This is a genomic window from Streptomyces sp. NPDC050264 (assembly GCF_040655895.1).
Taxonomy (GTDB): domain Bacteria; phylum Actinomycetota; class Actinomycetes; order Streptomycetales; family Streptomycetaceae; genus Streptomyces.
On sequence record NZ_JBFAKV010000022.1, the window covers coordinates 1 to 185,616 of the forward strand.

Here is a 185,616-nt window from a genome sequence, read left to right on the forward strand (position 1 = left end):
CGGCAGACCGAGCGCGCCCGACGCGTAGTAGAGCTGGTCGGTGGAGCACAGGCCGGTCTCGGTGACGTCGGCGCCCTGCGCGATGGCCCCGCGGGCGAACGCACGGGCGAGCCCGGGGGAGGAGGGGCGCATGTCATGGCCCGTCACGATCGCGTCGGCCCGCGTGACGCGCACGAACGCGGCGCCGAACAGCTCGGCGGTCGACTCGTCCCACTGGTCGGGGACGACCCCTCGCACGTCGTACGCCTTGACGAGCCCGGACAGATCGGTGCGGGACGTCGGGTCGGATGTGGTCATCGGCGGGTCCTTCGAAGCAGGGGAGTTCACGGGGAGTCGATCAGCCACAGGGCGGTGTCGGGCGGCAGCGCGTCCCCGGAAAAGGGCTCGCTGGCGAGCGCCGGGCGGCCGGGGAGTGCGAGGGAGGAGAGCGGCACGGGCTCCGCGCCGAGGTTGACGACGCAGACGAGCTCGCCCCGGCGGAACGCGAGCACCGGCGCGTCCGGCGCCGAGAGCCAGACCGGCCGGGCCGTGGGGTCGGGCGCCGGATGCGCGCGGCGCAGGCGCAACGCCCTCCGGTACAGGGCGAGCGTCGAGTCGGGGTCCTGCCGCTGCGCGGCGACGGTCAGTCCGGCCCAGCCGTCGGGCTGCGGCAGCCACGTCCCGCCGGGCGCGGCCGTGCTGAATCCGTACGGTGCGTGCTCGCCGGACCAGGGCAGCGGGACGCGGGCGCCGTCGCGGCCCCGCTCGGTGCGGCCCGAGCGCTCCCACAGCGGGTCGAGGATGCGGGCGTCGGGAATCTCGGCCTGCGGCAGGCCCAGCTCCTCGCCCTGGTAGAGGTACGCGGATCCGGGCAGCGCCAGCATCAGCAGCGCGGCCGCACGGGCACGCCGAAGCGAGCCGAGCCGGGTCGCGGGGCGGATCGCGTCATGGCTGGAGAGCAGCCAGGTGACCGCGCTGCCCGGCACGGCGAACGAACCGTCGACGACCCCGCGCAACTCCGCCGCGTCCCAAGAAGCCTCCAGGAAAGCGAAGTTGAAGGCCTGGTGCATCTCGTCGCGCCTGATGTACCGGCCGAGCCGCGCCGGGTCGAAGACGGCCGACTCGGCGACCATCACCCGGTCCCGTGGCGCCACCGCACCGGGCGGCGCGGGATGCGTGTCGAGCAGCGCCCGCCATTCACGGTAGAGCGGGTGCAGCTCCTCCTGGTCGTAGTACGGCATCAGGTGGTTGCGCCACGGGTCGGCGTGCTGCCCGGGGCCCGCGTCGGGCAGCCCCTCCGCCTTGAACAGGGCGTGCGCCACATCGACGCGGAAGCCGTCCACGCCCCGGTCGAGCCAGTACCGCAGTACGCCGGTGAAGGCATCGCGCACCTTCGAGTTGCGCCAGTCGAGGTCCGGCTGCTCGGGGGCGTGCAGATGGCAGTACCACTCGCCGTCCGGCACCCGGGTCCAGGCCGGGCCGCCGAACGCCGACTGCCAGTCGTTGGGCGGCAGTTCACCGCCCGCGCCCCGCCCCGGCCGGAACAGGTACCTCGCCCGTTCCGCCGAACCGGGGGCCGCCGCCAGCGCGTCCTGGAACCAGGGATGCCGGTCGGAGGTGTGGTTCGGGACGAGATCGACCAGCAGCTTCAGGCCCAACGCGTGGGCGCGCTCGGTCAGTTCGTCGAAATCCTCAGCGGTGCCGAGGTCCTCGGCCACGCCCGTGTAGTCGGCGATGTCGTAACCGCCGTCCGCCAGCGGCGACGGATAGAACGGAGTGATCCACACGGCGTCCGCGCCCAGGTCCTTGATGTGTTCCAGATGTGCGGTCACGCCGGGCAGATCGCCGACCCCGTCGCCGTTCGAGTCCGCGAAGGCGCGCGGGTACACCTCGTAGCAGACCATGTCCCGCCACCAGCTCACGCGACGCCCTCCAGAGAGATGTGGGGCACCGGCTGGGCGACACCGGTGTCGGCCGCGACCGTGGCGGCCTCGGCGACCGCGACGGCGGCAAGTCCGCCGGCGGCGTCCGCGACCGGCGGCGTACCCTCGCGCACCGCCCGCACCAGATCGGCCATGGCCGCGCGCACGCTCTGCGCGTACACATACGGCTTACGGGCCTCGCCGCCGAGGTCGAGGACGGCGCGCACGTGGTGCGGCACCCTGCGCTCCTCGCCACGTCCACGGGCCGGCGCGGCGGAGCCGGCGTCCCGCTCGACGCGCACGGTGAGACACTCCTCACCGTGCGGCCGGAACCCGTCGACGTACGTCAACTCGCACAACCGGTCGGGAAGTTGTTCCCACTTGCGAGCCTCTTCCTCGTCCACCCAGGCCGAGATCTCCGCGTGGACCGGGATCCAGCCGCTGATCCGCGTCTCCGCGAACCCGTGGTCGAGGCGCATGAGCTGACGCTCCGCGCGGTGCGCGTGGGTGAACGAGTGCAGGTGCGAGGCGAGCACCCCGCCGGGGTGGACGACGTCCGCGCTGACCAGGTCGACCGGGCCACCGGGGCGGCGCACGGCCGTCGCCCGGACGCCGACCGGGTCCGAACCGAGGAGCGCCCGCGCGGCGTCGAAGAAGTGGACGCCGTGCTCGACGAAGATGCCACCGCTGTGCGCCGGGTCCCAGAACCAGTGATCGGGTCCCAGGTCTTCGTCGGAGGCGTCGTTCTCGAACAGGAAGCGGCGCGCGGGAGCGAGCAGCCCCTGTGCGGTCAGCCGCTCCACGGCCCGCAGCAGCGGGTTGTAGCGCAGCACATGGTCCACGACCAGGACGCGGGCGGAGCGGCGCGCCTCGGCGGCGACCGCCGTCGCGTCCCCGGTCGTGGTGGCGAGGGGCTTCTCGCAGAAGACATGGCGCCCCGCACGCAGCGCGGCCAGCGCCATCGCCGCATGGGTGGCGGGCGGCGTGGCGATCAACACGGCCGCCACGTCGTCCCGTTCGAGCAGCTCGTCCAGGGAGGCGAGCGCCGGGACGCCGTGCCGAGCGCCGAGCCGGGCCGCCCGCTCGGACGACGGGTCGGCGACCGCGGCCGGGCGCAGGCCCGGCAGACCGGCCACGGCGTCCAGGACGAACTCCGCGAACCCGCCGCAGCCGACCAGACCGATGCCGAGCGGTGCGTGGGCGCCGTCACTCATGCCGTGTGCTCCGTGTGCTCCGTGTGCTCCGTGCGCTCCAGGAGGGCGACGCCGATGTGCGCGTCGGCCATGCCGTAGAAGACGTACAGCTCGCCGTCGATCTCCTCGATCGCCGTCGGGAAGACGACGTTCGGGACGGTGCCCGAGCGCTCCTCCTCGGTCTCCGGTGCCATCAGCGGCTGGTCGGAACGGGCGATCACCTGCGACGGGTCGGCCGGGTCGAGGATCATCGCGCCCGCCGCGTAGGACACCTTCTGGTTCTGCTCCCACGGGTTCTCGATGGAGCCCGACACACCGTGGTGGATCAGCAGCCAGCCCTCGGGCACCCGGATGGGGGCCGGTCCGCCGCCGATCTTCAGCTCCTCCCACGGGAACACGGAGAGCGCCACGAGCCGGTGGTCGCGCGGCCGGGTCAGCGCGCGGATGTCCGCCTCGACCTCGGCGACCGGCACGTACGAGATCCAGATGCCGGGCCGCTCGTCCGTCACACCGGCGGGCAGGTGCACGCCCTCGCCGGGACGGAACCAGCCCAGGTCCCACATCGGGCGGTGCAGCATCGCGTAGGCAGGCGCGCCGTCCGGGCCCGGCACCGGCTCGGGGAAGTGGACGACGTCCTTGTTCGGGAAGAGGTTGAGGTCGGTGTCGAGGTCCGGCTGGTACTGGAACTGGATCGGGCCGAGACGGGTCCAGTCGGTCAGGTTCTCGGACACGGCGAGGGCCGGCTTGGGGCCGAGCGGGCCGTAGGCGACGTACGACATGACGTGCTTGCCCAGGGACGGCACCCAGGTGACCCGGGGGTCCTCGACACCGGCGTTGTTCTTGCCGCGCTCCCAGCCCTCGTCGGGGGAGAGGACGACGCCGCGGCGCTCGACGCCGTTCGGGACGCCCGCCTCGTCGAAGGTGACCTCCGCGAGGCCGACCCGTGAGACGTTGCCTTCCGCGACCAGGCGCGGCAGCAGGTGCAGGGTGCCGTCCGGGGTGCGGCCCGCGGCGGGGTTGAGGACGCCGTCGACCTCGTTCGCCTCTCCGGCCAGCGGTGACATCACGACGCCCTTGCGGACCAGGCGGTACGGGATGGCCGTGGTGTCGGCGGCGGTGTCGGTGGTGGCGGTGGTGTTGCTCATGGGGAAAGTCAGCCCTTGGTCGCAGAGTCGATGTCGGTCGAGGTGAAGTGGCGCTGGAAGAAAAGGAAGAGGATCACCGCGGGGACGGCCAGCACGACGGCGCCGGCCAGCAGGGCGCCGGCCGGGTTGGCGACCGTGCCCTGGAGGTTGGAGAGGAAGCTGGCGAGGGAGACCGCAAGGGGCTGCATGTCGGCGTTCTTCGTGACGAGGAACGGCCACAGGAACTCGTTCCACGGCCCGATGAAGGTGAGCAGCAGCGCGGTGAGCACCGCGGGCCGGGCCATCGGCAGCGCGATCCGCCACAGGATGCGCAGTTCGCTCGCGCCGTCGATGCGGGCCGCCTCGAAGAGGGACGCCGGCATCTGGAGGAAGAACTGGCGGAACAGGAACACCGCGGTCGAGTTGATCGCGAACGGCAGGATCATGCCGAGGTAGTTGTCGCCGAGTCCGTAGTCGCGGACGACCAGGACGTACAGCGGCAGCGTGAGGAGCTGGAAGGGGATCATCTGCACCAGCAGCAGCGCGCCGAAGACGGCGCCCTTGCCCCGGAAGCGCAGGACGGCCAGACCGTATCCGGCGAGCACACCGAAGACGAGCGTGCACACCAGGACGCCGATCGTCATGATCCCCGAGTTGAGGAGCGAACGGCCCAGCGAGATCGCGCTGTTGATGGCCGTGTAGTTGGCGCCGGTCAGGCCGGTGGGGACGGCCGCCGACAGATCGCCGGCCGTGCTCCCGCGCAGCGAGCCGACGACCATGTAGTAGAAGGGGAAGAGGAAGGCGACCGCACCGAGCGACAGCAGGGTGTACCGCACGGCCTTCCCGGCAGGCGTTCCGCGCATGTCAGTTGCCCCTCTCGGAGAGCTTGCGGGCGACGAGCGAGACGACCATGACGAAGGCGATGAGGACCACGCCGAGCGCCGCCGCGAAGTCGGGGTGCCCCTGCTCGATGCCCTTCTGGTACATCAGCAGGACCGGTGAGGTGGAGGCGTGGTCGGGACCGCCGCCCCCGGTCAGCAGGTAGGGCTCGCTGAACAGGTTGGCGCCGGTGATGATCGCGTAGATCACGACGAGCGTCGTCGCGGGACGCACGCCGGGCACCGTCACCGAGAAGAACTGCCGGACGGGACCCGCGCCGTCGACGGAGGCCGCTTCGTAGAGCTCGCCCCCGACGTTCTGCAGCGCCGCCAGGTACAGCATCACGAAGAAGCCGAGCTGCTTCCACGTGACGAACACGGCGATCATCGGCATCGCCAGATGCGAGTTGACCAGCCACGACGGATCGGGCGCGTGCGAGCCGAGCAGATGGTTGACGAACCCGTCCGAGCCGAACAGGAACTGCCACACGGCGACAAGCGCGACGCTCGCGGTCACGTACGGGAGGTAGAACGCGGCGCGGAAGAACGCGCGGCCTCGGATCTTCGCGTTCAGCGCGGAGGCCAGCACCAGGGAGACGCCCACCGTGAGCGGCACGTTGATGAGCAGGAAGATCGCGATGTTGAGGAACGCCCGGCCGACGACGGGGTCGGTGAAGACGTCCCGGTAGTTCGCGAGGCCCACCCAGGGCGAGTCGATGTCGGTGCCGGGCGCCGTGAAGTAGAAGCGGTGGAAGGAGATCCACACCGTGTAGACCAGTGGCACGGCGAAGACGACGAGGATGAACAGCACGTACGGCGAGACGAACAGCGCGCCGATCCGGGAGCCGGGGCGCGCCTTGCGCGGAGCCGGCTGGAGGTGGGAGCTCATGACGGGTCCCCGTATTCGTTGATCAGGCCGGTGATCTCGGACGAGGCGTCCCGCAGCGCCGAGCGTGTCGACTCGCGGCCGAAGACGACCGACTTCGTCCACGCGTCGCGGAAGGTCTGCCAGATGTCGACGGAGCCCGCGACGTTCGGCACCTCGACGACGTGCTCCGCCTGCTCGGCGAAGGCCTTGTACGTCGGCTGCTTCTTGAAGAAGGCGGGGTACTTCGACGTCAGGTCGGTGCGCATCGGCATCTGACCGGTGGCGGAGAGGAAGTCACCGTCCTGGCCGGCGGAGGTCGCGAACTTCAGCACGTCCCAGGCCGTGCCCCGGTTCTCGCAGGAGCTGAACATGGACACGGACTTCTCGTCGCTGAACGAGTACTTTCCCGTGCCGCCGTCGGAGGTCGGCACCGGAGCGACACCGATGTCCACGTTGTTCTTGTACGCGGCGACCGCCCACGGCCCGACCGTGGCCATCGCGGCCTTGCCGTCGTTGAGCGAGTCGCCCGGGTACGCCTCCTGCGGGGCCAGCTTCTCCTGGTACAACGTCCGCCAGAAGTCGGTGACTTGGCGCCCCGCGGGCGAGTCGAACTGCGGCTTGCCGTCCTCGATGAGCTGCTTGCCGCCGCTCTGCGCGGCGAACGCCGGATAGAAGTCGTACCAGGGCTGGAAGAAGTCACTGGAGGGCGACGGCCAGATCGCGGCCTTCGCGGCGCCGCTGCGCACGAGCGTGCGCGACGTCCGGAGGAACTCCCTGTACGTCGCGAGCTTCGGGTGCTCGGGGTCGAGACCGGCCTTCTTGAACAGCTTCTTGTTGTAGAGGATCATGACGGGGTTGCTCTTCCAGGGCAGTTGGTAGAACTTGCCGTCGGCCGACTTGTACTGGTCGGTGAGGGCACCGCCGCGCCGGGTGATGTACGCGTCACCGTCGGGGAAGTCGCTCAGGGAGACGAGCCCGTTCTGCTTCTGGAACGTCGGCACCGCCGCCGGGGAGGTGTTGAAGGCCAGACAGGCGCTGGTCCCCGCGATGATCGAGGCGCTGATCGCCTCCTCGGACGTCTTGCCCGCCGGGATCTGCTGCGCCGTGACGTGCTGGCCGGGATGGCGCTTGTTCCACGCGGCCACCATGGCCTTGCCCCACTGCACTTCCTGCGCGTTGTTGGACAGCCAGACGGTGATCGGGCCGCGCGCGTCCGCGGCGGTGGCCGCATCCGGTGCCGACCGGCCACAGGCTGTCGCCGTGCCCGCGAGCGCGAGTACGAGCAGCGCGTACGCCGTTCTCCTCAACATGATGGATCTCCGAACTGTTCACGCGCGGCCTCGTCGCCGTGCGCAATGGCCGGTCGGCGCGAACGCGACCGGAGCGTGGTGTCCCCGCGTCAGCGGCGGGGAGCCGGCCCTATCGAGGCGCGGGGCACGAACTCGGCGGGCGGCAGCTGCACGTGCTCCGCACCGCCCTCGGCGATGACCGCGTCCAGGGCGCGGGCGGCCGCCTCGCCCCAGCCACGGGCGTCCGCACGGGCGGAGGCGAGCGGCGGATAGGTGTAGCGGGTCAGCGGGGTGTCGTCGTAGCCGACGACGGAGAGCTGGTCCGGCACGCGGACGCCCAGCTCCTGGGCGACCGAGAGCCCGGCCATGGCGGCCAGGTCGTTGCCGTAGACGATCGCGGTCGGCGGTTCGGCGAGGGCGAGGAGTTCCCGGGTGGCGCGGGCGCCGCCCTCGGCGCTGAAGCCGCCTGGCCGTACCGGCCCCTCGGGCAGTCCGAGCGCGGCCAGGGTCTGTTCCCAGGCCAGCCGGCGCCGCCCCGCGTGCCGCAGCTCCCGGGGCCCCTCGACGTGGGCGATCGCGCGATGGCCGAGGTCGGCGAGGCGGCGGACCGCGGCCGCGTAGGCGGGCTCGTCGTCGAGGCTGACCGCCGTCAGACCGTCACCCCACTCGGGCCGGCCGACCACGACCGCGGGCAGCCCGAGCTCCTGGAGGAGCGCGGGGCGCGGGTCGTCGAGGCGCAGGTCGGTCAGGAGGACACCGTCGACCTGCCGCTCCGCCGCCATCCGCTCGTACACGCCGCGCTCCTGCTCGGGCGTGGTGACGTGCACCATGAGCCCGTCGCCGCGCTGCCCGATCACGGTCTCGACGCCCGCGATGAACGCGGGGAAGAAGAGGTCCGTGCCGATCTGCTCCGGCTCGCGGGCGAGGACGAGCCCGAAGGCCCCGGCCTTGCCGAGCGACAGCGCCCGGGCCGGCCGGCTGGGCGTCCAGCCGAGCTCGTCGGCGGCGGCCATGATCCGCGCCTTGGTCTCCTCGGCGACCCCGGGCCGGTTGTTCAGGGCGAAGGACACGGTGGCGCGCGAGACGCCCGCACGCTGTGCGACGTCGGCGATGGTGGGCTTGCGTGCCATGGTGCCGGACTCCCTCTCGACGGGACACCGCAGCGGCCCGCGTTCAAACCGGTTTGAATCGCTGAACGACGCTGACTAAACCGGTTTGAACGAGGAGTCGTCAAGGGTTCTCGAGTTGTGATCCGCGTCATAGCCGGGGTGGCGAGGGCGGGCATGGGTGAGGGGCCGGACGTCGCCCGTCCGGCCCCTCACCCGCGCGTTCGGGTACGCGTCAGCGCACCGCGCTGGTCACCTGATACCTCCCGGACGGCAGCCGGTACGTGGCCGTGCCGTCCTCGAAGCCGACGAACCTCACCCCGTCCACCGAGGCCAGTGGAGTGCGCCCCTCGCGCACGGCGGACGCCGAGACCGCGGGCAGGCTCAGCGTCGCCTCACTGTTGGCGGGGACGACCGCCTCGTACGTCAGCGTCCCGTCCTTGGCCAGCGACCACGCGCTCGTGATCTCGCCGTACGGGGACAGGTGACGGCCCGTCACCCGAGTGATGCCACCGCTCGGGTCCAGGTGCGGCCGGAGGCGGAACCTCTGGAAGCCGGGGTGGTCGGGGTCGCGGGCGATGCCCGCCATGTACGCGTACATCCACTCCGCGATCGCGCCGTACGAGTAGTGGTTGAAGGAGTTCATCTCGACCGGGCCGAAACCGTCCTCCTCCGAGTACGAGTTCCAGCGCTCCCACACCGTCGTCGCGCCGTTGTCCACGGAGTACAGCCACGACGGCATGGCGTTCTGGTGGAGCAGTTCGTACGCGAGGTCGGCGCGGCCCTCGTCGGTCAGGACGGGCGCGAGGACGTTCACGCCGAGGAAGCCGACCGACAGGGTGTTCTCGGCGTACTCCACGCGCGCGCTGTCGGGATGGGCGGCCTTGTACGCGGCGTCGTTGCCGATGTTGTCCGCCAACAGGCCGACCAGCGCCCGGCGTTGGGCCTGCGTGTCGTAGAAGCCGAGCTTGAGGACCCACAGCAGCGCGGACTGGCTGTTGTCCTCGGGGTCGCCGCCCATGCCCGGCTTGCCGCCGATGCTCGACTTGACGGTGATCCTGTCGCCGTCGACCTCCACGTACTTGGCCAGGAACGCGCGCCGGATGTTGCCGAAGAGGTCGTCGTACGCCTTGCCCTCGGCGGTGCGCCCGGTGGCCCGCGCCATCTGGGCCATCAGGCGCACGCTGTAGGCGTAGTAGACGTCGCTCATCAACTGGGTGCCGGTGTTCTGGAACGCGAGCCAGTCGGCGAAGATCGCGCCCTGTCCCGCGTACGTGTCCCCGCCCTTCTGCCGGATCCAGTCGATGTAGCGGACCATCGCGTCCCAGCTGCGGTCGATGATGGTCCCGTCGCCGCTCATCTGCCACACGGTCCACGGCACGATCACCCCGCAGTCCGCCCAACCGCTGCACGGGGCCGCCGCGTTGTACCGGTTTCCGGGCGCCACCGCGGTGAACTGGGCGCCGTCCACGCCGTAGATCTTCTGCGACTCGATCAGGATGGACTCGAAGTGGCTGAGGAACGCGACGGCGTCCGTGTTGTAGAGGCCGGTGTTCGAGAAGACCTGGGTGTCGCCCGTCCAGCCGAGCCGCTCGTCGCGCTGCGGGCAGTCGGTCGGCACCCACAGGTAGTTGCCGCGCTGGCCCCAACGCACGTTGCTGATCAGCTGGTTGATGTCGTCGTCGTCCGTGGTGACGCTGCCGATGTCACGGATCGCCGACGTGCCGACCTTGCCCGTCAGACCGGAGACGGTGACCTCGGCGCCGGGCGTCGTCACCTCCACCGACACATAGCGGAAGCCGTAGAAGGTGAGCGAGTCCTGATGGGTCTCGCCGCCCTCCGCGCCCTTGAGGACGTACGTGCTCGTGGCCTTGGCGCTGCGCAGGTTGGCGCGGTACACGGAGCCCACCGGGCCGTCCGCGCCCGCACTGTCGTCGTTGAGCATCTCGGCGAATCCGACGACGACTTGGGCGCCCGCCGGGCCGCTCACGGTGTAGCGGGGCACGCCCACCATGTTCTGGCCGAGGTCGAAGACGGCGGTGTCGCCGGGGCGCAGGGTGACGGGGCCCGGGGCGCCGCTCGTCGAGCGGGCCGGGTCGGGCACGATGCTGCCCTTGCCGTTGGCGCTCGACGACGCGCCGGTGACCTCGCTGTAGACCGTGAGGGACTGTGGTCGGCGGTCCCACTTCGCCATCAGGCGCGCGCTCTCGCCGGGGTACGCGGTGAGCTTCGCGTCGGGGAACGTCGCGGCGTAACCGACCTGTTCGACCTCCGCCCACCCCTTGGTGTCGAAGCCGTTCGCCGCCCAGCCGTCCAGTTCCCGGCGGGCGTGGTACGTCTGCCCGTCGTAGATGTCGTCCGCGCGGTAGGGGCCCGTGTCGGTGGCCTTCCAGCCGCCGCCCGGCTTCGTGACGATGCTCTGCGTGGAGCCGTCGGCGTAACGGATCAGGAGCTTGGCCTTGAACGCGAGCGGGTTGCCGTCCTTGTTGTAATAGGTACTGCCCTCGGAGACACGGGCGTTGTACCAGCCGTTGCCGAGGACGGCGGCGAGCGTCACCGGCCTGCCGCCCGCGACCAGGTCCGAGACGTCGTACGTCAGGTAGTTCACGGTCATGTCGTAGTTGGTCCAGCCCGGCGCGAGCAGCTCGACGGTGCGGCCGCCGTCCTGCGGGACGGTGACGCGCTCACCGTTCACATACGCCTCGTAGACGCCGAGCGCCGTCACATACAGGCGCGCCTCACTGACCCTGCCCTTGCGCAGCGGCGTCTCGCAGCGGACCAGCGGAGCACCCGCAGAGTTCGGGGCCTTGCCCTTCATGCCGATCCACTGCGCGCCGTCCCAGTGGGTGACGCCGTCGGTGCTCAGCAGGCCCGTCTCGAACGACGCGGCGGGCGCGGTGCCGACCGGGCGGTTCTTGGTGTCCCAGACCGAGACGGTCCAGAAGTACCGTACGGAAGGCTTGAGTTCGGGCCCGTCGTACAGCACGGCGACCGAGTCGGACGAGGCCACCCGGCCGCTGTCCCAGACGTCGGGCCGCGACCCGGCGAGCTTCGCGGCCGAGGACCCCACCCGGATCCGGTACGCGCCCTGCGCATGCCCGCGCCGCTGCGATCCCAGGCGCCAGCCGAAGCGCGGGCGGGCGGCGTCCGTGCCGAGCGGCTGAGCGAGGTGCTCGACGGTCAGGCCGGTGACGGCGCCGCCGTCGCTCACCGGGGTGGGGGGAGCCGCCTGGGCGGGTGCGGCGCTCGCGAACGTGCCGGCGGCGACGACGGGCACGGCGCCCGCGGTCGCGGCGAGCACGGTCCTGCGGCGGATATCGCTGCTCATCTGTCAGGTTTCCCTTCGACGGTGAAGGTGCTCTGTGATGGTGGGGGGTGCTGCTGAGGGGTGGGGTGCCGTGAGGGGTGGGGCAGGGGGTCAGGCGCGCACGGTCGCGCGCGCGTACGGGACGAGGCGCACGGGGCCGGTCAGCCCGTACTCCTGCCGCTTGCCGCCGCCGAAGACGGCGGGGCGGGCGACGCGGAGCCGGTTCAGCAGGGTCGTCGCGACCTCGATCTCGATGGTGTTGACGCCGGTCCGCAGCAGCGTCCCGAGGTCGGCGACGCGGGTCAGCTGGTCGACGGGCGGCAGGTCGTGGCCGTTGACGCGCACGGTGAACGTGTCGAAGACACCGCCGAGTTCGAGCAGCGCGCCGTGCGCCGCCGTCCACTCCCGGCCGAGGCGCACGGTGGTGCGGTAGGTGCCGATGCCGGAGACGTCCTCCAGGCCGGGCAGCGCCGTCCACGGCGCGAGCGCGTCGAGCGTCAGCTCGTGGTGCTCATGGGCGGTTTCGGTGGCGCTCGCGCCGGGCCGCCAGTCGTCGACGGTCAGCTTCCACGAGGTGAGGGGGACGGCGGCGGGGACCGCGCCGATCTTCGTGGAGACGGTACGCCCGGTGTCGAGGGTGGTGGTGTACGTGCCCGCCGCCGACGCCCGGATCTCCAGCCGCCCGCCCTCGCCTACGCGGATGTCGTCGGCCCCCGTGGTGGTCGCGTGCCGCCGGGGGACGTCGCCCGAGGGGCGGGCCAGCACCACGACCGTGACCGCGCCCGGCTGCAGGTCCACGGTCAGGCGGATCCGGCCGTCGGCGGTGCGCGTGTACAGGGCGATCGGCGTGAGCGCCCCGGTCCACGGGTCGAGGCGGTAGGGGACGGCGCCCTTCACATGCCCGGTGAGCGTGACGTCGTGGGTGATGCGGGCACCGGTCGAACCCTTCTTGCTGACCGCGTCGTTGGCGAAGTAGTAGTAGTCGGCGCCCGCGTCCGCGCGGTGGGCGTTGAGGAGCATCGACGACTCGGCGTACTCGACGTCGCGGGTGAGGCCGAGGGCCGCGATGGCCTCGGGCACGTCGGGCCGGTCGGCGACCACGTGGACCGTCTTCAACGCCTGGAGCCGCACCAGGAGTTGGCGCAGCCGGTCGTTGTCGCCGGGGCCGGCGAGGCCCGGGACGTGAGCGTCGGACCAGTCGCCGATCAGGATGACGGGCAGGCCTGCGCGGGCGTACCCCAAGAGCTTCTCGGCGACGTCCAGTTGGAGCGTGTGCTCCCGGTTGATCATGATGTCGCCGTCGACGAGCAGCGCCTTGACCGCGGGCCCGTCCGGCGCGAACCGTCCGTCCCGTACCACTGCTGATGGCAGGTCGAGCAGGCGCGGGCTGAGGAAGGTGTGCGTCCAGCCGACCGGCACACCGTCGCTGGTGAACCAGGGCGCCCCGAGACCCGAACCCGCGTAGCCCTTCTGCCGGAGCACCCCGATGTCGACCTTGTTCACACCGGTCTGCAGGACATGCTGAATACGGGCCAGGAAGTCCGCGACCTGCGGGGTGTGCCGCCACAGCGGCTGGCGCGGGCCCCACGCCTCGCCGTACCCCGCCGCCCCCTTGTACGGCGAGAACGCGGCGAAGCCCGGCCATTCGGCGCCCGGCGCGTCCGCGTAGGCGAAGCCGTGGAAGACGGCCTGGTTCACCCCGGCCGCGTACTGCGTGACCAGTTTCTTCAGCGTGTCGGACCAGGTCGTGGAGTAGGCGCCGCCCGCGGTGCCGCCCGCCTCGTTCGACACGAGCGGCTTGCCGCCCATGTCCCGGCCCCCGGCCAGGCAGCGGAAGTCGTCGAGGTTCTTGAAGCCGAGCGACTCGCCCTCGGTGACGTCCAGGAGCGCCGACTTGTAGACCGCGTCGGTCTCCAGGCCGTACGGCTGGATACGCAGCTTCATGCCCAGCGTGTGCGCCCACTTCTGCAGCGGACGCAGGTGATGCTCCACGTACAGCTCGGTGACGACCTCCATCACATCGCGCCGGATCGCCTTGTCGAGCGACGAACCGAAGCTGAAGACGTACTTCTCCTTCTTCTCGACGAAGGTCGCGAGGTAGGGGAGGAGCGAGTAGCCCATGCGCCGCTCGAACTCGGCGGGCAGCGCCGGGGTCCACAGCGTCGCGTCCGTCTCGATCTCGATGGAGTCCTCGAAGAGGGTGCCGCCCGTCGCCTTGAGCAGCCCGCGGATCGAGGGGGTGAGGATGTGCTCCTCCCAGAAGTCGGTGACCGCGCGCGTGCCCGCGTCGCTGAAGTGGTCCACGACGTAGGCGAGGGGAGTCGTGTGGTCGCGGCCCTCCGGGCGCTGTCCCGAACCGCGCTCCCAGTACGCCACCAGCAGCCAGGCCGCACCGTCGGCCGGCGGCGTCCAGGCGAGCCGGCCGCCGGTGACCCGGTCGGTGACGTCGGTGACGGTGTCCTGGTCGAGAGGGACGGGCACGGCCGTCGGTGAGCCGCCCGCCGTGACCCGCACCGCCTGCACGAGAAACAGCCGCTGGTCCGTGACGCCGTCCTCGGGCGGGTTCACGGCGGCCGGGACCGGGCCCTCGTACGCCGTCCCGGGCTCCACCACGGCGATGCCGTGGGCGAGTTCCTGCGCGGCGGCCTTGTCGTCCGGCGTGATCGACGGCACCGCGGCGGGCCACGCGGGGCCGATCGTCAGGTCCACCACCACATCGCGCTTCTTCGCCTCGCGCAGCGCCGCCTCCACCGCCGCCCGCCAGGCCGTGGTGCCCCAGCCGTAGCGCACGGTGTCCAGCTGCTCGTCCATGCTGTGCGTGACCGCCGCGATCTCCACACCGCCGAAGCCGGCCGCCGCGATCGCCCGGATCTCGCGGGCGATCTCGCCGGTGTCGACCAGCGCGTCCGGCCACCACCAGCGGAACTTGGGGCGCACGGCGGCCGCCGGATCACGCAGGACCGCCCCCGGCTTCCCCGCAGCGGAACCGTGCGCGAACGCCTCCGTCGCACCGGGCAACGGCAGCGCCGTCGCGGCCCCGGCCAGGGCACCCATTCTCAGCACGGTCCGACGGCGCAGGCTCATGACACTCCTCGTCCCTGGTCACAGGGGAGTTGAACGGTTTCAAACGATTCAATGTGGGGTGCAGGAACCTACGTGCAGCTGTGACCAGTGGCAAGAGGTGTGCACCAAACACACCTGTGCAAGCGGATTGACAGGCGATGCCGCCTCGCGCAAAGTTGCCGACGGTTCAGAGCGAAACGATTCAAGTCGTCCTGACCGGCGCCCTCGTGGCGAGCCCCCCCCACGCCGCACTCCCCCCTCCCGTACGGACGCGCAAAGGAGCCGCCGCATGCCCGGACCACAGGTGACGAGACGACATTTCGTCGCGGGATCGGGCGCGGTGGCGGGGGCCGCCGCGCTGGGCATGGGGACGGGAGGCGGGGCGGCGGCCACCACCCCGGCCCACGGGACGGTGGCCGCCGCCCCGGCCACCGGACCAGGGGCGCACGCGTCCGGCACGCCGCTCGCCGAGTTCCCGCTCTCCGACGTGACGTTGCTCGACAGCCCGTTCCGCGCCAACATGCGGCGCACCTGCGCCTACTTGAAGGCGATCGACCCCGACCGGCTGCTGCACACCTTCCGCACCAACGCCGGCCTGCCCTCGGACGCCGAGCCCTGCGGCGGCTGGGAGGCCCCCGACGTCCAGCTGCGCGGCCACACCACCGGACACCTCCTGTCCGGACTCGCCCACGCCCACGCCAACACGGGCGATCGCGAGTACGCCGACAAGGCCCGGTATCTCGTGGACGCGCTCGCCGAGTGCCAACAGGCCGCGCCCGCCGCCGGGTTCACCGAGGGCTACCTCTCGGCCTTCCCCGAGCAGGTCTTCGCCGACCTGGAGGCGGGCGGCAAGCCCTGGGCGCCGTACTACACGATCCACAAGATCATGGCCGGGCTCCTCGACCAGTTCCGGCTCTCCGGGAACCGGCAGGCCCTCGACGTACTCACCGCGATGGCCGGCTGGGTCGAGAAGCGGATGGCCCCGCTGGACGTGACCGAAGTGCGCAACGTCCTGCGCGTCGAGTGGGGCGGCATGAACGAGGTCCTCGCCGCCCTCCACCTGGCCACCGGCGACGCGACCGCGCTGCGCACCGCGCGCCGCTTCGACCAGGAGGACCTGTTCGCACCGCTCGCGGCCGGACGCGACGAACTCGACGGGCACCACGCCAACACCGAGATCGCCAAGATCGTGGGCGCGGCCCGGATGTACGACGCGACGGGCGAGGACCGCTACCGCTCGATCGCCGCGCACTTCTGGGACATCGTTGTCCGCGACCACTCGTACGCCATCGGCGGCAACGCCAACCAGGAGTTCTTCGGACCGCCCGGCGAGATCGTCAGCCGCCTCTCCGAAGAAACCTGCGAGAACTGCAACACGTACAACATGCTGAAGCTGGGCCGCCGCCTCTTCCTGCACGATCCGGCCAAAGCCGCGTACATGGACCATCACGAGTGGGCCCTGTACAACCAGCTGCTCGGCGAGCAGGACCCCGACTCGGCGCACGGCTTCGTCACGTACTACACCGGGCTCTGGGCCGGTTCGCAGCGGCAGCCCAAGGGCGGGCTCGGGTCCGCGCCCGGCAGCTACAGCGGGGACTACGACAACTTCTCCTGCGACCACGGCACCGGCCTGGAGACGCACACCAAGTTCGCGGACACGATCTATTTCAGGACGGCGGGTGCCGGCCGCGCCGCCTTGTACGTGAACCTGTTCATCCCGTCCGAAGTGCGGTGGCGCGAGGCAGGGGTGACGCTGCGTCAGACCGGCGGGGACCCGCACGGCAGTGGCCCCGTGCGGATCGCCGTGACCCGTGGCGCGGCCCGCTTCCGGCTCAAGGTGCGCATCCCCGCCTGGCTGAACGACGCGGACCGGCGCCTCGCCGCCCGGGTGAGCGTCAACGGGCGCGCCGTCGACACGTCCGACGCCGCGCCGGGCTCGTACCTCACCCTCGACCGGCACTGGAGGACGGGCGACACGGTCGAGCTCACCTTCCCCCGCGCCCTGACCTGGCGCCCCGCACCCGACAACCCGCACGTACAGGCCCTCTCCTACGGGCCGCTGGTCCTCGCCGGCGCGTACGGCACCGCCGACTCGCCCACCATCCCGGCTCTCGACCGCGCTTCCGTGCGCCAAGCCGGCCGGAACGGCGCGGAGTTCACGGCCTCCGAGGTGAATGGAACCGCCGTCTCCCTGCGCCCCTTCCACCAGATCCACCACCAGCACTACAACGTCTACTTCGCGACCCCGCCGCGCCCTGGCCGCCCCCGCGAGACAGCCCGCTACCTCCTGGCCGAGGGCTCGGGCAGCACCGTCGTGGATACCGTCGGCCACCGTCCCGACGGCCGGCTCACCGGCGGCGCCGCCTGGGCGACCGGCCGCGACGGACACACCGCCGCCGTCGCCCTCGACGGGGTCGACGGCCATGTCGTGCTGCCGCCGGGTCTGATCACCGGGTGCACCGAGCTCACCGTCAGCGCGTGGGTCCGCGTCGACACCCAGGCGAACTCGGCCCGCGTCTTCGACCTCGGCTACCACAAGTCGACGTACCTCTTCCTCGCCGCCCGCACCGGCACCGGGCGCCCCCGCGCCGCCCTGAAGATCGCCGGAATGGAGGGCGAGGACTTCGTGGACGCCGACGCGCCGCTGCCGACCGGGAGTTGGGCCCATGTGGCGCTCACCGTCGGCGACGGCGGGGGAGTCCTGTACGTCGACGGGACCGAAGCGGGCCGCAACGACGCCTTCGTCTCCTCGCCGCTGCTGCTCGGCGCGACGACCCGCAACTACCTCGGCCGCTCCCAGAACCCCAGCCACCCGTATCTGCACGGCGCCGTCGCCGGATTCCGCCTCCACAACAGGGCGCTCCCCGCCGCCGACGTCGCGGCGCTCGCCCGCGCCTGAGCCACCCCTGTCCCTCGCTGTCTCCCGCTGCCCCTCGTAGAAAGCCTCGCCATGCCCGAACAGCACTCCGCCCTGTCCAGACGCGGCTTCGTCGCCGTCTCCGCGCTCACCGCCGCCGCCCTCACCGGCGGCCTGCCCGGCATCGCCCTCGCCGACCGCGCCGCCACCCCCTACGACGCGGACGGGTTCGCCGACCCGCGCCGCGACAGCCGGCCCGCCGTGTACTGGTACTGGAACGGGCCCGTCACCCACGAACTCGTCGACACGCAGCTGGCCGAGCTGCGCGCCAAGGGCCTGTACGAGGTCGTCGTCTTCCCCTACGACAACGCGGAGATGCAGCCCGCCTTCTTCACCGAGGACTGGTTCGACGTGGTCGGGCACGTCCTGGAGACCGCCCGGAAGACCGGCATGAAGGTGTGGCTGTTCAACGACAACCACTTCCCGAGCGGGCGCGCCGGGTACTTCGTCACGAACGGCGGCACCGTCGGCTCACGCACCTACAAGCCGCGCCCCGACCTGCGGCTCAAAGGGCTGTGGAGGTCGACCGCCGTCGTCCGGGGGCCGCGCACCGTCAGCCTGGCGGAGACGACGGGCGTCGGGGTCGACGCCGGGCAGCTCGTCGCCGACGCCGCCGTCCTCGCCGGGCCGGCCGTGCTGAGCGCGGGCGCCGGCTGGGGCGACTGCACCGTCACCGCGAGCGCCAAGCCCGATGTCCTCGCCGCCGGACTGCTGGTGCGTGCCTCCTCCGACGGCCGCGACGGGCTGCTCGTCGAGTTCGACCAGACCGGTGTCGTCACCCTGTCGCGCGTCGCCGGCGGGGCCGTGACCCAGCTGGCCCGGTCCACCCGCACCGACGGCTTCAACAAGACGAAGTTCCACACCCTCGCCGTCACCGTGAGCGGCGCCACCGTCTCCGTCACCCTCGACGCCAAGGACAAGGGCAGCGTCACCGACACGGCGTCGGCCCACCACAGCGTCGGCGTGCACGCCCGCGACGGGCAGCGCTCCCTGTGGGAGGAGCTGAAGGTGACCGGCGCCGACGGCGCCACCCTCTACACGCAGACCTACGACGATGCGTCGGCGGCCGGGGCCTTCGCCGCCAGGACCGCGCCGAAGGGCACCCCCGCCCCGGCCGCGGCGACGGCCCGTCCGGTCGGCTCGGCCGAAGCCGCCGATCTCGTCGAACTCACCGGCCTGATAGCGAAGGGGAGTTGGCAGGTTCCGGCGGGCGAGTGGCAGATCGACCTGTTCGGCGGTCTCGACCTCATCGACGACTCGACGGGCTACGCGCGGGGCTACCTCGACCTGCTCGACGACGAACCGGCCGAGTTGTTCCTCGACATCGTGCCCGGCGAGTACCACCGCCGCTTCCGACGCTACTTCGGCACCGTCATCAAGGGCTTCTGGGACGACGAACCCTTCATCGCCTCCGCCCAGCCGCACTCCTTCAAGCGCCGCCCCTGGTCGCCCACGCTCGCCGCCGCTCTCGGCGCCGTCGACGCCGAGCCCGGACGCGCGTACGCGAGCGCCTTCGACGACCTCGGCGAGGGGGGCCGCGTGCTGCGCGGACGCTACTGGCAGGCCGTCTCCGACCGGTTCTCGCGGTACTTCGAGAAGCAGTCCGAGTGGTACGCCGAGCGCGGCGTGCGCCTCATCACCAACCCGCTGTACGACGAGACGGCCCCCTCGAAGCGGATCGCCTCCACCGGCGACCTCCACAAGATCAACCAGTGGGCGCAGGTGCCGGGCGGCGACTGCATCACCGCCGAATACGAGCTGAACACCCCGACGACGGACCCGCGCAACCCGGCCTCCGTGGCCCACCAGACCGGCCGGCCGCGCGTCCTCATGGAGATGTTCGGCAACATGGGCTGGCAGATCGCCCCGGACTTCATGCGGGCCCTCGTCGGCGCGTACGCCACCCGCGGCGTCAACCTCGCCGTCCTGCACGCCCTGTGGACCGACGAGACCCACGTCTACTTCGCGCCGCCCATCGGCCCCCGCAACCCGTGGTGGTGGACGATGTCGCCGCTCTCCGCGTGGATCGGCCGCGTCATGGAACTGGGCCGCGGCACCTCCGCCGCCCGCACCGCACTGCTCCAACCCCAGCGCGCCGCCGAGCAGTTCACCGGCACCGACCGGCAGGGCGAGGTCGACGACGCCTTCGCGGAGGCGGCCTACGCCCTGGAGCGCGCACAGGTCGACTTCGACCTCGTCCACGAGGGCGCGCTCAGCGGCGACAAGGCGCTGCTCGCGCACGCCGAGACCAAGAAGGGGGTGCTGCACGTCGGAAAGGCGGCGTACGAACTCGTCGTCGTGCCCACAACTCCCGTACTGGACACGGCGACCGCCCGCGCCCTGACCGCCTTCGTCCGCTCGGGCGGCACCGTCGTCGCGGTCGGTGAACTGCCCGCGCTCGCCGCCGACGGCGACGAAACGGCGCTCGCCCGGGAGCTGACCACGCTCTTCCGGAACGGGCGCGCCACCCGCGTCACGGACCCGGACGGCCTCGCCGCGGTGGCGCGCGAGGCCGCCGTGCAGGCCGCCGTCCTCGAACCCGCCGCCGAGGCCGTCCGCGTCCTGCGCACCACACGCGGCGGCGACACCGCGTTCCTGTTCAACAACGAGAGCGCCACCCGGGTGAGCACCACGGCCCTGCTGCCCGCGCGCGGCGAGCCCGAGCTGTGGGACCCGGCCACCGGCACGGCCGGGCCCGCGCCCGTACGCGGCGTGCCCACCCGGGACGGGGTCCGGCTGCCGCTGGTGCTCGACCCGTACGAGACGCTCGCCGTCGTCGTACGCCACCGGGCCGGAACCGCCCCGCACCTCACGGAGACCGACGGCCTGCCGGCCCGAGCGGTCACCGCCGTGACGCGCCACAAGAAGAACCTGCGCGTGACCGCCCTCGCGCAGACCCCCGGCACCCACCGCCTCACCGGCCGCGACGGCGACCGCACGTACACGGGCACCGCGAAGGTCACCGATCCGCTCACGCCGATCCCGGTCGACGGCGACTGGACCCTCACCCTCGCCCAGGACGGCGCCGCACCGGTCACCCGCCCGCTCGGCAGCTGGAGCGACATCGCGCCGCTTTGGTCCGGCAGCGGCACCTACACCAAGGACGTCACCCTGACCGGCGCCGCACTGCGCGGACGCCGCCTGCTGCTCGACCTCGGCACGGTCCGCGAGGTCGCCCAAGTGAGCGTGAACGGCAAGGAGTTCGCGCCCGCGCTCTGGTCCCCGTACGTCGTCGACGTGACGGACGGACTCAGGCCCGGCGTGAACCGGCTCGCCGTCCGCGTCTCCAACACCCTCTCCAACGAACGCAACAAACCACTGCCCTCCGGCCTCCTCGGCCCGGTCGTCCTGCACCCCCGCCTGCCCCTCACCGTCGACCTCGCCCCTTCCCGCGCCTGAGCGTCCGACCCGAACCCGGAGGTTTCCGCCATGAGCCGACGCAGACACTCCCTGCTGCTCGCCACCGCGCTCACCGCCCTGGTCACCGTGGCACCGTCCGCCGCGGCCGCACCCGGCGCGGGCAGCACCGCCACCGCGCTGCGCACTCAGCACCTCGCCACCGCACTCGGCATCGACGACACCACGCCCGAACTGAGCTGGCAGCCGCGTGGCGCCGCCCAGCGCGCCTACCGCGTCCAGGCCGCCACCAGCCGCGCCGCACTCGCCGCGGGCCGCGCCGATCTGTGGGACTCCGGGAGGGTCGACTCGGCCGTCCCGCAGTCCACGTACGCCGGTCGCGGCCTCGGTTCCCGCACCCGCGTGTACTGGCGCGTACAGCTGTGGTCGCCGGGCGCCGCCCGCGCCTCCGCCTGGAGCACGCCCGCCGTCTTCGAGACCGGCCTCACCGACGCGCGTGACTGGTCCGCCGACTGGATCACCAACAAGGACTGGGAGCTGAGCAAGCGCACCGTCCAGCCGGTGACCGTCGAACTGCCGCGCACCACCGCACGCTACGTACGCCTCGACGTCACCAAGCTGGGTCTGCCGCTCGCCGACGACTTCCCGGCCCTCGCCCACCGCCTCCAGCTCGCCGAGATCGAGGTGAGGGACTCGGCCGCCTCCGACACGGACCTCGCCCAGGGCGCCACCGTCACCGCTTCCGAGACCGACACCGAACGCAAGGTGTGGGAAACCAAGTTGGCCGTCGACGGCATCACCAACAGCGCCTGGAACCAGGCCGCCGGCTACGCGAGCCTGCCCCACGACAGTGCCGACGCGCCCGTCACCGTCACTCTCGACCTGAAGGAAGCGAAGACCTTCGACCGGGTCGTCCTCTACCCCCGCGCGGACGTCCTCACCGACGACGGCCGCGTCCCCGGTTTCCCCGTCGACTACAGCCTCGCCACCGCGGACGCGGCCGACGGCCCGTACACGACAGCCGCCCAGGTGACCGGCCAGAAACCGCCGGAGCCCTATCTGCCCTCCGGACTCCCGCTGTTCGCCAGGGACTTCACCCTTCCCAAGGGCATTCGCAAGGCCCGCCTCTACATGGCCGGACTCGGCGTCTACGACGCGAACGTCAATGGCAAGCCCGTCGGTGACGCCGTCCTCGAACCCGCCAACACCGACTTCGCCGACCGCGTCCAGTACGCCACGTACGACGTGACAAGCCAACTGCGCGGCGGCGCCAACTCGTTGGCAGTCGAACTCGGCAACGGCATCTCCAATCAGCTCTCCACCGCCGACCGTTACCGCAAGTTCTACGGCAACCGGGCCGACCCCAAGCTGATCGCCCAGCTGGAGGTCACCCTCGCCGACGGCACCGTGCGGCGCATCGCGTCCGGCACCGACTGGCGCACCGCCCTCGGCGCGACCACGTCCTCCAACTGGTACGGCGGCGAGGACTACGATGCCCGCCGCGCCCCCGGCCGCTCCCACGCGACCTGGGACCGGGCGGCGCGGGTCGACGACGCCGACCTCCCCGCCACCCTGAGCGCCCGCGAGACCGAACCCGTCCGCGTCGTCGAGACCCTCAAGGGCTCCGAGGTCCCTGGCGCCGCACCCGGCAGCCGCGTCTTCGACCTCGGCCGCAACATCGCGGGCTGGCCGGAACTCACCGTCACCGCCCCCAAGGGCACCACGATCCGCGCCTACCCGGCCGAAGGGCTCAAGGACGGCCACGCCGACCAGTCCATCAGCAACGTCGGCGCACCCCTGTGGGACAGCTACACCACGGGCAGCGCGAAGACCGAGACCTGGCACCCCAAGTTCAGTTACCACGGCTTCCGTTACGTCGAGATCCGGGGTCTGCCGGAAGGCGCGACCGTCTCCGTGCGCGGCAAGGTCCTGCGCGCCGACAACGCCTCCGCGGGCACCTTCACCAGCTCGAACGACCTGATCAACGGCATCCACTCGATCACCCGCCGCGCCGTCGAGGGCAACATGATGAGCGTCCTCACCGACTGCCCCAGCCGCGAGAAGCTCGGCTGGCTCGAACAGGACCAGCTCGTCTTACCCACTCTCGCCGCCAACTACGACATGCGGTCCTACCTCCGCAAGATCGTCCGCGACATGGCCGACGCGCAGACCACAGAGGGACTCATCCCCTCCACCGTCCCCGACTACGTCGAACTCGCCGGCACCTACCGCAACGACGCCAACTGGGGCGGCGCGTTCGTCCTCGTGCCCTGGCAGCTCTACACGACGTACGGCGACACGGAGACCCTGCGCGCGTACTACCCGCAGATGAAGGAGTACGTGACGTTCCTGGAGCAGAAGGTCTCCGGGGGCATCCTCGACTACTCCCTCGGAGACTGGTTCACGCCGGACAAGACCTTCCCCAAGGCCGTCTCCGGAACGTACGGGTACTGGCGCGTCGTCGACGCGCTCAGCGACATGGCGGGCGTCCTCGGCAAGGACGACGACGCGGCCGCCTACCGGGCGAAGGCGGACGCGAGCGCGCAGGCGCTCTCGGACACGTACTACGACCAGGAGTCCGGGACGTTCGGCGGCGGCGGACAGGGTGCCGAGGCACTCGCCCTCGACATGGGCGCCTACCCGGAGGGCGAACGGGCGCGCCTGCTCGCCCACTTAGTGTCCTCGGTGCAGGCCGCCGACCACCATCTGCTGCTCGGCGAGATCTCCCTGCCCGCCGCGTTCCGCGTGCTGTCACAGGCCGGCCGGGACGACGTCGTCTACAAGATCGCCACGCAGACGACCTCGCCCAGTTACGGTTACCAGGTCCTCGCCGGCAACACCACGCTCGGCGAGAGCTGGGACGGCGGCTCGGGCCAGTCGCAGAACCACTTCATGCTCGGCGCGATCGACGCCTGGTTCACCCGGAGCCTGGCCGGCCTCGACCAGACCGCCGACTCGGTCGGCTACCGCGAACTGCGCATCGCCCCGGCCGTCGTCGGCGACCTGACCTCCGCGAGCGCCACCTACACCACGCCGTACGGCGAGGCCGCGAGCCAGTGGCGCCGCGACGGCAGCCGGCTCACCCTGACGGCACGCGTCCCCGCGGGCAGCACAGCCAAGGTCGAGGTGCCGGTCGCCTCCGGCAAGGTCACGGCACCCAAGGGCGCGCGACTCGTCGGTCAGAAGGACGGCCTCGCCACCTACGAGGTCGGCTCGGGAACCTGGACGTTCCGGTCCGCGTACACGCCGAAGCAGTGACTCGTCCTCCAACTCAGCTGCAACGCATAGGAGTTCACGTGCCCGCACGCCGCACCATCCTGCTCGGCGCGCTCGCCGCAGCCACATTCCCGCTGACGTCCGCGGTCGCCGGGGCAGCCGCCCGCCCCGGCCCCTCCGTCCGCCGCCTCGCCGACACCCAACTCGACGCCCAGGCTCTCTACTTCATCTCCTACGACGGACTCGTCAACAACAACTCGTTCCAGAAGAGCGGCCTGCTGACCTACCGCGGTCACCAGTACGCCGCCTGGTACACGGCCGACCGGACCGCCGTCCTCGCCCGCAGGCGTCTGCCGCACGGGCCGTGGCAGACCCTGCGCCTGCCGCACCGGCTGCGCTACGACGACTCCCACAACGTCATCAGCCTCGGCGTCTCCCCGGTCGACGGCCGCCTGCATGTCCTCATGGATTCGCACAGCGACGCCTTCTTCTACCTCAAGTCGGCCCGGGGCCTGGTCTCCGACCCCGGCCGGTCCTCCTGGAGCGCCGCGCACTTCGGTCCCGTACAGAACACCCTCGACGGCACACCGCTCACCGACAGGTTCACCTACCCGCAGTTCCTCGCCACACCCGAAGGTCGCCTCCAACTCCTGTACCGCACAGGGGTGTCGGGCAACGGGCAGGCCGCACTCGCGGAGTACGACGGGGCCGCCTGGCGGAACCTGGGGGAGTGGTCCGACGCCGCCGGCCTCTACACCAGCGAGCACGGCAGCAGCACCGCCCGCAGCATGTACGTGAACGGCTTCGACTACGGGCCCGACCGGGCGCTGCACGTCTTCTTCACCTGGCGCGAGCAGAACGCGGCCGTCATGTGCAGCCCCGGCGGCCTGTCCAACCACGAGATGGCCCATGTCTCCAGCGCCGACCGGGGCCGCACCTGGCGCGACCTGTCGGGCGCGCGGGTCGCCGTGACCGGCACCGCCGACCGGGTCTCCGTCACCGACACCGGAACCATCGTCGAGGCCATCGGCCCCGACCACTCCCTGATGAACCAGGAGAGCCAGGCCGTCGACTCGGCGGGCCGCCCGCACGCCCTGTGGTCGTACGTCCCCGGCCGCTTCGGCCAGTGCACCACCAGCTACGCCGCCGACCGCGTCGCGAACGCCCGCACCTTCCACATGTACCGCGATTCCGGAGGGAGTTGGCACAAGACCGAGATCCCCGAACCGCCCCGCTCCACCCAGCGCAGCCGCCTCGCCCTCGACCGGCACGACAACGCGTACGCGATCATGCCGCGCGGAAAGATCGTCGCCGCGTCGGCCGCGAGCGGCTGGACCGACTGGCGCGTCCTGTACGACGGCGCGGACCTGAACGCCTACGGCGAGGTCCTCATCGACGAACTGCGCCTCAAGGCCGACGGCACCCTGTCCGTCCTCTACCAGCAGGCCTCCACCGGGACCACGCCCTCACCGATCCGCGTGGCCGACTTCGCGCTGCCGGACTGACCCCGCGCTGTCCGACTGACCGAACGCCGACCGGGCCGCCCCACGTAGACTCCCTCTGCCGCACCCGCTCACCTGGAGGTCCACGCCCGATGGCTCAGTCCGTGGGGATCAAGGACGTCGCCCGTGTCGCCGGGGTGTCCGTGGGGACGGTCTCGAACGTGATCAACCGGCCCGAGACCGTCGCCGACGAGACCCGGGCCCGCGTCCTCGCGGCCATCGACCGCCTCGGCTACGTCCGCAGCGAGTCCGCCCGCCAACTGCGTGCGGGACGCAGCCGCATCATGGGTCTGCTCGTCCTCGACATGGGCAACCCGTTCTTCGTGGACGTCGCGCGCGGCGCCGAGCGCGCCGCCCGCGACGCGGGGCTCGGCGTCATGGTGTGCAACAGCGCGCAGAGCCCGTCGGAGGAGGCCGAGTACCTCTCGCTCTTCGCCGAACAGCGGGTGCGCGGGGTGCTGCTCACCCCCGCCGAGGCGACCGGCCGCACGGTGGAGGGGTTCCGGCGGCACGACATCCCGTTCGTCCTCGTCGACCGCGTGGCCGAGGGCGCCACCGAGTGCTCGGTCTCCGTCGACGACGTCAACGGCGGCGCCCTCGCCGTGCGCCACCTCGTCGACGCCGGACACCGCCGGATCGCCTACGTCAGCGGCCCGCCCGCCCTCAACCAGGTCAAGGACCGCCGCCAGGGCGCCCTGCGCGCACTGGAGGAGGCCGGGCTGCCCGCGTCCGCCCTGCACGAACTGCCCACCGAACGCCTCGACGTCGGTGCGGGACGCGACGCGGGGGCCCGTCTGCTCGGCCTCGCCGACCGCCCCACCGCCGTCTTCTGCGCCAACGACCTGCTCGCCCTCGGCGTCCTGCAGTCCATGTACGCGGCCGGGGTGCGGGTCCCCGAGGACGTCGCCATCGTCGGCTACGACGACATCGAGTTCGCGGCCGCCGCCGCGGTGCCGCTCACCTCCGTGCGCCAGCCCGCCGTCACCATGGGCGCCCTCGCCGCCGGCCTCCTCCTGGAGGAGATCGCCGCCGCCGACCACCCGGCCACCGCGCACGAGCACCGCCGCGTCGTGCTCCAGCCCGAGCTCGTCGTCCGCGGCTCCAGCCTGGGCCCGCGCTGACCTCTCCCACGGCGGTGTGCTGAACTGGGCGGCGGACCCGGATGTCCGGAATCCGGGACGCCCGCACCGTATGCAGAACTCCGCAGGAGCCGATTTGAGCGCCGTCAGCTACCGCCAGCCCGGGGTCGTCCTCACCGACCGCCGTTTCTCCGTCCCCCTGGACCACGAGGCCCCGGACGGCGAGCGGATCGAGGTCTACGCGCGCGAGGCCGTCGCCGCCGGCCGCGCCGACGAACAACTGCCCTGGCTGCTCTACCTCCAGGGCGGCCCCGGCTTCGGCGCCAACCGGTTCTCCGGCAAGCAGGCCTGGCTCGGCCGCGCCCTCCAGGACCACCGCGTCCTCCTCCTCGACCAGCGCGGCACCGGGGCCTCCGCCCCCGCCAACCGGCAGACGCTCCCGCTGCGCGGCGACACCCGCGCGCAGGCCGACCACCTCACCCACTTCCGTGCCGACGCGATCGTCCGCGACTGCGAACTGATCCGCCACGAGGTCACGGGCGGCGCCCCCTGGACGATCCTCGGCCAGAGCTTCGGCGGCTTCTGCGCCACCCGCTACCTGTCGACCGCGCCCGAGGGACTGACGGCGGCGCTCATCACCGGCGGCCTGCCCACCCTGGACGGCCACGCCGACGACGTGTACCGGGCCGCGTACCCGCGCATCGAACGCAAGGTCCGGGCGCACTACGCCCGCTACCCCATGGACGTCGAACGGGCACGGGAGATCGCCGCGCACGTCCTCGAACACGAGCCCGTCCTCCCGAACGGCTACCGCCTCACCCTGGAAGCCTTCCAGTCGCTGGGCATCTGGCTCGGCGGCGGCGACGGCAGCGACCGGCTGCACTATCTGCTGGAGGACGCGTTCGTCCGCACCCCCGGCGGGCGCGAACTGTCGGACTCCTTCCAGGAACAGGTGGCATCGGCCCTCTCGTACGCGGGCCACCCGATCTACGCGCTGCTGCACGAGGCCATCTACGCGCAGGGCGGCCGCGCCACCGACTGGGCGGCGGAGCGCGTACGCGGCGAGTTCCCCCAGTTCGACGGCGAGAAGGCACTCGCGTCCGGGGCGGCCCTGATGTTCACCGGCGAGTCGATCCACCCCTGGCAGTTCGACTGCGACCCGGCCCTGCGGCCCCTGCGGGACGTCGCGCACGACCTGGCCGCGCGCACCGACTGGACGCCGCTGTACGACGCGCCCCGGCTCGCCGCCAACGAGGTACCCGTGGCCGCCGCCGTCTACCACGACGACATGTACGTCGACACGGGCCACGCCCTGCGGACGGCCGCCACGATCCGCGGGCTGCGCCCCTGGGTCACGAACGAGTTCGAGCACGACGGGCTGCGAGCGGGCGGCCCGCGCGTACTCGACCGGCTGTTGGCCATGGTGCGCGGAGAGGTGTGACGGGCGGGCGTGGTCGCGGTGGTCCACGTCGCGGGAGGCGCGGCGGCCGGCGACGTCGGCCGACTCGGTCGGCCGTCGTCGTGCGAGACTCGTGAGCGTGGACACCGCCAAGCTCGAACTCGCAGCCCAGCGCTACCGGGAAGCCGAAGAAGCGCTCGAAGGCGCACGCCTCGACCTTCAGGCCGAAGCCGTCGCGATCCTGCGCCAGGCCGACGCGAAGCGCGGCGAACAGGCCGAAGTGGCGCGGATCACCGGGTGGAGCGGTGAGTACCTGCGGGACCTCCTGAAGGGCGCTCCCGCCGAAGAGCCACGACGATGATGGCGCGCTCCAAGCTGATCCAGGAGCTGCGGCGCGGCGGCCACACCGGGGCGTCCGCCGCGCTCCTCGTCGAGGACTACGCCCACCAGCTCGCCGTCCAGCTGCGGGACACCGGCCACCGGGACGCCGCCGACCTCATCGATCCCCGCGCGGGTCAGTGCACCTGCGGCGCGCCCGACGGGGGCGACGAGGACAGCGAGCAGACCCGCCGGTACTGGTACCACTCCCGGTCCTGCCCGCTGGGCTCCGCGTAGCCGCGGAGGTCAGCGCCGCTCGCTCCAGCCGGTCGCCGTCACCACTTCGCGCGCGAGGTCGACGACGGGGCGCCCGTCCGTCGCCACCCGCGTCGTCCCCGGGTGCGCCCCCTGGTCCAGGAGCCGTGCTTTGCGCTTGCTCGCCGCCAGCTCGTGCTCCAGCTCCGAGCCGAGTTCCCGGCCCGTCAGCCGTTCCTGGGCGGTTGCGTCGGTGGCGGTGAGCAGCACGCGGGTGATCCGGACCTGCGGCCCCATGGCGCGCTCGAACATGCCCGTCGTGCCGGACAGCACGCTCGCCGTGTTCGTGTAGATCAGACGGCGGCAGCCGCGCTCGGCGAAGTTGGCCCAGACCGCCGTCAGGTTCCTCTCGGTGATCTCCGACCGGTGCGGGTCCCCCTCCGGGGCGGGATGGATCTGCCCCATGAAGTCGCCCTCGATGACCGCATGAGGGACGGCCGCGGCGCGCAGCAGTACCGACACCTCCCACGCCACTGTGGTTTTGCCGACACCGGCCCGCCCGCCGAGGAGGAGTACTTCCGGATGCTCCATGCGGGCAGCGTGCCAGGTGGCGCCCCCTTCGTGCGATGCCTTTTCGATCCGCCCACGGCGCCACAGGGCCGCTGGGAATTCGGCGTGGCGCACGAGCTGGTCAATGGGTGGGCCCACGGAGCACTATCGTGTCCGGATGGCTGCCGAGCTGATCCGTATCGTCTCCCGTTCCTCCCCGATGGCGCTGGCCCAGGTGGAGCGTGTCCGCGCCGAACTCGCCGTGCTGCACCCGGGCGTGCGCACCGAGGTCGTTCCCGTCACCACCAGCGGCGACAAGTGGATGGGCGATCTCGCCGCGCTCGGCGGGAAGGGCGCCTTCACCAAAGAGGTCGACCGGGCGTTGCTCGACGGGAGCGCCGACCTCGCCGTGCACTGCCTCAAGGACATTCCCGCGGACCGGCCTCTGCCCGAAGGGTGCACGTTCGGGGCGTACTTGAAGCGTGACGACGTACGCGACGCGCTGATCGATCCGCAGGGGCGAACTCTCGACGAGCTGCCGGAAGGAACCCGGATCGGAACGTCGTCCGTCCGCCGGGTCGCCCAACTGGCGGCTACACACCCGCATTTGACCTGCGTTCCGATGCGCGGCAACGCCAACCGCCGGCTGGAGAAGCTCGCGGCGGGCGACGCGGACGCGCTGCTGCTCGCCGTGTCCGGGATGGAGCGGATCGGGCGCCCGGACCTCATGACCGACGTGCTGTCGCCGGAACGGATGTGCCCGCCGATCGGGGCCGGGATCCTGGCCCTGCAGTGCCGCGCGGACGACGAGGCGACTCTCGACACGGTGAGCGGGCTCGGGCACCGGGACACCTGGCGGGAGGCGACCGCCGAGCGGATGTTCCTGCATGTGCTGCAGGGCCACTGCAACTCGCCCGTCGCCGGGTACGCGCGAGCGGAGCGCAGCGGCGACCTGTCGCTGCGGGCCTGCGTCTTCACGCCGGACGGCAAACAGGTGCTCAACGCCCAGGAGTGGGCCGGGCCGTTGGACCCCGCGACGCTGGGCATGTCGGTGGCGGTGGCGCTGCTGCGGCAGGGCGCACGCGAGCTGATCGACGGCATCGCGCACTGACGCGGGCCCGGCCCGGTCCTGCCCGGCGGCGATGAGTTTGCTCCGCCAGGACAGTCTGTTCAGCCGTCGTCAGTCGTCGTCAGGTGTCATCAGGTGTCTTCAGCGCGGAGGAATCAGGTGCAGCAACTACTGCGGGTCCAGAACTTCACCGTCTCGAGTGACGGGTTCGGCGCCGGTGAGAACCAGAGCCTGGAGCGGCCCTTCGGTCACGCTGATCCCGGAGCGATGTTCTCCTGGGCCGGGGCCACGGCGAGCTGGCCCAACCGTACCGATCCCGGAGGCAGCCGCGGCCTCGACGACTACCTGACCCGGGACTTCGCGCACAACATCGGCGCCGAGATCATGGGCCGCAACAAGTTCGGGCCCCAGCGCGGGCCCTGGCAGGACCACGACTGGCGCGGCTGGTGGGGTGACGAACCCCCGTTCCACACACCGGTGTTCGTCATGACCCACCACCCGCGTCCTTCGTTCACGCTCTCCGACACCACGTTCCACTTCGTCGACGGCGACCCGGCGACGGTCCTGGAGCAGGCGCGGGAGGCGGCCCGGGGCAAGGATGTCCGGCTCGGCGGCGGGGCGACCACCATCAGGGAGTTCCTCGACGCCGACCTCGTCGACACCCTTCATGTGGCGGTCTCGCAGGTGAAGCTCGGGTCCGGGGTGCGGCTGTGGGAGTCTCCCGACGAACTGCTCGACCGCTTCCACCTCGACGTCGTGCCCAGCCGGAGCGGGGTGACGCACCACCTGTTCTGGCGGAAGTGACCCGCTGGGGAAGGTGTCGTGCGGCCACCGCGCCCGCGCAGGTCACGACCGCGAGGACGGTCAGCGCCGTGCCCATGGACGCGGTGAGGTCCCGGCCCGTCGCGAGCAGCGTCGTGGAGGCGGCCACCCCGAGCGCCGGGCCCACGTTCATCGCCGTCTGCTGGAGTCCGCCCGCCACCCCGGCGTCGGCCGCGGCGGCCCGGCGCACGAGCACTTCGGTCGCGCTGACCATGACCGTGCCGAAGCCCGCGCCCATCGCGAACGCGCAGGCCCCGACGGCCAGGGCGGTGGCCGTGTCGTCGAGGCGGCCGAAGGCGAACACGCCGGCCGCCATGACGACCATGCCGGTGCCCGTCGTCGCCCGCGCCCCGAAGCGGCGCAGCAGCACCGCGCTGAGCGGCGCCGCGAGGACCATGCACAACGCGGCGGGCAGCATGCGCAGGGCCGTGTCGACGGCGTCGAGCCCGAGGACGTCCTGGAGGAAGTACGACGCCACGAACAACGTGCCGAACAGGGCGGCCGACGCGGCCAGCAGGATGGCGAGGGCCGACACGACCACCGGTGAGGCCACGACGGACGGCGGCAGCAACGGACTCGGCGTACGGCGTTCGTGCCGGACCAGAGCCACGGTCGCGGCGGCCGCGCCGCCCACGGCGAGTCCCGTGCCGGCCGACCACCCCGCGTCGGGCGCGGTGACCAGGGCCGTGACCGAACAGGCCAGCGCCGCGCCGAGCAGCAGCACACCGCCCGGGTCCAGGCCGGGCGGCCGCGCCGCCGCCGATTGCTCCGGGTCTCGTTCGCGCAGGACCAGCAGCGCGATCGCCACCGCGGGCAGCACCCCCAGGAAGAACACCGAGCGCCAGCCGAAATGTGCCGTCAGGACGCCGCCGACCAGGGGCCCGGCCGCGGCCGAGATGCCGATCGCGCTCGTGCGCAGCGCGATCGGCATGCCCAGTTCGTCCGGTGGATACGCGGCGCGGAGCATGCCCAGCGTCGCCGGCTGCAGCAGCGCGCCGCACACGCCCTGCACGACCCTCAGCGCGATCACCCAGCCGATGCCCGGGGCGAACCCGATGCCCGCGGACATGGCCGCGAAGCCGAGCATGCCGATCGCGAAGAGCCGCCGGTGCCCGTACCGGTCGCCGAGCCGCCCGGCGAAGACCAGCAGGCTCGCCACCGCGATCAGATAGCCCGTACTGGTCCACTGGGCCTGGGCCAGTGACGCGTCCAGGTCGCGCTGGAGGGCGGGCCTGGCGATGGTGAGAACCGTGCCGTCGAGGGCGACGAGGACGGCCCCGACGACGCTGCCGGCGAGTGTGACGCGGCGGTACGACAGCACACTCATCGAGGCACCGGCCCCAGATGCGCGTCGAGCACCGAGGTGAGCAGCGGCTCGATGTCGTCCGCCCCGACGGCGAGTTGGAGGCTTCCCCAGCCCCACAGCTGCGCCACGCCGTGCAGATTCGCCCACAACGCGCCCGCGACGACCGTGGGTTCGGTATCCGGGCGCACCGCCGCGACCAGGTCGGAGAGCATCTTGAACAGGGGAAGACTCGTCTCGCGTAGCCCCAGTTCACCGCTTTCCAGCAGATCGTGACGGAACATCAGTTCATACATGCCTCGGTGGTGCGCCGCGAAGTCGAGATAGACCCGGGACAGTGTGGCCAATTGCGCGCGCGGGTCCGCCGTACCCGCCCCGCTGGCGCGCACCGCTTCCGCCGCTCGTGCCCCCAGGTCCGCGAAGCCGCGCCGCGCGATCGCCGACAGCAGTTCCAGGTGCGTGGGGAAGTATCGGCGGGGCGCGCCGTGCGAGACGCCTGCCCTGCGGGCGATCTCCCGTAGCGACAGGGCCGCCGCGCCCTCCGCGTCCACCAGCGCGACGCCGGTGTCGATGAGGCGGTCCCGAAGCCCGCCGTTCGTGCTCTCCGTCTGCATAGACAGTGTCTACCCGATGCGCGTAGACACTGTCTACCCTTGATCGGGTGACCGCCGAACCCTTCAAGGTGCCGGGAATCACCGCTACGCTGCGCGCCGCCAGCACCGCCGCACCATCAACGACCGGCAGGGGGCCGCATGATCGACACGACCGACACCGGGATCCCCGACGGTGCGGCGCGGCGGCTGCGCCTGGAGGTGGAGGAGGGCGGCATCGGCGTCCTCACGCTCTGCCGACCGGCCAAGCTGAACGCCTGGAGCTGGGAGTCGAGCCGGCAACTCGGTGTCCTGGCCGACCGCATCCGGTTCGACGACCGCGTCCGCGTCGTCCTGTTGCGGGCCGAGGGGCGGGCGTTCTGCGCGGGCATCGACGTGAGCGCCCCGGGCGGAGGAATCGAGGGGGAGAGCGGCTCCGCGCGCAGCCGCGCCTACTACGAGGGCATCCGCTGGGTGCACGAGCGGTTCGCCGCCTTCGCGCGGTTGCCGCAGCCCGTGGTCGCGGCCGTTCAGGGGTACTGCCTGGGCTTCGGGTTCGAACTCGCGCTGATGGCGGATGTGCGTATCGCGGCCGACGACGCCGTGTTCGCCCTGCCCGAGGCGCGGTTGGGTGTCGCCGTCGACGCGGGCGGTGATCTGCGGATCGCGCGCGAGGCGGGTGCGGGCTGGGCGAAGTTCCTCGCGCTCACCGGGCGCCGCATTGACGCGGACACCGCACACCGGCTCCATCTCCTGCAACAGGTCGTACCCGGCGAGGAGCTGGAACGCGCCGCGCACGACGTGGCGGCGGAGATCGCCGCGAACGGGCCCCTCGCCGTGCAGTCCGTCAAGCGGGACATCGACGCCTACGCCGACCACGGGCTGGACGCGGCCCTGGACCGGGTGGCCATGAGCGCGGCCCTCACCCTCACGTCCGACGACGCGACCGAGGGCTTCACGGCGAAGGCCCGCCGCAGACCGCCGGAGTTCCGGGGCGCGTGAGTCACCGACCGGCAGGGCGGCGTCGCGCAGGTGACCTGATCCATCGATCCTCGTCCCGAGGCGGCGGCGGATGGGTCACGATGGCCGGACAGTCCCGCACGGCCCGAGGCCCTGCCCGATGGAGAGGTGATCATGACCGCCGCACCCTTCGACCCCCGCACCCTGCTCGCGGAGAGCCGTCTCGGCGTTCTCGCCACACTCAAGGCCGACGGCCGCCCCCAGCTGTCGCCGGTCACGCCCTTCTACGACCGGGAGAGCGAGACGCTCTACGTGTCGATGACCGAGGGCCGCGCCAAGACGGCGAACCTGCGCCGCGATCCGCGCGCCGCGCTCGAGGTCACCGGCCCGGGCGCCCGCACCTGGGCCACCGCCGAGGGCGCCGTGAAACTCACGGGACCCGGCACGGACCCGCACGGCCCGGAGGTCGACGCCCTGGTCGACTACTACCGCCGGGCCGCGGGCGAGCACCCGGACTGGGACGAGTACCGGTCGGTCATGGTGTCCGACCGCCGGGTGCTGATGGAGATGAGCGTCGACCACGTGTACGGGCAGCGCAACGGCTGATCTGCACCCCCTGGGCCGCCCGGTCACCCGGCCTCGAACGGTCCGCGCCCCAACTGCTCCCGCACCGTCGTCACGGGTGCGTTCACCAAGCCGCGCCGCTGCCAGTTCGCGCCGTCCACCACCATGGTGTGCCCGCTGACGAACCGCGCGTAGGGGGAGGCAAGGAACGTCGCGGCCCAGCCCAGCTCCCGTGGCGCGCCCACCCGGAGCGCGGGTTGCCGGGGTCCGGGGTCCTCGGCGTGGTCGAGGTGGGAGCGGATGTTGGGCGTCATGTCGTCGTGCGGCATGAGGCCCGGCACCAGGCCGTTGACCTGGATACCGTACGGGCCCCACTCCACGGCCAGGGTCTCCACCAGGTTCTTCACGCCCGCCTTCGCCGCCGCGCTGTGCGCGAAACCCGGTCCGCCCGTCCACGCGTACGACGCGCCGACGGCGAGCACCGAGCCCGGCGTGCCCGCGGCGAGATGCCTGCGGCCGAACTCGCGGGTCATGAAGAACGTTCCGTTGAGCGTGATGTCGACGACCGAGCGCCAGCCGTTCGGCGTCACGTCCTCCGCAGGTACGGGGAAGTTGGCGGCCGCGTTGTTCACCAGTACGTCCGGAAGGCGGCCGTGCGCGGCCACGGCCGCGTCGAAGACCTCGGCAATGCGCCCCGCATCTCGTATGTCGCAGGCCGCCGCCGTGACCGGTCCGGCACCCTCGATGGCCGCCAACTCCTCGCGGGCGGGCGCCAGATGCTCCGTCCGCCGGCTGACGATCAGCACGGCGGCGCCGAGCCGGGCGAACTCCGCGGCGATGGCCCGGCCGAGGCCGGTACCGCCGCCGGTCACCAGGACGAGCCGGCCCTCGTAGGTGCCGAGGGGCAGCGCCGCGGCGCCGAGCGGGGGAGGGGCGGGCAGCCCGTGCGGTGCGCTGGAGGACGTCATGCGGGCATGGATACCGCTTCGACGCTCAACCCTCCATGCCCGCGCGGCACTTCACCCGCCAAATGCTCGATGCGCGCGGAAGGACCGAAGCACTCCGAACGCGCCGCGTCCTGGGAGCGCTCAGGCGCGTGCCCCGCGGGCCCGGGCCACCGCCCGCTCGCCCTCCGCCGAGAACGCCCCGCTCCTGCGCCGCTCCGCCGCCCGCTCCAGGTCGGCGTGGAGCAGCTCGACGTTGAGGGTGACGCCGGCCCGGTACCCGGCGCTCGCCGCGTTCACCACCTGCTCCGCGGGGCCCGCCGCGTTGCCCACGGCCCAGACGCCCGGAACGCTGGTCAGACCTGTCGGGTCCACGTCGACGAACGGCCCGGCCGGGGTCTCCTTGGTGCGGGCGCCGAGCGCGGTGAGCAGCGCGTTGCGCGGGGTCATGCGCGGCGGCACCACGAACACCGACCGCGCGAACACCCGTCCGTCGGCGAGCCGCACCCCGCTCAGCGCGTCGTCGGTCACGACGAGCCCGTCGAGCTTGCCGCTCACCACGCTCACCCCGGCCGCAGCCAGCATCTGCCATTCGGAGTCCGGGAGTTCGCTCTCGTCGGCGCCGTTCAGGAACAGGGCCACGTCGTCGGACAACTGGCTGAACAGGAGGGCCTGGTGGCTGCCCGACGCCTTGCCGTACAGCACGCCGATAGCCTGGTCCCGCACCTCCCAGCCGTGGCAGTAGGGGCAGTGGATCACATCGTTGCCCCACCGCTCGGCGACGCCGGGGAGGTCGGGCAGCTCGTCCACCAGGCCGGTGGCGACGACGAGCCTGCGCGCGTGCACCCGGCCGCCGTCCGCCAGCGTGACGTCGAACGCGTCGGACCCGTCCGGCTCGGCCGCCGTCACCCGGTCCCGGACGATTTCCACGCCGTACGCCGCGACCTCGCGCCGCACCTCGGCCAAGAATGCGCCGGGTGCCATGCCGTCCCGCGACGGGTAGCCGTGCATGTGCGCGGCCGGCGCGTTGCGCGGCTCGCCCGCGTCGACGACGAGCACGGAGCGACGCGAGCGACCCAGGATCAGTGCCGCCGAGAGGCCGGCGGCCCCGCCGCCGACAACCACGACGTCGTACGCGTTCCCGCTGTGTTCCTGATTGCGCATGGTGACCACCTCGTCCGGCTGAGAACCTGTTTCTTCCTGCTCCCGAAGATGCACCCAGTCTCGCCGTATTGACAAACAGGCTTGCTGAAACTGCAATAGAAGTATGAAGCAGCACGTCCTTGACCATGAAGACGAAGAGACCGAGGCGAGCATGGACGCCGTGCTCTCCGGCGTCGGGCCGCGCCTGCGTGCCCTGCGCAAGGAGCGCGGCGCCACGCTCTCCGGACTCTCCGAGACCACCGGCATCTCCGTCAGCACGCTCTCCCGCCTGGAGTCGGGCCTGCGCAAGCCCAGCCTGGAGCTGCTGCTGCCGATCGCCCGCGCCCACCAGGTGCCGCTGGACGAGCTGGTCGGCGCCCCGCCGGTCGGCGACCCGCGCGTGCGCCTGAAGCCGATCGTGCACTGCGGCCGGACGATGATCCCGCTCACCCGGCAGCCCGGCGGGCTCCAGGCGTACAAGGTGATCGAGCCGGAGCGGAAAAGGCAGCCGGACCCGAAATCGCACGAGGGGTACGAGTGGCTGTACATCCTCTCCGGGAGGCTGCGCCTCGTCCTCGGCGAGCACGACGTTGTCCTCGGTCCCGGCGAGGCCGCCGAGTTCGACACGCGCGTGCCGCACTGGTTCGGGTCGACGGGGGAGGGGTCCGTCGAGTTCCTCAGCCTCTTCGGGCCGCAGGGCGAGCGGATGCACGTACGGGCGCGGCCGACACGCGGCACGGCGGACTGAGCCGGACGGGGCCGACTGGGCCGGGCAGGGCATTCACAGGAGTGCAAGCGACCGCTTAGTATGCGGCTGAACCCGGTAGCGAGACGCAGCACTCGGTGGAGGCCCCGCATGCAGGCATGGCAAGTGCACGAGAACGGCGAGCCGCGCGAGGTGATGCGCCTCGAAGAGGTCGAGCGTCCCGTGCCCGGCGAGGGGCAGGTGCTGCTCAAGGTGCGCGCCGCCAACATCAACTTCCCGGACACGCTGCTGTGCAAGGGGCAGTACCAGGTCAGGCCGCCGCTGCCGTTCACGCCCGGCGTGGAGATCTGCGGCGAGACCGAGGACGGGCGCCGCGTGATCGCCAACCCCGCACTGCCGCACGGCGGCCTCGCCGAGTACGTCGTCGCCGACGCGCGGGCCCTGCTGCCCGCGCCCGACGCCCTGGACGACGCCGAGACGGCCGCACTGCACATCGGCTACCAGACGGGCTGGTTCGGCCTGCACCGGCGCGCGCACCTGCAAGCGGGCGAGACCCTGCTCGTGCACGCCGCCGCGGGCGGTGTCGGCAGCGCCGCCGTCCAGCTCGGCAAGGCCGCGGGCGCCCGGGTCATCGGCGTCGTCGGAGGCCCGGAGAAGGCCAAGGTCGCCCGCGAGCTCGGCTGTGACGTGGTCGTCGACCGGCGCAGCGAGGACGTCATCGCCGCCGTGAAGGAAGCCACCGGCGGCCGCGGCGCCGACGTGATCTACGACCCGGTGGGCGGCGACGCGTACACGCAGTCCGCCAAGACGGTCGCCTTCGAGGGCCGGATCGTCGTCGTCGGCTTCGCCAGCGGCACCATCCCGAGCCCCGCGCTCAACCACGCCCTGGTCAAGAACTACTCGATCATGGGCCTGCACTGGGGCCTGTACGCCACCAAGAACCCCGAGCTGATCCCGCACTGCCACCAGCAGCTCACCGATCTCGCCGCGCGCGGCGCCATCAAGCCGCTGGTCAGCGAGCGCGTCGACCTGACCGACGCCGCGCAGGCCGTGCAGCGCGTCGCCGACGGCGTCACCACGGGCCGTGTCGTCGTCGTCCCGGGGCTGAACACGCGCGAGGAAGGAGCCGCCGCATGACCGTCGACGCCGCGCAACTGCGCACCCGCACCCGGGAGTTCCTGGCCGCGCACCCGCCGGCCACCACCCCCCGCGCCGACTTCCTGAGCGCCCGCTTCGACGCAGGGCTCGCCTGGGTGCACTATCCGGAGGGCCTCGGCGGTCTCGACGTGCCGCGCTCCCTGCAAGCCGTCGTCGACGCCGAACTGGAGGCAGTGGGCGCCCCCGACAACGACCCCCGACGCAACGGCATCGGCCTCGGCATGGCCGCCCCCACCATCCTCCACCACGGCACCGAGGAGCAGAAGCAGCGTTTCCTCAAGCCGCTCTGGGCCGGCGAGGAGGTGTGGTGCCAGCTGTTCAGCGAGCCCGGCGCGGGCTCGGACCTCGCCGCGCTCGGCACCCGGGCCGTCCGCGACGGGCAGGACTGGATCGTCAACGGGCAGAAGGTGTGGACGTCCGGCGCGCACAACTCCCGGTTCGCCATCCTCATCGCCCGAACCGACCCGGACGTGCCCAAGCACCGCGGCATCACGTACTTCGTCTGCGACATGACCGACCCGGGCGTCGAGGTGCGGCCGCTGCGCCAGATCACCGGCGAGGCCGAGTTCAACGAGGTGTTCCTCACCGACGTCCGCATCCCCGATGCCCACCGCCTCGGCGCGGTCGGCAACGGCTGGAAGGTCGCCCAGACCACCCTCAACAACGAGCGCGTCGCCATCGGCGGCATGCGCATCCCGCGCGAGGGCGGCCTCATCGGCAAGGTCACCAGGACCTGGCGCGAGCGCCCCGAACTGCGCACCGCCGACCTGCACCAGCGCCTGGTCAAGCTCTGGGTCGAGGCCGAGGTCGCCCGCGTCACCGGCGAGCGGCTGCGCCAGCAACTGGTCGCGGGGCACCCCGGCCCCGAGGGCGCCGGGATGAAGCTCGGCTTCGCCCGCCTCAACCAGGAGATCAGTGGCCTGGAGGTCGAACTCCTCGGTGAGGAAGGCCTGTTGTACGACGACTGGACCCTGCGGCGCCCCGAACTCGTCGACTTCGCGGGCCGCGAGGCCGGCTACCGCTACCTGCGGGCCAAGGGCAACAGCATCGAGGGCGGGACCAGCGAGATCCTGCTGAACATCGTCGCCGAGCGCGTCCTGGGCCTGCCGCCCGAGCCGCGCACCGACAAGGACGTCGCCTGGAAGGACCTGGCCCGATGAGCACACAGCCCGATCTCCTGTACTCCGAGGAAGAGGAAGCGCTGCGCTCGGCGGTCCGCGACCTGCTCGCCGACCACTGCGGCGCCGCCGCGGTGCTCGCCCGCGTCGAGACCGACGAGCCGCACGACCGCGCCCTGTGGAAGAACCTGGCCGAGAGCATGGGTCTCGCCGGGCTCCTCGTCCCGGAGGAGCACGGCGGCCAGGGCGCCTCGCACCGTGAGGCCGCGGTCGTCCTGGAGGAGCTTGGCCGGGCGGTGGCGCCCGTCCCGTATCTGACGAGCGCCGTCATCGCGACGGAGGCGCTGCTCGGCAGCGACACCGACGAGGCGCGGACGCTGCTCGCGTCCCTCGCCTCCGGCCGCACCGTCGGCACCCTCGCCGTGCCGCTGTCCGCGGCGTCGGGGCGGAAGTTCGGCGACGTACGGGCAGCGGGCGGGGAGCTGACCGGGCGGGTCACCGCGGTCGCGGACGCGGGCGCCGCCGACGTGTTCCTCGTGCCCACGGCGAGCGGCCTGTTCGCCGTGGACGCCACGGCCGACGGTGTCTCCGTCGAGGCACAGATCTCCTTCGACCGTACGCGGCCACTGGCCGCCGTGACGTTCGCGGGCGCGGCCGGACGCCTGCTCACCGACGACGCCGCACCCGCTGTGCGCCGCGCCCTGCGGGCCGGAGCCGGACTGCTGGTCTCCGAGCAACTCGGGCTCACCGACTGGCTGTTGACGGAAACCGTGCGCTACACGCGCGAGCGCAACCAGTTCAACCGCCCCGTCGGTTCCTTCCAGTCGCTCAAGCACCGGCTCGCACAGCTCTGGCTGGAAGTGGTCAACACCCGGGCCGTCGCACGGAACGCGGCCGACGCGCTCGCCACCGCCGGTGACGACACCGACATCGCGGTGGCCGTCGCCCAGGCGTACGCCGCGCCCGTCGCGGTGCGCGCCGCCGAGGAGGCGCTCCAGCTGCACGGCGGCATCGGCATGACCTGGGAGCACCCGATCCACCTCTATCTCAAGCGCGCCAAGGCCGACTCGATTGCGCTCGGCACCGCGGGCCGCCACCGGGAGGAACTGGCCGAACTGGCCGACCTCCGGGCGCCGTGAGCCCAGGGCCCGACCCCGCCGCCGTCCGACGCCACGCAGGCGCCGGGCGGCGGCGCTGCTGCGTGCCGCGACTGATTTCCGGCCGACCAGGCCCGTGACGCCGTGGTGAACCGAGGGTGGCAGTTCAGCCAACTCCCGTGCCTGCGCTGACACTTGTCGACAGGCCCCCCGCATACTCGCCGTGTCCCCACCTGCCCACTACGGGAGGCACGCATGGCCCGGACCACCCGCCGTAGAGCCCTCGGCACCCTCGCCGCCGCACTCGCCGTCGGCGTCGGCACGCCGCAACTCGCCCACGCCGCCGGACGGAAGCCCGGACCCCGGCCCCTCCTGCGGGCCCACGCCCACAACGACTACGATCACCCGCGGCCCCTCTTCGACGCGCTGGACCACCGGTTCAACAGTGTCGAGGCCGACATCTACCTCGTGGACGGCGATCTGCTCGTCGCCCACGACCCCGTCGACCTCGACCCGAACCGCACCCTCGAATCCCTCTACCTCGCCCCGCTGGCCGCCCGTGTGCGCGAAAACCATGGCTCGGTCCACCAAGGGCGGCACACCCCGCTCCAGCTGCTGATCGACATCAAGACCGAAGGTGCGGCGACCTACCTCGAACTCGACCGCCAACTGCGCCGGTATCGCGGCCTCTTCACGGCGTACGCCCATGGGCGCGTGCACACCGGACCCGTCACCGCCGTCGTCTCCGGCGACCGCGCCGCCCGCGCCCCGATGGAGGCGCAGCGCACCCGCAGCGCCTTCTACGACGGGCGCCTCACCGACCTGGGCACCGCTGCCCCGGCTTCGTTCGTCCCGCTGATCAGCGACAACTGGACCACCTTCTTCAGCTGGCAGGGCGTCGGCCCGATCCCCGCGGCCGAGCGCGAGAAGTTGCACGCCATCGTCTCCGCCGCGCACGACCGCGGACAGCGGGTGCGGTTCTGGGCCACGCCCGATGTCGCCGGGCCCGAACGTGACGCGGTCTGGACCGAGTTGATCGCCGCCGATGTCGACCACCTGAACACCGACGACCTCGCCGGTCTCGAGGCCTTCCTCGTCGCGCACGATCGATGATCGACATCTGACACCCGTTCGGGGGACAGGTCAGAGCCCTGCGGATGCCCTCCGCTGCGTCACACTTGCGGCCGAGAGCCACGGTGCCTGCGTGGCGGAGGAGGTTCGACGGTGTCGTTGTCCATTTCCATCGTGCTGCTGCTCGTGATCGTTGCGGTGATCATGTTGCGCAACGGGGCCATGAAGCTCTCGCACGCTGTCGTCTGTGTCCTGCTCGGCTTCCTGCTCTCGGGCACCGCCGTGGCCCCGACCATCCACGACGGCATCAACGCCACCGCGGGGCTGGTGAGCAGCCTCCAGCCGTGACCCGGTCCATGACATGATCCGTGACGCGATCCGTGATCGTTTCGGGTTCGTGAACAACACCCCTATGTGCATGGACACTTCAAGCGGCGGAACCTAGCTTCGGGCGCATGCCGCAGCGAAGAAACCTCGCCCGTGCCCTGGCCGTGGCCCTGACCCTCACGGCCGCGGGCCTCGCCCAGCCCCAGGGCGCCGGTGCCGACGAGATTCCCGAGGCGCCGGGGCACCGGCTCGTCGAGCAGTACGCCGGCGCCCCCGCCACGCCGCGGCCCGTGCCCGGCAAGGCCCCCGCCCAGCACCCCTTCCTCGCCGCCAACGGACGCAGCGGGATGCACGCGGACGCCTGGGGCAGCGGAACGTACCCCTGGAGCGGCCCGAACGGGACGACGCCGAGCGTCACCAGTGAGAAGATGGCCGCGCTCGGCGGCGAATGCGCCACCGTCACGTTCGACAGAGCCGGCCGCATCGTCACCGTCTGCGGCACCTTCACCGGCTTCCTCGTCAAACTCCTCGACCCGCACAGCCTCGGAACTCTCGCCGAGTACCAGCTGCCGCAACGCCCCTCCACCGTCGAGGCCATCACGCGCCTCGACTTCTCCAGGATCTTCAAGGACACGTCGGGCGGCGCCTACTCCTACCTCGACGACCAGGACCGCCTCGTCCTCGCCGACTCCCGCCAGCACATCGTGCGCCTCGCCCACGAGCAGGCCGCGGACGGCGGTTGGCGCTTCGTCGTCACCGACGACTGGGACCTCACGGGACAGGTTCCCCATGACTGTGTGAGCTGGTCGAACCTGTACCCGAGCGGCACCTGCGATCCCGTCACCTCCGTCATGCCGGACTGGACGGGACGCATCTGGTGGGTGACCCGGCAGGGCCGCGTCGGCACGGTCGACCCCGCCACCGGCGCCATCAAGTCGGTCCGGCTGGCAGGTGAGGAGATCCAGAACTCCTTCTCCGTCGCCGAGGACGGCGTCTCCATCGTCTCCGACCACGCCCTGTACGACTTCGACGTGGCCGCCGACGGCACCCCGGAGGTCGTCTGGCGGCAGACGTACGACCGCGGCACCGGCACCAAGCCCGGTTCGGTGAACCAGGGTTCGGGCACCACCCCCGACCTGTTCGGCGAGGAGGACGACTACGTCGCCATCACCGACAACGCCGACGACCGGATGAACGTCCTGGTGTACCGGCGCGGCGCCGGCGTCCCCGCGGACCGGCGACTCGTGTGCAAGGTCCCGGTCTTCGGCTCCGGCGCCTCCACCACCGACAACTCCCTCATCTCGCACGGCGACAGCCTCGTCGTCGAGAACAACTACGGCTACGAGAACATCACCTCGCTCACCTTCGGGCGCAGCGTCGTCGGAGGGGTCGCGCGTATCGACGTACGCGCCGACGGCAGCGGCTGCGACACGGTGTGGGAGAGCGGCGTGCGCTCCCCGTCCACCGTGCCGAAGCTCTCCACCGCCAACGGGCTGCTGTACTTCTACACGAAGGAGCCCAACTCCCTCGGCATCGACGCCTGGTACTTCACGGCGGTCGACTTCCGCACCGGCGAGACCCGCTGGAAGCGCCTCGCCGGAACGGGTGTCGCCTACGACAACAACTGGGCGCCCGTGACCATCGGCCCCGACGGCACGGCGTACGTCGGTGTCTTCAACGGTCTTGTGGCCGTGCGCGACGGGGCCTGACAGGTTCTAGCGGCGCGAGTAGACCCCGATCCCGTTGGCGACGGCGCGCTCGGGGGAGTCGGTGGGGTGGTTGAGGAGGGTGACCGAGGCCGCCCCCGGCTCGCGCGCCACCAGCGTCGACGAACCGCCGCCGTCCAGGCTGAACGCGTCGTCGGCGCCCAACGACCTCATGGTCCCGGCCACTTCGGCGATCGACAGGCCCGTGCGGTACGCGGGCGCGCCGTCCAGGGCGAGCAGCAGGAGGGTGTGCCCGTGGTCGGCGATGCCCGCGGCCGTGCGGACCGCGGACGTCTTCGCGTCGAGGCCGGGCAGCGGGGCGCCGCCGCGCAGCACCGGGTAGCCGCCGACAGCGAACCGGTACGGGACCCGTGACCGCGCGGCGACAAGCCGGTGCCGCACCTGGACCGGGTCGCCCGCCGACAGCTTCCGCAGCCACTGCGCACCGGCCTCCCGGCCCACCAGCACCGTGGTGCCCTGGGCTATCGGACCGCTGCCGGGGGTGTCCGCCGCCGCGACGACCCGGCCGCGGCGCACCGTCACCTCGTAGGTGTCCGTGCTGCACGCCGCCGCCCGCTGCGTGTCCGTGCCGCAGGTGGCACGGGCCCGGGAGACGCTGCCCCACTCCGGCGTGAACGCGCCCACAGAGCCGACCGGCAGCGCGTACTGGTTGAGCCCGCCGAGTGCCAGCCGGTCCGCGCGCGTACGCACCGAGCCGTCCAGGGCCATGCTGTCGAGCCGGGCCCGCCGGTCGATGCCCACCCCGAGCACGTCGCGGGTGGAGGTGCCCGGCGGCAGGGCGGGCCCGAAGCGCTGCCCGTCCGGGACGGCCGCCTTGAGGGCGCGGCCGCCCGCGACCGTGGGGCCGACCGGGGCGCCGGTCGCCTCGACCCCCGGGTGCTGGGTCTCGGTGATGTTGAAGAAGTCCCCGTTGATCCCGCCGACGGCGCCCGTCGCGTCGGCCATCGAGGAGACGGTGGTGCGCGCCCCGACCGCGCCCGGGTGCAGCAGATCGACGCGCACGCGCGGGTCGCGCAGATCGACGGTGAGGACATGGGCATGGGCGGTGCCCTTGGCGGCGGGAAGGTCGAACTCGGTGTACGTCACCCCGGGCGCCACCCGCCCGGCCGCCGTGCCGGCACTGGCCGGTGCCGCGCCCGTCAGGCCCGCTCCGCCCAGTACGCCCACGATCGCCAGGGCTGTCAGGACACTTCTGCGTCTCTTGCCAACTCGACTCTGCATCACCGGAGTTCAGCAGAAGAGGGTCACCCCGTCGATGGCTGTGCGCCGACCAGCCGGGAACGGATCAGGAAACGTACGCCCTCCGGCGCCTCCAGCGAGAACCCGCTGCCGCGGCCCTCGACGACATCGACGACGAGCCGCGTATGGCTCCACAGCTCGTACTGGCTCTTCGACATCCAGAACGACACCGGTTCCGCGACCCCGGCCACGGCGAGCTCCTGGAGCAGCACGTCCGCGGCGCCCGTGCGGAACTCGCCTGCCGGAAAACACATCGGGGCGCTGCCGTCGCAGCAGCCGCCGGACTGGTGGAACATCAGGGGACCGTGGGCGTCGCGCAGTCGCCGCACCAGCTCGGCGGCCGCGGGGGTCAGCTCCACGCGGGGTGCATCGGTCATGACAGCACAGTGAAGGTGACAGGACGTTGCGACCACGTTGCACGCGCGGGCGGCTCGCCCGCATAGGCTCCTTCCATGGAACAGAGGGAGATCGTTCTGCGGGCCATCGGTGTGCTGACCGAGACGCAGGAGATGGTGCGCAGGCTCAACGACGGGGATCAGCTCGACACCGACCTGACCCAGCTGGGGCGGCTCGTGTCGGAAGTGTTCCCGACGATCGAGATCCCCGCGGGGTCCGATCCGGAGGAGGCGGCGGAGCTGACCATCGCCGCGCTCATGCCGGCCAGCGTGTCGCTCGTCGAGGCGTTCGCGTTTCTCTTCACCCAGCTCGCGAAGGTGCACGACGAGGGCCGCGCCGATGTCAACTCCACCGAGCTGCTGCAGGAGATCGCGCTGAGGATGTCCGATCCGGGTGACGAGGAGGAAGAGGAGGCGGCGGAGGACTGACGCGGGGGCGCCCTACTTGTTCGGGTCCCGGAAGCGGCCGAACGCCTTCGTGAGGGCGCCCAGCGGTGAGCCGTCCGCCTTGGCCGGGCCGAGCGCGGGCGGCCGGGGCACACCGTCGCCGGCCTCGGCCAGCGCGGCCTGTGCCGCCTCCGCGGCCTCCCGGTACAGGTCGCGCGACTTCGTCATGGCGTCGAGCGCCTCGGCGTACCTGGTCACCATGGACTGGGCGTGCGCCAGCTCCTCGTCCGGTGTGAGCAGATGCCAGCCCTGGCGCAACCGCGTCAGGGCCTGCTCGGCGTCCTCGGACAGCGGGCGCGGCAGCGCCGCGAACTCCTTGATCCGGGAGATGAGTTCGGTCGGCTCCGAGCCGTCCAGGAAGACACTGCGGACGGTGAAGCGCTCCGCGTCGTACCCCGGGTCCTGCGGGGCGGTGGGCAGGATCACGCCGCCGCCCCGCGGCATCCGCAGCTTCAGCTCCCGCTTCATCGCGAAGTCGACGATCTGCGCCTGCTCGGGCGTGCCCCGGTGCTCGATCACCCGGTGCCGCAGACTCGGCGGCAGGAACGTCGAGACCGGCTGCTGCCCCCGCGCGTCCGGCGTCATCGCCTCGTGCACCACGACGTGGACGTACCAGCTCTCCCGGGTCCAGTCCCGCAGCCGGTGGCGCAGTTCGTCGTCGTCCTTCGGCAGGTGGTTCGTCGCCCGCAGGCGCACGCCCTCCGCCGTGTCGTAGTCCCACGGGACCCGGTCGCTGTCCGGCCAGAACATCGTGGCGGGCGACGGCCAGTGCGCCTCCCACGCCCACTCCGCCTCGGCGGCGAGGACCCAGGTGACGGCGGAGCCGTCCTTACGGCGCCCCTCGGGGTCGTACAGCGTCAGCTGCGCACGCACCGTGACGTCGTCGGCCACGCGCCAGCGCGCCTCGAACAGGCGCCGGGCCGTGGGACCGGGATCGGCGGACTCGTCCCGCGGGTGCAGGACGGTGGAGCGGGCCGCCTCGGCGGGGTCGAGGTCCAGGAAACCGTCGAGCACCCCGGCCGCCTGGAGGGCGATCAGGTTGCGCCGGAGGTCCTGCTCGGGCTCGGACCCGAGGTGGCGTCCACGCGCCAGCCACACGGTGTCGGGGACGGTGGTCACGGAGGTGCTGTTCTTGGCCATTAAGTCGTTTACGTCGTTCTGATGGGTTCGTTCTGACGGTGATCGGGACTCGACCAGTATGGGCCGTGAACCGCTCGGCGGAAATGGGCAGGGTGTGCGGGTGTCGGGATTGTCGCGCGTGTACACGGCTCTCCGGGCGCGCAACGCCGGGGAGGGGTGCCGCCGATCCCGTAGGCTCGGCGGATGGCCCGGTACTTCGACGTGCACCCCGAGAACCCGCAAGCGCGCATCATCGGCGCGGTCGCCGACAGCATCCGCGACAGTGCGCTGATCGCCTATCCCACGGACTCCTGCTACGCGCTCGGCTGCCGCCTCGGCAACCGCGACGGCGTCGAGCGGATCCGCGCGATCCGGCATCTCGACGACAAGCATCACTTCACCCTGGTATGCCAGGATTTCTCGCAGCTGGGCAGATTCGTACACATCGACAACGATGTGTTCCGCGCCATCAAGGCGGCCACGCCCGGCAGCTATACGTTCATCCTGCCCGCGACGCGGGAGGTGCCGCGCCAGCTGCAGCACCCGAAGAAGAAGACGGTCGGCGTCCGCATCCCCGACCACGTCGTCACCCAGGCGCTGCTGGCCGAACTCGGTGAGCCGCTGCTCTCCAGCACCCTGCTGCTGCCCGGCGAGGACGAGCCGCTCACCCAGGGCTGGGAGATCAAGGAGCGGCTCGACCACGTGGTGGACGCCGTGCTCGACTCCGGCGACTGCGGCACCGAGCCGACCACCGTCATCGACTTCTCCGACGGCGAGGCCGAGATCGTGCGGCGCGGAGCGGGGGACCCCGACCGCTTCGAGTGACCAAGGGCCTGTCTTCAAACACCCCTCGTCGCCCGGAGGGCGTCGCCGGGCAAAGACCGCCCTAGTTCTCGCCGGCGCCCGCGAGGGTGCCCAGGAAGCGGATGTGGGGGCGGTCGCCGGGGCCGGGCCGGGTGATCTCGGCGCGGACGCCGTAGACGTCGGCGATGAGGTCCTCGGTGAGGACTGCGCCCGGCTCGCCCGCCGCCACGACCCGGCCGCGGCGCAGGACCACGACCTGGTCGCAGTACGTGGCGGCCAGGTTCAGGTCGTGCAGGGCGACCACGCAGGTCAGCTCCAGGCCCGAGATCAGGTCGAGGAGGTCCAGCTGGTGCTGGATGTCCAAGTGGTTCGTGGGCTCGTCGAGCAGCAGCTCGCGCGGTTCCTGGGCCAGGGCGCGGGCGATCTGCACCCGCTGGCGCTCGCCGCCCGACAGGGTGTGCCACAGGCGCTGCGCCCGGCTCGTGAGGCCGCTGCGCTCCAGGGCGGCACGGACCGCCTCCTCGTCCGCGGCGGAGGCCGGCGCCCAGGCCCTGCGGTGCGGAATGCGGCCCAGCCGGACGATGTCGGCGACCGTCAACTCGACCTGGGTATCGGCCTGCTGATGGACGAGCGCGATGCGCCGGGCGGCCACCTTGCGCGGCACCGCGGAGAGCGGATCCCCGTCCAGCGTGACGATCCCCGCCGCCGGGGCGAGCACTCCGGCCAGCAGGCGCAGCAGCGTCGACTTGCCCGAGCCGTTCGGGCCGAGCACCCCGGTGACGGTGCCCGCCCGCGGCGTCAGACCCACCCCGTCGAGGACGAGCGCGCCCCCGGGCGACCAGGACACCCGGTCCGCGCGCAGGCCCCCGCTCACCGGGCGGCCCGGCCGCGGTACAGGACGAGCACGAACGCGGGCACGCCGATCAGCGACGTCACCACGCCCACCGGAACCTCCTGCGGTTCGAGGACCGTACGGGCCAGGGTGTCGACCCACACCAGGAACACCGCGCCGGCCAGCGCCGTGACCGGGAGCAGCCGGGCGTGCCCGGGGCCCACCAGGGCGCGCGCCGCGTGCGGCAGCACGAGCCCGACGAAGCCGATCGCCCCGGCCGCGCTGACCAGTGCCGCCGTCAGCAGGGCCGTCACGCACAGCAGCACAAGACGGGTCCGGGCCACGTGCACGCCGAGCGCGGCCGCCGCCTCCTGGCCGAAGGCGAACGCGTCCAGGGCCCGGCCGTACCCGAGGCACACCGCGAGCGCCACCACGAGCACCGCGAGACACAGCCACAGCTCGCTCCAGCCGACCCCGCCGAGCGAGCCGAGCAGCCAGAACAGGACGCCGCGCGTCGTCTCCGCGTCGGCCGCCGTCAGCACCACGAACGACGTCAGCGAGGAGAACAGCTGCATCGCGGCGACCCCGCACAGCACCACCCGGTCCGTCGTGCCGCCCAGCGTGTGGCTGAGCAGCAGCACGAGCGCGAACGAGCAGAGCGCTCCGAGGAACGCCCCGCCGGACACCGAGAGAGCGCCGCCGCCGAGGCCGAGGACCACCACGAGGACGGCTCCGGTCGACGCCCCGGAGGAGACGCCGAGCACGAACGGGTCCGCGAGGGGGTTGCGCAACAGCGCCTGCAGCACCGTGCCGCACACCGCGAGGCCCGCACCGCAGACCGCGGCGAGCAGGGTGCGGGGCAGCCGCAGATTCCAGACGATGCCGTCCCGGATCGGCGACAGGTCCGAGGTGCCCCAGCCGAGCCGGGCGCCGACCGCCGCCCACACGTCGCCGACGCCGATGTGCGCCGGACCGATGGTGATGGCCACGGCGACCGAGGCGCAGAGCGCGGCGACGGCCGCGGTCCAGTACAGCGCGGGCCGGACCGCTCTCACGCGTCCAGGCCGAACTCGCGCAGCGCGGCCGCCACCTTCTCCACACCGTCCACGGTGCGGATCGTCGGGTTCAGATCCTGGCCCTTCAGCAGCACGTACCGCTTCTCGCGGACGGCGGTCATCTCCTTGGTGACCGGGTCGGACTCCAAGAACTTGATCTTCTGCGCGGCGGACTCCGCTGACTGTGAGCGGCGGGTCAGATCGCCGATGACGAGGACGTCGGGGTCGCGGTCCGCGACGGTCTCCCAGTTGATCTGCGGCCACTCCTCGTGCGTGTCGTCGAAGACGTTGCGCACGCCGAGCTCCTTGGTGACGATGCCGGGCGCGCCGCAACAGCCCGCCATATAGGGCGAGTCGGAGTTGGCGAACCAGTACAGGACGCTCACGCCGTCGGCATCGACCCCCGAAGTGGCCTTGCTGACACGGGACGTGAGGTCGGCGACGAGCTTCTGTCCGCGCTCCTCCACGTCGAAGATCCGTGCCAGATCGCGTATCTCGCCGTAGACGGTGTCCATGGTCAGCGCGCTGCTGCGCACGCCGTCGCCGTCACCGCTGTTGTCCTTGCCCGCACAGTCGGTGGGGGAGAGGTAGGTGGGCACGCCGAGCTTCTCGAACTGCTCGCGCGGCGCCACCCCGCCCTTGCCGAGGGTGTACGTGAACGAGGCGGCGGCGAAGTCCGGCTCGGTGTCCAGGACCTTCTCGAACGACGGATAGCGGTCGGCGAGCCGCGGCACCTTCGCGTTCGCCTCCTCCAGCCCTTTCAGGACGGGATCGGTCCACGTCGCGGTCCCCACCATCCGGTCGGCGAGGCCGAGCGAGAGCATGATCTCCGCCGATCCCTGGTCCAGGGCGACGGCGCGACGCGGGGCGTGTGCGACCCGGACCTTCGTGCCGCAGTTGTCGAGGGTCACGGCGGAATCCGCGCCGCCCGAGCGGTCCGCGGTGCCGGAGCCCGCGCCGCCGCATGCCGTGAGCAGCAAGGCACCCGCCAACAGCGGTGCGAAACGGCGGATTTGACGTGCGAAAGGCACGGAACTTCCTCTGCGTCCAGGGCCCATACGCGGAGCCGGCCTACGGTTCACCCCCGGCCGCGTGCCGGTCACGGAGGCCGCCAGCAGGTCTTCGGACTCGGGATCGTCCGGACGGAGCGCCTTCCCGGACCGGTACACCGGTCCAGTGGCAGTGGCTCCGCCCGTCACCCTCACCGCTGCGCGTCAGCTCCGGATTTCCACCGGATTCCCTGACCCGTGCACGTACGATACGCACATGGGTACGACTGGCTTTCGGAAGGTATCACGGGCCTGACCAGCCATCGGACGGTGGTCCGGGCCCGTTCCGGGAGAGCGGTCGAGCGGCGGTAACCCGCTCGCCGTTCGTGACGCGGGCCCCTACCCTGCGTCGGATGATGACAGCCGACGATGTGCTGGTGGTCCTCGCCCTGCTGCGGCGGGCCGGAGCGGACGTGTGGATCGGGGGCGGCTGGGGCATCGACGCGCTGGTCGGCGCGGAGACCCGGGAGCATCGGGATCTCGACCTGATGCACCGCCACGAGCAGGAACCCGCCGTGCTCGCCGCCCTCGCCGGCGCCGGATTCGTCGAGACCCTGGACTGGCGTCCCGTCCGCTTCGTCGTCACGCACGCGGACGGCCGCGAACTCGACCTGCATCCTCTGCACTTCGCCGACGACGGCTCCGCCCGGCAGGCCTCCTTCGACCCGGAGCGGCCGTTCGGCTACCCCGCGCACGTCTTCGTCACCGGCACCGTCGCGGGAGAGCCTGTGCCGTGTCTCTCAGCCGAACAGCAGGTCCGCTTCCACCAGGGGTACGAGCCCGCGGACCACGACCGGCACGACATGGCACAGCTGCGCCGGGCCTTCGGGATCGCCACCCACTTCTGACCCGTGGGCGCGGCGGTCGGCGCCCGGCGTTGAGCGCGGCCACGGCGCCGACGGCGTCACCGATCGTGGTGTAGTCGACGGCGACGAACGTGACGGGCCTGCCGCGCTCCCGCTCGCACCTGCGTGCCCGGTCGAGCACGAAGCCGCGGGTGTTGACCGTGCCCGCGTCGAGCCGGCTGCCGCCGTTGTCGGTGATGAAGTGGTTCAGCAGGAACAGCCGCTTGTCGTCGCCGCCGCGGTGGGGCACGCAGCTCATCTCGTCCGGTGCGCGGAACGCGAACGGGGTCTCCATGCCGTACCGGTAGAAGTTGCGGTACCAGGGCGCCGGACCGTCGGCCTGCTCGGCGAGGACGACGAGGCGGCGGCCGCTGTCGACCATGTCGCCGAGGGTCGGCCAGGGTTTCGCCGGGTCGGCGTCGGGCGTGTGGATCAGATCGTCCAACCCGGCTTCGTGGCAGGCCTGTTGAGTGTCCTCGCCGGTGATCGCGTCCTGCACGATGAGGGTGATGACCTCGGTCGGGTGCGCGCGCATCCAGTCGCCCACCGCACGCAGGGCGGGCACCAGCGCGAGCGCGCCCGCCCGGCACACGGCGTGGCAGAGCCACAGCCCCTCGCGCGGCGGGTTGAACGTGTTGATCGCGCGGGTGATGAGCGCCTGCTGCGCGGTCGTGAAGTCGGAGTCGCGCAGGCGGCCGACGATCTCGTCCGGCCGCTCCCACCGGTAGGTGTCGAGCTGCAGGGCGCGGACGCCGTCGTTCAACTGGGCGGTGATGTCCGGATCCTGCAGCGGGCCGAGGAACCGGTCGACCGTCGTCGCCATGGCGTTGTGCGAGGTGAGGTAGGCGGCCTCGTCGTAGGGACGGTCGCAGAGCGCGCCGCGCCGCTCCATGGATCGCCGCGCGGCCGTCAGAAGGTCACGGGGTCGCGGACGATGGGGCAGGTCATGCAGTGGCCGCCGCCGCGGCCCCGGCCGAGTTCGGCACCGACGATGGTGACGACCTCGACGCCGGCCTTGCGCAGCAGCGTGTTGGTCTGCGTGTTGCGGTCGTAGGTGATGACGACACCCGGCTCCAGGGCGACCGCGTTGTTGCCGCTGTCCCACTGCTGACGCTCGGACGCGTACACGTCGCCGCCGGTCTCGATCACCCGCAGACCGGGCAGCCCGAGTCCCCTGGCGACGACGTCGACGAAGGGGGCCGAGCCCTCGTCGGTGATGTCGAGCCCCGGCGCCTTGTCGCTGGGGCGCAGCGAGAACGTGTGCACCGAGTCCATGATGCGCGGGTAGAGCGTCACGATGTCCCGGTCCGCGAACGTGAAGACGGTGTCCAGGTGCATCGCCGAGCGCAGCTTCGGCATCCCGGCGACGATGACGTGTTCGGCCGCGCCTTCCTTGAACAGGGCGGCGGCGACCTGCGTGATGGCCTGCCGCGAGGTGCGCTCGCTCATGCCCATCAGGACCACGCCGTTGCCTACGGGCATGATGTCGCCGCCCTCGAACGTGGCCTGGCCCCAGGCGAGTTCGGGGTCGCCCCACCACACGGTGGAGCCGACGAAATCCGGGTGGAAGCGGTAGATCGCCTTCATCAGCAGGGTCTCGTCGTGCCGCGCGGGCCAGTACAACGGGTTGAGTGTGAGGCCGCCGTACAGCCAGCAGGTGGTGTCGCGGGTGTAGAGGGTGTTGGGCAGCGGCGGCATCAAGTACTCGCGTACGCCGGTCGATTCGCGCGCCATCGACACATAGGCGGAGCGGTACGCGTCCGGCAGGTCGGTGGTGGCGAGACCGCCGATGAGGAACTCGGCGAGCTGCCGCGGCTCCAGCGTCTCCAGGAAGGCGCGGGTGTCGTCGATGAGCCCCGCCCCCACCTGATTGGCGACGATCTTGCGGTCCAGGAGCCACGACTTCGCCTCGGGGAGCGCCATCGTCCGCGCGAGCAGATCGTGCAGCTCGACCACGTCGATGCCGCGCTGCCGCAGCTTGTTGACGAAGTCGGCGTGGTCGCGCTGGGCGTTCTCCACCCACATGACGTCGTCGAAGAGCAGGTCGTCGGCGTTGGTCGGGGTGAGCCTGCGGTGGGCGAGCCCCGGCGCGCAGACGAGGACCTTGCGCAACCGGCCCACCTCGGAGTGGACGCCGTACGCGGCGGCGGGGGTGTCGTGGTCGGTCACGGTGTGCCTCCGAGGCGGGACGGGATGACGGGTTTCACAGGCTGATCCAGCCGGCGGCCAGGGCGACGACGCCGAGCACGGCGCCGACGACGGAGACGACCAGGATGACCAGCTCGCGCGGGGAGAACAGGCGTCTGCCCTGCTCCCTGCGGGCCATGACGAAGAGAATCGTGGCCGGGGCGTAGAAGACGAACGAGACCAGGACGAACTTGAGGCCGGCCGCGTACAGCATGAACGCCGTGTAGAGGGTGGCGATGACCGCGATCGTCAGCTCGCGCGTCGAGGTGCGCCCGCCCTCCGTGCGGCGGTCGGTCCTCGTCCCGATCTTCACGGCGAAGGCGGCCGCCAGCAGGTACGGGATCAGGGAGAGCGAGCTGGTGAGGTCGAGGGCGAAGTTGAACGCGTCGTCCGAGAACGCGGTGATGACCAGCACCACCTGCGTGAGCACGGTCGTCATGAGCAGCGCGGGGACCGGGACGTCCGCGGCGGTGGCGCGGCGCAGGAAGCGCGGCATGTCGTCGTCCTTGGCCGCCACGAACAGCACCTCGGCGGCCATCAGCGACCACGCAAGATAGGCGCCGAGGACGGAGACGATCAGGCCGACACTGATGAACACCTTGCCCCAGGTGCCGACGGACTCCTCGAGGACGCCCGCCATGGACGGCTGGCGCAGCTCGGCGATCTCGCCCATCGGCATGATCCCGTACGACACGATGACGACGGAGGCGAAGACGGCGAAGACGCTGAGGAAGCCGAGGATCGTGGCCCGGCCGACGTCCGAGCGCTTCTTGGCGTGCCGCGAGTAGACGCTCGCGCCCTCGACACCCAGGAAGACGAAGACGGTGGCGAGCATCGTGCCGCGGACCTGGCTGAAGAGGGACCCGGCGTAGTCCGCGCCGCCCCAGTTGTCCGCGAACACCGACGGGTCGAAGAAGACCAGGGCCAGCACGATGAAGACCAGGATCGGCACGATCTTCGCCACCGTCACGACCTTGTTGATCGCCGCGGCCTCCTTCACACCGCGCCGGATCATCAGGAAGAACGCCCACAGGCCGGCCGACGAGAGCACCACCGCGAGCGCGGTGTCGCCGTCGCCGAGAGCGGGCCAGATCGCACCCACCGTGGACATGATCAGGACCCAGTACGTCACGTTGCCGACGCAGGCGCTGGCCCAGTAGCCGAACGCCGAGAAGAAGCCCAGGTACTCACCGAACCCGGCCTTCGCGTACGCGTACACCCCCGCGTCCAGATCGGGGCGGCGCATCGCCAGGGACTGGAAGACGAAGGCGAGCATCAGCATGCCGGCGCCGGCGATCGCCCAGGCGATGAGCGCGCCCGCCACCCCGGTCTCCTCGGCGAACCGGCGGGGGAGCGAGAACACCCCGGCGCCGACCATGGAGCCGATGACCATCGTGGTCAGGGTGAAGAGCGGCAGCTTGGCGGCGGGAGGGCTCGCCGCGCTCGCCGCGCCCTCCTTGACGGATTGCTCCATGTTCGTCCCCCTCTGTACGGCGCGGGCGTGGGCATATGGGGATGCCGGGCACCAGTTTCATACTGCATGCTCAGGTATCGCACCTTTTGACAGCATTTTTTGACTGCGCTTTTTGTCTGCATCTGAAATGGCGGATACGCCCACATATGCGCAGCATGGAGACGTTGCGACAGAAGGGCACACAGGCATGCACTCCTCCTTGAACCCGGCGATCCTGCGGGACCTCCGCGCACCGCGGCCCTATCCCGCCGTGTCCCTGGCGATGCCGACCCACCGAAGGCAGCCGGACAACGCGCAGGACCCCGTCCGCCTCGGCAACCTCGTACAAGAGGCCGTGCGGCAACTCGAAGCGGACCCCGGCGTGACCAGGGAACGCCGGGACGACGTGGTCGCGGAGCTGGAGGCGGCGGTGGCCGACCTCGACCTCGCCCACGCCAGGGACGGCCTCGTCGTCTTCGCCGCACCCGGGGAGCACCAGGCCTGGGCCGTCGACCGGTCCGTGCCGGAGCGGGTCGTGGTCGCGGACACCTTCCTCACCCGCAACCTCGTCGCCGCCGACGCCGCGCAGCGCCCGTACTGGGTGCTGGCCGTGGCCGCCGACCGGATCACCCTCTGGGACGGCCGGGGCGAACGCGTCACGGAGGACACCGCCCACGGCTTCCCGCACAGCCGCAGCCTCGAACGGCCGGACTCCGAACGCAAGGAGCGCGTCGGGGACCTGCCCAGCACCTTCCACAGCGAAGATACGCGGCAGTTCTTCCGCGACGCCGACGCCGCACTGGCACACGTCCTCGCCGCCGCGCCCCGCACGCTCTACGTCACCGGGGACCCGGCCGCGCTCGCCCTGTTCACCGAGGCCGCGACCGCCACGCACGGCGCGGTCCAGGTCCCGTTCGGCGGGCTCACGCACGCGGCCCCGGACGCGGTCGCGCGAGCCGTGGCCCCGGCCCGCGCCGACGAGGCCGGACGAGCGGTCGCCGAGGCGCTCGCGGAACTCGACCGGGCGCGCGGCGGCAACACCTACGCGGCCGGCCCGGACGAGGTCTGGCAGAAGGCCTCGGACGGCCGCATCCACCGGCTCGTCGTGGAGGAGAACTACCGCATCACCGTACGGGCCGGTGAAGGGCACCTCGAACCGGCCGCGGACGACGACATGGACGCGGTCCACGACATCGTCGACGAGATCGTCGAGTCCGCACTGGAGACCGGCGCGCACGTCGTCTTCGTCCCCGACGGGACCCTGGCAGACGCCGGGCACGTGGCCGCCGTGCTGCGTTTTTGACAGCCGTCAGCCGTCAGCCGTCAGCCGTCAGCCGTCAGCCATCGGCCGGCAAAGTCAGCTCTCAGCCCTCAGTAGTCAGAAGGGAATCCACTCATGAGTGCAGCCAAGGCGCCCGGACGTCCCCGCCGCCGTCGCGGGCCGGCCGTTCTCGCCGTGTGCGCGGCCGCGGGCGTGCTGACGCTCGCGGGGTGCGGCAGCGACAGTGACACCGGAGCCGGCCCGAGCGCCCCGGCGACCGCCCCGAAGTCGTCGAACTTCTCCGGTGAACCGCCGTCCTCGATGGCTTCCGGCGCCGCGTCGAAGAAGGCGGAGGTCAAGAAGTCGGCCTCGGCGGCCGCCGAGTCGGCGTCCGAGCGGGCCCACGACTTCGAGGCGTCGGTCGCCGCCGATGTGGAGCGCAACCGGCAGGAGTTCACGAAGCAGCTGGACGCCGTCGACGGCCAGGGCAACGCCATGAAGGACGTCTCCCTGACCGGCAAGCCGCTGTCGGAGACCGACAACGTGCGCGCTCTCGTCGTGAACATCACCAACAAAACCGACAAGACCGCCTCCTTCGCGGTGCGGGTCGACTTCAGCGACTCCGACGGCAAGGTCGTCGAGACCAAGGTCGTCGGCGCGAAGGACCTGAAGGCCGGGGACCGCGCCCAGCCGCTGGCCATCAGCAGCAAGCCGCCCCAGCCGCACCTCACCGCGAAGATCGCCAAGGCCCAGCGGTACTGAGCGGTACTGGTCGAACGGGGTACGGGCCCCGTCGCCTATCTTGTGATCCATGCAGTCCTACACAATCGGCCAGGCGGCGCGGCTGCTCGGAGTGAGCCCGGACACCGCGCGACGCTGGGCGGACGCGGGCCGGGTCGTCACACATCGCGACGAAGGCGGACGACGGCTCATCGAGGGCAAGGACCTGGCCGCGTTCTCCGTGGAGCTGGCCAAGAGCGCCGGCGGCGAGGAGGACATCTCCTACACGTCCGTCCGCAACGCGTTCCCCGGCATCGTCACCGCCGTCAAACTCGGCGACGTCGCCGCGCAGGTGGAGATCCAGGCCGGGCCGCACCGGCTGGTGTCGCTGCTGACCCGCGAGGCCGTGGAGGAACTCGGTCTCGAGGTCGGGATGGAGGCCACCGCCCGGGTGAAGTCGACAAACGTGCATATCGACCGAGCTTGACAGCGGCAGTGACGGCTCCGCGTCCGCGCCGGGGCAGCCGTTGACCGGGCAGGAGTGCGCGCCCGCCCCGGCGAGCGCGCCTCCGTCGACGATCAGGTACTCCTCGCGCAACGGCTTGCCCGCCGGCCGGCATTCCAGGATCTCCCGGGTGCCGGCCGCGTACCTGGCCTGCGCGGACAGCGACGAGCCCGAGATGGGCGGGGTCATGCCGTGGCGCGGCATCGAGCGCCAGGGGTGGTCGGGCGGCGCCGGCTGCGGGTACCAGACGTCACCGGCGTACCCCGCGAGGCGGCCGCCGCGCAGGGCCCGGTCGATGGCGTCCGGGTCGGCGATGCGGGCCCGCGCGGTGTTCACGGTCAGGGGGCCGGGCGCGCCGGTCAAAACGAATCCTGTTATGCCCGTATGGGCGGCGGCTATCAGGTCAGGTAGGCGCGCGGGAACGCGTCGAGCTCCTCCTGGACGCCGGCCTCCCGCGCCACCGTGAGCGGCGCGCCGGCGAGGACCGAAGGCGGGTCGTCCGGTCCGGTGACCACACCCACCCGCGGGCCGTGCGCGGGTCCGTGCAGCGGCACCACCCGCATGCCGTCGGGCACGCCGAACATGTGCAGCCAGGCATGGGAGACGACGCGGGACCAGCGGCCCGACGGGAGGTGCGCGTACAGTCCGGCGACGCTGTCCGACTCGATGGCCGGCGCGGCGGTCGCCGTGATGTTCCACAGCGTCGGCGAGTCCACGGCCGTCTACCGGGCCCCGCACAAGAGGGTCGACGCGTACGCGGTCTATACGCACACGGTCCCGGCGGGTGCCTTCCGCGGGTACGGACGCGGGCAGGTGATGTTCGCCCTGGAATCCGCACTCGACGAACTCGCCCGTCAACTGGGCCTGCACCCCATGGAGTTCAAGGCCCGCAACATCATCGGACCCGGCGAATCCATGATCACCCCGGGCGGTGAGGAAGAGGCCCTGCACATCGCCAGCTACGGTCTCGACCAGTGCGTGGACATCGTGCGCCGCGCCGCGACCGAACCGGCCGCCGCGGACGTGCCCGAGGGCTGGCTCGTCGGGGACGGCGCCGCCCTGGCGATGATCGCGACCGGCCCGCCCGGCGGCCACCTCGCCGACGCGCGCACCGCCCTCGGTCCCGACGGAACGTACGAACTCGGCGTCGGAACCGCCGAGTTCGGCAACGGCACCACCACCGTCCACCGGCAGATCGCGGCCGGCGAACTCGCCACCACCGTCGACCGGATCGCGATCCGCCAATCCGACACCGACGTCGTCCGCCACGACACCGGGGCCTTCGCCTCGACCGGCGTGGTCGTCGCGGGCAGGGCCACCCTGCGCGCCGCCCGCGCGCTCGCGGACCTGCTGCTCGACTTCGCCGCCGTCCGCCTGCGCGTGGCGCGCGCCGACTGCCGGCTCGGCGAGGAGGCGGTCCTGCACCCTGGTGGACGGCTGCTCCTCAAGGAGCTGTACGCCGCCGGGCAGGCCGTCGGCGTCACGTTCACCGCCGACGGGCACTTCGGCGGGACCCCGCGCTCGGTCGCCTTCAACGCCCAGTGGTTCCGCCTCGCCGTCGACCCCGGCACCGGCGAGATCCGCATCCTGCGCAGCGTCCACGCGGCCGACGCGGGCCAGGTCATGAACCCGACGCAGTGCCGCGGCCAGGTCGAGGGCGGCGTGGCGCAGGCGCTGGGCGCCACCTTCTTCGAGAACGTCCGCGTCGACGAGCGCGGCGCCGTGGAAACCGCCTCCTTCCGCCGCTACCGCCTCCCGCAGTTCGCCGACGTACCGCGCACGAGGTCCACTTCATGCCGACGCGGGACGCCATCGGCCCGCTCGGCGCCAAGCCGATGAGCGAGAGCCCCTTCAACCCTGTCGCGCCCGCCTTCGCCAACGCCCTGCGCGCCGCGACCGCCATCCGCTTCACCGAACTGCCGCACACCCGCGACCGCGTGTGGCTCGCCCTGCACACCGCTCGGACCGCTCAGGCCCAGGAGGCGTAACCGCCGTCCACCCGGATCGCGTTGATCCCGCTGATGTGCCGGGCCCCGCACCGGTCCTGCGGCAGTACGAGCTGCGGACCCGCGCGGTCCAGCGGAACGTCGTCGAGGGTCAGCCCGAGCAGTACGGGCGCCCCGGCGAAGTCGGGGTCCATCTCGGCCCACGACAGCACCGCGTGATGGCCGTCGGCGCCCCGCACCGCGACGAGGAAGCGCAGCCGGTCCTTGCGGCGTACCGGGTCGAAGCCGGGGCCCGCCGCCGTCAGCACGTCGTGCAGGAGCGGGCCGGCGAAGCGGTGGTGCTGGACGCCGCTCGTCGCACACTCGAAGTCGACCTCCGCGTGGTGCTGCGGCCATTCCCGCAGCTCGGCCACGGTCAGCCGGGCCGGGCGCGCGAGATCACCGCCCAGCGAGAGCTGTGCCACGGGGTCGGCCGTTTCGGTCACGGGGCCGGTCAGGGACTGGCTCATGGGCCACCACCTCCCGCAGGACCGTACCCAGCAGCTCCTGCCGTACAAACGCACATGCGTACATCCAAGCCGAAAGATCCCAGCTCATGCGATGTGACAGAAGACGTACCCCTCGCAGATGCGGCAGTATGATCCACGCAACCTGTCGACTGCCGCACAAGTCGAATGCTCAGGAACAATGCTCAGGAACCAAGGGAGTGGACCCCGTGATAACCCGTTCCGCGCGCCGGACCCGCCGGATGCTGTCCGTGGCCGGCCTCGGCACCGCCGCGCTGCTGACCCTGAGCGCCTGCGGCTCGTCCGATTCCGACTCCGGCTCGTCCTCCGACTCCTCGGCGCCCGCCTCGGCCGACAAGAAGCTGTCCGGCACGGTGACCGTGTTCGCCGCGGCCTCGCTGAAGGAGAGCTTCACGACGCTGGGCGAGCAGTTCGAGAAGGAGCACCCCGGCACCAAGGTCACCTTCAACTTCGGTGGCAGTGACACGCTCGCGGCCGGCATCACCGGCGGCGCCCCCGCCGACGTGTTCGCCGCCGCGAGCCCCAAGACGATGAAGACCGTCACCGACGCGGGCGACGCGTCGGACCCGGCCACCTTCGTCCGCAACCAGCTGGAGATCGCGACCCTGCCGGGCAATCCCGACAAGGTCGCCTCCCTCAAGGACCTCACCAAGTCCGACCTGAAGGTCGTGCTGTGCGACAAGACCGTGCCGTGCGGCGCCGCCGCGCAGAAGGCACTGGACGCCAGCAAGCTCAAGCTCACCCCGGTCTCCTACGAGCAGGACGTCAAGAGCGCCCTGACCAAGGTCGAGCTGAAGGAGGCCGACGCGGCTGTCGTCTACAAGACCGATGTGAACGCCGCGGGTGACAAGGTGGAGGGCGTGGACTTCCCCGAATCGGCCGACGCCATCAACGACTACCCCATCGCCCAGCTCAAGGACGCGCCCAACGCCGCCGGGGCGAAGGCGTTCATCGAGCTCGTGAAGTCCGCCGACGGCCAGAAGGCGCTGACCGGGGCCGGGTTCCTCAAGCCGTGACACAGCTGGACAAGCGCGCCGCCGCGGCCGACACCCTTCAGGGTGGGCCGCGGCGGCGTCGTACCCGCGGCCGCGGGGCGCCGCTGCCCCTGCTGCTGCCCGCGCTCGTGGGCCTGGCGTTCCTCGTGGTGCCGCTGCTCGCCCTGCTCGTCCGCGCCCCCTGGCGGGACCTGCCGTCCCAGCTGACCAGTACCGAGGTGTGGCAGGCACTCCAACTGTCCCTCGTGTGCGCGACCTTGGCGACACTGGTGAGCCTGGTGCTCGGGGTGCCGCTGGCCTGGCTGCTCGCCCGCACGGAGTTCCGCGGCCGCGGTCTCGTACGCGCCCTGGTGACCCTGCCGCTCGTGCTGCCTCCGGTGGTCGGCGGTGTGGCGCTGCTGACGGCGCTCGGCCGCAACGGGATCGTCGGCATGTACCTGGACCAGTGGTTCGGCCTCACGCTGCCGTTCACCACGACCGGCGTGGTCATCGCCGAGGCGTTCGTCGCCATGCCGTTCCTCGTCATCAGCGTCGAAGGCACCCTGCGCGCCGCCGACCCGCGCTACGAGGAGGCCGCCATGACGCTCGGCGCCTCCCGCTTCACCGCGTTCCGCCGGGTGACGCTGCCGCTGATCGCGCCCGGCATCGCCGCCGGCTCGGTCCTCGCGTGGGCGCGTGCGCTCGGCGAGTTCGGCGCGACCATCACCTTCGCCGGCAACTTCCCCGGCCGCACCCAGACCATGCCGCTCGCCGTCTACCTCGCCATGCAGAGCGACCCGGCCGCGGCGATCGCCCTCAGTCTGGTCCTGCTCGCCGTGTCCATCACGGTCCTCGCGGGCCTGCGCGACCGCTGGATGACCGCCTCATGACCGAGTCCACGACCGGCCGCGGCCCGGACGGCGCGGGCCTGGACGCCCGCCTTGTCGTCGACCGCGGCTCCTTCCGCCTCGATGTCACGCTCGCCGCCGCCCCCGGCGACGTCGTCGCCCTGCTCGGCCCGAACGGCGCGGGCAAGACCACCGCCCTGCGCGCCCTCGCGGGCCTCACCCCGCTCGACGACGGCCATCTGCGGCTCGACGGGGCCGAACTGGACGGCACCCCGCCCGAGTCCCGGCCCGTCGGCGTCGTCTTCCAGGACTACCTGCTCTTCCCGCACCTGAGCGCCCTGGACAACGTCGCCTTCGGCCCGCGCTGCCAGGGCAGGTCCAAGGCCGAGGCCCGCGCCGAGGCCACCGCCTGGCTCGACCGGATGGGCCTGGCCGCCCACGCGGGAGCCAGGCCGCGCCGCCTCTCCGGCGGCCAGGCGCAGCGCGTCGCCCTCGCCCGCGCCCTGGCCACCCGCCCGCGCCTGCTCCTCCTCGACGAACCCCTCGCCGCGCTCGACGCCCGTACCCGTCTCGACGTACGGGCCCAACTCCGGCGCCACCTGGCCGAGTTCGAGGCGGTGGCCGTGCTGGTCACGCACGACCCGCTGGACGCCATGGTGCTGGCCGACACCCTGGTCGTCGTCGAGAACGGGCACATCGTCCAGCAGGGTGCCCCCACCGAGATCGCCCGGCGCCCCCGCACCGACTACATCGCCCAGCTCGTCGGCCTCAACCTCTACCGGGGCCGCGCCGACGGCCACACCGTCCACGTCGACGACGACGGCCCCGCGATCACCACCACCGAGGACCTGACCGGTCCCGTCTTCGTCGCCTTCCCGCCGAGCGCGGTGACCCTGCACGGGGAACGGCCCAGCGGCTCCAGCGCCCGCAACCTCTGGCGCTGCGAGGTGAGCGGCATGGAGACCCACGGCGACCAGATCCGCGCGGCCCTCACCGGCGAACTCCCGCTCGCCGCCGACCTCACGACGGTGGCCGCGGCCGAACTCGACCTGCACCCCGGCGCGACGGTGTGGGCGACGGTCAAGGCGGCGCAGACCCACGCCTACCCCGCCTGAGCCGGGATCGCCGAGATCTGCCAGGCGCTCCCGAGTGGGCGCCTGGCATCTGCGACGGCCTGCCCCTGAGAGGACGTTCGTGTCGTCTATATGATGCTTTGAAATATTTCCGCTGTGCCGGGATTGGCCGCATACAGGCAGAACAGACGGTTTGCGGCCGCAGCTTCGGCAGGTGTGACCCTGCGTTTCACCCCGGTTCCAACCGATAGCTCCTGTCCGGTTCGAAGAACCTACTGAAAGCGGCTTTTGCCTCGCTCGATCGAGCGATATGCCCGGGCGTGGGTCTCGTGCATGAGTATCCCCATGCCCTCTTCGCAGCCGCGCCTGCGTACTTGAGCGATCTCTCCGATACCCGCTGGGCGTTGATGGAGCCGACCTTGTCGGCCTGGCGGGCCGAGCGCCAGAAGACCTCGCTCAACCTCGGCGGCAAGGTCACTGACCTGCGGGAAGTCATGAACGCGATCCTCTTCCTCAACCGGACCGGCGTCCCATGGCGCTACCTTCCGCACGACTTCCCGCCACACACCACGGTGTTCGGCTACTTCAGTGCCTGGACCGCCGACGGCACCATCGAGAAACTCGGCGTCCACCTGCACCGGATGGTCCGTGAGCAGGCAGGACGTACCGCCGAGCCCAGCGCTTGCGTGATCGATGCGCAGAGCGTCAAGACCGCGACCAGCGATCCCACCGACACCCAGGGCACGAACGCCGGCAAGAAGATCGTGGGCCGCAAGCGCAGCATCGTCGTCGACACTCCCGGCCTATTACTGCTGGTCATCGTGACCGCCGCCAGCGTCTCCGACAACGAGGCCGGCAAGCAGCTCCTCACTCAACTCGCCGCCGAACACCCCACGGTCACCAAGGCATGGGTCGACACCGGCTACAAGACCAAGGCCATCGAACACGGCGCCGCCCTCGGCATCGACGTCGACGTGGTCCCACCAAACGAGCAGGTCAAAGGCTTCTCCGTGATCCCCAGGCGCTGGGTCGTCGAGCGAAGTTTCGGATGGATCATGATGCATCGACGCCTCGCCCGTGACTACGAGACCAAACCCGCGCACTCCGAGAGCATGATCCGCATCGCGATGATCTCCAACCTCGCGAAACGAGCGACCGGCGAAACACCCATAACCTGGCACAACCCATGAACTACCCGGTTTTCAACCGGAACGTCCTCTCAGTACAGCTGGATGCGGGTGAGCACGATGTGCGGCTCGGCGGCGTCGGCGATGACGTATTCGGCGATGCCGAGGTCGCCGTTCTTTCCGAGCGGGAGGCGGCGCTGTTGCGGGTAGCGTGGCGAGGCGGTACTGCCGGGCACCATGCCGCGGGTCTCGTTGATGGCGACGGTAGCCGCGACGATCGCGCCGAAGACGTCACCAGGCAGCGATGTCTCCATCATCAGGCGGGTGACGTCGTCGGAGACGAGACACGGCCAGCCTTCCGGTTCTTCGCCGGTGGCTCACTCAACGGGCAGTCCGGCGGCCCGGCGGCGGGCCAGCACGTCCTCGACGCTCGTCAGCGGCAGACGTCCGGCGAGCGCGTCCTGGGTGCATTGTTCCGCGCCCGGATCGGTGTCGAGCATCGCCTCGCACCACCAGCGGCGCAGCACGCTTTCGGCGTTTTCTGGGGCGGCGGCCAGGAGCTCGCGGTAGAAGTCCATACGGCGCTCGCCGGTGAGCGCGGCCGCGATGCCCTCCGCGTTGCGGGGGAGCGGCTGCGGCTCGTGCGGGTGGACCGGCTGTGCGCTCATCGTGGTGCCTTCCTTCGTCCGTGGCCCCACGTCTGGCGTTCGTTCCCTCCGCGTCGACCTCCAGGCACTCCGGGGCCTCAGCTTGCCCTACCGTTCTAGCGCAGGCCCGTGCCGGTCATTCGTAGGATCGGTGAGCCCGAGGACTTCGGGTATGGCTGTCAGCTTGACGCCGCTCGATGGCTGAAATGACTTGGCCGCCCGGAGCCGGTGACGGTCACAACCGCTCATGGGGATAAGCGACTTGATTGCTGTGTAGGACAACGTCGGCAAGACCGTCCGCGGGGTCGCAGAACGAACAACTGGCGGAGGCGGCCATGTTCACGATCTGGGCCGGGATCGACATCGGCAAGGAGCATCACCACTGCGTGGCACTCGACGCCCGCGGTGAACGGAGTAATTGTCAAGAGTTGTGGGTCAGCAGCGGCTCACCATGATTTGCGGCTCAGGTGCACGAGACCTTGGATGTAGCCCCAGGCGTGTGTGCAGGGTGGGCTCTGGGGCCGGGGTGTTGGTGAGCAAGAGGACCCGGACCGCCGGGTGTTCCGGGGTGTAGAGGTCGTCCTGGCCGTCATCGCCGGGGATGGCGTTCGGCTGGATCTCGATGCGTCCGTAGGTGTCTTGAGCATTGCTCGTCCCCGCACGGAGTGGTGCGCTGGCGGAAACGGGTGGTCCCCGCCAGCGGTAGGGCTGACGGGAATCCGTACGGGCAGGTCGTTCGCGTACTACGGAATGGCGACGAAGAACGCCCGGTCGACGTGCCGGCCGTTGGTGTCGTAGGCGACGACACGCAGGGTCTGTGGGTCGTCGCCGCAGCCGGGTGCCGGTTTCGTCTGCACGCGGAGGGCGCCGCCCCGCGCCGTGGTGCTGTCGAGGTCGCGGAAGGTGGCGTCGGGGATGGAGCTCTGCACGTCGATCCACGGCATGGCGACGTGGACGCAGTAGTCGCCGGGGCCGGCCCTGGTCACCCTGTCGACGTTCTTCGTTCTGAGCAGTCACAGCGTCATCCACCGGACGGATGCAGGGCCCGACGCGCCGCGAGTCGCACTGACACAGATCGTCAACCGATTGATTCTCACGGGTCTGGTCGCTGTCCCGGTCCTGCGTAGGGTTTCAAGAAGACGGCAGTGCGGCATCTGCGCACTCGATCCACTGCAGCGCCGAGTGTTCAGGCGCACCCACGAGAGAAGGAAACACACCCCTTATGCGCGCCCTTGTGGTCGATCACAGTGAGGCCGGACCCGTCCGGTTCGCCGATGTCGATGAGCCCGTACCGTCCACCGGCGAGGCGTTGGTGGAGATACGGCACATCGGTCTCAACTTCGGAGAGCTGAATTACGTGGACCAGTGGCCAGCCGGCGCTGTACACGGTCACGACGCGGCCGGCGTCGTGGTGCGCGCCGCATCCGACGGCTCGGGGCCGCCCGAAGGTACACGCGTCGCAGTGGGAATGGCTCCCCATGCGTGGGCGGAGCGGGTGGCAGTCAGCCCCGCCTCGCTCGGCACCGTCCCCGAGGGCGTGGACCTGGCCGACGCCGCCGCGCTGGGGATCGCCGGAGTCACCCCATTCCGGGTGCTGCGCAAGCGTTCCCTGCTGGCGCGCAACGTTCTGATCACCGGCGCCAGCGGGGGCGTGGGGCACTTCGCCGTCCAGCTGGCGGCGCTGGCGGGCGCCCGGGTGACGGCACTCGTCGGTTCGCCGGAGCGGGCCGTCGGACTCCGTGAACTCGGCGCCGACAAGGTCCTGACCGACTTGGCCGAGACGGGGGACCGGTTCGACCTCGTCCTGGACACGGTCGGCGGACCACTGGTGGCCCAGGCCTGGAGTTCCCTCGCGGAGGGCGGCACCATCCACCTGGTCGGTTACTCCTCGGGGCAGGAAACCACGTTCCCGTCAGGGACCTTGTTCGGCTTCGGCCAACCCCGCAGCATCGCCACCTACGGCGACATGACGCCGACCCGTGGGGAGCTGACGGACCTGCTGGGCCTCATGGCCGCCGGGAGGCTCTCGGCACCGGTCGGACTGCGAGGCCACTGGCAGGACGTGGACGACGCCGTCCAGGCGCTGTTCGCGCGGAAGGTGCACGGAAAGGCCGTTCTTGACGTGGCCTGACGCTGTGGACGAGGACACATGCGCCTCGCCCGCCGGTGGGCGGTTCGCCGTGGTGGACGAGAATGGACCCATGGATGTGCTGGCGGAGGTCTTGCGTGTTTCGGGTGCGCGTGGCGCGCTCGGGGTCATGTTGAAGGCCGGAGGAACCTGGGGCCTGCGGCTGGACTCCTCTCCAGGAGCGGCATTGCACGTGGTGTCCCGCGGCACCATGTGGCTCCACGTCCCAGGCGAGAAACCTCTTCAGGTGCAGGCCGGGGACGCCGTCCTGGTGTCGCCGGGCACCACGCACGGGATAGCCGGCGGCGCCAGCGTGACGATGGGTTCCTGCGACCGTGAGGCGGCGGCCCGCTCTTTTGGCGATGGCCGAGCCCTGCGTCTGGGCTCGGCGCCGGTGCAGACGGAAGTGATCGTGCTGCACTACGAGCAGGACCCGGAGGTGCGCACACCGGTGCTTACCTCCCTCGCTCGGCCGATGCACGTCACAGCCCGGGAGAACGCGCAGCTCAGAAGGACCGTCGAACTTCTCGCTGCGGAGCTCGCACAGCCGCAGATCGGCACCACCGCCGCCATCAACAGCATCGTCGACCTTCTGCTCGTCCAGTTCGTACGCGCCTGGCTGGCCCGCCACCCGCAGGAACAGCCCGGCTCATGGCTGGGAGCGATGCGTGATCCGGTCGTGCGCGACGCTCTGGCATATGTCCACGCCCAACCGGAACACCCCTGGACCACGGAGACCCTGGCCGCCGCGACGAGCGTCTCCCGGGCGACGCTGTCCAGGCGCTTCCGGTCCGCCCTCGGACAGACGCCCGGCGCATACGTGACGCAGTGGCGCATCGACCTGGCGTCCGTCCGGCTCCGCGATACCGATGAGCCGGTCGAGTCGATCTCCGGCGCGGTCGGATACGGCTCTCCGCACGCTTTCAGCCGTGCCTTCAGACGTGCCCGAGGCACGGCCCCGGGCGAGTACCGTTCTCGACTTCGCAAGTGACCCGGCCCCGGGTGGCTATGTGTGTGAGTAGCGGGTTCTGGCACACATTCCGTGAGGACGATCACCGGGGTGCTGCCGCGGTGACGTACCGTCACCTGGAGCCGTGGTGCAGTGTGATGACCTCGTAGCGGTGCTGTTTCCGCACTTCAAAACGGTTCTGGTGGAGCGGGTGTTCACGGAGCGCGGTGTGGTGCACATCGTTGTGAGAACCCTCGATGGCGCTGCCCCGTGCCCGGACTGTGAACTTCCGTCGAATCGTGTGCACAGCTGCTACGAGCGTCGCCCGGCCGATAGTCCGATCGGCGATCAGCCGGTGTTGATCCAGCTGACCGTGCGGCGCTTGTACTGCGGCAACGGCCTGTGCGGACGGCGTACGTTCGTCGAGCAGGTCGCGGGGCTGACCTTCCGGTACGGGTACGGGAGACGGACGCCTGCTTCGCGCCGGGTTCTGGAGGCCCTGGCCGTCGCGCTCGCAGGCCGCGCTGGCGCCCGGCCGGCCGTAACACTGCACAGTGCGGTCAGCCGGACGGCGCGGCTGCGGTTGCTGATGGCCCTTCCTGATCCCGACTGGGAAGCGCCCAAGATGCTCGGGGCCGATGATTTCGCCACCCGCCGTGGGCAGCACTACGCGGCCGTGCTCATCGACTGCGAGACCCGCAAACCGCTCGCCCTGCTGCCAGGACGGGACGCGGGGACGCTGGCCACATGGCTGCGTGAGCATCCTGGGATCGAGGTGATCTGCCGGGATGTGCCGGCTCCTACGCTGAGGGCGCCCGCGTTGGGGCTCCACAGGCTGTCCAGGTCGCTGACCGCTTTCACCTGTGGCAAAACCTTGGCACCGTGGTGGAACAACGCGTGCGCCGGCACACCGTCCGCCTGCGGCCACCCGGCTCCGGCCTGGGTGAACTGCCGGATATTGCACCGCCGTCGGCAAGGGAGATGTCGCCGATCGAAGCCCGTATCCGTGAACGTCACGCCATCGTCCACGCGCTCCTCCACCTGGACCCTGGCGAGGATCAAGACACTGATCGGGCGCCGGTTTCACAAGTGCCTCGCGCTGTCGAGCATCATGGAGATGCTCCGCAGTCATGGGTTCAGCCATCAGGTCCCGGCGCGGCGCACTGCGGAGCGCGATGAGGAGAAGGTCACCGGCTGGGTGAAGGACACGTGGCCGCAGGTGGAAGCGCCGCGGCGGCACTCGGGGCCTTCATCGTCTTTGGGGACGAGGCCAAATTCTCGATGACGCCGCCCACCTCCCGCACCTGGGCCCGACGCGGGCACACCCCGGCGATCCGGGTGAGGGGACGCTCCCAGCGCCGCTTCTCCATCGCCGCCCTGACCTGCTACAAACCCGGCGAGCGTTCCCGGCTGATCTTCAGACCCAAACGGCACGCGGACCACAAACGTGGCGGCCGGCGCAGCTTCACCTGGACCGACTACCGCGACCTCCTCATCGCCGCCCACCGGCAACTCGATGCCCCACTCGTGCTCATCTGGGACGACCTGAACGTGCACCTGGACGCTCGACTCCGCGCCTTCATCGCCGCCCAGGAATGGATCACTTCCTTTCAACTTCCGCCCTACGCACCCGACCTCAACCCGGTCGAAGGCATCTGGTCACTGGCTCGGCGCGCGGGCCAGAACAACATTGACTTCACCGACCCGGACCACCTGATGCACGTCCTACGACGAACCCTCCGCGAGCTCCAATATCGCAACGACGTCATCGACAGATGCCTCGCCGCAACCGGACTCACCCTGACGACACCACACCCGAAAGCTCAATAACTCCGCCTCGTCCGCCCCCTCGTACGGGATCTACGCCGACATGACTTCCCGCAGGTCAGTGACCTTGCCGCCGAGGTTGAGCGAGGTCTTCTGGCGCTCGGCCCGCCAGGCCGACAAGGTCGGCTCCATCAACGCCCAGCGGGTATCGGAGAGATCGCTCAAGTACGGCAGGCGCGGCTGCGAAGAGGGCATGGGGATACTCATGCACGAGACCCACGCCCGGGCATATCGCTCGATCGAGCGAGGCAAAAGCCGCTTTCAGTAGGTTCTTCGAACCGGACAGGAGCTATCGGTTGGAACCGGGGTGAAACGCAGGGTCACACCTGCCGAAGCTGCGGCCGCAAACCGCCTGTTCTGCCTGTATGCGGCCAATCCCGGCACAGCGGAAATATCTCAAAGCATCATATAGACGACACGAACGTCCTCTGAGAGCCGCCCGACGCGACTACGGTGAGCCGCAACAGGCCCCGTAACGGGCAAAACGTCTCTATTCGATAGGCGCGCCGTCATGACCCTGAGCATCCGCAACCAACTGCCCGGCACCGTCACCGCCATCACGTCCGGCGAGGTGATGGCGACGGTCAAGGTCCGTCTCGACGGCGGCCGGCACCTCACGGCCGCCATCACCCGGGAGTCCGTCAAGGACCTCGGCCTCGCCGAAGGATCCCCGGTCCGCGCCCTGGTCAAGTCCACCGAAGTGGCGCTCGCCACCGGCCGCGTCGAGGGCCTGTCCATCCGCAACCAGCTGCCCGGCACCGTCACCGACGTGACCACCGGCGGCGCCATGGCCACCGTCAAGATCTCCGTCGACGGCGGCGAACTGACCGCCGCCGTCACCAAGGACGCGGTCGCCGACCTCGACCTGAGCGCAGGCTCCTCCGTCGTCGCCCTCATGAAGTCGACCGAGGTGTCGCTGGCCACCGCCTGACGGGCCGCCGCGTGACCCGCGGGGCGATCGGAGAGGATGACACCAAGAAGATCGTCCGGGCCCTGCGGGTCCCGCGCCCTGGAAGGAACGACGAGATCATGCGCGTCCTCGTGACCCCTGCCCCGACGGAGGCCCTCGGATGACCGGCGGCGAACCCCCCGTCCTCGTACGCAGGGAAGGGCGGGCCGCCCACCTCGTCCTCAATCGGCCCCGCGCCCTGAACGCCCTCAACCACGACATGGTGCTCCGCGTCGACCGGGCACTGTCCGCGTGGGAACACGACGACACCGTGGAGACCGTCGTCATCACCGGCGCCGGGGAGCGCGGGCTGTGCGCGGGCGGCGACATCCGCGCCGTGCACGACGACGCGCGGGACGGCGACGGCACGGCCTCCGCCGGCTTCTGGCGCGACGAGTACCACCTCAACGCCCGTATCGCCCGCTACCCCAAGCCCTACGTCGCCGTCATGGACGGCATCGTGATGGGCGGCGGCGTGGGCATCTCGGCGCACGGCGACGTCCGCGTCGTCACCGAACGTTCTCGGGTCGCCATGCCGGAGACCGGCATCGGCTTCGTCCCCGACGTCGGCGGGACCCATCTGCTCCCGCGCGCCCCCGGCGAACTGGGCACCCGTCTCGCGCTGACCGGGGAGCACATCGGCGCCGGTGACGCGCTGCTGTGCGGACTCGCCGACCACTACGTCCCGTCGGCGGCACTGCCCGCCCTGCTGGCCGAACTGGCGACACGGCCGGTACAGGACGCGCTCGCCCACCACGCGCTCCCCGCGCCACAGGGGGAGCTGGAGGCGGGGCGGGAGTGGACCGACGCGTGCTTCGCCGCCGACACCGTCGAGGAGATCCTCGCCCGGCTCCTCGACCACGGGGACCCGGCGGCCAAGGAAACGGCCGAAACACTGCTCGGCAAGTCGCCCACCGCCGTCAAGGTCACGCTGGAAGCGGTGCGCCGGGCCCGGGAACTCGGCTCCCTGGAAAGGGTGCTGGACCAGGAGTACCGCGTCTCCTGCGCGGCGATGGGCAATCCGGACTTCGTCGAGGGGGTCCGCGCCCAGGTCATCGACAAGGACCGCAGGCCCCGCTGGTCGCCGCGGACCCTCGCCGAGGTCACCGCCGCTGATGTGGAACGCCATTTCACGCCGCTCGGCGAGCGCGAACTGGGCCTGGGCGGTGGCCTGTTGTAGCCCCACGCGCGCCGCGGGCGAGATCACGCCGGTCCGCGCTGTCTTGGCCATGCACGCGACACGCGGTACCTTCGGTGCGTATCGACGACGGCACGACGGAAGCCGGTGAGAATCCGGGACGGTCGCGCCACTGTGAGCGAGCGGTCACAAGACCGTTCGTGAGTCAGACCCGTGGCTGTCGTCCTGTGCACCACCGAGATGGGACGCGAACTCCCGAGGAGGCCCTGCCATGGCGCAGCATGTCGCCCAGCCGACTGCCACCACCCCTGAAGTGCCCGCAACACTGCCGTTGAAGGCGATCGCCCCCTGGGCCGCCTTCTTCGGCGTCCTGATGCTGGTCCTGCTCTACTTCGTCGGCGCCGAACAGGGCGCCACGTCCGTGTTCAGCGGCGCCGAAGTCCATGAGTGGGTGCACGACGCCCGCCACCTGCTCGGTTTCCCCTGCCACTGACCAGAGGGACACCGCGCAGCTCATGAACTCGACAACCGTACGCAATCTGCTTGTTCGGGGCATGCTCGCAGGCCTGGCCGCCGGTGTGCTCGCCCTGGTCATCGCCTACTGGCTCGGTGAGCCGAACGTCGACAAGGCGATCGGCTTCGAGGAGTCGGCCCACGCCGGGCACTCCCACGGTGACGAGGCCGAACTCGTCTCGCGGAGCCTGCAGTCCACGGCCGGACTCGCCACCGGCGTCCTCGTCTACGGGGTCGCCTTCGGCGGTATCGCCGCACTCGCCTACTGCTTCGCCCTGGGCCGGGTGGGCCGTTTCGGCCCGCGCGCCACGGCGCTCCTGCTGTCGGTGTGCGCGCTGCTCGCCGTGTACGTCGTCCCGTTCCTGAAGTACCCGGCCAACCCGCCCGCCGTCGGCAACCCCGACACCATCGGCAAGCGGACCACCCTGTACTTCCTGATGATGGTGCTCAGCGTGCTTCTCGCGATCGCCGCGACGATCCTGGGCAAGCGGCTCGCGCCTCGCATCGGCAATTGGTACGCGACCGTCGTGGCGATGCTCGGCTTCGCCGTCGTGATCGGACTTGCGTACCAGTTCCTGCCCGTGATCAACGACGTGCCGGAGCACTTCCCGGCCGCTCTGCTGTGGCGCTTCAGGCTCTCCGCTCTCGCCATACAGATCGTGATGTGGGGCGGATTCGGCCTGCTCTTCGGCGAGTTGGCCGAGCGGCTGCTGCGCCCGAAGGCCGCCACCGTGCCCAGCCGGGCGGTGCCGGCCGGTCGGTGATCCGGCCCGTCGCACGAGAGGGTCCGCGGAGTTGTCCGGGGGCCTTCTCGCGTTGACGCCCGACGTGAACGCGCCACTGAACGCGCCGCTCAGGACGTGACCGACCGCAGCGGGAGCGCGGTCGGCTACGCCGGGCCCGGACCCCGCCCGCGCCGCGCCGCGCTCCAACTGGCGTACCGGCGCCGCAATCGTCAGGCCCCGCCCAGCGCGTGGCCGAGAGCCACATTCCATCGGCCCAGCCGTCCGCTGAGTTCCGTGACCGTCAGCGGTGCCACGTCGAGTCGCCAGAACGCCGAGGGGGGCGCCCCCGTGGCATGGACGACAGCGGCCCGCACCACATCCGGCTCCACCACCGCGATCAGGCGCCCCGAACCCGGTTCCACGCCGCCCAGCCACCGTGCGACCCGCGCACACACCTGCGCCACCGACTCCCCGCCGGGCGCCGCGGCGTCGGGTTCGGTGAGCCAGCGGCCCAGGGTTTCGGGGTCCGCCGCGCCCACCTCGTCCAGGGTCCTGCCGCGCCAGCGCCCGGCGTCGATACCCGCAAGTCCGGGGCGGGCCGATGCGGCCGCGAGGCCCAGCGCGTCGGCGGTCTCCCGGCAGCGCGCGCTGGGCGACACCAGCACGCGGGTGGCCGCCGGAAGCGAACCGGCCGCCGCGCGGGCCCGCGCGGCCCCCGCGGGGTCGAGCGGGCCGTCGTCGTCGAAGGCGGCCCGGCGCTGAGCCACGCTCAGGGCGGGCGTCACGAAGAGGACACGGCTGGTCTGGTTCACAGGAATCGAGGGTAGCGACCGGAGCCGTCGACACGCACGGGGAGCCGGCCGGCGCGCACCGCGCGACCAGGGCGGGAGCGCTCTCCCAAAGGTCAACCGCGGTCCGGTGAAACGCACTTGATGATGCTTCAGGGCGGCACCGAGGCGGATGTATCCGGCCCCGCCCCCGGAAACAGTGCGTTCACTTTCTCTTGACACTGTCACGTCAGAGCGAGAACACTCCCCGGCGAGAGAGCGCTCTCTCACGTTCCGCGCACGACATGTTCCACGGGCGGCGGCCACCCCTCGCGTCGCCGCCCACCCCCCCACCACACGTCGTACCGACATGGCAGGAGGTCTCCATGGCACGGAGATCGAAACTCGTCTCAGGGCTGCTCATATCCGGCGCACTCGTACTGACCACGCTGGGCGTGGGCGGGGTGGCCCTCACCGCGGGCGCCGCCGAGGCCCCCGTACAGCAGGCGTCCTCGTCCGCCTCCGCGCACCAGGGCCACACGATGGCCGCGTCCACCGTGCCCGCCGCGGAGGATGCGGACGGTGACGGCTACATCCCCGCGAACCCGCCGGTCACGGGCGTCGAACCGTCCACGAAGGAGCCGCCGCGCGCCTACTTCCACGAGTTCCAGGCGCATTGTTCCGTCACCCACACCAAGCCCGACGACCCCATCGTCTACCCGGGCCAGGCCGGCAAGTCCCACGACCACACGTTCATGGGCAACACCACGACCGACGCGAACAGCACCACGGACTCGCTCGCCAGCGGCTCCACCAAGTGCCTCGCACCCGGTGACAAGTCCGGCTACTGGATGCCCACCATGCTCAACGGCGACAAGCCGGTGCTCCCGGTGGGCGAGCAGACCATCTACTACAAGGCCGGCGTCACCGACTACACCAGCGTGCGGCCCTTCCCCAAGGGGCTGCGGTTCGTCGTCGGCAGTCCGATGCAGACCGCGCAGGAGTTCCGCAACCACCCCGGCTTCGTCGAGGGCTGGGAGTGCGGTGACAGCTTCTTCAACGTCGACTTCCCCAAGGACTGCCCCACGACGCCGTCCACCCAGGTCAACATCCGCTTCCAGGCCCCGAGTTGCTGGGACGGAAAGTACCTGGACACGCCCGACCACAAGAGCCACATGGCCTATCCGGTGGTGAAGAACGGCACGAACGACAACGTCTGCCCGGCGGATCACCCCGTCGCGCTGCCGATGATCGAGTTCAAGATGGCGTTCCCCGTCAACGGTGACCTGTCGAAACTGCGGCTGTCCAGCGGCCCGAGCTACTCGTTCCACTACGACTTCTTCAACGCCTGGGACGACCGGACGCTGAAGGCGATGGTGGACCACTGCGTCGTCGGCGGCCTGCAGTGCGACCCGCGTGGCTACGACCAGAACCACCCCGAGAAGGGCGCGGTCCTCAACGACCACTACGAGCTGCCCTGACCCCCGCAGGCCCCCGCAAGGAAGTACCGGGGCGGCGGTCGCCCCGACCGGCCGCCGCCCCACCACCTCCCCGTTGCTCCCCCTCTGCTTCTCCCTCTCTGCTTCTCTCACCGACCCCCACCGGAGGCACCCGCATGCGCAGGACCCGCACCGTCAACCGGAGATCGCACCGCCTCGCCACCCCCGTCGCCGCCGGCTTCCTCGCGGCCGGCTTCCTCGCCCTGCCCGCCCAGCAGGCGCAGGCCGCCGGTGACGTGGTCAAGGTGACCGGCTCCCAGGGCAACTGGCAGCTCCAGGTCAACGGTTCGCCGTACCAGGTCAAGGGTCTGACCTGGGGGCCCGCCGTCGCCGACGCCGGAAAGTACCTCCCCGACCTCAAGTCCATGGGCGTCAACACCATCCGCACCTGGGGCACCGACGCCACCAGCAAGCCGCTGTTCGACTCCGCCGCCGCGAACGGCGTCAAGGTCATCGCGGGCTTCTGGCTCCAGCCCGGCGGCGGGCCAGGCAGCGGCGGCTGCGTGAACTACCTGACGGACACCGCGTACAAGAACCAGATGCTCGACGAATTCCCCAAGTGGGCCGCCACGTACAAGGACAACCCGGGTGTCCTGATGTGGAACGTCGGCAACGAATCCGTTCTCGGCCTGCAGAACTGCTACAGCGGCGACGAACTGGAGAAGCAGCGCGACGCCTACACCACCTTCGTCAACGACATCACCAAGAAGATCCACAGCGTCGACCCGAACCACCCGGTCACCTCCACCGACGCCTGGGTCGGCGCCTGGCCCTACTACAAGAAGAACGCGCCGGATCTCGACCTGTACGCCGTCAACTCCTACAACGCGGTGTGCGACGTCAAGTCCGCCTGGCAGCAAGGGGGTTACACCAAGCCCTACATCGTCACGGAGACCGGGCCCGCGGGGGAGTGGGAAGTGCCCGACGACGCCAACGGCGTACCCCAGGAGCCCACCGACCAGGCCAAGGCCGCGGGGTACACCAAGGCCTGGGACTGCATCACCGGGCACAAGGGCGTCGCCCTGGGCGCCACCATGTTCCACTACGGCACCGAGTACGACTTCGGCGGCATCTGGTTCAACCTGCTGCCCGCCGGCGAGAAGCGGCTCTCGTACTACGCCGTGAAGAAGGCCTACGGAGCGGACACCTCGCGGGGCAACACCCCGCCGGTCATCTCGCAGATGGACATCGAGGGCGGCGCGTCGAACGTGCCCGCGGGACGCGACCTCATCGTCTCCGCCAAGGCGACCGACCCGAACGGAGACCCGCTCTCCTACCAGGTGCTGAGCAACAGCAACTACATCGACCAGAGCAAGCAGCTCGTGCCGATGCAGGCCACCGACCTGGGCTCGGGGCGCCTGAAAGTGACCGCCCCCGACAAGCCTGGCGTCTGGAAGATCTACGTCAAGGTCACCGACGGCAAGGGCAACGTCGGCGTCGAGACCCGTTCGGTGCGCGTCGTGCCGCCGCCGGTCAGCGGGACGAACATCGCCCTGGGCAAGGCGGCCACCGCCTCCTCGCAGCAGACCACCGACTACGGCGACTGCCCGTGCACCGCGCCGCAGGCAGTCGACGGCAAGAACGACACGCGCTGGGCCAGTGACTGGAGCGACCCGCAGTGGCTCCAGGTCGACCTGGGTTCCCGCCAGTCGTTCAAGCATGTCCAGCTCAACTGGGAGACCTCGTACGCGAAGGCGTACACCATCCAGACCTCGGACGACGGGCAGAACTGGACGACCGTCCGCCAGGTCACCGACGGCAACGGCGGCGTCGACGACTTCGACGTGACCGGCACCGGCCGCTATGTCCGCGTCAACGGCACCGCCCGCGGCACCGGATACGGCTACTCCCTCTACGAGTTCGGCGTCTACAACTGACCGGGAGCCGGTAGGAAGAGAACGGAACAGCACCGCGAGAGAGCGCTCTACAGCGTCCCTGGGTCGTGTGTGTTGTCGGTCTGTGTTCTGGGTTCCGTGTTCCGGGTTCGAAGGGTGGGGCTATGGCCGACGAGGAGTCGGACCGGCTGGTCGACAAGCTGGGTCCAGGGCAGAAGGTACGGCTGCTCACGGGCGGGACCACCTGGCGCACCCGCGCCGAACCCGCCGTGGGCCTGGGCGAGGTGGTGACCTCGGACGGGCCCGCGGGGGTACGGGGCGAGGCCTGGGACGAGCGCGTCACCTCGGTACTGCTGCCGTCCTCGTCGGCGCTCGCGGCGTCCTGGGACGAGCAACTCGTCGCGGAACTGGGCGGGTTGCTCGCCGACGAGGCGCGCCGCAAGGGCGTGCACGTCGTACTGGCCCCGAACCTGAACCTGCACCGGTCGCCCCTGGCCGGCCGTCACTTCGAGTGCTTCTCCGAGGACCCCTGGCTCGTGGGCCGGATCGGCGCGGCCCTGATCCGCGGACTGCAGGGCGGGGGAGTCGCCGCCACGGCCAAGCACCTCGTGGCCAACGACTCCGAGACCGGCCGCCTGACCGTGGACGTGCGGGTCGACGAACGCACCCTGCGCGAGGTCTTCCTCGCCCCCTTCGAAGCGGCCGTCGACGCCGGCGTCTGGGCGGTGATGGCCGGGTACAACCGCGTCAACGGAACGACGATGAGCGCCAGTTCACTGCTCGCCCGGCCCTTGAAGGACGAGTGGGGATTCGACGGCGTGGTGATCTCCGACTGGGGAGCCCTGCGCACGGCGGTGGACACGGCGAACGCGGCCCTCGATCTCGCGATGCCGGGACCGGGCGGCCCGTGGGACGACCTGCTCGCCGACGCCGTGGCCGCCGGGCACGTACCGGAAGCCGCGATCGACGACAAGGTCCGCCGACTGCTCCTGCTGGCCCGGCGCGTCGGCGCCCTGGACGGGTTCCCTGCCCTGCCACGGCGTACGCCGCCACACCCCACCCGTACGCGGCAGTTGCTGCGCCGTGCCGTCACGGCCGGGGCGGTTCTGCTGGAGAACGACGGCGTACTCCCTTTGCGCGAGGACGATTTGAGCACCGTCGCGGTCATCGGGGCCCATGCCGTGGCGCCACGCGTGCAGGGCGGCGGCAGCGCCGGAGTCTTCCCCGAGCGGGTCGTCCCGCCGCTGGACGGCATCCGGGAGCGACTGCGCGGCCGGGCCCGCGTCGTCCATGCCGCGGGCCCGGACCTCGGGGCCCCGCCCGCACCGCTGAGCCCCCGGAACTGCGCCGATCCGCGGTCCGGCGCGCCCGGCGTGCTGCTGCGCATGCTGGACGCGGAAGGCAACGAGCTCTACGGCGAACACCGGCGCTCGGGCCGGCTGCTCGAACCGGAGCTCACCGACGGCGCCCACACCGTGGAGATCAGCGCCCTGCTGACACCGGAGAGAGGAGGGCAATGGGCGTTCTCCGTCGGCGGGTTCGGCCGGATGTCGCTGACCGTGGACGGCCACCCACTGATCGACGGCACGTTCCCCCGCCGCACCGACGACCCGGCCGTCGTCCACGTGAACCCACCCGGCGCCACGGCCCACCACCTCCTCACCGAGGGAACCCCCGTCCTCGTCGTGGCACGCCGTGAACTCGCCCCCGACACCGGTCGCGCCACCGTCCTGACCGCTGCTCCCCCCGCCCTCCCCGCCGACGCGGCGATCGCCGAGGCCGTCGCCGTGGCCCGCGAGGCCGACGCGGCGGTCGTCGTCGTCGGCACCACCGACGGAAGCGAATCGGAAGGACACGACCGCACCACTCTCGCCCTGCCCGGGCACCAGGACGACCTCGTGCGCGCCGTCGCGGCGGTCAACTCCCGTACGGTCGTGGTGGTCAACTCGGGAGGGCCCGTCGAACTGCCCTGGCGCGACGCCGTCGACGCGGTCCTGCTCACCTGGCTGCCGGGCCAGGAAGCCGGTGGCGCCCTCGCCGGAATCCTGTTCGGCGACACCGAACCCGGCGGCCGTCTCCCCACGACCTGGGCCGCACGCCTCGACGACGCCCCCGTCACCACCACCCGCCCCGTCGACGGCGTGCTCACGTACGACGAGGGGCTTCATGTCGGACACCGGGCCTGGCTGCGCACCGGACGAACGCCCGCCTACTGGTTCGGGCACGGCCTGGGCTACACGACCTGGCGGTACGAGAGCGTCGCCGTGTCCGAAGTCGCCGCGCAGGACGGCGGGTTCACCGTCTCGGCGCAGGTGCGGAACACAGGTGGCAGAAGTGGGCGCGAGGTCGTCCAGGTGTATCTGTCCCGGCCGGACTCGGACGTGGAACGCCCCGTGCGCTGGCTCGCCGGGTACGCGGCCGTGCACGCGGCACCCGGCGAAACAGCGCGGGCCACCGTCACCGTCCCTCTCCGTGCACTGCGGCACTGGAACGTCCAGGAACGCGCGTGGGCCGGAGAGCCGGGCCGCTTCCTCGTGCACGTGGGACGCTCCGCGGGAGACCTTCCGCTCACCGCACACGTACAAGTACGGGACGGGGCGGGCGACAAGAGAGCGCTCTATGCGCGGTGAGGCGGCGCGATTAAGCTGCGTGCATGCAACGACAGTCCTTGACGCTGGAGGACGTCGCCCGTGAGGCGGGGGTCTCGCGGGCGACCGTGTCCCGGGTGATCAACGAGGTCCCCAGCGTGGACCCCGCCATCCGCGAGACGGTGCGCGCCGCGATCAGGCGCACCGGCTACACCCCCAACAGGGCGGCGCGTTCCCTGGTCACCCGGCGTGCGGAGACCATCGCCCTGGTGGTGTCCGGCGCGGGCGAGGAGGACGAGAGCGCCCGGAACGCGTTCGCGGCGCGGGTCTTCGCCGACCCGTTCTTCGGCCGCATCGTCAGCGGTGTCGTCGCCTTCCTCAGGACACGGTCCATGCACCCCGTCCTGATGTTCGCCGAGTCCGGGACGGCCCGGGACGAGGTGATGGGGTACCTGCGCGAGGGCAGGGCGGACGGCGCGCTGGTCGTCTCCACGCACGCGGAGGACCCGCTGCCGCCGCTGCTCGCCCGGGAGGGGCTGCCCGCCGTGTGTTTCGCGCGGCCCGCGCTGCCCGCTCCCATCAGTTACGTGGACCTGGCGCACGGCGAGGGCGGCCGGATGGCCGCGCAGCACCTCCTGGACCGCGGCCGCCGCCGCGTGGCGACGGTGACGGGGCCCCTGGACCTGCCGGCCGGACAGCAGCGCCTCGCCGGGTTCCGGGAGGCGATGGAGCGGGCGGGGCTGCCCTATGTGCCCATCGCGGAGGGCGGGTTCACGCTCGGCAGCGGCGCCGCCGCGATGGCCAGACTGCTGGACGACCACCCCCGTCTGGACGGCGTGTTCGCGGCCAACGACCTGATGGCGCAAGGCGCCTGCCAGGTGCTGCGGGAGCGGGGCCGGCGCATCCCGGAGGATGTCGCGGTGGTCGGGTTCGACGACTCCAGCGTCGCGATCACGTGCACTCCGCCGCTGACGACCGTACGGCAGCCGGTCGAGGAGATGGCCAGGGCCATGGCCCGCATCCTTCAGGAACACATCGAGGGCGAGCGCACGGAGCCGACGTCCCTGATCTTCGAACCAGAACTGGTGGTCCGCGCGTCCACCTGAGGGCCTCTTCGCCGAACTGGGCTCAACGGCCGCCTGACGAGCGTCGGTTGAGTACCGCGACGAGAGCGAGAAGCACGAGGAGCAGCCCGGCGAACCAGGTCATCGCGGCGGTGGCGGTGAGCGACAGGGTGGCCACGCCGATGCCGACCGCCGGGACGCTCAGCCCCAGGTAGGCGATGAGGAACAGGCTCGCGAGCGCCTCGCCGCGGCGCGCCGGCGCGGCCATCGCCACGACGCTGCCCACCGCCGCCTTGAACAGCAGGCCCGCGCCGATGCCCGCCACGACGCCGCCGGCCAGGAACGCGGCGAGACCGGCGGTGTGCATGCCGACGACGAGCGTCAGGAAACCGGCGCCCTCGGCGACCAGGCCCGCTGTCATCTTGGCCCGGGGCAGCCGGTGGGCCAGCGTCTGGGCGAGGGCCGCGCCGCCGAACACGGCGGCGACGATGCCGCCGGCCAGGGCGCGGGAGGGATGGCCGAGCGTGTGCCCGACGAAGCCGGCGGCGATCGATGTGAAGAGACCGAACACGGCGAACGAGGAGAAGGCGGCGGCAGCGGCGGCGATGTACCCGGCGCGGTCCCCGTGGTCGGCGCTCACCCGCTGCGGCCGGTACTTCGGCCGGACCCGCTGCTGGGGGACCGTCTCGGGGGCGAGTACGAGCGCGGCCATGACCGCCACGAGCAGCACCGCGAAGACGACGTAGGGCAGGCGGAGCGGTGCCCCCACGTACTGGGCGAGGAACCCGGCGACCAGCGGGCCGAGGCCGAGGCCGCCGATGTTGGCCGCGGTGGAGACCATCTCGAAGCGCTGCGCCGAGGCGCCGGGCCGGTGCGCGGCGTGCAGTTCGTGCAGGTGCGCCGTGGCCGTCGCGGTCAGCATGCCGACGCCGAGACCGGTGACGAAGCGGGCCACGAGCAGCATGGGCAGCGCCGGGGTCGTCAGGAAGAGCACGGCCGCGACGAGCTCCAGTGCGAGCGCCGCCACGAGGATCTTGCGGCGCCCCACCCAGTCCGACACGTGCCCGGCCAGCACGAGACTGACCATCACGCCCACCGCGTAGACGGCGAAGACCACGGTGACCATGAACGTCGAGAAGCCGTCCCGGACCTCGTACAGCGGATACAGCGGCGTCGGCACGGTAGAGAACGCCATGGCTGTCAGGAACGCCACGGCGACGGCCCAGAAACCCGTGCCGTGGCGGGCGGAGCCGGTACCCACGGCGGCGCCGACCGGCGACGGGCCGTCCGGCGTGGAGGGCCGGACGGGCAAGGGTGTCTGCGTGGTCATGGCTCAGCTCCGATCGAGGATCCGGTGTCCGGACGCTGCCCATCCTGCGTCCGCCCGGCGATCGCGTCCAACGAATCTTCCAGCTGGCAACCATCTGTTTCGGAGATAGCTGTGCGATAGTCGGGGCGTGGAGCTCCGACATCTCGAATACTTCGTCGCCGTCGCCGAAGAGCAGAACTTCACGCGCGCGGCGGCCCGGCTGCACATCGTGCAGTCCGCGGTCTCCGCCGCGGTGAAGGCCCTGGAGCGGGAGCTGGACGCGCGCCTGCTGGACCGCAACTCCAAGCGCGTGCTGCTCACCGATGCGGGCCGGGCCCTCCTGCCCAAGGCGCGGATCGCCCTGGACGCGGCCCGGGAAGCCGCCGACGCCGTCGCCGAGGTGCGCGGCGGACTGCGCGGCACATTGCGCCTCGGCACGCTGACCTCGATCCGGCTGATCGACCTGCCCGCCCTGCTCGGCGAGTTCCACCGCCGTCACCCCGGTGTGCAACTGCAGATCAGCGTCGCGCCCACCGGTTCGCGGGGGCATATCGAAGGGCTCACCGAACGCCGTCTCGACCTGGCCTTCGTGTCACTGCCGGGACCGCGCCCCGCCGGTATCGAACTGCTGCCACTGACCGGCTCGACGCTGGACCTGGTCGTGCCGCACGACCATCCGTTCGCCGGACGCACCGACGTGGAGATCGGTGAACTGGCCGGGCTGCGCTTCATCGACTGCCCGGTCGGCTACGGGAACCGCGCCGTCGCCGACCGTGCCTTCACCACGGCGCGTGTGCCGCGCCACGTCACCATCGAGATCACCGACATCGCCACCAGCGCGGACTATGTGCGCGCGGGCCTCGGCATCGCCCTGCTGCCGCGCTTCCTCACCGGCACCGCGCACGGGCTCGCCGTGATCCCGGTGACCGGCGCCGACCTGCACTGGCCGCTGTCCCTTGCGGCCCCGGCCGACCGTGCGCGGAGCGCTGCGGCCCGCGCCCTGACCGACCTGCTGCGGGAGTTCGTGCCCCCTGCCGGCTGACGCCGCCGCCGGGCGTTCCTCACCGCGCGTCGCGGGCCACCTTCCGCGCCCACAGCACCAGCGGCACCTGCAGCGGCAGCCGGGCCAGCGCGGCGCGGCGCAGCGGGGCCGGGCGGTCGCGCCAGTCGACGGCCATCTGCACGTTGCCGGGCAGGACGGCGACGAAGAACGCGGCCGCGGCCGTCGCCGACCGCTCCCGCGTGCGCGGCAGGGCGACCCCGGCCGCCAGCGCCAGTTCCACCGCGGCGCTCGCGTAGGTCCAGGTGCGCGGCGCGCCCGGCAGCACGCGCGGCACCATCGAGTCGAAGGGCTTCGGTACCAGGAGATGAGCGACCCCGGCCCCGGCCAGGAGTCCGGCGAGGAGCTGGGGCGAACGTGCGCGGCGCAAGGGGCCTCCCGAGTAGCGGTGCGGTTACGGCTGCCGCGCGAGCCTACTGACTGGTAAGTAAGCATGTCGAGGCCGGGCCTGCCCCGGGTCTGTGCACGGCGGCCCGGCTCCGCTACGGGAGCCGCGACCACCTGCGAGGATTCGCTCCATGAAGATGGCTTCCCCGCTGCCGCAGTCCGCCGTCCCCCGGCTCGTCGTGGCGGTGGTGCTGGGGGCCCTGATCGGCGCCGTCGTGGGGGCCACGACCGATGCCCCGCTCGGCTGGCTCGTCGGCATCGCCGTGACGGAACTCGCCTTCGTGGTGTCGGGCTGGCTGGTGCTGTGGCCGATGGGCGCCGACGCCACGCACGACAACGCGCACCGCGAGGACTTCCGCCCCCTCACCGAGGAACTCGTGGTCGTCGCCGCGGCCCTGTGCGGCCTGGTCGCCATCGTGCTGCTGCTCCTGCGCGGCAGCTCCGACACCGGCCACGTCGCCGCGGCGACCGCGCTGTGCGGAGTGTTCCTGGCCTGGGCCGCGCTGCACCTCATGTACGCCACCCGCTATGCCTACGTGTACTACGCGTCCGGCGGCGGGATCGACTTCAACGGCGAACAGCCGCCCGCCTACCGGGACTTCCTCTACTTCAGCTACAACCTCGGCATGACGTACCAGGTGTCCGACACCAGTGTGTCCAGCCCGACGATCCGCGCGATCGTGCTGCGGCACACCCTGCTGTCCTACGCCTTCGGCACCAGCATCCTCGCCACCACCATCAACCTCGTCGCCGGCCTGGTGACCGGCTGACCCGCCGGTCAGACCCTGCGGTAGCGGGCGAGCGCGAACGAGAACAGGCCGAACAGCAGGAGACCGAAGGCGATCAGCGCCAGCAGCCACGGCCCGGCAGGAGTGTCCGCGAAAGCCCGCAGGGTGCCGTCCACCCCCTTGGCCTTGCCGGGGTCGTACTTCGCGGCGGCGATCACCACGAAGAGGCCCGCGCCCGCGTAGATCAGCCCCCGTGCGACACCACCGCTGATGCCCAGCACGTCGATGCCCCGGCGCAGGTGCCGCGACATCTGCGCCTTCTTGAGGTGCTTGTGGAACTTGCGCATCACCGCCCGCACTGCGACGCCGACGCCTATGCCGATCACCACCAGGCCGGCGACACCGACCAGCCAGCGCCCCGCCGGAAGGTCGAGCGCCCGTGCCGTGAAGTCCCGCGACTTGGCGTCGCTGCCCTCGCTCTTCTTGGCGGACGCCGCGAAGGACAGCACCGAGTACGCCATGAACCCGTAGAAGACGCAGCGCACGGCCGAGAACACCCGCTTCCCCGGCTTGTCGCCGCCGGGTCCGGACGAGCCGAACAAGGCCTCGCTGAGCCGCCACAGTGCCATGCCCACCAGGCCGATCCCGACAGCCCACACCAGCACCTTGCCGAACGGCTGCTGGGCCAGTTCGCGGACGGCCCCGCTGCTGTCGGCCTCCTCGCCCCCGCCGCCGAACGCGACACGCAGGGCCAGCAGCCCGATCAACAGGTAGAGCACCCCTCGCGCGGCCAGACCCCAGCGCGCGCCTGTGTCGACGACGGAACTGTTCGCCGCCTGACGGGCCTTGGCCCTGCCCCTGCCCTTGATTGCACTCACGCGCTCTCCCTCTCCCCTTCGCGCCCGTGGTTCGGCGCAGGGACGACAAGTGCCCCGGCTCGGGCGTGACATGCGGCGACGCGCGGCACGTACGGGTCGGCGAGCGGCGTCCACGCGGCCGCCCGGCTGCTCGGCGACCGGGCCTCGGCCGCACTTTGAACTCATCGATGACAAAGTATGGACGAGTTGAGCAGAAGTCCCTTAGCGTGACGGCGCAACCGTAGGAACCCTGTCCGTCCGCGCACCCGCGGATCCCTATGACGACAGGCTCTCAGTTCGATCGGAGTGCAATCCGGCGGCCTCCGGTCCCGTCCTGGAGGACCGATGCATCCACGGCTGTTCCCCCGCGCCCGAAGACGCCTCACCACCCTGCTCGTCGGTGGCTTTCTCGCCGGAGGCGTCTGGGTCGCGCCCCCGTCCGTCGCCGCCGCCGACGACATCCCGCCGCAGGAACCGGGTGTCACCCTGCGCGTCTTCGACACCCAGGTGCCGCTCAACAAGCTGTGCACGCTCAAGCCCGGCCAGACCCCCAACCACGACAAGCTGATGCAGACCGTGGACTGGTCCACGGTCGAGGACTTCGGCGGATTCGCCGACAACTTCACGGCCCAGGCCTCCGGTTACCTGGTCGTCCCGAGCGATGGGACGTACTCCTTCCGCCTCACCAGCGACGACGGCTCACGGCTCACCATCGACGACCGCGAGGTCATCGACCACGACGGGCTGCACGGCGCCGAGCCCAAGGACGGAGCCGTCCAACTCGGCGCGGGCTCCCACCCGTTCCACGTCGACTACTTCGAGGCGACCGGCGGCCAGCAGCTCACCCTCGCCTGGAAACCGCCGGGCGCGAGCGACTTCAGTGTGGTGCCGCGCGAGGCGCTGAGCACCGACGCCGGGGTCGTCCGGGTCACCGCGCCGGGCCGCAAGGAATGCGAGGCGGGTACGGACAGCCCCGGCGACGGCCTGCCGCTGACCGGCGTCCGCCCCGACCTCGACCTCACCGACCTGCGGCCGGACGGCTTCGAACCGCAGGTCACCGGCATGGACTGGCTGCCTGACGGACGCCTCGCGCTCAGCACGTGGGGCGGCTCCGAGAACGTGGCCGGCGAGGTGTACCTCCTCGACCACGTCACCGGTGCCACCAGCCGCGACAAGGTGACCGTCAAGAAGATCGCGAGCGGCCTGCGCGAGCCGATGGGCATCAAGTACGTCGACGGTTCCCTGTACGTATCGCAGAAGCACGAACTCACCCAACTCGTCGACACCGACAAGGACTTCGTCACCGACGAGTACCGCACGATCGCCACCTGGCCGTACGGCGGCAAGTTCCACGAGTTCGCCTTCGGGCTCCTCTACCGTGACGGCTACTTCTACGTGAACCTGTCGGTCGCCATCGACTACGGCGGGGCGACCACCACCCCGCAGCCGGCGCCGGGCCGCGGAACCACGTACAAGGTCAGCAGGAAGACGGGGAAGATCCACGCCGTCGCGGGCGGCCTGCGCACGCCGAACGGGATCGGCTGGGGCCCGGACGACTCCATCTTCACCACCGACAACCAGGGCGGCTGGCTGCCCGCGTCGAAGCTCGTCCAGATCAGACAGGACCGCTTCTTCAACCACTACACCGAGCCGTCGGGCCCGTTCGACGACCAGCCCGTCACCCAGCCGGTGCTCTGGCTGCCGCAGAACGAGATCGCCAACTCACCCAGCACACCGCTGTACTTGACCAAGGGACAGTTCGCGGGCCAGATGCTCTTCGGTGACGTCACCTACGGCGGACTCCAGCGCGGATACCTGGAGAAGGTGAAGGGCCAGTACCAGGGCGCCGTGTTCCGCTACACCCAAGGGCTCGAAGCCGGCGTCAACCGCATCACCATGGGCCCCGACGGAGCGATCTACACCGGCGGCCTCGGCGCCGACGGCAACTGGGGGCAGGAAGGCAAGCTGCGGTTCGGCCTGCAGAAGCTGACGCCGAACGGTGGCAACACCTTCGACATCAAGGAGATGCGCGCGGTCCCCGGCGGCTTCGACCTCACATACACGCAGCCGGTGTCGCAGGACACCGCCGACAAGCTGGCCGAGCGCTACACGGCCGAACAGTGGCGCTACACCCCGACCGGCGACTACGGCGGACCGAAGATCGCCGAGGAGCGGCTCGCCGTGCGCTCGGCGACCCTCGCCGACAACGGCCGCACGGTGCGGCTGCGGCTCGACGGCCTCAAGCCGGGCCGCGTCGTGCACGTCCGCTCGCCGCGCCCCTTCGCCGCCACGTCCGGCGAGACCCTGTGGAGCACGGAAGCCTGGTACACCCTCAACGAACTGCCCGGCAAGCAGCCGCCGGCCGCCACGCTGTACGAGGCCGAAGAGGCCCGGCTGACCGGTACGGCCGGCGTCCACACCGACCACACCGGTTACTCGGGCAGTGGTTTCGTCGACCGCTACAGCACCGAGGGCAAGGCCGCCACCACCTTCGACGTGACGGTCCCCAGGGCCGGCGACTACGACGTGAACCTGCGCTACTCCAACGGCCCCAACCCGTACGAGGGCACCAAGTCCCTTTCCCTGTACGCCAACGGGACGAAACTGAGACAGACCTCGCTCGCCTCGACCGGCACCTGGGACACGTGGTCGACGAAGACCGAACGGGTCCGGCTGCGCGCCGGGAAGAACACCGTCGCCTACCGCTTCGACACCGGCGACGCGGGCCACGTCAACCTCGACCTGATCACCGTGCGCCCGCACGGCGCCCCGGTCCCCCTCTTCGACGGCACCGCCGGATCCCAGGCCCAGTGGCAGCATCCGGACGGGCGGAGTGCCCAATGGCCGCTCGCCGCCGAACAGTCGATGGAGGTGTGCTGCGGCGACCTGCGGACCAAGGACGCCTACCAGGACTTCACGCTGCACGCCGAGTTCCGCGTGCCGTTGCTGCCGGACGACGTGACCGGCCAGGACCGCGGCAACAGCGGCATCTACCTCCAGGACCGCTACGAGCTCCAGATCCTCGACTCGTACGGCGACACGACCCTCGACACGAACGAGGCCGGGGCGATCTACCTGAAGAAGGCGCCGGACGTCAACGCGTCGCGGGCGCCGGAGACATGGCAGTCGTACGACATCACGTTCCGCGCGGCGCGCTTCGACGACAGCGGCGAGAAGACCGCCGACGCGCGGGTCACCGTGGTGTGGAACGGCAAGAAGGTCCACGACGACGTCGCGATCGACGGCCCGACCGGCGCGGGCGCGCCGGAGGGGCCGTCGGCCGGGGCGATCCGGCTCCAGGACCACGGCAACAAGGTGCGCTTCCGGAACATCCGGGTGACGCCGCTCGCGTGAGCCGTACCGGACCACCGACGCGTACCTGAGCGAGGCAGGCGCGCACACGTCCCCGTGTGCGCGCCTTTTCGTGACTTCGGTCACCGGCACGTCGCCGGGGTGTGGAGCCCGCGCCCCGGCCTGTCATCATGCGATGACATCGCTTGATGACACGAACGGGAAAACCTTTGCGTCCCTCCATACCGGCGCCCGCGCCCACCCCCTCCGCAACGGCCCCCGTGCTGCGCCACCCGCGCGCACTCGTGCCCGTCCTCGTCTCGCTCGGCATGCTCGTCGCCGTCGTCAGCAGCCTCGGCGCACCACTGATCCCGACCATCGCCGCCGAGGACCACGTCGGCGTCTCCACCGCGCAGTGGGCGCTGACCGTGACGATGCTGGTCGGCGCCATCGCCACGCCGGTCATGGGGCGGCTCGGCGACGGCCCGTACCGCAAGCGCGTCATCCTCACCGGGCTCGGCGCCGTCATGGCGGGCAGCCTGCTGGCGGCGCTGCCGCTCGGCTTCCCCTGCCTGCTCGCCGGCCGGGCCCTGCAGGGCGTCGGCATGGGACTCGTCCCGCTCGCCATCGCCACGGCCCGCGACGCGCTGCCCCCGGAGAAGGCCCGCGCGGCGGTGGCGACGCTCTCCCTGACCACCGCGGCGGGTATCGGCCTCGGCTACCCGATCACCGGACTGTTCGCGGAGTACCTCGGCATGTACGCCGGGTTCTGGTTCGCGGCCGCCACCGCGGTCGCCGCGTTCGTCGCGACCGTGATCGTCGTGCCCGCACCGCCGCACCGGCCGACCACCCCCATGGACGTGCCCGGCGGGCTGCTGCTGGCCGGCGGCATGGCGGCGCTGCTGCTGAGCCTGGCGGAGGGGGAGCGCTGGGGCTGGAGCTCCGGGCGCCTGCTGGCGCTGGCCGTCGTCGCCATCGCCCTGCTCACCGGCTGGGTGGCGCACTCGCTGCGCTCCCCGCATCCGCTGGTCCGGGTGAGCCTGGTCAAGGACCGCGGTGTCCTCGTCGCCAACCTGACCACGATGGTCGGCGGCGTCGGCACCTACCTGCTGATCGCTCTGGTGACCCGGTACGTCCAGACCCCCGAGGCCGCCGGATACGGCTTCGGCGCGTCCATCGTCGTCACCGGGCTGCTGCTCGTCCCGTTCTCCGCGGCCAGCCTGCTCACCGGCCGCCTGGTCCGCATGATGGGCAGCGCCGCCACCCCCGCCCGCATGCTGCCGCTCGGCTGCCTCCTGTCGTTCGCCGGACTGGTCTGCTTCCTGCTCGCCCGCTCCAGCCTGTGGGGCATCGGCGTGATGATGGCGCTGGCCGGACTCGGCGTGGGCGTGACGTTCGCCGTCACCCCCGGACTGATCGTCGGCGGGGTGCCCGCGGCGGAGACGGGCAGCGCGATGAGTTTCAATCAGGTCGTGAAGTACATCGGATACTCGACGGGCAGCGCGCTCAGCGCGGTCGTCCTGCAGGCCCACACCGACGTCGGCGCGGTGCTGCCGACCAATGACGGCTACCGCAGCGCGGGCCTCGTCGGCTGTGCCGCCTTCCTGATCACCGGCGTGATCGCCGTCGTACTGACCCGGGTCGGCGCCCGCCCGCGGCCGTCCCTCGTCGCGGCGGGCGCGGGCACCGCGGCCGAGGCGAGCACAGAGCCGAGCCGCCCGTGACCGGGCCGGGCCAGGACCGGCGCCGAAGCGGTGCCCCCAGCCGCGAAGCGCTGCTGCGGGCGGCGACGGAACTGTTCTCCGAGCGCGGCTACGACCGCACCACCATCCGGGAGATCGGCGAGCGGGCCGGAGTCGACGCCGCACTGATCGCCCGCCACTTCGGCAGCAAGGCCCTCCTCTACGTGGAGGTGCTCCGCTCCGAGCACGGCGACAGCACCCCGGACGACTTGCTGACCGAGCCCCGGCTGCGCGAGGTCGCCGAACGGGCCGAACGGCGGGGCCCGGTACCGCTGCTGCGCGTCGCGGTCCAGCCGTTGAGCGAACAGCGCGCCCAGGACGCCACGCGCGCGGCGCTGCAGGCGCGACTCGTGGAACCGCTGCGGGACCGCTTCGCCCGCGAGGGCCGCGACCGCCCGGGCCTGCGGGCCGACGTGCTGGTCGCGGCGGTCGCGGGAGTCCTGCTCGCCCGCCACTCCGGGGCGTTCGACGACCTGGCCGACGCGGAGGTCGGCGACGTCGTCGACATCCTCATGGAGATGTACGCGGGCGGCGCCTGAGCGCCGTTCGGTGCGGGGCTCAGCAGACGCTGTCGGTCGGCTTGGGGTTGCCCAGGCCGAACAGCGGACGCAGCCGCAGCCCCGCCCAGGTGCCGAGGATGGCGACGCCGCCCCAGATCCAGCCGTGCAGCGAGCCCGAGGCGATGCCCGCGAGGTAGGCGCCGATGTTGCAGCCTCCCGCGAGCCGCGCCCCGATGCCCATCAGGACACCGCCGAGGACCGCGGCGAGCGCCGTCCGCGCGGGGATGCCGCGGTGCAGCTTCCACACCCCGCCCGCGGCGGCGGCGACGGCGGCGCCGACCATGATGCCGATGTCGGTGAGGCTGTTCTTGTCGGCGAGCACGGGCCCCGACAACTGGGCGGCGCTGCCGGGCTGCTGCCAGTACGTCCAGGCCTCCGGCGAGCCGCCGAGCGCGCCCACCACCTTGGAGCCCCACAGGGAGAACGCGCTCGTGATGCCCCAGGCACCGCCCGAGACGAGCAGCACTCCGGCGCCGAGCACCGCGAGCACCACCGCGCCCGCGACCAGCGGCCAGGAGCCGCGTACGGTCCGGGCCAGAGCGCCCCGCGCCGAGGGCGCGGCGCCGATCGGCGGGGGATTGCGGCGGGCCTGGACAGCGCGTGCGACGAACCAGATCGCGGCCAGCGCCACGATCGTCACCGCCCAGGAACCGAACCAGCCGACGTGGTCGGAGAGCAGGAAGGGGTCGAACGCGGGCAGGTCGTTCCAGAGCCCGAACTGCCAGGCGGCGAGCGTCGACCCCGTGATGAAGCCGAAGAGGGTGAGCACGATGGTGCTCTGCCCCGAGCCGACGGCGAAGAGGGTGCCGGAGGCGCAGGCGCCGCCGAGCTGCATGCCGATCGCGAAGAGGAACGCGCCGACCAGCAGGCCCACGCCGATCGGCCCCGCGCTGGGCGCGGGCACCGAGCCGAAGAGGCCGCTGCCGGTCCCGATGATCAGCGCGAAGAGCGTCGCGGTGGTGCCGAGGAGCAGCGTGTGGGCGCGCAGCCCGGTGCCGTTGCCGACGGCCACCAACTGCCGCCAGGCGGAGGTGAACCCGAACCGCGAGTGGAACAGCGCGAACCCGAGCGCGATGCCGAGCAGCAGCAGGACACCGGGCTTGGCCCCGTGTTCGGCGAAGACATGGCCGGCGAGGGCCACGCCGATGACGCCGGCGCCGATCAGCGGTGCCCGCCGCACCGGTGGCGCGGGTTCGGCGACGGGGGCGGGGGACGAGGTGGGGGCAGGCGCGAGCAGGGCGGCCCTGGGCGGCGCCCCGGCGGGGGGAGCGGTGGTCACGGTGAGTCTCCGGAAGCGGGAGGGGGAATGTCGGACGGGCGGCGACGGCGGGGTTCCGCGGCCTGGAGTCAGCTGCGACAGAGCGCGTCGTCGACGCTCCACGGCGTGGCCGCGAAGAGCGCGAGAGCGAGCTGACGTGCGGGTCCGAACATGTGCACCACTGTAAGGATCTCTTCGGGATCCCATAAAGGTGTCTCATATGGCGAGCGGCACGCGGCGCGGCCACCGGGCGCCCTGCCGCACAGGCATACAGTCATGCCTATGACGCAAGGCAACGGTGAGCTGGACAGTCTGGTACGCAAACGCATCCGCGCCCTGCGGCTGGCGCAGGGCTGGTCCCTGGAGGAGCTGGCGGGCCGCGCCAAGGTCAGCCAGTCCACTCTCTCCCGTATCGAGAACGGACAGCGACGCCTCGCCCTCGATCAACTCGTCGTCCTCGCGCGCGCCCTGGACACCTCGCTCGACCAACTGGTCGAGACGGCCACGGACGACGTCGTCTCCCACCCGACGATCGACAGCGTCCGCGGGCAGATGCGCTGGCCCATCAAGGCGGAACCCGGTATGAGCGTCATCCGCCAGCGCATGACCGAACCGCCGCCCGACAAGCCCTCGCGCATGCGTGCCCACCCGGGCCGCGAATGGCTCGTCGTCCTGTCCGGCACCGCGATCCTGCTCCTGGGCGACCGGCGCCTGCGGATCGAGACCCATCAGGCGGCGGAGTTCCCCACGATGCTCCCGCACGCCATCGGAGCCGACGGCGGACCCTGCGACATCCTCGGCATCTTCGACCGCGACGCCCGCCGCGGCCACCAGCGCGGCGAAAAAACGTAGATCATCGGCAGCTGTGCGCCGTGCGTTCCCGGGTAATCGGCGCCCAACGGGGAACGTCAGGCCAGGCTCGATACACAAGGAGCGGGACTCAATGATCACCGTGACGGCGCAGGGGCGGAACCAGGCCACTCGGAACGAGGAGGACCTGGACGAGCGCGCATACACGGATCCTTCCTCCATCGCGCCGAAGGACGCGCGAGAGGTCGGCAAGCGGTTCTTCGACCGCCTCACCCTTCTTGAAGAAGGCACACACGAATACCAGTACGTGCGCAACTGCCTGATCGAGATGAACCTCTCTCTGGTGCAGTACGCGGCCTCGCGGTTCAAGCACCGCGGCCCGCAGGAGATGGAGGACATCATCCAGGTCGGCACGATCGGCCTGATCAAGGCGATCGACCGGTTCGAACTCACCCGCGAGGTCGAGTTCACCTCTTTCGCCGTGCCGTACATCACCGGTGAGATCAAGCGGTTCTTCCGCGACACGACATGGGCCGTGCACGTCCCGCGCCGGCTGCAGGAAGCCCGCCTCGAACTGTCGAAGGCCACCGAGGAACTGCGTACGCGCCTGGGCCGCTCGCCGTCGACGGCCGAACTCGCCGAGCTGATGCAGCTGGAGCCGTCCGAGGTCGCGCAGGCGCAGATGGCGTCCAACGGCTACAACGCCGTCTCCCTGGACGCGGCGATCAACGGCCAGGACGACGAGTCGGACACGATGCTGGCCGACTTCATCGGCGTCGACGAGGAGTCCTTCGAACTCGTCGAGAACTTCCATTCGCTCGCCCCGCTGATCGCGGAACTCGACGAGCGGGACCGCACCCTGCTGCATCTGCGCTTCGTCGAGGAGCGGACGCAGCAGCAGATCGCCGACGAGCTGGGCTGCTCGCAGATGCACGTGTCGCGGCTGATCACCCGGGTCGTGGGCAAGCTCCGCGCCGGCCTGCTGGTCACCGACTGACCGTCACCGGCCCTGCGGGGACGAACACGACGAGGGCGCTGCCGCGGAAGATCCGCGGCAGCGCCCTCGTCCGTCTCCGGCCGCCGCTCAGCTCGCGGTGAGGCGGAACTGGCTCTCGAGCTCCTGGTCACCGGAGGCAGAGCCCGCGTCCTCGACGGTGAAGGCCCGCGCCAGCGCCCTGCGCACCGTCGTCACGTCGTGCGGCGCCCCCTGGGCGGTCAGGGACACCGAGCCGTCGATCCCGCCCGTGCCGGAGGCGGACGTCAGGTCAGATCCGTCGGAGAACGCCTGGAACACGGCCGTCCAGACCGTGGCGTGCGTGCTGTCGTCACCTGGCGTGTCCTGCGAGGGCGACTGGTCGGGGAACTCCGCGGAGAGATGTGACAGCACGCGACGGGCGTCGTCGTCCGAGCAGTCGCTCAGGGTCACGGTGACCGGGTGGTCGTTGTGGGCGTGGGGTGCGGGGTTCATACGTATCTCCTGGATCGTCGAGCGACAGAGCTGCCCGGCGGCCCTCGATTGCTCTGTCTGCGGGGGCCGGTCCACGGGTTCCCGCGTAAGCCGAACGCACTCGTCCGGTTCCGGCTTCTTCTCCCAGCGTGACCCACGCCGATCACGGGCGCACCCAGGTGAGGGCCACCGGCGCGCATCAACCCTCCCGGCCCTGGGTACGCGGGGTGATCTCCGCTCCAGGCGGTCACCGTGCGAGGCCCCGCACAGTGTGAGCCCCTGGTGGAGGACCTCGGTCCACGGGATCGAGCCGCAGAAGGCGACCCCCACCGCACGCGAGCACGCAGGGAGGCGCGAGAACATGCGCGCACTGACATGGCAAGGCAAGCGGGACGTACGCGTCGAGGAGGTTCCCGATCCGCGTATCGAGAAGCCCGACGACATCATCGTCCAGGTGACGTCCACCGGTATCTGCGGCTCCGACCTGCACCTGTACGAGGTCTTCGGCCCGTACCTGGACGTGGGCGACATCCTCGGGCACGAGACGATGGGCGTCGTCGCGGAGATCGGGCCGGAGGTCACCGGCGTGGCCGTGGGCGACCGTGTGGTGATCCCGTTCAACGTCTCCTGCAACACCTGCTGGATGTGCAAGCAGGGCCTGCACTCCCAGTGCGAGACGACGCAGGTGAGGTCCATGGGCAGCGGAGCCGCGCTGTTCGGCTACACCAAGCTGTACGGGCAGGTGCCCGGCGGCCAGGCCGAGTACCTGCGGGTCCCCTTCGGCAACACCCTGCCCATCAAGGTGCCGGACGGCCCCCCGGACGACCGGTTCGTCTACCTCTCCGACGTCCTGCCCACCGCCTGGCAGGCCGTCGAGTACGCGGACATCCCCCCTGGCGGCAGCGTGACGGTCCTGGGCCTCGGCCCCATCGGGGACATGGCGACCCGGATCGCCAGGCTGCGCGGCGCGGAGCGCGTCATCGGGGTCGACCTCGTCGACGCCCGGCTCGACCGCGCCCGGCGCAACGGCGTCACCGCCCTGGACCTGCGCGAGCACGGCAAGAACGTGGGAGACGCGGTACGCGACCTCACCGACGGCCGCGGGACGGACGCGGTGATCGACGCGGTCGGCATCGAGGCACACGGCGCGCCCGTCGCGCAGGCGGCCCAGTGGGCCACCGGACTGCTCCCCGACAAACTCGCCCGGCCCCTGATGGAGAAGGCGGGCATCGACCGCCTCAGCGCCCTGCTCACGGGGATCGACGCGGTACGCCGCGGCGGCACGCTGTCCATCAGCGGCGTCTACGGCGGCGCGGCGAGCCCGATGCCCCTGCTCCAGATGTTCGACAAGCAGCTCCAGGTACGCATGGGACAGGCCAATGTGTGGCGGTGGGTCGACGCCATCCGCCCGCATCTCACCGATGAGGACCCGCTGGGCGTCGACGGATTCGCCACGCACCACCTCCCTCTCGCGGAGGGACCGGCCGCGTACGCGACCTTCCAGGCCAAGCAGGACGGCATGGTGAAGACGCTCCTGAAGCCGTGACCGCGAGCGGAAACGAACGCCTGTCACCGTCAGGCGTTCCTGTCCCGGAAGGCGCCCCATGACCGCACCCGCACGGGCCGGACAGCTCCGTCGGCCGTCCCCGCGCCTACTGGCGCCCCCCGGCGTGTACGCGCCGCAGTACGACACCGCTCTGCTGATCCGCGCCCTGAGCGAGGAGCAGGTCGGTGAGAACACCGAGGTGCTGGACCTGGGCACCGGCACAGGAGCGCTGGCCCTGGCCGCGGCGCGGCGGGGCGCGCGGGTGACGGCTGTCGACCTGTCGTGGCGGGCCGTGTGGACGGCGCGCCTGAACGCACGCATCGACCGGACGCCGATCACGGTCCGGCACGGCGATCTGGGCTCCGCGGTCGCGCCCGGCTCCTTCGACCTGATCGTCAGCAACCCGCCCTACGTACCCGCGCCCTCCCGGCTCCCTCCGCGCCACGGCGCCGCCCAGGCCTGGGACGGCGGGCTCGACGGCCGCATCGTGGTGGACCGCGTGTGCGACGCCGCCGCGCGGGCACTGCGTCCGGGAGGCACCCTGCTGATGGTCCACTCCGGGCTGTGCGACGCGTCCGCGAGCCTGGTCCGGCTCGCCGACCGCGGCATGGGCGCGGCGGTGACCGACGGGATCTCCGTGCCGTTCGGGCCGGTGATACGGGCGCGCCGCGCCTGGCTGTGCGCCCGAGGACTTCTCGACGACGACGCGACACACGAAGAGCTGGTGGTCATCCGTGCCGAACTCCTCTGAACGCCCGCGCCGGATCACGGTCGACCGCGAGGGACCCCTCCTGGTCGAGGGACCGGTCGAAGTGACCGACGGTGACGGGAGCACCCACGTGTCACGGCGGTTCATGACCGCGATCTGCACGTGCCGCCGCAGCCGGACCTTTCCCTGGTGCGACACGAGTCACCGCAAGCACCGCCGCGCCGCGGAGGACCGCGACGCGGCAACGGAGGGGGACGAGCTGTGACCACGATGACGGAGTCGCGACTCCTGCAGCCCGAACTGCCCGCACCGTGCGGCCAGTTGTCCGGCGCGGTCGTCGGCGTGCTGCGACGCAACGAGCTGCAGACCGAAGCGCTCGCCGCCGCACAGGCGGGCGCCGGGGCCGCCGAACCGTACGGCCGGGACCTCCAGCTGGCGCTGTACGTGCTCTACGAGCTGCACTACCAGGGGTTCCGCGGGGTCGACGCCGACTGGGAGTGGGACCCGCAACTGCTGGGCCTGCGGCGCGCGTTGGAGCGGCGCTTCCTCGCCGCCCTGCGCGTCGACGCGGCACCCCGGGCCGACGCCGGACAGACGCTGGCGGAGCTGCTGGTGGAGACCACCGGATTCGACGCCGCCGGCGTGAGTCACCACCTGCAACGCGACGGCGAGCTGTGGCAGTTCAGGGAGTACGCGGCACTGCGCTCGCTGTACCACCTCAAGGAAGCGGACCCGCACGCCTGGGTCATCCCCCGGCTGCACGGCCGGGCGAAGGCGGCCATGGTGGCCGTCGAGTACGACGAGTTCGGCGCCGGCCGCGCCGACGACATCCATGCCGGGCTCTTCGCCGAGCTGATGGCGGACCTCGGTCTCGACACCGCCTACGGCCACTACCTGGACGCGGCGCCGGCGCCCGCCCTCGCCACGGTCAACCTCATGTCACTGTTCGGCCTGCACCGCGCTCTGCGCGGCGCGCTGGTCGGCCACTTCGCCACGGTCGAGATCACCTCCTCGCCCGGCTCGCGCCGCCTCGCGGACGCGTTGCGGCGTCTGGGCGTGGGAGCGGCGGCACAGCGGTTCTACGACGAGCACGTCGAAGCGGACGCGGTGCACGAGCAGGTCGTGCGACGGGAGGTGGTCGGCGGCCTGCTGAGCGCGGAACCGGACCTCGACGCCGATGTCGCCTTCGGGGTCACCGCGACCGGATTCCTCGAAGAGCGCCTCGCGGAGGAGCTGTTGGTGCGGTGGCGGCAGGGACAGAGCGCGCTGCGCCTTCCTCTGCCGCCGGGCTGAGGCGCGTATCCCGGCGAAAACGCGTTGCCCGGGCCGGTCCGCCTTGTTAGCGTCACGCCGACGCGAGAGACGCGTGATCTCAGGACAGGGAGGTTGATGAATATGGCCGTCGTCGGTCCGCATCAGCATGCCCTTGTCCGGCTCGCGACAGAGTAGAGCGTGAGCCGGGTCGCCCTGACGACCAGGAGAAACACGTGACTTCCACTCCCGCACCCACCCCTGACCTGATCACCGAGCGTCTCGTCCTGCGCCCCTGGACCGTGAGCGACGCGGACGCCGTGCTGGCGGACGACAGGGCGACGGACTGGGCGGGCGATTTCCCCGCCGAGGGCGACCGCGTGATCGCGGGCCTCTTCGCCGAACACCCCGACTGGCTCGGCCCGTACGGCCACCGGCTGATCGTCGAGCGTGCGTCCCATTCCGTGGTGGGCTCGATCGGCTTGTTCCGGCCGCCCGCCGACGGCGCTCTGGAACTCGGCTACGGCATCGTGCCGTCCTGCCGGGGCCGGGGCTACGCCACCGAGGCCACCCGGGCCATGGCGGCGTTCGCCCTCACCGCGCCGGATGTCGACGCCGTGGTGGCGCGCGCGGAACTCTCCAACCCGTCATCGGTCCGCGTACTGGAAAAGGCGGGCTTCCACCACTTCGCCACCGCGGAGAACACCGCCGGATTCAGGACTCACCCGCCGGACGTGACACGACTGGGCGAGCCCCCGGCCGCGCCCTGAACCGGCCGGGGAAACCGGGCACCCTCAGCTGTCGCCTGCCCGAGGAGCACCGGAGGCCGCCCCGCACGCCGCGGCGGCGGCCTCCACCGGGCGCCGGTCCGGTTGCCGGGAGCGGCCGGCGCGGCGTGAGCTTGATCGGGTGCGATCGGCAGGCATGACCGGCGCCGCACCGAGTACTCGATCAGGGTGGGCCTCCCCAGGGGCTCAGGACAGCGCGGACTCCTCCGCACCGAGAGAAAGGCGCATCATCATGGCTGACACCTCGCTCGACGGCCGTCGTGTCCTGGTACTCGTCACCAATTACGGTGTCGAGCAGGACGAACTGCTGGTCCCGCTCAAGAAGCTGAAGGACCAGGGCGCGGCCGTCACCGTCGCCGCCCAGAAGGCGGAATCCGTGCAGACGCTGGTGGGGGACAAGGACCCCGGCGAGACCGTGGAGCCCACGACCACGTTCGGCGCGGTGGACACCGACGACTACGAGCTCCTGCTGATCCCCGGCGGCACCCTCAACGTCGACACGCTCCGGCTCGACGAGAAGGCGGTCGAGACGGCCAGGGCGTTCGCCACCTCCGGACGGCCGATCGCCGCGATCTGCCACGGGCCCTGGGCCCTGGTGGAGGCAGGTGTCCTCCAGGACAAGACGCTGACCTCCTACCCGTCCCTGAAGACCGACATCCGCAACGCAGGGGCGAAGGCCTGGGTGGACGAATCCGTCGTGAGCGACGCCGCGGGCGGCTACACCCTGGTCACGTCGCGCACGCCGAAGGACCTCGACGACTTCGTGGGCGCGATCAACGAGGCGCTCACCGCCTCCTGACCCGTCGCCGCGGTCCTGCCCCCTCCGCCGTCAGCCCGCACCGAGCCAATGAAGGAGCCCCATGAGCGCCCGAGCAGCCGTCTTCGACGTGGACGGCACTCTCGCCGACACCAACCATCTGCACACCGTGTGCTGGTGGGAGGCGTTGCGTCAGGCCGGCCACCGGGTACCGATGGTCTCGGTCCTGGGCGCCATCGGCCTCGGCTCCTCCGACCTGCTGGAACACCTGCTCGGGAAGGAGCGGGACCGTGACCGGGACGCCACCGTCAGCGCCGCGCACAAGACGCTCTACGCCACCTGGTACGAGCGCATCGCCCCCTTCGAAGGCGCCGCCGAACTGCTGAAGCGGCTGCACGCCGACGGCTGGCCGGTGGTCCTGGCGACGTCGGCGGGCGGGCCCGAGCTGGCGGCGCTGCGCTCGGCCATCGACGCGGACGACGCGATCACCGCGACCGCGAGCTCCGACGACGTGTCGGAGGGGAAGCCCGCCGCGGAGCCCGTGCGGCACGCGCTGGAGCTGGCCGGGGCACAGGCGCCGGGCAGTGTCTTCGTCGGCGACTCCGTCTGGGACATGCGGGCGGGGCAGCGCGCCGGCGTCATCCCCGTGGGTGTGCTCAGCGGCGGCGTGAGCCGGGCCGAGCTGGAGAAGGCGGGCGCCGTCGAGATCTACGCGGACACGGCCGACATCCTGCGGGGACTCGAACGCAGCGCCTTCGGCCGCTGACCTCCGACCTGGAGCCCAGGGCCGGCGTCGGCATGGTTTGCGCACAGCGTGCAGGGACACCCGGCGACTTCGAGATCGAGATGAGAGAGGCCGGTGGGACAGCATGGTGGATCGCTTCGCTGTGGAGCAGTCGGTGCTCGCGGCAGCCGAGGGCGACCCGGCCCGTCTCCCCGAGCGCCTGTGCGAGGCCCTGCGGGAGAGCGTGTCGATGGAAGGAGCCACCCTCTCGCTGTTCACGGACACCCCGCACCGTCAGTTGCTGTGCGCGACCAGCGACGCGGCCCTGCGCCTGGAGAAACTGCAGTTCGGGGTCGGGGAAGGCCCCTGTGTCACAGCCGCGCGGACGGGCGACAAGGTGATCGTCAACGACCTGCGCCGTGACCTGACCGCCTGGCCCGTGTTCGGCGCCTGCGCACAGGAGCAGCTCTCCGACGTCGGCGCGATCTACGCCTTCCCCCTGCGGCTGGATGCCCGCCGTACGCTCGGCGCGGCCGACGTGCTGTGCGGCGAGCCGCGCGACCCGGACCCGGAGCTCATCGAGAGAGGCGTCATCGCCGCCCACGTCGCGAGCGTGGCCCTGCTGAACACCTACCAGGCCACGATCGAACAGGGCGGACTGCCCCCGTGGGAGCCCGAGGACATCATGGATTCCTACTGGGGACCGACCCACGCCGCAGTGGGCGTACTCGTCGTCCAGCTGGACGTCACGGCCGAAGAGGCGCTGACCCGCATGCGCGCCCGCGCCTTCGGTAGCGGGCGCGCGCTGCCGGAGATCGCGGACGACGTCATCGCGAACCCGTCGAGCTGGTCGGAGGGCCGCTCGGCCTGAACGCCTGCTCGGTGCTCTTCTCGGTGCGGGGCGAGAACCAGGTGGCGGACCGCATGGGCGGCACCGTCGGAGCGGCGTGCACTTCCGCGCGGAAAGCGACGACCGCCTCGCGCGCTCCCTTCAGACCGATTCGGGCGAAGTCCGCTTCCAGCTCGGCGAGTTCGGCGAGCGTCTCCTGAGGAGCGCGGCCCAGCCGGGCCCGTGACTTGGTGAGGCCGAGCCGGGCGAGCGCCGCCCCGCGCTTCTCGTGCATCTCGCTGAACTCCTCCCACGCGATGCCGTACGTGACGCGGGCGGCCTCGTACCAACCGGCGCGGTAGAGGATGTTGCCGCGCATCTTGTGGTTGTAGGCGAGCGCGCCGGCCAGGTTCATGGAGCGGCAGACGACCTCGGCCTCGGTGAGCAGGGCCAGCGCCCGGTCCGACGCGCCGCGCAGCGACAGCACGTCTGCCACCCCGCGCAGCGACCAGGCGCGCCCCCGGGCGTCGTCCGCCTCGGTGGCGATGCGTACGGACTCCTCGAAGAGGCCGAGGGCCTTGTCGTAGTCACCCCTGTTGCGGTGCATCTGGGCGATGCCGGACATCGCCCAGACCATGTGGCGGGCCTCGCCGTGCGCCCGGCCCTGTTCGAGCAGCTGCTCGTGCAGCTCGGCGACCGCGGCGTAGTCGCCCTGGATGCGACCGGTCTCGGCGAGACCCGCGAGGGAGTAGCCGTGCGCGAGCCGGTCGCCGCCGCGGGCGGCGAGCGTGACGGACCAGGCGAGCAGCCGGCGGGCCAGGGCGAGTGTGCCGCACTGCCGGGCCAGCGTGCCGCCGCTCCACAGCGCCCACGCCATGGCGCCCTCGTCCCCGGCGGTGCGCGCGCTGCGGTAGCTCTCGTGCCAGGCGGCCCGCGCGTCCCCGACCCGGCCGAGGCGCCGGTTCGCCTCGGCCACCGCCAGTGCGGCGCGGGCTCTGTCCGTGGCGGTGACGGCGTCGGCGAGGGCGCGGCTCGCGGTCGACAGGACGTCCTCGTACGAGGAGTTCACGCCGAGCTCCGCGCTCAGTTCACCTTGGTACTCGGGCGCGAACGCCTTGCCGTGCATCAGTCTCCGGCCTCTCGGTCAACTCCGTGGTCCGATCAAGAAACTACGAGGTGGCAGGGGTGGAGCGAATCCCTCCGCGTATGGGTTGTGCCGTACGACTGAAGTGCTACGCCGAGCGTCCGTCTCCTCACCGGGATGTAGGGGACGGGCGGGCCGGGGTGACGGGCACCCCGAGATATTCGGGCTGTTTGTCCTGTTTCCATACTGTGGTGTCGGGTACCCCGAGAAGCGAGAAGAGGGCGGAACGTCAGGTTCCGTCCGGTGTCCTCAGTCGCAGCTCTGGAGATTTCATGTCGGACCGGCGGAAGAGTTCGTTCGCGACCGTCAACCCCTACAGCGGGGAGACGCTCGCGGAATTCCCGGCCATCGAGGGTGCGGAGGTCGACTCCGCCCTCGAAACCGCTGGCCATGCCTTCGACGCGTGGCGGAAACGGCCGATTACGGAGCGTGCCGCCATCGTCGGGCGTGCGGCGGAAATAATGAAGGAGCGCAAGGAGGAGCTGGCACAGACCATCACCCTGGAGATGGGGAAGCTGATCTCCGAAGCGCGTGGCGAGGTGGATCTCGCCGCGTCGATCCTGGAGTACTACGCGCAGCACGGGCCGGACTTCGCCGCCCCCGAACCGCTCGACGTCGAAGAGGGCGAGGCGTACCTCGTCAGTGAGCCCCTCGGTGTCCTGCTGGGCGTCATGCCGTGGAACTTCCCCCTCTACCAGGTGGTCCGCTTCGCCGGTCCCAACCTGGTCCTCGGCAACACGGTGCTGGTCAAGCACGCCGGTATCTGCGCGCAGTCCGCGCTCGCCCTGGAGTCGCTGTTCCTCGACGCGGGCGCCCCCGAGGGCGTCTACACGAACCTGTTCGTGAGCCACGACGAGATCTCCCGGATCATCGACAGTCCGGTGGTCCGGGGGGCCTCCCTCACCGGCAGCGAAGGCGCGGGCGCCCAGGTCGCCGAGCGGGCCGGGCGGAACATGAAGCCCAGCCTGCTGGAGCTCGGCGGCAGCGACGTCTTCATCGTCCTGGACGGCGAGAACCTGGAGCGCACGGTCGGCGCCGCGGTGGCGGGCCGGATGGCGAACACGGGCCAGAGCTGCGTGGCCTCGAAGCGGTTCATCGTGCTGGAGGACGTCTACGACGACTTCGTCGAGGGGATGCGCCGCAAGTTCGAGGAACTGCGGCCGGGCGACCCCGCGGACGCGTCGACCACCCTCGGCCCGCTCTCCTCGGAGAAGGCGGCCGCCGACCTGGCCGACCAGCTCCGCGAGACGGTGGACCAGGGCGCGGAACTGGTCACCGGCGGCCACCGGATCGACCGCTCGGGCGCCTTCGTCGAACCGACGATCATCACCGGCGTCAAGCCCGGGATGCGCGCCTACGCGGAGGAGCTCTTCGGGCCGGCCGCGGTGATCTACCGGGTGGCCGACGAGGACGAGGCCATCGCCCTCGCCAACGACAGCCAGTACGGCCTCGGCGGCTCCGTGTTCTGCGCCGACGTCGAGCGCGGGCGCCGCGTCGCGGAGCGCGTGGAGACGGGCATGGTCTGGGTGAACCACCCGACCTCGACCCAGCCCGACCTGCCGTTCGGCGGCATCAAGCGCTCCGGCTACGGGCGTGAGCTCTCGAAGCTCGGCATGCGGGAATTCGTGAACCGCAAGCTCGTCCGCGTCCTGCCGCCCGACGCGGAGCTGACCGGGATCGCCGGCTGAGGGTCTCCCTCCGCGTCCCGCGCACGAGTGACGGGACGAAGCCGGACAGGTATCCGACCATCACAGACAACCATCGACAGACATCAGGAGAGTCACCGTGACCGCAGTTCCCGACATCACCCTCAACAACGGCGTCAAGATCCCCCAGCTCGGCTTCGGCACCTTCCAGATCGAGCCGGACGAGACCCAGGAGACGACCCTGGCAGCGCTGGAGGCCGGCTACCGGCACATCGACACGGCGCAGATGTACGGCAACGAGAAGGGCGTCGGCGACGCGGTCCGCGAGTCCGGCATCGACCGCGCCGACGTCTTCGTGACCAGCAAGCTCGACAACGGCGCCCACGCGCGCGACGACGCCCTCAAGGCGTTCGACCGCACCATGGACGAGGTGGGTCTCGACTACCTGGACCTCTTCCTCATCCACTGGCCGCTGCCCGGCAAGGGCGACTTCGTGGAGACGTGGAAGGCGCTGGAGGAGATCTACCGCTCCGGCCGCGCCAAGGCCATCGGGGTCTCCAACTTCCAGCCCCACCATCTGCGCCGGCTGCTGCAGAACAGCGACGTGGTGCCCGCGGTCAACCAGATCGAGGTGCACCCCTACCTCACCCAGGACGACGTCAGGGCCTTCGGCGCCGAGCACGACATCGCCACCGAGGCCTGGTCGCCCATCGCGCAGGGCAAGGTCCTCGACGACCCGACCATCAACCGCATCGCGCAGTCGGTGGGCAAGTCGCCGGCCCAGGTGACGCTGCGCTGGCACCTCCAGCGCGGGGACATCGTCTTCCCCAAGTCGGTCACCCAGAAGCGGATCCTGGAGAACTTCGACCTCTTCGGCTTCGAGCTCAGCGAGGGCGACATCGGCGAGATCTCCGCGCTGAACCGCGACGAGCGGACCGGGTTCGACCCGGACCACTTCAACGGCTGAGGGCCCGCGGGAGTCTTCGCCGCGGGCCGTCGAGGCCCCGGATCAGTGCAGGTAGCCCAGTGCCGACGACACCTGGTCCGCGTACTCGATGGCCCGCCCGGCGAGCTCTCGCTCCCGGTGGGTGAGATCCAGCGCCGAGAGCGACCCGGAGACGGACAGCGCGGCCACGACGTCCCCGGACCGGTCGCGCACCGGGACCGCCAGACATGCCCGGCCCAGCGCCAGCTCCTCCACCTCGGTGGCGTAGCCGCGGCCGCGTACCCCGTCGAGATCCTTGAGCAGTTCCGCGACGCCGGTGAGCGTGTGCGGTGTGTACGAGGGGTAGCGGGCCCCGACCGCGGCCTCGACCTCGTCCGGCTTCAGACCGGACAGCAGCGCCTTGCCCATGGCGGTGGCGTGCAGCGGGGCCAGCCGCCCGGTCAGGGTGAAGGAGCGCTGCGTGCGCGGCCCTTCGAAGTGGCAGAGGTAGAACATCTGGTCCCCGTGGCGCTCCGCCACGTTCGCACCGAGGCCGGTCTCGTGCGCGAAGTTCTGCGCCACCTGCCGGGCGGCGCGGAACACGGGGGACTGGTTGAGCGCGATCCCCGCGAGACCGACCAGGCGGGGGCCGAGGCGGTGCAGGCCGGTGCGCTCGTCGCGCGCGAGAAATCCGAGCGATTCGAGCGCACCGACCAGCCGGGAGACCGTCGACTGGCCGAGCCCTGTCAGCTCGACGAGCTCCGCGATCCGTCGTTCGGGGTGCTCCTCGGTGAAGTAGATGAGGAGCGAGAGGGCGCGCTCAACGCTCTGGGTCCCGGCACCTGCGGCACGAGATGTAGCATCCATATCGTGGATGCTACATCCTCATGTGCGGGTTGCCGCTGTGAGTGCGCCGGCTTCACCCCGCGCCGGCCACTCGACTTCCTCCAGAACCTCGTCGAGTGCCCGGCGCGTCACCGCGTCGAGCGGCGCGGCGGGCAGCCGGACCCGCGCGGACGCGATCACTCCGCGTCGCACCAGGACCTCCTTGTGCACCGCCCACGCCTGGCCCGCGCGCACGCCGAGGTGGATGAGCGGCCGCACGTTCCGGTACAAGGAGCGGGCCAGGGCTCGCTCGCCGCTGTTCAGGGCGTCCAGGACGGTGCGCAGGACGTCCGAGAACTCGCAGGCCGGCATGGTGCCCACCGCGCCCTCGGCGTGTTCGTCCAGCAGGTACTGGGCGTTCTGGCCGCCCAGTACGGCGAAGTCGGGGCCGGTGGCCGCCGCCACGGCCGCGATCTTTGCGGGCGGTGCGGGCACCTCGACCTTGACCGACGTGATGTGCGGCTCCGCGGCCAGGGCCACGATCTGCTCGACGCCCAGGGACACACCCGTCACGCCGGGCGCGTCCTGGAGCATGACGGAGGCGTCCGTCGCGGCGGCCACCTCGGCGAAGAACTCCAGGACCTGGGCGGGGGAGGGCTTGGTCAGGAACGGTGGCAGGACCATGAGGTGGTCGGCGCCGCCGTCGACCGCCCGGGAGGCCAGCTCGCGGGACGTGACGGTGCTCGTGCCGTTCACCCCGGCCACCAGCGGAAGCGCCGGCCCGGCGACGGCACGCACCTCCCGCAGGATCGTCGCGCGTTCGGTCTCGGTGAGGGCGAAACCCTCGCTGGCCATTCCGAAGACGGCGAGCCCGTCCACACCGCAGGAGAGCTGGAACTCGACCAGCGAGCGCAGTGAGGGAACGTCCAGTTCCCCGCTGTCGGTGAAGGGTGTGGCGAGGATCGGCATGAGGCCACGGGGGAGTACGGGCACGGTTCAGCTCTCCTTGACGAGTTCGGCGATCTTCTCGGCGTCCACTTCGATGCCCAGGCCCGGCCCCGAGGGGAGCGTGAAGCCCGCCGGGGTGACCTCGAGCGGGTCGCGCAGGATGCTCTGCGCGACGGACAGGGAGTCGGCCTGGAACTCGAAGAACGGCGCGTTCTCGGTGGCCGCGCTGAGGTGGATCCCGGCGGCCAGGGCGACCCCGAGGCCGACCGAGTGGTGACAGGCGACGGGGACGTGGGCCGCCGCAGCCAGCTCGCTGATGGACCGGGCTTCGGTGATGCCGGTGCGTGCGACGTCCGGCTGGGCCAGGCGCAGGGCGCGCCGCGCGATCCAGTCCGCGAACTCGTAGCGGTTGCGCATCGCCTCGCCGACGGCGACGGGAGTGGTGATCCGTGCCGTCAGCTCCCGGTGGCCCTCGACGTCCTCGGGAGCGAGCGGCGCCTCGAAGAAGAGGGCGCCCCGGCGGTCCAGTTCCTGTCCGAGCGTGAGGGCCTCCCCGATCGAGTACGCCCAGTGGGCGTCCACCGCGATCCGCATCCCGGGTGCGGCGGCCGCCACGGCGTCGTAGGTGGCCAGGTCGGTCCCGATGCCCTTGCCGAGGGCCAGCTTGACCATGGTGGCGCCCTGCTCCGCGTAGGAGGCGGCGAGCGCGGCGCGCTCCTCGTCCGTCGGCTCGGGCAGGCCGGACACGTACGCCGGAACGCGATCGCGGTGGGCGCCGCCGAGGAGTTCCGCGACGGGGAGTCCGGTCAGCCGGCCGTGCAGATCCCACAGCGCGATGTCGACGGCGGCCATGGCGTCGGCCTGATGGCCCGTCAGATGGCCGCGTTCCCGCATCAGTTCGCGCATGCGGTGCCACAGGGGACGCACCCGCGTGGGGTCCTGCCCGACGAGCTGGTCGGCCAGGAGCCGGTCCACGACCGCCGCGGGGATCTCCGGCCCGACCGGCGCCAGGGCCTCGCCCCAGCCCCGGCAGCCGTCGTCCGTGCGGATCTCCACCAGGAGCGTCTCGAACCGCCCCGAGTACAGGCTGCGCCAGGGATCGCGTACGACGTAGCCACGTTCCGGTGTGAGCTCCCGCCCGTCCTCCATCCGCCCCAGATAGGCCCGGGGCCCCTCCAATTTCAGTACATGGGTGAGCACCTCGGCGATGCGGGCCATGTCACGTCCTTCCGACGACTTGGCTGTGTCATCCATATTCTGCATAGGCCTTGTAAATAGAGCAAGCATGGTTAACATCGTGGCCACGCGCTCTCAATCATGAGGCAATCCGCTCGGCGAACGCGTCGCCCGACCCACCCGCATGCGAGGTCCCCATGCCCCAGCAGACCACCGCGCCCTCCGCCCCGGGCACCGAGCCCGCCGACACGGCGCCGTCCAGGCGCGTACTGATCGCCGGCAGCATCGGCAACTTCGTCGAGTGGTTCGACATCGGCATCTACGGCACGCTCTCGTCCGTCATCGCCGGAAACTTCTTCGCCCACGGCGACCGCACGGCAGCGCTTCTGTCGACCTTCGCCGTCTTCGCCGTCGGTTTCGCCATCAGGCCGGTCGGCGCGCTCTACTTCGGGCCGCTCGCCGACCGCGTGGGCCGCAACCGCGTACTGGCGATCACCGTCCTCGTCACGTCGCTGTCGACGTTCGCCATCGGCGTCCTGCCCACCTATGCCGCCGTGGGAGCCCTGGCCCCGCTGCTGCTCGTGCTGGCCCGCCTGGTCCAGGGCTTCGCCGCTGGCGGCGAGACGTCCAGCGCCGTGAGCCTGCTGTTCGAGTACGCGCCGCCCAACCGCCGCGGTTACTACACCAGCTACGGCGCCGCGCTGGGATTCGTCGCCTTCGTCTTCGGCGCCGGCACGGCGCTCGTCCTGTCCCTCGCGTTCGGCGACGACCAGATGGCCTCGTACGCCTGGCGCATTCCGTTCCTGCTCGCCTTGCCGCTGGGCGTCGCCGGCCTGTACCTGCGGCTCAAGCTGGACGACACCCCCGAGTTCCGGCGCATGGAGGAGGCCGGTGAAGTCGCCGCGTCCCCCATCAAGGAGACCTTCCGGACCAGCGGGCGCCCCATGCTGATCCTCGCCGGAGTCATCGTCCTCAAGGGGGTCGCCCACTGGATCCTGCAGACCTTCATGGTCAGCTACCTCACCGACACCATGCACTTCGGCCAGGCGCAGGCCTTCGCCGCCTCGACCATCTGCATGGGCGCCGTGGCCGTGCTCATCCCGTGCGCCGGGCTGCTCTCCGACCGCTTCGGCCGCAAGCCCCTGCTCATCAGCGGCGCTCTCGGCCTGATGGTGCTCTCCTGGCCATGCCTGTATCTGATGTCCTACGAGAACGCCACGCTCGCGGTGGTCGCGATGGTGATCCTCGGTCTGCCGATCGCCGCCTACGACGGCGCGGCCAACGCCAGCATGGCCGAGCTGTTCCCCGCCCGGATCCGCACCGGCGCCATCGCCATCCCGTACAACATCTCCGTCAGTCTCTTCGGCGGCACCGCGCCCTACGTCGCCACCTGGCTGGTCACGTCCACCGGCTACGACCTGGCGCCCTCCTGGTACCTGATGTTCGCCGGACTGGTCACCCTGATCACCGTCGTCCTCGGGGTACGGGAAACCGCCGGGCCCCGCGCGCGGCGGATCGTCGCGGGCTGACCCTCCTCCCGGGGGCCGCGGGACCCCCGAGAACGGCCCGGGACAGTGAGCCCACCCATAGGAGCCACGTCACATGCGAAGGGCGGTAGTAGGTACGTGGCCGTCCCGCATGAGGCTATGGGCGGTTTGTCCGACTCCGGCCGACTCCGTCTTCGTACCCGGGTAGTACGTCACACCTTTGCGTCCCCCTCCACGCGCCGCTAACCCTTGCAGTCGTTCCGGTCGTCGAAACCGCGCCGGGCCGACCATCACGTAGTGCACGCATTGGAGAGAGACCCCGCATGACGATCGCCCTCGCCCTGACGCAGACCAGCACCCGCTTCCGCAAGACCTCGGTCTCCGGGATAGCGGCCGCCGGCGCCATCGCCGCGGCCCTCACGCTGGTCCCCTCCACCGCGCACGCCGCCGAGCCGGCCGCGGCGAAGACGACCAAGGCCGCCGCCACCAGCACCAAGGCCGCGACCACGAAGAGCTACCCCGACAACCTCGACGGCTGGATCCGCGAGTCCCTCGACATCATGAAGGCCAAGGGCATCCCCGGCTCCTACGAGGGGCTGCACCGCAACATCATGCGCGAGTCCTCCGGCAACCCGAACGCCCAGAACAACTGGGACGTCAACGCGGTGGCGGGCACCCCGTCCAAGGGCCTGCTGCAGGTCATCCAGCCGACGTTCAACGCGTACCACGTCTCGGGCACCGCGAACAGCCTGACGGACCCGGTCGCCAACATCACCGCGGCCGCCAACTACGCGGCCGACAAGTACGGCTCCATCGACAACGTCGACTCGGCGTACTGAGCGACCGGCCGACGACGAAGGGCAGCGCATGCCGCACGAGAGCGGAAACGAGCACCAGGCGCACATGGCCGACGGCTCGGCGGTGCCCCCCTACGGGCCCGCGCGGGTACGCCGCGCCCGCCGCAAGCCCCGGAAGAAGGCCTTGCGCTACGTCGCATGGGGCGCCCTGGGCCTCGTCCTGGCAGGCGGCGGTGGCACGGCCTACGCCTGGCAGCACCTCAACGGCAACATCCAGGGCACCGACGTGGACGCCGTGCTCGGGAAGGACCGGCCCGGCGAACAGCACGACGGCTCGATGAACATCCTCCTGCTCGGGTCCGACTCCCGGGCCGGAACCCACGGCCAGTACGGCACCGGCGTCGCCGGAGCCCGCGCCGACACGGCGATGGTGCTCCACGTCGACAAGACCCACAAGAAGGCCTCGGTCGTCAGCATTCCGCGCGACACCATGGTCGAGCGGCCCCAGTGCGCGACAGGCCACGGCGGCACCGCACCGGCCGCGCACCAGGCCATGTTCAACTCCTCCTACCAAGTGGGCGGGCCGGCCTGCACCGTCAAAACGGTCGAGAAGATGTCGGGCCTGCGCATGGACCACTACCTCGAAGTCGACTTCAAGGGGTTCCAGAAACTCATCGACGAACTCGGCGGCGTGGACATCACCACCCACAAGGCCATCGAGGACCCCAACAGCGGGCTCTCCCTGAAGGCCGGGCAGCACACGCTCAAGGGCAAGCAGGCACTGGAACTCGTCCGCACCCGGCACGGTGTGGGCGACGGCAGCGACCTGGGCCGCATCCAGCTCCAGCAGGCATTCGTCAAGGCCCTCATCCACCGCGCCGACACCGTCGATCCGCTCAGCCACCCCGGCAAGGCCTACGACCTGGCCGACACCGCGACCAAGACCGTCAGCGCGGACTCCGGCCTGGCCTCCACGGACAAGCTCCTCGGCCTGGGCAAGGACCTGAAGGGCATCAGCCCCGGCCACACGAACATGGTCACGATGCCGGTCACCTACGACACCCAGGACGCGGGCCGGGTGCTGCCGCTGGACAAGGCCTCGCACCGGGTCTGGAGCGCACTGCGCCACGACCGCCCCATCCCGAAGAGCGCGACCCAGGGCTCGGTGGCCGACCGGACCGACTCCCCGGTGTCGACGGGGACCTGACCCGGCACGCCACCCCGCCTGCCTGCTAGAACGGACCCACAGATCAGTACGGGGGCCAGCACGTGCGCCCATTACTTTGTGGGGACGGTTCGGATGCGCAGTGTCGGAGTGGAAGAGGAACTGCTGCTCGTCGACAGCGAGAGCGGCGAGCCACGTGACCTGTCGAGCGCGGTGCTGGCGATGGCCGCGCGCGAGGGGGAGGGGCAGGGCGACGACGACGCCTTCGAGGCCGAACTCCACCGCCAGCAACTGGAGTTCGCCACCAGTCCCCGTGTGGCGATGTCGGAGCTCGCCCAGGAGATCGTCCAATGGCGCCGGGCGGCAGCCCGGCACGCGGAGACAGTCGGCGCCTCGGTCGCCGCACTGGCCACGTCACCGCTGCCCGTGAACCCCAAGGTCGGCACCGGTGAGCGCCACCGGTGGCTCGAGGAACAGTTCGGTCTGACCACGTTGGAACAGCTCACCTGTGGCTGCCACGTGCACGTCTCCGTGGAGTCCGACGACGAGGGCGTGGCAGTGCTGAACCGCATCCGGCCCTGGCTGTCCGTGCTGCTCGCGCTGAGCGCCAACTCCCCCTTCTGGCAGGGCAAGGATTCCGACTACAGCAGTTACCGCAGCCGGGTGTGGGGGCGTTGGCCGTCCGCGGGACCGGTGGAACTCTTCGACGACGCCGCCGCGTACCACGAGCAGATCCGGGCCATGGTCGCGACGGGCGTCCTGCGGGACCAGGGCATGGTCTACTTCGACGCCCGCCTCTCGGCGAACTATCCGACCGTCGAGGTACGCGTGGCCGACGTCTGCCTGGAACCGTCGATGACCGTGCTCCTGGCCATGCTGGTGCGCGGCCTCGTCGAGACCGCCGCCCGGCAGTGGCGGGCCGGCGAACCTCCTGCCGAGTTCCCGGTGGCCCTGATCCGCCTGGCCAGTTGGCGTGCGGGCCGCTCCGGCCTGGAGGATGAGCTGGTGAGCCCGGTGCTCATGCGGCCGGTACCGGCCCTCACCGCCGTGGAGTCCCTCTTCGAGCACGTCCGGCCCGCGCTGGAGGACGCCGGCGACTACGACGAGGCCCGCTCCCGCCTGTCCCGGATCCTGCGCGACGGCAACGGCGCGCGTATCCAGCGCGAGACCCTCGCCCGCACGGGCAGCCTGCGGGAGGTCGTCAACGAGTGTGTACGGCGCACCAGCAGCGCTGTGTGATCCACCTCTTTGGAGTGGGGGCGGGGCCCGGGCGGGCCCCGCCCCCACTCCAAAGGGCCGCACCTGTCGGTCACTTCGGGCAGTACTCCGCCTCGATGACCGCCTGGCTGTCCCCGGACCAGTCGCCGTTGAAGTTGAAGGCCAGCGAGTGCTTGCCGTCCGTGGTGGTCACGGCCTGGGACGCCGAACCCTGGATGTTGCCGCCGTGTCCCCAGACCGTGACGCCGCAGGACGGCGAGAACTTCATCAGCCCCAGCCCGTAGGCCGTGATCAGTCCGGCCCCGCTGACCGGGACGGTGGTCTTCATCTCCTTGAGCTGCGCCGCGGGCAGCAACGTGCCGCCCAGCAGGGCCGAGTAGAAGTGGTTCAGGTCCCCGGAGTCGGAGATCACCGCGCCCGCCGAACCCGCGGCCGACGGATTGAGCTCGGTGACGTCGTAGGCCGGGCCCGTCGGCTGCGGTGTCAGGGAAAGTCTGGAGTACGCGCGTGAACTCGGCGCCGGCATCGACGAGGCGGTGCGGGGGACGGAGGTGGCGTACAGGCCGAGCGGCCGGATGATGCGCTGCTTGATCTCGTCCTCGAAGGAGCGGCCCGTGACCTTCTCGATGATCATTCCGGCCAGGATGTAGTTGGTGTTCGAGTAGCTCCAGCTCGTCCCCGGGTCGAAGAGCGGCTTCTGGCGCAGGGCGATGCCCACCAACTGCGCGGGCGTGTACGTGTCGTAGCGGTGCTCCAGGAACTCCTCGGTGAAACCCCGCTCCAGGAACTCCGGGTCGGCGGTGTAGCTGGGAACCCCGCTGGTGTGGTTGAGGAGTTGGCGCACCGATATCCGGCGGCCGTCGTTGCCGTTGCCCCGAACCACCCCGGGCAGCCACGTGTCGACCGTGCTGTCGAGGCCGATCCTGCCCTCCGCCTCCAACTGGAGCAGCACCGTCGCGACGAACGTCTTGGTCATGCTGCCGACCCGGTAGCGGTCGAACGCGGAGCGGGGCGCGCCCGTCCCGAGGTTCCCGACGCCCGCGGCCGCCGGCCAGAGCGAGTAGGCGTCCTTGACCTGCCCGGCGACCCCGGGCACCCCGGCCCGCACCGCGGCGTCCATGGCCGCCCGGGTCCGCGCGTGCCCCAGGCCCGAGCCCTCCACCGCGCTCTGATCGGCCGCCACGGGTGAGGTGAACGACGCCGCGGTCAGCGCCGCCGTCACCAGACCCACCGCGCCGATCCGCGTTCTGCGCACTGCCATCTGCTGCCCCTTTCGGTTGTCCGCTCCTCGAACTGGTGCTGTCCGGAAGCTAGGGGCAGAGCCCCGGCCGTCGCTTCGTCGAGGTCGACGACGCGGCGCCGGGCGTTCATCGGGGGCAACGAACGGCCCGGCGGCCCCCCGTCAGGCGCGCTGGAAGAACTCCACCTCCGCGAGGGCGATATGGCGGCCGCGGGTCAGCCCGGCGGGGGCTTCGAGGGTGAGGCGGATGGCCGTGACCTCGCTGATGCCGACCTGGATCGTCTGCGAGCCGGGCTTGTCGCTCAAGGTGAACTCCTTGTGCTGCACCTCGCCGTCCCGCGTCGTCACCTCGGCGTCGATACGAAGAGCCCGAGCCTCCTGGGCGTACTCCTCGGCGGACTTCGACGCGCCATTGGTGATGATCACGTCAAGCAGCCGGAACGGCTTGTCGAACGTGTACGTGACGGAGGCGCCGGGGCCGGGCACCCCCCAGTAGTGATTGCTCACCCCGTCGGTGGTGTTGGCCGCCGGATGCCCGGGCAGCGCCGCGCCGGCGGAGACGCTCGACGGGGTCACCGCCTTGGCCTTGCCGAGTTTGTCCCGCGTGTCCTCGAACAAGTTGCGCCCGGCCGGGAGCAACAGGAAACCGCCCGCGCACAGCGCCAGCACGACGGCGAGGATGACCAACAGCCGTACCATGCGGCCCGATCCGGACCGGGTGCGACGCCGGAACGGCCACACGGTCCGCCACCACGGCAGCGGAGCGGCCGTCGCGGAGGGGGCCAGCGGCGCGGCACACCGCCGGCAGAAGCGGCGGCCGGGCGGGTTGGGTGTCCCGCACACCGGGCACGGCGGACCGGATATCTCCTTGTCCGCCGCGACGGGACGCACCACCGGGCGCGGAGCGACGGCCCGCCCGGGTTTCACCGGCTGCGGCCCGGCCGGGGCGGGGGCCTGCGGCGGCGCCGGGGGACGCGGTGCGGCGGGGCCGGTGGCACGGTCCGGGGCTGCGCTGGGCGGGGGGCCCGCCCCGTCGGCCGGCTCGGGCGGAGACCCGGCGCTCGGAGCGGTCGTGGGCATCGGGGGAGGCGGCGGTGCGGCGTGGGGGGCAGGAGTGCGCGCCGGAGCGGCGGGGGCGGGCGTGTCGGCTGAGGCCGAACCGGAGGCCGGCGTCGGCGCCGCATCGGATGCCCCTGCCGCACCGGACGGCCCTGCCGCGCTCGGGCGAGTGCCCTCGGCAGGCAAGGGCGCGGGCGCCGCGTCGGGCGTCCCGGGCTGTTCCGTGCCGGCCGTGGGGGCCGTGGGGGCCGTGGGGGCGGCCGTGGCAGCCGCGGGGGACCGCTCGGCACCGATGTCCGTCTCCGGTCCGGCGGACACCCGTGCCGAGCGGCCGGCCGCGGCCTCGTCCGACCAGCCCAGGTAGTTGCCGCAGTTGCCGCAGAAGTCGTCCGTCTCCCCGTTGGACGCTCCGCAGGCAGGGCACTCGCGCATGGCCGTCACCTTCCGTCGTCGGTGGGCGGTCCGGCCAGGACCTCCACCCGGTATGCCGTGTGCACCGGGCACAGGGTCCGGACAAGTTCGCGGACCCGGTCCGCGTCGACCCGGGCCGTCCGGTCGGGCCACACCCGGATCAGTACCTCGGCGTCGGGCGCGGGCGGCAGCTCCGCACCCGCCGTGCGCGACCAGGTCGCCCCGCCGCCTCCGACCACGTCCGCGCCCACGCCGAGTACCAGCCGCAGCGCCTCGGTCAGGCCGCGCGCGGTGCCGCGGCCGCGGTGCAGTTCCATCGCCCGGACGGTGGCCTCACGGCGCAGTTCGAGCGGCCGGCGTGGGTCGTCGGCGCCGCCGACCCACGAGGCGAGCCAGGCCAGGAAGTCGGCCGGGGCCACGCGTGGATCGAGGTAGGCGGGCAGGTTGTCCAGCGTCGCGAACACCGGCGCGAGGACCGTGTCGAGGCCTGCCGTGAACCGCTGGGCGAAGTCGTCCTCGGCGTACAGGGCGGGCAGTTGCTCCCCGATCGGATACCGGCTGGGCAGGCCGGGAACGGCGGACCGGCTCATGCGCGGGCCTCCGGCTCCGCGACGCCCACGACCACTTGGTGCTGGTACGAGAAGACGAGGGTGCCCGCGCCGATGTCGATGCGGTCGGCGGGCGCACCGCGCCGCCCGGTGATCGGATCGGCGGCGAACAGCCGGATGTCCTCCACCAGCACGTCCTTGACGGCACGTTGCAGAACGCCGAACACCTCCCCGTACTGAACCGGCCGCCCGAACGGCCAGCCGGTGCCGTCGGCCCCGCCGTGCAGCGGGTTGAGGTGGCGGAACAGGGAGGCCAGCGCCGCCTCGCGCACCCGGTCGGTCTCGCCGGCCGGTGCCGTGAGCCGGGCGACGACGGTGACGCCCTGGTAGACCGGCGGCTCCACGACGAGCCGGGTCCCGATCAGACGCCGCTCGTCGAGGGCCTCGGTGATCGTGGCGAGCACCTGGTCGGAGGGGATCAACTGCTCGAAGCGGAGCCGGTCGTCGCCCTCGTCGGCCACCGCGTCCGGCACCACCAGGACCCGTACCGCCCCGGGACTGTCGGCGGCGGGCAGGCAGCGCACCCGGCGCACCGACGGCGCCGCCTGCCGGGCGATGATCTCGTGGTCCTCGGCGGTCACCGCGCGTTCCTGCATCCGCAGCGCCTGCGGGGCGCGCAGCTTGGCGTTCTCGACGCTCTCCCCGGAGACGCCGCCGAGTGCCGCCTCCCGGTTGTCCACGCGCGCGACGTACGGGACGGAGCTGCGCAGCACGTTGATCGCGCCCCGGGCGACGTTGCCGGCCTGGCCGCCGCCCGTGCGGTAGCGGGCCACGCGCACCTGGGCGCCCTTCGGCGGTACGGCCCCGCAGGCACGCAGGGTGCCGTCGGCCTCGCGGAGGACCGGCGGGAACGTGAACTCGCCCGTGGAGGCGTTGACGTGGACGTGCCGGTCCTCGGGGCCCGAACGCCCGAAGTGGCTCACGACGTCCCAGCGATGCCATCCGTCGGCCGAGGACACCTCCACCACCGGCGGTTCCCCGTCGAGCAGCACGGGCGGGCGGTCGAGCCGGAACGTCTGCCCGGCGACCCCCTCCGACGTGCCCAGCGGCACATCGGTCACCGTCTCGGCGTGTTCCGCCCGCATGGTGCCGCCGACGGTGAACACCGTGGCCTCGCGCACCGTGGGGGACTCCGAGTAGAACGGCTGGCCGGGCTCCGCCTCGACGACCCGGCAGCGCAACCAGCCGGCGCGCGTCCCGCCGACGACCGACGCGGTGTGCCCGGCCGGCACGTACACGATGACCTCACCCGGCTTGTTCAGACCGCCGGTCGAGTCCTCGCCGGTCTCGCAGCGCTGCCAGCGCCCGCCGTCCCACGCCTCCCACACCAGCGGAGGCTGGCGCGGGTCCACTCCGACACCCTCGACCTGGCTGTCCAGGCGGACCGCGACGATGCACCGGGGCACGGCCGTCGGCAGCCCGAACAGCAGCGCGTCGCCGGGCTCGGGCGCCGCCTGGAAGCACGGCACGCCGAGGCCCTCGGCGAGCGCACCGGTCCTGTCCGTCTGCTCGCCGCTGCGCGGCGCGGTCACCAGACGGATCAACTCGCTGGGCAGAATGCTCAGTTCACCGGTGGTGGCGAACACCACGGCGTCCTCGTTCTCCCCGGCCGCGGTGGTGACCTCGGTGCCCGGGTCGAGCGTGACCGCGTCCGGCTGCGGGGCCGACAGCCAGAAGTCGATCTCGGCGCCGGCGGCCACGGGCGGGAACAGCGTGATGCCCAACAGGTCCAGGAACGCCAGGTAGTTCTTGTCGGGGACCCGGTTCAGCCGGTACAGCAGCTGGTCCACGAGGTAGGCGAACGTCTCGATCAGCGTGACGCCGGGGTCGGACACGTTGTGGTCCGTCCACTCGGGCGCACGCTGCTGCACGTACCGCTTCGCCTCGTCGACGAGCTGCTGGAACCGTCGGTCGTCCAGATTGGGGGAGGGCAGGGCCATCAGTTGCCGACCGCTTCCTCGGTCCCCTCCTCCGAGGGGATCGTGTAGAAGGGAAAGACCAGGTTGCGCCGGTCGTTGGTGGTGCGCACGGTGTAGTGCACGTCGATGTAGAGGGTGCCCGCGTCCACCGAGTCGAAGGCGACGACCACCTCGTCCACGGTGACCCGGGGCTCCCACCGCTCCAACGCCTCGCGCACCTGCTGCGCGACCCGCCCGGCGGTGGTGCCGTCGCCCGGCGCGAAGACGTAGTCGTGGATGCCGCAGCCGAACTCGGGCCGCATCGGCCGCTCGCCGGGCGCCGTGCCGAGGACGAGCCGGATGGCCTCCTCGATCTCCCGCCCCCGCTCGACCATGGCGATGCCACCGGTGGGGCCGACCCGCAGCGGGAACGCCCAGCCCCGGCCGATGAACCGCTCGCTCACAGAACTCCCCCTATTTCCACGGACAGCTGGCCCGGCAGGAGCTGCGCGCCGCACGCCGTCTTGTCACCCACGCGTGCGGCGGGCAGGCCGCCGATGAGGACCGTGCCGCCGACCAGGTCGGCCGGGTCGGGCACGATCACGTTGGCCGCCAGCAGGGCCGCGTGCGGCACGATCGGGCAGACGTGCAGACTGCCGACGACGGCCGCCGGCAGACCGCCGATCAGCACGCTCTCGACCGCGAGGGCGGCCGGGGGCGGCGGGGTGGTGACCCGGCCGCCGTGGTTGGTGGGGTCACCGGTTCGGACTGCTGCGGGCATCGAGGCTCCTTCGCGCGCGATGGGGGACGTTTCCGGTTGTCCGGGTATCCGGACAACCGGATGCCCGGGGTCAGTTGATCTTGATGAGCTTCGCCTTGAGGATCCCGATGAGTCCACCGTCGACGGCGACCTCGGACCGGCCGGTCACGGCCACCTTGCGACCGCTGACGTCGACGGAGGACTGGCCCTGGATGTTCACCCTGCGCCCCTTGATGTTCACCTCACCCCGCCCCGCGTCGAGCGTGATGCCGTCCTTGTCCATGACCAGGGACGTCGCGACCTGCTGGGGCGCCCGGTACACGGTCACCTCGATCCGGTCCTTGCGGTCGTCGAGGCGCACTTCGAGACGCTTGTCCCCGGTCATCAGGCGCAGCCCCGAAGGGCCGGGGTTCGGGGCGTCGAGCAGTTCGACCCGGTGTCCCGAACGCGACACCACGGAACGCCGGTTGACCTTGCCGCTCGTCTTGTCGATCAGCGGCACGTCGTGCGGCGACGGCTTGTCGACGCCGTTGTAGAGCCCGCCGATGACGTACGGACTGTCGAGCAGCCCCTGCTCGAACCCGACGAGCACCTCGTCGTTGACCTCGGGGCTGACCACGCCACCGCCGCCCTTGCCGCCCCACTGCACGGTGCGTACCCAGTCGCTGACGTAGGTGTCGTCCAGCCAGGGGAACTTGAGGCGTACCGCACCACGGTCCGAACCCGTCGGCTCCTCGCGCACGTCCGTCACCACACCGATCGCCAGTCCCGGCAGGCGCGGGCCGCGGCCGGGCGCGTTGGCCCCGGTGACGAGTCCGGTCAGCGAGCGGTCCGGACTCGAACTCACCCACACCGTGGTCCGGTAGCCGCCGTGCGGCTCCAGGACGTGCTGCACGGCCGTCGCCGTGTACCGCCCGGAGAACGCCTTGCCGACGTTGCCGAGCGCGATCGGCTTCCCGGCGCGCAGCATCGGGTTGCCCTCGACGACGGCCTCCAACTCGGCGAATCCCGAGGCCACTTGTTCGGCCGTGGCCCGCGCGACGGCCGTCGTCTCGGCCTGCGTGCGGTACGGGGTGTCGGTGACGGTGACCTGGGTCGCCTTGCCGAACCGGTTGACGGACGCCGGGTCGAGACCCGGCACCACGGTGCCGCTGACCATGGACGCGTGCTCCGCCTTCAACGGCCGCTTGGTGGTGACGTCCCAGCCGCGCACCTGCACCTTCGACGCGGCGTCGGCGGTCGTCAGGGCGGCGCGCAGCGCCAGCAGGTTCCGCCCGTACTCCAGGACCATCGGGTTCGTGGTCGCCGACGTCGACGGCGCGGGCGCCCCGGACGCCCGCAACGGCCGGGTGAACTGCAGCACGCCCTTGTCGTCGACGCGCACCACGGCACCGCACTCGCCCGCCAGGTACTGCAGGAAGTCCCAGTCGGAGACATTGGCCTGCGACAGCTGCCGGTGGGTGACGGCCGGCGCCTCCACCTTCCCGACGGCGAGACCGGCACCCGTCGCCACCTTGCGGATGATCGCGGACGTCGTCATGTTCCGGTACGCCTCCACCTTGCGGCCCCGCTGGAGGCGGTGCGTCTTGGAGTACGCGCGGACGACGGTGAACGTGCCGGTGCTGTCCCGGTCCAGTTCGAGGGCGGTGACCTCGCCGTTGAACAGGCGCTCGCGCGCCCGCCCCTTCACGGTCACCACCGACACCCGCAGCGGGGTGCCGATGGTGATGCCGGTCGCGGCCAGGAACTCGTGGCCCGGGTCGCGGTAGGTGAGCACCGCCATGTCGGGCAGGCCGACGTTCTCGTCCACCACGCAGCTCACCAGCTGCCCCGCCCAGGTGGCGGGCAGCTCGGCAGGCGCCTCGACCACGGGATCGGCCGCGAACGACCGCCCGTCGCGTGCCTCGGGTGTCGTCACGACTCCTCCTCGTCCCACGCGTTCCGGACACCCGGCACCACGAGCTCGGTGCCGGGGACCAGCGCCATCGGGTCATCGATCTCGTTGGCCTCCGCGATGGCCCGCCAGGCGGTCGCGTCCCCGTACTCGCGCCAGGCCAGCATCGCGAGACTGTCGCCCGCCACGACCGTGTGCGTACTGCGCGCGGTGCGCGATCCCGACGTCGGGTTCTGCCCCGGCGGATCGACGCTCGCCTCCTCGATGGAGAGCGAACAGGTGGCCCGCAGCGGCGTTCCGTCCACGTCGAAGAGCGTGTACGACACCGACAGGCTGGACATGACCCCGTCGAACGACGTGGTGCGCGCCGTACCCCACTCGAACCGCACCCAGGGGCTGGCCGGCTTCTTGCGCCCCAGACTCGCCGGGGTCGGCACACAGGCCTTCATCAGCTTCTCCACCGCCTGCTCCACGGAGTTGTCGTGGGTGGCGGTGGCGTCCAGGAACACATCGAGGCTCAGGCTGCGCGGCCCGCTGCCGACGAACTCCGGCAGCGCGGACTCGCCCGCCATCCGCGACGGCGTGCGCCGCCACTCGGTGGACTTGCTCAACTGCAGCGTCGAGGGGTTGAACTGGAGGTCGAGGCGCGCGATCGTGCCGCCGGGCCTGGACCCGACCGAAGTCGGCGGCTCCTTCAGCGTGAGCTGGGCCCTGGCGCGGCCGGCGCGGCCCGATGGGGACATGACGTGCGTTCCTTTCCGAAAGTGTGGGGAGCCTCTCCGAGGGCGGGTCAGGAGGGCGACAGGCCCTCGTGGGCGATCTCCAGCGTCTCCATCGCCGCCGCGGAGTTGGCCGGGTCGAACGACGGTCCCTGCCAGCGCACGGGCACGATGCCGTAGACCTGCCAGCCGATGATCCGGCTCAGGTCCGGCCGCAGCGCGACGATCTCGCCGTCCTTGGGCTCGACCCGGCGCAGCGTCTCGTCGAGCCAGCGCGCGATCTTCGCCGTGTCGGCCGTGACGGGCCGGGTGAGCGTGATGTTCGACCAGGTGACGCGGCCCGGCAGCTGCCAGGTGAAACCGTTGTTGCCGCCTTCGGCGTAACTCTCCATCTCGACCTCGGCACCCATGCCGGAACAGGTGTGGAACGCGCCGAGATCGTTGCCGCCGATGGCGAGCCGGAAGAACACGCTCGTCGCGAAGATGTTGTCCGTCATGCGTCCGTCCGTCGTCCGTTCTTCCTGCACTGCTCGTCCGTACTCACCCCTGCTCCGCTGCCCGCCCCCGGACGGGACGCATGGTCAGCGGCGGCCGTCGCCGGGCCTGCCCGTCCGGTCCCGGCCACGCCGTAATTCGGTACGCAGCAGTCGGGACACCGGGTCGATCAGCCGACGGGCCAGCTCGTCCAGGTCGGCGCCGGGCGCCGGTGCTGCGCTTCCGCCGTTGCCACTCGCGCCCTTGGCCGAGGCTTTGTCGCCCTGGGCCGTCCGGGTCTGCGTACCGGTGGAGGTCTTCGCAGCCGATGCCGTGGCGCTGTCTCCTCCCGCCGCGGAGCCCGCGTCCCGCTGGACGACCTGTGCCGCGGGGCGCACCACGGGGACGGGCCCGGCCCCCGGGCCCTGGGCGGACTGAGCGGACTGGGGTGTGAACGTCGGCTGCACAGGGGGGAGTTGGGATCGGGGGGAGGTCACGGGCAGCGCGCGGGTCGGCACCGGCGCCGGTGTTGAGGGAGCCGGGTGGGATAGGGGCGCGGCCGGGGCCTGGGCGGGGGCGGGTTGCACGCGGCGGGGCGGGGCAGCGCCGATGGGGGCGCGCTGGATGTCCGGCGCGCTGCTGCCCGGGGTCTCCGGTGCGCGGCCCCAACGGGGTACGACGACGGGGCGAGCGGCGGCTCGTGGAGTGGGCGGGGCCACGCCGTCGGCCGCCTGCGTGCTCAGGGTGAGGCGGCGCGCGGGCAGGAGCCGCACGGTGGACCGGAGCGTGGGCGCCGAGTGGGTACCGGACGCTACCGGGCCGGTCACCGCACGTGCGACGACCAGAGGAACGGCACGGGATCCGCCCCCGGCTCGCCGGGGTGACGCCGCGTCCGGCCGTCCCGCGTCCCGCGCTGTGCTCGTGGTCGCGCGCGGGTCCTGGGGGAGCGGTCCTGTGGGGCCCGCGTGTGTCACCGGGGCGGCGGGGTGGGCGGCTGCGTGGCGTTGTACGAGTTCGCCCGGTGCGCCGGGGGCGAGCGGCCCGTTCGGTGCGGGGGAGTGCGGCGCCGCCGAAGGGGACGGTGCCGGTACGCCAGTGCCGGGCGAGCCGCCCAGCAGGGGAGCCGTCGCGGCCGCCTCCGAGCCGGCCGTCGGTGGTCGTTCCGGGGCGCGCTGTACGGGAGTTCGGGGAGACGGCGTGGTCCTCGACCCCGGGCGGCCGGCCGGACCGGGCGTCTTGGCGTCGGCCGGGAGCGCGGGCAGGGGCGCGCCGAGTCCGGTACGGGCGCGGGGCCGGGACGGTGGGGCCGCCTGGCGGGAAGGTTGCGGTCCCGAGGCGGCTTCGGGGGATGTCCGGCGTTCGGTACGCGGCTGGACCGAGGGTCCGTCGGCGGAGCCGCCGTCCGTTCGGTTCTGTACGACGGGCAGGGCGGACGGACGCTCGGCGGACGGCGTCACGCCCCCCGTGCCCGTGCTCGTGCCCGGGGCGACGGCTGTCGGCGGAAGCTGGGGCAGCGGCGCACCCAGCGGCGGCCGGCCGGCGATCTGCCGTTCCGGCGTGTCCGTACGGGGAGTCGGGCGTGGGGACGGCTCGGCGGTCGGAGCCGGCCCCACGGGGGCGGCAGGGGCGGCAGGGGCGTGAGCCGCTATGCGGCGCACCGGAACCGCCGCGCTGCGGGCGACGATCAGCGAGCGGCCCAAGGGTGCCGGGCGGACGGTGCGCGAAGGGGCGCCCGGTCCGGCGGGCCCGGGGCTGGGCGGCTCGGTCCGTGTCCGCGTCGCGGAGGACGGGCCCGTGGCTTGCGTACGGGATGCGTGAGATGCCGGGCGCTGTGCCGGTGACGGGGTCCCGGGCAGCGCCGGGGTCGTCCGGCTCTCAGGAACCACCGCCACGCGGCGCACCACAGGGAGGCCGGGGGCCGCCGCCGCGGGAGTACTGCTCGGCGCGCCGGTCCGTGGCGAGTCGGGCGATGAGGGCGCGGCCGTGTCCAGCACCGCGGGGGACTGCGAGGACATGAGGGCCCGCTGCACGGGGGCCCCGCCGGGGGCGAGCGCGGACGCCGAGGCGGTCTGTCCCGGGCGGGTCGCCGAGCCCGAACGGCCCTGCCCAGCAGGCGACTTGGTGGTCTCCTCGGAGGCGCGTGACGTCTGGGATGCGGCGGCCCCGCTGCCTCCGTCCCCGGGCACACCGGGGCCGGGCGTCGCGTCGCGTCGCTGCACGGTACGAGAACCGCGCGCGGGAGGCGACGCCGACGGGCCACCGCCCCGCGCGCTGCTGCCGTCGCCCGGCGCACCGGAATCGGGCTTCGTCGTTTCGCGGCTCCGCGCGGTGCGCGAGTCACGCGCGGGATGCGACGCCGACGGAGCACCGCCCCGCGCCCTCCCGTCGCCCTGCGCCCGGCGCTGAACCTGCGGCAGCTCTTCGGGAGACGGAGCCGCCGCCGGCCGCTCATCCCGCGTCCGGCGCTGAACCCGCGGTGCCCGATCGGCGTCCCGGCGCTCCGGCCTCGTACGGCCGGACGAGGCCGCAGGGATGGGCGAGTTGGGCGAGGAATCTCGTGTGGAGGCGGGCGCGGACTTGGGCGTGGAGCGGGACCTGGAGGCGGGCGTGCCGGTGCCGCCCGGCGCCCGGGACACCCCGTCACGCGTCCCCTCGTCACCGGCGGGCGCGGGCCGCCGGACCTGCGTCAGGTCCGGGCGCGCGGGCCGCTGAGGCTCCGCAGGGGCGACCTTCGCGGCGCCGCGGGAGCCGTCGGCGAAGTCCGCCTCCTCCCCGTCCTGCCGCAACGCACGCAGCAGCAACGGCCCGCCCTCGCTGCGCGTGGGCCGAGCCGTTGCCGGGCGGGCCACCCCGCCGACCAGGCCGGCCGGGGCGGAGGGCAGCAGCCCGTGTGCGAGGCCCGTGTCGAACGACGGATCACGCCAAGCCGCGAGCCCCGAACGGAAGACCAGACCGTCACTGACCGCCAACGGAGCGCGGGAAACGGTGAGTTGAGGCGCACCGGCCTGCCGCCAGCCGCCGTCCCAGCCCTCGGGCACGGTGGAACCCCGCTGCGGCGCGGCGGTGTCGGGGTCGGGACGCCGCTCGGCCGGGATCTCCGCCTCGACGGCGCGCCCCTTGCGACGTGCCCTGTCCCGCCATGCCATGCGCTCAACCGCCTTCGTTCACGCGGGTGTTGATACGGGCGATCTCGGTGACCCACTCCCGGCGTTCGCCGTGCGTCAGGTCGAGGATCTCCTCGCGGGGCCAGTGGAAGTGGTAGGCGATGTACGCGATCTCCTCCCGCAGCCGGGGGAGCGCGTACGTCACGATTCCCCCAGGCGCCCACCCGAGAGGTCGACCTCGAAGCCGCCCTCGCAGTGCGGGCACGTGACGGCCGCGCGGGTGTGCCCCTCGCTGTTGACACGACGGTAGAAGTCCTGGAGGAACGCCACATCGGTCGCGTACATCCGCTCGACGATCCCGGCGTGCACATCGGTGATCGTGCCGATCCGGGTGATCACCTGGCTGAGCAGGACCACGCTCAGATACGCCGGGTTCTCCTTGACCCGCAGGTCGATCTGCGGCCGCAGTTCGTCACGGGCGGTGGCCAGGCGCATAGCGCCGTGCCGGTGCACGGTGCCCGCCTCGTCGACGTACCCGCGCGGCAGCTCGAAGTCGAACTCGGTGCGCAGCCCGTGGTCCTGGTGGGAGGCGGGCGCGGCGGCGGGGGGACGGGGTGCCGTCTCCGCCGCGCCCGCGTCCGCCGCGGGCGCCGTGGCCTGGAGGATCTCCTCCAGGTTGCCCGCCGTCACCGTACGGCGCCTCATTCGACGACGATCTCCTCGAACACGATGGTCACCGACTCCGTGGCCGCGGAGGACTCGCCCGCCTTCAGCGAGGGGCCCTCCCACTTGGACGCCCAGCCCTGCAGCAACTGGATGCGGCGGACGGTCTCGCCCGTGGAGTCCTTGATCTCGATGGTGAGGTTCTGCCGTGCGGTGTCGACGGCGCCGTTGTTGAGAGTCTCCTTGATCCACTTCGTGAACTCGCTGCTCTGGTCGAGTCCGCGGGTGATCGTGATCTCACCGGCCTGCCGGGCGCCGGGCTGCTTGCGGATGATCTGCTTGCCCTCCGCGCTGACCTGACGGACCTCGACGACCTCCTCCTCGACGGTCAGACCGCTGATCTCCTGGATCGACTCGACCAGGTAGCCACCGAGCTGTACGCCGAAGATATGGGTGGAAAGAGCATCGCCCTCTGCCATGACTGTCTGTCACCTTTCGTTACTGCCGGAAGAGTTGGGGCCGGAGGGCCGGAGTCACTCGTCGACGAGGCTGGTGCTGTCGGAGAACTGGGCGAGCCGGAACACCACGAACTCGGCGGGCTTCACGGGCGACACACCGATCTCGCAGACCACGCGGCCCTGGTCGATGGACTCCTGCGGGTTGTTGTCGCGGTCGCACTTCACGTAGAACGCCTCCGTGGCGGTCTGCCCGAACAGCGCTCCCCGGCGCCACTCCTCGGTGAGGAACGCGCTGACGTTGCGGCGGATGCTCGACCACAGGCGGTCGTCGTTCGGCTCGAACACCACCCACTGGGTGCCCAGGAGGATGGACTCCTCCAGGTAGTTGAAGAGGCGGCGCACGTTCAGGTAGCGCCAGGCCGGGTCCGAGGAGAGGGTGCGGGCACCCCAGATCCGGATGCCGCGGCCGGGGAAGGCGCGTACGCAGTTCACGCCGATCGGGTTGAGCAGGTCCTGCTCGCCCTTGCTGAGCCGCAGCTCCAGGTCGACGGCGCCGCGGATGACCTCGTTGGCGGGCGCCTTGTGCACGCCGCGCTCGGCGTCGCTGCGCGCCCACACACCGGCGACGTGACCGCTCGGCGGGACCGTCGTGTTGTGCCCGGCCGTCGGGTCGAAGACCCGCACCCACGGGTAGTAGAGGGTGGCGTAGCGGGAGTCGTACCCCGCCTCGTCGTTGCGCCAGGTGCGGACCTGCTGCGCGGAGAGACCGGGCGGCGTGTCGAGGACGGCGACGCGGTCGCCCATCTGCTCGCAGTGCGAGATGACGGCGAGCTGCACGGTGCGGACGCCCTCGGCGTCGATGTCGCCGCGCTCGAAGGCACTCATCAGGTCGGGGACGGCGACCATCGTGATCTCGTCGATCGTCTCCAGACCCGAGAAACCGGTCCGGGCGTCCGCGTCACCGACGTACTCGGCCGGGTCGAGCCGCGCCACTTCACCCGAGGCGGCGGGGGCGGGAGCCGCCGGCGCGTCCGGCACCGCCACCGTCTGCGCGGCGGGCTTGCTCTGGCTCGCGCCGCGCTGCTCGGTGACCTCGATCAGCTTCGAGGCGCGGGCCTGGCTGAGCAGGTAGCCCTTGACGTTCTTGCGGGTGGAGGCCTCGTAGGTCTCGGCGACCTGGTCGCCCTGGCGGACCAGCACCTTGAAGCGGTCCTCCGGCGGGTTCTCCCCGTCGGCCTCGGCGATCTCCACCGACACGCCGCTCACGCCCGGCCGCGCCGCGACGAGGAAGCCGCCCAGCTCGACCGTCCGCGCCACCGCGTGGTTCTGCCGCGCGGCACCGTTCACGGCCGGCGCCGAGGTGTCGTCGGCGGAGCCGCCGATGCGCACGATGTACGCGGCGCCGCCGCCGTTGGCGAAGTAGCCGTACACCGAGTGCGGCAGATACGTGCCGCGGGTGAAGCCGCCGAACTGCCGGGTGTACTGGTCCCAGCTGGTCACCAGAGTCGGTGCGTGGAACGGTCCGTCCTCGGCGAAGCCGACGAACGCGGCGACGGCGGTGCCGACCCCTTCGATGGGACGAGCACCGGACTGCACCTCCTCCACATACACACCTGGGGTGAGGTACGTCGGCATGCTCGCTCCTTCACGGGTCCTGCGGTCCGGGTCGCTCCCCAGCCTTTCGGCCGGCCCGCCCCGGCGGCAGAGGACATCGGGCCTGCCCGGGGGCAATCACCCTGCCCGCGCGGACGCCGGGACCGGTCCCCGCGTGCAGGCTCACGTGCCGGTGACCTGCGCCAGGTACGGGCCGAACTCGGCTTCCAGAACGAGGCGGCCGAGCTTGCGGTACTCCTGGGCGACCGCCCCCACCACCTGGCCCATCGTCAGACGTGTGCCGGACTCGGCCGACAGATACGCGGCGGTCACCGCGCAGGACCGGATCGAGCCGCCCGCCAGCTCGAAGCGGGCCGCGCAGAACGCGAGATCCAGGTCGTCGGCGCGCGGCAGCCGGTCGCCCAGACACCGCTCCCACAGGGCCAGGCGCTGTGCCTCGTCGGGCACCGGGAAGTCGGCCACCACATCGAGGCGCCGGGTGAACGCCTCGTCCAGGTTGGCCCGCAGGTTGGTGGTCAGCACCGCGATGCCGTCGAACGACTCCATGCGCTGGAGCAGGTAGGCCGACTCGATGTTGGCGTGCTTGTCGCGTGAGTCCTTCACCTCGGAGCGCTTCCCGAAGATCGCGTCGGCCTCGTCGAACAGCAGCACCGCGTTGACCGCCGACGCCTCCGTGAAGATGCGCTCCAGGTTCTTCTCGGTCTCCCCGATGTACTTGTCGACGACCGTGGACAGGTCCACCACGTACAGATCCATGCCCAGATCGGCGGCGACCACCTCGGCGGACATCGTCTTGCCGGTGCCGGACTCCCCGGCGAACAGGGCGATCACCCCGCGCCCCCGGCCGCCGCCCGGCCGCATGCCCCAGCCGCCGAGGACCTGGTCGCGGTGGCGGGCGCGCACGGCGAGTTCGCGCAGTCCCCGGCGGGTCGGGGGCGGCAGCACCAGGTCGTCCCAGCCCACGGCGGGCTCCACCCGGCGGGCGAGCCGCGCCAGGCCCGCGCTGTTCTGTGCCCGTACGGCGGCCCGCAGATCGTCCGGCCCCAGCGGGCGCGCGGCCAGCGCGGCCGTGCGCACCGCCGCCTCGGCCGCGCGCCGCAACTGCCCGGAGTCCAGGCGGTGCGCGGCCACCGACCGGGCGAGCACGTCGACGTCCGCCGCGGGTGCGCCCTCGCCGGCGGCGGCCTCCAGCGCGTACCGCCACCGCGCGGCCTGCTGTTCGGGGGAGGCGCCGGCCACCGTCAGCACCACGGGTGTCCGGGCCGCCCACGCAGGGTCCCAGCCGTCCGCGCCGTAGGTGAACAGCGGGATGCCGGTCATCGCCGTACTCAGCGTGCGCAGTGCGTGGGCCCGTTCGGACGGCTTGTCGGGCAGCTCCTCCAGCGGGCCGACGACGATCCCCGCGCCGGTCAGGCGCGCCTCGCGGGCAGCGGTCCCGGCCAGCTCGGGCAGGTCACCCGGGCGCCGGGAGAGCGCCGCCGCGTCCAGGACCAGCGGGCGGTGCCCGGACGCGCGCAGGGCGGCGCCGGCCAGGCCCTCCGGGGAACCGCCGCGAGTCCGCAGGTGCACATGGCCGGTGCCGCTGGCGGCCGCCGCGGCAGCCCACTCGACCTGCGCGGCGTCGACGGTCGGGTCGACCGTGTCCTCGCCGAGCACCGCGGTCAGGCGCGCGTCGGGCACGGAACTGCCGAGCAGGTGCGCGGTGACCCGGTCCGGCACGGTCAACACGCGGGAGAGCGGCGGGCGTTCGGGGTCTGTGACCTCCAGCAGACCGCCCGCGACGAGCGGGGCCCCGGGCGCGAGCCGGAACCGGCCGTCCGTCAGTCCGGTGTGCCCGCACAGTTCGAGGGCGAGACCGACCGTCGGGCGACGGCGCGTCAGATCGTCGTTGAGGTAGCCGTAGAGCCGCTCGAACCGCGCGTCCAGGTCCGGCGCCAGCGCGATCAGCAGCAGGTCCACGTCGAGCGGCGTCAGCCCGAAGTCCCGTACGAGAAGGGCGAGGACCGAGCCCGGCGGAGGTTCCTCGGCCGGGAGCGGGGGCACGGCGGGGCCGGCGGGCCCGTCGACGATGCGGGCGACCGCGTCGGGCGTGAGGTACTGCCCGCGATAGGGGTCGTCGGGATCGGGGTCGCCCGCGCGCCGGACCGCCACGGCCTGCCGCACCCGCTCCTCCACCGACCGCAGCCGACGGAACAGGAAAGGCGTCGTCCGTTCCGTGCCGGAAGGTGCGGTGGGTTCCACGGTGTACGTCACGGCTGGCGGTCTCCTCGTCGTCGGCGCGCGGGCTGCGGGTGCCGGTCCCGCGAGCCCCCGAAGCCCTCCTGACCCGGATCGCTCACCTCGGTGTAGCGCAGGCGGCGTGCGGCCTCGACGGCGTCCGGGCCGGACTGCGGCACGGCGCGGACGAGGAGCCCCTCGGTGACCGGCGGCGCCACGGCCCGGCTGATCCCCGCGAGCGGCGCGCGCACCCGCACCCCGAGCGACGGCTTCAGCTCCCCGCCGAGCGCGGACCACACGTCGGAGGCGGCCGGCGCGTCGAGGCCGGTGCCGCCCGCGTCCAGGCCGACGGTCAGGCCGAGTTCGGCGAGCGAACCGGTCAGCAGCTCCGGCCCCAGGGTGTCGGTGGACAGGAGACACGCGAGCACCTGGGACAGCAGCCGGTGCTCGTCCTGCGGCCGGCTCGCCCACGCCGTGACCAGATACGTCAGCTCGAACCAGCGGGCGGGGGAGCGCCGCGCGACGACGAAGCCGTCCTCGTCGTAGATCTCGCCGCTGCTGCTGCCGCGCCGCGTGTTGTCCTCGCGGATGTCGTACAGGAACACGCAGACGGTGGGGGCGCTGCGGCGGGCGGCCCAGTCGCGGGTCGGCGCGTCGAAGACCACCTCGACGCCGGACGCCGCGAGCCCGGCCCCGTCGAGCAGCCGGCGCAGCCCCTCGTCGACCTCGTGGATCACCGGCGGGTCACCTCGTCCGGGGGCTGCACACTCCCGTTGACCACCAGGAAGTCCGTCTTCACCGGGGAGAAGCCGGCGCCGCTCGCGGTGATGGTCCGCGGACCCGTCTGGTCCTTGGTGAGGATCAGCAGCTGCCCGATGAACGTGCCGTCGACCAGGGGCACCGTCGGCGCCGCCGCGGCGGTGATGCCGGGCTTCCACTTGAACCGGACCGGCACGCCCGGCGGGAAGTCCTTGCCGCGCACCGAGGTCACGAAGCCGGGCTTGCCGATCGGCGGCACCGCGACGATCTTCGGCTGGAGGATCTTCAGCCGCTGCCGTGCGGAGTTGTCGCCGAGGTCGGCGTCCGTGCCGGTCGTCGTCAGGACGCCGGTGACCTGCGCGGTGAGGGCCTTCTTCGGGGTGAGTACCACCTGGACCTTGGCGCGCGCGCCCTGTGCCAGATCGGGCAGGGCGCACACCCAGTTGGTGTCACAGCCCGCGGGCGGCCCGTTGTTCGGGATGCCGGTGGGCAGCCCGAGGCGCAGTCGCAGGCCGGTGGCCAGCGCGTTGCGGCCGTTGCTGACGGTGTAGGTGACGACGACGCGGCCGCCCACGTAGCCCGGGTTCGGCTGTGCCGTGACGCGCACACCGGGACCGGCCTTCGGCGCGGGCGGTTCGGCGGGCGGCGGCTTGGGAGGCGAGGTCGGCGTGGTCGGTGTCGTGGTGGGCGGGGTCGGGCTGGGCGACGGGTCGGGCGGCGTGGGCGCCTCGCGCACCGGCACGACGGTCCGGTCGGTGTTGTCGCCGGGGTTCGGGTCGATGACGGCGCCGGTGACCGACCAGTCGACCGGCTGGCTGCCGGGGGTGACCCCGGTGAGGGTCACGGTCACCGGGACGGTGCTGTCGGGCGGCACCACGCCGAGATCGCAGGTGAGCGCGGCCGGGTCGCAGGAGGCGCCGGGCGCCGTCAGGCCGGTGACGGTGACGCCCGTGGGCGGGGCGACGGTCAGCCGGGTGCCGGGCGACGCGGCGGGCCCGTGGTTGACGACGTCGACCTCGACCGTGCCGGTGCGGCCGACGACGATGCCTCCCGAGGTGTCCGGCGCCTGCACCGCGAGGTCCACGGACTGCTGCACGCTCGGCTCTTTCTGCCGCCCCGGCAGATCGGTGGTGAGCGGGGTCATCGCGCCCGATTCGACATCGACCTGGTGCAGCTTCTCGGGGCTGTCGACGGCCAGTTCGCTGCGGGAGCTGATCACGAGGCTCTTGCCGTCGGCCGTCCACGCGGCGTCGCGCGGCTGGAACGGGCCGGTCGCCGTCGTGTCCGGCAGCTCGCGGCCGCACGCGCCGGGCAGCCCGCGCGCGGCGGCGGGCAGCAGCACGCGGCAGTCGTCGCCGTCCGCCGAGGTGAGCAGGATGCCGTTGCGCTGGTCGGTGCGGCCGGCGCCGTTCTTCCGGTTGAAGGCGATGGTCGTCCCGTCCGGCGAGAACGCGGGGCTGTCGTCGATGACCTCACAGGCGCCGGGGCAGTTCGCGGCGCTCAGGTCCCGCTGCTGGTCGAGGTGGTCCACCGGCACGGTCCAGATGTGCTTGTTGCCGCCGCCCCCGCCGATCACCGCGTTGCGGGTGAACGCCAGGGTGGTGCCGTCGGAGGACCAGGTGGGCTGCGCGTCGCCGCCGGTCGCCTGCCCCGCGGGCGGGGTGATCTCGCCCTTCAGCGCCCCGGTGGCGACGTCCGCGATCAGGACGCGGCTCGGCCCGGCCGCTTCGCCGACGCCACCGGGCGACGTCCGCGTGAACGCCAGCGACTTGCCGTCGGGCGAGAACGTCGGATCGGTGTCCCAGTCCTTGTCCCCCCGCCCGTCGAGCTTCATGTACTTCTCGTTCGTACCGTCGGCGTCGGCCAGCCAGATCCGCTCGACGCGCGCGGTGCTCGCGCCCTCGAAGCGGGTCAGCACGATCTGGCGGCCGTCGGGCGTGTAGTTCTGCCGCTCGGTCCACGGGTCGTATCCGGCCGCCGGCTGGAACAGCGGGTCCTTGGCCGGATCGGTGTTGGTGTCCGCCGCCGGGTCCTCGTTGAGGATCGTCAGATTGAGGTCCCGCGGGTCGGAGCCGTCCGACCGGATGTCCTGGAGGGTCACCACGTGCGGGCCCGCCGCGGACGTGCGGTCCACGACGGCGGTGCCGCCGTCGAGCGGACCGAGCCAGGCGACCGAGGTGACCTCGCGGTCCTCGCTCAGCACCAGGTCGGGCGTCGCCTCGGAGTGCGCGGTCACCCGGAAGACGTGGTCCCAGTCGCCCTCGCACGTGCACGTGCGGTTCGGGCTGAGGAAGAGCAGACCGTCCCCGTCGGGCAGCCACGTTGCCCCGTGGGTCCGCCAGTCGGCCTGCGCCCCGGACAGCAGCGGACCGCCGCCGCCTCCGCTGCCGGCCGTCCACCGCAGCCGGGGACCATCCGTACCGGTCGCCGTGTAGGCGATGATGTCGCGGTTCTCGTCGTCGTCCACGGGGTTCCAGGCGGGCTCGCTCGCCGTGCCGTCCGCCGGATCGGTGACGCGCTGGGCCGTGCCGCCCTGCAAGGGCCGTACATAGATCTGCTGTCCGGCCGCGAGATCGCCGTCACCGGAGTAGGCGAGCCGCTGCCCGTCCGGCGAGAGCGTCGGGTGCTCCTCGTTCGCGGGCGTGTCGGTGAGCCGGGTCAGCCCGGTCCCGTCGGTGCGTACGAGCCACAGGTCGCGCTGGGTCCCGCCGCCGGTCGCGGCGGGCTCGGCCGAGTCGAAGACGACCGACTGCCCGTCCGGTGTCAGCCGCGGGTGCGCGGCGTCACGGCCGCTGGTCAGCTTGCGCACCGACCCGTCGGCGGCCCGCAGATACACCTGCGGGTTCTTCTCGTCACGGCGGCTCGCGAACACCAACTGGTCGCCCAGCGCAGACGGTTGCACATCGGCGTGGGCGGCACCCTCACCGAACAGCGGGGTACTGGACGTGGTGGTGGCCACCCGGCCCAGACTGTGGTGCCGGGTCCCGGCGTACGCGATCCGGGTACCGGCCGTGTCGGCCGCGGCCGCCGTGGTCCCCGTGTCGCCGGGCCCCGCCGCCGCGGTCACCGCGAACAGCGGGACGAGCAGCAGCAGCGCCGTGCCGATACGCCCCGCGCGGTGCCGTCGACCGCCGGATCCATCCGTGCCTGCCACGGTCCACCTCACCCGTCGAAAACCGTCTTCGCACATACGCCTGCCATCCTGGGTGTCGCCGGCCCCGCGGAGCAGGGCCGGCGGGACGCACCCGGGGGAAACCGTGGGTGGGTGTTCGGGCAGTGGCCGGGCGGTGCCGCGGCCGCCCGGCCACCCGAAGGAACGTCAGATCAGGCCGTTGCGCAGCGCGTAACCGACCGCGTGGGCACGGTTGCGCAACTGCAGGCGGGTGATGATCTCGTGCAGCACGTTCTTGACGGTGCGTTCGGAGTACGCCGTCTTGCGGGCGATCTCGGCGGTGTCCAGACCCTCCGACACGAGGCGCAGCATCTCCGCCTCCCGGGAGGTCAGCGTCGACAGTGACGTGGCCCGCGGGTCGAGCGTGGAGCGCTGGAGGCTGCCCACGTGGCTGAGCAGCTTGGCGAGCAGATCGCCCGGCAGCATGCCCTCGCCGTTGGCTATCGCGAGGACGAGGCGCAGCAACCGGTCCTGGTCGGCCTCGGCGCGCCGCAGCACCGCCGCGACCCCCGAGTCGATGGCACGCTGCAGCGCGTCCCCCGACTCGAACGTGCCGACCACGAGCCCCGTACGGGTACCGGAGTTGTGCCGCAGCCGGTTCAGCAGGGCGGTGGTCTCGTCGTCCACGGTGTCGACGACCACCAGCGACACCTGTGCCGCGTCGGCCTCGGCGTCGTCGGCCAGGTCTATCTCGGGGCGCTGGCGCAACTGCTGCACCACACCTACGTAGAGGACGGGATCAGGTGCGTATACGGCCACGGACACGCGCTCGGACCGTTCGACGGGCGCGGTCCAGCGGACGGTGCCCGCGCGTAAGGAGGAGGCGGGAGTGCTTGCCTGGGGGCAGGTCATGTTCGATACCTGTTCTTTGCAGCGTGTGGGGGCAAGGGCGGATCGCGCCACAGTGCGGTGCGGTGCTGATGGGTGGGGAACAGGCGGGCGGGGCACGGCAGTTGAACGAGGCCGGTGCGGCCCGGCTGAAGCCGCCGTGGAGGAAGCCGGTGGGAGCTGCCCGGGGCACCGCGGCTGCCCGGCGCCTTGCCCTCACGCCTCTCCAAGGGAGCGGGGCCGTGGCATAACGTCGCCGCGTGACGTCTCCAGCAGCCTCTCCCAGTCCCGGTGCGCCCGGCCTCGACATCCCCGAGGTGTCAGTGACGCCCGGCGGCACCGCATCCACCAGCCTGACGGTCCGTAACGACAGCGACATCGTCGAGGCGTACCAACTGGAGGTCGTCGGCGACTGCGCTGCCTGGGCGACCGTGGAACCGGAGCGTCTCTCGCTCTACCCCGGCACCTCCGAGACGGTGACGATCCGGCTCGAGCCGCCGCGCTCCCCGGAGGTACGGGCAGGTGAGCTGCCGCTCGCCGTGCGCATCCTGCCCACCGAGCACCCCGAAGCGGTCCGGGTGCCCGAAACCACCGTGCGCGTCGAGGAGTTCCGGCAGCTGCGCACCGAGATCGCGCCGCGCCGCCGCCGCGGCTGGCTGCGCGGTCGCTACCGGCTGGCGCTGCGCAACGAGGGCAACTGCCCGGTGCAGCTGGGCTTCACGCCCGGCCAGCCGGGGGAGGAGCTGGGGTTCGCGTTCCGCCCGACGGTGCAGAAGCTGGAGCCGGGCGAGTCCGCCGAGGTGGGCCTGCGGGTCCGCATCGGTAAGCCGGTGTGGTTCGGCAGCCCCGTGGTGTGGCCCTTCACCATCGCCGTCGCGGAGACCGGCGAGGCCGCCGAACAGCGGGAACCCGCCGCGGCGCTCGACGTCCGGGCGCCCTTGGACGCCGAGTTCGTCCAGATACCCATCTTCCCGAAGTGGCTGCTCGCGGTGCTCGCCGCGCTCCTCGCGCTGGTGCTCGCCTGGTTCACCCTGGTGCGGCCCGCGGTGCGCAGCACGGCCAAGGAGGCGGCCGACGAGGTCGTCCAGCCGAGGCCGACGCCGGGCAGTCCGGACGGGCAGGGCACGGGGGGCACCGGCCAGCAGCCCGGCGGTGGTGGTTCGAGCGCCCAGCCGGGCACCGGAGGTGACGGATCGGGCAACGGGACGGGCACCGGCACCGGGACCGGGACGGGCACCGGGAGCGCCGGTGGGCAGCAGAGCTCGGCCACCATCGACCTGCAGACGGCGGGCGGTGCGAACAAGACCGGCACGTACACGGTGCCCGCGGGCAAGGCGTTCGGGATCACCGACATCGTCGTCGCCAACTTCCAGGGCGACGAGGGGGTCTTGACCATCAACTTCGGCGAGCGCAAGATCACTACGATCGCGCTCGAGACATTCCGCAATCAGGACTACCACTGGGTCACCCCCATCACAATCACCGAGAACGACACGGTGACGGCCCAGGTGACCTGCGCGAAGCCGGGCACTCCCGCCACGGGTCGACGTGCGCAGGAATGCCACGAGGTGCTCAACGTGAGTGGTGTGCTCAGCAGCACCCGGTGAACCAGGCGTCACAGACATCGTCGGCGAGAGGGGGCGCGGTGCAAAACGAGGCAGTCACCGCGCGTCCGGAAAGTGGACCCTGCACGTAGTCCGCAGGCGTCCCCTTTCTTGCCCTATGTTCCAGTGTGATCGTTCAAATACCCGGCTGTGGCGGGATGGCGGGGCATGCATGCCCGACGGAAATTTGGCTGATTCCAGGCGTTACCTCTGAAGGTCAGCCCGGACGGCGCCCGTCGGCACGGCCGGTGAACGCCGCGTCGAGGCGCCGGGCGAACCCCGCGTCGTCGCGGCGCCAGGAGCTGATGCGACCCGGCGGAATGCCGGTGCGCTGCGCCGCCCCCGCCAGCGTCGACCCCATCCGGATCCGGTCCAGCACGGCCTGCTGCGCCCTGGCCGTCCCCTCTCCGGTGGCCTGGGCGACAGCGGCCCTGAAGGCGGGATTGCCCCGCATCCACGACGTCAGGGTCGAGCCGGGAATCCCCAACAGCTCGCGGGCCTCCGCCACAGCCACGTCTCCCGTGCGCAGCAGCGCCAGCAACTGCACTTGCAGGGAGGCCCGTTCCTCGGGCTTGCGGCTCCTGGTGACGGGGAGCGTCAGGGCGTCGGTGACCCGCATGCCGGACGCGATGCGCTGGACCAGGCTCTGCGCCGTGACCTGGAAGCGGGGGTCGTCGGCCCAGGCGGCCGCGCTCTTGGTCTCACCGAAGGCGCTGATCTCCGCCCGCACCCGGCGCCGGCGCGAGCGGCCGAGTTCGGTGAGGGTGACCTCCAGCGCGGTGAAGGCCGGAGCGGCCCGCCACACGGCGAGTTGGGCCGCCCCGGCGGCCGACGCACCCCCCTCGTAGAGCGCCAGCAGATGGGCCGCGGCGCCCTCGACGGCCTCGGCGTCCGGTGGTGCCGGGTTCCCGGGGTCCGGGATATCGCGCGTCATGCCTCAGGGGGACGTCGACATCGGGTCGTCCTGGTACTCGTCGCCACTGCTCTGCGAGTCGAAGGAGATGCTGAGGAACGGCTTGCCCGACTGGGACCCGTCGGACATCTCGGTGTCCGAACTGCTGCTGGAACTCGAATCGCTGTCGGGTGCCGGCGAGGGGACGTCGCCCAGGGTGTAGACGGCCTGGTCGCCGGTACCGGTCTTGGTGACCAGGCCCGCGCCGATGTACTGCTCGATCCGCTTCCTGCGGCGGTCCGCCGGCACGGTGCTGCGGGTCATGCCCGCCGCGTGGGTGCTCGCGGTACTGGCACCCGGCTGGCCTCCCTGGGCGACCGTGTCGTGATAGTCGATCTGGGACAGCATGTCGGCCCGGTCGCCACCCAGCGCCAGCAGGGCGAAGTCGTGCATCTCTGTGTCCGACAGCTGCTTGCCCGCCGTGTATCCCAACTGACCCATGGTCTGTTCGTAGAAGTCGAACAGGTCGCTCGGGTCCTCGCCCGCACGGATCAGGTCGTTCGTGTCGGGCTCGTTCTCCCACGCCGCGTACGTGCTGTTCGGGACGCTGGTGTGGAAGATGTCGATGCGCGTCGGCACCATCACCGCCCGGCTGTTGCCGGTCGCCGTCGCATAGTGCACCTCGAACTCCACTGTGCCGGAATTGAGATTCGTGAGCGCGGTCTCGATGTTGCGCCACATGCCGGTGCCCTGGTTCAGCGACCACTGCGGGACGATGTTCTTCGCGATGTCCTCACCGCCGACCTCGAGCCCCATGATGTGCCCGCGGTCGTAACCGGCCCCGCCGAAGAGGTCCCGCCACACATCCGCCTCGCTGGGGACCTTCCACTTGTTGGCGGGTGCCAGCGCCTTGTAGGCCAACTGGAGCTTCTTCACCGCGATCGGGTTGGGCGCCGCGGCCCGGCCCTTCGTGCCGGTCTTCTTGACGTCACCGGTCACCTTCTTCGGGCGCTGCACCGAGAGGTTCTGCGCGGTGCCCGTACCGGCCTTGGTCGGCGTGTAGTGGGACACGACCGCGTTCTCCAACTGCGGCGCGTTCATGGCCCGTTGCACCGCGTCCAGGTCACCCGCGCCCCCGCCGTCCTGACCCGGCGCCCGCTGCACCGCGCCACCCGCCTCCGGCGCCGGGCCCGCCATCACCCGGTGCGCGTTGGCCTCGGCGGCCCGCTCGAAACGGTCGCCGGGATCCGACAGGGCGAAACCGTGCCCCGAGTCGGTGCCCGAGACCGGTCCGCTGCGCTGCTGCACGACGTGAGTCAACTCGTGGGCGAGGGTGTGCTTGTCGCCGCCCCCGCGTCCGATCACCACATGGCTGCCCGCGGTGTACGCGCGGGCCCCGATCTCGCCGGCGGACCGCTCGGCGGCCGGCCCGGTGTGCAGGCGCACGTCCCCGAATCCGGTGCCGAAGCGCGATTCCATCTCGCCGCGCACCGAGTCCTCCAGGGGACTGCCCGCGCCGCGCAGAACGGCGTGCACCGAGGACCGCTGTACCGCGGCGGCCGCCGCCGCGTTGCCCGCGGACCGCTGGAGCGCCGCCACCTGGTCCGGCCGTGGCGCCCGTACGGGCCCGGCCCACACGGCGCTCGGCGCTGCCTCCGCGGCCGTCCGCCCGGCCGGCCCGCGGTCCTGGCCGTCCTCCCGGTCCTCGTGCCGGCCCCGCCGTTCGTGTGTCGGCATGCGCACCTCCTGTCGCGTGGTTACACCTTTACGGCACGCAGGCCACCGCTTCCAGGGCGATCGAGGCATCGCGGGGGCAGAGACCGGGGACGGCCGAGCGGTCCGGGATTGCCCCGGACCGCTCGGCCGGGCAGCTCACCAACGGATTCAACGGTAGAAAGCGGCGTCCAGCGCGGCGCGGACGGTCTTGCCCCCGTCGTGTGCCTCGACGGAGACGGTGTGCGCCAGGTTGTTGACCAGCATCCAGCCGAACCCACCGGGCACGGTGGGGTCATGCGGGCCCGGCCGCGGGACCTGCGGGCTGAGGTCGCTGACCTCGACCAGCAGGGCGCCGTCGTGCACACGGGCGCTGAAACGTGTGATGCCACCGCCGTGACGCAACGCGTTCGAGGCGAGTTCGCTGGCTATCAGGAGCGCGTCCTCCCGCAGGCGGCGTGCCTGCTGTTCGTTCAGGCCCGCGCACAGGGGGATCAGGGCCCTGCTCGTATCGGTCCGCGCCTGCGAGCAGGTGAAGCGCTCCGTGTCGGAGGCGTCCGGAGCACCCACGAAACCTCCTCCGGTGTGTTCCGGGATCTCTCAGGGGCGGGGGAGCTGAGTGGTCGTGTCCAGGTAGAAGGCGTCGATGCTCTGGACCGCGTGCTCGAAGTCGTCGAGGTTGACCGGCTTGGTGACGTAGGCGTTGGCGTACTGCCGGTACGCGCCCGTCACATCGTCCGGGGCCGCGGAGGTCGTGAGGACCACGACCGGGATCGAGCGCAGCTCCTCGTCGCCCTTGATCACGGCCAGCAGCTCCCGCCCGTTCATCCTCGGCATGTTGAGGTCGAGGACGATCAGGTCGGGACGCGTGGAGTGCGGGTCACGCAGGTACTCCAGAGCAGCGACACCGTCCTCGACCCGGGTCAGGTTGCGGGCGCCGCGCGCGGTCAGGGCGTCCTGGACCAGCATCGCGTCGGCGAGGTCGTCCTCGACGAGCAGGACGTCGTAGGGACGGGTCGGCGTGGTCATCTCATGGGCTCCGGGGCGGGTTCGGGTCGGGTGAGGTGTGGGACGGGTGCGTGATCAGGTCGGGCCAGCGGTGCCTGGCACCTTGCCGGGTGATGTTGAGTACTCGGCCGAGTTGGGGGTAACCGGCTCCTGCTGCGACCGCTTCCTGGGCCGCTTCGTACTCCAGGCGGTCCAGGGCGCTTCTCAGCTGCAACATCATGTACAAGCGCGTCAATGCCCGTGCTTGTGCCGTGACGTGGCCGTCGTCGGCGGGCCGGGGATCGAGGGCGCGAGGGGTGAGCCTGCGGACCAGGTGGTCGAGCGCGTCAAGGGTCAGCTCGGCGATCTCGTCCTCGGTCGCACGCAGGGAGAAATGCTTGCCAGGCATACCGCCCACCCTAGGAAAACCGCCGGTTGCTCGACAACATGACTTGTCGAAGTACGGTTACAGTATGCATGCCGCGTGCAAGGGGAGGCGGCCCCGACTGAATCTCGAGGAGCGTCCCGGTATGGCGACCGACGTCAAGAGCCGGCGTCCCGGTATATCCCGCAGTGCCTGGACGACGCGCCACTGGCTGCTGGTGAGCGCCACCTCGGCCCTCGTCGTGCTCGCCGCCCTCGGCGGGCTGGGTCTGTGGGCCCTGAACCGGACTTCCGTCATCACCGACGAGCTGGTCGACGTACGCAGCCCCGCGCTGTCCAACGCCGTGCGTCTGGAAGCGGCCCTGGTCAACCAGGAGACGGGCATCCGCGGCTACGGCCTCACCGGCGAGCGCGCCTTCCTGGCACCCTACAAAGAGGGCCTGGCCAGTCAGCGCACCGCCGTGACCGCACTGCGGCAACTGGTCGCGGACGACAGCCAGGGGCGGACCGACCTCGACAAGGTCGTGGACACGGCGGGGCGTTGGCAGCGCTCCTTCGCCGGGCCGGTCGCCGACGCCCCCGCCGGGGCCCCGGCCGAGATCTCCGCCCAACGAGTCAACCAGGGCAAGACCTCGTTCGACGCGCTGCGCAAGGCGATGGTCGTCCAACAGGACCACCTGCGCGACGACCGCCTGGCAGCCACCGAGGACCTGCGCAGCGCGACACGGCTGCGTGACGGCATCCTCATCAGCATCGCCGCGGTCATCCTCCTTCTCACGGTCCTGGTCTTCGAAGGGCTCCGGCGGGGCGTCACCGGCCCCCTGACCCGGCTGGGCACCGACGCCCGCGAGGTCTCCGGCGGCAACTTCGAGCACCCGGTCGTCGCCACCGGCCCCGCGGACCTGCGCCGCCTCGGCGCGGACGTGGAAGCCATGCGCCGCCGACTCCTGGACGAGCTCGCGTTCGCCGAAGAAGCCCGCCGCAGGCTCGACGAACAGGCGGCGGATCTGCGCCGCTCCAACTCCGAACTGGAGCAGTTCGCCTACGTCGCCTCGCACGACCTGCAGGAACCCCTGCGCAAGGTGTCCAGCTTCAGCCAGCTCCTGCAGCGTCGCTACGCCGGACAGCTCGACGAGCGGGCCGACCAGTACATCGGGTTCGCGGTGGACGGGGCGAACCGCATGCAGAAGCTCATCAACGACCTCCTGGAGTTCTCGCGCGTGGGCCGCGTCCACAACGAGCACCGCGAGGTCGATCTCGAGGCGGTCGTCAGCCAGACGCTCGACTCACTGAGTGTCTCCATCGAGGAATCCGGGGCCCGGATCGTGCGCGATCCGCTCCCCACCGTGAGCGGGGACAGTACGCAACTCGGCATCCTGTGGCAGAACCTGATCGCCAACGCCGTGAAGTTCCGCCATGCCGACCGGGCGCCCGAGATCAGGATCGAAGCGGTCCGCGACGGCAACCTGTGGCGCTGCGCGGTCAGCGACAACGGCATCGGGATCGCCCCGGAGTTCGCCGAGAAGGTGTTCGTCATCTTCCAGCGTCTGCACACCAAGGACGCCTACCCAGGAAGCGGAATCGGCCTCGCCATGTGCAAGAAGATCACCGAGTTCCACGGCGGAACCATCGGCATCGACCCGGACCACGAGCCGGGCACCCGCATCGTCTTCACCCTCGCGGCCACCGAGACCGCGCAGCAGGCCGACATCGTCGAGGGCGCGGCCGCGAGATGAACACCTTCGTGCCCGAGCAGCACGTCCGGATCATTCTGGTCGAGGACGACGACGGCGACGCGCTCCTGGTCGAGGAGCTGCTGATCGACACCGGACTGCGGTACCACCTGATCCGGTGCAGCAGCCTCGCCGCGGTCCGCGCCGAGCCGACGGTCCACGCCGCGGACTGCATCCTGCTGGACCTGCACCTGCCCGACGCCAGCGGGATCGGCGCGGTCGCCGCGGTCCAGGAGACCGCACCCGATGCGGCGATCATCGTCCTGACCGGTCTCGCCGAGTCGAAGGCCGGCAGCGAAGCGGTGGCCGCCGGCGCCCAGGACTACCTCGTCAAGGGGCAGGTCGCCCCGGACCTGCTGCACCGCGCCGTCCGCTACGCGGTCCACCGCAAGCAGGCCGAGCGGGCCAGCGCGGACATCCGGGCCGGACAGCTGCGCGCCGAGGAGAACGCCCGCCTCGAACGGGGCCTGCTGCCGCAGCCGATGATCTCCGCCTCCCGCATCAGGGCCACGAGCCGCTACCTGCCCGGCCGGGAACGGGCCCTGCTCGGCGGCGACTTCCTCGACGTGGTGCAGACGCCCGACGGCCAGCTGCACGCCATCGTCGGCGACGTGAGCGGACACGGTCCCGACGCCGCCGCGCTCGGAGTGTGCCTGCGCATAGCCTGGCGCTCCCTCACCCTGGGCGGCCACCGCGCCCAGGACCTGCTGCTGCTCCTCGAACGGATGCTGGTCGCCGAGCGCACGCAGAGCGACCTGTTCGCGACCGTGACGCTGGCCTGCCTGGACCCGGCCGGCGGCCGCGCGACCCTCTATCTCGCAGGGCATCACGCACCGCTGCTGACCTCGGCGGGCCGGACGCACGAGGTGTCGGCACGCCACGGCATCGCTCTCGGCATCGCGCCGGGACACGCCAACTGGCACGCCAGCGAGCTCGTCCTGCCGGACCGCGGAGCGCTGATGATCTACACGGACGGTCTGGTCGAGGGGCACGAGGGGGAGGAGCCGCAGCGCCTCGGCGTCGAAGGGCTCATACGGCTGATGGACCGGATCCCCGCGGACGACACCGACGCGCATCTCGACGAGCTGATCACCCAGGTCCGCGAACTCAACGCCAACCGCCACACCGATGATCTCGCCATCCTCCGCCTGGAATGGAACGGCGTCGCCCCACTCCCGGCGCCGGCGGCCGGACCGATGGCCCAGTCGGTCGGGACGAGCTGAGGACGGGACGTCCTTCGCCGCCGTCACCGCGGCGCGCCGGAGCCGGCCGTCGGCAGATAGCGCGGTGCGCGCCAGGCCTTCAGCCGGTGCTCCACCGCGGCCCCCAGGGACAGCAGCCCCGCGTCCTGGTGGTCACCGGCCATCAGGAGCAGACCGACCGGCAGCTCGTGCACGGACCCGGCGGGTACCGAGAGGGACGGGTATCCGGCGACGGCCGCCGGTGTGGAGGACGGGATGACGTCGTTGTCGCCGCGCGCGCAGTCCGTCGTCCAGGCGGGCGGGTTCGTGGGCGCGGCGATGGCGTCCAGGTGATGGGCGGCCATGGTCTCGTCGACGGAGCGCCGGGAGAGGTCCTTCAACTCGGCGCGCATGGCCCGGTATCCGGGGTCGGTGGTGGGCGGCGCGGCGAGTGCCTGCTCGAACAGCTCCTGGCCGGCGAAACAGGTCTGTTCCTCGTGGTGGCCGCGGTTGAACTCGATCAGCTCGGCGAGGTCGCGGGGCCCTTCGCGCGTGCTGAGATAGGCGTCGATGTCCCGGTGGAACTCGCTGAGCAGCGCCGGGAATTCGAGCTCGGCGAGCCGCGCCTGGTATGGGGGAGTCACCTCGACGACCACGGCTCCGGCCTTGCGCAGGCTCTTCGCCGTACGGGTCATCACCGCGTCCACCTCGGGTCCCAGCGAGGGCAGGCGCCACAGCCCGATCCGCTTGCCGCGGAGGCTCTGGGGGCCGCCGGAGCGGGCGACATCGCCGCGCGAGCCGTCGTCGTCGCTCAGCACCGACAACGTGAGCGCGGTGTCGGTCACGTTGCGTGCCATGGGCCCGGCCGTGTCCTGCTCGGCGGAGATCGGGACCACGCCCGACCGGCTGACCAGGCCGAGGCTGGGCTTGTGGCCGACGACGCCGTTCATGCCGGCCGCGCACACGATGGAGCCGTCGGTCTCGGTGCCGATCGCCACCTGCGACAAGGACGCGGCGAGCGCGGCGGCCGAACCGGCCGAGGAACCGCATGGATTCCGGTCGAGGACATAGGGGTTGTTGGTCTGCCCGCCCACCGCCGACCACCCCGATGTCGGCTTGGCGGCACGGAAGTTGGCCCACTCGGACAGGTTGGTCTTGCCGAGGATCACGGCCCCGGCCTTCCGTAGCCGGGTCACCAGTACGGCATCGGTGTCGGGCGGGTCCCCGGCGAGCGCGAGGGACCCGGCGGTCGTCGGCATGGAGCGGGTGTTCACGTTGTCCTTGAGCAGGACGGGGATGCCGTCCAGCGGCCCGAGGGCCGTGCCGCGCCGGTGCCTGGCGTCACTGGCGGCGGCCTCGCGCAGGGCCGTCGGGCTGGTCCGCAGCACCGCGTGGATCTTGGGGTCGACGGTCTCGATCCGCCGCAGGTAGGCACGGGTCAGGTCCGAGGAGGTGAGCGCCCCGTCCGCCATCCGCGCCTGCAACTCCGGGATCGTCACGGTGTCCAGGTCGACCCCGGGTGCGAGGCGTGACCCGGCCGGCGACGACGAGTTGTCGGTGCCGTTCCCGGCGGCCTGCGCACCGGCATGCGGGACGCCCGTCAGAAGGGACCCGGCGACCAGGGCGGCGGTCAGTGCGGCAGTACTCCTCTTCCTCATGCGGGTCAGCGGACTACACAGGCAGCGTCCGGCGCAAGGGTGCGGGGCCGCCGCGGATGGTGAACACAGCGTTCAGTCCAGGTAACGCGGTGAGCCGCGGGCCGGGCGGGACGGGTGCCCGAGGCACAAGTTGCCCTTCCAGTAACCGACTTGGGGTCCAGCTCCGCGGCGCTCGCCGACACCCGTTGTCACAGGTCACAAGGGCTCCTGGTCACCAAGGTCTCCGCAAACGGTCAGCGATTCGTGGTTTCAGCTTCAAATCTTGAGCACAAATTACACACATCCCTATCTTCAGATGGGCCCCGATGGTCTACATTGAGCCTGCTTCACAAGCTGTGACACGGGCTGACAAATGATGATCTATGGGGCCGGTGCTGACGACAGCCGACAACTGCGTCTCCGGTGCCAGAAGCCGGCAGGACGTGCGAACGTGCTGCCGCCGGGGCGGGTTGTTCGAGTAGCGCTGTACTAGCCGGAAGGTCAGGCGTGGAGGCGGGGGGCCTCCAGGGGGATGAACGGCGCGGCGCGGGGGGCGGGGGTCCCTCGTGGAAAAAAACTGACGACCACGTCGAACCATTGGGGACCGGGGGGTTTCTGTGCGGCAGGGGGGATTAGTGGGCCCTTTTCCGACGGCGCGCGAGCGTCTGGCGAACGGGGCAATCAATCAGCCGGCGACCGACTGGGAACAGCGGTACCGCCGTACCGTGATCACCAGCGACACCGTGGCCACCGCCTTGGTGGTGGCGGGGATCGGCAACTTCTTCGGGGCCAGGGACGCGGCCAACTGGCACGAGAAATGGGGCATTCTCGCCTTCGGCACCGAACTGCTGGTGCTGGGAGCGCTTGCGGTGAGCAGGGCGTGGGCTCCGGCCGTACTCGGCCAGGGCGCCGAGGAATTCCGCCGGCTCGGACGCTCACTGTTCACGGCGACCGTCGTACTCGCGCTCGGCGGGATCGCCCTCACTTCGCGCAACATCAAGCTGTGGATCTTCGTCGCGATCCCCGCGATCGCGTTCGTCACCATGACCGAGCGGTACGTGCTCCGCCTCTGGCTGCACAAGCAGCGTAAGGAAGGGCAGTGCCTGAGACCGGTGCTCGCTGCCGGGAGCCCGGCCACCGTGCGGGACCTGATCACCCGGACCCGCAAGTTCCCGCACCTCGGCTGGCGGGTGGAGGCGGTCTGCACGGCGGACGGTCTCGGGCCCGACGGTGACCTCCTGGACGGAGTGCCGGTCATCGGCCCGCTGGCGGATGTCGCCAATCACGTCCGCCGCGACGGCTACCGGGTCGTCGCGGTCACACCGGACCCGCACTGGTCACCGGACCGGCTGCAGCGGCTGGCCTGGAACCTCGAAGGCAGCGACGCCGAGATGGTCGTGGCCCCCGTGCTGATGGAGGTGGCCGGTCCGCGGCTGCACGTCGACGCGGTGCTCGGAATCCCGCTGCTGCGGGTCAGCATGCCGACCTTCACCGGAGGCCGCCGGGCGATCAAGGGGGTCGTCGACCGGTTGGGCGCGGCGGTCCTGTTGATGCTGTTCGCGCCGCTGATGGTGCTCGTCGGGCTGCTCGTGCTGGTGGACAGCCGGGGCGGGGCGCTCTACCGCCAGCGCCGAGTCGGCAAGGACGGCCACGAGTTCACCATCTTCAAGTTCCGCACCATGGTCACCGGGGCTCACGGGGCACGCGCCGAACTGGCCGACCGCAACGAGGGTGCCGGTCTCCTGTTCAAGCTCCGCCGGGACCCGCGGGTGACCCGGGTGGGAGCAGTGCTGCGCCGGTACTCGATCGACGAGCTGCCGCAGCTTTTCAACGTACTCACCGGATCGATGTCACTGGTCGGTCCGCGGCCACCGCTCCCGGAGGAGTCCGCCGCCTACGGCCCGGACATCCGGCGGCGGCTGCTCGTCAAGCCCGGGCTCACCGGCCTGTGGCAGATCAGCGGGCGCAGCGATCTGCCGTGGGAAGAGGCCGTCCGCCTCGACCTGCGGTACGTGGAGGACTGGTCGCTCGCCCTCGACTCAGTGATCTTGTGGAAGACGCTGCGCGCGGTGCTCCATGGGCAGGGGGCCTACTGATGCGCGGGGGGCGTCGCACGGTCGGTGCACGGTTCGCAGGCCAGAAGGGCCTGCCTTGGGGGAGGAACAGGGCATGAGAGTCAGCGTCTTGGGGCTGGGCTACGTGGGCTGCGTGTCGGCCGCGTGCCTGGCGAGCCTCGGTCACGAAGTCATCGGGGTGGACGTCAACCAGGCGAAGGTCGACCTGGTCAACGACGGAAAGGCCCCGGTGGTCGAGGAGCGGATCGGCGAACTCACCGCCGAGGTCGTGCGCAGCGGAGCGTTACGCGCCACCGTGGACGTCCGCGAGGCGATCATGGGCAGCGAGGTGTCGCTGGTCTGCGTGGGCACACCGTCGGAGCCCAACGGCAGCCTGTGCACCACCTACTTGGAGCGGGTCGCCGAGCAGATCGGCGCCGCGCTCGCCGAAAGGGGCGGGCGGCACACCGTTGTCTTCCGCAGCACCATGCTCCCCGGCACCTGCATGAACCTGCTGGTACCGATCCTGGAGAAGTACGTCGGCGGCACGGCCGGCGTGGACTTCGGGGTCGCGGTCAACCCGGAGTTCCTGCGCGAGGGCACGAGCGTGCGGGACTTCTTCGACCCGCCCAAGACCGTCATCGGCGAACTCGACCCGGCAAGCGGCGACGTGGTGACGGAGCTGTACGACGGTCTGCCCGGCGAGGTGTTCCGGGTGCCGGTCCCGACGGCCGAGGCGATCAAGTACGCGGACAACGCCTTCCACGGGCTCAAGATCGGCTTCGCGAACGAGCTGGGCGCGGTGTGCCAGGCGCTCGGTGTGGACTCGCACCAGGTGATGGACGTCTTCCTGGCCGACCGCAAGCTGAACATCAGCCCCGCCTACCTGCGGCCCGGCTTCGCCTTCGGCGGCTCCTGCCTGCCCAAGGACCTGCGCAGCCTGGTCCACGCGGCCAACCGGGCCGACGTCTCGGTGCCCATCCTCTCCCACGTGCTGCCCTCCAACTCCGACCATCTGCAGCGGGCGGTGGACCTGGTCGAGCGCACCGGAAAGCGCCGGGTGGGCCTGTTCGGCCTCTCCTTCAAACCCGGCACCGACGACCTCCGCGAGAGCCCGCTCGTCGAGCTGGCGGAGCGGCTCTTCGGCAAGGGGTACGACCTGCGGATCTACGACGCCAACGTGAGCCTCTCCCGGCTGATCGGCGCGAACCGCGACTACATCGAGACCCGGCTGCCGCACCTCGCGCAGCTGCTCGCGAACTCCGTCGACGAGGTGCTCGAACACGCCGAGGTGTGCCTGGTCGGTACCAGGGACCCGGCCGTCCTCGCGGCGCTGGGCCACGGTGAGAGACCCGTGATCGTCGACCTCGTCCGCCTTCCCGACGCCGAGGCGCGCCGGACCGAACCGGGGTACATGGGCCTTGCCTGGTAGCGCAATCAGCGGCGACGGGACGAACCGGCGCGCGCTGATCCTGGTGGAGAACCTGTCGGTGCCGTTCGACCGGCGGGTGTGGCAGGAGTGCACGACGCTGCGCGACGCGGGCTGGACGGTGGACGTCATCTGTCCCCGGGGGAGCAGGCGGGACACGGAGGCGGAGGCGGAGATCGACGGGGTGCGGATCCACCGCTACCCGTTGCGCGCGGCCACCGGAGGCCCGGCCGGTTATCTGCGGGAGTACGGGTCGGCGCTCTGGCACACGGTCCGGCTGGCCCGCAAGGTCGGCCCGGTCGACGTGGTCCACGCCTGCAATCCGCCCGACCTGCTGTTCCTGCCCGCACTGTGGCTGAAGCGGCGCGGCGCGCGGTTCGTCTTCGACCAGCACGACCTGGTGCCCGAGCTGTACCTCTCCCGGTTCGGCCGCGGCGAGGATCTGCTCTACCGCGCCGTGTGCGCGCTGGAGCGGCGGACCTACCGGGCCGCGGACATCGTGCTCGCCACGAACGAGAGCTACCGGGACGTCGCGCTGCGCCGTGGCGGCAAGCGGCCGGGGGACGTCTTCGTGGTGCGCAGTGCGCCGCAGACCGACCGCTTCCAACCCGTGCCGCCCGAGCCGCAGTTGAAGAACGGCAAGCCCCATCTGCTGTGCTACCTCGGCGTCATGGGCCCCCAGGACGGCGTCGACTACGCCCTGCGGGCGCTGGCGAAGTTGCGCGACGAGCTGGGGCGGACCGACTGGCACGCGGTGTTCGTCGGCTCCGGCGACGCCTTCGAGGCGATGGTGGAGCTGTCCCGGCGTCTCGGACTCTCGGAGCAGGTCCGGTTCACCGGGCGCATCCCGGACGCCGACCTCGTGCGCCACCTGTCCACCGCGGACGTGTGTCTTTCCCCCGACCCGCGCAACCCGCTCAACGACGTGTCGACCATGAACAAGGTCCTGGAGTACATGGCGATGGGCCGGCCCATCGTCTCGTTCGACCTGCGCGAGGCGCGGGTCTCCGCCGGTGACGCCGCCGTCTACGCGCCCGCCAACGACGAGTCCGCATTCGCCGGGCTCATCGCGCAGCTCCTCGACGACCCGGAGAAGCGGGCCCGGATGGGCAAGATCGGCGAGGAACGGATCGGCGGGGACCTCTCCTGGCGGAACTCGCAGGCGTCGCTGCTCGCCGCCTACGCGGCCGCGTGCCGTGACCTCACTCCGGTGCCGACGGGCGACCCGGCCCGGGCACGGGGGAGGCAGCGTCCTTGAGCGACGAATCGATACGCCTGGTCACGATCGGGCGGATGCTCCGCCGGCGCTGGCGGCTTCTCGCCGTCCTCACCGTGGTGGGCGCCCTCGTCGGCTACGGCGCCTCGGTGCTGTTTCCACCGCGCTACACGGCCTCGGCCTCGGTGCTGTTGCCGGGACAGTGGGAAGAGCGCGAACTGCTCACCCAGGTCGACATCGCGACCAGTTCGTCGGTGGTCGACCGCGCCGCGTCCCAGCTCGACTGGCGGGGCGTCAGCGCGAGCGAGCTGCGGGACCGGGTGAGCGCCAAGGCCGCCGACGGGAACCTCATCAAGATCTCGGGAACGGCCGAGACCCCGCGGCGCGCACAGCTGCTCTCCGACCAGGTGGCCAAGGAGTTCGTCAGCTTCGCCGCACGGATCGCGGGCGGCAGCACCGACCCCGACGCGGCCACCGGGACCGAGGCGCTGCGGCAACAGGTGGTGGAGACCAACCGCCGCATCACCGACCTCGCCGACGCGGCCGATCCGGGGCGGACCGTGGAGAGCGTGCAGGCCCGCACCGATCTCGAGAAGCTGCGCACCTCGCTGGAAGAGGCCATGACCAAACTGGACCAGGCCGATCCGGCAGCCAACAAAGCCGGCATGGTCGTGATGGGCCCGGCGGCCCGGCCGACCGGCGAGGCACCGCCCACGAGGGTGCAACTCATCGCCGCCGGGGCGCTGTTGTTCCTCCTGCTCGCGGTCATCGGCCATCTCGCCGCCGCACGCGTGAACCGCCGGCTGCGCACCGAAGCGGAGATCGCCGCGGCGCTGCGCACGGCGCCCCTCGGCACTGTCGACGTGCCCGGCGAACAGCGCGCGCACCGGCCGGAGGACCGTGGTCCGCGCGCCCGGCTGCGCCGACTCCTCGGCGTTGACACCCGCTGGGACATACCGGCCCCGCCGGCATCCGGCGACGAGGCCGGCCGGCGGATCCGCTATCAGCGGGTGTGCGCCCGCCTCCGGGACCAACTGCCCGCTCCCCGGCGGCTGTTGGTCGTCGTACCGGACGGCGACGAGATCGCCCACCGGGCCGCCGGGCAGCTCGTCGCCGAGGCCGCGAGCGATCCGCTGCTGAGAGTGGTGGAGGTTTCCGTGGACCGGCCGATCGTGCCGGACCGCGGCATCGAGTCCGGTGCCCTGGTCGTCCTCGGCGCGGGCAGCCGGACCGCCGAGGAGCTCGCCGGCATCGCCGAGGCGTGTGCGGACGGCAGCCATGACGTCGTCGGCGTCGTCGTCGCAGGCCCGGTCCGGGCCCGTCCGACGCCGTCCGCCGACCGTCCCGCGGACGACGCCACGGTGGCCCTCGCCGTTCCCGGTCACGCGACGGGAGGCTCGGTGTGACGACGAGCACGACGCCGGAGGCGTCGGCAGCCACTCCGCTCTTCGACCTGCACGCGCTGGTGGTGGCGGTGCGCAGGCGCCGCCGGATCTGGTGCACCCTGGCGCTCCTCGGGCTGCTGGCCGGCGCAGCGGTGGCGGTCCTGCTGCCGCCGCCACCGGCCGCGGTCACCAAGGTGCTGGTCGCGCACGCGGACGACCAGCCGAACGACACCGGAACGCTGATGCGCACCGACGTCGCCCTGCTGGGGACCACACAGATCGCGGACAAGGCCCTGCGGTCCCTCAACTCCTCCGAAAAACCGGAGGACTTCATGCAGGACTACCGGGGGACCGGCCTGACCAACAACCTGATGCAGATCGATGTGACGGGCGACAGCGACGCGGAAGCGGTGGCCCGGGCCAAGGCGTTGGCCGATACGTTCGTCGCGGACCATGTGCAGCGGATGCAGAAGGCCGCGAAGACCGAGTCCAAGGCCCTGGCCGACCAGCGGGACCGCATGCGGGACGAACTCGCCCAGGTCAACAAGGAGATCGGGGACCGGTCCCCGGAGAGCGACGCGAGGGCGTCGGCGAGCATCGAGTCTCTCTTCGCCCGCCGGGCCGAACTCAACTCGCGGATCGCCGATTTCGACCAGCGCGCCGAAGAGGCGCGCACCGGCACGCCCAAGGTCGTCGCCGGCACCCAGATCGTGGACGCCCCGCGCGCGGTGCGGCACTCCCTGCCCAGGTCCGCGGCGACCGACGCCGCGATCGGGTTCGTCCTCGGGCTCGTCCTCGGGCTCGCGGCCGCCGCGGTCGGCACGGTGGTGGCGGACCGCCCCGTGCTGCGCCGGGACATCGCGGCGAACCTGGGCGCCTCGGTCATCGCGGAACTGCCCCGCCGGCCGGGCAGGCGGTGGCAGCGCCGCCGGACCCGCGCGGCCCGCGAACGCCTCACCGCGACCCTGGCCCGCACCGTGCGCGGCTCCGCGGAACCGGTGTCGCTCCTTGAACTGGGTTCCGCGCGCAGCACGAGCGTCCTCGCCCTCGACCTCGCCCGGGCACTCGCCGCCGAGGGACCGGTGACCGTCATCGACGGCCTGCCCGGCCAGGAACTCGCGGGCCGCCGCCCGCATCCGGGAGACCCGGCCGTGGTCGGCGGCGAACGTGCCGCGGCCCTGTCGCCGCAGGAGCGCCGGCTCGGCGTCGGCTCGGTGGCGCCCGGCACGGCGTGGACCGGCCTCCAGGACCTCGGTACCCGCACGGTGCTCGTCGTGCGTGCCGGGCACGGCAGCACCGCATGGCTGCACACCGTGGCGCGGCAGCTCGCCGACCAGCTCATCGCCGTGATCGGAGTGGTGCTGATCGACCCCGACCCGCGGGACCGGACCGACGGCACCCTGTGGGACGGGCTGCCCACCGCGCTGCGCGGCCACAACGGGCGGCATGCCCGGGAGAACGTGACGGGCCGGACGGAGCGGCCGTCATGGGCGCGCGTGCCGGACATCGACCAGGAGGCGCGGTAAGACATGTGTGGCATCGCAGGCACGTACCGGTGGCCGGACGGGAAGGCCGTGACCGACCGGCTCACCGATACCCTCGCCCACCGCGGTCCCGACGGGTCGGGCCGCTACAGCCACCCCGTCGGTGACGGGGACGTGCACCTCGGGCACCGTCGGCTCGCCATCATCGACCTGTCCGGGACGGGCGCCCAGCCGATGGTCTCCGACGGTCTTGTCCTCACGTACAACGGAGAGCTCTACAACGCGCCCGAACTGCGTGCCGAGCTGGCCGCCGCCGGGGTGCGCTTCCGCGGTACCTCCGACACCGAGGTGGTCCTCGAGGCCTGGCGGCGCTGGGGCACGGACTGCCTGCCCCGCCTTCGCGGCATGTTCGCGTTCGGGATCTTCGACGAGCGGACCGGTGAACTGGTGCTCGCCCGCGACCAGTTGGGCATCAAACCGCTGTTCCTGCTCCGGCGCGGCGCGGGCCTGGTGTTCGCCTCCGAACTCAAGGCGCTCGCCGCCGCCACCGGCGGATCGCTGGAGGTGGACCACGCGGCGCTGGTGGCCTCGCTGCTCTACTACTGGGTGCCGGACACGCGGTGCGCGTTCCGCGAGGCGGAGAAACTGCCGCCGGGGAGCTGGCTCAGATGCCTTCCCGACGGGCGGGTGGAGCGCGGCACGTACTGGAAGCTGAAGGACGTCGCCGCCGAGGGCCGGGAGCGGGCCCGCAGCGGCGAACTGCCCGACCTGGCCGCCGTCGTCGAGGAGTCGACCCGGCGGCACATGCTCTCCGACGTACCCGTGGCGACCTTCCTCTCCGGCGGCCTCGACTCCAGCTACCTGACCGCGCTCGCGGCCCGCGACCGGCCCGGGATCTCCGCCTACACGATCGGGTTCCGCGCCGAGGACGCGAAGTTCGAGGCGATGCCGGACGACCTGCGCTACGCCCGGCAGGTGGCCGAGCGGTTCGGCGTCGACCTGCACGAGATCGAGATCGCCCCGAACGTCCTCGACCTGCTGCCGCGGATGACGTACCACCTGGACGAGCCGATCGGCGACCCCGCCGCGATCAACACCTTCCTGATCTGCGAGGCCGCCCGGGAGGCCGGGGTCAAGGTGATGCTCTCGGGGATGGGCGCCGACGAGCTGTTCGCCGGGTACCGCAAGCACCTGGCCAACCTGCTCGCGCTGCGCTACCAGCGTGTACCGCGGCCCCTGCGGCGCGGCCTCTCCAAGGCCGTGGACCGGCTGCCGGTCGCCTCGGCCCGCCGGGGGTACCGGTCGGTGCGCTTCGCGAAGCGGTTCCTCTCCTTCGCCGACCTGCCGGAGGAGACCGCGTTCCGGCGCAGCTACACCATGTACGACCAGGACGAGCTGCTCGCCCTGGTCGATCCTGACCTGGCCGGGACGGTCGACGACGTGCTGACCGAGCACGCGGACATCTACGAGGACAACGACCTCGACGACTTCGTCAACCGCATGTGCCTGGGCGACGCCCGGATGTTCCTGCCGGGCCTGAACCTCGCCTACACGGACCGGTCGAGCATGGCCGCGTCGACCGAGGTGCGGGTGCCGTACGTGGACGTCGAGGTGGTCAAGGCGGCCTTCGCCGTGCCCGGCGACCGCAAGATCGTCGGACGGCAGGGCAAGGCCGTCCTCAAGGAGGCGGCCACCTCGATCCTGCCCCGGGAGATCGTCTACCGGCCCAAGGGTCTGTTCAGCGCACCGCTGCGCGCCTGGATGAGCCGGGATCTCGCGCCGCTGGTGCGCGAGGTGATCAACGACGGCGTGCTCGTCAACTCCGGGATCCTGCGCCGCGACGCGCTGGCGCGCATGGTCGCCGAGGACGCCGCCGGACAGCGGGACTTCTCCAAGCATCTGTGGCATGTGCTGACCCTCGAGTACTGGTACCGCGACGCGACCTCCGGGGCCGGCCGGACAGCTCGCTCGGCAGCGTAGAAGACGGCGTAGAAACAAGGGGACTTCGGGTGAAACAGGTAGTGCAGAACTACAAGAGCGGCGAGCTGGCGGTGCTCGACGTGCCGGTGCCGGGCTGCAAGCCGGGCGGGGTGCTGGTCCGCACCGCCTACTCGCTGATATCCACCGGGACCGAGCTGATGAAGGTGTCCGAGGCCGGCATGTCGATGCTGGGCAAGGCCCGCTCCCGTCCTGACCAGGTGGCCAAGGTCATGCAGAGCGTGGCCACCAACGGGGTGCCCGCCACCTACCGCAAGGTGATGGGCAAACTGGACTCCTACACCCCGCTGGGCTACTCGCTGTGCGGGGTGGTCGAGCAGGTCGGCCCCGGGATCGACGACGTGAAGGTCGGCGACCTCGTGGCCTGCGCCGGCAACGAGCACGCGCTGCACGCCGAGTTGAACTGGGTGCCGAAGAACCTGTACACCCCGGTGCCGGACGGCCTCGCGCCGCGGCACGCGGCCTTCGGCACCGTCGGGTCGATCGCGCTGCAGGGCGTCCGCCAGGGCGAGCCGCAACTCGGCGAAGTGGCGCTGGTCGTCGGCCTCGGTCTCATCGGACAGCTGGTGGTGCAGCTCCTCGCCGCCTCGGGGGTCCGCGTCGTCGGGGCCGACCCCGACCCGGCCCGCTGCGAACTCGCCGAGCGCCTGGGCGCCGCGGCCTGCGGCGATCCCGCGTCCGCGGCCGTGGAAGCCGCCGTCGCCGAACTCACCGACGGGCACGGCGTGGACCAGGTGTACCTGGCCGCCGGCGGCGACAGCAACCAGCCCGTCGAGCTGGCCGCCCGGCTCTGCCGGGACCGCGGCCGGGTCGTCGACATCGGCAAGTGCCGCCTTGACCTGCCGTGGAACGCGTACTACGAGAAAGAGCTCGACGTCCGGTTCTCACGCAGTTACGGCCCCGGGCGCTACGACCCGGGGTACGAACTCGAAGGCCGGGACTATCCGATCGGCTACGTGCGCTGGACCGAGCGCCGCAACCTGGCGTGCTTCCTCGACCTCCTCGCCCGCGGCAGCGTCGACGTGGAGCCCCTGGTCTCCCACATCGCCGACTTCGACGACGCCGTCGAGACGTACCGGCGTCTGAAGGACGGCGAACTGAAGGCCGTGACCGCGCTGTTCCGCTACCCCGAACAGACGGCGGAACGGGAAGCGGAGACCCCGGCGGTGGCCGTGCCCGAGGTGAAGCGCAGCGGCGGGGGAGCGGTCACCCCGGCCAGGACCGCCAAGGCACCGGTGCGCCTCGCGTTCATCGGCGCGGGGAACTACGCGACGTCGATGCTGCTGCCGCACCTGGCACAGCGCGACGGCGTCGAGCTGTCGACCGTCGTCACCACGACGGCGCTGTCCGCCGCCAACGCGCAGCGCAAGTTCGGCTTCGCCGAGGCGACCACCGACCTCGACGCCGTGCTCGGCGACAAGTCCATCGACGCCGTGTTCGTGGTCACCCGGCACAGCTCGCACGCCGAACTGACCCGCAAGGCACTGCTGGCCGGCAAGACCGTGTTCGTGGAGAAGCCCCTGGCCCTCACCGAGGACGAACTGACCGGCGTACTCGCGGCGGTGGAGGAATCCGGCAACGACCGGCTGCAGGTCGGCTTCAACCGCCGGTTCGCGCCGCTGCTCCAGGAGGCCAGGAAGCGGTTCGGCGCCAGGACCGGCCCGGCGAGCCTGCGCTACCTGGTCAACGCGGGCCAATTGCAGCACGGCAGCTGGTACCTCCAACAGGGCACCGAGGGCTCGCGGTTCGCCGGTGAGGGCGGCCACTTCATCGACACGGCGAGCTGGCTGCTCGAAGCCGACCCGGTCTCGGTGTACGCGCTCGCCCCCTCCGGCAACGAGGACCTCCAGGTCGTACTGGGCTACCCGGACGGGTCCACCGCCACCATCAGCTACGTCACCACCGGCGCGCCCGGCTTCCCCAAGGAGACGCTGGATCTCGTCGCGGACGGCAAGGTGCTGCGGCTCGACGACTTCGTCCGCGCCTCGGTGTACGGCCGTAAGAAGTGGGTCAGTTCGCGGCTGCCCAAGGCCCGGGACAAGGGCCAGTCCGCCGAACTCGCCGCGTTCGTCAGGGCCGTGCGCACCGGCGGGCCGATGCCGGTGCCGCTGGAGTCGCTGGTCGCCACCACGTCGGCCACCCTCGCCGTGCGGGCCGGCCTGGCCGGCGGCGCGCCCGTGACGTTGGCGAGGGCGCGATGACCATGACCGCGGGCTGGTACCTGCGCCGCCTTTCCCGGATGCAACCGCGTGAGGTCGGCGGCCGGGTGGGCGACGCGGTGCGCCGGCGGCGGTGGCGGTCGGCGCGGCCCGACTGCCCTGAGGTGACCGGTGCCCGCTTCACCGCGGTACTGCCCGCCGGGACGATCGCCGCGATACCCCCGGACGCCGCGAAGCGCCTCGTCGCCGAGGCGGACCGGCTGATGTACGGGCACGCCGAGTACTTCGGGGTGGTCCGCGACGACCTGACCGACCCGGACTGGTGGTGCGACCCGAAGACCGGGCGCCGTGCCCCGTGGGGCTACGCCTTCGACGTGCCGTACCGGAACGAGGACGCGGTCGGGGACATCAAGCAGATCTGGGAGCTGTCCCGGCACCAGTACCTCACCGTGCTCGCCGCCGCCTACGCCGTCACCGGGCAGGAGCGGTACGCCGAGCGCGTGGCCGCACACCTGCGGTCGTGGTGGTCGGCCAACCCACCGCTGCGCGGCGTGCACTGGATCAGCGGCATCGAGCTGGGCATCCGGCTGCTGTCCTGGGTGTGGGTCCGCCGGCTGCTCGACGGCTGGCCGGGCGCGGCAGGACTGTTCGAGGGCAACCCGGTGGCGCTGAACCAGATCTGGCACCACCAGCGCTGGCTGGCGGCTTTCCCCAGCCGGGGGTCTTCGGCGAACAACCACGTCATCGCCGAGGCCGCCGGGCAGCTCGCCGGGGCCTGCGCGTTCGGGTGGTTCCCGTCCTCGGCGCGCTGGCGGGCCGGTGCGCTGCGCTCCCTGGAGCAGCAGCTGCGCGCCAACACCTTCGACTCCGGCCTCAACCGCGAACTGGCCACCGAATACCACGGACTGGTCCTTGAGCTCGGTCTGGCCGCGGTGGCCGAGGCGGACGCCGCCGACGTGCCGGTCCCCGCGCCGATCCGTCAGGTACTGCTGCGGATGACCGACGCGCTCGCGGCCGTCGTGGACGGCCGGTTACGGCCGCCGCGCCAGGGGGACGCGGACGACGGGCACGGTCTGGTCGTGGACGGCACGGGCACCGACCGCTGGACCTCGCTCCTCGCCACCGGGGACGCCGTGTTCGGCCGGCTCGCCTGGTGGCCTGAGGTCACCGGCACCGATGTGCGCACCCCTCTGATCGCCGCGCTCATCCGCCCGTACGCGAAGAACGACACCGCACCGGTCCCGGCCCGCCCGGCGAGCCGGCCGGCCCACTTCGCCGACGCGGGCATGACCATCCTGCGCAGCCCGCGGGAGAGCAGCCGGGGAGAGATCTGGTGCCGCTGCGACGGCGGCCCGCACGGCTTCCTGTCCATCGCCGCGCACGCCCACGCGGACGCGCTGTCCGTGGAGGTCCGGCACGACGGGGTCGACGTCCTCGCCGACCCGGGGACGTTCTGCTACCACGGGCAACCCGAGTGGCGGCAGTACTTCCGGTCGACCCTCGGCCACAACACCCTGCGACTGGACGGCACCGACCAGTCCGTCTCCGGCGGCCCCTTCCTGTGGACCCGGCAGGCCCGCAGCCGCGTCCTGGCCGCCGAGACGTCCCGCTGGTGCGCCGAGCACGACGGTTACCAACCCTCTGTGCACCGCCGCCAGGTGGAACTGACAGCCGAGAGCGGCGACGTGAGGATCGTCGACGAGGTGCGCGGCCCGCGCCGGGACGTGCAGTTGGCGTTCCACCTCGGCCCGGCGATCACCGCGGACCTCGCGGGCGACCAGGCCGTGCTCACCTGGACCCGGGACGGCGAGGACCGCTCCGCGGTGCTCGACCTGCCCGGACAGCTGGACTGGCGGGCGCACCGCGGCGAGAGCGACCCGCCGCTGGGCTGGTACTCCGCCGGCTTCGGGCGGAAGGAACCCGCCACCACGCTGGTCGGCAGCGGCTTCGCCGACGGCACGCAGGGGTTCACCACCGTCCTCAGGTTCCACGGCTAGGGGGGCGCGTGGGGAACAAGAGGCGGCACTGGGCGTTGGCGGCGGCACCGCTGGCGCTGGCCCTGCTGACGGCGACCGGGTGCGAGAGCACGCCGGGGACCGAGCCGGAGCCCGAGGCCGCGCCATCGACGTCCGCCACGTCCGCGGCCCGGCCCGTGGCCCGGGTGTGTGCCGAGCCCGCTGCCGGGCCGGCGAAGGCGCCGAAGGGGGCGGTGCAGATCGACCCCTCGAAGGTCGGCGACCTGGCGGCGAAGACCAGGAGCAGCCCGCCGCACACCACGTTCTGGCTGCGACCGGGCACGCACAGGCTCGACCCGGACCGCTACGCCCAGGTCATCCCCAAGGAAGGGGACCGCTATCTGGGTGCGCCGGGCGCGGTGCTCGACGGCCGGAAGAAGAACCAGTACGCCTTCGGCGGCAGGGCCCGCGACGTCACCATCCGCCACCTGACCGTGCAGCGTTTCGTGGCGCCGCCCGACGAGGGCGTGGTCAACCACGACTCGGCCGACGGATGGGTGATCGAACACGCGACGATCCAGCGCAACACCGGCGCCGGGCTGATGGCCGGTGCCCGCCAGCAGGTCCGCGCCAACTGCCTGCGCGACAACGGCCAGTACGGCATGAACGCGTACAAGGCCCACGGCCGGATCAGTGGCCTGGTCGTCGAGGACAACGAGATCGTCGGCAACAACACCGGCGACTGGGAACGGCGGCGCAAGGGCTGCGGCTGCACCGGCGGCATCAAGTTCTGGGCCGTCAACGGCGCCGATGTACGCGGCAATTGGGTGCACGACAACCGCGGGACCGGACTGTGGGCGGACACCAACAACAACGACTTCCGCATCGAGAACAACGTGATCGAGGCCAACGACGGCGCCGCGCTGATCTACGAGACCAGCTACAACGCGGTCATCCGCGACAACACGATCCGGCGGAACAACTGGGTCGAGGGCCGCAGCGCGGCCGACAGCGGCGACAGCTTCCCGTTCGCGACCGTCTACCTGTCCGAGTCCGGCGGCGAACCACGGGTGCGGGCCCGCACCGACCGGATCGAGATCTACCGGAACGTACTGGAGAACAACTGGTCCGGGATCACCCTGTGGGAGAACGCCGACCGGTTCTGCAACAGCCCCGCCAACACCTCGTCCGGCGACTGCACCCTGCTGGTGCGCTCCACCGACCGCTGCGCGCGGCCGGCGATCGCCAAAGCACCGCTCTACGCCGACTGCCGCTGGAAGACCCAGCGCGTGGACATCCACGACAACCGCTTCGTGCTGGACAAGTCCGTCCTCAAGTGCACGGTGAAGTGCGACCGCATGTCGGTCCTCGCCAACTACGGCACCTACCCGGACTGGTCGCCGTACAAGGGCGAAAGCGTCGCCGAGGCGATCACCCGCAAGCAGCACAACCGCTGGCACGACAACGTCTACGTCGGGCCGTGGAAATTCGTCGCCCACGACCCGAGCCAGGTGCTCGACTTCGGGGAGTGGCGAAACGCGCCGTACCAGCAGGACGCGGGCAGCACCTTCCCGGCACAGGCCGGTGATTGAGATGGGGAGAGACCTGACACGCGATCAGCTGCCGGCCGGAGCGGACACCGAGGCCACCCGGCCCGGCGCCACACCGCGCCCCGACGGCACACCGAAGATCGTCGGGATCGTCTGGGGGCTGCTGGTCCTCAACACCCTCGGCTCCGCCGGCGCGAAGACCATCGTCCCGCTGCCCCGGTCCCTCATCCAGATGGTCACCATGGGCGCGCTGGTCGCCGCGTTCGCGCTGGCGCTCGCGGTCAACCTCCGGCTGCGCATCCGGGCCGGCGCCTTCCTGTTCCTGCTCACCCTGCTGCTGGTGCCGAGCGTGATCTCCAGCGCGGACCTGGAGTCCGGATTCGGCGCGCTGTTCCGCTGCGGCCGGCTGGCTCTCTTCATCGCCACACTGTGGCTGCTCAGCCGCTGGTGGGACGGTGGCCCGACGTTCGTCCGGCACCACATCCGGATGTACTTCGCGGTGCTCGGATCGGTGGCCGCCGGCCTGGTCGTCTCGCCGGGCGCCGCCCTGCCCGACCTCTACGGCGGACGCCTGGTCGGCGCGCTGTGGCCGCTCACCCCGCCGCAGATCGGACAGTACGCCGCGGTGATCATCGGGCTCACCGTGCTGCTCGTACTGGGGCGGCGGACCGACCGGACCAGCGCGGTGGTGGTCATCGTGCCGTCCCTGGTCCTGCTCGCCCTGACCCATACCCGTACGGCCACGCTCGGCCTGCTCATCGGTCTCGCGGTGGCGATCGGCTCGCTGATCCTGACCAGCGCCGCGGCCCGCCGGTTCTTCGCCTGGACGGTGCTGATCGCCACGGTGGCCGCGGTGGGGTTCAGCTCCGCGCTGCAGGCGTGGTTCCTGCGCGGGCAGAGCCAGGAGAACTTCTCCAACCTCACCGGCCGGGCCAAGGTCTGGGACGCCCTGCTGGCAGCGCCCCGGACGATGACGGAGCAGTTGTTCGGCATGGGGCTGGGCGACAAGTCGTTCGCCGGGCTGCCGATCGACAACAGCTGGCTGGCCGTCTACCAGGAGCAGGGACTGATCGGCACCGCCGTCGTGGCGGCGATCATCATCGTCCTCGCCGGCGTCGCGTTGCTGCGGCCGCCGTCGCTGCAGCGGGCCTGCGCGCTCTTCCTGATCAGCTACTGCGCGATCGCCTCGTACACCGAGGCCGGTCTCGGCGACGCCTCGCCGTATCTGCTGCATCTGGCCGTGGCCGCCTCGCTGTTGGCGGCGCCCGCCACGGCCGCCGCGCCCCCGACACTCGCGGTCCCCCGACGCCGCGTCCCGCGAAGGACCCGGAAACCGGAGGTGACCTGAGCATGCACATCCTCGTGGTGCACAACCGCTACGCCTCGGCACAGCCGAGCGGCGAGAACAAGGTCGTCGACCAGGAGGTGGAGCTGCTGCGCGCGGCGGGCCACCGGGTCGAGGTGTTCGAGCGGCGCAGCGACACCATCGCCGGCCGGTCGTTGCCCGGCAAGGTCGCGGTGCCGCTGCTCGTGCCGTGGAACCCGGCGGTCCGCACCGAACTCGCCACCCGGCTGCGTACCGAGCGGCCGGACGTCGTCCACGTCCACAACGTCTTCCCGCTCCTGTCGCCCGCGGTCCTCGCCGCCTGCGCCGACGCCGGCGTACCCGCCGTCGCGACCCTGCACAACTACACCCAGATCTGCCCGCCCGGCACGCTGCAACGGGACGGCCGGCCGTGCACCGAGTGCGTCGGGACCACGCCCCTGCCGGCCGTCCGGCACGGCTGCTACCGCGGCTCCCGCCTCGCGACGGTCCCGCTCGCGGTCAGCCTGTCGGTCAACCGGCGGCGCTGGTGGTCCGGCGTCGAGCGGTTCTTCTGCATCTCCGCGGCGCAGCGCGACGTCCTGGTACGGGCCGGCATGCCCGCCGAGCGGCTGGCGGTGAAGCACAACTTCGTGCCGGAGCCGGGCACGCGCCGGGCGGGCGCCGGTGAGCACGTGCTCTACCTCGGCCGGCTCGCGGAGGCCAAGGGAGTGCGGCTGCTCATGGCCGCCTGGGACGAGCTCGCGGCGGACGGCGGTGTGGGCGTACCACTCGTGATCGCCGGCGCGGGGCCGCTGGAGGACGAGGTGACCGCCTGGGCGGCGGGCCGGGACGACGTGCGCTACGTCGGCCTGTACGACCCGGCCCAGTGCCGGGAGGCCGTCGCGCGGTCGGTCGCCGTGGTCGCGCCCTCGACGTGGCTGGAGGCGTTCGGCCTGGTGGTCGTGGAGGCGATGGCGGCCGGGGTACCGACCGTCGCCGCCGGTCACGGCGCCTTCGTCGAACTCGTCGAGGACGGCGTGAGCGGGCTGCTGCACCGGCCGGGCGAGGCCTCCTCGCTCGCGTCCTGCATACGCCGGATCGCGGCCGAACCGGACCGCAACCGGGAGATGGGCCGGGCGGCCCGACGCCGTTACGAGCAGGGGTTCACTCCCGCCGTCGGCCTCGAACGCCTGGTGGAGGGGTACCGCACCGCGATCGCGGGACGGACGGAATCAATGGGGGGCAGTAAATGACACGATGCCGACTCTGCGGCTCGGCGACGCTGGCGAGCGTCGTCGACCTGGGGGCGACACCACCGTGCGAGAGCTTTCTCGCGGCGGACCAACTGGATCGGCCGGAACCCGCGTACCCGCTGCACCTGCGGGTCTGCACCGATTGCTGGCTGGCGCAGATCCCTCCGCTGATCACGCCGGAGGAGACGTTCAGCGAGTACGCGTACTTCTCCTCCTTCTCGACCTCCTGGGTGGAGCACGCGCGCACGTTCGTCGCCGACGCCGTACAGCGCCTCGGCCTCGGCGCCGAATCCTTCGTGGTCGAGGTCGCGAGCAACGACGGGTACCTGCTCAGGCACATGGTGGACCGGGGGATCCGCTGCCTGGGCATCGAGCCGTCGGTGAACGTCGGTGCCGCGGCGCGGGACGCCGGCGTGCCCACGCTCACGGAGTTCCTGTCCCCGGCCACCGGCACGGCCGTCCGCGCCGAACACGGCCCGGCGGACCTGGTCGTGGCCAACAACGTGTACGCGCACATCCCCGACGTGGTCGGGTTCACCCAGGGGCTGCGCGCCCTGGTCGCCGACGACGGCTGGGTCTCCATCGAGGTGCAGCACCTGCTGACCCTGATCGAGGAGAACCAGTACGACACGATCTACCACGAGCACTTCCAGTACTACACGGTCGCGTCCGCGATCCGGGCGCTCGAAAGCGGCGGACTCGCGCTCGTGGACGTCGAGTTGCTGCCCACGCACGGCGGCTCCATCCGTCTCCTTGCCCGGCCGGCCGAGGTGGCCGGCGAGCCGACCCAGCGGGTGGTCGACGTACTGGCCCGGGAGAAGGCCGCCGGGCTGCAGGAACTCTCCGGGTACACCGAGTTCTCCGCCCGGGTGGCCAAGGTGCGCCGGGACCTCCTGAAGTTCCTCATCGAGGCGGCCGAGCGCGGCGAGACGGTCGTCGGCTACGGCGCCCCGGGCAAGGGCAACACCCTGCTCAACCACTGCGGCATCCGGCCCGACCTGCTCGCGTACACGGTCGACCGCAACCCCTACAAGCACGGCAGATTCACCCCGGGCACCCGCATCCCGATCCTGTCGCCCGAGCAGATCGGCATCGACCGGCCCGACTACGTCCTCGTGCTCCCGTGGAACCTGCGGGACGAGCTGGTCGAGCAGCTGTCGTTCGTGCACGAGTGGGGCGGCCGCCTTGTCTTTCCCATACCGGAACTGAGCATTGCCGAGGTGAAGTCATGAAGGTCGTCCTGTTCTGCGGGGGCTACGGGATGCGGATGCGCAGCGGCGCCGCGGACGACGTGCCCAAGCCGATGGCGATGGTCGGCCCGCGTCCGCTGATCTGGCACGTCATGCGCTACTACGCGCACTTCGGGCACACGGAGTTCATCCTGTGCCTCGGATACGGGGCCCACCACATCAAGAACTTCTTCCTCAACTACGAGGAGACGACGTCCAACGACTTCGTGCTGCGGGGCGGGCGGACCGAACTCCTCTCCACCGACATCGCGGACTGGACGATCACGTTCGCGCAGACCGGTATCGAGTCGCCGATCGGGGAGCGGCTGCGCCGGGTGCGGCACCACCTGGACGGCGACGAGATGTTCCTCGCCAACTACGCCGACGTGCTGACCGACGCGCCGCTGCCGGAGATGATCGACCGGTTCGCCCGGCGCGACGCCGGGGCGTCGATGATGGTGGTGCCGCCGCAGTCCTCGTTCCACTGCGTGGAGTTGGGGGAGGACGGCCTGGTGGGCGGCATCACCGCGGTGAGCGACATGCCGCTGTGGGAGAACGGCGGCTACTTCGTGCTCCGTCAGGAGGTCTTCGACCACATACCGGAGAACGGCGATCTGGTCGCCGACGGGTGCGGCCAACTGGCCAAGCAGGGACGCCTGGTGGCGCATCAGCACCGCGGCTTCTGGAAGCCGACCGACACCGTGAAGGAACGGGCCGCGCTCGACGACGCCTACACCCGGGGCGACCGCCCGTGGGCCGTGTGGGAACGCGACACCGCCGGGGCGAGAGCGTGATCCGGCTCGGGGCCGGACCCCTGGACCGGATCGTCGCCGTGGGCGCGCACTGCGACGACATCGCCATCGGCGCAGGCGGCACGCTGCTGACGCTGTGCCGCGCGCGGCCCGGCGTCCGCGTCGACGCGCTGGTGCTCTCCGGCGGCGGCAGCGAGCGCGAGCGGGAGGAGCGGGCCGCGCTCGCCGCCTTCTGCCCGGGCGCCGACCTGCGGCTGACCGTGCTCAAGCTGCCGGACGGCCGGATGCCCGTGCACTGGGAGGAGGCCAAGGCCGCGGTCGAGGAATTGCGCTCGGAGACCGAACCGGATCTGATCCTGGCCCCGCGCACCGAGGACGCGCACCAGGACCACCGGGGCCTGGCGCGGCTGATACCCACCGCCTTCCGCGACCACCTCGTACTCGGCTACGAGATCGTCAAATGGGACGGCGACCTCGGTCGCCCGGCGGCGTACCAGCCGCTGTCGCCGCAGACCGCCGAGGAGAAGGTGCGGCTGCTGCAGGAGCACTACCCCTCGCAGCGGCACCGGCCCTGGTACGACCGGGAAGCCTTCCTCGGCCTCGCGCGGATCCGCGGCATCGAATGCCACGCGCGCTACGCCGAGGCGTTCGCCGTCACCAAACTCACGCTCGATCTGGGCACTTCGACACTGGGGGATTGAACCTTGCGCGTACTGCTGACCGGACACCAGGGCTACCTGGGCACCGTGATGGCCCCGGTCCTGGCGGCTGCCGGACACGAAGTCGTCGGTCTCGACGCCGGCCTGTTCGCCGACTGCGTCCTCGGCCCGACGCCCGCGGACCCGTCCGGGCACCGGGTGGACCTGCGCGACGTCACCGCCGACCACGTGGCCGGGGTGGACGCCGTGATCCACCTGGCCGCGCTCTCCAACGACCCGCTGGGATCGCTGGCGCCGGAACTCACCTACGACATCAACCACCACGCGTCCGTACGCCTGGCCCGCCTCGCCCGCGAGGCCGGAGTGCGGCGCTTCCTGTACGCGTCGACCTGCTCCGTCTACGGCGCCGCCGGCGGCGACGACCTGGTGGGCGAGGACGCCCCGCTGCGCCCGGTGACGCCGTACGCGGAGTCCAAGGTGCGGGTGGAGGACGACCTGCACGCGCTCGCCGACGGCGACTTCAGCCCGGTGTTCATGCGCAACGCCACCGCCTTCGGGTACTCGCCCCGGCTGCGCGCCGACATCGTGCTGAACAACCTGGTGGGCCACGCGCTCCTCTCCGGCGAGGTGCTGGTGCTCTCCGACGGCACCCCCTGGCGCCCGCTGGTGCACGCCGCCGACATCGCGCGGGCCTTCACCGCCGCGCTGACCGCGCCCCAAGAGGCCGTGCACGACCGGGCGTTCAACATCGGCAGCGAGACCAACAACGTCACGGTCGCCGAGATCGCCGACCAGGTCGCCGAGGCGGTGTCCGGCGCACAGGTGAGGATCACCGGGGAGAACGGCGCCGATCCGCGCTCGTACCGGGTGGACTTCTCCCGGTTCCGCGCGGCGATCCCCGGCTTCGACTGCGAGTGGACGGTGAAGCAGGGCGCGCTCGAACTCGCCGACGCCTACCGCAAACACGGCCTGACCCGGGAGGCCTTCGAGCAACGTTTCACCCGGCTCGCCGTGCTGCGCGCGGCGTCCGACGCCGGCACCGTCGACGACACCCTGCGGCGGCGCCGATGACCGCGCCCGGCGAACAGATGCACGCGCTCGTGGAGCGGCTGTACCCGCTGTGCCGGAGCATCACGGGCGACGGGGTGCGCGCCACCCTGGACATCGTCGGCGAGTACGTCCCGCTGCAGGTGCACGAGGTGCCCACCGGGACGCAGGTGCTCGACTGGACGGTCCCGCAGGAGTGGAACATCCGTGACGCGTACGTCGCCGACGCCACCGGCCGCCGGGTCGTCGACTTCGCCGCGTCCAGCCTGCACGTGCTCGGCTACAGCGTGCCGGTGGCGCGGACCATGCCGCTGGCCGAACTGCGCGCACACCTGCACACCCTGCCGGACCAACCGGGCCTGGTCCCGTACCGCACCAGCTACTACACGCCGGACTGGGGATTCTGCCTGGCCCAGGAGACCCTGGACGCGCTGCCGGACGGCGACTACGAGGTGCGCATCGACTCCACACTCGCGGACGGCCACCTCACCTACGCCGAGCACTTCGTCCCCGGCCAGGTCGCCGACGAGGTGATCGTCTCCTGCCACGTCTGCCACCCGTCGCTGGCCAACGACAACCTGGCCGGCATCGCGGTGGCGACGTTCCTTGCCAAGGCGCTGGCGGAGCGGACGCCGTACTACACCTACCGGTTCATCTACGCGCCCGGCACCATCGGGGCGATCACCTGGCTGGCCCGCAACGCGGAGCGGATCGAGCAGGTCAAGCACGGCCTCGTGCTGGCCTGCGCGGGCGACTCGGGCCACCTGACGTACAAGCGGAGCAGGCGCGGCGACGCGGAGATCGACCGGGTGATGCGGCATGTGCTGGCCGCTACCGAACGGCCTCACCACGTCAAGGAGTTCACTCCGTACGGCTACGACGAGCGCCAGTACTGTTCGCCCGGGTTCGATCTCGGAGTGGGCTCGCTCAGCCGGACCCCGTACGCCGGATACCCCGAGTACCACACCTCGGCGGACAACCCGGACTTCGTCACGCCCGAGGCCATGGAGGACACCCTCGCGGTCTGCCGCGAGGCGGTCGCGGTCCTCGACCGCAACCGGCGGTACGTCAACCTCAGCCCGTACGGCGAACCACAGCTCGGGCGGCGCGGGTTGTACGACGCGCTCGGCGGGCGCAGCGACGCGAAGCAGGCGCAGCTGGCCATGCTCTGGGTGCTCAACCTCTCCGACGGCGCACACAGCCTGCTCGATGTCGCCGAGCGGTCCGGGCTGCCGTTCGACACCGTTGCCGTCGCGGCCGACGCCCTGGGCGGCGCCGGGCTGATCAAGGCATGACGCCGATGACCACCGAGGAGGAGAAGACGACGCCGGCGCAGGGGTCCGCCCGGCGGGCCCTCCTGGGCAGGCTGTCCTGGGGCCTGGCCGACCAGGCGGCCTCCAGCATCAGCAACTTCGCGGTGGGCATCTACGTGGCACGCTCGCTGGGGGTGACCGCGTTCGGCGTGTTCAGCCTCGCCTGGGTGACCTACGGCGTGGTGCTCAACGTCTCCCGCGGCCTGGCCACCGACCCGCTCGTGGTGCGCTTCAGCGGTGTGCCGTACGCGTCCTGGCGCGCGGCGGCGGCCCGGTCGACGGGCACCGCGCTCGGCGTCGGTGCGGTCATCGGCGCCGCGTGTCTCGCGGTCGGCCTCGGCCTCGGTGGCCGCGTGGGGCCCGCGTTCGCCTGCCTCGGCGTCATGCTGCCGGGGCTGCTGCTGCAGGACGCGTGGCGGTACTCGTTCTTCGCCGCCGGCACCGGGAAGAAGGCGTTCGTCAACGACCTGGTGTGGGGCGTCGCGCTCGTCCCGGCGATGGTCGTGGCGGCCCACGTGGGCAGCGTGGCCGCCTTCGTCCTCGCCTGGGGCGCGTCCGCCACGGTGGCCGCCGGGTACGGCTGCGTCCAGTCCGGCATCCGGCCCCGGCCGGCCCTGGCCCGCGGATGGCTGCGCGAACAGCGCGATCTCGGCTACCGGTACCTGGTCGAGAACGTCAGCCTCAGCGGCGCGAACCAGATGCGGGCGTACGGGCTCGGCGTGATCGTCGGGGTCGGCGCGGTGGGCGCGGTCCGCGGCGCCGAGCTCCTGCTCGGCCCGTTCCTCGCCGTGCTGATGGGTCTGTCGCTGGTCACCGTCGCCGAGGCGGCACGGGTTCTGCGGCGGGCCCCGCACCGCCTCGGCAGGTTCTGCCTCCTGCTGGGCGGCGGGCAGGCGGCCGGCGCGCTGCTCTGGGGCGGGGCGCTGCTGCTGATGCCGGACCGGCTCGGCGAGTTCGTGCTCGGCGACGTCTGGCACCTGGCCTCACAACTCATCGTGCCCGTCACCCTCGGCGTCGCGGGCGCCGGCCTCGGCACCGGTGCGGCGGCCGGTCTGCGCGCGCTCGCCGCGGCCCGGCGCAGCCTGCGCTGCCAGCTGTTCGCCTCCGTCTGCTATGTCAGCGGCGGCCTCGGCGGAGCGGCCGCCGGCGGCACGGTCGGCTCGGCCTGGGGCGTCGCCGTCGCGACCGGCTGCAGCTCGGCCGTGTGGTGGCTGCAACTGCGGTCCGCCCTGCGCGAGCACCATCACCACCCCATCCCCGAAGTGAGGACTTCATGACCGCCCGACCCAGGCTGAGCATCGGCCTGCCCGTGTACAACGGCGAGGAGTACCTGGCCGAATCACTCGACGCGCTGCTCGGCCAGACCTACGAGGACTTCGAACTGGTCATCTCCGACAACGCCTCGACCGACGGAACCGAGGAGATCTGCCGCAAATACGCCGCGCGGGACTCACGCGTCCGCTACATCCGGCTGCTGCGCAACGTCGGCGCCACACCCAACCACAACTACGTGTTCACCCAGTGCCGCGGCGAGCTGTTCAAGTGGGCCTCGCACGACGACCTCTACGCCCGCGACCTGCTGCGGGCCTGCGTGCAGGCGCTGGACGAGCGGCCGGAGGTGATCCTCGCGCACTCCGGGCAGGCGGTCATCGACGGCGCCGGCCGGCTGAAGATCCCCTACGAGTACGGGCTGGCCACCGACTCCCCGCACCCGCCGGAGCGCTTTCGCAGTCTGCTCGTCGAGCCGGGCGGCGACGACTTCTACGGGGTGATCCGCGCCGATGTGCTGCGCCGCGTGAAGCCCCTCGACAGCTACCACCACGCGGACCGCACGTTCGTCGCCGAACTCACCCTGCACGGCCCCTTCCACCAGGTGCCGGAGCTGCTGTACTTCCGCCGCGACCACCCCACCCGCGCCGAGCGGGCGAACCCGTCCAAGCGCGCCCGGTGCGTCAACCTGGACCCGCGCCGGTCCGGCCCGCTGCATCCCACGCCCCGGCTGCTCGCCGAGTACCTGGGGGGCTTCGTCTCCGCGATCCGGCGGGCGCCGCTGTCCGCGGCCGACCGGCGCGCGTGCCACCGTCACCTGCTCGCCTGGATGACGAGCCGGGTACGGCCGGGCGCCGGCGAGCGGATCGAGGACCGCGCCCCGGTCGGCCCGGCCGGACTCACGGTCTCCGTCGACGCCCTCGTCGCCGGCCGCGAGGACCGTGCAAGTCGTGCAGGCCGTGCAGGCCGTGAAGGGGGCCCGGCATGACGTCCGTGGACGAAACCCCGGTGCGCGTAGGGCTGTTCGGCCTGCTCGGCTCCGGCAACCTCGGCAACGACGGGTCGCTCGAAGCGGTACTCGGATACCTCCGCGCCGAGCACCCGGACGCGGACGTGGACGCGCTGTGCGGCGGACCCGAGACCGTGACGGCCCGGTACGGGATCCCCGCGACGCGGCTGCACTGGTACCGCGGGGAGTACCGGACAGCGTCGCGTGCGGGCGCGATCGCGGCGAAGGGCCTCGGCAAACTCGTCGACATCGCCCGCACCGCCGCCTGGGTGCGCCGGCACGACGTGGTGATCGTGCCCGGCATGGGCGTCCTGGAGGCCACGCTGCCGTTGCGGCCCTGGGGCTTCCCGTACTCGCTGTTCCTGCTCTGCGCGAGCGGCCGGCTGCTGCGCACCCCGGTCGCGCTGGTCAGCGTAGGAGCCGCCGAGATCGGCAACCGGCCGACCCGGGCCCTGGTGCGCTGGTCGGCGCGGTTCGCCGCGTACCGCTCGTACCGGGACGCCCGCTCCCGTGACGCGATGCGGGCGATGGGTGTGGACACCGCGCGCGACCAGGTCTACCCCGATCTCGCGTTCTCCCTGCCGACGCCGCGGGCGAGCGCACCCTCCGGCTCGGCAGGCCCGGTCTGCGTCGGCGTCATGGACTTCCATGGCGGCAACGACGACCGCGCCCGGTCCGAGGAGATATACCGGCGCTACCTCGACGGGACGGTCCGGTTCGTCCGCGCGCTGGCCGAGGAGGGCAGGCCGGTCCGGCTGCTCACCGGCGACGAGTGCGACGCCTCGGTGGTCGCCGCGATCCTCGACGCGGTGGACTCGCCGCTGGTCACCGCCGCGGAGCCGGCCTCGCTCGCCGACCTGATGAAGGAGATGGCGGCCGCCGACAGCGTGATGGCGATCCGCTACCACAACCTGATCTGCGCGCTGAAGACCGGCACACCGGTGCTCGCGCTCAGCTACGCGGCGAAGAGCGACGCGCTCATGGACCGGATGGGCCTCGGCGCGTACTGCCACCCGGCGCGCGAGGTCGACGCCGACCGGCTGCTCGAACAGTTCCGGGAGCTGGAGAAGCGCTCGGCCGAGCTGCGGCAGACCCTCACCGGGCGGAACCTGGCCGCCGCCCGTCAACTGGAGGGCCAGTTCGCCGAGTTGACCGCGACCCTGTTCCCGAAGACCGTTCACGCCCACGCCCTGCGGGAGGCCCGATGAAAGCGACCGAAGTCCCGGCCATCGCCGGGGCGTACCTGTTCGAGCCGACGCCGTACGCCGACGAGCGCGGCTTCTTCTGCCGCACCTTCGACGCCGACGTGGTCCGCTCGGTGGGCCTCGACCCGAACACCTTCATCCAGGACAGCGTGTCCCGCTCGGTCCGGGGCGTGCTGCGTGGCATGCACCTGCGCTCCGGCGCCGGCGAGGCCAAGCTGGTGCGGTGCTCGTACGGGAGGATCTTCGACGTCGTCGTGGACCTGCGGCCCGACTCGCCGACCTACCGCAACCGGGCGTTCTTCGAGCTGTCCGGCGAGACACAGGTGACCCTGTACATCCCGGCGGGGTGCGCGCACGGATTCCAGGCGCTGACCGAGACCGCCGACACCTCGTACCGGATCGACCGCCCGCACGATCCGGCCGAGGACGTGACGATCGCCTTCGACGACCCGGAGCTGGCCATCCCCTGGCCACTGCCGGTCAGCTCGATGTCCGAGCGGGACCGGGAGGCGCCGAGACTCGCCGAGGCACTGAAGCAGAGAGCAGGCTGAGATCGACGTGGACACAGAAGAGTTCCCCCTGCCCCGGTCGCGGCGGGCCAACGAGCGGCTGCACGCCATGATCCCCGGAGGCGCGCACACGTACGCCAAGGGCGACGACCAGTACCCCGAGGACCTGGCCCCGGTCATCAGCCACGGCCGCGGTGCCCACGTGTGGGACGTCGACGGCAACCGCTACATCGAGTACGGGTCCGGACTGCGCTCGGTCAGCCTCGGCCACGCCCACCCCCGCGTGCTCGAGGCGGTGCGGCGGGAGATCGACCGCGGCAGCAACTTCGTCCGGCCGTCCATCGTGGAGGCCGAGGCGGCGGAGCGCTTCCTGGCCACGGTGCCGACCGCGGAGATGGTGAAGTTCGCCAAGAACGGCTCCGACGCCACCACCGCCGCGGTGCGCCTCGCCCGCGCCGTCACCGGGCGCCCGCGGGTGGCGATCTGCGGCGACCACCCGTTCTTCTCCGTCGACGACTGGTTCATCGGCACCACGCCGATGTCCGCCGGCATCCCGGCGGAGACCACCGAGCTCACCGTGGCGTTCCCCTACGGGGATCTGGCGGCCACGCGGGAACTGCTGGCCCGGTACCAGGACGAGGTCGCCTGCCTGATCCTCGAACCCGCCGGCCACGCCGAGCCGCCGCCCGGATACCTCGAGGGCCTGCGCGAACTGGCCGACCGGCACGGCTGCGTACTGATCTTCGACGAGATGATCACCGGCTTCCGCTGGTCGGAGGCGGGCGCCCAGGGCCTGTACGGCGTCGTGCCCGACCTCTCCACGTTCGGCAAGGCGCTGGGCAACGGGTTCGCCGTCTCCGCGCTGGCCGGGCGCCGCGCACTGATGGAGCGGGGAGGGCTGCGCCACTCCCACGACCGGGTGTTCCTGCTGTCCACCACACACGGCGCGGAGACGCACTCCCTGGCAGCCGCGATGGCCGTGCAGACCACCTACGTCGAGGAAGGCATCACCGCGCGGCTGCACGACCTCGGCGAGCGGCTGGCCGCCGGTGTCCGCGACGCGGCGGCCGGCATGGGCGTCGGCGACCACCTCCTCGTCCGGGGCCGGGCCAGCAACCTGGTCTTCGCCACCCTCGACGAGAGCGGGCAGCCGTCCCAGCAGTACCGCACCCTGTTCCTGCGCCGGCTCCTCATGGGCGGGGTGCTGGCCCCGTCGTTCGTGGTGAGCAGCGCGCTCAGCGACGCCGACATCGACCGCACCGTCGAGGTGGTGGCCCGTGCCTGTGCGGTGTACCGGAAGGCACTGGACGCCGCCGACCCCACCCCCTGGATGGCCGGACGGCCGGTGCGCCCGGTGTTCCGCCGCCGGGCGTGACGTGACATGACGTGACGTCAGCGAGGCTCGCGCGGACCGGCGTCGGCCGGCCGGCCGCCGAGCCGGTCGGCCGTCCGGTCGACCAGCCACGCGGTCGCCGGTGTCACCGCCAGCGCGGTGCACCAGCCGCCGAGGACGTCGGTCGGGTAGTGCGCGCCCAGGGCGACCTGCGCCCATCCCATCGCGGCGCCGGCCGCCAGCGCCGCGGCGAGCACGAGTGACGTGCCGGCCGTCCCGCCGAGGCCGGGCCGGGCGGTCGCGAGCAGCGTCACCGCGAGGGCCAGCGCGGTGAGGAAGGCGGTGTGCCCGCTCGGATAGGACAGGTTGTCGGGGCCGTGGATGGTGCGTCCCACCAGGGACTTGAGCAGCGTCGTCGTCACCACGGCGAGGCCGGCCGCGGCGACGACGAACACCGCCGCGCGGGGACGCCGGAGCAGCAGACAGCCTGCCGCGGCGGCCGCGACCACCAGCGCCGATCCGGCGGGCTCCCCGAAGAAGTCCATGGCCAGCGCGACGTGCCGCCACGGCGGCCGCACACTGTCCGCCGTCGGCTGGATGAACCACCTGTCCACGCCGCCGGGCTGGCTGTGCCCGGCGTACAGGACCCCGAGCACGACGACCGTCAGCGCGGCGAGCGCCGCGATCACCCCGAGCGGCGCGCGCAGCGACGGAGGAAGCACCGCGGGCGCCGACCGACGAACTGCTCCGGGCCTGCTGCCAGGTCCGCTCCGGCCAGGCGATCCCACGCGAGCCCCCCCGTCGTGCAGTGTCCGAAGAACAACTCCGCTCATACACAGCGGTGTTGAAGCGGGTCGACACGATCTTGGCACGAGGTGCGTGGGGTTCGTGAAGAGTTGGCGCACGAGTCTCGGGATTCGGTCACGGGAGCGGAAAACTCGGAGGGCTCACGCGGCGCTTTCGAACAGGTCGGGCGCCGGTCCATGCGATGGGAGACCGATCAACGATGTCCACTCTGGTATGGAGGAGAGTGCGGACGGCCGCGCTCGCGCTCTCGGCCGTCGCGGCCCTCGCCTTCGGCACGACCGCCACGACCGGCGCGGCAGCGGCCCCCGCGCCCACTCCCGCACCCGCACCCGCTCTCGCGAAACAGGGGCCGACCTCGGTCGCGTACGTCGAGGTGAACAACAACAGCATGCTGAACGTCGGCAAATACACCCTCGCCAACGGCGGCGGCAACGTCTTCGACATCGCGGTGATCTTCGCGGCGAACATCAACTACGACACGGGCACGAAGGCGGCCTATCTGTACTTCAACGAGAACGTGCAGCGCGTCCTCGACAACGCCGCCACGGAGATACGGCCGCTGCAGCAGAAGGGCATCAAGGTCGTCCTCTCGGTGCTCGGCAACCACCAGGGCGCCGGCTTCGCCAACTTCCCCTCCCAGCAAGCGGCTTCGGGGTTCGCGAAGCAACTGTCGGACACCGTGACCAAGTACGGCCTGGACGGCGTCGACTTCGACGACGAGTACGCCGAATACGGCAACAACGGCACCGGCCAGCCCAACGACAGCTCGTTCGTGTACCTGACGACGGCGCTGCGCGCGAACATGCCGGACAAGATCATCAGCCTCTACAACATCGGACCGGCCGCAACGCGCCTCTCCTATGGCGGCGTCGACGTCTCCTCCAAGTTCGACTACGCCTGGAACCCGTACTACGGCTCCTGGCAGGTCCCCGGCATCGCACTGCCCAAGTCGAAGCTGTCGCCGGCGGCCGTGGAGATCGGCCGGACCTCGCAGAGCACGGCCGCCGACTTCGCCCGCCGCACCGTCAGCGAGGGGTACGGCGTCTATCTGACCTACAACCTCGACGGCGCCGATCGCAGCGCCGACGTCTCCGCGTTCACCCGGGAGCTGTACGGCAGCGACGCCGTTCACACGCCGTAGGGCGATCGCACGCCCCGGCGCACGGTCCGCCGCTCAGGGTTCGATGAGGCCGGTACGGATCGCGTAGCGCGTCAGGTCGGTGCGGTCGCGCATGCCGAGTCGCTGGAGGATGTTCGCCCGGTGGCGTTCCACGGTCTTCGCGCTGATGAAGAGCAACTCACCGATCTGCTTGGAGGAGTGGCCCTCGGCGACCAGCTTGAGGACCTCCTCCTCGCGGTCGGTCACAGCACGGTCGGGCAGGTCGTCGCCTCGTCGGACCCGGTCGAGATAGGTGCGCACCAGCGTGGTCTGCGCGTCCGCGCAGATGAACGGCTCGTCGCGCATGGCGGCGCGGCACGCGGAGACGAGGTCCCGGTCGGCGGCCGACTTGAGGACGTAGCCGCACGCACCGACCTTGAGGGCCTCGAAGAAGTACTGCTCGTTGTCGTACATCGTCAAGAAGAGCAGCCGCAGGTGCGGGAGGCGTTGGCTGATCTCCCGCGCCGCTTGCAGCCCTGTCCTGCGGGGCATGGCGATGTCCAGGATGGCGAGATCCAGCGCGCCGCCCGCCCTCCTGGCCTCGGCGACCGCCTCGGCCCCGTCACCCGCCTCGGCGACGACCGTCAGGTCGGCTTCACTGTCCAGGATGAGCCGGATTCCCTTGCGCACCAGGGCGTGGTCGTCGGCGAGCAGGACACGGATCTGGTGGCCGCCGGTGTCAGACATGTGCGCTGTCGCTTCGCGGAGTGGTCGATGTCGGTCCGGAGGGTATCCACAGCCGCACCTGTGTACCCCGCCCGGGAGCGGACTCAAGGGCCAGCGACGCGCCGACGAGCAGCGCTCGTTCGCGCATGCCGCGGATGCCGGCGCCTTCTTCCGCCCGGCCGATTCCCTTGCCGTTGTCGCGGATGAGCAGCTCGGTGCCGCGCTCCGTAGCCCGTACGGACAGGGCGGCGCGGTCGGCCCCCGCATGCCGTGCGACGTTGGTGAGCGCTTCCTGGGCCACGCGGTAGACCACGAGTTCCACGTCGTCGGCGAGGAGGGGGAGGGGGCTGCGGGACTCGAGCCGCACGGTCAGGCCCTGCCGGGTGAACTCGGCCGCCAGAGCGCGCAGAGCGCTGGCAAGGCCCAGTTCCTCCAGCACCCCCGGCCGCAGCTGACGGGCGATGCGCCGGATCTCGTCGAGGCTGCTGCGCGTCGCTTCCTGCGCCTGCCGCGCCTCCCCGCGCAGTTCGGCGGGGGACCGGTCGGCGAGACGGCCGAGCTGGAGCAGGACCGCGGTCAGTGTCTGACCCACCTCGTCATGCAACTCACGGGCGACCCGATGACGCTCCGCCTCCTGAGCGGTCAGCGCACGTCCCGCGCTCAGGGCACGCTCGCGCTCCAGCCGGTCGACCATCGCGTTGTACGTGGTGATGAGATCGGCCATCTCCGCGGGGCCCGTCACGCTGGGCCGCCGGCCGGGGTGGAGCAGGTCGACGGTGGCCATGGCCCGGCTGAGGCGTTGCAGCGGCACGAGCCCGATCCGCAGCACGAACGCGTTGACCCCGAGCACCACCGCCAGCCCCGAGACCAGGATGACCGCCTCGTTCGGCAGCACGGGCGAGGACACCGTGACCGGCCCCAGCAGCAGACCGGTCACCAGCACCAGAACCACCGAGTTCAGGAGGAAGATGCGCCAGAAGAGGGAGACGCCGACACGTCCTCCGCCTCGCTGCCCCTTACGACCCCACTTGCCTGTCTGCTGCGCAGTGGACACGCCCTCATCCCCCAACTCACCCGCGGTCACGCTCCCGGCCCCTCGGCCGCGGGATCCTCCGGCGCAGCGGTGCCGCGGAGATTCTACGCACCTCGCCACCTCTCCAAGATCTCGCCCCCCGACATCCCGCGAGGGTGAACAACCGCTCTGACCTGGCACTTACGTGTCCAGGATGGTGCGTGTCAATGGGGTCCAGCCCTCATTTGTCGGCGCTGTCGCGCTGATACGTTCGCCGTCGATATTCGCAATGCATGTATGTGGGTGGGGGAATGGGGACCGGGCCACGGCCCCGGGTTCCGCGTTTCCGCACCGTCTGGCACGGGGGGAGAGGAACTGTGACCGGAGGAGTTCCGGCCGATGGGGGCGGGGCCGGCGGAGGGCAGAAGAATCTCGCGTCGACACCGGCCGAGAAGAAAGAGGCGGCCCGCCGGATCGAGCAGGACATCGAGCCGAAGACCAAAGAGGCGGGGGACTGGGCGGACGGCGACACGTCCGCCGCGGTCAAGGCGTTCGACGCGAAGGACGGGCACGGCTGGCTGGTGTCAGCGGCGTTGAAGAAGGGGCACAAGGCGTGGGGTGAGCAGGTGCAGAACCTGATGAACCGGCTCGGGTCCGAGAAGAACTCCCTGCGCAGCGCCAACCTTCTGTTCACGAACACGGATTTCGGCATCCGCGCGGGGGTCCAAGGGGTGCGCACCCCCTCGGCCCTGGACCGCTTCTGATCCTGGCCGCAAGCGCGACCGCCGCGCATTCGCTGTCAGACCTTCCGCCGATCCGCTGTCTTCTTACGGGGAACCGCTGTGCCTACGTACCACGAGATCATGACCACCACTCTGTCCACGCTCACCACCGCGGCCGACCAATGGGACGAGATGGCGGGGAAGTTCCACAAGCAGGAGGTCGCCTACCGCGATGACGTGCACAGCATCTCGATGGGCTCCGGCTGGCAGGGGCTGAGCGTGGACGCCGCCCGGATCGGCTTCGACATCACGCTGCGGGAGTATCAGTACGCGCAGAAGGAGGCCAAAGCCGTCGCCTCCCTGCTGCGGGACGCGCACACGCAGTACTCCGACCTGAAGGGCAAGCTCGAGGCGGAGCGGGACGAGGCGGTCGCGGCGGGCATGAAGGTGTCCGAACAGGGCGTGGTCACGTACGACTACAAGAAGCTCACCGACAGCGAGAAGAACGCGCTGCACCACGACCCGGACTACCAGCGGAGCATGCACGAGGCGGTCGGTTCCTGGCAGGACCGGATCGACAACGCGGTGCGGGCGGTGGACGACGCGGACAAGGGCGTCGAGATCGCCTTCACCGCGGTGGTGATCGACTCGGACAGCGGGGACGGGACGCCGAACGGCTTCAACGGCGGCGCCAAGGACGACATCGAGGCGTACGAGGCCGACGAACTCGCCGACATCGCGACCCGTATCAACTCCGGTGACGCGAGCCCCCAGGACATCCAGGAGGCTCAGCGGGCGTTCCGCGACAACGCCAAGAACAAGGAGTTCCACCAGATGTTCCTCAACGACCTGGGAGCATCGGGCACCATCAAGTTCGCCAACAAGCTGGCCGACCTGAGCCATTCGGGCAAGAACAAGGGCGCGTACGCGGGACTTCAGGACGACCTGGCCGCCTCCCTCGCCCTGGCCACCGACGACACGAAATCGCCGTTCTACAAGAAGTTCCGCGCCGACCTGCAGAAGGCGGGCGTGCGGCAGTACGACCTGGATGTCGCCGGGGACAAGATCCAGGTGGGCACCGGGCACGGACAACAAGTGCGCGGCTACCAGAGCCTGGTCACCCTCATGCAGCAGGGGGACGGCTACTCCGGCCAGTTCCTCAAGGACATGGCCGACGACATGCGCGCCGCAGAGGACAAGGGGCAGGGCGGAGACCCGGACGTGTGGGACCTGCGCGGCGACTTCAGCGGCAAGGAGGACGGCTGGTTCGCCAACGACCCGCTCGACGGCGTCCTCGGCATCATGGCCAAGGACCCGGCCACCGCCACGAGTTACCTCGACCCCGGCCCCGGCGACAAGAACGACACCCTCAAGTACCTGCTCACCGAACGCGACTGGAACCACGTCGACACATCCAACTGGACCGGGAACATCGAGCACACCGGCGAGGACATCTTCGACAAGGACGTCCGCGCCGGCCTCGGCCTCGCCATCGAGGCCGGCGCCACCGGGAACGCTCCGGGCAGCACGGGCACCGAGCTCGGACGGCACACCGAGGCCCAGGCCCGCGTCATGCACGACACGGTCAACTACCTCGACTACGGCTCCGCCGACGGCAAGACCGGCGAGGACCCGGACCACCCGCGCGTGGGCAAGGCCGACGAACTGCTCGCCGAGGACGAGTACGCGGCGCTGCGCAAGCCCCTGTCGGCGGCCCTCGCCGACTACTCGCCCGACATCGTCGACACGATCGACGGCGACGCCGCGGGAGGGCGGGCCGGCAAGGCGGACCCGCTCGGGAACGGCGACGACTCCCGGATCCAGAACAGCCGCAGCAGCCTCATCCGCATGATGCGCGGCGTGTCAGAAGCCGACGACACCGACAACTTCGAGCGTGTCTACCAGGCCCAACAGGGCTACATGGCCGAGCAGATGACGACCGGCGACTACCCCAACGACACCGCCGTCGACAACCAGGCCCGCAAATACGGCGAGGTCATGGGGGCACTGAACGCGGTGGGCGGCGACGTGAAGATGGACGTCCACGATGACAAGATCAGCGACGCCACGGACGAGCGCTTCTACGGCTACCACATCGGCGGCGGCGCGATCACGGGCATCCCGGTCATCGGTGACGGCGCCCAGCGCCTGGTCGACATCGGCCTCAACAACTGGCTGGCCGGCGTGCAGGAAGAGGAAGGAGCGCTGTCGAAGGAGGAACTCAGCCGCAACAACGACGTCGCCCAGGACGGCCTCGACCGGTACTTCACCCAATGGGGCCAGGAGCAGCACATGGACCAGAACACGGTCGGCGGTGCGCAGGGCGAGGCCAGGCAGAGCTACGTCGACGGCCGCCAGATAGCGTACGAGGCCCTGCGCTCCCGCAACTGACCGGTCGGCAGCCCCCGCATCCTCGGCAAGGAGCCCCAGCACCACCATGACCACACAGACCTACAAGAAGCGGGCTGTCCCCACCCTCGGCACGCTCGTCGTGCTCCTCGCACTCACCTCGCTGTACTGCTGGTGGAACACCGACGTATTCGGCGACGACGCGTACTGCGACGGACAGCTGGCCTCGCGGGACGTCGGATCCGTCCTCGACTCCGCGGGCCGGATCTCGGCGGTGACCACGCAGGTGGGGACGGGTTCCGAACGGCCGGAGTTCCGCTGCGCCATCGAGCGCACGAGCCGCTTCATCGGCGCGCAGAACCAGCGCCTGACCCTCAGGACAGGCACCGAGAGCGGATCGTTCCCGTTCACCACCGCCGTGTGGAAGGACCCTGCGTCACGGTCCTACTTCAAGGACGGCGCCACCGGTGCCGTGTCCGGAACAGGTGGTTACGTCGTCCTGCCGAAGGCGTGCTGGGGCAAGGTCGGCGCCTTCCAGGGCAGCCGGATCGTCGTTCCGGACGACGGCGCGGTCACCACGGTGGAGGCGGCCATGGACGAAGGGTCCGCCGACCCTGCCGCCCTCGCACGGCTCCTGACCGGCATGGCGCAAAAGGTCGCGACCGACGCCGGATGCGCGAAGCCCGCACCGCCGCGACCGTCCGCGCTCGCCGCACCGTCCGACCCCAAGGACACGAACGCCCGCGCCGTCTGCGGACTCAAGGACTTCTCCCTGCCTGCCGCCACGCTCCACGCCGGCGCGGCAGAACCGGGCACCGAACAGGTCAACCGCGCCACTGCGCACACCTGGGCCTGCGACCTGGCGCTCTCCGGCACGAGCGACGCCAGGCTGTCTTTCGCGGCGACAACGGACCCGACGACACTCGAAGCCGTCCGCAACGACTCCGAGGCGTTCGACAAGCTCCCCGGCGGCAAGGGGAGCGCGACAACGAACCAGGCCCTGCTCCACTGTGCGAAGTCCGACGTCTATTTCGCGGCCCGCTGGAACCCCGAGTACGAGAGCCTCCTCATGGACCGCGCCCGCCGGGCCGGCGACCCGGCGTCGACAGCGGTGACACTCAAGCAGACGACGTTCCAGAACTTCCTGGACAGCACGGCCGCCTCCTATGGGTGCCCCCGTGCGGCTCTCTCCACCGAGTAGAGCCGCCGGCGACTTGTCGGCGTGGTCGAGGGTGCGGTGGTTCTGGTTGTCTTCGGAGCCGGCCCGCTATCGGACGTCGACGGTGATCGGCGCATGCACGCTGTGGCGCGGGAGTTTGACGGTGAGAACCCCCGTGGCGCTGTCCCAGTCGTACGCGTCCGGGCCCAGCCGGACCCCGCGTGCGGTGACTTCCTCGGGTGCGGTGGGGGTCCCCAGAAGTGCGAGGGTCCAGCGGCGGTTCTGCACCTGGCCCGGGAGGGAACCCTTCGCCGGGTCGATCGACACGGTGCGGTGCGATCCCTTCTGGTCGTAGCGGATGCGCGTCGTGGCCTTCTTGGTCTTCTGCGCCGTTGTCCCGTCGTCCTCGTAGAGGCTGTACGAGCCCGAGGCGCCGTTCGCGACGGAGAGCGTGACGTCGGTCAGGGGGGCGGTCGTGGTCGGTGACGTTGTGGGAGCGTGTGGGCAGGATGCCGCCGGCCTTGATGAACACCGGCATGGAGTCGAGGCCGGTGGTGACGTCGTGGGTGGTCCCGCCGGTGTACGTCTTGCCGGTGAAGTAGTCGGTCCACTCACCGGGCGGGAACCACACCGACGTGGTGGCGGAGTTTCCGGGTGTGGTCACCGGGGCGACCAGTACGTCGGATCCGTAGAAGTACTCGCTGTCCGCCGCGGCGTAAGCCTGGGGCTCGTCGGGATACTCCAGGTAGGTGGGGCGCACGATCGGCAGGCCGGTGCGGTGGGCCTCCTCGGCGAGCGTGTAGGTGTACGGAACCAGTTTCTCGCGGAGGTTGAGGAACGCATCGGCCGACTTCCGCGCCGCCGTGCCGTACTGCCAGGGCAGCCGGTCGCTGTGGTTGCTGTGCAGTCGGTCGATCGGCTGGAAGGCTCCGAACTGCACCCAGCGGGCGTACAGATCGTCGGGCAGTTTGTGGGTGGTGCGGGGCGTGCCGTTGTCGTCGTACGTCTCCGAACCGGTCAGCCCCGTCGTGTCGTTGTGGCCGCCGATGTCGTGGGTGACGGCCGCCATCCCGGTCGCCGCGGACTCACCCGGGGTGTAGCCGACCTCGAACTTCAGCATGCCCCAGGTGGAGGAGGTGTCACCGCTGAAGTGGACGGTGGAGCGCTCGTCCGCCCACGGGCCCGTCGGCAGCGCCTGCTGGCCGCTGTACCCACCGGCCTGTAGTGAACCGTAGGCGCGAGAGAGGACGAGTCCCCGGCCGAGCGTCCTGGCGGTGGAGTCGGCGTACTGCTGGTTGATCCAGGCGTCCGGAGTCACGCCCTGCATCGACGACGGGGACGCGTCGCAGCACCAGTCCAGCCACCAGAAGTCGTTGCCCTGCCGGTCCATGGCCCTGTGCAGGTCCATGTAGGCCTTGAGCTGGTCCGGGTCCCCGAAGTCGAAGGTGTAGCAGTTTCCTCGACACTGGCGCCCGACTTCATGGTGGGAGATCACGCACTGGGCATGAGACCACGCCGGCTTACGTGGTGTCTACAACAGGGCGTCGAATGACGGGAGTTCAGCATTCTGGGGCGCGGAGTCCGCAGAGCGCGGAGGGGCACCGGCGCGTCCGGCGCCATGGCCGTGCAGCTCGCGGCGCGCGCCGGGGCCGAGGGGATCGGCGCGGTCGGCGGCCCGGCGAACCTCGCGCACGTGCCCGGCGTCGCCAAGGCGCTGCTCGCCTCGGACCTCTCCGGAGAACGGGGAACAGCTGGGCGAGGGCCCCTGCTTCGGCGCCGCCTGTGAAGGGCACCCCGTCTTCCGTATCGAAGATCTGACCACCGAGGTCGTACGCTGGCGCGCCTACGCTCCGCAGGCCCACGCGCTGGGGACCGGCAGCATAATGGGCTTTCTGCTGTACACCGAGCACGAACACGACCTGGGCGCCCTGAACTTCTACTCCCGAAAGACCGGCGCGTTCACCGAGATCAGCGAGACCGCCGGCTGGCTGCTGGCCTCGCACGCGGCGATCGCCTGCTCCGGCGCCCGGGACCACGCCCAGATGCGGCAGGCGGTCGAGACCCGCCACGTGATCGGCGAGGCCATGGGCATCGTGATGGCCGAGCGCCACGTCGACGAACGTCAAGCCTTCGATGTACTGCGCCGCTCCTCGCAGACTCAGAACGTGAAACTGCGTGAGACAGCCCGTCAGTTGTGCGAGCCAGGCCCTAGGTGTATTGATCACGAGCGTTGTTAACACGGGCGGGGACGGCTCTCCCGGCTCCGGTCCGAACGGGGAGGGCCTCGGCGCGGCAGCCCCGCGGGAGTTCGTTACTGAACCGGCGCCGTCTTGGTCGAGTCCCCCCTTGTGCGGCTGCCACACCTCGCGTGTCGGGCCACGCGGAGCGACAGCCCGGCGGCCCGGGGGGAGTTGGCCCAGAAGCAGCAGCAGGCATCGCCCCCGGGAGTAGCCGGGGCAGCGAGCACACACGCTTGGTGTGAGCTGTACTCCTTCGCGGTACAGGAGGGACCGATCTGTCCTTTCCGGACCGCAGGGCAGGACGCACGGCGTCTGCCCACTGTGCACGGCGGCCCTCTACCTTGCCGGCGCCGAGTTGCCGCAGCCCTGGCCGTTCGTCTGTATGGGGCAAGTGACCTGGCGTTGACGACAGGCGCGGAGGAGAGTGGGGCACAGAGCGTCAGTGGTGTGGCGAGAGGGTGTTTCGAGGCACTTTTGGAAGTGGGCGGGGATCATGGCCGAACTGCCGCGTGAAGAGGAACTGGCGGTGGCGTTCGTCGACTTGGCCGACACGCTGGTGCAGGACTTCGACGTCATCAACTTCCTGCAGACGCTGGCCGAGCACTGCGTGCATCTGTTGGACGTGGCGGCTGCCGGCGTCCTGCTGGCCACCAGCGGTGGCCGGCTGGTGAACGTGGCCGCGACCGATGAGCGCACCGGCAGGCTGGAAGCGGCCGTTATCGAGTGGGACGAGGGTCCGTGCCCGGACTGTTTCCGCACCAAGATGGTGGTGCCTGACGTACCGCTGGATACGCCGGAGGCGCGGGAGCGGTGGCCCGGGTTCGCGCCGCGGGCCGTACATCTGGGGTTCACCTCGGTGGTGGCGTGCCCGCTGCGGTTGCACGATCAGGTGATCGGGGCCCTGGGCCTGTTCCGTGACCGGCCCGGCCCGCTGGGCACCTCCCAGCTACGGCTGGGGCAGGCGCTGGCCGACACCGCCACCATCGGCATCCTGCAGCAGCGGGCGGTAAGTGAGCAGATGACAGTGAACGCACAGCTGCAGATGGCCCTGGATTCCCGCATCATCATCGAGCAGGCCAAGGGCTACCTCGCGCACCGCCTCGACACGGATGTCGAGGAGGCCTTCGTCCGCCTGCGCGGCCATGCGCGCTCCTCTCATCTGCGGCTGACCGAACTCGCCCGGCAGGTGTTGCTGGGCACCGTCGATCCCTCGATCCTGCGCCGGCACGGTCAGTGAGAAGCCCCTGCCCTGACAGGGACGGGCGAACGGGCATCCGGCTCTGCACTACACCCGGAAGGGGGCGGCCCCGGTGACCCATCCGGTCATGACCGCCTACCTGCGTTCCCTCAGCTCCCACACCGGCCCGGGCACGGCGCCGCTGCCCCTGGCGGCCTTCGCCGACATGCTGGGCCTGGACGGACTGGCCCTGCTGCTGTCCCCCAGCGACGGCCCGGCCGAACTCGTGCAGTCCCACGGCGAGCACACACTCGCACTGGAAGACCTCCAGCAGGTCCAGGGCCAGGGCCCCAGCCTGGACGCCGCCCACCACGGAGCTCTGGTGCTCGTCCCCGACGTCGCCGAGTTCACCGGTGAGAGGTGGGCCGGCCTGCTCGCCGCCGTCGAAGCCCTCGACATACATGCCGTGTTCGCCTTCCCCGTGTGCATCGGGATCATCGGGCTGGGTGCGCTCACCGGGTACCGCACCCGCCCCGGGCCGATGTCCACCGACCAGCTCACCGATGCCTTCGGGCTGGCCGACACCCTTGCCCAACTCGCCATCGCCACCGCCGCGCACGCCGACCTCTCGGACACCGCGCTGCTGGACGACCCGGGCCTCCACTTCGCCGAAGTCCACCAGGCCACCGGCATGCTCTCCGCCCAACTCCACATCAGCTGCGACCACGCCCTGATCCGCCTGCGCGGGCACGCCTTCAGCCACGACACACCCCTCCTCGACGCTGCCCGCGAGGTGCTCGGGCGCCGCCTGCGCCTCGACGACGACGGCACTCCACAGCCCTGACCGACAGCCGACGCGAGCGTTCTCTCCCCCTCGAAGCCGGTCACGGCCGGGCGAGGGCCGTTACTACCAGGGATCACGGCGACACACTTCGGTGGGCGGGGAAGCCGCCGACCGCATCGCGAAGGCGGCAACACGCGATGCCGGGAGCGACGCCGCCGGTACGGGCTTCGATGACCGAATCGTCGGACTCGGCCCTCTCTGTGAACCGTCCTCGGTAGGCGGAGTCGGCCCAAATGGTGGTGCGTGCGGGGGTGCCGACGGCCGGCCCGCGTGAGCAGTGCGCGGGCCCCATCCGGCACGACACTTCGCGTCGCTGCCAGTCGCGGATCATCACCATCCTTTTCCGCCCCCGGGCCGAGTCCGGGTCCGACGCTGCGACCGCTGATGCCTGGAGCCAGGACGGCGCGCCCGGTCGACCACCCCAGCGGGTGTGGTGCGGGGTCATGGGAATTCGCTTGCCAGAGCAGTTTTGGCGCCCGTGTGCGAATGCTGAGGGTGAAAGGCCGTTACCGGATTCCATCCCGGTGAAGGGGCTGCTCAGGGCATCGGCCTCGTGGTCAGTAACCGCTTGTTATTGAGTTTTCAAAGGGTCGGTGCTGCATGCAGCGATGTTTGAGAACCCTACCTTCATAGTTGATGCCGGATACAAGCGAGTGTTACGGAAATATCCGTATCCAGAAAAACCCTCAGGTTCGCCCCCACTGGCCCCCGCCGGGGTTCACAGTGTGGATCTCCCGGTAGCACGCCGGAAGATCCGCATCGCCCGGCGTCCCGCTGTACTGGGGCCGCTGGTCATGTTCTCGAGGGGGCGCTCATGTCCGTTGCACGCCACACCCGCCGTATCGCCGCGGCGATCCTGGCATCCGGCGTCATCATCGGGGTGGCAGCCGTGCCGGCCGTCGCCGACGGGCACAGGGCACCGCACCGGTCCTCCGTCGTCATCGGCGAGGTCCAGTACAAGGGGCGCGGCCACGACGACCACTCCAACCGCAGCCTGAACGCCGAGTGGGTGGAAGTGA

Annotated in this window: 158 protein-coding genes, 9 pseudogenes and 2 riboswitches; of the genes and pseudogenes, 98 read left to right on the top strand and 69 right to left on the bottom strand. The window is 71.6% G+C overall.

Annotation, left to right across the window (positions count from 1 at the left end; all coding sequences use genetic code 11):
• The 10 genes and pseudogenes from manB to AB0J02_RS31690 all read right to left on the bottom strand — a co-directional run.
• Positions 1-297 (bottom strand): annotated as a pseudogene (gene manB, locus AB0J02_RS31645) (phosphomannomutase/phosphoglucomutase); the annotation flags it as partial.
• A 26-nt stretch (positions 298-323) separates the two neighbouring features.
• Positions 324-1,901 (bottom strand): glycoside hydrolase family 13 protein, encoded by a 1,578-nt coding sequence (locus tag AB0J02_RS31650; RefSeq protein ID WP_363197251.1) that lies wholly within the window; start codon positions 1,899-1,901, stop codon positions 324-326.
• Positions 1,898-3,115, bottom strand: coding sequence for a Gfo/Idh/MocA family oxidoreductase (locus tag AB0J02_RS31655; protein ID WP_363197252.1), 1,218 nt, complete (start codon positions 3,113-3,115; stop codon positions 1,898-1,900). The genes AB0J02_RS31650 and AB0J02_RS31655 overlap by 4 nt, the downstream gene beginning before the upstream one ends.
• A complete protein-coding gene (locus AB0J02_RS31660) occupies positions 3,112-4,239 on the bottom strand; it encodes a glycosidase (RefSeq protein ID WP_363197253.1) in 1,128 nt (375 codons plus the stop codon). Before AB0J02_RS31660 ends, AB0J02_RS31655 begins: the two co-directional genes overlap by 4 nt.
• An 8-nt stretch (positions 4,240-4,247) precedes the next feature.
• The gene (locus AB0J02_RS31665; protein ID WP_363197254.1) at positions 4,248-5,081 is read right to left on the bottom strand and encodes a carbohydrate ABC transporter permease; all 834 of its coding nucleotides are present in this window, start codon (positions 5,079-5,081) and stop codon (positions 4,248-4,250) included.
• A 1-nt stretch (position 5,082) separates the two neighbouring features.
• Entirely contained in the window at positions 5,083-5,985 is a 903-nt protein-coding gene (locus AB0J02_RS31670; protein WP_363197255.1) for a sugar ABC transporter permease, read from the bottom strand.
• On the bottom strand, positions 5,982-7,274 hold the full coding sequence (locus AB0J02_RS31675) for an extracellular solute-binding protein (RefSeq protein WP_363197256.1): 1,293 nt from the start codon (positions 7,272-7,274) through the stop codon (positions 5,982-5,984). The genes AB0J02_RS31670 and AB0J02_RS31675 overlap by 4 nt, the downstream gene beginning before the upstream one ends.
• Before the next feature lie 89 nt (positions 7,275-7,363).
• The gene (locus AB0J02_RS31680; protein ID WP_363197257.1) at positions 7,364-8,383 is read right to left on the bottom strand and encodes a LacI family DNA-binding transcriptional regulator; all 1,020 of its coding nucleotides are present in this window, start codon (positions 8,381-8,383) and stop codon (positions 7,364-7,366) included.
• Positions 8,384-8,594: 211 nt separating this feature from the next.
• Positions 8,595-11,687, bottom strand: coding sequence for a family 78 glycoside hydrolase catalytic domain (locus AB0J02_RS31685; protein WP_363197258.1), 3,093 nt, complete (start codon positions 11,685-11,687; stop codon positions 8,595-8,597).
• 90 nt (positions 11,688-11,777) lie between these two features.
• Complete coding sequence (locus tag AB0J02_RS31690) at positions 11,778-14,750, bottom strand: glycosyl hydrolase (protein WP_363197259.1); 2,973 nt, start codon at positions 14,748-14,750, stop codon at positions 11,778-11,780.
• A gap of 268 nt (positions 14,751-15,018) precedes the next feature.
• Here AB0J02_RS31690 and AB0J02_RS31695 point away from each other — a divergent pair, with 268 nt between their 5' ends.
• The 8 genes from AB0J02_RS31695 to AB0J02_RS31730 all read left to right on the top strand — a co-directional run bounded on the left by AB0J02_RS31695 (position 15,019) and on the right by AB0J02_RS31730 (position 28,814).
• Positions 15,019-17,628, top strand: coding sequence for a beta-L-arabinofuranosidase domain-containing protein (locus tag AB0J02_RS31695; protein ID WP_363197260.1), 2,610 nt, complete (start codon positions 15,019-15,021; stop codon positions 17,626-17,628).
• A 51-nt stretch (positions 17,629-17,679) separates the two neighbouring features.
• Positions 17,680-21,045 carry a glycosyl hydrolase gene (locus AB0J02_RS31700; RefSeq protein WP_363197261.1) on the top strand — a complete coding sequence of 1,122 codons (3,366 nt, stop codon included), beginning with the start codon at positions 17,680-17,682 and terminating at the stop codon, positions 21,043-21,045.
• Positions 21,046-21,075: 30 nt separating this feature from the next.
• Entirely contained in the window at positions 21,076-24,261 is a 3,186-nt protein-coding gene (locus AB0J02_RS31705; RefSeq protein ID WP_363197262.1) for a family 78 glycoside hydrolase catalytic domain, read from the top strand.
• A gap of 38 nt (positions 24,262-24,299) precedes the next feature.
• On the top strand, positions 24,300-25,724 hold the full coding sequence (locus tag AB0J02_RS31710; RefSeq protein WP_363197263.1) for a BNR repeat-containing protein: 1,425 nt from the start codon (positions 24,300-24,302) through the stop codon (positions 25,722-25,724).
• Positions 25,725-25,813: 89 nt separating this feature from the next.
• Positions 25,814-26,842 (top strand): LacI family DNA-binding transcriptional regulator, encoded by a 1,029-nt coding sequence (locus AB0J02_RS31715; RefSeq protein ID WP_363197264.1) that lies wholly within the window; start codon positions 25,814-25,816, stop codon positions 26,840-26,842.
• A gap of 70 nt (positions 26,843-26,912) precedes the next feature.
• Positions 26,913-28,241 carry an alpha/beta fold hydrolase gene (locus tag AB0J02_RS31720; RefSeq protein ID WP_363197265.1) on the top strand — a complete coding sequence of 443 codons (1,329 nt, stop codon included), beginning with the start codon at positions 26,913-26,915 and terminating at the stop codon, positions 28,239-28,241.
• A gap of 97 nt (positions 28,242-28,338) precedes the next feature.
• The gene (locus AB0J02_RS31725) at positions 28,339-28,560 is read left to right on the top strand and encodes a hypothetical protein (RefSeq protein ID WP_363197266.1); all 222 of its coding nucleotides are present in this window, start codon (positions 28,339-28,341) and stop codon (positions 28,558-28,560) included.
• Complete coding sequence (locus tag AB0J02_RS31730; protein ID WP_363197267.1) at positions 28,557-28,814, top strand: hypothetical protein; 258 nt, start codon at positions 28,557-28,559, stop codon at positions 28,812-28,814. The genes AB0J02_RS31725 and AB0J02_RS31730 overlap by 4 nt, the downstream gene beginning before the upstream one ends.
• Before the next feature lie 9 nt (positions 28,815-28,823).
• Here the strand turns inward: AB0J02_RS31730 and AB0J02_RS31735 are convergent, their stop codons facing one another.
• A complete protein-coding gene (locus tag AB0J02_RS31735; protein ID WP_363197268.1) occupies positions 28,824-29,363 on the bottom strand; it encodes a hypothetical protein in 540 nt (179 codons plus the stop codon).
• A gap of 136 nt (positions 29,364-29,499) precedes the next feature.
• Here AB0J02_RS31735 and hemC point away from each other — a divergent pair, with 136 nt between their 5' ends.
• A complete protein-coding gene (gene hemC, locus AB0J02_RS31740) occupies positions 29,500-30,432 on the top strand; it encodes a hydroxymethylbilane synthase (RefSeq protein WP_363197269.1) in 933 nt (310 codons plus the stop codon).
• Positions 30,433-30,549: 117 nt separating this feature from the next.
• Positions 30,550-31,194, top strand: a complete 645-nt coding sequence (locus AB0J02_RS31745) for a dihydrofolate reductase family protein (protein ID WP_363197270.1) — start codon at positions 30,550-30,552, stop codon at positions 31,192-31,194.
• A gap of 22 nt (positions 31,195-31,216) precedes the next feature.
• On the opposite strand, the pseudogene AB0J02_RS31750 reads toward AB0J02_RS31745, so the two are convergent.
• Positions 31,217-32,539 (bottom strand): annotated as a pseudogene (locus tag AB0J02_RS31750) (MFS transporter); the annotation flags it as partial.
• Entirely contained in the window at positions 32,536-33,129 is a 594-nt protein-coding gene (locus tag AB0J02_RS31755; RefSeq protein ID WP_363197271.1) for a TetR/AcrR family transcriptional regulator, read from the bottom strand. The gene AB0J02_RS31755 and the pseudogene AB0J02_RS31750, both read right to left, overlap by 4 nt.
• A gap of 138 nt (positions 33,130-33,267) precedes the next feature.
• Between AB0J02_RS31755 and AB0J02_RS31760 the strand changes: the two genes are divergently transcribed.
• Both AB0J02_RS31760 and AB0J02_RS31765 read left to right on the top strand, forming a co-directional pair.
• Positions 33,268-34,107 (top strand): enoyl-CoA hydratase/isomerase family protein, encoded by an 840-nt coding sequence (locus AB0J02_RS31760; protein WP_363197272.1) that lies wholly within the window; start codon positions 33,268-33,270, stop codon positions 34,105-34,107.
• A gap of 132 nt (positions 34,108-34,239) precedes the next feature.
• Positions 34,240-34,671 carry a PPOX class F420-dependent oxidoreductase gene (locus tag AB0J02_RS31765; protein WP_363197273.1) on the top strand — a complete coding sequence of 144 codons (432 nt, stop codon included), beginning with the start codon at positions 34,240-34,242 and terminating at the stop codon, positions 34,669-34,671.
• Between the two features lie 23 nt (positions 34,672-34,694).
• Here AB0J02_RS31765 and AB0J02_RS31770 read toward each other — a convergent pair whose 3' ends face one another.
• Together AB0J02_RS31770 and AB0J02_RS31775 are read right to left on the bottom strand one after the other, a co-directional pair.
• The gene (locus tag AB0J02_RS31770) at positions 34,695-35,597 is read right to left on the bottom strand and encodes an SDR family oxidoreductase (RefSeq protein ID WP_363197274.1); all 903 of its coding nucleotides are present in this window, start codon (positions 35,595-35,597) and stop codon (positions 34,695-34,697) included.
• A gap of 120 nt (positions 35,598-35,717) precedes the next feature.
• Positions 35,718-36,737: an NAD(P)/FAD-dependent oxidoreductase gene (locus tag AB0J02_RS31775; protein WP_363197275.1), complete on the bottom strand. Its 1,020-nt coding sequence runs from the start codon at positions 36,735-36,737 to the stop codon at positions 35,718-35,720.
• Positions 36,738-36,840: 103 nt separating this feature from the next.
• On the opposite strand from AB0J02_RS31775, the gene AB0J02_RS31780 reads away from it, so the two are divergent.
• From AB0J02_RS31780 to AB0J02_RS31810, 7 genes are all read left to right on the top strand, one after another.
• Entirely contained in the window at positions 36,841-37,464 is a 624-nt protein-coding gene (locus AB0J02_RS31780) for an XRE family transcriptional regulator (RefSeq protein ID WP_363197276.1), read from the top strand.
• Positions 37,465-37,572: 108 nt separating this feature from the next.
• A complete protein-coding gene (locus AB0J02_RS31785; RefSeq protein ID WP_363197277.1) occupies positions 37,573-38,559 on the top strand; it encodes an NADPH:quinone oxidoreductase family protein in 987 nt (328 codons plus the stop codon).
• Positions 38,556-39,740 carry an acyl-CoA dehydrogenase family protein gene (locus tag AB0J02_RS31790; RefSeq protein ID WP_363197278.1) on the top strand — a complete coding sequence of 395 codons (1,185 nt, stop codon included), beginning with the start codon at positions 38,556-38,558 and terminating at the stop codon, positions 39,738-39,740. Before AB0J02_RS31785 ends, AB0J02_RS31790 begins: the two co-directional genes overlap by 4 nt.
• The gene (locus tag AB0J02_RS31795) at positions 39,737-40,837 is read left to right on the top strand and encodes an acyl-CoA dehydrogenase family protein (protein ID WP_363197279.1); all 1,101 of its coding nucleotides are present in this window, start codon (positions 39,737-39,739) and stop codon (positions 40,835-40,837) included. Before AB0J02_RS31790 ends, AB0J02_RS31795 begins: the two co-directional genes overlap by 4 nt.
• 213 nt (positions 40,838-41,050) lie before the next feature.
• Positions 41,051-41,908: a phosphatidylinositol-specific phospholipase C/glycerophosphodiester phosphodiesterase family protein gene (locus AB0J02_RS31800; RefSeq protein WP_363197280.1), complete on the top strand. Its 858-nt coding sequence runs from the start codon at positions 41,051-41,053 to the stop codon at positions 41,906-41,908.
• Between the two features lie 111 nt (positions 41,909-42,019).
• Positions 42,020-42,214, top strand: coding sequence for a hypothetical protein (locus AB0J02_RS31805; RefSeq protein ID WP_363197281.1), 195 nt, complete (start codon positions 42,020-42,022; stop codon positions 42,212-42,214).
• A 107-nt stretch (positions 42,215-42,321) separates the two neighbouring features.
• Positions 42,322-43,902 (top strand): hypothetical protein, encoded by a 1,581-nt coding sequence (locus tag AB0J02_RS31810; RefSeq protein WP_363197282.1) that lies wholly within the window; start codon positions 42,322-42,324, stop codon positions 43,900-43,902.
• A 6-nt stretch (positions 43,903-43,908) separates the two neighbouring features.
• On the opposite strand, the gene AB0J02_RS31815 is transcribed toward AB0J02_RS31810, so the two are convergent.
• Positions 43,909-45,141 (bottom strand): phosphodiester glycosidase family protein, encoded by a 1,233-nt coding sequence (locus AB0J02_RS31815; RefSeq protein ID WP_363197283.1) that lies wholly within the window; start codon positions 45,139-45,141, stop codon positions 43,909-43,911.
• Positions 45,142-45,164: 23 nt separating this feature from the next.
• Complete coding sequence (locus AB0J02_RS31820; protein ID WP_363197284.1) at positions 45,165-45,536, bottom strand: DUF779 domain-containing protein; 372 nt, start codon at positions 45,534-45,536, stop codon at positions 45,165-45,167.
• A gap of 75 nt (positions 45,537-45,611) precedes the next feature.
• On the opposite strand from AB0J02_RS31820, the gene AB0J02_RS31825 reads away from it, so the two are divergent.
• Positions 45,612-45,983, top strand: coding sequence for a hypothetical protein (locus tag AB0J02_RS31825; protein ID WP_363197285.1), 372 nt, complete (start codon positions 45,612-45,614; stop codon positions 45,981-45,983).
• Between the two features lie 12 nt (positions 45,984-45,995).
• On the opposite strand, the gene AB0J02_RS31830 is transcribed toward AB0J02_RS31825, so the two are convergent.
• Complete coding sequence (locus AB0J02_RS31830; protein ID WP_363197286.1) at positions 45,996-47,141, bottom strand: hypothetical protein; 1,146 nt, start codon at positions 47,139-47,141, stop codon at positions 45,996-45,998.
• A gap of 183 nt (positions 47,142-47,324) precedes the next feature.
• On the opposite strand from AB0J02_RS31830, the gene AB0J02_RS31835 reads away from it, so the two are divergent.
• Positions 47,325-47,945 carry an L-threonylcarbamoyladenylate synthase gene (locus tag AB0J02_RS31835; RefSeq protein ID WP_363197287.1) on the top strand — a complete coding sequence of 207 codons (621 nt, stop codon included), beginning with the start codon at positions 47,325-47,327 and terminating at the stop codon, positions 47,943-47,945.
• 61 nt (positions 47,946-48,006) lie between these two features.
• On the opposite strand, the gene AB0J02_RS31840 is transcribed toward AB0J02_RS31835, so the two are convergent.
• From AB0J02_RS31840 to AB0J02_RS31850, 3 genes are read right to left on the bottom strand one after another with little or no spacing between them, the layout of a single operon-like run.
• Positions 48,007-48,798: an ABC transporter ATP-binding protein gene (locus AB0J02_RS31840; RefSeq protein WP_363197288.1), complete on the bottom strand. Its 792-nt coding sequence runs from the start codon at positions 48,796-48,798 to the stop codon at positions 48,007-48,009.
• On the bottom strand, positions 48,795-49,811 hold the full coding sequence (locus AB0J02_RS31845) for an iron chelate uptake ABC transporter family permease subunit (RefSeq protein ID WP_363197289.1): 1,017 nt from the start codon (positions 49,809-49,811) through the stop codon (positions 48,795-48,797). Before AB0J02_RS31845 ends, AB0J02_RS31840 begins: the two co-directional genes overlap by 4 nt.
• A complete protein-coding gene (locus AB0J02_RS31850) occupies positions 49,808-50,842 on the bottom strand; it encodes an ABC transporter substrate-binding protein (protein ID WP_363197290.1) in 1,035 nt (344 codons plus the stop codon). The genes AB0J02_RS31845 and AB0J02_RS31850 overlap by 4 nt, the downstream gene beginning before the upstream one ends.
• Before the next feature lie 64 nt (positions 50,843-50,906).
• A riboswitch (cobalamin riboswitch) is annotated at positions 50,907-51,107 on the bottom strand.
• Between the two features lie 106 nt (positions 51,108-51,213).
• Between AB0J02_RS31850 and AB0J02_RS31855 the strand changes: the two genes are divergently transcribed.
• Positions 51,214-51,708 carry an amino acid transporter gene (locus AB0J02_RS31855; protein ID WP_363197291.1) on the top strand — a complete coding sequence of 165 codons (495 nt, stop codon included), beginning with the start codon at positions 51,214-51,216 and terminating at the stop codon, positions 51,706-51,708.
• Between the two features lie 19 nt (positions 51,709-51,727).
• On the opposite strand, the pseudogene AB0J02_RS31860 reads toward AB0J02_RS31855, so the two are convergent.
• The 3 genes and pseudogenes from AB0J02_RS31860 to AB0J02_RS31870 all read right to left on the bottom strand — a co-directional run.
• A pseudogene (locus AB0J02_RS31860) lies at positions 51,728-52,579 on the bottom strand (hypothetical protein); the annotation flags it as partial.
• Positions 52,580-52,614: 35 nt separating this feature from the next.
• Positions 52,615-53,874: an arginine deiminase gene (locus AB0J02_RS31865; RefSeq protein WP_363197292.1), complete on the bottom strand. Its 1,260-nt coding sequence runs from the start codon at positions 53,872-53,874 to the stop codon at positions 52,615-52,617.
• A 34-nt stretch (positions 53,875-53,908) separates the two neighbouring features.
• Positions 53,909-55,366, bottom strand: coding sequence for a basic amino acid/polyamine antiporter (locus AB0J02_RS31870; RefSeq protein WP_363197293.1), 1,458 nt, complete (start codon positions 55,364-55,366; stop codon positions 53,909-53,911).
• A gap of 187 nt (positions 55,367-55,553) precedes the next feature.
• On the opposite strand from AB0J02_RS31870, the gene AB0J02_RS31875 reads away from it, so the two are divergent.
• From AB0J02_RS31875 to AB0J02_RS31885, 3 genes are all read left to right on the top strand, one after another.
• The gene (locus tag AB0J02_RS31875; protein WP_363197294.1) at positions 55,554-56,648 is read left to right on the top strand and encodes a chemotaxis protein; all 1,095 of its coding nucleotides are present in this window, start codon (positions 55,554-55,556) and stop codon (positions 56,646-56,648) included.
• Positions 56,649-56,741: 93 nt separating this feature from the next.
• The gene (locus AB0J02_RS31880; protein WP_363197295.1) at positions 56,742-57,368 is read left to right on the top strand and encodes a hypothetical protein; all 627 of its coding nucleotides are present in this window, start codon (positions 56,742-56,744) and stop codon (positions 57,366-57,368) included.
• A gap of 49 nt (positions 57,369-57,417) precedes the next feature.
• Positions 57,418-57,813 (top strand): helix-turn-helix transcriptional regulator, encoded by a 396-nt coding sequence (locus AB0J02_RS31885; protein ID WP_363197296.1) that lies wholly within the window; start codon positions 57,418-57,420, stop codon positions 57,811-57,813.
• A 51-nt stretch (positions 57,814-57,864) separates the two neighbouring features.
• On the opposite strand, the pseudogene AB0J02_RS31890 reads toward AB0J02_RS31885, so the two are convergent.
• Positions 57,865-58,167, bottom strand: a pseudogene (locus AB0J02_RS31890) (NAD(P)-dependent oxidoreductase); the annotation flags it as partial.
• Positions 58,168-58,229: 62 nt separating this feature from the next.
• Positions 58,230-58,547: a hypothetical protein gene (locus AB0J02_RS31895; RefSeq protein ID WP_363197297.1), complete on the bottom strand. Its 318-nt coding sequence runs from the start codon at positions 58,545-58,547 to the stop codon at positions 58,230-58,232.
• On the opposite strand from AB0J02_RS31895, the pseudogene AB0J02_RS31900 reads away from it, so the two are divergent.
• Positions 58,516-59,819, top strand: a pseudogene (locus AB0J02_RS31900) (molybdopterin cofactor-binding domain-containing protein); the annotation flags it as partial. The gene AB0J02_RS31895 and the pseudogene AB0J02_RS31900 sit on opposite strands and share 32 nt — an antisense overlap.
• Here AB0J02_RS31900 and AB0J02_RS31905 read toward each other — a convergent pair.
• Positions 59,801-60,286 (bottom strand): molybdopterin-dependent oxidoreductase, encoded by a 486-nt coding sequence (locus AB0J02_RS31905; RefSeq protein ID WP_363197298.1) that lies wholly within the window; start codon positions 60,284-60,286, stop codon positions 59,801-59,803. The pseudogene AB0J02_RS31900 and the gene AB0J02_RS31905 sit on opposite strands and share 19 nt — an antisense overlap.
• A 209-nt stretch (positions 60,287-60,495) precedes the next feature.
• On the opposite strand from AB0J02_RS31905, the gene modA reads away from it, so the two are divergent.
• The 4 genes from modA (at position 60,496) to AB0J02_RS31925 (ending at position 64,389) form a co-directional block, all read left to right on the top strand.
• On the top strand, positions 60,496-61,320 hold the full coding sequence (modA, locus tag AB0J02_RS31910) for a molybdate ABC transporter substrate-binding protein (RefSeq protein ID WP_363197402.1): 825 nt from the start codon (positions 60,496-60,498) through the stop codon (positions 61,318-61,320).
• Positions 61,317-62,168: a molybdate ABC transporter permease subunit gene (gene modB, locus AB0J02_RS31915; protein WP_363197299.1), complete on the top strand. Its 852-nt coding sequence runs from the start codon at positions 61,317-61,319 to the stop codon at positions 62,166-62,168. Before modA ends, modB begins: the two co-directional genes overlap by 4 nt.
• Complete coding sequence (locus AB0J02_RS31920) at positions 62,165-63,241, top strand: ABC transporter ATP-binding protein (protein WP_363197300.1); 1,077 nt, start codon at positions 62,165-62,167, stop codon at positions 63,239-63,241. Before modB ends, AB0J02_RS31920 begins: the two co-directional genes overlap by 4 nt.
• A gap of 365 nt (positions 63,242-63,606) precedes the next feature.
• Entirely contained in the window at positions 63,607-64,389 is a 783-nt protein-coding gene (locus AB0J02_RS31925; protein ID WP_363197403.1) for an IS5 family transposase, read from the top strand.
• 29 nt (positions 64,390-64,418) lie between these two features.
• Here the strand turns inward: AB0J02_RS31925 and AB0J02_RS31930 are convergent, their stop codons facing one another.
• From AB0J02_RS31930 to AB0J02_RS31940, 3 genes are all read right to left on the bottom strand, one after another.
• The gene (locus tag AB0J02_RS31930; protein WP_363197301.1) at positions 64,419-64,640 is read right to left on the bottom strand and encodes a hypothetical protein; all 222 of its coding nucleotides are present in this window, start codon (positions 64,638-64,640) and stop codon (positions 64,419-64,421) included.
• 63 nt (positions 64,641-64,703) lie between these two features.
• Positions 64,704-64,994 (bottom strand): hypothetical protein, encoded by a 291-nt coding sequence (locus tag AB0J02_RS31935; protein WP_363197302.1) that lies wholly within the window; start codon positions 64,992-64,994, stop codon positions 64,704-64,706.
• A gap of 722 nt (positions 64,995-65,716) precedes the next feature.
• Positions 65,717-65,959 carry a hypothetical protein gene (locus AB0J02_RS31940; protein ID WP_363197303.1) on the bottom strand — a complete coding sequence of 81 codons (243 nt, stop codon included), beginning with the start codon at positions 65,957-65,959 and terminating at the stop codon, positions 65,717-65,719.
• A 236-nt stretch (positions 65,960-66,195) separates the two neighbouring features.
• Here AB0J02_RS31940 and AB0J02_RS31945 point away from each other — a divergent pair, with 236 nt between their 5' ends.
• The 4 genes from AB0J02_RS31945 (at position 66,196) to AB0J02_RS31960 (ending at position 69,880) form a co-directional block, all read left to right on the top strand.
• Entirely contained in the window at positions 66,196-67,104 is a 909-nt protein-coding gene (locus tag AB0J02_RS31945; protein ID WP_363197304.1) for a zinc-binding dehydrogenase, read from the top strand.
• Positions 67,105-67,174: 70 nt separating this feature from the next.
• Entirely contained in the window at positions 67,175-68,092 is a 918-nt protein-coding gene (locus AB0J02_RS31950) for an AraC family transcriptional regulator (protein WP_363197305.1), read from the top strand.
• A 130-nt stretch (positions 68,093-68,222) separates the two neighbouring features.
• Positions 68,223-69,335, top strand: coding sequence for a winged helix-turn-helix domain-containing protein (locus tag AB0J02_RS31955; RefSeq protein WP_363197306.1), 1,113 nt, complete (start codon positions 68,223-68,225; stop codon positions 69,333-69,335).
• Entirely contained in the window at positions 69,332-69,880 is a 549-nt protein-coding gene (locus AB0J02_RS31960; protein WP_363197307.1) for a transposase, read from the top strand. Before AB0J02_RS31955 ends, AB0J02_RS31960 begins: the two co-directional genes overlap by 4 nt.
• 33 nt (positions 69,881-69,913) lie before the next feature.
• On the opposite strand, the pseudogene AB0J02_RS31965 reads toward AB0J02_RS31960, so the two are convergent.
• Positions 69,914-70,072, bottom strand: a pseudogene (locus tag AB0J02_RS31965) (IS5/IS1182 family transposase); the annotation flags it as partial.
• 316 nt (positions 70,073-70,388) lie between these two features.
• Here AB0J02_RS31965 and AB0J02_RS31970 point away from each other — a divergent pair.
• The 4 genes from AB0J02_RS31970 to AB0J02_RS31985 all read left to right on the top strand — a co-directional run bounded on the left by AB0J02_RS31970 (position 70,389) and on the right by AB0J02_RS31985 (position 73,241).
• Positions 70,389-70,808: a TOBE domain-containing protein gene (locus tag AB0J02_RS31970; protein WP_363197308.1), complete on the top strand. Its 420-nt coding sequence runs from the start codon at positions 70,389-70,391 to the stop codon at positions 70,806-70,808.
• A gap of 139 nt (positions 70,809-70,947) precedes the next feature.
• Entirely contained in the window at positions 70,948-72,006 is a 1,059-nt protein-coding gene (locus tag AB0J02_RS31975) for an enoyl-CoA hydratase/isomerase family protein (protein WP_363197309.1), read from the top strand.
• Positions 72,007-72,056: 50 nt separating this feature from the next.
• Positions 72,057-72,200, top strand: a riboswitch (cobalamin riboswitch).
• Between the two features lie 35 nt (positions 72,201-72,235).
• On the top strand, positions 72,236-72,457 hold the full coding sequence (locus AB0J02_RS31980) for a CbtB-domain containing protein (protein ID WP_363197310.1): 222 nt from the start codon (positions 72,236-72,238) through the stop codon (positions 72,455-72,457).
• 22 nt (positions 72,458-72,479) lie between these two features.
• Positions 72,480-73,241, top strand: a complete 762-nt coding sequence (locus AB0J02_RS31985; protein ID WP_363197311.1) for a CbtA family protein — start codon at positions 72,480-72,482, stop codon at positions 73,239-73,241.
• Between the two features lie 191 nt (positions 73,242-73,432).
• Here AB0J02_RS31985 and AB0J02_RS31990 read toward each other — a convergent pair whose 3' ends face one another.
• Positions 73,433-74,014 carry a histidine phosphatase family protein gene (locus AB0J02_RS31990; RefSeq protein ID WP_363197312.1) on the bottom strand — a complete coding sequence of 194 codons (582 nt, stop codon included), beginning with the start codon at positions 74,012-74,014 and terminating at the stop codon, positions 73,433-73,435.
• Positions 74,015-74,355: 341 nt separating this feature from the next.
• On the opposite strand from AB0J02_RS31990, the gene AB0J02_RS31995 reads away from it, so the two are divergent.
• The 4 genes from AB0J02_RS31995 to AB0J02_RS32010 all read left to right on the top strand — a co-directional run bounded on the left by AB0J02_RS31995 (position 74,356) and on the right by AB0J02_RS32010 (position 80,997).
• Positions 74,356-75,450: a DUF1996 domain-containing protein gene (locus tag AB0J02_RS31995; protein ID WP_363197313.1), complete on the top strand. Its 1,095-nt coding sequence runs from the start codon at positions 74,356-74,358 to the stop codon at positions 75,448-75,450.
• Between the two features lie 134 nt (positions 75,451-75,584).
• On the top strand, positions 75,585-77,345 hold the full coding sequence (locus tag AB0J02_RS32000; RefSeq protein ID WP_363197314.1) for a discoidin domain-containing protein: 1,761 nt from the start codon (positions 75,585-75,587) through the stop codon (positions 77,343-77,345).
• 122 nt (positions 77,346-77,467) lie between these two features.
• Positions 77,468-79,933, top strand: a complete 2,466-nt coding sequence (locus AB0J02_RS32005; protein ID WP_363197315.1) for a glycoside hydrolase family 3 C-terminal domain-containing protein — start codon at positions 77,468-77,470, stop codon at positions 79,931-79,933.
• Positions 79,934-79,956: 23 nt separating this feature from the next.
• Positions 79,957-80,997 carry a LacI family DNA-binding transcriptional regulator gene (locus AB0J02_RS32010; RefSeq protein ID WP_363197316.1) on the top strand — a complete coding sequence of 347 codons (1,041 nt, stop codon included), beginning with the start codon at positions 79,957-79,959 and terminating at the stop codon, positions 80,995-80,997.
• Between the two features lie 22 nt (positions 80,998-81,019).
• Here the strand turns inward: AB0J02_RS32010 and AB0J02_RS32015 are convergent, their stop codons facing one another.
• Complete coding sequence (locus tag AB0J02_RS32015) at positions 81,020-82,285, bottom strand: MFS transporter (protein WP_363197317.1); 1,266 nt, start codon at positions 82,283-82,285, stop codon at positions 81,020-81,022.
• 127 nt (positions 82,286-82,412) lie between these two features.
• On the opposite strand from AB0J02_RS32015, the gene AB0J02_RS32020 reads away from it, so the two are divergent.
• Positions 82,413-83,306: a LysR family transcriptional regulator gene (locus AB0J02_RS32020; protein WP_363197318.1), complete on the top strand. Its 894-nt coding sequence runs from the start codon at positions 82,413-82,415 to the stop codon at positions 83,304-83,306.
• Between the two features lie 19 nt (positions 83,307-83,325).
• On the opposite strand, the gene AB0J02_RS32025 is transcribed toward AB0J02_RS32020, so the two are convergent.
• Positions 83,326-83,694, bottom strand: a complete 369-nt coding sequence (locus tag AB0J02_RS32025) for a hypothetical protein (RefSeq protein ID WP_363197319.1) — start codon at positions 83,692-83,694, stop codon at positions 83,326-83,328.
• Positions 83,695-83,848: 154 nt separating this feature from the next.
• On the opposite strand from AB0J02_RS32025, the gene AB0J02_RS32030 reads away from it, so the two are divergent.
• Positions 83,849-84,481: a DUF1345 domain-containing protein gene (locus tag AB0J02_RS32030; RefSeq protein ID WP_363197404.1), complete on the top strand. Its 633-nt coding sequence runs from the start codon at positions 83,849-83,851 to the stop codon at positions 84,479-84,481.
• A gap of 8 nt (positions 84,482-84,489) precedes the next feature.
• Here the strand turns inward: AB0J02_RS32030 and AB0J02_RS32035 are convergent, their stop codons facing one another.
• A complete protein-coding gene (locus AB0J02_RS32035; protein ID WP_363197320.1) occupies positions 84,490-85,317 on the bottom strand; it encodes a DUF1206 domain-containing protein in 828 nt (275 codons plus the stop codon).
• A 324-nt stretch (positions 85,318-85,641) separates the two neighbouring features.
• Between AB0J02_RS32035 and AB0J02_RS32040 the strand changes: the two genes are divergently transcribed.
• From AB0J02_RS32040 to AB0J02_RS32050, 3 genes are all read left to right on the top strand, one after another.
• The gene (locus AB0J02_RS32040) at positions 85,642-88,650 is read left to right on the top strand and encodes a family 16 glycoside hydrolase (protein WP_363197321.1); all 3,009 of its coding nucleotides are present in this window, start codon (positions 85,642-85,644) and stop codon (positions 88,648-88,650) included.
• A 167-nt stretch (positions 88,651-88,817) separates the two neighbouring features.
• A complete protein-coding gene (locus AB0J02_RS32045; RefSeq protein WP_363197322.1) occupies positions 88,818-90,311 on the top strand; it encodes an MFS transporter in 1,494 nt (497 codons plus the stop codon).
• Complete coding sequence (locus AB0J02_RS32050; protein ID WP_363197323.1) at positions 90,308-90,868, top strand: TetR family transcriptional regulator; 561 nt, start codon at positions 90,308-90,310, stop codon at positions 90,866-90,868. Before AB0J02_RS32045 ends, AB0J02_RS32050 begins: the two co-directional genes overlap by 4 nt.
• Before the next feature lie 19 nt (positions 90,869-90,887).
• On the opposite strand, the gene AB0J02_RS32055 is transcribed toward AB0J02_RS32050, so the two are convergent.
• Entirely contained in the window at positions 90,888-92,168 is a 1,281-nt protein-coding gene (locus tag AB0J02_RS32055) for a YeeE/YedE family protein (RefSeq protein ID WP_363197324.1), read from the bottom strand.
• 261 nt (positions 92,169-92,429) lie between these two features.
• Between AB0J02_RS32055 and AB0J02_RS32060 the strand changes: the two genes are divergently transcribed.
• Both AB0J02_RS32060 and AB0J02_RS32065 read left to right on the top strand, forming a co-directional pair.
• Positions 92,430-92,999, top strand: coding sequence for an XRE family transcriptional regulator (locus AB0J02_RS32060; RefSeq protein WP_363197325.1), 570 nt, complete (start codon positions 92,430-92,432; stop codon positions 92,997-92,999).
• A gap of 91 nt (positions 93,000-93,090) precedes the next feature.
• Positions 93,091-93,954, top strand: coding sequence for a SigB/SigF/SigG family RNA polymerase sigma factor (locus AB0J02_RS32065; RefSeq protein WP_363197326.1), 864 nt, complete (start codon positions 93,091-93,093; stop codon positions 93,952-93,954).
• Between the two features lie 87 nt (positions 93,955-94,041).
• Here AB0J02_RS32065 and AB0J02_RS32070 read toward each other — a convergent pair whose 3' ends face one another.
• Positions 94,042-94,425: a hypothetical protein gene (locus AB0J02_RS32070; protein WP_363197327.1), complete on the bottom strand. Its 384-nt coding sequence runs from the start codon at positions 94,423-94,425 to the stop codon at positions 94,042-94,044.
• A 340-nt stretch (positions 94,426-94,765) separates the two neighbouring features.
• Between AB0J02_RS32070 and AB0J02_RS32075 the strand changes: the two genes are divergently transcribed.
• From AB0J02_RS32075 to AB0J02_RS32110, 8 genes are all read left to right on the top strand, one after another.
• On the top strand, positions 94,766-95,950 hold the full coding sequence (locus AB0J02_RS32075) for an alcohol dehydrogenase catalytic domain-containing protein (RefSeq protein ID WP_363197328.1): 1,185 nt from the start codon (positions 94,766-94,768) through the stop codon (positions 95,948-95,950).
• Between the two features lie 58 nt (positions 95,951-96,008).
• Entirely contained in the window at positions 96,009-96,701 is a 693-nt protein-coding gene (locus AB0J02_RS32080) for a HemK2/MTQ2 family protein methyltransferase (RefSeq protein WP_363197329.1), read from the top strand.
• Entirely contained in the window at positions 96,685-96,924 is a 240-nt protein-coding gene (locus AB0J02_RS32085; protein ID WP_363197330.1) for a CDGSH iron-sulfur domain-containing protein, read from the top strand. Before AB0J02_RS32080 ends, AB0J02_RS32085 begins: the two co-directional genes overlap by 17 nt.
• Positions 96,921-97,952 carry an iron-containing redox enzyme family protein gene (locus AB0J02_RS32090; protein WP_363197331.1) on the top strand — a complete coding sequence of 344 codons (1,032 nt, stop codon included), beginning with the start codon at positions 96,921-96,923 and terminating at the stop codon, positions 97,950-97,952. Before AB0J02_RS32085 ends, AB0J02_RS32090 begins: the two co-directional genes overlap by 4 nt.
• 194 nt (positions 97,953-98,146) lie before the next feature.
• On the top strand, positions 98,147-98,680 hold the full coding sequence (locus tag AB0J02_RS32095; protein WP_363197332.1) for a GNAT family N-acetyltransferase: 534 nt from the start codon (positions 98,147-98,149) through the stop codon (positions 98,678-98,680).
• A gap of 250 nt (positions 98,681-98,930) precedes the next feature.
• Positions 98,931-99,497 carry a type 1 glutamine amidotransferase domain-containing protein gene (locus AB0J02_RS32100; protein ID WP_363197333.1) on the top strand — a complete coding sequence of 189 codons (567 nt, stop codon included), beginning with the start codon at positions 98,931-98,933 and terminating at the stop codon, positions 99,495-99,497.
• A gap of 61 nt (positions 99,498-99,558) precedes the next feature.
• Positions 99,559-100,221 (top strand): HAD family hydrolase, encoded by a 663-nt coding sequence (locus AB0J02_RS32105; RefSeq protein WP_363197334.1) that lies wholly within the window; start codon positions 99,559-99,561, stop codon positions 100,219-100,221.
• A 103-nt stretch (positions 100,222-100,324) separates the two neighbouring features.
• Positions 100,325-101,050, top strand: coding sequence for a GAF and ANTAR domain-containing protein (locus tag AB0J02_RS32110; protein WP_363197335.1), 726 nt, complete (start codon positions 100,325-100,327; stop codon positions 101,048-101,050).
• On the opposite strand, the gene AB0J02_RS32115 is transcribed toward AB0J02_RS32110, so the two are convergent.
• Positions 101,007-102,134 (bottom strand): tetratricopeptide repeat protein, encoded by a 1,128-nt coding sequence (locus AB0J02_RS32115; protein ID WP_363197336.1) that lies wholly within the window; start codon positions 102,132-102,134, stop codon positions 101,007-101,009. The two genes, AB0J02_RS32110 and AB0J02_RS32115, sit on opposite strands and share 44 nt — an antisense overlap.
• 290 nt (positions 102,135-102,424) lie before the next feature.
• Here AB0J02_RS32115 and AB0J02_RS32120 point away from each other — a divergent pair, with 290 nt between their 5' ends.
• Entirely contained in the window at positions 102,425-103,840 is a 1,416-nt protein-coding gene (locus tag AB0J02_RS32120; protein WP_363197337.1) for an NAD-dependent succinate-semialdehyde dehydrogenase, read from the top strand.
• 97 nt (positions 103,841-103,937) lie between these two features.
• Complete coding sequence (locus tag AB0J02_RS32125; protein ID WP_363197338.1) at positions 103,938-104,765, top strand: aldo/keto reductase; 828 nt, start codon at positions 103,938-103,940, stop codon at positions 104,763-104,765.
• A 42-nt stretch (positions 104,766-104,807) separates the two neighbouring features.
• On the opposite strand, the gene AB0J02_RS32130 is transcribed toward AB0J02_RS32125, so the two are convergent.
• The 3 genes from AB0J02_RS32130 to AB0J02_RS32140 are packed head-to-tail and all read right to left on the bottom strand — an operon-like array spanning position 104,808 to position 107,714.
• Positions 104,808-105,590: an IclR family transcriptional regulator gene (locus tag AB0J02_RS32130; protein ID WP_363197339.1), complete on the bottom strand. Its 783-nt coding sequence runs from the start codon at positions 105,588-105,590 to the stop codon at positions 104,808-104,810.
• A gap of 18 nt (positions 105,591-105,608) precedes the next feature.
• A complete protein-coding gene (locus tag AB0J02_RS32135; protein ID WP_363197340.1) occupies positions 105,609-106,541 on the bottom strand; it encodes a dihydrodipicolinate synthase family protein in 933 nt (310 codons plus the stop codon).
• Between the two features lie 3 nt (positions 106,542-106,544).
• A complete protein-coding gene (locus tag AB0J02_RS32140) occupies positions 106,545-107,714 on the bottom strand; it encodes a mandelate racemase/muconate lactonizing enzyme family protein (RefSeq protein ID WP_363197341.1) in 1,170 nt (389 codons plus the stop codon).
• Between the two features lie 155 nt (positions 107,715-107,869).
• Between AB0J02_RS32140 and AB0J02_RS32145 the strand changes: the two genes are divergently transcribed.
• From AB0J02_RS32145 to AB0J02_RS32160, 4 genes are all read left to right on the top strand, one after another.
• On the top strand, positions 107,870-109,201 hold the full coding sequence (locus AB0J02_RS32145) for an MFS transporter (RefSeq protein WP_363197342.1): 1,332 nt from the start codon (positions 107,870-107,872) through the stop codon (positions 109,199-109,201).
• 263 nt (positions 109,202-109,464) lie between these two features.
• The gene (locus tag AB0J02_RS32150) at positions 109,465-109,998 is read left to right on the top strand and encodes a transglycosylase SLT domain-containing protein (protein ID WP_363197405.1); all 534 of its coding nucleotides are present in this window, start codon (positions 109,465-109,467) and stop codon (positions 109,996-109,998) included.
• Positions 109,999-110,026: 28 nt separating this feature from the next.
• Complete coding sequence (locus tag AB0J02_RS32155; RefSeq protein ID WP_363197343.1) at positions 110,027-111,163, top strand: LCP family protein; 1,137 nt, start codon at positions 110,027-110,029, stop codon at positions 111,161-111,163.
• 93 nt (positions 111,164-111,256) lie between these two features.
• Positions 111,257-112,360 (top strand): glutamate--cysteine ligase, encoded by a 1,104-nt coding sequence (locus AB0J02_RS32160; protein WP_363197344.1) that lies wholly within the window; start codon positions 111,257-111,259, stop codon positions 112,358-112,360.
• A 70-nt stretch (positions 112,361-112,430) separates the two neighbouring features.
• Here the strand turns inward: AB0J02_RS32160 and AB0J02_RS32165 are convergent, their stop codons facing one another.
• The 10 genes from AB0J02_RS32165 to AB0J02_RS32210 form a co-directional block, all read right to left on the bottom strand.
• On the bottom strand, positions 112,431-113,600 hold the full coding sequence (locus AB0J02_RS32165) for a serine hydrolase domain-containing protein (protein ID WP_363197345.1): 1,170 nt from the start codon (positions 113,598-113,600) through the stop codon (positions 112,431-112,433).
• Positions 113,601-113,741: 141 nt separating this feature from the next.
• Entirely contained in the window at positions 113,742-115,070 is a 1,329-nt protein-coding gene (locus AB0J02_RS32170; RefSeq protein ID WP_363197346.1) for a zinc-ribbon domain-containing protein, read from the bottom strand.
• A gap of 5 nt (positions 115,071-115,075) precedes the next feature.
• Positions 115,076-115,639, bottom strand: coding sequence for a phage tail protein (locus AB0J02_RS32175; protein WP_363197347.1), 564 nt, complete (start codon positions 115,637-115,639; stop codon positions 115,076-115,078).
• Positions 115,636-117,597, bottom strand: a complete 1,962-nt coding sequence (locus tag AB0J02_RS32180; RefSeq protein WP_363197348.1) for a putative baseplate assembly protein — start codon at positions 117,595-117,597, stop codon at positions 115,636-115,638. Before AB0J02_RS32180 ends, AB0J02_RS32175 begins: the two co-directional genes overlap by 4 nt.
• On the bottom strand, positions 117,597-118,019 hold the full coding sequence (locus tag AB0J02_RS32185) for a GPW/gp25 family protein (RefSeq protein WP_363197349.1): 423 nt from the start codon (positions 118,017-118,019) through the stop codon (positions 117,597-117,599). The genes AB0J02_RS32180 and AB0J02_RS32185 overlap by 1 nt, the downstream gene beginning before the upstream one ends.
• Entirely contained in the window at positions 118,016-118,336 is a 321-nt protein-coding gene (locus AB0J02_RS32190; RefSeq protein ID WP_363197350.1) for a PAAR domain-containing protein, read from the bottom strand. Before AB0J02_RS32190 ends, AB0J02_RS32185 begins: the two co-directional genes overlap by 4 nt.
• 70 nt (positions 118,337-118,406) lie before the next feature.
• Positions 118,407-120,233: a VgrG-related protein gene (locus AB0J02_RS32195; RefSeq protein WP_363197351.1), complete on the bottom strand. Its 1,827-nt coding sequence runs from the start codon at positions 120,231-120,233 to the stop codon at positions 118,407-118,409.
• Positions 120,230-120,952 (bottom strand): LysM peptidoglycan-binding domain-containing protein, encoded by a 723-nt coding sequence (locus AB0J02_RS32200; protein WP_363197352.1) that lies wholly within the window; start codon positions 120,950-120,952, stop codon positions 120,230-120,232. Before AB0J02_RS32200 ends, AB0J02_RS32195 begins: the two co-directional genes overlap by 4 nt.
• 47 nt (positions 120,953-120,999) lie before the next feature.
• Positions 121,000-121,425: a phage tail protein gene (locus AB0J02_RS32205; protein ID WP_363197353.1), complete on the bottom strand. Its 426-nt coding sequence runs from the start codon at positions 121,423-121,425 to the stop codon at positions 121,000-121,002.
• An 84-nt stretch (positions 121,426-121,509) separates the two neighbouring features.
• A complete protein-coding gene (locus AB0J02_RS32210) occupies positions 121,510-121,869 on the bottom strand; it encodes a hypothetical protein (RefSeq protein WP_363197354.1) in 360 nt (119 codons plus the stop codon).
• A gap of 1,180 nt (positions 121,870-123,049) precedes the next feature.
• On the opposite strand from AB0J02_RS32210, the gene AB0J02_RS32215 reads away from it, so the two are divergent.
• Entirely contained in the window at positions 123,050-123,220 is a 171-nt protein-coding gene (locus AB0J02_RS32215; RefSeq protein WP_363197355.1) for a hypothetical protein, read from the top strand.
• Between the two features lie 723 nt (positions 123,221-123,943).
• Positions 123,944-124,114: a hypothetical protein gene (locus tag AB0J02_RS32220; protein WP_363197356.1), complete on the top strand. Its 171-nt coding sequence runs from the start codon at positions 123,944-123,946 to the stop codon at positions 124,112-124,114.
• 438 nt (positions 124,115-124,552) lie between these two features.
• Here AB0J02_RS32220 and AB0J02_RS32225 read toward each other — a convergent pair whose 3' ends face one another.
• The 8 genes and pseudogenes from AB0J02_RS32225 to AB0J02_RS32260 all read right to left on the bottom strand — a co-directional run.
• Positions 124,553-124,711, bottom strand: coding sequence for a DUF6760 family protein (locus AB0J02_RS32225; protein WP_363197357.1), 159 nt, complete (start codon positions 124,709-124,711; stop codon positions 124,553-124,555).
• On the bottom strand, positions 124,708-125,211 hold the full coding sequence (locus tag AB0J02_RS32230) for a hypothetical protein (RefSeq protein ID WP_363197358.1): 504 nt from the start codon (positions 125,209-125,211) through the stop codon (positions 124,708-124,710). The genes AB0J02_RS32225 and AB0J02_RS32230 overlap by 4 nt, the downstream gene beginning before the upstream one ends.
• Positions 125,208-125,648: a phage tail protein gene (locus AB0J02_RS32235; RefSeq protein ID WP_363197359.1), complete on the bottom strand. Its 441-nt coding sequence runs from the start codon at positions 125,646-125,648 to the stop codon at positions 125,208-125,210. The genes AB0J02_RS32230 and AB0J02_RS32235 overlap by 4 nt, the downstream gene beginning before the upstream one ends.
• Before the next feature lie 54 nt (positions 125,649-125,702).
• Positions 125,703-127,262, bottom strand: coding sequence for a phage tail sheath family protein (locus AB0J02_RS32240; protein ID WP_363197360.1), 1,560 nt, complete (start codon positions 127,260-127,262; stop codon positions 125,703-125,705).
• Between the two features lie 141 nt (positions 127,263-127,403).
• The gene (locus AB0J02_RS32245; RefSeq protein WP_363197361.1) at positions 127,404-129,494 is read right to left on the bottom strand and encodes an ATP-binding protein; all 2,091 of its coding nucleotides are present in this window, start codon (positions 129,492-129,494) and stop codon (positions 127,404-127,406) included.
• The gene (locus AB0J02_RS32250; protein WP_363197362.1) at positions 129,491-130,195 is read right to left on the bottom strand and encodes a DUF4255 domain-containing protein; all 705 of its coding nucleotides are present in this window, start codon (positions 130,193-130,195) and stop codon (positions 129,491-129,493) included. The genes AB0J02_RS32245 and AB0J02_RS32250 overlap by 4 nt, the downstream gene beginning before the upstream one ends.
• A complete protein-coding gene (locus AB0J02_RS32255) occupies positions 130,192-133,371 on the bottom strand; it encodes a hypothetical protein (protein WP_363197363.1) in 3,180 nt (1,059 codons plus the stop codon). The genes AB0J02_RS32250 and AB0J02_RS32255 overlap by 4 nt, the downstream gene beginning before the upstream one ends.
• 165 nt (positions 133,372-133,536) lie before the next feature.
• Positions 133,537-134,157, bottom strand: a pseudogene (locus tag AB0J02_RS32260) (LuxR C-terminal-related transcriptional regulator); the annotation flags it as partial.
• Between the two features lie 320 nt (positions 134,158-134,477).
• Here AB0J02_RS32260 and AB0J02_RS32265 point away from each other — a divergent pair.
• Positions 134,478-135,824 (top strand): hydrolytic protein, encoded by a 1,347-nt coding sequence (locus AB0J02_RS32265; protein WP_363197364.1) that lies wholly within the window; start codon positions 134,478-134,480, stop codon positions 135,822-135,824.
• A gap of 214 nt (positions 135,825-136,038) precedes the next feature.
• On the opposite strand, the gene AB0J02_RS32270 is transcribed toward AB0J02_RS32265, so the two are convergent.
• The 5 genes from AB0J02_RS32270 to AB0J02_RS32290 form a co-directional block, all read right to left on the bottom strand.
• Positions 136,039-136,755, bottom strand: coding sequence for a hypothetical protein (locus AB0J02_RS32270; protein WP_363197365.1), 717 nt, complete (start codon positions 136,753-136,755; stop codon positions 136,039-136,041).
• A gap of 3 nt (positions 136,756-136,758) precedes the next feature.
• Complete coding sequence (locus AB0J02_RS32275; RefSeq protein WP_363197366.1) at positions 136,759-138,450, bottom strand: DUF4157 domain-containing protein; 1,692 nt, start codon at positions 138,448-138,450, stop codon at positions 136,759-136,761.
• 147 nt (positions 138,451-138,597) lie between these two features.
• Positions 138,598-138,996, bottom strand: a complete 399-nt coding sequence (locus AB0J02_RS32280; protein WP_363197367.1) for an ATP-binding protein — start codon at positions 138,994-138,996, stop codon at positions 138,598-138,600.
• Positions 138,997-139,026: 30 nt separating this feature from the next.
• Positions 139,027-139,455, bottom strand: a complete 429-nt coding sequence (locus AB0J02_RS32285; RefSeq protein WP_363197368.1) for a response regulator — start codon at positions 139,453-139,455, stop codon at positions 139,027-139,029.
• A 1-nt stretch (position 139,456) separates the two neighbouring features.
• Positions 139,457-139,822, bottom strand: a complete 366-nt coding sequence (locus AB0J02_RS32290; protein ID WP_363197369.1) for a hypothetical protein — start codon at positions 139,820-139,822, stop codon at positions 139,457-139,459.
• A gap of 121 nt (positions 139,823-139,943) precedes the next feature.
• Here AB0J02_RS32290 and AB0J02_RS32295 point away from each other — a divergent pair, with 121 nt between their 5' ends.
• Both AB0J02_RS32295 and AB0J02_RS32300 read left to right on the top strand, forming a co-directional pair.
• Positions 139,944-141,533: a CHASE3 domain-containing protein gene (locus tag AB0J02_RS32295; RefSeq protein WP_363197370.1), complete on the top strand. Its 1,590-nt coding sequence runs from the start codon at positions 139,944-139,946 to the stop codon at positions 141,531-141,533.
• Positions 141,530-142,753 carry a SpoIIE family protein phosphatase gene (locus AB0J02_RS32300; RefSeq protein WP_363197371.1) on the top strand — a complete coding sequence of 408 codons (1,224 nt, stop codon included), beginning with the start codon at positions 141,530-141,532 and terminating at the stop codon, positions 142,751-142,753. Before AB0J02_RS32295 ends, AB0J02_RS32300 begins: the two co-directional genes overlap by 4 nt.
• Positions 142,754-142,776: 23 nt before the next feature.
• Here AB0J02_RS32300 and AB0J02_RS32305 read toward each other — a convergent pair whose 3' ends face one another.
• The gene (locus AB0J02_RS32305) at positions 142,777-144,369 is read right to left on the bottom strand and encodes an amidase (RefSeq protein ID WP_363197372.1); all 1,593 of its coding nucleotides are present in this window, start codon (positions 144,367-144,369) and stop codon (positions 142,777-142,779) included.
• Positions 144,370-144,965: 596 nt separating this feature from the next.
• Here AB0J02_RS32305 and AB0J02_RS32310 point away from each other — a divergent pair.
• The 21 genes from AB0J02_RS32310 to AB0J02_RS32410 all read left to right on the top strand — a co-directional run bounded on the left by AB0J02_RS32310 (position 144,966) and on the right by AB0J02_RS32410 (position 172,504).
• On the top strand, positions 144,966-146,444 hold the full coding sequence (locus AB0J02_RS32310) for a sugar transferase (protein ID WP_363197373.1): 1,479 nt from the start codon (positions 144,966-144,968) through the stop codon (positions 146,442-146,444).
• A 73-nt stretch (positions 146,445-146,517) separates the two neighbouring features.
• Positions 146,518-147,834, top strand: coding sequence for a nucleotide sugar dehydrogenase (locus AB0J02_RS32315; RefSeq protein WP_363197374.1), 1,317 nt, complete (start codon positions 146,518-146,520; stop codon positions 147,832-147,834).
• Positions 147,824-149,089: a glycosyltransferase family 4 protein gene (locus AB0J02_RS32320; RefSeq protein ID WP_363197375.1), complete on the top strand. Its 1,266-nt coding sequence runs from the start codon at positions 147,824-147,826 to the stop codon at positions 149,087-149,089. Before AB0J02_RS32315 ends, AB0J02_RS32320 begins: the two co-directional genes overlap by 11 nt.
• Positions 149,086-150,453 (top strand): Wzz/FepE/Etk N-terminal domain-containing protein, encoded by a 1,368-nt coding sequence (locus AB0J02_RS32325; RefSeq protein ID WP_363197376.1) that lies wholly within the window; start codon positions 149,086-149,088, stop codon positions 150,451-150,453. The genes AB0J02_RS32320 and AB0J02_RS32325 overlap by 4 nt, the downstream gene beginning before the upstream one ends.
• On the top strand, positions 150,450-151,958 hold the full coding sequence (locus AB0J02_RS32330) for a Wzz/FepE/Etk N-terminal domain-containing protein (RefSeq protein WP_363197377.1): 1,509 nt from the start codon (positions 150,450-150,452) through the stop codon (positions 151,956-151,958). The genes AB0J02_RS32325 and AB0J02_RS32330 overlap by 4 nt, the downstream gene beginning before the upstream one ends.
• Before the next feature lie 3 nt (positions 151,959-151,961).
• On the top strand, positions 151,962-153,896 hold the full coding sequence (gene asnB, locus AB0J02_RS32335; protein ID WP_363197378.1) for an asparagine synthase (glutamine-hydrolyzing): 1,935 nt from the start codon (positions 151,962-151,964) through the stop codon (positions 153,894-153,896).
• 29 nt (positions 153,897-153,925) lie between these two features.
• Positions 153,926-156,115, top strand: a complete 2,190-nt coding sequence (locus tag AB0J02_RS32340; RefSeq protein WP_363197379.1) for a bi-domain-containing oxidoreductase — start codon at positions 153,926-153,928, stop codon at positions 156,113-156,115.
• Positions 156,112-158,070, top strand: coding sequence for an alginate lyase family protein (locus AB0J02_RS32345; protein ID WP_363197380.1), 1,959 nt, complete (start codon positions 156,112-156,114; stop codon positions 158,068-158,070). Before AB0J02_RS32340 ends, AB0J02_RS32345 begins: the two co-directional genes overlap by 4 nt.
• An 8-nt stretch (positions 158,071-158,078) precedes the next feature.
• Positions 158,079-159,620 (top strand): right-handed parallel beta-helix repeat-containing protein, encoded by a 1,542-nt coding sequence (locus tag AB0J02_RS32350; protein ID WP_363197381.1) that lies wholly within the window; start codon positions 158,079-158,081, stop codon positions 159,618-159,620.
• 1 nt (position 159,621) lies between these two features.
• Positions 159,622-160,926, top strand: coding sequence for an O-antigen ligase domain-containing protein (locus AB0J02_RS32355; RefSeq protein WP_363197382.1), 1,305 nt, complete (start codon positions 159,622-159,624; stop codon positions 160,924-160,926).
• Positions 160,927-160,928: 2 nt separating this feature from the next.
• Positions 160,929-162,137, top strand: coding sequence for a glycosyltransferase (locus AB0J02_RS32360; protein ID WP_363197383.1), 1,209 nt, complete (start codon positions 160,929-160,931; stop codon positions 162,135-162,137).
• Positions 162,134-163,369 carry a class I SAM-dependent methyltransferase gene (locus tag AB0J02_RS32365; RefSeq protein ID WP_363197384.1) on the top strand — a complete coding sequence of 412 codons (1,236 nt, stop codon included), beginning with the start codon at positions 162,134-162,136 and terminating at the stop codon, positions 163,367-163,369. Before AB0J02_RS32360 ends, AB0J02_RS32365 begins: the two co-directional genes overlap by 4 nt.
• Positions 163,366-164,160: a glucose-1-phosphate cytidylyltransferase gene (locus tag AB0J02_RS32370; protein ID WP_363197385.1), complete on the top strand. Its 795-nt coding sequence runs from the start codon at positions 163,366-163,368 to the stop codon at positions 164,158-164,160. The genes AB0J02_RS32365 and AB0J02_RS32370 overlap by 4 nt, the downstream gene beginning before the upstream one ends.
• On the top strand, positions 164,157-164,819 hold the full coding sequence (locus tag AB0J02_RS32375; RefSeq protein WP_363197406.1) for a PIG-L deacetylase family protein: 663 nt from the start codon (positions 164,157-164,159) through the stop codon (positions 164,817-164,819). The genes AB0J02_RS32370 and AB0J02_RS32375 overlap by 4 nt, the downstream gene beginning before the upstream one ends.
• 3 nt (positions 164,820-164,822) lie before the next feature.
• Entirely contained in the window at positions 164,823-165,848 is a 1,026-nt protein-coding gene (locus AB0J02_RS32380) for an SDR family oxidoreductase (RefSeq protein WP_363197386.1), read from the top strand.
• Positions 165,845-167,119, top strand: coding sequence for a DUF4910 domain-containing protein (locus AB0J02_RS32385; protein ID WP_363197387.1), 1,275 nt, complete (start codon positions 165,845-165,847; stop codon positions 167,117-167,119). The genes AB0J02_RS32380 and AB0J02_RS32385 overlap by 4 nt, the downstream gene beginning before the upstream one ends.
• Positions 167,116-168,414, top strand: a complete 1,299-nt coding sequence (locus AB0J02_RS32390; protein WP_363197388.1) for a hypothetical protein — start codon at positions 167,116-167,118, stop codon at positions 168,412-168,414. The genes AB0J02_RS32385 and AB0J02_RS32390 overlap by 4 nt, the downstream gene beginning before the upstream one ends.
• Entirely contained in the window at positions 168,411-169,394 is a 984-nt protein-coding gene (locus tag AB0J02_RS32395) for a glycosyltransferase family 2 protein (RefSeq protein WP_363197389.1), read from the top strand. The genes AB0J02_RS32390 and AB0J02_RS32395 overlap by 4 nt, the downstream gene beginning before the upstream one ends.
• On the top strand, positions 169,391-170,623 hold the full coding sequence (locus AB0J02_RS32400) for a polysaccharide pyruvyl transferase family protein (RefSeq protein ID WP_363197390.1): 1,233 nt from the start codon (positions 169,391-169,393) through the stop codon (positions 170,621-170,623). The genes AB0J02_RS32395 and AB0J02_RS32400 overlap by 4 nt, the downstream gene beginning before the upstream one ends.
• Positions 170,620-171,171 carry a dTDP-4-dehydrorhamnose 3,5-epimerase gene (gene rfbC, locus AB0J02_RS32405; RefSeq protein ID WP_363197391.1) on the top strand — a complete coding sequence of 184 codons (552 nt, stop codon included), beginning with the start codon at positions 170,620-170,622 and terminating at the stop codon, positions 171,169-171,171. Before AB0J02_RS32400 ends, rfbC begins: the two co-directional genes overlap by 4 nt.
• A gap of 7 nt (positions 171,172-171,178) precedes the next feature.
• A complete protein-coding gene (locus tag AB0J02_RS32410; protein ID WP_363197392.1) occupies positions 171,179-172,504 on the top strand; it encodes a glutamate-1-semialdehyde 2,1-aminomutase in 1,326 nt (441 codons plus the stop codon).
• A 17-nt stretch (positions 172,505-172,521) separates the two neighbouring features.
• On the opposite strand, the gene AB0J02_RS32415 is transcribed toward AB0J02_RS32410, so the two are convergent.
• On the bottom strand, positions 172,522-173,184 hold the full coding sequence (locus AB0J02_RS32415; protein ID WP_363197393.1) for a phosphatase PAP2 family protein: 663 nt from the start codon (positions 173,182-173,184) through the stop codon (positions 172,522-172,524).
• Positions 173,185-173,468: 284 nt separating this feature from the next.
• On the opposite strand from AB0J02_RS32415, the gene AB0J02_RS32420 reads away from it, so the two are divergent.
• On the top strand, positions 173,469-174,410 hold the full coding sequence (locus AB0J02_RS32420) for an endo-beta-N-acetylglucosaminidase H (protein WP_363197394.1): 942 nt from the start codon (positions 173,469-173,471) through the stop codon (positions 174,408-174,410).
• A 33-nt stretch (positions 174,411-174,443) separates the two neighbouring features.
• Here AB0J02_RS32420 and AB0J02_RS32425 read toward each other — a convergent pair whose 3' ends face one another.
• Positions 174,444-175,115, bottom strand: coding sequence for a response regulator transcription factor (locus tag AB0J02_RS32425; RefSeq protein WP_363197395.1), 672 nt, complete (start codon positions 175,113-175,115; stop codon positions 174,444-174,446).
• On the bottom strand, positions 175,108-176,064 hold the full coding sequence (locus AB0J02_RS32430; protein ID WP_363197407.1) for a HAMP domain-containing sensor histidine kinase: 957 nt from the start codon (positions 176,062-176,064) through the stop codon (positions 175,108-175,110). Before AB0J02_RS32430 ends, AB0J02_RS32425 begins: the two co-directional genes overlap by 8 nt.
• Before the next feature lie 419 nt (positions 176,065-176,483).
• Between AB0J02_RS32430 and AB0J02_RS32435 the strand changes: the two genes are divergently transcribed.
• From AB0J02_RS32435 to AB0J02_RS32445, 3 genes are all read left to right on the top strand, one after another.
• On the top strand, positions 176,484-176,870 hold the full coding sequence (locus tag AB0J02_RS32435; RefSeq protein ID WP_363197396.1) for a hypothetical protein: 387 nt from the start codon (positions 176,484-176,486) through the stop codon (positions 176,868-176,870).
• A 99-nt stretch (positions 176,871-176,969) separates the two neighbouring features.
• Entirely contained in the window at positions 176,970-179,219 is a 2,250-nt protein-coding gene (locus tag AB0J02_RS32440) for a hypothetical protein (RefSeq protein WP_363197397.1), read from the top strand.
• Between the two features lie 46 nt (positions 179,220-179,265).
• A complete protein-coding gene (locus tag AB0J02_RS32445; protein ID WP_363197398.1) occupies positions 179,266-180,378 on the top strand; it encodes a hypothetical protein in 1,113 nt (370 codons plus the stop codon).
• Between the two features lie 66 nt (positions 180,379-180,444).
• Here the strand turns inward: AB0J02_RS32445 and AB0J02_RS32450 are convergent.
• Positions 180,445-181,792: pseudogene (locus tag AB0J02_RS32450) on the bottom strand (TIM-barrel domain-containing protein); the annotation flags it as partial.
• Between the two features lie 162 nt (positions 181,793-181,954).
• On the opposite strand from AB0J02_RS32450, the gene AB0J02_RS32455 reads away from it, so the two are divergent.
• From AB0J02_RS32455 to AB0J02_RS32475, 5 genes and pseudogenes are all read left to right on the top strand, one after another.
• The gene (locus tag AB0J02_RS32455) at positions 181,955-182,122 is read left to right on the top strand and encodes a hypothetical protein (protein WP_363197399.1); all 168 of its coding nucleotides are present in this window, start codon (positions 181,955-181,957) and stop codon (positions 182,120-182,122) included.
• Positions 182,088-182,573, top strand: coding sequence for a GAF and ANTAR domain-containing protein (locus tag AB0J02_RS32460; protein WP_363197408.1), 486 nt, complete (start codon positions 182,088-182,090; stop codon positions 182,571-182,573). The genes AB0J02_RS32455 and AB0J02_RS32460 overlap by 35 nt, the downstream gene beginning before the upstream one ends.
• Before the next feature lie 496 nt (positions 182,574-183,069).
• On the top strand, positions 183,070-183,813 hold the full coding sequence (locus tag AB0J02_RS32465) for a GAF and ANTAR domain-containing protein (RefSeq protein ID WP_363197400.1): 744 nt from the start codon (positions 183,070-183,072) through the stop codon (positions 183,811-183,813).
• Between the two features lie 73 nt (positions 183,814-183,886).
• Positions 183,887-184,597 carry an ANTAR domain-containing protein gene (locus AB0J02_RS32470; RefSeq protein ID WP_363197401.1) on the top strand — a complete coding sequence of 237 codons (711 nt, stop codon included), beginning with the start codon at positions 183,887-183,889 and terminating at the stop codon, positions 184,595-184,597.
• Positions 184,598-185,411: 814 nt separating this feature from the next.
• Positions 185,412-185,616: pseudogene (locus tag AB0J02_RS32475) on the top strand (lamin tail domain-containing protein); the annotation flags it as partial.

Excerpts from the sequence above, each read along its gene's own strand:
- AB0J02_RS31655 (WP_363197252.1), bottom strand. The coding sequence starts at position 3,115 with ATGAGTGACGGCGCCCACGCACCGCTCGGCATCGGTCTGGTCGGCTGC.
- AB0J02_RS31660 (WP_363197253.1), bottom strand. The coding sequence starts at position 4,239 with ATGAGCAACACCACCGCCACCACCGACACCGCCGCCGACACCACGGCC.
- AB0J02_RS31665 (WP_363197254.1), bottom strand. The coding sequence starts at position 5,081 with ATGCGCGGAACGCCTGCCGGGAAGGCCGTGCGGTACACCCTGCTGTCG.
- AB0J02_RS31670 (WP_363197255.1), bottom strand. The coding sequence starts at position 5,985 with ATGAGCTCCCACCTCCAGCCGGCTCCGCGCAAGGCGCGCCCCGGCTCC.
- AB0J02_RS31675 (WP_363197256.1), bottom strand. The coding sequence starts at position 7,274 with ATGTTGAGGAGAACGGCGTACGCGCTGCTCGTACTCGCGCTCGCGGGC.
- AB0J02_RS31680 (WP_363197257.1), bottom strand. The coding sequence starts at position 8,383 with ATGGCACGCAAGCCCACCATCGCCGACGTCGCACAGCGTGCGGGCGTC.
- AB0J02_RS31685 (WP_363197258.1), bottom strand. The coding sequence starts at position 11,687 with ATGAGCAGCGATATCCGCCGCAGGACCGTGCTCGCCGCGACCGCGGGC.
- AB0J02_RS31690 (WP_363197259.1), bottom strand. The coding sequence starts at position 14,750 with ATGAGCCTGCGCCGTCGGACCGTGCTGAGAATGGGTGCCCTGGCCGGG.
- AB0J02_RS31695 (WP_363197260.1), top strand. The coding sequence starts at position 15,019 with ATGCCCGGACCACAGGTGACGAGACGACATTTCGTCGCGGGATCGGGC.
- AB0J02_RS31700 (WP_363197261.1), top strand. The coding sequence starts at position 17,680 with ATGCCCGAACAGCACTCCGCCCTGTCCAGACGCGGCTTCGTCGCCGTC.
- AB0J02_RS31705 (WP_363197262.1), top strand. The coding sequence starts at position 21,076 with ATGAGCCGACGCAGACACTCCCTGCTGCTCGCCACCGCGCTCACCGCC.
- AB0J02_RS31715 (WP_363197264.1), top strand. The coding sequence starts at position 25,814 with ATGGCTCAGTCCGTGGGGATCAAGGACGTCGCCCGTGTCGCCGGGGTG.
- AB0J02_RS31720 (WP_363197265.1), top strand. The coding sequence starts at position 26,913 with ATGCAGAACTCCGCAGGAGCCGATTTGAGCGCCGTCAGCTACCGCCAG.
- AB0J02_RS31730 (WP_363197267.1), top strand. The coding sequence starts at position 28,557 with ATGATGGCGCGCTCCAAGCTGATCCAGGAGCTGCGGCGCGGCGGCCAC.
- AB0J02_RS31735 (WP_363197268.1), bottom strand. The coding sequence starts at position 29,363 with ATGGAGCATCCGGAAGTACTCCTCCTCGGCGGGCGGGCCGGTGTCGGC.
- hemC (WP_363197269.1), top strand. The coding sequence starts at position 29,500 with ATGGCTGCCGAGCTGATCCGTATCGTCTCCCGTTCCTCCCCGATGGCG.
- AB0J02_RS31755 (WP_363197271.1), bottom strand. The coding sequence starts at position 33,129 with ATGCAGACGGAGAGCACGAACGGCGGGCTTCGGGACCGCCTCATCGAC.
- AB0J02_RS31760 (WP_363197272.1), top strand. The coding sequence starts at position 33,268 with ATGATCGACACGACCGACACCGGGATCCCCGACGGTGCGGCGCGGCGG.
- AB0J02_RS31765 (WP_363197273.1), top strand. The coding sequence starts at position 34,240 with ATGACCGCCGCACCCTTCGACCCCCGCACCCTGCTCGCGGAGAGCCGT.
- AB0J02_RS31770 (WP_363197274.1), bottom strand. The coding sequence starts at position 35,597 with ATGACGTCCTCCAGCGCACCGCACGGGCTGCCCGCCCCTCCCCCGCTC.
- AB0J02_RS31775 (WP_363197275.1), bottom strand. The coding sequence starts at position 36,737 with ATGCGCAATCAGGAACACAGCGGGAACGCGTACGACGTCGTGGTTGTC.
- AB0J02_RS31780 (WP_363197276.1), top strand. The coding sequence starts at position 36,841 with ATGAAGCAGCACGTCCTTGACCATGAAGACGAAGAGACCGAGGCGAGC.
- AB0J02_RS31785 (WP_363197277.1), top strand. The coding sequence starts at position 37,573 with ATGCAGGCATGGCAAGTGCACGAGAACGGCGAGCCGCGCGAGGTGATG.
- AB0J02_RS31790 (WP_363197278.1), top strand. The coding sequence starts at position 38,556 with ATGACCGTCGACGCCGCGCAACTGCGCACCCGCACCCGGGAGTTCCTG.
- AB0J02_RS31795 (WP_363197279.1), top strand. The coding sequence starts at position 39,737 with ATGAGCACACAGCCCGATCTCCTGTACTCCGAGGAAGAGGAAGCGCTG.
- AB0J02_RS31800 (WP_363197280.1), top strand. The coding sequence starts at position 41,051 with ATGGCCCGGACCACCCGCCGTAGAGCCCTCGGCACCCTCGCCGCCGCA.
- AB0J02_RS31810 (WP_363197282.1), top strand. The coding sequence starts at position 42,322 with ATGCCGCAGCGAAGAAACCTCGCCCGTGCCCTGGCCGTGGCCCTGACC.
- AB0J02_RS31815 (WP_363197283.1), bottom strand. The coding sequence starts at position 45,141 with ATGCAGAGTCGAGTTGGCAAGAGACGCAGAAGTGTCCTGACAGCCCTG.
- AB0J02_RS31820 (WP_363197284.1), bottom strand. The coding sequence starts at position 45,536 with ATGACCGATGCACCCCGCGTGGAGCTGACCCCCGCGGCCGCCGAGCTG.
- AB0J02_RS31825 (WP_363197285.1), top strand. The coding sequence starts at position 45,612 with ATGGAACAGAGGGAGATCGTTCTGCGGGCCATCGGTGTGCTGACCGAG.
- AB0J02_RS31830 (WP_363197286.1), bottom strand. The coding sequence starts at position 47,141 with ATGGCCAAGAACAGCACCTCCGTGACCACCGTCCCCGACACCGTGTGG.
- AB0J02_RS31835 (WP_363197287.1), top strand. The coding sequence starts at position 47,325 with ATGGCCCGGTACTTCGACGTGCACCCCGAGAACCCGCAAGCGCGCATC.
- AB0J02_RS31855 (WP_363197291.1), top strand. The coding sequence starts at position 51,214 with ATGATGACAGCCGACGATGTGCTGGTGGTCCTCGCCCTGCTGCGGCGG.
- AB0J02_RS31870 (WP_363197293.1), bottom strand. The coding sequence starts at position 55,366 with ATGGAGCAATCCGTCAAGGAGGGCGCGGCGAGCGCGGCGAGCCCTCCC.
- AB0J02_RS31875 (WP_363197294.1), top strand. The coding sequence starts at position 55,554 with ATGCACTCCTCCTTGAACCCGGCGATCCTGCGGGACCTCCGCGCACCG.
- AB0J02_RS31880 (WP_363197295.1), top strand. The coding sequence starts at position 56,742 with ATGAGTGCAGCCAAGGCGCCCGGACGTCCCCGCCGCCGTCGCGGGCCG.
- AB0J02_RS31885 (WP_363197296.1), top strand. The coding sequence starts at position 57,418 with ATGCAGTCCTACACAATCGGCCAGGCGGCGCGGCTGCTCGGAGTGAGC.
- AB0J02_RS31905 (WP_363197298.1), bottom strand. The coding sequence starts at position 60,286 with ATGAGCCAGTCCCTGACCGGCCCCGTGACCGAAACGGCCGACCCCGTG.
- AB0J02_RS31920 (WP_363197300.1), top strand. The coding sequence starts at position 62,165 with ATGACCGAGTCCACGACCGGCCGCGGCCCGGACGGCGCGGGCCTGGAC.
- AB0J02_RS31925 (WP_363197403.1), top strand. The coding sequence starts at position 63,607 with ATGGAGCCGACCTTGTCGGCCTGGCGGGCCGAGCGCCAGAAGACCTCG.
- AB0J02_RS31930 (WP_363197301.1), bottom strand. The coding sequence starts at position 64,640 with ATGGAGACATCGCTGCCTGGTGACGTCTTCGGCGCGATCGTCGCGGCT.
- AB0J02_RS31935 (WP_363197302.1), bottom strand. The coding sequence starts at position 64,994 with ATGAGCGCACAGCCGGTCCACCCGCACGAGCCGCAGCCGCTCCCCCGC.
- AB0J02_RS31945 (WP_363197304.1), top strand. The coding sequence starts at position 66,196 with ATGCGCGCCCTTGTGGTCGATCACAGTGAGGCCGGACCCGTCCGGTTC.
- AB0J02_RS31950 (WP_363197305.1), top strand. The coding sequence starts at position 67,175 with ATGGATGTGCTGGCGGAGGTCTTGCGTGTTTCGGGTGCGCGTGGCGCG.
- AB0J02_RS31960 (WP_363197307.1), top strand. The coding sequence starts at position 69,332 with ATGACGCCGCCCACCTCCCGCACCTGGGCCCGACGCGGGCACACCCCG.
- AB0J02_RS31970 (WP_363197308.1), top strand. The coding sequence starts at position 70,389 with ATGACCCTGAGCATCCGCAACCAACTGCCCGGCACCGTCACCGCCATC.
- AB0J02_RS31975 (WP_363197309.1), top strand. The coding sequence starts at position 70,948 with ATGACCGGCGGCGAACCCCCCGTCCTCGTACGCAGGGAAGGGCGGGCC.
- AB0J02_RS31980 (WP_363197310.1), top strand. The coding sequence starts at position 72,236 with ATGGCGCAGCATGTCGCCCAGCCGACTGCCACCACCCCTGAAGTGCCC.
- AB0J02_RS31985 (WP_363197311.1), top strand. The coding sequence starts at position 72,480 with ATGAACTCGACAACCGTACGCAATCTGCTTGTTCGGGGCATGCTCGCA.
- AB0J02_RS31995 (WP_363197313.1), top strand. The coding sequence starts at position 74,356 with ATGGCACGGAGATCGAAACTCGTCTCAGGGCTGCTCATATCCGGCGCA.
- AB0J02_RS32000 (WP_363197314.1), top strand. The coding sequence starts at position 75,585 with ATGCGCAGGACCCGCACCGTCAACCGGAGATCGCACCGCCTCGCCACC.
- AB0J02_RS32005 (WP_363197315.1), top strand. The coding sequence starts at position 77,468 with ATGGCCGACGAGGAGTCGGACCGGCTGGTCGACAAGCTGGGTCCAGGG.
- AB0J02_RS32010 (WP_363197316.1), top strand. The coding sequence starts at position 79,957 with ATGCAACGACAGTCCTTGACGCTGGAGGACGTCGCCCGTGAGGCGGGG.
- AB0J02_RS32015 (WP_363197317.1), bottom strand. The coding sequence starts at position 82,285 with ATGACCACGCAGACACCCTTGCCCGTCCGGCCCTCCACGCCGGACGGC.
- AB0J02_RS32030 (WP_363197404.1), top strand. The coding sequence starts at position 83,849 with ATGGCTTCCCCGCTGCCGCAGTCCGCCGTCCCCCGGCTCGTCGTGGCG.
- AB0J02_RS32040 (WP_363197321.1), top strand. The coding sequence starts at position 85,642 with ATGCATCCACGGCTGTTCCCCCGCGCCCGAAGACGCCTCACCACCCTG.
- AB0J02_RS32060 (WP_363197325.1), top strand. The coding sequence starts at position 92,430 with ATGACGCAAGGCAACGGTGAGCTGGACAGTCTGGTACGCAAACGCATC.
- AB0J02_RS32065 (WP_363197326.1), top strand. The coding sequence starts at position 93,091 with ATGATCACCGTGACGGCGCAGGGGCGGAACCAGGCCACTCGGAACGAG.
- AB0J02_RS32070 (WP_363197327.1), bottom strand. The coding sequence starts at position 94,425 with ATGAACCCCGCACCCCACGCCCACAACGACCACCCGGTCACCGTGACC.
- AB0J02_RS32075 (WP_363197328.1), top strand. The coding sequence starts at position 94,766 with ATGCGCGCACTGACATGGCAAGGCAAGCGGGACGTACGCGTCGAGGAG.
- AB0J02_RS32080 (WP_363197329.1), top strand. The coding sequence starts at position 96,009 with ATGACCGCACCCGCACGGGCCGGACAGCTCCGTCGGCCGTCCCCGCGC.
- AB0J02_RS32100 (WP_363197333.1), top strand. The coding sequence starts at position 98,931 with ATGGCTGACACCTCGCTCGACGGCCGTCGTGTCCTGGTACTCGTCACC.
- AB0J02_RS32105 (WP_363197334.1), top strand. The coding sequence starts at position 99,559 with ATGAGCGCCCGAGCAGCCGTCTTCGACGTGGACGGCACTCTCGCCGAC.
- AB0J02_RS32110 (WP_363197335.1), top strand. The coding sequence starts at position 100,325 with ATGGTGGATCGCTTCGCTGTGGAGCAGTCGGTGCTCGCGGCAGCCGAG.
- AB0J02_RS32115 (WP_363197336.1), bottom strand. The coding sequence starts at position 102,134 with ATGCACGGCAAGGCGTTCGCGCCCGAGTACCAAGGTGAACTGAGCGCG.
- AB0J02_RS32120 (WP_363197337.1), top strand. The coding sequence starts at position 102,425 with ATGTCGGACCGGCGGAAGAGTTCGTTCGCGACCGTCAACCCCTACAGC.
- AB0J02_RS32130 (WP_363197339.1), bottom strand. The coding sequence starts at position 105,590 with ATGGATGCTACATCTCGTGCCGCAGGTGCCGGGACCCAGAGCGTTGAG.
- AB0J02_RS32140 (WP_363197341.1), bottom strand. The coding sequence starts at position 107,714 with ATGGCCCGCATCGCCGAGGTGCTCACCCATGTACTGAAATTGGAGGGG.
- AB0J02_RS32145 (WP_363197342.1), top strand. The coding sequence starts at position 107,870 with ATGCCCCAGCAGACCACCGCGCCCTCCGCCCCGGGCACCGAGCCCGCC.
- AB0J02_RS32155 (WP_363197343.1), top strand. The coding sequence starts at position 110,027 with ATGCCGCACGAGAGCGGAAACGAGCACCAGGCGCACATGGCCGACGGC.
- AB0J02_RS32160 (WP_363197344.1), top strand. The coding sequence starts at position 111,257 with ATGCGCAGTGTCGGAGTGGAAGAGGAACTGCTGCTCGTCGACAGCGAG.
- AB0J02_RS32165 (WP_363197345.1), bottom strand. The coding sequence starts at position 113,600 with ATGGCAGTGCGCAGAACGCGGATCGGCGCGGTGGGTCTGGTGACGGCG.
- AB0J02_RS32170 (WP_363197346.1), bottom strand. The coding sequence starts at position 115,070 with ATGCGCGAGTGCCCTGCCTGCGGAGCGTCCAACGGGGAGACGGACGAC.
- AB0J02_RS32175 (WP_363197347.1), bottom strand. The coding sequence starts at position 115,639 with ATGAGCCGGTCCGCCGTTCCCGGCCTGCCCAGCCGGTATCCGATCGGG.
- AB0J02_RS32180 (WP_363197348.1), bottom strand. The coding sequence starts at position 117,597 with ATGGCCCTGCCCTCCCCCAATCTGGACGACCGACGGTTCCAGCAGCTC.
- AB0J02_RS32190 (WP_363197350.1), bottom strand. The coding sequence starts at position 118,336 with ATGCCCGCAGCAGTCCGAACCGGTGACCCCACCAACCACGGCGGCCGG.
- AB0J02_RS32200 (WP_363197352.1), bottom strand. The coding sequence starts at position 120,952 with ATGTCCCCATCGGGCCGCGCCGGCCGCGCCAGGGCCCAGCTCACGCTG.
- AB0J02_RS32205 (WP_363197353.1), bottom strand. The coding sequence starts at position 121,425 with ATGACGGACAACATCTTCGCGACGAGCGTGTTCTTCCGGCTCGCCATC.
- AB0J02_RS32215 (WP_363197355.1), top strand. The coding sequence starts at position 123,050 with ATGCGGCGCACCGGAACCGCCGCGCTGCGGGCGACGATCAGCGAGCGG.
- AB0J02_RS32230 (WP_363197358.1), bottom strand. The coding sequence starts at position 125,211 with ATGAGGCGCCGTACGGTGACGGCGGGCAACCTGGAGGAGATCCTCCAG.
- AB0J02_RS32235 (WP_363197359.1), bottom strand. The coding sequence starts at position 125,648 with ATGGCAGAGGGCGATGCTCTTTCCACCCATATCTTCGGCGTACAGCTC.
- AB0J02_RS32240 (WP_363197360.1), bottom strand. The coding sequence starts at position 127,262 with ATGCCGACGTACCTCACCCCAGGTGTGTATGTGGAGGAGGTGCAGTCC.
- AB0J02_RS32270 (WP_363197365.1), bottom strand. The coding sequence starts at position 136,755 with ATGACGCGCGATATCCCGGACCCCGGGAACCCGGCACCACCGGACGCC.
- AB0J02_RS32275 (WP_363197366.1), bottom strand. The coding sequence starts at position 138,450 with ATGCCGACACACGAACGGCGGGGCCGGCACGAGGACCGGGAGGACGGC.
- AB0J02_RS32285 (WP_363197368.1), bottom strand. The coding sequence starts at position 139,455 with ATGACCACGCCGACCCGTCCCTACGACGTCCTGCTCGTCGAGGACGAC.
- AB0J02_RS32290 (WP_363197369.1), bottom strand. The coding sequence starts at position 139,822 with ATGCCTGGCAAGCATTTCTCCCTGCGTGCGACCGAGGACGAGATCGCC.
- AB0J02_RS32295 (WP_363197370.1), top strand. The coding sequence starts at position 139,944 with ATGGCGACCGACGTCAAGAGCCGGCGTCCCGGTATATCCCGCAGTGCC.
- AB0J02_RS32300 (WP_363197371.1), top strand. The coding sequence starts at position 141,530 with ATGAACACCTTCGTGCCCGAGCAGCACGTCCGGATCATTCTGGTCGAG.
- AB0J02_RS32305 (WP_363197372.1), bottom strand. The coding sequence starts at position 144,369 with ATGAGGAAGAGGAGTACTGCCGCACTGACCGCCGCCCTGGTCGCCGGG.
- AB0J02_RS32315 (WP_363197374.1), top strand. The coding sequence starts at position 146,518 with ATGAGAGTCAGCGTCTTGGGGCTGGGCTACGTGGGCTGCGTGTCGGCC.
- asnB (WP_363197378.1), top strand. The coding sequence starts at position 151,962 with ATGTGTGGCATCGCAGGCACGTACCGGTGGCCGGACGGGAAGGCCGTG.
- AB0J02_RS32345 (WP_363197380.1), top strand. The coding sequence starts at position 156,112 with ATGACCATGACCGCGGGCTGGTACCTGCGCCGCCTTTCCCGGATGCAA.
- AB0J02_RS32355 (WP_363197382.1), top strand. The coding sequence starts at position 159,622 with ATGGGGAGAGACCTGACACGCGATCAGCTGCCGGCCGGAGCGGACACC.
- AB0J02_RS32360 (WP_363197383.1), top strand. The coding sequence starts at position 160,929 with ATGCACATCCTCGTGGTGCACAACCGCTACGCCTCGGCACAGCCGAGC.
- AB0J02_RS32365 (WP_363197384.1), top strand. The coding sequence starts at position 162,134 with ATGACACGATGCCGACTCTGCGGCTCGGCGACGCTGGCGAGCGTCGTC.
- AB0J02_RS32370 (WP_363197385.1), top strand. The coding sequence starts at position 163,366 with ATGAAGGTCGTCCTGTTCTGCGGGGGCTACGGGATGCGGATGCGCAGC.
- AB0J02_RS32385 (WP_363197387.1), top strand. The coding sequence starts at position 165,845 with ATGACCGCGCCCGGCGAACAGATGCACGCGCTCGTGGAGCGGCTGTAC.
- AB0J02_RS32390 (WP_363197388.1), top strand. The coding sequence starts at position 167,116 with ATGACGCCGATGACCACCGAGGAGGAGAAGACGACGCCGGCGCAGGGG.
- AB0J02_RS32395 (WP_363197389.1), top strand. The coding sequence starts at position 168,411 with ATGACCGCCCGACCCAGGCTGAGCATCGGCCTGCCCGTGTACAACGGC.
- AB0J02_RS32400 (WP_363197390.1), top strand. The coding sequence starts at position 169,391 with ATGACGTCCGTGGACGAAACCCCGGTGCGCGTAGGGCTGTTCGGCCTG.
- rfbC (WP_363197391.1), top strand. The coding sequence starts at position 170,620 with ATGAAAGCGACCGAAGTCCCGGCCATCGCCGGGGCGTACCTGTTCGAG.
- AB0J02_RS32420 (WP_363197394.1), top strand. The coding sequence starts at position 173,469 with ATGTCCACTCTGGTATGGAGGAGAGTGCGGACGGCCGCGCTCGCGCTC.
- AB0J02_RS32425 (WP_363197395.1), bottom strand. The coding sequence starts at position 175,115 with ATGTCTGACACCGGCGGCCACCAGATCCGTGTCCTGCTCGCCGACGAC.
- AB0J02_RS32440 (WP_363197397.1), top strand. The coding sequence starts at position 176,970 with ATGACCACCACTCTGTCCACGCTCACCACCGCGGCCGACCAATGGGAC.
- AB0J02_RS32445 (WP_363197398.1), top strand. The coding sequence starts at position 179,266 with ATGACCACACAGACCTACAAGAAGCGGGCTGTCCCCACCCTCGGCACG.
- AB0J02_RS32455 (WP_363197399.1), top strand. The coding sequence starts at position 181,955 with ATGGCCGTGCAGCTCGCGGCGCGCGCCGGGGCCGAGGGGATCGGCGCG.
- AB0J02_RS32465 (WP_363197400.1), top strand. The coding sequence starts at position 183,070 with ATGGCCGAACTGCCGCGTGAAGAGGAACTGGCGGTGGCGTTCGTCGAC.